The 229,479-nt window shown below is 52.1% G+C and carries 226 protein-coding genes, 3 tRNA genes, 1 other RNA gene, 1 pseudogene and 1 riboswitch (1 of these 232 only partly in view); of the genes and pseudogenes, 137 read left to right on the top strand and 94 right to left on the bottom strand.

All coding sequences use genetic code 11. From position 1 onward, the window contains the following. From OGV77_RS11945 to OGV77_RS11955, 3 genes are all read left to right on the top strand, one after another. Window positions 1–8,076, top strand: an 8,076-nt coding sequence (locus OGV77_RS11945; RefSeq protein WP_286502672.1) for an Ig-like domain-containing protein, incomplete at its 5' end; no start/stop codon positions are given. 178 nt (window positions 8,077–8,254) lie between these two features. After that, entirely contained in the window at window positions 8,255–10,447 is a 2,193-nt protein-coding gene (locus tag OGV77_RS11950) for a type I secretion system permease/ATPase (protein ID WP_075145610.1), read from the top strand. Beyond that, window positions 10,444–11,619, top strand: a complete 1,176-nt coding sequence (locus OGV77_RS11955) for an HlyD family type I secretion periplasmic adaptor subunit (protein WP_032950253.1) — start codon at window positions 10,444–10,446, stop codon at window positions 11,617–11,619. Before OGV77_RS11950 ends, OGV77_RS11955 begins: the two co-directional genes overlap by 4 nt. 74 nt (window positions 11,620–11,693) lie before the next feature. On the opposite strand, the gene OGV77_RS11960 is transcribed toward OGV77_RS11955, so the two are convergent. Further along, the gene (locus tag OGV77_RS11960; RefSeq protein ID WP_032950251.1) at window positions 11,694–12,545 is read right to left on the bottom strand and encodes a hypothetical protein; all 852 of its coding nucleotides are present in this window, start codon (window positions 12,543–12,545) and stop codon (window positions 11,694–11,696) included. 473 nt (window positions 12,546–13,018) lie between these two features. Here OGV77_RS11960 and OGV77_RS11965 point away from each other — a divergent pair, with 473 nt between their 5' ends. Continuing rightward, entirely contained in the window at window positions 13,019–13,687 is a 669-nt protein-coding gene (locus OGV77_RS11965) for a hypothetical protein (RefSeq protein ID WP_141110911.1), read from the top strand. Between the two features lie 475 nt (window positions 13,688–14,162). On the opposite strand, the pseudogene OGV77_RS11970 reads toward OGV77_RS11965, so the two are convergent. The 5 genes and pseudogenes from OGV77_RS11970 to OGV77_RS11985 form a co-directional block, all read right to left on the bottom strand. Next, window positions 14,163–14,309 (bottom strand): annotated as a pseudogene (locus OGV77_RS11970). A 26-nt stretch (window positions 14,310–14,335) separates the two neighbouring features. Beyond that, on the bottom strand, window positions 14,336–15,529 hold the full coding sequence (locus OGV77_RS11975) for a hypothetical protein (RefSeq protein ID WP_023298670.1): 1,194 nt from the start codon (window positions 15,527–15,529) through the stop codon (window positions 14,336–14,338). A 19-nt stretch (window positions 15,530–15,548) separates the two neighbouring features. Continuing rightward, window positions 15,549–16,571, bottom strand: a complete 1,023-nt coding sequence (locus OGV77_RS11980) for a phage integrase (RefSeq protein WP_286502674.1) — start codon at window positions 16,569–16,571, stop codon at window positions 15,549–15,551. A gap of 2 nt (window positions 16,572–16,573) precedes the next feature. Further along, complete coding sequence (locus OGV77_RS24850) at window positions 16,574–16,744, bottom strand: YdcA family protein (RefSeq protein WP_458646137.1); 171 nt, start codon at window positions 16,742–16,744, stop codon at window positions 16,574–16,576. A gap of 53 nt (window positions 16,745–16,797) precedes the next feature. Next, window positions 16,798–17,412 carry a phage repressor protein CI gene (locus OGV77_RS11985; RefSeq protein WP_023298668.1) on the bottom strand — a complete coding sequence of 205 codons (615 nt, stop codon included), beginning with the start codon at window positions 17,410–17,412 and terminating at the stop codon, window positions 16,798–16,800. 101 nt (window positions 17,413–17,513) lie between these two features. Here OGV77_RS11985 and OGV77_RS11990 point away from each other — a divergent pair, with 101 nt between their 5' ends. From OGV77_RS11990 to OGV77_RS12045, 12 genes are all read left to right on the top strand, one after another. Next, window positions 17,514–17,750 carry a hypothetical protein gene (locus tag OGV77_RS11990; RefSeq protein WP_023298667.1) on the top strand — a complete coding sequence of 79 codons (237 nt, stop codon included), beginning with the start codon at window positions 17,514–17,516 and terminating at the stop codon, window positions 17,748–17,750. Between the two features lie 34 nt (window positions 17,751–17,784). Further along, window positions 17,785–18,294: a phage regulatory CII family protein gene (locus tag OGV77_RS11995; RefSeq protein ID WP_050870793.1), complete on the top strand. Its 510-nt coding sequence runs from the start codon at window positions 17,785–17,787 to the stop codon at window positions 18,292–18,294. A 7-nt stretch (window positions 18,295–18,301) separates the two neighbouring features. Next, complete coding sequence (locus OGV77_RS12000; RefSeq protein ID WP_023298665.1) at window positions 18,302–18,526, top strand: phage filamentation protein Fil family protein; 225 nt, start codon at window positions 18,302–18,304, stop codon at window positions 18,524–18,526. After that, window positions 18,516–18,716 carry a hypothetical protein gene (locus tag OGV77_RS12005; RefSeq protein WP_014884921.1) on the top strand — a complete coding sequence of 67 codons (201 nt, stop codon included), beginning with the start codon at window positions 18,516–18,518 and terminating at the stop codon, window positions 18,714–18,716. The genes OGV77_RS12000 and OGV77_RS12005 overlap by 11 nt, the downstream gene beginning before the upstream one ends. A gap of 69 nt (window positions 18,717–18,785) precedes the next feature. Continuing rightward, a complete protein-coding gene (locus OGV77_RS12010) occupies window positions 18,786–19,019 on the top strand; it encodes a DUF2732 family protein (RefSeq protein ID WP_023298664.1) in 234 nt (77 codons plus the stop codon). Next, window positions 19,019–19,246, top strand: coding sequence for a TraR/DksA family transcriptional regulator (locus OGV77_RS12015; protein WP_199957028.1), 228 nt, complete (start codon window positions 19,019–19,021; stop codon window positions 19,244–19,246). The genes OGV77_RS12010 and OGV77_RS12015 overlap by 1 nt, the downstream gene beginning before the upstream one ends. After that, window positions 19,243–20,040, top strand: coding sequence for a DNA adenine methylase (locus OGV77_RS12020; RefSeq protein ID WP_199957029.1), 798 nt, complete (start codon window positions 19,243–19,245; stop codon window positions 20,038–20,040). Before OGV77_RS12015 ends, OGV77_RS12020 begins: the two co-directional genes overlap by 4 nt. Further along, window positions 20,033–22,336: a replication endonuclease gene (locus tag OGV77_RS12025; protein ID WP_286502678.1), complete on the top strand. Its 2,304-nt coding sequence runs from the start codon at window positions 20,033–20,035 to the stop codon at window positions 22,334–22,336. The genes OGV77_RS12020 and OGV77_RS12025 overlap by 8 nt, the downstream gene beginning before the upstream one ends. Window positions 22,337–22,487: 151 nt before the next feature. After that, window positions 22,488–23,183, top strand: coding sequence for a DNA adenine methylase (locus OGV77_RS12030; protein ID WP_286502680.1), 696 nt, complete (start codon window positions 22,488–22,490; stop codon window positions 23,181–23,183). A gap of 159 nt (window positions 23,184–23,342) precedes the next feature. Continuing rightward, window positions 23,343–23,531, top strand: a complete 189-nt coding sequence (locus OGV77_RS12035) for a hypothetical protein (RefSeq protein WP_014884914.1) — start codon at window positions 23,343–23,345, stop codon at window positions 23,529–23,531. Between the two features lie 10 nt (window positions 23,532–23,541). Then, a complete protein-coding gene (locus OGV77_RS12040; RefSeq protein ID WP_286502682.1) occupies window positions 23,542–23,775 on the top strand; it encodes a DinI-like family protein in 234 nt (77 codons plus the stop codon). Window positions 23,776–23,898: 123 nt separating this feature from the next. After that, complete coding sequence (locus OGV77_RS12045; RefSeq protein WP_047367107.1) at window positions 23,899–24,921, top strand: DNA cytosine methyltransferase; 1,023 nt, start codon at window positions 23,899–23,901, stop codon at window positions 24,919–24,921. Window positions 24,922–24,949: 28 nt separating this feature from the next. On the opposite strand, the gene OGV77_RS12050 is transcribed toward OGV77_RS12045, so the two are convergent. The 5 genes from OGV77_RS12050 to OGV77_RS12070 all read right to left on the bottom strand — a co-directional run bounded on the left by OGV77_RS12050 (window position 24,950) and on the right by OGV77_RS12070 (window position 30,686). Beyond that, window positions 24,950–25,630: an MAE_28990/MAE_18760 family HEPN-like nuclease gene (locus tag OGV77_RS12050; RefSeq protein WP_286502684.1), complete on the bottom strand. Its 681-nt coding sequence runs from the start codon at window positions 25,628–25,630 to the stop codon at window positions 24,950–24,952. Between the two features lies 1 nt (window position 25,631). Then, window positions 25,632–26,774: a DUF262 domain-containing protein gene (locus OGV77_RS12055; RefSeq protein ID WP_047367109.1), complete on the bottom strand. Its 1,143-nt coding sequence runs from the start codon at window positions 26,772–26,774 to the stop codon at window positions 25,632–25,634. Between the two features lie 371 nt (window positions 26,775–27,145). Beyond that, entirely contained in the window at window positions 27,146–28,201 is a 1,056-nt protein-coding gene (locus tag OGV77_RS12060) for a phage portal protein (protein WP_286502685.1), read from the bottom strand. Continuing rightward, on the bottom strand, window positions 28,198–28,899 hold the full coding sequence (locus OGV77_RS12065) for a terminase large subunit domain-containing protein (RefSeq protein WP_286502686.1): 702 nt from the start codon (window positions 28,897–28,899) through the stop codon (window positions 28,198–28,200). Before OGV77_RS12065 ends, OGV77_RS12060 begins: the two co-directional genes overlap by 4 nt. Before the next feature lie 23 nt (window positions 28,900–28,922). Further along, a complete protein-coding gene (locus OGV77_RS12070) occupies window positions 28,923–30,686 on the bottom strand; it encodes a terminase ATPase subunit family protein (protein WP_286502687.1) in 1,764 nt (587 codons plus the stop codon). A gap of 142 nt (window positions 30,687–30,828) precedes the next feature. Here OGV77_RS12070 and OGV77_RS12075 point away from each other — a divergent pair, with 142 nt between their 5' ends. From OGV77_RS12075 to OGV77_RS12200, 26 genes are all read left to right on the top strand, one after another. Then, the gene (locus OGV77_RS12075) at window positions 30,829–31,662 is read left to right on the top strand and encodes a GPO family capsid scaffolding protein (RefSeq protein ID WP_286502689.1); all 834 of its coding nucleotides are present in this window, start codon (window positions 30,829–30,831) and stop codon (window positions 31,660–31,662) included. 16 nt (window positions 31,663–31,678) lie between these two features. Further along, window positions 31,679–32,755 (top strand): phage major capsid protein, P2 family, encoded by a 1,077-nt coding sequence (locus OGV77_RS12080; RefSeq protein WP_286502690.1) that lies wholly within the window; start codon window positions 31,679–31,681, stop codon window positions 32,753–32,755. Between the two features lie 3 nt (window positions 32,756–32,758). Further along, window positions 32,759–33,409, top strand: a complete 651-nt coding sequence (gpM, locus tag OGV77_RS12085; RefSeq protein ID WP_286502692.1) for a phage terminase small subunit — start codon at window positions 32,759–32,761, stop codon at window positions 33,407–33,409. A gap of 93 nt (window positions 33,410–33,502) precedes the next feature. Next, the gene (locus OGV77_RS12090; protein ID WP_057068446.1) at window positions 33,503–33,967 is read left to right on the top strand and encodes a head completion/stabilization protein; all 465 of its coding nucleotides are present in this window, start codon (window positions 33,503–33,505) and stop codon (window positions 33,965–33,967) included. Beyond that, window positions 33,967–34,170 carry a tail protein X gene (locus OGV77_RS12095; protein WP_023138925.1) on the top strand — a complete coding sequence of 68 codons (204 nt, stop codon included), beginning with the start codon at window positions 33,967–33,969 and terminating at the stop codon, window positions 34,168–34,170. Before OGV77_RS12090 ends, OGV77_RS12095 begins: the two co-directional genes overlap by 1 nt. Before the next feature lie 3 nt (window positions 34,171–34,173). After that, window positions 34,174–34,389, top strand: a complete 216-nt coding sequence (locus tag OGV77_RS12100) for an HP1 family phage holin (protein ID WP_000171565.1) — start codon at window positions 34,174–34,176, stop codon at window positions 34,387–34,389. Beyond that, the gene (locus tag OGV77_RS12105; RefSeq protein ID WP_001069919.1) at window positions 34,370–34,879 is read left to right on the top strand and encodes a lysozyme; all 510 of its coding nucleotides are present in this window, start codon (window positions 34,370–34,372) and stop codon (window positions 34,877–34,879) included. Before OGV77_RS12100 ends, OGV77_RS12105 begins: the two co-directional genes overlap by 20 nt. Window positions 34,880–34,883: 4 nt before the next feature. Then, complete coding sequence (locus OGV77_RS12110; protein ID WP_010835207.1) at window positions 34,884–35,261, top strand: DNZ54_00345 family protein; 378 nt, start codon at window positions 34,884–34,886, stop codon at window positions 35,259–35,261. After that, entirely contained in the window at window positions 35,258–35,686 is a 429-nt protein-coding gene (gene lysB, locus OGV77_RS12115; protein ID WP_286502744.1) for an Rz-like lysis system protein LysB, read from the top strand. Before OGV77_RS12110 ends, lysB begins: the two co-directional genes overlap by 4 nt. Then, window positions 35,574–35,819 carry an Rz1-like lysis system protein LysC gene (gene lysC / locus OGV77_RS12120; protein WP_072600794.1) on the top strand — a complete coding sequence of 82 codons (246 nt, stop codon included), beginning with the start codon at window positions 35,574–35,576 and terminating at the stop codon, window positions 35,817–35,819. Before lysB ends, lysC begins: the two co-directional genes overlap by 113 nt. After that, complete coding sequence (locus OGV77_RS12125; protein WP_013098790.1) at window positions 35,782–36,213, top strand: phage tail protein; 432 nt, start codon at window positions 35,782–35,784, stop codon at window positions 36,211–36,213. The genes lysC and OGV77_RS12125 overlap by 38 nt, the downstream gene beginning before the upstream one ends. Continuing rightward, window positions 36,206–36,652 carry a phage virion morphogenesis protein gene (locus tag OGV77_RS12130; RefSeq protein WP_286502695.1) on the top strand — a complete coding sequence of 149 codons (447 nt, stop codon included), beginning with the start codon at window positions 36,206–36,208 and terminating at the stop codon, window positions 36,650–36,652. Before OGV77_RS12125 ends, OGV77_RS12130 begins: the two co-directional genes overlap by 8 nt. A 68-nt stretch (window positions 36,653–36,720) precedes the next feature. Next, window positions 36,721–37,299, top strand: coding sequence for a phage baseplate assembly protein V (locus OGV77_RS12135; protein ID WP_087051176.1), 579 nt, complete (start codon window positions 36,721–36,723; stop codon window positions 37,297–37,299). Next, window positions 37,296–37,655, top strand: a complete 360-nt coding sequence (locus OGV77_RS12140) for a GPW/gp25 family protein (RefSeq protein ID WP_087051177.1) — start codon at window positions 37,296–37,298, stop codon at window positions 37,653–37,655. Before OGV77_RS12135 ends, OGV77_RS12140 begins: the two co-directional genes overlap by 4 nt. Further along, entirely contained in the window at window positions 37,642–38,550 is a 909-nt protein-coding gene (locus OGV77_RS12145; protein WP_286502696.1) for a baseplate assembly protein, read from the top strand. The genes OGV77_RS12140 and OGV77_RS12145 overlap by 14 nt, the downstream gene beginning before the upstream one ends. After that, on the top strand, window positions 38,543–39,148 hold the full coding sequence (locus OGV77_RS12150; protein WP_023226481.1) for a phage tail protein I: 606 nt from the start codon (window positions 38,543–38,545) through the stop codon (window positions 39,146–39,148). Before OGV77_RS12145 ends, OGV77_RS12150 begins: the two co-directional genes overlap by 8 nt. Beyond that, on the top strand, window positions 39,145–40,479 hold the full coding sequence (locus OGV77_RS12155) for a phage tail protein (RefSeq protein WP_286502697.1): 1,335 nt from the start codon (window positions 39,145–39,147) through the stop codon (window positions 40,477–40,479). The genes OGV77_RS12150 and OGV77_RS12155 overlap by 4 nt, the downstream gene beginning before the upstream one ends. Window positions 40,480–40,481: 2 nt before the next feature. Beyond that, entirely contained in the window at window positions 40,482–40,898 is a 417-nt protein-coding gene (locus OGV77_RS12160; RefSeq protein ID WP_087052951.1) for a tail fiber assembly protein, read from the top strand. Window positions 40,899–41,031: 133 nt separating this feature from the next. Next, complete coding sequence (locus OGV77_RS12165; RefSeq protein WP_286502698.1) at window positions 41,032–42,204, top strand: phage tail sheath protein; 1,173 nt, start codon at window positions 41,032–41,034, stop codon at window positions 42,202–42,204. Window positions 42,205–42,213: 9 nt separating this feature from the next. After that, window positions 42,214–42,729 (top strand): phage major tail tube protein, encoded by a 516-nt coding sequence (locus tag OGV77_RS12170; protein ID WP_001207650.1) that lies wholly within the window; start codon window positions 42,214–42,216, stop codon window positions 42,727–42,729. Window positions 42,730–42,783: 54 nt separating this feature from the next. After that, on the top strand, window positions 42,784–43,086 hold the full coding sequence (locus OGV77_RS12175; protein WP_001280965.1) for a phage tail assembly protein: 303 nt from the start codon (window positions 42,784–42,786) through the stop codon (window positions 43,084–43,086). A 14-nt stretch (window positions 43,087–43,100) separates the two neighbouring features. After that, entirely contained in the window at window positions 43,101–43,220 is a 120-nt protein-coding gene (locus tag OGV77_RS12180; RefSeq protein WP_000763315.1) for a GpE family phage tail protein, read from the top strand. After that, a complete protein-coding gene (locus OGV77_RS12185; protein WP_286502699.1) occupies window positions 43,213–45,990 on the top strand; it encodes a phage tail tape measure protein in 2,778 nt (925 codons plus the stop codon). Before OGV77_RS12180 ends, OGV77_RS12185 begins: the two co-directional genes overlap by 8 nt. After that, window positions 45,987–46,472, top strand: a complete 486-nt coding sequence (locus OGV77_RS12190) for a phage tail protein (protein WP_286502700.1) — start codon at window positions 45,987–45,989, stop codon at window positions 46,470–46,472. Before OGV77_RS12185 ends, OGV77_RS12190 begins: the two co-directional genes overlap by 4 nt. Next, window positions 46,469–47,569: a phage late control D family protein gene (locus OGV77_RS12195; protein ID WP_286502702.1), complete on the top strand. Its 1,101-nt coding sequence runs from the start codon at window positions 46,469–46,471 to the stop codon at window positions 47,567–47,569. Before OGV77_RS12190 ends, OGV77_RS12195 begins: the two co-directional genes overlap by 4 nt. A gap of 68 nt (window positions 47,570–47,637) precedes the next feature. Beyond that, window positions 47,638–47,856, top strand: a complete 219-nt coding sequence (locus tag OGV77_RS12200; RefSeq protein ID WP_226302822.1) for an ogr/Delta-like zinc finger family protein — start codon at window positions 47,638–47,640, stop codon at window positions 47,854–47,856. 15 nt (window positions 47,857–47,871) lie between these two features. On the opposite strand, the gene OGV77_RS12205 is transcribed toward OGV77_RS12200, so the two are convergent. Further along, the gene (locus OGV77_RS12205; protein WP_226302823.1) at window positions 47,872–48,246 is read right to left on the bottom strand and encodes a hypothetical protein; all 375 of its coding nucleotides are present in this window, start codon (window positions 48,244–48,246) and stop codon (window positions 47,872–47,874) included. 127 nt (window positions 48,247–48,373) lie between these two features. Beyond that, window positions 48,374–48,449, bottom strand: a tRNA-Ile gene (locus OGV77_RS12210). A 125-nt stretch (window positions 48,450–48,574) separates the two neighbouring features. On the opposite strand from OGV77_RS12210, the gene mug reads away from it, so the two are divergent. Beyond that, a complete protein-coding gene (gene mug, locus OGV77_RS12215; RefSeq protein ID WP_047408510.1) occupies window positions 48,575–49,081 on the top strand; it encodes a G/U mismatch-specific DNA glycosylase in 507 nt (168 codons plus the stop codon). 45 nt (window positions 49,082–49,126) lie between these two features. Here the strand turns inward: mug and rpoD are convergent, their stop codons facing one another. From rpoD to rpsU, 3 genes are all read right to left on the bottom strand, one after another. Next, complete coding sequence (rpoD, locus tag OGV77_RS12220; RefSeq protein WP_043017666.1) at window positions 49,127–50,971, bottom strand: RNA polymerase sigma factor RpoD; 1,845 nt, start codon at window positions 50,969–50,971, stop codon at window positions 49,127–49,129. 359 nt (window positions 50,972–51,330) lie between these two features. Then, a complete protein-coding gene (gene dnaG, locus OGV77_RS12225; protein WP_003828467.1) occupies window positions 51,331–53,076 on the bottom strand; it encodes a DNA primase in 1,746 nt (581 codons plus the stop codon). Between the two features lie 237 nt (window positions 53,077–53,313). After that, window positions 53,314–53,529 (bottom strand): 30S ribosomal protein S21, encoded by a 216-nt coding sequence (rpsU, locus tag OGV77_RS12230; RefSeq protein ID WP_001144069.1) that lies wholly within the window; start codon window positions 53,527–53,529, stop codon window positions 53,314–53,316. Between the two features lie 236 nt (window positions 53,530–53,765). Here rpsU and tsaD point away from each other — a divergent pair, with 236 nt between their 5' ends. Continuing rightward, window positions 53,766–54,779 carry a tRNA (adenosine(37)-N6)-threonylcarbamoyltransferase complex transferase subunit TsaD gene (tsaD, locus tag OGV77_RS12235; protein ID WP_003024694.1) on the top strand — a complete coding sequence of 338 codons (1,014 nt, stop codon included), beginning with the start codon at window positions 53,766–53,768 and terminating at the stop codon, window positions 54,777–54,779. A 48-nt stretch (window positions 54,780–54,827) separates the two neighbouring features. Here the strand turns inward: tsaD and ureG are convergent, their stop codons facing one another. The 10 genes from ureG to ttdA all read right to left on the bottom strand — a co-directional run bounded on the left by ureG (window position 54,828) and on the right by ttdA (window position 62,903). Next, window positions 54,828–55,445 (bottom strand): urease accessory protein UreG, encoded by a 618-nt coding sequence (gene ureG, locus OGV77_RS12240; protein WP_047408513.1) that lies wholly within the window; start codon window positions 55,443–55,445, stop codon window positions 54,828–54,830. Between the two features lie 9 nt (window positions 55,446–55,454). Next, window positions 55,455–56,126 (bottom strand): urease accessory protein UreF, encoded by a 672-nt coding sequence (locus OGV77_RS12245; RefSeq protein ID WP_087051184.1) that lies wholly within the window; start codon window positions 56,124–56,126, stop codon window positions 55,455–55,457. Then, a complete protein-coding gene (ureE, locus tag OGV77_RS12250) occupies window positions 56,126–56,584 on the bottom strand; it encodes an urease accessory protein UreE (protein ID WP_047408519.1) in 459 nt (152 codons plus the stop codon). Before ureE ends, OGV77_RS12245 begins: the two co-directional genes overlap by 1 nt. A gap of 9 nt (window positions 56,585–56,593) precedes the next feature. Then, entirely contained in the window at window positions 56,594–58,297 is a 1,704-nt protein-coding gene (gene ureC, locus OGV77_RS12255) for an urease subunit alpha (RefSeq protein ID WP_043017662.1), read from the bottom strand. Continuing rightward, window positions 58,290–58,610, bottom strand: a complete 321-nt coding sequence (locus tag OGV77_RS12260; protein WP_043017661.1) for an urease subunit beta — start codon at window positions 58,608–58,610, stop codon at window positions 58,290–58,292. Before OGV77_RS12260 ends, ureC begins: the two co-directional genes overlap by 8 nt. A 9-nt stretch (window positions 58,611–58,619) precedes the next feature. Beyond that, window positions 58,620–58,922: an urease subunit gamma gene (locus OGV77_RS12265; RefSeq protein ID WP_003024678.1), complete on the bottom strand. Its 303-nt coding sequence runs from the start codon at window positions 58,920–58,922 to the stop codon at window positions 58,620–58,622. A gap of 10 nt (window positions 58,923–58,932) precedes the next feature. Then, window positions 58,933–59,757 carry an urease accessory protein UreD gene (locus OGV77_RS12270; protein ID WP_196781245.1) on the bottom strand — a complete coding sequence of 275 codons (825 nt, stop codon included), beginning with the start codon at window positions 59,755–59,757 and terminating at the stop codon, window positions 58,933–58,935. Between the two features lie 123 nt (window positions 59,758–59,880). After that, complete coding sequence (locus OGV77_RS12275) at window positions 59,881–61,344, bottom strand: anion permease (RefSeq protein ID WP_075145613.1); 1,464 nt, start codon at window positions 61,342–61,344, stop codon at window positions 59,881–59,883. 48 nt (window positions 61,345–61,392) lie between these two features. Continuing rightward, entirely contained in the window at window positions 61,393–61,998 is a 606-nt protein-coding gene (gene ttdB / locus OGV77_RS12280) for a L(+)-tartrate dehydratase subunit beta (RefSeq protein WP_087051186.1), read from the bottom strand. After that, a complete protein-coding gene (ttdA, locus tag OGV77_RS12285) occupies window positions 61,995–62,903 on the bottom strand; it encodes a L(+)-tartrate dehydratase subunit alpha (RefSeq protein ID WP_016154538.1) in 909 nt (302 codons plus the stop codon). The genes ttdB and ttdA overlap by 4 nt, the downstream gene beginning before the upstream one ends. Before the next feature lie 213 nt (window positions 62,904–63,116). On the opposite strand from ttdA, the gene ttdR reads away from it, so the two are divergent. Continuing rightward, window positions 63,117–64,058, top strand: coding sequence for an L-tartrate utilization transcriptional activator TtdR (gene ttdR, locus OGV77_RS12290; protein ID WP_047408535.1), 942 nt, complete (start codon window positions 63,117–63,119; stop codon window positions 64,056–64,058). A gap of 31 nt (window positions 64,059–64,089) precedes the next feature. Here the strand turns inward: ttdR and plsY are convergent, their stop codons facing one another. Beyond that, window positions 64,090–64,707 (bottom strand): glycerol-3-phosphate 1-O-acyltransferase PlsY, encoded by a 618-nt coding sequence (plsY, locus tag OGV77_RS12295; RefSeq protein WP_003828443.1) that lies wholly within the window; start codon window positions 64,705–64,707, stop codon window positions 64,090–64,092. Between the two features lie 106 nt (window positions 64,708–64,813). On the opposite strand from plsY, the gene folB reads away from it, so the two are divergent. After that, entirely contained in the window at window positions 64,814–65,182 is a 369-nt protein-coding gene (gene folB / locus OGV77_RS12300; RefSeq protein ID WP_003024659.1) for a bifunctional dihydroneopterin aldolase/7,8-dihydroneopterin epimerase, read from the top strand. Between the two features lie 86 nt (window positions 65,183–65,268). Beyond that, the gene (gene bacA / locus OGV77_RS12305; protein WP_003024655.1) at window positions 65,269–66,087 is read left to right on the top strand and encodes an undecaprenyl-diphosphate phosphatase; all 819 of its coding nucleotides are present in this window, start codon (window positions 65,269–65,271) and stop codon (window positions 66,085–66,087) included. A 61-nt stretch (window positions 66,088–66,148) separates the two neighbouring features. On the opposite strand, the gene OGV77_RS12310 is transcribed toward bacA, so the two are convergent. Both OGV77_RS12310 and OGV77_RS12315 read right to left on the bottom strand, forming a co-directional pair. After that, the gene (locus OGV77_RS12310; protein WP_080626079.1) at window positions 66,149–67,390 is read right to left on the bottom strand and encodes a multifunctional CCA addition/repair protein; all 1,242 of its coding nucleotides are present in this window, start codon (window positions 67,388–67,390) and stop codon (window positions 66,149–66,151) included. Between the two features lie 61 nt (window positions 67,391–67,451). Then, window positions 67,452–68,072 (bottom strand): TIGR04211 family SH3 domain-containing protein, encoded by a 621-nt coding sequence (locus OGV77_RS12315; protein ID WP_043017656.1) that lies wholly within the window; start codon window positions 68,070–68,072, stop codon window positions 67,452–67,454. Window positions 68,073–68,313: 241 nt separating this feature from the next. On the opposite strand from OGV77_RS12315, the gene OGV77_RS12320 reads away from it, so the two are divergent. The 3 genes from OGV77_RS12320 to hldE all read left to right on the top strand — a co-directional run bounded on the left by OGV77_RS12320 (window position 68,314) and on the right by hldE (window position 74,040). Further along, window positions 68,314–69,615, top strand: coding sequence for a CYTH domain-containing protein (locus OGV77_RS12320; protein WP_043017655.1), 1,302 nt, complete (start codon window positions 68,314–68,316; stop codon window positions 69,613–69,615). A gap of 91 nt (window positions 69,616–69,706) precedes the next feature. Then, window positions 69,707–72,547: a bifunctional [glutamate--ammonia ligase]-adenylyl-L-tyrosine phosphorylase/[glutamate--ammonia-ligase] adenylyltransferase gene (glnE, locus tag OGV77_RS12325; RefSeq protein WP_286502710.1), complete on the top strand. Its 2,841-nt coding sequence runs from the start codon at window positions 69,707–69,709 to the stop codon at window positions 72,545–72,547. Between the two features lie 59 nt (window positions 72,548–72,606). Then, window positions 72,607–74,040 carry a bifunctional D-glycero-beta-D-manno-heptose-7-phosphate kinase/D-glycero-beta-D-manno-heptose 1-phosphate adenylyltransferase HldE gene (hldE, locus tag OGV77_RS12330; RefSeq protein WP_043017653.1) on the top strand — a complete coding sequence of 478 codons (1,434 nt, stop codon included), beginning with the start codon at window positions 72,607–72,609 and terminating at the stop codon, window positions 74,038–74,040. A gap of 65 nt (window positions 74,041–74,105) precedes the next feature. On the opposite strand, the gene OGV77_RS12335 is transcribed toward hldE, so the two are convergent. Both OGV77_RS12335 and OGV77_RS12340 read right to left on the bottom strand, forming a co-directional pair. Further along, window positions 74,106–75,773 carry a flotillin family protein gene (locus OGV77_RS12335; protein WP_043017652.1) on the bottom strand — a complete coding sequence of 556 codons (1,668 nt, stop codon included), beginning with the start codon at window positions 75,771–75,773 and terminating at the stop codon, window positions 74,106–74,108. A 23-nt stretch (window positions 75,774–75,796) separates the two neighbouring features. Continuing rightward, window positions 75,797–76,426 carry an OB-fold-containig protein gene (locus tag OGV77_RS12340; protein ID WP_087051188.1) on the bottom strand — a complete coding sequence of 210 codons (630 nt, stop codon included), beginning with the start codon at window positions 76,424–76,426 and terminating at the stop codon, window positions 75,797–75,799. A 260-nt stretch (window positions 76,427–76,686) separates the two neighbouring features. On the opposite strand from OGV77_RS12340, the gene glgS reads away from it, so the two are divergent. Then, a complete protein-coding gene (glgS, locus tag OGV77_RS12345; protein WP_019077704.1) occupies window positions 76,687–76,893 on the top strand; it encodes a cell surface composition regulator GlgS in 207 nt (68 codons plus the stop codon). Between the two features lie 32 nt (window positions 76,894–76,925). Here glgS and ubiK read toward each other — a convergent pair whose 3' ends face one another. Next, complete coding sequence (gene ubiK / locus OGV77_RS12350) at window positions 76,926–77,222, bottom strand: ubiquinone biosynthesis accessory factor UbiK (protein WP_032940759.1); 297 nt, start codon at window positions 77,220–77,222, stop codon at window positions 76,926–76,928. A 132-nt stretch (window positions 77,223–77,354) separates the two neighbouring features. Further along, window positions 77,355–77,504, top strand: a riboswitch (FMN riboswitch). A gap of 106 nt (window positions 77,505–77,610) precedes the next feature. Between ubiK and ribB the strand changes: the two genes are divergently transcribed. Then, entirely contained in the window at window positions 77,611–78,264 is a 654-nt protein-coding gene (ribB, locus tag OGV77_RS12355; RefSeq protein ID WP_003828424.1) for a 3,4-dihydroxy-2-butanone-4-phosphate synthase, read from the top strand. 59 nt (window positions 78,265–78,323) lie between these two features. Here the strand turns inward: ribB and OGV77_RS12360 are convergent, their stop codons facing one another. The 4 genes from OGV77_RS12360 to OGV77_RS12375 form a co-directional block, all read right to left on the bottom strand. Continuing rightward, complete coding sequence (locus OGV77_RS12360; RefSeq protein ID WP_043017650.1) at window positions 78,324–79,397, bottom strand: fimbrial protein; 1,074 nt, start codon at window positions 79,395–79,397, stop codon at window positions 78,324–78,326. Next, the gene (locus OGV77_RS12365) at window positions 79,394–80,125 is read right to left on the bottom strand and encodes a fimbrial biogenesis chaperone (RefSeq protein ID WP_043017649.1); all 732 of its coding nucleotides are present in this window, start codon (window positions 80,123–80,125) and stop codon (window positions 79,394–79,396) included. The genes OGV77_RS12360 and OGV77_RS12365 overlap by 4 nt, the downstream gene beginning before the upstream one ends. Window positions 80,126–80,138: 13 nt before the next feature. Continuing rightward, window positions 80,139–82,586 (bottom strand): fimbria/pilus outer membrane usher protein, encoded by a 2,448-nt coding sequence (locus OGV77_RS12370; RefSeq protein WP_087051189.1) that lies wholly within the window; start codon window positions 82,584–82,586, stop codon window positions 80,139–80,141. 67 nt (window positions 82,587–82,653) lie between these two features. Beyond that, window positions 82,654–83,217 (bottom strand): fimbrial protein, encoded by a 564-nt coding sequence (locus OGV77_RS12375; protein WP_080626083.1) that lies wholly within the window; start codon window positions 83,215–83,217, stop codon window positions 82,654–82,656. An 882-nt stretch (window positions 83,218–84,099) separates the two neighbouring features. Here OGV77_RS12375 and OGV77_RS12380 point away from each other — a divergent pair. Beyond that, entirely contained in the window at window positions 84,100–84,276 is a 177-nt protein-coding gene (locus OGV77_RS12380) for a hypothetical protein (RefSeq protein ID WP_072033368.1), read from the top strand. A 65-nt stretch (window positions 84,277–84,341) separates the two neighbouring features. On the opposite strand, the gene zupT is transcribed toward OGV77_RS12380, so the two are convergent. Then, a complete protein-coding gene (gene zupT / locus OGV77_RS12385) occupies window positions 84,342–85,115 on the bottom strand; it encodes a zinc transporter ZupT (protein ID WP_043017646.1) in 774 nt (257 codons plus the stop codon). Window positions 85,116–85,262: 147 nt separating this feature from the next. Between zupT and ygiD the strand changes: the two genes are divergently transcribed. Next, window positions 85,263–86,051, top strand: a complete 789-nt coding sequence (gene ygiD, locus OGV77_RS12390; protein ID WP_043017645.1) for a 4,5-DOPA-extradiol-dioxygenase — start codon at window positions 85,263–85,265, stop codon at window positions 86,049–86,051. Between the two features lie 85 nt (window positions 86,052–86,136). Here ygiD and OGV77_RS12395 read toward each other — a convergent pair whose 3' ends face one another. The 3 genes from OGV77_RS12395 to tolC all read right to left on the bottom strand — a co-directional run bounded on the left by OGV77_RS12395 (window position 86,137) and on the right by tolC (window position 89,609). Then, window positions 86,137–87,297, bottom strand: coding sequence for a glutathionylspermidine synthase family protein (locus OGV77_RS12395; RefSeq protein ID WP_043017644.1), 1,161 nt, complete (start codon window positions 87,295–87,297; stop codon window positions 86,137–86,139). Between the two features lie 5 nt (window positions 87,298–87,302). Then, on the bottom strand, window positions 87,303–87,980 hold the full coding sequence (locus tag OGV77_RS12400; RefSeq protein ID WP_286502712.1) for a DUF1190 family protein: 678 nt from the start codon (window positions 87,978–87,980) through the stop codon (window positions 87,303–87,305). 147 nt (window positions 87,981–88,127) lie between these two features. Beyond that, window positions 88,128–89,609, bottom strand: coding sequence for an outer membrane channel protein TolC (gene tolC / locus OGV77_RS12405; protein WP_043017643.1), 1,482 nt, complete (start codon window positions 89,607–89,609; stop codon window positions 88,128–88,130). Between the two features lie 205 nt (window positions 89,610–89,814). Between tolC and nudF the strand changes: the two genes are divergently transcribed. The 5 genes from nudF to parE are packed head-to-tail and all read left to right on the top strand — an operon-like array spanning window position 89,815 to window position 94,220. After that, entirely contained in the window at window positions 89,815–90,447 is a 633-nt protein-coding gene (nudF, locus tag OGV77_RS12410) for an ADP-ribose diphosphatase (protein ID WP_047408566.1), read from the top strand. Then, window positions 90,444–90,866, top strand: coding sequence for a DUF1249 family protein (locus OGV77_RS12415; RefSeq protein ID WP_003024582.1), 423 nt, complete (start codon window positions 90,444–90,446; stop codon window positions 90,864–90,866). The genes nudF and OGV77_RS12415 overlap by 4 nt, the downstream gene beginning before the upstream one ends. Before the next feature lie 24 nt (window positions 90,867–90,890). Then, on the top strand, window positions 90,891–91,718 hold the full coding sequence (gene cpdA / locus OGV77_RS12420; protein WP_043017641.1) for a 3',5'-cyclic-AMP phosphodiesterase: 828 nt from the start codon (window positions 90,891–90,893) through the stop codon (window positions 91,716–91,718). After that, entirely contained in the window at window positions 91,718–92,299 is a 582-nt protein-coding gene (gene yqiA, locus OGV77_RS12425) for an esterase YqiA (protein ID WP_003024575.1), read from the top strand. Before cpdA ends, yqiA begins: the two co-directional genes overlap by 1 nt. Window positions 92,300–92,327: 28 nt before the next feature. Beyond that, on the top strand, window positions 92,328–94,220 hold the full coding sequence (gene parE, locus OGV77_RS12430; RefSeq protein WP_003024571.1) for a DNA topoisomerase IV subunit B: 1,893 nt from the start codon (window positions 92,328–92,330) through the stop codon (window positions 94,218–94,220). A 45-nt stretch (window positions 94,221–94,265) separates the two neighbouring features. Here parE and OGV77_RS12435 read toward each other — a convergent pair whose 3' ends face one another. Beyond that, window positions 94,266–95,117, bottom strand: a complete 852-nt coding sequence (locus tag OGV77_RS12435; protein WP_043017639.1) for a helix-turn-helix transcriptional regulator — start codon at window positions 95,115–95,117, stop codon at window positions 94,266–94,268. A gap of 165 nt (window positions 95,118–95,282) precedes the next feature. On the opposite strand from OGV77_RS12435, the gene OGV77_RS12440 reads away from it, so the two are divergent. Genes OGV77_RS12440 through OGV77_RS12450 form a run of 3 tightly spaced genes read left to right on the top strand, consistent with a single transcriptional unit; the run spans window position 95,283 to window position 99,596 of the window. Next, window positions 95,283–97,103, top strand: a complete 1,821-nt coding sequence (locus tag OGV77_RS12440) for a DUF2264 domain-containing protein (protein ID WP_087051190.1) — start codon at window positions 95,283–95,285, stop codon at window positions 97,101–97,103. Window positions 97,104–97,113: 10 nt separating this feature from the next. Beyond that, complete coding sequence (locus tag OGV77_RS12445; RefSeq protein ID WP_087051191.1) at window positions 97,114–98,382, top strand: oligosaccharide MFS transporter; 1,269 nt, start codon at window positions 97,114–97,116, stop codon at window positions 98,380–98,382. A gap of 23 nt (window positions 98,383–98,405) precedes the next feature. Further along, on the top strand, window positions 98,406–99,596 hold the full coding sequence (locus tag OGV77_RS12450; RefSeq protein WP_087051192.1) for a glycoside hydrolase family 88 protein: 1,191 nt from the start codon (window positions 98,406–98,408) through the stop codon (window positions 99,594–99,596). A gap of 93 nt (window positions 99,597–99,689) precedes the next feature. On the opposite strand, the gene OGV77_RS12455 is transcribed toward OGV77_RS12450, so the two are convergent. From OGV77_RS12455 to qseB, 4 genes are all read right to left on the bottom strand, one after another. Beyond that, complete coding sequence (locus tag OGV77_RS12455; RefSeq protein WP_042289259.1) at window positions 99,690–100,004, bottom strand: putative quinol monooxygenase; 315 nt, start codon at window positions 100,002–100,004, stop codon at window positions 99,690–99,692. Between the two features lie 30 nt (window positions 100,005–100,034). Continuing rightward, on the bottom strand, window positions 100,035–100,616 hold the full coding sequence (locus OGV77_RS12460; RefSeq protein ID WP_043017635.1) for an NAD(P)H-dependent oxidoreductase: 582 nt from the start codon (window positions 100,614–100,616) through the stop codon (window positions 100,035–100,037). 109 nt (window positions 100,617–100,725) lie between these two features. After that, entirely contained in the window at window positions 100,726–102,075 is a 1,350-nt protein-coding gene (qseC, locus tag OGV77_RS12465) for a quorum sensing histidine kinase QseC (protein ID WP_087051193.1), read from the bottom strand. Next, window positions 102,072–102,731, bottom strand: a complete 660-nt coding sequence (gene qseB / locus OGV77_RS12470; protein ID WP_080626089.1) for a quorum sensing response regulator transcription factor QseB — start codon at window positions 102,729–102,731, stop codon at window positions 102,072–102,074. Before qseB ends, qseC begins: the two co-directional genes overlap by 4 nt. 151 nt (window positions 102,732–102,882) lie before the next feature. Here qseB and OGV77_RS12475 point away from each other — a divergent pair, with 151 nt between their 5' ends. The 5 genes from OGV77_RS12475 (at window position 102,883) to OGV77_RS12495 (ending at window position 110,433) form a co-directional block, all read left to right on the top strand. After that, complete coding sequence (locus OGV77_RS12475; protein ID WP_005123105.1) at window positions 102,883–103,278, top strand: YgiW/YdeI family stress tolerance OB fold protein; 396 nt, start codon at window positions 102,883–102,885, stop codon at window positions 103,276–103,278. Between the two features lie 118 nt (window positions 103,279–103,396). Next, window positions 103,397–105,655 (top strand): DNA topoisomerase IV subunit A, encoded by a 2,259-nt coding sequence (parC, locus tag OGV77_RS12480; protein ID WP_043017632.1) that lies wholly within the window; start codon window positions 103,397–103,399, stop codon window positions 105,653–105,655. Between the two features lie 195 nt (window positions 105,656–105,850). Further along, the gene (gene plsC, locus OGV77_RS12485; RefSeq protein ID WP_043017631.1) at window positions 105,851–106,588 is read left to right on the top strand and encodes a 1-acylglycerol-3-phosphate O-acyltransferase; all 738 of its coding nucleotides are present in this window, start codon (window positions 105,851–105,853) and stop codon (window positions 106,586–106,588) included. 71 nt (window positions 106,589–106,659) lie between these two features. Further along, window positions 106,660–108,072: a cell division protein FtsP gene (ftsP, locus tag OGV77_RS12490; protein ID WP_087051194.1), complete on the top strand. Its 1,413-nt coding sequence runs from the start codon at window positions 106,660–106,662 to the stop codon at window positions 108,070–108,072. A 189-nt stretch (window positions 108,073–108,261) separates the two neighbouring features. Further along, window positions 108,262–110,433: a YgiQ family radical SAM protein gene (locus OGV77_RS12495; RefSeq protein WP_003024532.1), complete on the top strand. Its 2,172-nt coding sequence runs from the start codon at window positions 108,262–108,264 to the stop codon at window positions 110,431–110,433. 103 nt (window positions 110,434–110,536) lie between these two features. Here OGV77_RS12495 and OGV77_RS12500 read toward each other — a convergent pair whose 3' ends face one another. After that, complete coding sequence (locus tag OGV77_RS12500) at window positions 110,537–110,992, bottom strand: HIT family protein (RefSeq protein WP_008785817.1); 456 nt, start codon at window positions 110,990–110,992, stop codon at window positions 110,537–110,539. Between the two features lie 88 nt (window positions 110,993–111,080). Between OGV77_RS12500 and OGV77_RS12505 the strand changes: the two genes are divergently transcribed. After that, window positions 111,081–111,509 carry a carboxypeptidase-like regulatory domain-containing protein gene (locus OGV77_RS12505; RefSeq protein ID WP_087051195.1) on the top strand — a complete coding sequence of 143 codons (429 nt, stop codon included), beginning with the start codon at window positions 111,081–111,083 and terminating at the stop codon, window positions 111,507–111,509. Window positions 111,510–111,543: 34 nt separating this feature from the next. Here the strand turns inward: OGV77_RS12505 and dkgA are convergent, their stop codons facing one another. Continuing rightward, window positions 111,544–112,371, bottom strand: coding sequence for a 2,5-didehydrogluconate reductase DkgA (gene dkgA, locus OGV77_RS12510; protein WP_080626092.1), 828 nt, complete (start codon window positions 112,369–112,371; stop codon window positions 111,544–111,546). Between the two features lie 102 nt (window positions 112,372–112,473). After that, complete coding sequence (yqhD, locus tag OGV77_RS12515) at window positions 112,474–113,637, bottom strand: alcohol dehydrogenase (protein WP_087051196.1); 1,164 nt, start codon at window positions 113,635–113,637, stop codon at window positions 112,474–112,476. A gap of 193 nt (window positions 113,638–113,830) precedes the next feature. On the opposite strand from yqhD, the gene OGV77_RS12520 reads away from it, so the two are divergent. Beyond that, complete coding sequence (locus OGV77_RS12520) at window positions 113,831–114,730, top strand: AraC family transcriptional regulator (protein WP_140389834.1); 900 nt, start codon at window positions 113,831–113,833, stop codon at window positions 114,728–114,730. An 89-nt stretch (window positions 114,731–114,819) separates the two neighbouring features. Here the strand turns inward: OGV77_RS12520 and yghB are convergent, their stop codons facing one another. After that, a complete protein-coding gene (gene yghB / locus OGV77_RS12525; RefSeq protein WP_043017623.1) occupies window positions 114,820–115,479 on the bottom strand; it encodes a DedA family general envelope maintenance protein YghB in 660 nt (219 codons plus the stop codon). Window positions 115,480–115,610: 131 nt separating this feature from the next. Further along, window positions 115,611–116,798: a cystathionine beta-lyase gene (metC, locus tag OGV77_RS12530; protein ID WP_043018001.1), complete on the bottom strand. Its 1,188-nt coding sequence runs from the start codon at window positions 116,796–116,798 to the stop codon at window positions 115,611–115,613. Window positions 116,799–117,048: 250 nt separating this feature from the next. Here metC and exbB point away from each other — a divergent pair, with 250 nt between their 5' ends. Next, entirely contained in the window at window positions 117,049–117,783 is a 735-nt protein-coding gene (gene exbB, locus OGV77_RS12535; protein ID WP_043017622.1) for a tol-pal system-associated acyl-CoA thioesterase, read from the top strand. A 6-nt stretch (window positions 117,784–117,789) separates the two neighbouring features. Beyond that, entirely contained in the window at window positions 117,790–118,215 is a 426-nt protein-coding gene (exbD, locus tag OGV77_RS12540) for a TonB system transport protein ExbD (RefSeq protein ID WP_016154501.1), read from the top strand. Between the two features lie 70 nt (window positions 118,216–118,285). Here exbD and OGV77_RS12545 read toward each other — a convergent pair whose 3' ends face one another. Together OGV77_RS12545 and OGV77_RS12550 are read right to left on the bottom strand one after the other, a co-directional pair. Continuing rightward, window positions 118,286–118,693, bottom strand: coding sequence for a hypothetical protein (locus tag OGV77_RS12545; protein WP_043017621.1), 408 nt, complete (start codon window positions 118,691–118,693; stop codon window positions 118,286–118,288). A 1-nt stretch (window position 118,694) separates the two neighbouring features. Then, window positions 118,695–119,099 (bottom strand): hypothetical protein, encoded by a 405-nt coding sequence (locus OGV77_RS12550; RefSeq protein WP_043017620.1) that lies wholly within the window; start codon window positions 119,097–119,099, stop codon window positions 118,695–118,697. A 104-nt stretch (window positions 119,100–119,203) separates the two neighbouring features. Between OGV77_RS12550 and OGV77_RS12555 the strand changes: the two genes are divergently transcribed. Further along, window positions 119,204–119,707 (top strand): ESA_00282 family adhesion-associated protein, encoded by a 504-nt coding sequence (locus OGV77_RS12555; protein WP_087051197.1) that lies wholly within the window; start codon window positions 119,204–119,206, stop codon window positions 119,705–119,707. 68 nt (window positions 119,708–119,775) lie between these two features. Here the strand turns inward: OGV77_RS12555 and OGV77_RS12560 are convergent, their stop codons facing one another. Continuing rightward, window positions 119,776–120,816 carry an aldo/keto reductase gene (locus tag OGV77_RS12560; protein WP_032945003.1) on the bottom strand — a complete coding sequence of 347 codons (1,041 nt, stop codon included), beginning with the start codon at window positions 120,814–120,816 and terminating at the stop codon, window positions 119,776–119,778. Window positions 120,817–120,971: 155 nt separating this feature from the next. On the opposite strand from OGV77_RS12560, the gene yghX reads away from it, so the two are divergent. The 11 genes from yghX to hybG all read left to right on the top strand — a co-directional run bounded on the left by yghX (window position 120,972) and on the right by hybG (window position 130,838). Continuing rightward, entirely contained in the window at window positions 120,972–121,859 is an 888-nt protein-coding gene (gene yghX, locus OGV77_RS12565; RefSeq protein WP_087051198.1) for a YghX family hydrolase, read from the top strand. Between the two features lie 215 nt (window positions 121,860–122,074). Next, window positions 122,075–123,715, top strand: a complete 1,641-nt coding sequence (locus tag OGV77_RS12570) for a methyl-accepting chemotaxis protein (protein WP_043017616.1) — start codon at window positions 122,075–122,077, stop codon at window positions 123,713–123,715. A gap of 84 nt (window positions 123,716–123,799) precedes the next feature. Then, window positions 123,800–124,087 carry a DUF2623 family protein gene (locus tag OGV77_RS12575; protein ID WP_003024490.1) on the top strand — a complete coding sequence of 96 codons (288 nt, stop codon included), beginning with the start codon at window positions 123,800–123,802 and terminating at the stop codon, window positions 124,085–124,087. Window positions 124,088–124,275: 188 nt separating this feature from the next. After that, window positions 124,276–125,394, top strand: a complete 1,119-nt coding sequence (gene hybO / locus OGV77_RS12580) for a hydrogenase 2 small subunit (RefSeq protein WP_043017615.1) — start codon at window positions 124,276–124,278, stop codon at window positions 125,392–125,394. Between the two features lie 2 nt (window positions 125,395–125,396). Beyond that, window positions 125,397–126,383, top strand: a complete 987-nt coding sequence (gene hybA, locus OGV77_RS12585; RefSeq protein WP_003828357.1) for a hydrogenase 2 operon protein HybA — start codon at window positions 125,397–125,399, stop codon at window positions 126,381–126,383. After that, window positions 126,373–127,551, top strand: a complete 1,179-nt coding sequence (gene hybB / locus OGV77_RS12590) for a Ni/Fe-hydrogenase cytochrome b subunit (protein WP_003828354.1) — start codon at window positions 126,373–126,375, stop codon at window positions 127,549–127,551. Before hybA ends, hybB begins: the two co-directional genes overlap by 11 nt. Then, window positions 127,548–129,251, top strand: coding sequence for a hydrogenase 2 large subunit (gene hybC, locus OGV77_RS12595; protein WP_003828353.1), 1,704 nt, complete (start codon window positions 127,548–127,550; stop codon window positions 129,249–129,251). Before hybB ends, hybC begins: the two co-directional genes overlap by 4 nt. Next, complete coding sequence (locus tag OGV77_RS12600; protein WP_043017614.1) at window positions 129,251–129,745, top strand: HyaD/HybD family hydrogenase maturation endopeptidase; 495 nt, start codon at window positions 129,251–129,253, stop codon at window positions 129,743–129,745. Before hybC ends, OGV77_RS12600 begins: the two co-directional genes overlap by 1 nt. Then, complete coding sequence (gene hybE / locus OGV77_RS12605) at window positions 129,738–130,226, top strand: hydrogenase-2 assembly chaperone (RefSeq protein ID WP_043017613.1); 489 nt, start codon at window positions 129,738–129,740, stop codon at window positions 130,224–130,226. The genes OGV77_RS12600 and hybE overlap by 8 nt, the downstream gene beginning before the upstream one ends. After that, entirely contained in the window at window positions 130,219–130,560 is a 342-nt protein-coding gene (gene hypA, locus OGV77_RS12610; protein ID WP_016157467.1) for a hydrogenase maturation nickel metallochaperone HypA, read from the top strand. The genes hybE and hypA overlap by 8 nt, the downstream gene beginning before the upstream one ends. A 29-nt stretch (window positions 130,561–130,589) precedes the next feature. Beyond that, complete coding sequence (gene hybG / locus OGV77_RS12615; protein ID WP_003024459.1) at window positions 130,590–130,838, top strand: hydrogenase maturation factor HybG; 249 nt, start codon at window positions 130,590–130,592, stop codon at window positions 130,836–130,838. Window positions 130,839–130,926: 88 nt separating this feature from the next. On the opposite strand, the gene yghU is transcribed toward hybG, so the two are convergent. After that, window positions 130,927–131,793: a glutathione-dependent disulfide-bond oxidoreductase gene (gene yghU / locus OGV77_RS12620; RefSeq protein ID WP_038633828.1), complete on the bottom strand. Its 867-nt coding sequence runs from the start codon at window positions 131,791–131,793 to the stop codon at window positions 130,927–130,929. A 218-nt stretch (window positions 131,794–132,011) separates the two neighbouring features. Here yghU and OGV77_RS12625 point away from each other — a divergent pair, with 218 nt between their 5' ends. Together OGV77_RS12625 and gss are read left to right on the top strand one after the other, a co-directional pair. Continuing rightward, entirely contained in the window at window positions 132,012–134,300 is a 2,289-nt protein-coding gene (locus OGV77_RS12625; RefSeq protein ID WP_087051199.1) for an FdhF/YdeP family oxidoreductase, read from the top strand. Between the two features lie 153 nt (window positions 134,301–134,453). Then, a complete protein-coding gene (gene gss / locus OGV77_RS12630; RefSeq protein ID WP_087051200.1) occupies window positions 134,454–136,313 on the top strand; it encodes a bifunctional glutathionylspermidine amidase/synthase in 1,860 nt (619 codons plus the stop codon). A gap of 133 nt (window positions 136,314–136,446) precedes the next feature. Here the strand turns inward: gss and OGV77_RS12635 are convergent, their stop codons facing one another. The 4 genes from OGV77_RS12635 to OGV77_RS12650 form a co-directional block, all read right to left on the bottom strand. Next, the gene (locus tag OGV77_RS12635; RefSeq protein ID WP_087051201.1) at window positions 136,447–137,043 is read right to left on the bottom strand and encodes a dienelactone hydrolase family protein; all 597 of its coding nucleotides are present in this window, start codon (window positions 137,041–137,043) and stop codon (window positions 136,447–136,449) included. A 45-nt stretch (window positions 137,044–137,088) separates the two neighbouring features. Continuing rightward, on the bottom strand, window positions 137,089–138,165 hold the full coding sequence (locus OGV77_RS12640) for a methyl-accepting chemotaxis protein (protein ID WP_087051202.1): 1,077 nt from the start codon (window positions 138,163–138,165) through the stop codon (window positions 137,089–137,091). 636 nt (window positions 138,166–138,801) lie between these two features. Beyond that, window positions 138,802–138,877: transfer RNA gene (locus OGV77_RS12645), tRNA-Phe, on the bottom strand. Between the two features lie 105 nt (window positions 138,878–138,982). Then, entirely contained in the window at window positions 138,983–139,690 is a 708-nt protein-coding gene (locus OGV77_RS12650; RefSeq protein ID WP_087051203.1) for a DUF554 domain-containing protein, read from the bottom strand. Between the two features lie 468 nt (window positions 139,691–140,158). On the opposite strand from OGV77_RS12650, the gene OGV77_RS12655 reads away from it, so the two are divergent. Next, on the top strand, window positions 140,159–142,294 hold the full coding sequence (locus OGV77_RS12655; protein ID WP_087051270.1) for an ornithine decarboxylase: 2,136 nt from the start codon (window positions 140,159–140,161) through the stop codon (window positions 142,292–142,294). Between the two features lie 52 nt (window positions 142,295–142,346). Here OGV77_RS12655 and OGV77_RS12660 read toward each other — a convergent pair whose 3' ends face one another. The 4 genes from OGV77_RS12660 to mutY form a co-directional block, all read right to left on the bottom strand. After that, window positions 142,347–143,603: a nucleoside permease gene (locus OGV77_RS12660; protein WP_043017551.1), complete on the bottom strand. Its 1,257-nt coding sequence runs from the start codon at window positions 143,601–143,603 to the stop codon at window positions 142,347–142,349. 210 nt (window positions 143,604–143,813) lie between these two features. Continuing rightward, window positions 143,814–144,899, bottom strand: coding sequence for a membrane-bound lytic murein transglycosylase MltC (gene mltC / locus OGV77_RS12665; protein WP_087051204.1), 1,086 nt, complete (start codon window positions 144,897–144,899; stop codon window positions 143,814–143,816). An 86-nt stretch (window positions 144,900–144,985) separates the two neighbouring features. Continuing rightward, a complete protein-coding gene (locus OGV77_RS12670) occupies window positions 144,986–145,255 on the bottom strand; it encodes an oxidative damage protection protein (RefSeq protein ID WP_003027126.1) in 270 nt (89 codons plus the stop codon). A 27-nt stretch (window positions 145,256–145,282) separates the two neighbouring features. Beyond that, window positions 145,283–146,335: an A/G-specific adenine glycosylase gene (gene mutY / locus OGV77_RS12675; protein ID WP_087051271.1), complete on the bottom strand. Its 1,053-nt coding sequence runs from the start codon at window positions 146,333–146,335 to the stop codon at window positions 145,283–145,285. Between the two features lie 160 nt (window positions 146,336–146,495). On the opposite strand from mutY, the gene trmB reads away from it, so the two are divergent. The 4 genes from trmB to ansB all read left to right on the top strand — a co-directional run bounded on the left by trmB (window position 146,496) and on the right by ansB (window position 149,545). Further along, window positions 146,496–147,215 (top strand): tRNA (guanosine(46)-N7)-methyltransferase TrmB, encoded by a 720-nt coding sequence (gene trmB / locus OGV77_RS12680; RefSeq protein WP_043017550.1) that lies wholly within the window; start codon window positions 146,496–146,498, stop codon window positions 147,213–147,215. After that, complete coding sequence (locus OGV77_RS12685; RefSeq protein WP_043017549.1) at window positions 147,215–147,541, top strand: YggL family protein; 327 nt, start codon at window positions 147,215–147,217, stop codon at window positions 147,539–147,541. The genes trmB and OGV77_RS12685 overlap by 1 nt, the downstream gene beginning before the upstream one ends. Before the next feature lie 49 nt (window positions 147,542–147,590). Further along, entirely contained in the window at window positions 147,591–148,310 is a 720-nt protein-coding gene (locus OGV77_RS12690; protein ID WP_043017548.1) for a YggN family protein, read from the top strand. A 188-nt stretch (window positions 148,311–148,498) separates the two neighbouring features. Beyond that, window positions 148,499–149,545: an L-asparaginase 2 gene (gene ansB / locus OGV77_RS12695; protein WP_043017547.1), complete on the top strand. Its 1,047-nt coding sequence runs from the start codon at window positions 148,499–148,501 to the stop codon at window positions 149,543–149,545. Between the two features lie 116 nt (window positions 149,546–149,661). Here ansB and hemW read toward each other — a convergent pair whose 3' ends face one another. Genes hemW through OGV77_RS12720 form a run of 5 tightly spaced genes read right to left on the bottom strand, consistent with a single transcriptional unit; the run spans window position 149,662 to window position 152,968 of the window. Continuing rightward, window positions 149,662–150,798 (bottom strand): radical SAM family heme chaperone HemW, encoded by a 1,137-nt coding sequence (gene hemW / locus OGV77_RS12700; RefSeq protein ID WP_087051205.1) that lies wholly within the window; start codon window positions 150,796–150,798, stop codon window positions 149,662–149,664. After that, window positions 150,791–151,384, bottom strand: a complete 594-nt coding sequence (locus OGV77_RS12705) for an XTP/dITP diphosphatase (RefSeq protein WP_047408837.1) — start codon at window positions 151,382–151,384, stop codon at window positions 150,791–150,793. Before OGV77_RS12705 ends, hemW begins: the two co-directional genes overlap by 8 nt. A 7-nt stretch (window positions 151,385–151,391) precedes the next feature. Next, window positions 151,392–151,682, bottom strand: coding sequence for a DUF167 family protein YggU (yggU, locus tag OGV77_RS12710; RefSeq protein ID WP_005123286.1), 291 nt, complete (start codon window positions 151,680–151,682; stop codon window positions 151,392–151,394). After that, the gene (locus OGV77_RS12715) at window positions 151,679–152,245 is read right to left on the bottom strand and encodes a YggT family protein (protein WP_087051206.1); all 567 of its coding nucleotides are present in this window, start codon (window positions 152,243–152,245) and stop codon (window positions 151,679–151,681) included. The genes yggU and OGV77_RS12715 overlap by 4 nt, the downstream gene beginning before the upstream one ends. An 18-nt stretch (window positions 152,246–152,263) precedes the next feature. Further along, complete coding sequence (locus tag OGV77_RS12720; protein WP_075145648.1) at window positions 152,264–152,968, bottom strand: YggS family pyridoxal phosphate-dependent enzyme; 705 nt, start codon at window positions 152,966–152,968, stop codon at window positions 152,264–152,266. Window positions 152,969–152,985: 17 nt separating this feature from the next. On the opposite strand from OGV77_RS12720, the gene OGV77_RS12725 reads away from it, so the two are divergent. Further along, on the top strand, window positions 152,986–153,966 hold the full coding sequence (locus OGV77_RS12725) for a type IV pilus twitching motility protein PilT (RefSeq protein WP_172862391.1): 981 nt from the start codon (window positions 152,986–152,988) through the stop codon (window positions 153,964–153,966). Here the strand turns inward: OGV77_RS12725 and ruvX are convergent. The 8 genes from ruvX to metK all read right to left on the bottom strand — a co-directional run bounded on the left by ruvX (window position 153,963) and on the right by metK (window position 161,219). Further along, window positions 153,963–154,379 (bottom strand): Holliday junction resolvase RuvX, encoded by a 417-nt coding sequence (ruvX, locus tag OGV77_RS12730; protein WP_008785771.1) that lies wholly within the window; start codon window positions 154,377–154,379, stop codon window positions 153,963–153,965. The genes OGV77_RS12725 and ruvX overlap by 4 nt on opposite strands. Then, complete coding sequence (locus OGV77_RS12735) at window positions 154,379–154,942, bottom strand: YqgE/AlgH family protein (RefSeq protein WP_003027086.1); 564 nt, start codon at window positions 154,940–154,942, stop codon at window positions 154,379–154,381. Before OGV77_RS12735 ends, ruvX begins: the two co-directional genes overlap by 1 nt. Window positions 154,943–155,118: 176 nt before the next feature. Continuing rightward, the gene (gene gshB / locus OGV77_RS12740; protein ID WP_043017542.1) at window positions 155,119–156,066 is read right to left on the bottom strand and encodes a glutathione synthase; all 948 of its coding nucleotides are present in this window, start codon (window positions 156,064–156,066) and stop codon (window positions 155,119–155,121) included. Between the two features lie 19 nt (window positions 156,067–156,085). After that, the gene (gene rsmE, locus OGV77_RS12745; protein ID WP_016154393.1) at window positions 156,086–156,817 is read right to left on the bottom strand and encodes a 16S rRNA (uracil(1498)-N(3))-methyltransferase; all 732 of its coding nucleotides are present in this window, start codon (window positions 156,815–156,817) and stop codon (window positions 156,086–156,088) included. Between the two features lie 74 nt (window positions 156,818–156,891). After that, a complete protein-coding gene (endA, locus tag OGV77_RS12750) occupies window positions 156,892–157,599 on the bottom strand; it encodes a deoxyribonuclease I (protein ID WP_043017541.1) in 708 nt (235 codons plus the stop codon). A 94-nt stretch (window positions 157,600–157,693) separates the two neighbouring features. Next, window positions 157,694–158,191, bottom strand: coding sequence for a SprT family zinc-dependent metalloprotease (locus OGV77_RS12755; RefSeq protein WP_043017540.1), 498 nt, complete (start codon window positions 158,189–158,191; stop codon window positions 157,694–157,696). Between the two features lie 78 nt (window positions 158,192–158,269). Beyond that, complete coding sequence (gene galP, locus OGV77_RS12760; protein ID WP_003027074.1) at window positions 158,270–159,664, bottom strand: galactose/proton symporter; 1,395 nt, start codon at window positions 159,662–159,664, stop codon at window positions 158,270–158,272. 400 nt (window positions 159,665–160,064) lie between these two features. Then, a complete protein-coding gene (metK, locus tag OGV77_RS12765; RefSeq protein ID WP_003027071.1) occupies window positions 160,065–161,219 on the bottom strand; it encodes a methionine adenosyltransferase in 1,155 nt (384 codons plus the stop codon). 612 nt (window positions 161,220–161,831) lie between these two features. On the opposite strand from metK, the gene yqgG reads away from it, so the two are divergent. From yqgG to speB, 4 genes are all read left to right on the top strand, one after another. After that, window positions 161,832–162,026, top strand: coding sequence for a small protein YqgG (gene yqgG, locus OGV77_RS24855; RefSeq protein ID WP_072033362.1), 195 nt, complete (start codon window positions 161,832–161,834; stop codon window positions 162,024–162,026). Between the two features lie 91 nt (window positions 162,027–162,117). Then, a complete protein-coding gene (gene yqgB / locus OGV77_RS12775; protein WP_049041971.1) occupies window positions 162,118–162,249 on the top strand; it encodes an acid stress response protein YqgB in 132 nt (43 codons plus the stop codon). Window positions 162,250–162,257: 8 nt separating this feature from the next. Then, window positions 162,258–164,234 carry a biosynthetic arginine decarboxylase gene (gene speA / locus OGV77_RS12780; protein ID WP_072033361.1) on the top strand — a complete coding sequence of 659 codons (1,977 nt, stop codon included), beginning with the start codon at window positions 162,258–162,260 and terminating at the stop codon, window positions 164,232–164,234. A 142-nt stretch (window positions 164,235–164,376) separates the two neighbouring features. Next, window positions 164,377–165,297 carry an agmatinase gene (speB, locus tag OGV77_RS12785; RefSeq protein WP_005123314.1) on the top strand — a complete coding sequence of 307 codons (921 nt, stop codon included), beginning with the start codon at window positions 164,377–164,379 and terminating at the stop codon, window positions 165,295–165,297. A 186-nt stretch (window positions 165,298–165,483) separates the two neighbouring features. On the opposite strand, the gene loiP is transcribed toward speB, so the two are convergent. After that, the gene (gene loiP / locus OGV77_RS12790; protein WP_043017538.1) at window positions 165,484–166,242 is read right to left on the bottom strand and encodes a metalloprotease LoiP; all 759 of its coding nucleotides are present in this window, start codon (window positions 166,240–166,242) and stop codon (window positions 165,484–165,486) included. Window positions 166,243–166,521: 279 nt separating this feature from the next. On the opposite strand from loiP, the gene tkt reads away from it, so the two are divergent. The 7 genes from tkt to OGV77_RS12825 all read left to right on the top strand — a co-directional run bounded on the left by tkt (window position 166,522) and on the right by OGV77_RS12825 (window position 174,182). After that, window positions 166,522–168,513, top strand: coding sequence for a transketolase (gene tkt, locus OGV77_RS12795; protein ID WP_043017537.1), 1,992 nt, complete (start codon window positions 166,522–166,524; stop codon window positions 168,511–168,513). A gap of 315 nt (window positions 168,514–168,828) precedes the next feature. Further along, window positions 168,829–169,272 carry a PTS mannitol transporter subunit IIA gene (gene cmtB, locus OGV77_RS12800; protein WP_043017536.1) on the top strand — a complete coding sequence of 148 codons (444 nt, stop codon included), beginning with the start codon at window positions 168,829–168,831 and terminating at the stop codon, window positions 169,270–169,272. A gap of 27 nt (window positions 169,273–169,299) precedes the next feature. After that, window positions 169,300–170,679 carry a PTS mannitol transporter subunit IIBC gene (locus OGV77_RS12805; RefSeq protein WP_047408864.1) on the top strand — a complete coding sequence of 460 codons (1,380 nt, stop codon included), beginning with the start codon at window positions 169,300–169,302 and terminating at the stop codon, window positions 170,677–170,679. Window positions 170,680–170,704: 25 nt separating this feature from the next. Then, a complete protein-coding gene (locus OGV77_RS12810) occupies window positions 170,705–171,982 on the top strand; it encodes a zinc-binding dehydrogenase (protein ID WP_075145650.1) in 1,278 nt (425 codons plus the stop codon). After that, the gene (gene glpX / locus OGV77_RS12815; protein WP_087051209.1) at window positions 171,979–172,950 is read left to right on the top strand and encodes a class II fructose-bisphosphatase; all 972 of its coding nucleotides are present in this window, start codon (window positions 171,979–171,981) and stop codon (window positions 172,948–172,950) included. Before OGV77_RS12810 ends, glpX begins: the two co-directional genes overlap by 4 nt. Before the next feature lie 15 nt (window positions 172,951–172,965). Then, window positions 172,966–173,475, top strand: a complete 510-nt coding sequence (locus OGV77_RS12820) for an MltR family transcriptional regulator (RefSeq protein ID WP_016154381.1) — start codon at window positions 172,966–172,968, stop codon at window positions 173,473–173,475. Beyond that, window positions 173,472–174,182 (top strand): nucleoside/nucleotide kinase family protein, encoded by a 711-nt coding sequence (locus OGV77_RS12825; RefSeq protein WP_087051210.1) that lies wholly within the window; start codon window positions 173,472–173,474, stop codon window positions 174,180–174,182. The genes OGV77_RS12820 and OGV77_RS12825 overlap by 4 nt, the downstream gene beginning before the upstream one ends. On the opposite strand, the gene OGV77_RS12830 is transcribed toward OGV77_RS12825, so the two are convergent. The 5 genes from OGV77_RS12830 to OGV77_RS12850 are packed head-to-tail and all read right to left on the bottom strand — an operon-like array spanning window position 174,139 to window position 177,217. Beyond that, complete coding sequence (locus OGV77_RS12830; protein ID WP_075145652.1) at window positions 174,139–174,822, bottom strand: ABC transporter ATP-binding protein; 684 nt, start codon at window positions 174,820–174,822, stop codon at window positions 174,139–174,141. The two genes, OGV77_RS12825 and OGV77_RS12830, sit on opposite strands and share 44 nt — an antisense overlap. Then, window positions 174,816–175,493 (bottom strand): ABC transporter ATP-binding protein, encoded by a 678-nt coding sequence (locus tag OGV77_RS12835; protein ID WP_080626127.1) that lies wholly within the window; start codon window positions 175,491–175,493, stop codon window positions 174,816–174,818. The genes OGV77_RS12830 and OGV77_RS12835 overlap by 7 nt, the downstream gene beginning before the upstream one ends. Beyond that, window positions 175,481–176,188, bottom strand: a complete 708-nt coding sequence (locus OGV77_RS12840; RefSeq protein ID WP_087051211.1) for an energy-coupling factor transporter transmembrane component T — start codon at window positions 176,186–176,188, stop codon at window positions 175,481–175,483. The genes OGV77_RS12835 and OGV77_RS12840 overlap by 13 nt, the downstream gene beginning before the upstream one ends. Continuing rightward, window positions 176,189–176,767, bottom strand: coding sequence for an ECF transporter S component (locus OGV77_RS12845; RefSeq protein WP_003027040.1), 579 nt, complete (start codon window positions 176,765–176,767; stop codon window positions 176,189–176,191). Window positions 176,768–176,791: 24 nt separating this feature from the next. Then, complete coding sequence (locus OGV77_RS12850) at window positions 176,792–177,217, bottom strand: PPC domain-containing DNA-binding protein (RefSeq protein WP_043017528.1); 426 nt, start codon at window positions 177,215–177,217, stop codon at window positions 176,792–176,794. A gap of 374 nt (window positions 177,218–177,591) precedes the next feature. Between OGV77_RS12850 and epd the strand changes: the two genes are divergently transcribed. From epd to srsR, 7 genes are all read left to right on the top strand, one after another. After that, window positions 177,592–178,620 (top strand): erythrose-4-phosphate dehydrogenase, encoded by a 1,029-nt coding sequence (epd, locus tag OGV77_RS12855; RefSeq protein ID WP_008785759.1) that lies wholly within the window; start codon window positions 177,592–177,594, stop codon window positions 178,618–178,620. Between the two features lie 39 nt (window positions 178,621–178,659). Then, window positions 178,660–179,823 carry a phosphoglycerate kinase gene (gene pgk, locus OGV77_RS12860; RefSeq protein WP_043017527.1) on the top strand — a complete coding sequence of 388 codons (1,164 nt, stop codon included), beginning with the start codon at window positions 178,660–178,662 and terminating at the stop codon, window positions 179,821–179,823. Window positions 179,824–179,911: 88 nt separating this feature from the next. Further along, window positions 179,912–180,991, top strand: coding sequence for a class II fructose-bisphosphate aldolase (gene fbaA, locus OGV77_RS12865; protein ID WP_003027029.1), 1,080 nt, complete (start codon window positions 179,912–179,914; stop codon window positions 180,989–180,991). A 191-nt stretch (window positions 180,992–181,182) separates the two neighbouring features. Then, window positions 181,183–182,043, top strand: a complete 861-nt coding sequence (locus OGV77_RS12870) for a small-conductance mechanosensitive channel MscS (protein ID WP_043017526.1) — start codon at window positions 181,183–181,185, stop codon at window positions 182,041–182,043. A gap of 190 nt (window positions 182,044–182,233) precedes the next feature. After that, window positions 182,234–182,869 (top strand): arginine exporter ArgO, encoded by a 636-nt coding sequence (gene argO / locus OGV77_RS12875; RefSeq protein ID WP_043017991.1) that lies wholly within the window; start codon window positions 182,234–182,236, stop codon window positions 182,867–182,869. A 93-nt stretch (window positions 182,870–182,962) separates the two neighbouring features. Continuing rightward, on the top strand, window positions 182,963–183,709 hold the full coding sequence (locus OGV77_RS12880) for an oxidative stress defense protein (RefSeq protein WP_043017525.1): 747 nt from the start codon (window positions 182,963–182,965) through the stop codon (window positions 183,707–183,709). 123 nt (window positions 183,710–183,832) lie between these two features. Then, window positions 183,833–184,729, top strand: coding sequence for a LysR family transcriptional regulator SrsR (srsR, locus tag OGV77_RS12885; RefSeq protein ID WP_043017524.1), 897 nt, complete (start codon window positions 183,833–183,835; stop codon window positions 184,727–184,729). Here the strand turns inward: srsR and scpC are convergent. The 5 genes from scpC to argP all read right to left on the bottom strand — a co-directional run bounded on the left by scpC (window position 184,726) and on the right by argP (window position 191,273). Beyond that, window positions 184,726–186,192 (bottom strand): succinyl-CoA:acetate CoA-transferase ScpC, encoded by a 1,467-nt coding sequence (gene scpC, locus OGV77_RS12890; RefSeq protein ID WP_043017523.1) that lies wholly within the window; start codon window positions 186,190–186,192, stop codon window positions 184,726–184,728. The genes srsR and scpC overlap by 4 nt on opposite strands. A 24-nt stretch (window positions 186,193–186,216) precedes the next feature. Continuing rightward, window positions 186,217–187,002 (bottom strand): methylmalonyl-CoA decarboxylase, encoded by a 786-nt coding sequence (gene scpB, locus OGV77_RS12895; RefSeq protein WP_008785757.1) that lies wholly within the window; start codon window positions 187,000–187,002, stop codon window positions 186,217–186,219. 10 nt (window positions 187,003–187,012) lie between these two features. After that, window positions 187,013–188,008: a methylmalonyl Co-A mutase-associated GTPase MeaB gene (gene meaB, locus OGV77_RS12900; RefSeq protein WP_087051212.1), complete on the bottom strand. Its 996-nt coding sequence runs from the start codon at window positions 188,006–188,008 to the stop codon at window positions 187,013–187,015. Then, window positions 188,001–190,145 carry a methylmalonyl-CoA mutase gene (gene scpA, locus OGV77_RS12905; protein ID WP_043017521.1) on the bottom strand — a complete coding sequence of 715 codons (2,145 nt, stop codon included), beginning with the start codon at window positions 190,143–190,145 and terminating at the stop codon, window positions 188,001–188,003. The genes meaB and scpA overlap by 8 nt, the downstream gene beginning before the upstream one ends. Window positions 190,146–190,379: 234 nt before the next feature. Then, on the bottom strand, window positions 190,380–191,273 hold the full coding sequence (gene argP / locus OGV77_RS12910; protein ID WP_043017520.1) for a DNA-binding transcriptional regulator ArgP: 894 nt from the start codon (window positions 191,271–191,273) through the stop codon (window positions 190,380–190,382). A 159-nt stretch (window positions 191,274–191,432) separates the two neighbouring features. Between argP and rpiA the strand changes: the two genes are divergently transcribed. After that, window positions 191,433–192,092 (top strand): ribose-5-phosphate isomerase RpiA, encoded by a 660-nt coding sequence (gene rpiA / locus OGV77_RS12915; RefSeq protein ID WP_047408891.1) that lies wholly within the window; start codon window positions 191,433–191,435, stop codon window positions 192,090–192,092. A 271-nt stretch (window positions 192,093–192,363) separates the two neighbouring features. Then, complete coding sequence (serA, locus tag OGV77_RS12920) at window positions 192,364–193,596, top strand: phosphoglycerate dehydrogenase (protein WP_043017518.1); 1,233 nt, start codon at window positions 192,364–192,366, stop codon at window positions 193,594–193,596. Between the two features lie 381 nt (window positions 193,597–193,977). Here the strand turns inward: serA and OGV77_RS12925 are convergent, their stop codons facing one another. From OGV77_RS12925 to zapA, 3 genes are all read right to left on the bottom strand, one after another. Next, window positions 193,978–194,574 (bottom strand): 5-formyltetrahydrofolate cyclo-ligase, encoded by a 597-nt coding sequence (locus tag OGV77_RS12925; RefSeq protein WP_080626130.1) that lies wholly within the window; start codon window positions 194,572–194,574, stop codon window positions 193,978–193,980. A gap of 19 nt (window positions 194,575–194,593) precedes the next feature. After that, a non-coding RNA gene (gene ssrS, locus OGV77_RS12930) (6S RNA) lies at window positions 194,594–194,777 on the bottom strand. Between the two features lie 41 nt (window positions 194,778–194,818). Next, window positions 194,819–195,148, bottom strand: coding sequence for a cell division protein ZapA (gene zapA, locus OGV77_RS12935; protein WP_003026980.1), 330 nt, complete (start codon window positions 195,146–195,148; stop codon window positions 194,819–194,821). A 167-nt stretch (window positions 195,149–195,315) separates the two neighbouring features. Between zapA and OGV77_RS12940 the strand changes: the two genes are divergently transcribed. The 8 genes from OGV77_RS12940 (at window position 195,316) to OGV77_RS12975 (ending at window position 205,531) form a co-directional block, all read left to right on the top strand. Next, on the top strand, window positions 195,316–195,894 hold the full coding sequence (locus OGV77_RS12940) for a YecA/YgfB family protein (protein WP_087051213.1): 579 nt from the start codon (window positions 195,316–195,318) through the stop codon (window positions 195,892–195,894). A gap of 24 nt (window positions 195,895–195,918) precedes the next feature. Then, on the top strand, window positions 195,919–197,244 hold the full coding sequence (gene pepP, locus OGV77_RS12945) for a Xaa-Pro aminopeptidase (RefSeq protein ID WP_087051214.1): 1,326 nt from the start codon (window positions 195,919–195,921) through the stop codon (window positions 197,242–197,244). Next, window positions 197,241–198,419 (top strand): 2-octaprenyl-6-methoxyphenyl hydroxylase, encoded by a 1,179-nt coding sequence (gene ubiH / locus OGV77_RS12950; RefSeq protein ID WP_087051215.1) that lies wholly within the window; start codon window positions 197,241–197,243, stop codon window positions 198,417–198,419. The genes pepP and ubiH overlap by 4 nt, the downstream gene beginning before the upstream one ends. A gap of 81 nt (window positions 198,420–198,500) precedes the next feature. After that, on the top strand, window positions 198,501–199,703 hold the full coding sequence (gene ubiI / locus OGV77_RS12955; RefSeq protein ID WP_087051216.1) for an FAD-dependent 2-octaprenylphenol hydroxylase: 1,203 nt from the start codon (window positions 198,501–198,503) through the stop codon (window positions 199,701–199,703). A 452-nt stretch (window positions 199,704–200,155) separates the two neighbouring features. Then, a complete protein-coding gene (gene gcvT / locus OGV77_RS12960) occupies window positions 200,156–201,250 on the top strand; it encodes a glycine cleavage system aminomethyltransferase GcvT (RefSeq protein WP_087051217.1) in 1,095 nt (364 codons plus the stop codon). A 25-nt stretch (window positions 201,251–201,275) separates the two neighbouring features. After that, a complete protein-coding gene (gene gcvH, locus OGV77_RS12965) occupies window positions 201,276–201,665 on the top strand; it encodes a glycine cleavage system protein GcvH (protein WP_003026965.1) in 390 nt (129 codons plus the stop codon). A 170-nt stretch (window positions 201,666–201,835) separates the two neighbouring features. Continuing rightward, complete coding sequence (gene gcvP, locus OGV77_RS12970) at window positions 201,836–204,709, top strand: aminomethyl-transferring glycine dehydrogenase (protein WP_075145661.1); 2,874 nt, start codon at window positions 201,836–201,838, stop codon at window positions 204,707–204,709. Between the two features lie 78 nt (window positions 204,710–204,787). Beyond that, the gene (locus OGV77_RS12975; RefSeq protein ID WP_043017511.1) at window positions 204,788–205,531 is read left to right on the top strand and encodes an SDR family oxidoreductase; all 744 of its coding nucleotides are present in this window, start codon (window positions 204,788–204,790) and stop codon (window positions 205,529–205,531) included. Between the two features lie 94 nt (window positions 205,532–205,625). Here the strand turns inward: OGV77_RS12975 and bglA are convergent, their stop codons facing one another. Both bglA and OGV77_RS12985 read right to left on the bottom strand, forming a co-directional pair. Beyond that, window positions 205,626–207,059: a 6-phospho-beta-glucosidase BglA gene (gene bglA / locus OGV77_RS12980; RefSeq protein WP_087051218.1), complete on the bottom strand. Its 1,434-nt coding sequence runs from the start codon at window positions 207,057–207,059 to the stop codon at window positions 205,626–205,628. Window positions 207,060–207,178: 119 nt separating this feature from the next. Beyond that, complete coding sequence (locus tag OGV77_RS12985; RefSeq protein WP_008785744.1) at window positions 207,179–207,907, bottom strand: MurR/RpiR family transcriptional regulator; 729 nt, start codon at window positions 207,905–207,907, stop codon at window positions 207,179–207,181. A gap of 52 nt (window positions 207,908–207,959) precedes the next feature. Here OGV77_RS12985 and yqfB point away from each other — a divergent pair, with 52 nt between their 5' ends. Both yqfB and trhA read left to right on the top strand, forming a co-directional pair. Then, window positions 207,960–208,271: a N(4)-acetylcytidine aminohydrolase gene (gene yqfB / locus OGV77_RS12990; protein ID WP_047408909.1), complete on the top strand. Its 312-nt coding sequence runs from the start codon at window positions 207,960–207,962 to the stop codon at window positions 208,269–208,271. A 163-nt stretch (window positions 208,272–208,434) separates the two neighbouring features. Then, window positions 208,435–209,094 carry a PAQR family membrane homeostasis protein TrhA gene (gene trhA / locus OGV77_RS12995; protein WP_087051219.1) on the top strand — a complete coding sequence of 220 codons (660 nt, stop codon included), beginning with the start codon at window positions 208,435–208,437 and terminating at the stop codon, window positions 209,092–209,094. A gap of 91 nt (window positions 209,095–209,185) precedes the next feature. On the opposite strand, the gene ygfZ is transcribed toward trhA, so the two are convergent. Then, complete coding sequence (ygfZ, locus tag OGV77_RS13000; RefSeq protein ID WP_043017507.1) at window positions 209,186–210,166, bottom strand: tRNA-modifying protein YgfZ; 981 nt, start codon at window positions 210,164–210,166, stop codon at window positions 209,186–209,188. Window positions 210,167–210,422: 256 nt separating this feature from the next. On the opposite strand from ygfZ, the gene sdhE reads away from it, so the two are divergent. Then, window positions 210,423–210,689, top strand: a complete 267-nt coding sequence (sdhE, locus tag OGV77_RS13005) for an FAD assembly factor SdhE (protein WP_016154349.1) — start codon at window positions 210,423–210,425, stop codon at window positions 210,687–210,689. Next, entirely contained in the window at window positions 210,670–211,077 is a 408-nt protein-coding gene (locus OGV77_RS13010) for a protein YgfX (protein WP_043017506.1), read from the top strand. The genes sdhE and OGV77_RS13010 overlap by 20 nt, the downstream gene beginning before the upstream one ends. Before the next feature lie 99 nt (window positions 211,078–211,176). On the opposite strand, the gene fldB is transcribed toward OGV77_RS13010, so the two are convergent. Beyond that, the gene (fldB, locus tag OGV77_RS13015; RefSeq protein WP_043017505.1) at window positions 211,177–211,698 is read right to left on the bottom strand and encodes a flavodoxin FldB; all 522 of its coding nucleotides are present in this window, start codon (window positions 211,696–211,698) and stop codon (window positions 211,177–211,179) included. A gap of 113 nt (window positions 211,699–211,811) precedes the next feature. On the opposite strand from fldB, the gene xerD reads away from it, so the two are divergent. The 5 genes from xerD (at window position 211,812) to lysS (ending at window position 217,901) form a co-directional block, all read left to right on the top strand. Then, window positions 211,812–212,708 carry a site-specific tyrosine recombinase XerD gene (xerD, locus tag OGV77_RS13020; RefSeq protein WP_003825519.1) on the top strand — a complete coding sequence of 299 codons (897 nt, stop codon included), beginning with the start codon at window positions 211,812–211,814 and terminating at the stop codon, window positions 212,706–212,708. 23 nt (window positions 212,709–212,731) lie between these two features. Further along, window positions 212,732–213,445: a bifunctional protein-disulfide isomerase/oxidoreductase DsbC gene (gene dsbC, locus OGV77_RS13025; protein WP_043017504.1), complete on the top strand. Its 714-nt coding sequence runs from the start codon at window positions 212,732–212,734 to the stop codon at window positions 213,443–213,445. Window positions 213,446–213,450: 5 nt separating this feature from the next. After that, window positions 213,451–215,184, top strand: coding sequence for a single-stranded-DNA-specific exonuclease RecJ (gene recJ / locus OGV77_RS13030; protein ID WP_047408916.1), 1,734 nt, complete (start codon window positions 213,451–213,453; stop codon window positions 215,182–215,184). A 91-nt stretch (window positions 215,185–215,275) separates the two neighbouring features. Then, window positions 215,276–216,374 (top strand): peptide chain release factor 2 gene (prfB, locus tag OGV77_RS13035; RefSeq protein ID WP_096878465.1). Its coding sequence is split into 2 segments (ribosomal slippage): window positions 215,276–215,350 and window positions 215,352–216,374, totalling 1,098 coding nucleotides; the frame shifts between segments, so codons are not numbered across the junction. Between the two features lie 9 nt (window positions 216,375–216,383). After that, a complete protein-coding gene (gene lysS, locus OGV77_RS13040; protein ID WP_005123357.1) occupies window positions 216,384–217,901 on the top strand; it encodes a lysine--tRNA ligase in 1,518 nt (505 codons plus the stop codon). A gap of 85 nt (window positions 217,902–217,986) precedes the next feature. On the opposite strand, the gene idi is transcribed toward lysS, so the two are convergent. Continuing rightward, on the bottom strand, window positions 217,987–218,535 hold the full coding sequence (gene idi, locus OGV77_RS13045; RefSeq protein ID WP_087051220.1) for an isopentenyl-diphosphate Delta-isomerase: 549 nt from the start codon (window positions 218,533–218,535) through the stop codon (window positions 217,987–217,989). A 166-nt stretch (window positions 218,536–218,701) separates the two neighbouring features. Between idi and actS the strand changes: the two genes are divergently transcribed. From actS to vexB, 9 genes are all read left to right on the top strand, one after another. Continuing rightward, window positions 218,702–219,460 carry an amidase activator ActS gene (actS, locus tag OGV77_RS13050; RefSeq protein ID WP_087051272.1) on the top strand — a complete coding sequence of 253 codons (759 nt, stop codon included), beginning with the start codon at window positions 218,702–218,704 and terminating at the stop codon, window positions 219,458–219,460. Window positions 219,461–219,539: 79 nt separating this feature from the next. Beyond that, a tRNA-Gly gene (locus OGV77_RS13055) sits at window positions 219,540–219,613 on the top strand. 877 nt (window positions 219,614–220,490) lie between these two features. Continuing rightward, on the top strand, window positions 220,491–221,015 hold the full coding sequence (locus OGV77_RS13060; RefSeq protein ID WP_043017475.1) for a Vi polysaccharide biosynthesis protein TviA: 525 nt from the start codon (window positions 220,491–220,493) through the stop codon (window positions 221,013–221,015). Between the two features lie 255 nt (window positions 221,016–221,270). After that, window positions 221,271–222,548 carry a Vi polysaccharide biosynthesis UDP-N-acetylglucosamine C-6 dehydrogenase TviB gene (gene tviB, locus OGV77_RS13065; RefSeq protein ID WP_043017474.1) on the top strand — a complete coding sequence of 426 codons (1,278 nt, stop codon included), beginning with the start codon at window positions 221,271–221,273 and terminating at the stop codon, window positions 222,546–222,548. A 2-nt stretch (window positions 222,549–222,550) separates the two neighbouring features. Then, on the top strand, window positions 222,551–223,591 hold the full coding sequence (tviC, locus tag OGV77_RS13070) for a Vi polysaccharide biosynthesis UDP-N-acetylglucosaminuronic acid C-4 epimerase TviC (protein ID WP_087051221.1): 1,041 nt from the start codon (window positions 222,551–222,553) through the stop codon (window positions 223,589–223,591). A 29-nt stretch (window positions 223,592–223,620) separates the two neighbouring features. Next, on the top strand, window positions 223,621–226,116 hold the full coding sequence (tviD, locus tag OGV77_RS13075; RefSeq protein WP_087051222.1) for a Vi polysaccharide biosynthesis protein TviD: 2,496 nt from the start codon (window positions 223,621–223,623) through the stop codon (window positions 226,114–226,116). Then, on the top strand, window positions 226,116–227,852 hold the full coding sequence (tviE, locus tag OGV77_RS13080; protein WP_075145664.1) for a Vi polysaccharide biosynthesis glycosyltransferase TviE: 1,737 nt from the start codon (window positions 226,116–226,118) through the stop codon (window positions 227,850–227,852). Before tviD ends, tviE begins: the two co-directional genes overlap by 1 nt. 45 nt (window positions 227,853–227,897) lie before the next feature. Next, on the top strand, window positions 227,898–228,965 hold the full coding sequence (gene vexA / locus OGV77_RS13085) for a Vi polysaccharide ABC transporter protein VexA (protein ID WP_087051223.1): 1,068 nt from the start codon (window positions 227,898–227,900) through the stop codon (window positions 228,963–228,965). Window positions 228,966–228,974: 9 nt separating this feature from the next. After that, window positions 228,975–229,479 carry the 5' portion of a Vi polysaccharide ABC transporter inner membrane protein VexB gene (gene vexB, locus OGV77_RS13090; RefSeq protein ID WP_087051224.1) on the top strand. 290 nt of this gene lie beyond the right edge of the window, so only the first 505 of its 795 coding nucleotides appear in the window; it begins with the start codon at window positions 228,975–228,977; its stop codon lies beyond the right edge, outside the window.

Genomic DNA, 229,479 nt, shown 5'->3' on the forward strand with positions numbered 1-229,479 from the left:
CCATCGGCTGACCTGGCGGGCATAAAAGACGGCGATGCCAGCGTGCAGGTGAGCGTGACCAACGTCAACGGCAACAGCGCGTCTGCGGGCCGCGAGTACAGCGTGGATGCGACCGCACCGTCCGTGACCATAAGTACCCTTGCGGCTGACGATATCCTGAACGCCACGGAAGCGCAGTCAGACCTCGCCATCTCCGGCACCAGTACCGCCGAGGCGGGCCAGACGGTGACCGTGAGCCTGAACGGTAAAAACTACACCACCACCGTAGGCGCTAACGGCAACTGGACGCTGAACGTTCCGGCGGCGGACCTGGCGGGATTAACCGACGGCAGCGTGACCGTCACCGCGAGCGTCAGTGACAAGGCGGGGAACCCGGCGTCGGTTGACCACAACCTGACGGTGGACGTGACCGTGCCTGCGGTGACGATCAACACCATCGCGGGCGATGACGTCATTAACGTGGCTGAACACAATCAGGCACAGATTATCAGCGGCTCCGCCACCGGCGCGGCAGCGGGGGATAAAGTCACCGTCACCATTGGCGGCCAGACTTACACCACCGTGCTGGACGCGGCGGGCAACTGGAGCGTGGGCGTTCCGGCGAGCGTGATTGCCGGCCTCAGCGATGGCAGCGTGACCGTCACTGCGTCAGTGACCGACGCGGCGGGCAATACCGGCAGCGGTACGCACAATGTAACCGTTGATACCGGGCTGCCGTCAGTTGGCTTCGACACCCTCAGCGGCGATAACGTGCTGAATGCGGTGGAGAAAGGCCAGGATCTGAGCGTGAGCGGTACCAGCGCCAACCTGGCGGAAGGCACTCTGATCACAGTGACGCTGAACGGTAAACAATACACGGCGACAACCGCTGCAAATGGAAGCTGGAGCCTGACGGTACCGGCGGCGGATCTGACTGCTCTGGGTGAAGCAAATTACACTCTGAGCGCGACGGCGACTAGCGCGGTGGGTAACAGCGTCAGCAACACCGCAAACCTGCTGGTGGATACCGCGCTGCCAACCGTCACCATCAATACCATTGCGGGTGACAACGTTATCAATGCCTCCGAAGTGGCTGCAGGCCAGACTATTAGCGGTAAAGTCGCCAACGCAGAGGCGGGCAGTAGCGTAACGGTTTCTATCGGTGGGAATGATTACATCGCAACGGTTCAGAGCGATCTGAGCTGGTCCGTTAACGTGCCGTCTGACGTGCTGACGGCGCTGGGGAATGGCGAACTGACCGTTACAGCAACCGTCACTAACAGCCACGGCAATACCGGTTCTGGCGAGCGTGATGTGACTATCGACGCTAATCTACCGGGTCTGCGTGTGGACACCGTGGCGGGCGATGATGTGATCAACAGCATCGAGCACGGTCAAAACCTGATCATCACCGGTTCCAGCGACGGTCTTGCTGTTGGTACCACGCTTACCGTAACGATCAATGGCAAAACCTATGCAGCATCCGTGCTGGCAGACGGCACCTGGAGCGCGGCAATCCCGGCGGCAGATGTCAGCGCCCTGACTGCGGGGACGGTAACCGTCACCGTAGAAGGCCAGAGCACGGCGGGCAACCCGGTGACTATCAGCCATGACGTCACTGTCGACCTGGCGACGGTAGCCATCAGCATCGATGCCATTGCCACCGACGACGTGATCAACGCGGCTGAAAAAGGTGCGGAACTGGTGCTTTCGGGCAGCACGTCCAACGTGGAAGAAAACCAGACCGTAACCATCACCTTTGGCGGCAAGTCTTACACCGCGAAAGTTGATGCCGACGGCAACTGGACGGCAACCGTGCCGCCCGCCGATCTCACCGGACTGAAAGATGGCGACGCCAGCGTGCAGGTGAGTGTCACCAACGTGAACGGCAACATCGCCTCTGCGGGTCGTGAGTACAGCGTGGATGCGACTGCGCCAACCGTGACTATCGATACGGTTGCGGGCGATAACGTGATCAACAGCAGTGAAGCGGGGACGGGTGTCACAATTTCCGGCTCGACAACGGCCGAAGTTGGTCAGACGGTGACCGTGACGCTTGGCGGAAATAGTTATACCGCGCAGGTTCTGCAGGGTGGTATCTGGAGCGTTAACGTGCCAGCGGGTGACCTGACGGCTATGGCGGACAACGGCTACACCGTACAGGTGAGCGTGAGCGATGCGGCAGGTAACACCGGCAGTGCGAATAAAGCGATTACGCTCGACACTACGCCGCCAACCGTCAGCTTTAATATCGTGGCGGGCGATGACGTGATTAACAGTCTGGAGCATACCCAGGCGCAGATTGTCAGCGGGACAGCAACCGGCGCGAACGTCGGCGATAAGCTGGTCATCACCATTGGCTCAAACCAGTACACCACCACCGTTGATGCCAGCGGTAACTGGAGCGTGGGCGTACCGGCCAGCGTGATTTCTGCCCTGACTGACGGCACCGTAACCATCAGCGCAACTATCACCGACAGCGCGGGTAACAGCAGCACCCAGACGCACAATGTAGTGGTGAATACCGCCTCCGTGGCGCTGACCGTCAACACCCTCAGCGGTGATGACGTGATCAACGCGGCGGAAGCGGGCAATGCGCTGGTGATTAATGGCTCCAGCGCGCAGTTTGCCAGCGGCACGCAGGTGACCGTTACCCTGAACGGCAAGAACTACACGGCCACCATTCAAAACGACGGTTCCTGGAGCACAACGGTACCGGCTGCAGACGTGGGCGCACTGGCCGATGGCGCGAGCTATCAAGTCTCTGTTTCGGCGCGGGACAGCGCAGGCAACAGTGCTTCGGCAACGCATGGCATCAGCGTGGATACCACGGCGCCAGTCGTCAGCATTGCCACGATTTCCAGTGATGATGTTCTGAATGCGGCTGAGGTGCAGCAGCCGCTGACCGTACACGGCTCTTCCAGCGCGGAAGCGGGCCAGACGGTGACCGTGACGCTGGGTGGCAAAACCTATACCGCGACGGTCGCAAACGACGGCACATGGACGCTCAATGTTCCGGCAGCCGACCTTGCCAACCTGAGTGAAGGCGCGTTGACCGTCAGCGCGTCGGTGAACGACAAAGCCGGTAACAACGGCCAGACCACGCATACCCTGACGGTTGATACCGTGGCACCAACCGTCACCATCAGCACTGTGGCAGATGATGATATCGTCAACAACGCCGAGCAGTTGGCGGGCCAGACCATCAGTGGTACCACTACGGCGGAACAGGGCCAGACGGTGACGGTCTCCTTCAACGGGCATAGCTATCAGGCGACCGTGGCGGCGAACGGTGCGTGGTCGGTCTTCGTACCGGGCCGTGATTTCCTCGGCCTGACCGATGGGGATTACACCCTCACCGCGACGGTGAGCGATAAGGCGGGCAACCCGGGCAGCGCCACGCACGACGTGACGCTGAGCGGTGACGTGCCGACGATTGCTATTAACACCTTTGCTGAAGATGACATCGTTAGCGCGGCGGAGCACGGTACGCCTCTGGTCGTCAGCGGTACCACCGACGCACCTGCGGGTCAGACAGTGACCATTACGCTCAACGGCAAAACCTACACCGCAACTGTGCAGAATGACGGCACCTGGAGCTACACCGTTGGCAGCGCGGACGTGACAGCGCTGGCAGACGGCGGGTCATATGTGATTCATGCCGTGGTGAGCAATACCATTGGTAACAGCGCCAGCGCCGACCACACCGTGACAGTTGATTTGACCGCACCATCAATGGGGATCGGCATTGATTCGCTGCAAAACGACACCGGCCTGAGTGCGAGTGATTTCATCACTAACGACAGTAAGGTCATCGTTAACGGCTCACTGACCGCACAACTTGGTAATAACGAGAAAGCGCAGATCAGTCTTGATGGCGGTACGACCTGGATTGATCTGACCGTTACTGGTTTGCAATGGCGTTACACCGACGGCCGCACCCTGACAGACGGTACGTACCAGTACCAGGTTCGTGTGATCGACAATGCGGGTAACGTTGGCGCAACGGATAGCCAGGACGTGGTGGTTGACCTGACTGCGCCAGCGGCCACGACCATTACTGTGGATTCCGTTATTCAGGATACCGGACTGTCTGGCAACGACTTTATTACCAGCGACAACCAGATCAGCCTGAAAGGGACGCTCGGCGCGGCGCTGGGCAATGGCGACCACGCGCAGATAAGCCTGAATGGCGGTCTCACATGGACTGACGTCAGCGTCAGTGGTCTGAGCTGGACGTATGTCGATGGCCGTACGCTGGCCGATGGTGATTACAACTATCAACTGCGAGTTATTGATAACGCAGGTAATGTCAGCGCGACCACAAGCCAGGTGGTCACCATTGATACCGTCGTACCTGACGCCAGCAAAACGATCTCTATTGATAGCATCAGCGACGATACCGGCCTGAGCGGCAGCGACTTTATCACTAACGATACCTCGCTGACGCTGCACGGTTCGCTGGGGGCGACTCTGGCCGCTGATGAATACGTTCAGATCAGTATTGATGGCGGTGTGACCTGGCAGAACGTAATTGTGACTGGCAACAGTTGGTACTACGTTGATGGGCGCACGCTGAAAAACGCCACCTACGATTATTATGTGAGGGTAGTGGATGTTGCCGGAAACATCGGTGCTTCCGCGCATCAACAGGTGACCGTTGATACGGTCGCTCCTGACGCGGCTATCACAGTAACAGTGGATAACATTACTGTTGATACTGGCTTCGATAATAATGATTTCCTGACCAGCTCAACGTCATACACTCTGCACGGTACGCTGGGTGCGGAACCTGGCAAAAATGAGTATGTCCAGGTGAGCTTTGATGGTGGGTCTACATGGGCCTACGCCACGGTGAATGGAACAAGCTGGAGCTATACCGATACCCGCACGCTCAGCGATGGCGATCACCGCTATCAGGTTCGCGTGGTGGATCAGGCCGGTAACGTAGGGGCGACGACCTCTCAGGTAGTTACTGTCGATACCGTGGCACCGCAGAATGGCATCACTATTGACAGCATTAGCGAAGATACCGGGCAATCCAGCAGCGACTTCATCACCATGGACACCACGCTGACCATTAACGGTTCTCTGGGCAGCGCGCTGGCAAGCGATGAGCGCGTGCAGATAAGCCTCGACGGCGGCAATACCTGGGTTGACACAACCGTAACTAACCAGCGCTGGAGCTACACTGATACCCGCGATCTGGCTGACGGTGATTACACTTACCAGGTGCGGATCGTCGACCAGGCAGGCAACGTCGGCTCGACCTCTTCGCAGGTGGTGACGGTCGATACCACGCCGCCAGCCACGGTCGGTACAGTCGTCAGCTATACCGACGGAGAAGGCGAACGCCAGGGCAGTTTTGGCGCATCGGTGGCAACAGATGACAGTTCCCCAGTCATTAACGGGACACTTAACCGTGCGCCGGACAATGGCGAGATTGTGCAGTTGTATCGTGATGGTGTGCTGCTGGGATTGGTGACGATGAGCGGTGCCGCCAGTTGGTATTTCCAGGACAGTGGTCTGAATGACGGTAATCACACCTATACGCTGCGTGTCACCGATCTGGCGGGTAACCACACCGATTCAGATAATTTCGTGTTGAAAGTGGACACTCGCATCCCTACTACCACTGTGAGCATCACCGCCCAAACGACAACAGACACTACCCCCATTCTGAGTGGTTTGGTATCGGCGGAACTGACTAACGGCGAGTATCTCGTTATCAACGTGAACGGTAAAACTTACACCTCTGAATCAGGCGGTGCGGTAGTGGTCGATCCGGATAATAACACCTGGTATTTGCAGATCCCCGACAGCGATGCGCTGAGCGTGAAGAATTATGATGTCACCGCACAGGTGAAAAGTAGCGCAGGCAACGGAAATACTGCTGATTTGACCACCGGCAGCCTGGTCGTGGGTAATGAAGCCTCATTGACACCAGCCTGGTCATTTACCGCCGCGAATTATTCCTATTCTTCCAGTTATATGCTGGATTCGGATGGGCTGTGGACGATTATCGCTAATCAGCAGTTCGCCTCGGCGAACTCCAGTAGCCGTAACTCTTACACCGTTTCAGGTAATTTCTCTATGACGGGGAGTTACACCACGGGTACTTACGCAGATATCAACCGCGACGGGCTGGCAGACGTGCTGGCTGAAGGGACAAGTTACTCGTACATGGTGCAGCTAACTAACAATGGTGATGGTACATACACCTCCAGTACGCTGACCAATATGGGCGCTGCGGTGTGGTATGGCGCGGTGGTCGCCATTGATATTCAGGGAGATGGTTACACCGATTTCGTTATTGGCGATGCGGGGGGGCCTGACTCCAGCACCTTCATGCTCAATAACAAAGGTGTGCTGACCGGTAGTTCTAAGTCCGTGGCATACACCAACTTTGTATCAGGCTCGACGGTAGGTAACTACGTCAGCCTGATTGAAGCGTCCGGTGTGGATTTGAATAACGACGGAAAAGTGGATATTGCCCAGCATACGACCAATGGGGTGAACAACTATGCGCTGTCAACCATGTTTAACCAGGGCAATGGTTCTTTCACATGGGGGCAAAATTTTACCAATACCATGTACAGCGGCTATGGTTCTGGCGCGGCTTCCAGTGCGGTAAGTATGACCTGGGCCGACTTTAATGGCGATGGTTACATGGACCTGTATATGAGCATGTCCCGTACCTCCAGCGGAAGCAGCCAGGGCGGCGTGTTAATGCTGAACGATGGTAGCGGTAACCTTCTTGCCGGTACTGCGGTTGGAACAGCGACCACGGATAAGTTTGTGGGTAACGTCAGCGTGGCGGTGGACTGGAACCTCGACGGTAACATGGACATCATCAAACTGGCGAACAGTGGGCAGTCCTATCTTTACACCAACGATGGACTGGCGGGGACAGCAAGTTTTACAGCTTCAAAGTTCAGTACCGCTACGTCAACCCAGGTATCCGGAGCGGCTCTGCTGGATTACGACTGGGATGGTGCACAAGACCTGCTGATTTTCCGTCAAAACGGTACGGTTTTACTGGAGCGTAATACCAATACGGTTGCGCCAGGAACCGCATTGCATTTGAAGATCGTCGACAGCGAAGGCATTAACGCCTTCTTTGGCAACACTGTCCAACTGTACAACTCGGCAGGTCAGTTGGTCGCCAGCGAAATCATCAATGCTCAGTCCGGGATCGGCATAAATGATTCTTCGTCACTCATCAGTTTTTACGGTTTAGACCCCAGTGAAACTTACCGTGCGGTGCTGGTTCGTGCCATTAACGGTGTTTCAAGTAATGCAACCTGGGATGGACTGACGGCAGGAGACGGTAAAGAGAGTTATTCCCTGACGGCTGATGCTGCCACAGGCGGACACCACGGAACCCTGACAGGTACTGGATACAACGATACCTTTATAGCTGAGGCGGGTACTTATACCTACAACGGTTCTGGTGGCTGGACGACAACCTCTGAACACGACACGTGGAGCAGTACAGGCGGCATGGATGTCGTGGATTATCGCCATGCTACTTCCGGTGTAACCGTCGATCTTGGTCGGTCTACGGCCCAGAGTACCGGGTTCGATACCGCGACGCTGGTTAACATTGAAGGGATTAATGGTTCCAACTACAACGACGTTATTACCGGCAACAGCGGCGATAACCAGTTCGAAGGGCGTGGCGGTAATGACACTTTCAATATCGGCAGCGGCGGTCACGATACGTTGCTTTATAAGCTGATCAACGCTTCGGATGCCACGGGGGGCAATGGCAGTGATGTGGTCAACGGCTTTACCGTCGGTACCTGGGAGGGGACGGCGGATACTGACCGTATTGACCTGCGCGATCTGCTTTCCGATAGCGGCTATACCGGCACGGGATCGGCGAGCTATGTGAATGGCGTGGCGACGTTGGACAGTGGGGCGAGCAATCTCACTGACTATATCCGGGTGGTACAAAATGGGAGCAACACTGAGATTCAGATCGACAGAGATGGTACGGGTAGCCAGTTCGACCCGACCACCGTCGTGACGCTTAATGGTGTGCAAACCGATTTGGCCACGTTGTTGGCAAATCATCAATTGTTATTAGCGTAATCAAATGAGCTGCGAGGGGAGAAACTCTCGCAGCTATTCATTTCTTTACATAAAAATTGATAACAAACAGAAAAATAAAGATTTTTTTCATTTTTATTAGGATTCTGTTCGTATTGATATATCAATTAAATGACATAATTTCGATGCGTGACAATGTTGTTGGATAGGAAGTAGCACTATGAAGACTCATCCGCTTTATGAGCCATGGTTACAAGCCATGCTTATTATTGCGAAACATTACCGGCTTGATTTTTCGTTAGAACATGTCCGGGTGGTGATTAATCACGAAAGCCAGTCACCGCGTCAACTGGTCCTCGAAGATATGGCTCGCCATTTGGGATTAGGATTGAGGAAAGTTTCGGTGAATGCCGAATTACTCGATCCCTGGCGTTTGCCGTTGATTGCTGAGTTTACTGGCGGTCAAATTGCAGTTATCAACCGGATGGATAAAGAGGGGAATGTTAGTCTTCAATTCAGCGGTGATAGCGGTCTCGAAACAGTATTAACGCGAGAGGAGCTTGCGACGCGCCTGCTAGGGGGGTTCGTGCTTCGCCCTCTTGAGTCAACGCCGGACGCACGCGTTGATGACTATATCAAACCTTATGAGAAAAACTGGTTCTGGCAGCTGGCGCTGAAAGACTGGCGCCGTTATGGCGATATCATGCTGGTGGCGATGATCGCGAATGTACTGGCGCTTTCAGGCATGGTGTTTTCTATGCAGGTGTACGATCGCGTAGTACCGTCACAGTCGGAAGCAACTCTATGGGTCCTCTTTGGTGGGGTCATGGTGGCTATTACCTTTGAGTTCATCATGCGTATGCTACGCGTCCATCTTTCAGATGTAATTGGTAAACGCGCAGACCTGCGGATCTCTGAACGCGTATTTGCTCATGCTCTGAGAATTAAAAATGGTGCGCGGTCAAAATCCACGGGCTCTTTCATCGCTCAAATCCGCGAGCTGGAATCAGTGCGAGAGTTGATTACCTCCACGACTATTGCGGCAATTTCCGATCTCCCCTTTTTCCTGTTGTTCGTTTTTATCCTCTGGATGATCGGCGGGCCGCTTGTGCTGGTGGTATTGCTGGCCGTTCCGCTGCTGCTAATTCCTGGACTGCTGGTACAACGTCCATTAGGACGGCTCTCCAGCGAAGGGATGCGCGAGTCGGCGATTCGTAACGCCACATTGGTAGAGGCGGTACAGGGCCTTGAAGATATCAAACTGATGCGTGCTGAGCAGCGTTTTCAAAATCAGTGGAATAACACCAATGATGTCGCCGCTAATGTGGCGATGAAACAGCGTTGGCTAACGGGGTTACTCCTGACCTGGACCCAGGAGGTTCAATCCATCGTTTATGCTGTGGTGCTGCTGATAGGTTGTTATCTGGTGATTAGTGGAGATATGACTACCGGCGCGTTAGTGGGTACCTCTATCCTTGCATCGCGCACAATTGCTCCACTTTCGCAAATTTCCGGCGTGCTTTCACGCTGGCAGTCAGCGAAAGTTGCACGCAAAGGGCTTGATGATCTGATGCAACGGCCAATTGACGATCCGCAATCCGGCAAGAAAGTCCATAAAGCCCATCTGCGTGGAAATTACGTCATGGAAGATGTGAGTTTCTATTACGATGAGGAAGAAAAACTTGATGTATTAAATATATCACGTCTCCAAATTCAAGCCGGGGAACGTATTGCCCTGCTGGGACGTAACGGCTCAGGAAAAAGTACGCTTCTGCAACTTCTTGCGGGTATGCAGGAACCCCAGCAAGGTTCCATCTTACTTGACGATATCTCACTCAATCATCTTGATCCTGCTGATTTACGCCGGGACATGCAGCTACTCAGCCAGCAGGCTCGTCTGTTCTTTGGCTCAGTGCGCGACAATATTATAATGGGCAATCCCTTAGCGACTGATGAGGAGATCCATCAGGCGCTGGCGATAACAGGAGCATTGGATTTCGTTCGTAAACAGAAAATGGGTCTGAATTACATTGTAAATGAAGGCGGGGCTGGTCTGTCTGGCGGTCAGCGACAGGCGCTATTGCTCACTCGCGCACTCTTAACATCACCTAATATTTTGCTGCTTGATGAACCGACGGCCTGGCTAGACGAGGTGAGTGAGAAACAGTTTATCGGCAGTCTGAAAGGCTGGTTGGGAAAAACGCGCACACTCATTGTCGCTACACACCGCTTACCTATCCTTGAACTGGTTGACCGCATCATTGTGCTGGATAACGGCCGAATTGTTATGGATGGACCACGAGATAGCATTCTTCGTGAACATGGTATGGCTCCACAAAAAGCGGGCCAACGTACGGTAACAATGAAAAAAGCCACTTCTCAAAAAACGGTAGTTAATGAGGAGGGCGTATGAGCGATTTCAGTCGTTTTAATAGTCGTCTTCAGGAACCCCATCTTCCTCGCTCGAGTCTGGTGGTATGGAGCGTGGTGTCTATGCTTGTTGTTTTCATCGCATGGGCGGGGTGGTTTCAACTTGATGAAGTTACAACCGGAAGCGGTAAAGTAGTGCCTTCTTCACATGAGCAGGTTATCCAGTCGCTGGAAGGTGGAATCATCCATAAATTGCTTGTTCAGGAAGGCGACATCGTTGAACGCGGGCAGCAGGTTGCGCAACTGGATCGCACAAAAACAGAATCCAGTGTTCTGGAAAGTGAATCCCGGTTAAATGCGGCGCTGGCAACTGCTTCACGTTTGACTGCCGAAGTGAATGGTACAGAACTTACTTTTCCGGCTGAACTGGATGATGATGTCGACCTGGTCAGACAAGAGACAGCACTTTTTACTTCACGCCGCGAAAGTCTGGAAAAGGGGGTTGCTGGATTGCGTCAGGGGATGGCGTTGATTCAAAGAGAGTTGGCTCTCACCCAGCCTTTGGTAAAGCAGGGCGCTGCCAGTAATGTGGAAGTTCTTCGTCTGCAACGGCAAAAGAACGAATTAGATAATAAAGTGACAGAAATGCAGAATCAATACGTTGTGCGCGCACGCGAAGAATTAGCTAAAGCGAATGCCGAAATTGAAGCGCAACGTTCTGTAATGAAAGGCCGTGAGGATTCATTAACCCGACTGACTTTCAATGCACCGGTGAGAAGTATTGTTAAAGATATCGATGTGACGACAGTCGGTGGTGTTATTCCGCCGAATGGAAAACTGATGACTCTGGTTCCACTGGATGACCAAATGGTTATTGAAGCAAAAATCTCTCCCAGAGATGTTGCATTCATTCACCCAGGACAGAAAGCGTTAGTTAAAATTACCGCTTATGATTATTCTATTTATGGTGGTCTGCAGGGTGAAGTGACGATGATTTCACCGGATACAATCCAGGATGATGTAAAACGTGATGTCTATTTTTATCGTGTCTATATCAGAACAAACACTAATCATCTTGAAAATAAGCAGGGTAAAGAGTTTCCTATATTTCCTGGCATGATTGCAACTGTAGATATAAAAACAGGTAGTAAATCGATTCTTGATTATTTGTTAAAGCCATTGAACAAAGCAAAAGAGGCGTTACGCGAAAGATAAAAAAAAGCGATCGACGCAAATCGATCGCTTGTAACTTACCACAAGCTAGCACGAAAGAATGGGGGGTGATTTAACTATTTTTCAGGATGTATATTCAGATAGTGCATGACATAAGCAAAATACAGACCTGCATAGTTTTCGACAAGCTGAATAAATGAAGGATAAATCTCAATCAATCCGTCTGCTCTTTCTCTCAGGTAACCAGTGTCCTGGGCAACCTTTATAATCCTGCTGACATGAATCCGTGACACAAAGAATTCTTTGGCCAGTACATTTGATGAATAATTAATGACTGCACCACGACTGGTCAGTTTTTCTATAGCTTGCAAGTAAAGATAAAGCATAATCATTCGCCCACCATCTTTTTCAATAAATATCCCGACTTCAGGCAGGATTTTTTTGAAGGTTACTCCGCGAAAAAGATATTGGGATGCGCGTTTGAAAAAATCATACCGTGGCGCTTCATCATCCAGTGAATCTACTGAAATATTATATTCAGGGTAGAGCAGATTCAACGGCGAAAACGCGCCAGACATATATCTTTTAAGTTCATCGATTCCTTTTTGCGTTGGCGTGATCAGGATTTTCCTTCTGTCTTCCTGGCTACGCCATGTTTTAATTCTGTTCGTTGTTTTTAATAGCGTAATGATTGCAATAACGCTATTAGGACTGGCGATTTGATATCTGGAGCAGAGCTCTTTAATCTCTGATATACATGATGCCTGGTTACCAAAAACAAAACAACACATTGAGAGTGCGATGTTGAATCTTGATTCCTGAAGCATTACTTTGTAGAACAAAGGTTGTTTCTTATAAATTTTATCATTGATTTGATAGTGTTCTCTTATGGCTTCTTTAAATTTAGGGTTAGCTTTTATAAGGTTTCTTCGATGAAGCAATGCCTCTGGGGAAATTTTTGTTTCCATATGGTAGCCCCTATGTTTAATTATTTAAATAACGTTGGTATATTGGTCCTTTCAGATGGTTAGTCGCCACTTATTATACATTGAGAATAATAATAATACTTTTAATATCTAATCATATTCTGATCATAAGGTGATATTTTATACGGGAAACACGAAGTCTGGTATGCTAACTTTCCAAAAATGGGCTGTAGATTATTGGGTTTATTTTGCAGCGAAATAAGATCAGAAATGTACATGGCAAATAATGATAAATGATGTGATCTTTATTATCTTTTATACTAAGGGTTAAAGGTAATGGATTTTTTTGATGTTTTTTGTTGATAATTGTGTGGTCCTCTTGTTTTATATTTGTTATGCTTGAATTAAGTTTTAAAGCATTGCTTTGTTACATTTATTAGAAAAAGGTAACATTTTTATTATTGGGTAGATTCCTGGTCAATTTTTCATTATAACTATTATTATAGGGAATGAATATGATTTGTAATTCATCTTTTCCTTCAATTAAAAAATATAATCACTATTATATCATCTCTTGTTGTAGTTATGCTTGTGAAGGCGCCACAGCACTTTTCATGCATGAGAGTGAGGCACCTAAGAGAATATCCTGTGACCAGGAGTATCTCTCCGGTGATGAATTGCTATTGTTTCCAGAGAGTGGTGAAGTATGCATTTTTGTGTATCTGAATGGTAATATTGATACTATTCTTAGTGCGCTGAAAAAAACAGCGAGTATTATTTGCAACACAAAGTGTAGTTCATCAGTATATATTATTTCTGATTTTCCTCCTGCATGGGTTAGCTTTATTTTAAGCCCGCTGATTAATAATGAAACCCTTTTGTCAAAAGTTTTTTGCACGGATGCTAATTTATCCTGTGAACAGCTCCTGAGTCAGGACTTTATCAGAGTTGAGTCAATTCTCAGTGAAGGGATTAAATATAAAAACAGAAAAATCAAGAGGTTATCTTTAAGGGAGTTGGCTGTCGCCATCCGTTACTACCGAGGAGAGACAGTGAAAAATTTTTCTCAAACTTTGGGACTCCCGGCAAAGTCTGTATACGTCTATAGAAGAAATGGTGTGGCTAAGCTTACAGCGCTTAAGCAATGGCTAAATAATGAACGTGCTAAACAAAGTTTCAAATAATATGAATGCCTGGTGTCACACCATGGTCCTGTTTGTTTTGTCTACAAATTCAGATTCTATCAATTTTTTTATCTGAGATGATAGAGCGCTGGGCTTGTAATCACGATTATATATGCACCAAAAATAATATCAGATAGATATTATTTTTGTGAATCCCCTACGTCCATTACCGGAGCGTAATGATTTTTCACGCTGAGATCCCGTAGGAATAAATCTGACGGCCTGCAGATCATAGAACAATCGCTGGCGTTGCTTCCGTTCACCCGACGACAGATTATTCTTCAAAGTATTCATGTATGAGCCGGCAGAAGCCGGGGCCATCAACGTACCGATCGATAAACTGCATGACATCATCGCCCTGCACTTTACGCGAACGCTGGCAGCGAGATGAACAGGACTCGGAGGCAATAACTTTCCTGACCCAAATGGCACCCAAAGAAAAAGGACCTGCGATTTCTCGCAAGTCCTTGAAGTTTGGTGGCCCCTGCTGGACTTGAACCAGCGACCAAGCGATTATGAGTCCCAACCTAAACTCATATAAAACAATAAATTACTATTTTTTCAATGAGTTGCACCTTCGAATAGTGGAGGATTTTAAAGTATAGTGACTAGGTGTGCTGCCATTTTGCTGCCACTTCTTGATAACCCTCAATCAAGCAACTGAGAGAGCTGTGTTTTGAACATTCTTTGGGACTTAAAGTTGTTGTCCTCATCAAATAAGACATGACAATCATGAGTAGACTTCAATGGAAATAAGTCTTCAGGTATTTCTTTTAAATTGAATGGTGCAAGGTATCTGTGGTGAAAATCAGAGTAAGAATAGTATCTTTTGAAGGTAAGTTGTTCTGCTGACGGTCCCTGAGCGATGTTTGCGGAGCCGCTAATGGACTCGACATAATCTTCCGATACCCCACAGTATATCTTAGCGTGCGAATTTGTGTTTTTGATAGCCGAGGTTATAGCTTTCGGAGTAAAGTCAAACTTTTCAAGGGTTTTATAATCCAGATATTCAGTTGTAACTGCTTTTTTAAAGCTGTTTAAGGTTTGTGTCTTGGTTACAATACTTAATTTTGGTGAGTGGCTTTGTGATAGTATTTCCTTCCATAAATTTAATGTCTTATCAGCAGGAGATTTATAATAGCCAACATACGGGAATATTAAATAAGTTTTATCAAAGAAAAGTTCCCATCTGACTATTATTTTCTTTAAGATTTCAAGTGAGTCACTTTTTGTTAGAGTGCCATCAATCTTGTCATTTAGATCTTGGGTATTAGTTATGTTTGCGAGTAAGAAATCGTCTGATGTGAAGCTACAATGATTGTAGTCTTTATAAAATAAGGCTTTATGCTCTTTTCCGCAAGAGCACTTGAAATTGATTGCTACGAGTGCTTTTTCAGGTAGGAATCCGTAACCTTTGATGTCAATTATTGTATAATTATGTATTTCACTAGCAAAATCATAGAATTTTATATCCATTTCTTGGTGGGCCATTAACTCTAGATTATCATCACAAGTTTCACAATTGTACAATGATATTGTATTTGAATTATAACTCGGAGCGTCTTTAAATATGTCTCCGTTATATTCAAACATTGTATCTATTTCTGTGAGATAAGATGGGGCCTCGCAACTGTAATCTAGAGCGTAATCTTTTTTAGCACCACTAATAATATATGATTCTTCTGGGTTGAGGCACGAAATGCTTAATTCTTCACCGCAGGCATCGCATGTACAGACCATTTCTCCGTCATCATTATCAACAGGAAAAATTGTTACGTGATACTCTATAACTTCTTCACAATGAGGACAGCAGCCTTTGTATTTTCTTTTGTTAAAATACACTTATGTTTTCCTTTTATGCTCAATTATCATTAATAATTGCTAATGGATTAAGGCGTATAGCTTCAGATAAGTGGTCCGGAGCCAAATGAGCATAGCGCATAGTTACCTTAATATCCGTATGCCCAAGAATACGCTGTAGTACCAAAATGTTGCCTCCGCGCATCATAAAATGACTTGCAAATGTATGTCGTAATACATGTGACAACTGTCCGTCAGGTAGTTCTATCCCTGCTCGCTTAACAGCTCCGCGAAAAGCAGAATAGCACCCAGTAAAGATTGGTTTTGAAGTTCTTACTTTTGGAAGTATTTCGTAAAGTTCATCACTTATTGGAACGGCGCGATTTTTTTTGCCTTTGGTTTTGATGTAAGTGATCAGTCCCGTGCTGATTTGCTTGCCTGTTAGTGATTCTGCTTCGCCCCATCGAGCGCCGGTTGCAAGGCATATTTTTACGATAGTTACTAAATCTTCCGCTTTGCTTTTTTCGCACTCAGCAAGTAGTTGCTTAATTTCATCAACTGTCAGCCAGGCAAGCTCAGTTTCATCAATTTTAAATTCCCTTACGTTTTCGAGCGGATTGGAGGAGTTCCAGTCATCCAGCCTTTTTAGTTCGTTGAACATGGCTCGGAAATACGCCAGCTCAAGATTGACTGTGCGGGGAGTCACTGCTTTTACCCGATCAGAACGTGTGATTTTTCCGCTCAAACGTTGTTCACGGTAGGTTGCAAAAAGCTTGGCGTTAAATTCAGTTGCAAGAGGGTTGCCCATGGCAATGCAGGCAAATTCCATTGCACTCTTACGCTTGAGACCATCAGAGAGTGTGACTCCATGTGCATTGAACCAAGTTTCAACAAGGTCAGTCACTCGTCTCTTGTCTGCTTTTTCTCCTAACCAGGGCTTGTCCTGCGCTTGATCCTTAATGTGGCGCTCAAAAGCTATGGCTTCCCCCTTGGTGGCGAATTGGCGACGGATGCGCCGCCCATCCCTACCGTTAGGGAAGACCTGAGCCTGCCACTTACCATTAGCTAACTTTGAAACAGCCATAATCAGTTTTTAGAGCAAATTCGTTTTGATTTACTGATAGTGCCGTCATTGCATACAAACTTGCCATCAGATGTACAGTGTGAGACGCCACCTTTTTTCCCTGAGCATGGATAATTGCGTGCATATGAGGGCTGTGTTGCCAAAAACACTAAACCTAACGTTACGATTGCCATTAATTTTTTCATGCTAGTAGCCTCAACTCATTTCCATATAAAGTCGTATTCGATCATTCTATAAATGCTGTTTTACTGATCACTCTACCGTTAACTTCAATATCCGATGGGGTGCATTCAAAGGATGCTGGGCCATTCTCTACACGTAAGCGCCCGCCTGGAAGGCGATAAACTTGCCTGATGCTCAGAAAACCATCTAATTTAATCAACCAGATTCCATCATTGATTTCTCCCTTGAACTCATCCACAAGATAGAAAGCCTTTTCAAACTTCACCAAGAAAGGAGCTGTTGAATCTGCGGGGATAAGGCAGGCGTCATAACGGACCTGTTCAGATGATGAGTAAATCCCGTTTGAGATTTCTTTTAATTGCAAAAGCAATCCACTGTCATTGATTGTTTTTGTGGCGGGACTGCCTTGCCCTGTAGTAAGCCAAAGCATAGATGCGCCAGTATCTAGGTGACATGCAATAAGCCAGTCGTGCGGAAAAGTATCGCGCATCCAACGGTTTGCCATTGTACTTTGAGATACTCCTAGATGATCGCACAAAGCCTGTCTTGTACTGAATCCATAAGCCTGAAGGATGCGAGTAATTGCTTCTTTACCTCCACTTTGAGATGTGAAGTTGTAAGGCGAGATCGCTTTAGGGGTTTCTTTTGTGTTTGACATATTTAAAATGCGATCCTATCATCGGTTTTGTGGTGTTCGGAATGATTGCGAATAGTTCCGAATAGTGAAGTTTTAAAACACAAACTGAGGAATAGTGCATCATGAATCGTAATTTTTCAATGCGCCCCAGCATCAACCTTGTGGTATCTGAGCCATTCATCACACTGGATGAGTTCTGCCGACGCACTGGTTACAAGCCTAGCTATGCCCGCCAGATGATCCGCGAAAACCGCCTACCCATCAGGAAAAAAGCCGGAGTTAACAGCCTTATCGAAATCAACATGTTCGCGTTGACGATGGAAGCGGCCCAAGGCTGCGAAGTCACAATGCAAGCCTGATAGTTCCATTTTGGGATAGAAAAGGATTTACATCATGTTTGATTATCGTGTTTCCAAACATCCACACTTTGATGAAGCCTGCCGTGCTTTCGCATTGCGTCACAATATGGTGAAGCTGGCAGAGCGCGCAGGAATGAAGGTCCAGACCCTGCGCAACAAGCTTAACCCTGAGCAGCCCCATCAGCTCACACCGCTGGAAATTTGGCTGCTGACGGATATCACTGAGGACTCCACGCTGGTTGATGGTTTCCTGGCTCAGATTCATTGCCTGCCGTGCGTACCTACGAACGAAGTGGCAAAAGAAAAACTCCCGCATTACGTCATGAGCGCGACAGCTGAAATCGGTCGTGTGGCTGCAGGTGCTGTGTCCGGCGAAGTAGGGACTACAGCTGGCCGCCGTGATGTGATTAGCAGCATCAACTCTGTCACCCGCCTTATGGCGCTGGCTGCGATCTCCATGCAGGCGCGCCTGCAGGCTAACCCAGCCATGGCTAGCACAATTGATACGGTTACAGGTATCAGTGCGACTTTCGGGTTTATGTGAGGTGGTCATGCTGAAAAACGAACCCTCTTTTGCCTCGCTCCTGGTAAAGCAAAGCCCGGCAATGCACTACGGCCACGGCTGGATTGCAGGAGATAACGGCAAGCGCTGGCATCCGTGCCGCGATCAGTCCAAATTATTAAACGGGCTGAAAACAAAAACGGCAAAGCCGTCAGCTTTTTTAATTATTCGCATTGCTCGTTTAATTATTAAAGGAGTGAAACATGTCTCGTAATGAGCTGAGAATTATTCTAGGCGTGATCATCCCGAATATGGCGGAAGGTTTTGAAATTAAAACCCGTGATGGTGCTGTTTTGCGTGTCGACCCTGAATGGGAATGCTGCAAAGAATTTAAAGAAGGTTTGCAGGCTGAAATTATTAACCAAATTAAAAGTAAGCCTGTCCCTGTTTCTGGTTATATCTAAGTAATTAACCCGTTTTTTATGGCGTAAACCCGCCGGGCATTTTTTTGCCCGAGTTCTGAGGAAATGAATATGAAAAATACTAAAACCCACTCAACGAAAACAGGCCCAGACGATGCTGGTCTGTTCGCTTTGTTAAATGAAACGCGCCTGGATGAGCGCCGTTGCCGTGCTGATGCAATGGCGGCTCGTCTGGATAGTCTGGCCGTGCGTATCGTTTCACGTCAGTTGAGCCATATCGAGGCGGCTGAACTGCTTCGCGTTGAAGCGGTACGAATCCAGAACGAAGCGCAGGAGTTGTATTAATGGCTGATTCAATGGACCTCGCCCAGCAGCGCGAACAGGAAGATCGTGAGCGCCATATTAACAATGCCCGCGCCAGAGTGCCGGGCGTTTCCCGTGTTCTCTGTGTGGAGTGTGATGCTCCCATCCCGCAAGCTCGCCGCCGCGCTATTCCGGGCGTGCATTGCTGTGTGACCTGTCAGGAAATCGCAGAACTTAAAGGCAAGCACTACAACGGAGGTGTTGTATGAGCACTATCCTGAAATGGGCGGGAAACAAAACCGCCATTATGTCCGAACTGAAAAAACACCTTCCCGCTGGCCCGCGATTGGTTGAACCTTTCGCGGGTTCCTGCGCTGTGATGATGGCAACAGACTATCCTCATTATCTTGTCGCGGATATTAACCCTGATTTAATAAATCTATATCGGGACATAGCAACAGACGCATCTGCTTTTATTGAGCGTGCCAAACATCTGTTTAAAATCTTCAATAGTGAAGATGGTTATTATGATAGCCGTGATTCATTCAATTACGATAAAGAACCTGAATGGCGCGCACCGCTTTTTTTATTCTTAAATCGTCACTGTTACCGTGGGCTATGCCGTTATAACAAAAAGGGTGGGTTTAACGTCCCCTATGGTAATTATAAAAATCCTTATTTCCCGGAAAGCGAAATCCTCGCTTTTGCAGAGAAAGCCATTCGTGCAACGTTCATTTGTGCCAGCTATAACGAAACGTTGGATTTATTGGTGCCCGGCGATGTTGTTTATTGCGATCCGCCTTATGACGAAACATTTAATGACTATCACACGGAGGGGTTCACCGAATGTGACCAGTATCGTCTGGCCTCAATTCTTGAGCGTCGGTCATCAGAAGGTTATCAGGTGGTGGTTTCGAACAGCAGCACGTTGCTGACTCGTTCTCTTTATCGTGATTTTAAGCACCACAAAATCACAGCTCCGCGCAACATGAGAGTTAAGGGAGGTGCAGGAAAGTCTGCGGCAGAAATTATCGCTGTATCGAAACCGTCCAGAAATGACTGATACAGTTTTCCCCTACGCATGGAATGCCCCGCGTCCTGCAATCGGCGGTTTTAAGCAAGCCGATGCGGCGCCAGGGATCATGTATCTGACGCCGGATGGCAATCGCAAGCGTTTGTCGATTGCCGAACTGGCAGAAGCGGATGAAGCACCAGATCGGGGCCGGGCGGTTCGTCGTCGCCTGGCTTCGCTGCCTCATTTTGTCCGCCGTATGTATGCTCAAAAGCTTGAACAGGTAGATCGTAAAGGCAAACAAGCGGCTGATGCCTGGCTTATCAATACCTTTGAGCGATTCGTTCTGAGTCGTATAGATCAGGTCAATGAGCAGTATCTGCCGCAGGGGGGGATGCCTGCGGCTTTGTTGCCTTTGCGTGAACAATTCTGGCGCCTGCTTTGGGCTGGAAAAAAAGAGCTGAAACGGCTGGCGCATAATCTTGCTGACCTGTTGGGTAGCGAGTTTAACCGCGAGTTTGATTTCCAGATGGCCCGCACGTCCGATCCTCATTTCGCCACCCTGTCAGGTTATGGCCGCATGGGGTTTCTTGCCAATCATCTCAAAACACCGGTTCCGTGCTGGACGGCCTACTGCAAAGAAGAGCTGGAGGCAGAAGACGCACTGAAAGCAGTGGCCCGCCTGCAGTCACCGCAGTGGTGGCTTAATCGTCTGCGCCGTATGCATGCTCGCTGGCGTGAGCATCTGATGGTTGCGGCCGGGTATGTACACAAAAAATCCGCACCGTACTGCAGTGATCCATGCTTGCAGGAATGGACGGCGCAAAAGAAAGCCAACCGCGAATTTCTGAAAGCGATGGAGCTGGAAGATGAGGACACCGGCGAACGTGTATCGCTGATTGATAAAGTGGCCGGCAGCGTTGCTAACCCAGCTAACCGTCGTCGTGAGCTAATGGCGCGCATGCGTGGTTTCGAAGATTTAGCGAATGAGGCCGGGCTGGCCGGGGCGTTCTTCACGCTTACCGCTCCATCCAAATATCACTCAATGCAGTACGACGGGCGCCGGAACAACAAATACAGCGGCGCGTCACCGCGTGAAACGCAGAAATATCTTTGCAAAGTATGGGCGCGCACGCGTGCGGCCTGGCTGCGCAATGGTATTCGCGTGTTTGGCTTTCGCGTTGTTGAGCCTCACCACGACGAAACCCCGCACTGGCACCTCCTGCTTTTCATGCGCCCGGAGCATATCGAACCGGCAACAGCAATCTTTCGTAAGCACGCCATGCGTGAGGATGGGAATGAGCCTGGCGCCGCTGAAAACCGCTTCGAAATGAAACCCATCGAGAAAGAGAAGGGCAGCGCAACGGGCTATATCGCCAAATACATTTCAAAAAATATTGATGGCTATCAGCTTGATGACGATCTGGATGATGAAACCGGCAAGCCTTTGAAAGAGATGGCGCGCCGCGTAAGTGCCTGGGCGTCTCGCTGGGCGATCCGTCAGTTCCAGCAGATAGGCGGCGCACCGGTAACAGTGTGGCGTGAATTACGCCGCCTCGGTGATCGTGAGCTGGTCCTGCACCCCGAAATTGAACCAGTGCGTCAGGCCGCCGACAGCAGCGCGTGGGATTTGTACGTGAGTGCTCAGGGTGGCCCGCTGGTTCCCCGCGATCTCCTGCGCGTGCGCCTCAGCTATGAAGTCACCGAAAACGGCAACCTCTACGGGGATGACGTCTCCAAAATTTCCGGCGTTTACTCTCCGAGCCGTGGGCCGGAATCGCTGATTCATACGCGCACTACCAAATACAAAATTGTGCCGAAACGTCAGGCCGACGGCGTTTCCGGTTTTGACCTTGATTTTTCAGGCGGCCCCGCCGCCCCTCGGAGTTCTGTCAATAACTGTACGCGGGAGCCGCGGGAGGTTGAAAAACGCGCCGATCCTGACGGCACGGTCATTAATGACTGTGCCAGCTGGGCGGATATTGGCTCTTTATCCCGGAAAGAAAAACGGGTGATAGCGCAGCGGCTGAGCGACGCGGCAAGGGTAACTAACAAGCGCGTCAAAGTGAGGCCAAAAGCCAGCCCTATGACGGAGCAGGAAAAGCAAATTAGTGAGCTGCTGTCTCTGCGTGGTGTGGATGCCAGTGCCGGAATGGTCCGTTCGTTGATTTCTGGCGCGGTGGTTGCCTTTGGCGATCAGGTGTTAACGGTTGAAGAAGGGCGCCTTACTGTCCGAAACCGTACTGCGGCAGGTGTTCAACGTCTGCCGTCCCAGATTGTGGAGATTAAACAGCAGGCGGATGACCTTTTGAACCGAATGAAGCGTGCATTTTCAGCGCGTGAATAGCCCGTGATCAACATGGTCAGGTCTGACGGTGTGGTACCGCGTTCCGGCATTCACCGTCAGAAATGACAGTGCTGGCCATTCATCGAGTAACGTCATTTTCGACTGTGCTGCAGGTGAATTAAAACGAAATCAGGAGTTGAGGAAAACAGAAATGACCTATCTGGGAAGCAAGGCCGCAAGCGGTGTTTTTCAAAAGATTATTGCGGAAATGCCGCCGCATGATACCTACATTGAGACGCACTTGGGCGGTGGCGCTGTCATGTTGCGTAAGCCACCGGCCCGCCGCAATTGGGGCATTGATATTGATCCCCTGACGGTTGAGGCGTTCTGCCAGGGCAATGCTGATTTCCTTGATACCGTGGGCGATAGCCTTTTTATCGATGTTGCCGATGCGGTGCAGTTTTTAAGGGGCTTCGATTTTTCCTCTGCCGGTCGTGTGCTGGTTTACGCAGACCCTCCCTATCTGCATGAAACGCGCACCAGTGCCGCGCGTTATCGCAATGAATATACCGTTGCCGATCATGAGCGGCTGCTGGCCTGCCTTAAAAGCCTGCCAAAAAATGTCAGTGTAATTTTGTCCGGCTATCCGTCAACGCTTTATGACGAACTGTTAACGGGCTGGCGCCAGAAAGAATTTCAGGCAATGACGCGCGGCGGTGTGCGCACAGAGAAAATCTGGATGAATTACCCGGAGGGGAAAGCCTACTCGCACACTTTCGCGGGTAAGGATTACAACGACAGGGAGCGCATCAAACGTAAGGCGAAGCGCTGGCGCGAAAAGTTCGCAGCTCTGCCCCATGCTGAGCGACTGGCAATAATGACGGCGCTGAGTGAAGTTAATGATTAACCTCAGCAAACAGACTCATCTGATTGATTGATAAAAAATATTTTACAACCCCTAAATCCTTCTATACTGTATATATAAACAGTGGATATACACACAGTTGTCAGTGTCTCTTCCTGGGGATGCTGGCTGGTTTATCCCGTAGTGAGGATAGGAGGGAAAATGCAGGACTATCTTTTGGAGTCGTTGAAACTCCAGCGTATTGATTTCTTTATCAAGCTTGTAGCGGCTAGTGAGTGTAGCGAAGAAGAGAAACGCCTTGCGATCCAGTGGGTGTCGGAACTGACGGACGAGCTTATGGCGAAAATTCGTAACCATGATTATGGCCAGGCAATGGACGTTATCAATTAAAGGGGGCTTTATGCGCATTGAAATAATGATCGATAAAGAGCAGAAGATAAGCCAGGCAACACAGGAAGCCCTTGAATCCGAGCTTTACCGAAATTTGCGCCCTCTTTATCCAAACACGGCAATCCGCATACGTAAGGGAAGCGCTAACGGCCTGGAGCTGAGCGGCTTAAAACTGGACGAAGATAAAAAGCGGGTATTGGAGATTTTGCAGCAGGTCTGGGAGAGTGACAGTTGGCTGCATTGATAAATTTTTTAGACCAGTTCGCTTAGAGCAGCCCGCTTGCTTTTCGTATCAATTTTGGTCTAAAGACTCGAGATTCTATGCAAAGAGCTGTATACTGACTGCAGTTGAGATGTGGAGCGTATGATGACTGTTAAGGTGATAGACCTTTTTTGTGGGGCGGGCGGGTTGACTCATGGCCTGCAACTTGCCGGGCTTGATGTAGTTGCTGGTATTGACCTTGAGGGGGAATGTCGATTTCCCTATGAAAAAAACAATAACTCAGTCTTTATTGAGCAAGACATAGCGAAGGTCACAAAAGAGCAGCTTCTTGAACTTTATGGTGATTCATCCGTTAAAGTTCTCGCTGGGTGTGCTCCCTGCCAGCCTTTTTCCAAATATACTCAAGGTAAGGACAAAGCAGAAGATAAAAAATGGCCGCTATTATATGAGTTTGAGCGCCTGATTCGCGAGGTTTCTCCTGAAATTGTAACTATGGAGAACGTTCCTGATGTAACGAAACATAAAGTTTATGATGATTTTTATAACTCATTAATAGACTTGGGCTACCAAGTGTGGGCTTCAAAGGTTGACTGTGTAGAATATGGCATTCCACAGAATCGTGCTCGACATGTGCTGTTGGCATCTAAACTTGGAAAAATTGAGTTAGTAAAATCTGAAAATATTCCTCGTAAAACTGTCGCAGATGTTATTCGTGATTTACCGCCATTAGAATCCGGTGAGGCTGATCCACATGATTTTTTACATCGTGCAAGCAAGTTAAGCCCTATTAATAAGAAGCGTATCATTCATTCAGTTCCCGGTGGAACTTGGAAAGATTGGCCTGAGGAATTGGTGGCTGCCTGTCATCTTAAATCCAGTGGTAAGGGCTATGGGAGTGTATACGGCCGTATGTCTTGGGATAAACCAAGCCCAACGATTACAACTCTTTGTTATGGTTTTGGTAATGGTCGGTTTGGTCATCCAGAACAAAATCGTGCGATCTCTTTAAGAGAAGCGGCATTATTGCAAACATTTCCAATGAATTATTCATTTGTTGAAGATAACTCAAAATTCAACATGAGAAATATTGGTAAAATGATTGGTAACGCTGTTCCTGTCGAGTTGGGGCGAGTTATTGGTCAAGCTATTAAAAATCATTTGAATTAAAACTAAAGCCTGCGATGCAGGCTTTTTATTAGGATGCTAAGTAACCATCGGAATGAATATAATCTTCAATATTGGTTGCTATAGCGTCAAGATATGCAATTACTTCCAATGAAACATTTTCTAAATCTTGATACGATACGTTTTTGCCTATTTCGGAAAATGAAACGTTACCATGCGCAAGATCGTTACGATGCTGTTTAATTGTGCTTAGTTTTTCTCCATGCTTAGTATGAATGTAATCAGATGATGTTGAAAAACCGTAAATTGTGGCTTTTTCCTTAATTTCATCACGATCTATATTGCCTGAGAATAATTTTTTCTTATTAAAAGTACCATAAGAAATTCCACAGGATATACCTTTCGTAAGACCATTTATGAAATTTTCCACGCCTACAGAATCGCTTTTTAAACGTTTAACTATTTCAGTGCGCAGGTTTTTTTTGAGATTGTCAAATTGAACGTTTTTATCATGCAAGGAATCATGAATAAAACAAATCGCTTCCCTCATAGTGGATTCAATTAAATTATATAAAAGAATGTATACCGCGCCCTTTAAAGTTTTACGAGATTCAGAAGTAATATTGAATTTGTTTTCAGGGTCTTCTATTGAAACCAATTCAGAACCTGCATGCTCAATGAACCTCAAAAGATCTAAATAGGCCAGTATTTCTCCTGACCTAATATCAAAGTCCTCGCGAAAACTTTCCATGTTAAACCTCTAACAATTTATCACGCACATACTCAATTCGCTCTTTTACTTTGACTCGGCTATTCGCACCGTCAGAGGTTGTTAATATTTTGAATTCGTCAGAACTTAACCAGTCAAGATTCTGAGGCACGAGTGTAGAATCTTCTCTTAATGCTAATGCGACACCTACTGCTAAGGACTCATATCTGACCCTAGGGGTGGACTTCGCAGTAACTGTTTTTTTGAAACCTGCGGGGAAGTACTCATTTACGAAGTTTAACATCCTGGTGAATTCTTCTTTCATAGAATCCTGTTTGTGAGAGTCTACCTCTCCATTTTCCCGCATGTAATCATTGAGAAAATCACGGACTGAGTGATCAAAGTTCTCATAGTTCTCTAAATATGCAAAAAAGCGTAGTGCGAATTCTAAACGTTCATCACGTTTTTCTTTTGCTTCAGATAATGGAGCTAAATCTTTAAATAGAGGAATGGCAGAGCAAGGCTTAATAACCTGCGTATAAAGTGAAGTTGAACCAAGTTCTGAGCCTTTTCTGACTTCCATATCCTTAAGAATGTCACTACCTGAGTTAATTCTTTCAAAAAGGTCTCGGCGTGTCTCCTCGTTGCATTTTGAGCTTAATTCAATCACCCTTACAGGTATGCGCATAAAGCGACGCTGTCTAGATAGTGGCAAGTCTTGGAAAGTAAAACCATTTAGAGAATCTAAAGATTTCAAATCTTGTAAGGTTAACTCATTATGAATGAAAGCATGGATGGTTCTGACACGTTGCGAACCATCTACAATCTCGATCCTACCATCCAGTTCAGGGTCTTCTGAAAGAACATCAGCGGTGAAAATGTACGGAATAGGAAATCCGAGAATTAAGGATTCAATTAAACGTGATTGTCTTTTTTCGCTCCAAACGAAGTCCCTTTGGTAGTCAGGAACAAAAAGTTCGTTAGTATCATCTTCCAAACCGCTATGATACTTATTTACCAGTAACTCGACGGTAAACTCCTTCGTCTCGAAATCTACGTCTTTTTGCTCAGTGCGTATTTGTTCTTCTGCATTCTGTTTAGAAACTTCTAACTGAGCGAGTAAATCAGCTCTTCTCTTCGCGTCAGCTTCTTTTTCTAGCAGAGCTTTTAGTTCAACGAGTTCCATTTGCAGTCCTTTAACAAGTGTGGGTATTGGGTTTAGGGTAGCATAATGGATCAAGTGTCAAAACATCATTAGCCGCATGAAATCGCGCAAAATCGCATGATCGTTTGATGCTCTCGTTTGCTTAGGACCGCCAGCTATGGCGTGCTTTTGCTTATGTCCGGCAGGTGCATGAAAACCACTACGCAAAGCGGGCAGGCGTGGCGGGGCTACGAGCGCGCGCAACGGGGTGAAATAGCAAAAATCCGGCGCAGCCTCCGGCCCGCTGGCGGCTTCAATCGGGTAGGGTGAGTGAGCGGCAGCAAAAAAGAAGCGCCCCGCAGAATGCTGCTGGGGCGCTGTGAGAGGTGGTCTTGTTGTCGCGGTGCGGTGCGTCAGTCGTAGCGATTGTCTTCTGTCAGCCCTAGCGTGTACGGCTCAAAGCGGATCACTTCTTCGCCCAGCCAGTCATTAAGCTCCCGCAGTCGCTTCTGCAGCGGCATCAGCTCATTGCGCACAAAGACGCGGCTGGCCTTTTCCACATCACCAAAGCCGCCGGTATTGTTGGGAATGATGCCCATCATCTGCGGCGGTACACGGTGCGCCGCCATCATGTCGTCCCGGCTGACGTTCTTAATGTTCAGAAATTCATCCTTCGCCGCCACCTCTGACAACGGGATGATCTGAATCCCGTCTTTTTTGCCGTTGGGCGAGTACATGAACAGGTTGCGGAAGTTGCCCGGGCCCTTGGCGCTTTTCATGGCCTGGCGGATGTTGTTCACGTCCTCCTGGTTCTGCGCGGCGTCGGTCATGTACATGATAAAGCCCGCATGGCTGCCGTTAATGTAATACTTCCGGCGAAACAGCGTGGCGGACTCGTTGAGCAGGGTTGAAGGTATGGCCGAAAGGTAGCCGGGCAGCCCGTAGATTTCCTGGTTAATATCAGGCTCAAGAAGATGGAAAATGCTTCCCGGCGTGAATTCGTAGGGCTGCGTAGTGAATCCGTACTGCACAAACCAGTAAGTGTCCAGGTCAACGCCGCGGCGTGTGTACTTCGCCAGTGCTGGCTCCAGTGAGAGAATGCCGCCGAGCCGGTTGGTGCGTTTTTCCAGATAGGCGTTACCGAACACCAGATAATCCTGGACGAAACGGGTAAAAGCCTGCTGGCTGAGCAGGCGGTGCGGGATGTAGGTACTGCTGAGAATGTCACGCTTTACGCCCATCGGTGAGCTGTGATGCACGGCGGCGCGGTAGGTGCGCGCCAGCCCGTCAAAACTCACCGGCGGCTCATACCAGCGGTCCATCTGCACGCACTCCATATAATCCAGCAATTCGCGTCGGTCTAACACCGGCACCGGGTCGCCAAAGCTGAACGCCTCCGCTGCAGCGCCGCCTGATTTGGAGTTGTGATCTACCGCTGCGCGGTTGTTCTTGTGTTTACGTTTGCTCATGCCGCCTGCTCCTTGTCAGCCTGGGGCCATTCGCACATAAACAGCATTTTCCAGTCCTCCGCTGATAACTCTTTTTTCATGTCATTCAGCCATTCATCATCAAAGAGCGCGGCTCCGGTTGCGAGCGTTGCCCCGGATGCTGCAGCGTCATCAGCGGTAAAGGTCATGCAGGTAGTGCTGTTGCGGGCAATCAGCTTCTTGTATTCCTGCCATGCTTCTGGGTTGGGGCTTGGGGTGGTGTAGTAGGTAGCGTGATAGCGCGCGTGCATGGACAGGCTTTTGGCGAGCGCAATCATATTTCTTGGGGAGTCAGCCCATGCATACTCTGACACGTAGACGTTTCCGTGGAGCGCAGCGGCGAGACTTTTCGGCCCGATAAAATAAATGAACGCACCGTTTGGTAGTTCCAGATGCGCTTTACCTGATTTTATTTTCCCAAGATGCGTCCAGGCTGCTGCCTCACTTAAAAAAGCTGATATATAGGTTTTGACAGTCAGGGCTGATGCCGGGGTGCAGCCCAGAAAAATCTGGTTGCGTCCGGTATGCAGTGCATCGTTCAGGGCTTCGTAGGCGAAAAAGAAATCCGCGCCAGCCTGACGCATTTTTGTAAGCACGCGGTTTCTGCTGCGTGCGCCACTGTTCCATTCATGCTGGTAAGCAAAGAAAGGGCGATCTACAGGCAGGCTGGCGGTGGTCATGAGGTTAGTTGGGGTTGAGTGCATCAGAAAATCTCCACAATGTTGCTGGTATTGGCGGCTTCGCCCTGCAGTGGTTCGTTAAACAGTGCGTGCATCGTTGCCCAGGCCAAATCTGCGTGGCTGGCTTCTTCGCTGCGGCTGGCTTCGTAGGTAGGGCGGTTGCCGCTGGCGGTGGTGGCCCGGCGGATTGCCATAAAGGACTGCGCGATGTCGGTGTGCCCGGCGTCGAACTCCAGGCGGCGGTGGCTGATAATGTCGTATGCCTTGAGGACCAGGGCGTTTTTGACGTTCGGGTTATAGACGAACTCGCGGACGGCGGGGAAAAAGGCTTTGACGTTCTCATAGACGCCGTGGCCCACGCCGGTCGAGTCGATGCCGATATAGGTCACGTTGTATTGCTGCGTGAGAGCTTTGATAGCGTCGGCCTGTGCGCGGAAGTCCATTCCGCGCCACTGGTGGCGCTCCAGAATACGGAACTTGCCGCCCGAAACTGATGGTGGGGCAATGACGACGCACCCGGCGCTGTCACCGTTCTGCGTACCTTTCGCCGGGTCATAACCGATCCAGACTTCACGCCAGCCAAACGGACGCAGCGCCAGCGCCTGAAAATCAGACCAGACTTCCCAGCTGTCCACCATGCAGGCCTGCAGCTCGCTGAGCGGGAAAACTGACGCCAAATCGTCAATAAATTCACACATCAGCAGGTTCTGGTATTCGTCCGGGCTGTATTCCATGCGCAACTGGTCGAGGTCGAACAGGTTACAGCCACCGCGCACGGCATCCTCAACGGTGACGATCTGGCGGTATTGTCCATCCGGGCAAAGCACGCCGCGCGCCAGATTGGCGTGGGTCAGGTCAATATCTACCTTGTCAGCTTTTGCTCGGCCCCGATTGAACAGGGTGCCCGACCAGAACGGATAGGCGCTGTGGGTCAGGCTGGACGGCGTGGAAAAATAGGTTTGCCGCCATTTTTTGTGAATTGCCATCCCTGATGCCACTTTGCGAAGCTCCTGGAATTTCGGTATCCAGAAATATTCATCAAGGTAAAGGTTGCCATGGTAGCTCTGCGCGGTGCGGGCGTTTGTGCCGAGGAAATACAGTGTGGCGCCGTTGCTGAGCGTCATCGGGTCGCCTTTCAGCTCCACATCAACCTCTTTGGCAAAGTCGATGATGTATTGCTTAAAGACGTGCGCCTGCGCCTTGCTGGCTGAAAGGAAGATTTGGTTGCGCCCGGAGGTGATGGCGTCGATCAGTGCCTCGCGGGCAAAGAAATACGTTGCGCCAATCTGACGGGATTTAAGCAGGTTGCGGATGCGGTGCTTAACGCCTGCCTGCCACCAGTGGCGCTGATATTCGAACATGCCGTCACGGAAGATTTCTTCCAGCTTCTCGATCTGCTCGTCGGTGAACACATTCTTTTCAGGCTGGCGGCGCGGGCCTTTGTTGCGGTTGGCAACTTTTGGATTTAAATCGGCCTCGTTCCCGCCATCGTTGAATTTACCGATCCGGGCGTGACGTTCTGACTGGCGCGCCAGCAGGTCAATTTCCTTAAAGTCTTTACCTTCTTTGTGCTCCTTCATGATGAGCTGGCAATAGCGTGCTGCGGTGGTGAGCTGCATCTGATCCAGTGGGCCATACTCGCCCCACTTATCGCGCTTTTTCCAGCTGTGAACGGTTGCGACTTTCTCGCCCAGCATTTCAGCAATGCGGGCTACGCGGTATCCCTGAAAATACAGCAGCATTGCCTGCCTGCGGGGATCGAGGTCTGCGGGGGTCATGGTTTCCATGGCTCAAACATACGGCCTTGATTGCTGCCTTTCCCTGACTGCGTTTTGTGTGGTTTATCGCACAAGGCGCACGCGTTGTTTCACCCCCTCCATCACAGCAAACATAAGGCTCTAGTAAGTTTTTTCTAACGGAGCACAGCTCATGACAGTGAAAGCAAAGCGTTTCCGTATCGGGGTGGAGGGCGCCACCACTGACGGACGCGAAATCCAGCGTGACTGGCTGATTCAGATGGCTGCCAGCTATAACCCGACGGTGTATACCGCGCTGATCAACCTTGAACACATTAAGTCTTACATGCCGGACAGTACTTTTAACCGTTACGGCAAGGTAGCGGCGCTGGTTGCAGAGGAAATCAGTGATGGCCCGCTGGCGGGCAAGATGGCGCTTTATGCCGATGTGGAGCCAACGGATTCACTGGTGGAACTGGTAAAAAAAGGCCAGAAGCTGTTCACCTCCATGGAGGTCAGCCCGAAATTTGCGGATACCGGTAAAGCCTATCTGGTGGGGCTGGCAGCAACTGACGATCCGGCAAGTCTGGGCACGGAAATGCTGGCTTTCAGCGCCAGCTCTGCGCATAACCCGCTGGCGAACCGCAAGCAGAACCCTGAAAACCTGTTTACCGCCGCTGCAGAAACGGTGATCGAACTGGAAGAAACCCAGGACGAAAAACCGAGCCTTTTTTCCCGCGTTGCTGCGATGTTCAGCAAAAAAGAACAAAGCGACGATGCACGATTCTCTGATGTGTATAAAGCCGTGGAGCTGCTGGCAACTGAGCAGCAGAGCCTGGGCGACAGCACGCAAAAATCCTTATCTGAGCAGGGCACGCGCCTTTCTGAACTGGAAACAGCGCTGCAGGCGCAAACCACGGCATTTGCCGAGCTGCAGCAGAAGCTGAGCCAGGAAGATAGCCGCAAAGATTTTCGCCAGCGCACGCCGGGTGGCTCTGCGCCTGCTGGCTCTCTGACCAATTGCTGATGGAGCATAAAACCCGATGAAACAGAAAACTAAATTTGCATTCAATGCCTACCTGCAGCAGCTGGCCCGCCTGAACGGTGTGGAGGTGGAGGAGCTTTCCAGCAAGTTCACCGTTGAACCGTCCGTACAGCAGACGCTGGAGGATGAGATCCAGCAGTCCGCTGCATTCCTAACGTTGATTAACGTCTCGCCGGTTGATGAGCAGTCCGGGCAACTTCTGGGGCTGGGCGTAGGCAGCACCGTTGCCGGAACCACCGACACCACCAAACAGGACCGCGAGCCTACCGATCCGATGGTGATGGAGGACGTGGAATATAAATGCGAGCAGACCAACTATGACACGGTGCTGACCTACGCGAAGCTGGACCTGTGGGCTAAATTCCAGGACTTCCAGGTGCGCGTGCGTAACGCCATCATCAAGCGTCAGGCGCTGGACCGCATCATGATTGGCTTTAACGGCGTGAACCGCGCCAAAACCTCTGACCGTTCCGCTAACCCTCTGCTGCAGGATGTGAACAAAGGCTGGCTGCAGAAAATCCGCGAAGATGCGCCGGATCACGTTATGGGTAGCACCACCAAAGACGGCGTAACCACTAAAGGCGCGGTGAAAGTGGGAAAAGGCGCATCGGGGCTGGATGTAAAAGGCTACGAAAATCTGGACGCCGTGGTGATGGATGCCGTCAATGAGCTGATCGATGTGGTGTACCAGGACGATGATGAACTGGTGGTGATCTGTGGTCGTGAGCTGCTGTCCGATAAGTATTTCCCTCTCGTCAACAAAGACCAGGAAAACAGTGAAAAGCTGGCTGCCGATCTCATTATCAGCCAGAAACGCATGGGTGGCCTGCAGGCGGTCCGCGCGCCGTTCTTCCCGGCAAATGCCCTGCTGATCACACGTCTGGATAACCTGTCCATTTACTGGCAGGCAGATACCCGCCGCCGTTCTGTCATCGATAACCCTAAACGCGATCGCATTGAAAACTTTGAATCGGTCAATGAGGCGTTTGTGGTGGAGGACTACCGCTGCGCGGCCCTGGTTGAAAACATCGAGTACGGTGATTTCAGTACTCCAGCACCAGATGCCGGGGAGTAATGCATGAGCCTGAGTCCCGCACGGCAGCACCGCCTGCGCGTTCAGGCTGAACAGGCCGCCCGGCAGGGCGGCAGTGTTCGCCACGCGTCAGGTTATGACCTGATGCTGCTGCAGCTGGCGGAGGACCGCCGCCGCCTTAAAGGCATTCAGTCCACGGTAACAAAGGCGCAAATCAAGGTGGAACTGCTGCCGAAATATTCCGCCTGGGCGGAGGGCGTGCTGGCTGCCGGAGGTGCGCAGCAGGATGACGTGCTGATGTACGTGATGCTGTGGCGTATCGACGCCGGTGATTATGCCGGTGCGCTCGAAATCGGGCGCCATGCGCTGCGCTATGGCTGGGTGATGCCTCTGGGCAACCGTAACGTGCAGACCGTGCTGGCAGAAGAAATGGCGGACGCGGCGCAAAGCGCTCTGCTTGCCGCTGCCGGTTTTGATGCCGATCTGCTTCTGCAGACGCTGGACCTGACCACCGATCTGGATATGCCGGACCAGTCGCGGGCGCGCCTGCATAAAGCCATCGGCGCTGTACTGAGCGAAAGCAACCCGGCGTCTGCCCTGAATCACCTTAACCATGCGCTGCAGCTTGATCCCCGCTGCGGTGTGAAAAAAGAAAAGCAGCAGCTGGAGCGCAGACTGCGCAATGACAGCCGCTAACGAACGTGCCCCGCGCACGGGCGGCACGGGATGGCGAAAGGCACTGCCACATCAAAATTCCGTCCACCGCCCACTTATTCAGGAGAAAGCCGCATGAAGTTTGTTGCGCCAGAACAGGCACCGGAACAGGCGGAGGTCATCAAAAATACGCCGTTCTGGCCTGATGTGGATCTGTCGGAATTTCGCAGTGTGATGCGCACTGACGGCACGGTGACGCAGCCGCGTTTAAAGCAGGTCGTGCTGACGGCAATTTCTGAGGTTAACGCTGAGCTGTTCGACTTCCGCAACCGTCAGCAGATGCTGGGCTGGCGGACACTTGCTGAGGTTCCCGCAGAAATGCTGGACGGCAAAAGCGAGCGTATCCGGCACTACCACAACGCCGTTTTTTGCTGGGCGCGCGCCGTGCTCAATGAGCGTTATCAGGACTATGACGCCACGGCGTCAGGCGTGAAGCGAGGGGAGGAGCTGTCGGAGGCCAGCGGCGATCTGTGGCGTGATGCCCGATGGGCTATCAGCCGGGTGCAGGATGCACCGCACTGTACGGTGGAGCTTATCTGATGAAAGTGCGTGCGCATCAGTATGACACGGTGGACGCGCTTTGCTGGCGTCATTACGGGCGCACGCAGGGTGTCACTGAGCAGGTTCTGCAGGCAAATCCGGGGCTGGCTGAGTACGGCCCATTATTACCGCACGGGCTGCAGGTGGAGCTGCCGGACATTACGGCGTCAACCACGGCGCAGACCGTCCAGCTATGGGACTGAATTATGACGCTTGAACGAATCAGCGCCTTTATCACTTACTGCATCGCCGTGCTGCTGGCATGGCTGGGCGATCTGTCGCTCAAGGATGCGTCAACGGTTGGCGGCGTACTGATTGGTGTGCTGATGCTGGCTATCAACTGGTACTACAAACACCAGTCTTTCAAATTGTTACGTGGCGGCAAAATTTCGCGGGGGGAATATGAATCCTTCAATCGTTAAGCGCTGCCTTGTCGGGGCGGTGCTGGCTATCGCCGCCACGCTGCCCGGTTTCCAGTCGCTTCATACCTCCGTCGAGGGGCTGAAACTGATTGCCGATTACGAGGGATGCCGCCTGCAGCCTTATCAGTGCAGCGCGGGCGTATGGACCGACGGGATCGGCAATACATCTGGTGTGGTGCCGGGCAAAACCATCACGGAACGGCAGGCGGCGCAGGGACTTATCACCAATGTGCTGCGCGTAGAGAGGGCGCTGGATAAATGTGTGGTGCAGCCGATGCCGCAAAAGGTCTATGACGCGGTGGTGTCGTTTGCTTTCAACGTGGGCACCGGCAACGCCTGCAGCTCCACGCTGGTTAAGTTGCTGAACCAGCGGCGCTGGGCGGATGCCTGCCATCAACTGCCGCGCTGGGTATATGTCAAAGGTGTGTTTAATCAGGGGCTGGACAACCGCCGCGCGCGGGAAATGGCCTGGTGCTTAAAAGGAGCATAACGGAATGAAAAAGAAAGTCATGAGCGTTTTTTTCCAGCTGGCATGGGCTGCGTTGTTGGTTATCAGCCTGCTGTATCCGCGCAGCGGTGCGCCGGTTCTGGTTGGTGCGTCTGTCTGGGTGTCATGCTTCCTAGCCTGGCTGCTTGCTGCGCTGTGCGCTGTCGGGTGGTTCGCCGGAGATCGGGCGCGCGATGAGGTCAGGGCGGCATTGCTGAAATTCAGGGCGCACCCCGTAAAACCCGTGCGTACATGGGTAATCAGGCTGCTTATTGTTCTGTGCCTGGCATTTTCTGGATGGGTGATCACCCTGGTGTTTTACCTGCTGACGCTGGTTTTGTATCAGATTGCCCGCGCGCAGCTTCATGAGCCGATGGCGGCCTGATGCGTGCGCTGGCGGTAGTGCTGGCGCTGGTACTTGCGGCGCTGGGCTGGCAGTCATGGCGGCTTAACAATGCCAGCCACACCATCGAAACGCAGGGCGCGGCGCTGAAAAGCAAAACGCAGGAGCTGACGAAGAAAAACAGCCAGCTGATCGGCCTGTCCATTCTGACCGAAACCAACAGCCGGGAGCAGGCGCGGCTTTATGCGGCAGCGGAACAGACCACCGCACTTCTGCGCAGCCGCCAGCACCGGATCGAGGAACTGAAACGTGAAAATGAGGATTTGCGCCGCTGGGATGATACTCCTTTGCCTGCTGACATTATCCGGTTGCGGGAGCGTCCGGCCCTCGCCGGAGGTGCAGCTTACCGTGAGTGGCTGTCCCAGAGTGACGCAGTGCCGTCTGGAAAGGTCAGCGCCGCGCAGTAACGGCGATCTGAACGCGGTGCTGGATGAAACCGAGGCCGCCTGGGCGGTCTGTGCTGACAAAGTGGACACGATTATTGCGTGTCAGGAGCGAGACAGTGAACAAACCGCAGTCCTTACGCAGCGCCCTGAATAAAGCGGTTGCTTATGTCCGCGACAACCCGGACAAGCTGCACCTTTTCGTTGATAACGGCTCACTGGTAGCAACCGGTGCCAGCTCCATGTCATGGGAATACCGCTACACCCTGAACGTGGTGATCGAGGATTTCAGCGGCGACCAGAATCTGCTGATGGCTCCTGTGCTGCTGTGGCTAAGTGACAACCAGCCGGATGCTATCAATAACCCGGAGCTGCGCGAAAAACTGTTCACCTTTGAAGTGGATATTCTGCGCAACGATGTGTGCGATATCAGCCTGAACCTGCAACTGACGGAGCGCGTGCTGGTTAGCACTGACGGTAGCGTGTCAAGCGTTGAAGCGGTGCCGGAGCCGGACGAACCCGAAGAAATGTGGACGGTGAAACGTGGATGAACTGCAGAGGGTGGATGACTGGCTGACGGCGCTACTGGCGAATCTGGAGCCTGCCGCGCGCAGCCGTATGATGCGGCAACTGGCGCAACAGCTGCGCCGGACACAGCAGCAGAACATCAGGCTGCAGCGTAATCCTGACGGCAGCGGTTATGAGCCGCGCCGGGTGACAGCCCGCAGCAAGAAGGGGCGCATCAAACGCCAGATGTTTGCAAAGCTTCGTACCACAAAATACCTGAAAACAACCGCCAGTGCGGACTCCGCCAGCGTGCAGTTTGATGGCAAGGTGCAGCGCATTGCCCGTATTCACCATTACGGCCTGCGGGATCGCGTCAGCCGAAAAGGCCCGGAGGTCCGCTACGCAGAGCGCCGCCTTTTGGGCGTGAATGATGAGGTGGAAACCATCACCCGTGACACTCTGCTGCGCTGGATGGCGGGGTGATCTTTGTGCCACCGCTGGCACAAGCGCCCGCGCTGCCTCCCTTTTCCCTCTGATGGCAACCTTTCGTTATGAATGCACAACTGACCGAAATAATGCGCCTTATCACCAACCTGATCCGCACCGGCACCGTGACCGAAGTGGACCGGGAAAACTGGCTGTGCCGGGTGAGAGTGGGCGAGCTTGAAACCAACTGGATTAACTGGCTGACGCTGCGTGCCGGTGGTGCCCGTACATGGTGGTGCCCGTCGCCGGATGAGCAGGTGGTGGTGCTGAGCATGGGCGGCAATCTGGAAACTGCTTTTGCGTTGCCTGCCATCTACTCCAATCAGTTTGCACCGCCGTCGGACTCCGTGGACGGTTGCGTGACGGAGTACCCGGACGGGGGCTGGTTTGAGTATGAACCCGCCACCGGGCGGTGGCATGTCCGGGGTATCAAATCCATGGTGATCGAGGCGGCGGACAATATCACCCTCAAAACCGGTGAGTTTGTGGTGGAGGCTGATACCACGCGCATTAACAGCGAGGTGGTGATCAATGGCGGCGTCACCCAGGGCGGCGGCGCAATGAGTTCTAACGGGATCGTAGTTGATGACCATGAGCATACTGGCGTTCTGAAAGGCGGCGACAACACGGGGGGGCCGGTATGACGCTGTATATCGGCATGAGCCAGGGCAACGGCAAGGTCATTACTGATACGGACCATCTGCGCCAGTCAGTGCGGGATATTCTGCTGACGCCGCAGGGCAGTCGGATCGCCCGCCGAGAATATGGTTCCCTGCTGTCTGCCCTGATTGACCAGCCGCAGAACCCGGCGCTACGCCTGCAGGTCATGTCTGCGGTCTATGTGGCGCTGAGTCGCTGGGAGCCTCGGCTTACGCTGGATTCCATCACCATCAGCAGCAATTTTGACGGCTCTATGGTGGTTGAGCTTACCGGGCAGCGCAATAACGGCGCGCCGGTTTCCCTTTCCGTATCAACAGGAGCAGAGAATGGCAGTGATTGACTTTTCCCAGCTGCCCGCGCCGCAGATAGTGGACGTACCGGATTTTGAGACGCTGCTGGCTGAGCGCAAGGCCGCCTTTGTGGCCCTTTACCCGGCATATGAACAGAAGGCTGTTATGCGAACATTAGCGCTGGAATCTGAACCCGTCACCAAGCTGCTGCAGGAAAGCACCTACCGAGAAATCCTTTTGCGCCAGCGTATTAACGAGGCAGCGCAGGCGGTCATGGTGGCATATGCCATCGGCGGCGATCTCGATCAGCTGGCAGCCAACTACAACGTGAAACGCCTGACGGTAACGCCTGCCGACAACGACGCGGTGCCGCCAGTCGCGGCAGTAATGGAAAGCGATGATGCGCTGCGCCTGCGTGTTCCGGCTGCGTTTGAGGGGTTGTCCGTTGCGGGGCCTACGGCGGCCTATGAGTTTCACGCCAAAAGCGCGGACGGGCGTGTGGCAGACGCCAGCGCAACCAGCCCGGCACCGGCGGAGGTGGTGCTTACCGTTCTGAGCCGTGAGGGTGATGGTACGGCAGAGGCTGATCTGCTGGCGGTGGTGGAGCAGGCGCTTAACAGCGAGAATGTGCGTCCGGTGGCAGACCGCCTGACGGTGCGCAGCGCCGAAATAATCCCGTACAGCGTGGATGCAACGATTTTTCTTTATCCGGGGCCGGAAGCTGAGCCGGTGATGGCGGCGGCAAAAGCCAGCCTGCAGAAGTACATCGCCAGTCAGACGCGGCTGGGCCGTGATATCCGTCGCAGCGCAATTTATGCCGCGCTGCATGTTGAGGGCGTCCAGCGTGTGGAGCTGGCCTCCCCGTTGGCAGATGTTGTGCTGGATAAAACACAGGCGGCGTCCTGTACGGAATGGAGCGTGACCAACGGGGGAACGGATGAATAGCCTGCTGCCGCCCGGTTCATCGCCGCTTGAGCGCCGACTGGCGCAGACCTGCAGCGGGATTTCCGATCTGCAGGTGCCACTGCGCGATTTATGGAACCCGGCAACGTGTCCGGTCAGCTTTCTGCCGTATCTGGCGTGGGCGTTTTCCGTAGACCGCTGGGACGAAAGCTGGACGGAGAGCGTCAAGCGCCGTGTGGTGCAGGATGCTTTCTATATCCATCAGCACAAGGGGACAACCAGCGCCGTGCGGCGCGTGGTGGAGCCGTTCGGCTTTCTGATCCGCATCATTGAGTGGTGGCAGACCGGCGAGCAGCCGGGCACGTTTCGCCTGGATATTGGCGTGCAGGACCAGGGCATCACGGAAGAAACGTATCTGGAACTGGAGCGACTGATCGGTGACGCCAAGCCGTGCAGCCGCCATCTGATCGGTATGTCCATCAACCTGCAGACCAGCGGCCCTTATTTTGTGGGCGCAGCCACCTACACAGGCGAAGAAATCACGATCTACCCGTATATCAACGAAACCATTATTTCCGGCGGCACCGCTTATGAGGGCGGGGCGGTCCATGTTATTGACACAATGAGAGTGAATCCATGAGCGCAAAATTTTATACTCTGCTGACGGATATCGGCGCGGCGAAACTGGCAAGCGCCGCCGCGCTCGGTGTTCCGTTGAAAATAACCCAGATGGCTGTGGGTGACGGTGGCGGCGTGCTGCCGACTCCAAGCGCGCAGCAGACAGCGCTGGTTGCTGAAAAACGCCGCGCTTCCCTCAATATGCTGTACATCGATCCGCAGAACAGCAGTCAGATTATTGCTGAGCAGGTTATCCCCGAAACTGAGGGCGGTTGGTGGATTCGTGAGGTTGGTTTGTTCGATGAAACCGGCGCACTGATTGCCGTGGGCAACTGCCCGGAGAGCTACAAGCCGCAGCTGGCGGAGGGGAGCGGACGCACGCAGACAGTGCGAATGGTGCTAATTACCAGCAGTACCGATAACATTACCCTGAAAATTGACCCGTCAGTGGTTCTGGCAACCCGCAAATATGTGGATGACAAGGTGCTGGAGCTTAAGGTGTATGTGGATGATCTGATGGCTAAACACCTTGCCGCAGCGGACCCTCATACTCAGTATGCCACTAAGGAAAGTCCTACGCTGACGGGGACGCCGAAAGCACCAACTGCACCGGCAGGAACCAATACCACGCAGATTGCCAGCACAGCGTTTGTGCAGGCTGTGGTCACGGCGCTAAATAACGCACTGGCGCTGAAAGCTCCACTGGCAAGTCCTTCCCTGACCGGAACGCCAACGGCTCCTACTGCAGCGCAGACCGTGAGCAATACGCAGATTGCAACTACTGCATTTGTGAAATCAGCTATTGCGGCACTGGTTGCATCATCCCCGGCGGCGCTGGACACGCTGAATGAGCTGGCGGAAGCGTTGGGTAATGATCCGAACTTCGCCACCACCATGACAAATGCGCTGGCAGGCAAACAGCCACTGGATGCCACGCTGACAAGCCTCAGTGGCAAAAGTATTTCAGGCCTTCTCCAATACCTTCAATTGGGAGAAGCGGCAAAAAGGGAGGTGGGAATGTGGCCGAACCAGATCCCCGATATGGGATTTTTTCAGGCGATAATTGCTACAGGAAACACATTGCTTAAATTCCCTTTCATTGACCAATACGGCAACGCCAAAACAATTATGGTGCAGTGTGTCACCATTCAAACAAGAGGTGGTGTAGATGGGGGTTATCAGCTTCCCTATGCTTTTCCTAATGCCGGTCTTTTTGCAACAGGAAACCGTGCAACATCTGGCTACAATGCTGCTATGAACGTGCGAATCGCCAGTAATACTACCGTTAGCATACAAAACTGGGCTCCTTCTGGAGCTTTAGAAGATTGCTGTTTGATTGTCGTAGGTTGGTGAAAATGAATAAATTTTATAATGGCTCCTTTTATCTCTTCTCCATGAAAGAATCGTATGAAAAAGCGGGGACATGGCCTGTGAACGGGGCTGATGTTGATGATGAAACAATGGCAATTTATACGGGAGTTGCACCGCAGGGTAAAATCCTCGGTTCAGATAAAGAGGGTAAACCGGTCTGGGTGAATATCCCGCCACTATCCGCAGAACAACAGATTGTTCAGGCTGAACAGAAAAGAACAACATTGCGTTCAATTGCTGATAAAGAAATAGCCTGGCGGCAGGATGCCGTTGATTCAGGAATTGCGACGGAAGGAGAAACCGTTGCTTTGTCCGAATGGAAGAAATACCGGGTACTTTTGATGCGTGTTGATTGCAGTAAAGCCCCGGATATTAGCTGGCCTGAACCACCCAAAGATTAATCCCATCCCCGCACCTGCGGGGATTTTTTTGTCCCTTCCATTGTGCCATTCCCCACACACAGCACGGCGCGTGCGCCGCGCGCATATCAACCAGAACATAGGCATACCCCCTGTAAACCGGAGAGACTGCCTTATGGCTCAGGATTACCACCACGGGGCGCGCGTTGTTGAAATCAACGAGGGCACCCGAACTATCACCACGGTGAGCACCGCCATCGTGGGCATGGTCTGCACCGGCGATGATGCTGATGCGTCCATGTTTCCCCTTAATAAGCCGGTCCTGCTGACCGATGTGCTGACCGCCAGCGGTAAAGCGGGCGAATCTGGCACGCTGGCCCGTTCGCTGGATGCCATTGCCGACCAGGCTAAACCCGTGACCGTCGTTGTGCGTGTGGCGCAGGGCGAAACCGAAGCGGAAACCACCTCCAACATTATCGGCGGCGTGACTGCTGACGGTAAAAAAACGGGCATGAAAGCGCTGCTTTCAGCGCAGTCGCAGCTGGGCGTCAAGCCTCGTATTCTCGGCGTGCCGGGGCATGACACGCAGGCGGTTGCCACTGAGCTACTGAGCGTGGCGCAGAGTCTGCGCGGGTTTGCCTACCTGTCCGCCTATGGCTGTAAAACGGTGGCGGAAGCCATTGCCTACCGCGCTAATTTCAGCCAGCGCGAGGGGATGCTGATCTGGCCTGACTTCATCAACTTTGACACCGTGCTGAATGCAGATGCGACGGCTTACGCCTCCGCCCGTGCGCTCGGCCTGCGCGCCAAAATTGACGAACAGACCGGCTGGCATAAAACCCTGTCCAACGTGGGCGTGAACGGCGTCACCGGCATTTCCGCTGATGTGTTCTGGGATCTGCAGGACCCGGCAACCGATGCAGGACTGCTCAACCAGAATGACGTTACCACGCTTATCCGTAAAGACGGCTTCCGCTTCTGGGGTTCCCGCTGCCTCAGTGACGATCCGCTGTTTGCCTTTGAGAACTACACCCGCACGGCGCAGGTGCTGGCTGACACCATCGCAGAAGCGCACATGTGGGCGGTGGATGGCGTGCTTAACCCGTCGCTGGCCCGTGACATTATCGAAGGTATCCGCGCCAAGCTGCGCAGCCTGAAAACGCAGGGCTACATCATCGGCGCAGACTGCTGGCTGGATGAGTCGGTGAACGACAAAGACTCCCTGAAAGCCGGGAAACTCACTATCGACTACGACTACACGCCGGTGCCGCCGCTTGAAAACCTGATGCTGCGCCAGCGCATCACCGATCAGTACCTGCTGGATTTCTCCAGCCAGGTCAGCGCGTAAGGGGACACCATGGCTTTACCACGCAAGTTAAAACACCTGAACCTGTTCAACGACGGGAACAACTGGCAGGGGATCGTTGAGTCTCTGACCCTGCCGAAATTCACCCGCAAGTTTGAGAAGTATCGCGGCGGCGGTATGCCGGGCGCGGTGGATGTGGACATGGGGCTGGATGACGGCGCACTGGACACGGAATTTTCAATCGGCGGCACCGAACTGCTGTTATTTAAGCAGATGGGCAAGGCCACGGTTGACGGAATCCAGCTGCGTTTCACCGGCTCCATTCAGCGTGACGATACCGGCGAAGTGCAGGCCGTTGAGCTGGTTGTGCGCGGGCGTCATAAAGAAGTGGATTCCGGCGAGTGGAAAACCGGCGAGAGCAGCAGCACCAAGGTCAGTAGCACCAACAGCTACGCGAAGCTGACCATTAACGGCGAAGTGCTCTATGAGGTCGATCTGGTCAACATGGTTGAAATCGTTGACGGCGTGGACCTGATGGAAGAACACCGTAACGCCCTCGGCCTCTGATTAACCTTAACGGCGCGGGCAGCCGCGCCAGTAGTTTATTAACAGGAAACGAACATGAGCGACAAACTGACTGAAAAGACCGTAAAACTGGATACCCCCATCATGCGCGGTAAAACTGAAATTACCGAAATTGTGCTGCGTAAGCCGCAGTCCGGCGCACTGCGTGGCACCCGTCTGCAGGCCATTATGGATATGGACGTGGGCGCGATGATGACTGTGATCCCGCGAATCTCCTCCCCGACGCTGACCGCGCAGGAAATGGCAGAGCTGGACCCCGCCGATCTGACAGCAATGGCTGTAGAGGTGGTTACTTTTTTGTTGCCGAAGTCGGTGCTTGCCGATTTGCCGACAACCTGACGGTTGATGATCTGGTGGCAGATATTGCCACCATCTTTCACTGGTCGCCGTCCATCACTGACGTTATGCCGCTGACTGATGTGCTGGAGTGGCGGCATAAGGCAATTCAGAGAAGCGGGGCCAGCGATGAGTGATAATAACCTGCGACTGCAGGTAGTTCTGGGGGCGGTGGATAAGTTAACCCGCCCATTTAAAAATGCACAGGCTGGCTCTAAGGAGCTGGCATCAGCTATTCGACAAACCCGCGATCAGATTAAAAAGCTGAGTGATGCTGGAGGTCAGCTTAAATCTTTCGATAAGCTAACTCAAAGTGTTAGCCGTACTGGTGCCGAACTGGATCAGGCGAGGCTACGCGCTCAAATGATGACGCGCGAAATGTCTTCTTTGGAATCCCCGACAAAAAAACAAACGCAGGCGCTTGAAGCTCAGTGGCGTGCTGTTTCACGTCTTGAACAAAAACAGCAACAGGAAACTCGCCAGATGGCGGCAGCCAGGGCTGAGCTTTATCGGCTGGGGTTATCTGCTGGGGGCGGAGCGCGTGAGACGGCACGGATTGCACGAGAAACTGAGCGGTATAACCGACAGTTGGCTGAGCAGGAGCGCAGGCTGCGTGAAGTTGGCGAGCGTCAGCGAAAGCTCAACGCCATCAAAGCCAAGGCTGAAAAGACCCGCGAGTTAAGGAACTCTCTGGCAGGTAATGGTGCAGGGGCGATGGCGGCTGGGGTAACTACTGGCATGACGTTGCTGGCTCCAGTAAAAGCCTATTCAGAATCAGAAAATGCAGCGAATCAGCTCGCCGGTTCAATGATGGGGCCGGGCGGAAAGGTAGCGCCTGAATTTGAAAAAATTAACCGGCTTGCAGTTGCTTTGGGCGATAAGCTGCCGGGAACAACAGCCGACTTTCAGAACATGATGACTATGCTACGCCGTCAGGGTATGTCGGCGCAGGTCATCCTGGGCGGCTTGGGAGAGTCAGCAGCTTATCTTGGCGTGCAGTTACAGATGGCTCCCACTGCAGCAGCTGAGTTTGCGGCTAAGTTACAAGATGCTACTCAGACCTCCGAAAAAGACATGATGAATCTGATGGACGTGATCCAGAAAGGATTCTACGCAGGGGTAGATTCAGGAAATATGCTGCAGGGGTTCTCAAAAATCAGCAGCGCGATGGATATTATTCATAAAAAGGGATTGGACGCGGCTAAGACATTTGCTCCTCTATTAGTTATGGCTGATCAGGCTGGTATGGCTGGAGAGTCAGCTGGTAATGCCTACCGAAAAGTATTTCAGTCCGTCATGAATACGGAAAAAGTGAAGGATGCTAATGATGAACTAAAAGGCACTGGCGTTAAGTTCGATTTTACGGATGGCAAGGGGGAGTTTGGCGGGCTGGAGAAAATGTACACGCAGTTAGCTCAACTCCAAAAGCTTAATACTGAGAAAAGGTTAGCTACTCTAAAAGGTATTTTTGGGGATGATGCGGAAACGCTGCAGGTGCTAAATATTATGATTACCAAAGGCATCTCAGGCTATCGTGAAACGGCTTCAAAGTTACAAAATCAGGCTTCTCTACGCGAGCGTGTTGATGCCTCCTTGAATACTCTTGGTAATAAATGGGAAGCCGCTACAGGTTCCTTTACCAATGCTATGGCTAGTATCGGTGAAACAGTTGCCCCAGCATTAAAGAAGCTGGCTGACTGGTTGGGTGAACTGGCTTCGCGTCTGGATGGTTTTGTTAAACGACACCCACAATTGACCTCTGCGCTGTTTAAGTTGGCAGCTGGTTTTGCCATTGTTGCCACCGCCGCTGGGGTTGTTTCACTGGCGCTGGCGTCCGTGCTAGGGCCGATGGCAGTAGTGCGAATGAGCGCAGGGGTGATGGGGCTAAAATTTTCATCTGCATTTGGGCTTATTGGGAAAGTAATAAGTTCTGTTGGCAAGTCAATTATATGGCTGGGCCGATTGATGTTTGCAAACCCTATACTGGCTGTCATTGGGCTGATCGCCGCTGGTGCTATTTATATCTGGCAGAATTGGGACACGCTTGGGCCAAAGTTCAAGGCCATGTGGGATGCCGTATGTAATGCCACAGGTACGGCATGGGATTGGATTAAAGAGAAGGCCAGCGCCGCATGGGAGGGGATTAAATCACTGTTCTTTAATTATACCTTGCCGGGATTAATAGCTAAAAATTGGGATGCAATAAAATCTGGCGTTTCTGAGGCGTGGGCTAATATCAGGCAATCTATTAGTGATAAATGGAATTCGATCCTGGCTGATGTTGCCGCGCTTCCTGCGAAGTTTCAGGACATGGGCAGCGCCATTATTGACAGTATTCTTAATGGAATTAATGCCAAATGGGAGGCACTAAAAAGCAAGCTTTCCTCAGTCACCGATTATCTGCCTGACTGGATGACCGGAAATAATAAAACACAAGGCAAAGCACAGGTGCAGGTGGTTGGTGGAGCAGCGGCTGCTGCGGTTCCGTTTGCAGGCATGTATGACAGCGGTGGCACGATCCCGCGTGGTCAGTTTGGCATCGTTGGGGAGAACGGCCCCGAAATAGTGAACGGCCCCGCAAGTGTGACCAGCAGACGGCGCACTGCTGCGCTGGCTTCCGTCGTTGCAGGCGTCATGGGCGTAGCGGCAGCGCCTGCAGAGGCTGCTCCACTACATCCTTACAGTCTGCCTACTGTGGCATATAAACAAAGCCAGCCAGCGAAATCTGGCAGCGCGCCGCCTGTGATGCACTTTGAAACTCACGCGCCGATCACTATCTATGCTCAGCCAGGGCAAAGTGCGCAGGATATTGCCCGTGAAGTTGCCCGACAGCTTGACGAACGCGAGCGCAAGACCAGGGCTAAAGCACGCAGCAATTTCAGTGATCAAGGGGGATATGAATCGTGATGATGGTACTGGGGTTATATGTCTTCATGCTGCGCACAGTGCCATATCAGGAGCTGCAGTATCAGCGAAGCTGGCGACACGCCGTCAACAGTCGGGTGAACCGGCGACCATCAACGCAGTTTCTTGGCCCGGATAATGACTCGCTGACGTTATCTGGCGTACTGCTGCCGGAAGTCACCGGGGGCAGGCTGTCATTGCTCGCGCTGGAGCAAATGGCAGAGCTGGGAAAAGCATGGCCCCTGATTGAGGGAAGCGGGACCATTTACGGCATGTTTGTGATCGAGAGCCTGAGTCAGACAAAAACGGAATTTTTTGAAAGCGGAATGCCTCGCCGTATTGAGTTTACGCTGACCCTGAAAAGGGTTGATGAGTCGCTGTCCGATATGTTCGGTAGTCTCAGCGATCAGCTCAGTAACCTGAAGGACTCTGCAACGTCTGCGATAGGTAATATTAAAAATACGGTTGGAGGGTTGCTGCAGTGAATTTTAGCTCTGGTTTTTTTAACCTGAACAGCAAAAGCCCGGCTTTCAGTATCACCATTGAAGGTAAGGACGTGACTACCGCGCTGGATGCACGCCTGATAAGTCTGACGCTGACCGATAACCGGGGTTTTGAGGCTGACCAGCTTGATCTGGAGCTGGACGACACCGACGGGCAGATCGTTTTGCCACGACGTGGTGCCGTTATTCAGCTGGCGCTGGGGTGGAAGGGCCAGCCGCTTTTCCCAAAAGGGGCATTTACGGTGGATGAGATTGAGCACAGCGGTGCTCCTGATCGTCTGACTATCCGTGCCCGTAGCGCTGATTTCCGTGAAACCCTCAATACCCGGCGCGAAAAGTCATGGCACCAGACAACCGTTGGCGATGTGGTAAAGGAAATTGCAGCACGGCATAACCTCAAAATGGCGCTGGGTAAAGACCTGACGGACAAGGCGCTGGATCACATGGACCAGACCAATGAAAGCGATGCCAGTTTCCTGATGAAGCTGGCGCGCCAGTATGGGGCGATTGCTTCCGTTAAGGATGGAAACCTGTTGTTTATCCGGCAGGGGCAGGGAAGAACGGCGAGCGGCAAGCCGTTGCCGGTTATCACCATTGAGCGTAAAGCCGGTGACGGTCATCGTTTTACCCTGGCTGATCGTGGTGCTTATACCGGCGTAATTGCCAGTTGGCTGCATACCCGCGACCCCAAAAAAAAAGAAACAACCAAAGTTAAGCTCCGTCGGAAGAAAACCTCTGCGCCAAAAGAGCCGGAAGCAAAACAGGGTGATTATCTGGTGGGAACGGATGAAAACGTGCTGGTTCTTAATCGTACTTACGCAAACCGCAGCAATGCTGAGCGTGCGGCAAAAATGCAATGGGAGCGCCTGCAGCGTGGTGTTGCGTCATTCTCCCTGCAGCTCGCTGAGGGCCGGGCAGACCTCTACACCGAAATGCCAGTAAAAGTGAGCGGCTTTAAGCAGCCTATCGACGATGCCGAATGGACCATTACAACTTTGACGCATACGGTCAGCAAGGATAATGGTTTCACTACCAACCTTGAGCTTGAAGTAAAGATAGATGACTTAGAGATGAAATAATTTTGTTCACAAAATGGATGCCTGATGTATCATTGTGTGATTAATTAAATCGGCGGGGAGACAGGGATATGATGAATTGTCCGAAATGTGGACATGCGGCACATACCCGTAGCAGTTTTAGAGTTTCTGATAACACAAAAGAACGATACTGCCAGTGCCAGAATATCAACTGTGGCGCAACTTTTGTTACTCATGAAACTGTTGTGAGATACATCGCTACCCCCAACCTAATTGACCACGCCCCGCCCCACCCATCAATGGGAGGGCAGGGCCATATGGGCTTTTAAAGCCACTGATAAGGTTTACATTTTTTCGATTAAACTGGTTCTGTATTCTTCAGCTTGCTTGAAATCCATGGAGCCAGTTTTTTTACACTCAATCCCACCGCCATTTATTTTGTAGCCCTGATCTGATGTGACGTTCCATAGAGTGATTTTTTTGATTGTCTCTGGATTCCACTTGTTCATAAAGTAGTCGTCACATATCGCACTGAACATGGATTTAGCAGCGTCTATCATTAGTGCTTGCTTGTTATATCTGATGGTCAGCTCACCACCTTCCAATACCTGAGTCCTGGTATCATAACCAGCTATCAGATTTTCTATGGAGTTGGGTATTTTGTCCGCGAATGCGCTCTGAGATGTGATTAGTAACAGAGCTACTAAAGGTTTTTTCATGCGAGATCGTCCTTTAAAAGTAAGAGTACGTGAAAAACCTGCTGCCATTTTGCTGCCACTGGCTCTAAAGATAAGAAAAAGCCACCTAAAAAAGGTGGCTTAACTTGATGATTTTAAAGCTAAAATTTGGTGGCCCCTGCTGGACTTGAACCAGCGACCAAGCGATTATGAGTCGCCTGCTCTAACCACTGAGCTAAGGGGCCGTGGCGGTGGATTATAAAGTAACTCTGCGTTGCAATCCAGACATAAGCGTACGGATGCTGTTTTTATAAACAATGTATTTTCAGTCCGTTATACTTGTTCCCTTGATGTATTGTTCGGAGTAATTATGGTTAAGGACATACTGGCGCCGGGGCTACGGGTGGTGTTTTGCGGCATTAACCCAGGGCTGTCTTCCGCAGGTACAGGATTCCCCTTTGCACACCCCGCTAATCGCTTCTGGAAGGTCATCCATCAGGCGGGATTTACCGATCGTCAGCTAAAACCTGAAGAGGCACAGCACCTGCTGGACTTCCGCTGCGGCGTGACTAAATTTGTCGACAGACCAACGGTGCAAGCCAATGAGGTGAAGCTGCAGGAGATGCGTAGCGGCGGTCGTCTGCTCATTGAGAAAATTGAGGAGTATCAGCCTGCGGCGCTCGCTATCCTTGGCAAGCAGGCATTTGAGCAGGGTCTTAGCCAGCGTGGGGCGCAGTGGGGGAAACAGACGTTGACCATTGGCGCGACGCAAATATGGGTATTGCCGAATCCCAGCGGGTTAAGCCGGATCACGCTGGATAAACTGGTGGAGGCGTATCGGGAAGTGAATGACGCCTTGCTCAGGCGAGGACTATAAAGAAAAACGCCACCTTGCGGTGGCGTTTATGCTTATGCGGCGAGATTAATCGTCGAGGAAGCTACGCAGTACTTCAGAGCGGCTCGGGTGACGCAGTTTACGCAGCGCCTTCGCTTCGATCTGACGGATACGTTCACGGGTAACGTCGAACTGTTTACCCACTTCTTCCAGCGTGTGGTCGGTATTCATATCGATACCGAAACGCATACGCAGAACTTTCGCTTCACGGGCGGTCAGGCCAGCCAGCACGTCGTGAGTTGCGGCACGCAGGCTCTCGGTGGTCGCAGAGTCCAGCGGCAGCTCGAGGGTGGTATCCTCGATGAAATCACCCAGATGCGAATCTTCATCGTCGCCGATCGGCGTTTCCATGGAGATAGGCTCTTTAGCGATCTTCAGCACTTTACGGATCTTGTCTTCCGGCATTAGCATGCGTTCAGCCAGTTCTTCCGGCGTCGGCTCGCGGCCCATCTCTTGCAGCATCTGACGGGAGATACGGTTGAGCTTGTTGATGGTCTCAATCATATGTACCGGGATACGGATGGTACGCGCCTGATCCGCGATCGAACGGGTGATCGCCTGACGGATCCACCATGTTGCATAGGTGGAGAACTTGTAACCACGACGGTATTCAAACTTATCAACCGCTTTCATCAGACCGATGTTACCTTCCTGAATCAGATCCAGGAACTGCAGACCACGGTTGGTGTACTTTTTGGCGATAGAGATAACCAGACGTAAGTTCGCTTCAACCATCTCTTTTTTCGCACGACGGGCTTTCGCCTCACCGATGGACATGCGACGGTTGATATCTTTAACCTGCTCGATGGTCAGGCCGGTTTCTTCTTCAATCTGCTGCAGTTTCTGCAGGCCGCGGTGAACGTCATCTGCCACGTCGTGCAGTTTTTCAGACCACGGTTTGTTCATCGCGATGGCCGCGTTGAACCACGTTTCGCTGGTTTCGTTGCCAGTGAACAGAGTGATGAAGTTTTTCTTCGGCATTTTGCACTGCTCAACGCAGAGCTTCATGATCAGACGTTCCTGAGTACGCACGCGGTCCATCATGACGCGCATGCTGTTTACCAGGTAGTCGAACTGCTTCGGCACCAGGCGGAACTGTTTGAACACTTCAGACAGCTTCTGAATTTCTTCCTGCGCGGCAGCATGACTGCGGCCTTTCGCTTTGATGGTGTCGCGAGTGATTTCGTACTGAGTACGCAGTTCACCAAATTTTTCACGCGCTAATTCAGGATCGATGCTGTTGTCGTCATCGCTGCTGTCGTCGTCTTCTTCTTCATCTTCGTCTTCATCGTCATCCAACTCTTCCTGAGAGAGTTCAGAACCGACGTGCGTCGCCGTTGGCGCCATGTCTTCTTCCGCGTTCGGATCGACAAAGCCGGTGATCAGATCGGAAAGACGCGCTTCTTCAGCTTCTACGCGATCGTATTGCTCAAGCAGGTAGGTGATGGCTTCCGGGTATTCGGCAACGGAGCATTGAACCTGGTTAATCCCGTCTTCGATGCGTTTAGCGATGTCGATTTCGCCTTCACGGGTTAACAGTTCAACGGTACCCATTTCACGCATGTACATGCGAACCGGGTCAGTTGTACGACCGATTTCGGACTCAACGCTGGACAGAACCTGGGCAGCCGCTTCTTCCGCGTCTTCATCGGTGCTGTTGGAGGTTTCAGCAAGCAGCAGATCATCGGCATCAGGTGCTTCTTCCATCACCTGAATACCCATGTCATTGATCATTTGGATGATGTCTTCGATTTGATCTGAATCGACGATATCTTCCGGCAGATGGTCATTGACCTCGGCATAGGTCAGATAGCCTTGCTCCTTACCACGTTGGACAAGAAGCTTCAGCTGTGACTGCGGGTTTTGCTCCATAAGACGGTATCCACACTTAATTCGTTTGATTGGTGTTGGGCGGTAAAACCGCCAACGGCAAAACGAGGGCATACTTATATTTTGCCGCTGCCTCTCCGTGCGGCTGTCGGGGGCTTCCCGATCGATATTCGGCAGTTAAGCCGTTAAATACTTCATCTTTCACGTTGTTTCTGCGTTAGCTGCGTTCGTTACTCGGCTCATCCTGAGCCTCGCCCCTTACGGGGCCGCCGCAAGCAGCGTTCAAATCCGCTCCCGGCGGATTTGTCATCCTGGTCATGTACTTATGTACACTCCCAGGCGTTCGTTCACTTGCTGCCTTGATACAACGCGAATGATTTTGTCTTTGTTTTGTCTTTCGCTTATTTCTTGGCCAGTTCCTGGTTCAGCGTCCAGAGTTCCCGGCGTTCTTCGCTGCTTAAACCGTGTGTGCGCTCACGAGCTATCAACTCTTCCTGGCGCAGTTCAAGCATCGAATCAAACATATGGTTGAGTGAGTCGGTGAAGGTTTTTTCTGCGATATCTTTATCTGCTATATCGTCCCACATCGACAGTTTTTCAAGGGTCGCAGCATCATTTGTGCCACGATAGTGTTCTAAAAGTTGCCCGGTGGTCAGACCTGGCTGAGCCAGACAAGTGTTGACCAGTTCTCTGAATAAGCCAAGACCAGGCAGCTTATTGCTATCCAGTGCGCCTAACGGTGGAACCAGCGGGGCGAGGCCCGGATTCTGCACCAGCAACCCTATAAGTATACGCATGGTCGTACGTTTTAGCTGTGGAACAGGACGGGAAGCTCCATTTTCTGCCAGTTTTGGCATTAAACGTTCAAGCTGGCTGTCATCCAGAATGCCGAGCTTGTTTCCCAACTCCTGTCGCAAATAAATGCGCAACGTTTCGCCTGGTACCTGAGTAATCAGCGGTAATGCCAGCGTGCTGAGCTGTGCGCGTCCGTCCGGGGTACTCAAATCTACCTGCGGCAACAGGCTGTTAAATAAAAACGCGGAGAGCGGCAGCGCCTGCTCCATCCGGGCTTCAAAGGCCTCTTTCCCTTCTTTACGCACCAGCGTATCGGGGTCTTCGCCGTCAGGTAAAAACATAAAGCGTAGCTGGCGTCCGTCTGTCATATAGGGCAGTGCGGTTTCCAGCGCGCGCCATGCTGCATCGCGTCCGGCACGGTCGCCGTCGTAACAGCAAATTACGTTGTTCGTCGCGCGGAACAACAGCTGGATGTGATCTGCGGTGGTTGACGTCCCAAGGGATGCCACGGCGTAGTTAATGCCGTATTGCGCCAGCGCCACCACATCCATATAGCCTTCTACCACTAACAGGCGCTGCGGATCGGCGTTATCCTGCTGGGCTTCATAAAGGCCATATAGCTGGCGACCTTTATGGAAAATATCGGTTTCCGGGGAGTTGAGATACTTCGGCAGGGCATCGCCCAGCACGCGTCCACCAAAACCAATGACCCGACCGCGTTTGTCGCGGATGGGGAACATCACCCGTTCGCGGAAGCGATCGTAACTGCGTCCTTGATCGTTGGTGACCAACATCCCCGCATCGACCAGCGATTTGCGATTCTCAGCATTGCCGCCAAACCGTTTCAGGACGTTGTCCCAGCCGGGGGGCGCAAAACCAATAGCAAAACGGGTGATAACGTCGCTACTTAATCCTCGCTTTTCCAGGTACTGGCGCGCGGGGGTAGCGGCGGGTTGCATCAAAGACTGTTGATAAAAAGTGTTCAGGCCGTCCATCAATTGATAAAGGCTTTGCCGTTGATGGCGCTCTATCTGACTGGGGCCACTGCCTGCTTCATAGGGCACTTCAAGGTTGTGCATTGCGGCCAATTCTTCGACGGTTTCCACAAACTCGAGCTTGTCGTAGTTCATGAGAAAGTCGACGGCGTTGCCATGCGCGCCACACCCAAAGCAGTGATAAAACTGTTTTTCACCGTTTACGGTGAAAGAGGGGGTTTTTTCGTTATGGAACGGACAGCACGCGTGATAATTTTTGCCCTGCTTTTTCAGCTTTACCCGTGCGTCGATGAGATCGACGATGTCGGTTCTTGCCAGCAGGTCATTAATAAAAACGCGAGGAATTCGTCCAGCCATAAGCCCCTGTTTTTTGATGACTCATATACACAAAATCATTCAGGATGCATCAAGGCGGCAATGGAGCGAATCCTCAGGAGCGTACATAAGTACGTGACTGGGGTGAACGACTGCAGCCAACGCAGAGGCAGCTTGAATGATGACGTGTATAAACGAAAATAAGCCGCGCATTCCTTCCGGAAGCACGGCCTTACAACTACAACTCAGTCTGAATTGAGAGCTTTAGCTCTCAATGGATTAGTACAGACGAGTACGGCGTGCGTTTTCGCGAGCCAGTTTCTTCGCGTGACGTTTCACAGCAGAAGCTTTAGCGCGCTTACGTTCGGTAGTCGGTTTTTCATAGAACTCACGACGACGAACTTCCGCCAGAACACCTGCTTTTTCGCATGAACGCTTGAAGCGACGCAGTGCTACGTCGAACGGCTCGTTTTCACGTACTTTAATTACCGGCATGTAACTCTCACCTTTAATAAATTCGGTTTGCCGCTGGCATCAACGCCAGCTTATTTCAAAATGGTGCGGAATTTTACTGCAATTGCTGCTGCTTTGTAAAGCACCGACGCGATTTTGAAAGGGACTTTTATAAGGACAAGGAGTATACACGAGCGAAACTCCTGGGGCGAACAAAGTTTTACATCAACCCGCATTGGTCCTACACTGCGCGGTAATAAAGCGAGGTAAAACAAGTCATGCGTGTACTGGGTATTGAAACGTCCTGCGATGAAACCGGCATCGCCATTTACGACGATGAAAAAGGTCTTTTAGCCAACCAATTGTATAGTCAGGTGAAATTACACGCTGACTACGGCGGCGTAGTGCCAGAACTGGCCTCGCGCGATCACGTACGTAAAACCGTACCGCTGATCCAGGCCGCGCTGAAAGAAGCGGGGCTGACGGCAAAAGAGATTGATGCGGTAGCGTATACCGCAGGTCCTGGTTTGGTTGGCGCGCTGCTGGTTGGCGCAACCGTAGGACGTTCGCTGGCGTTCGCCTGGGGCGTACCGGCAATTCCTGTGCACCATATGGAAGGGCATCTGCTGGCGCCGATGCTGGAAGATAATCCTCCTGCTTTCCCGTTTGTCGCGCTGCTGGTTTCCGGCGGTCACACGCAGTTGATCAGCGTCACCGGTATCGGTCAGTATGAATTACTCGGCGAATCGATTGATGATGCCGCAGGCGAAGCGTTCGACAAAACAGCCAAGCTGTTGGGGCTGGATTATCCTGGCGGCCCAATGCTGTCAAAGCTGGCTTCGCAAGGCGTTGAAAAACGTTTTGTTTTCCCGCGTCCAATGACCGACCGTCCGGGGCTGGATTTCAGCTTCTCCGGTCTGAAAACCTTCGCTGCGAATACCATTCGTAATAACGAAAATGACGATCAGACGCGCGCAGATATCGCCCGTGCGTTTGAAGATGCGGTGGTTGATACGTTGATGATCAAGTGCAAACGCGCGCTGGATCAAACCGGTTTTAAACGTCTGGTGATGGCGGGGGGCGTGAGCGCGAACCGTACGCTGCGCGCAAAACTGGCAGAGATGATGCAAAAACGTCGTGGCGAAGTATTTTATGCGCGTCCGGAATTTTGTACCGATAACGGGGCGATGATCGCCTACGCGGGCATGGTGCGTTTTAAAGCGGGCGCAACGGCGGATCTTGGCGTGACCGTGCGTCCACGCTGGCCGCTGGCGGAATTACCGGCAGCATAAGCTCACAATATCGTAGGCCCGGTAAGCGTAGCGCCACCGGGCAATACGCTACATCCGCAGCATTCCTTTCTCTTCCAGAAACGCGATAATTTTTTCCAGGCCATCTCCGGACTTTAAATTACTAAACGTCCATGGACGCTCGCCGCGCATGCGCAAGGTATCGCGCTCCATCACCTCCAGCGAGGCGCCCACATAAGGGGCCAAATCGGTTTTATTGATCACCAGAAAATCGGATTTGGTGATCCCCGGCCCGCCTTTACGCGGGATCTTCTCGCCTTCAGCAACGTCGATCACATAGATCGTCAGATCCGCGAGTTCCGGGCTGAAGGTGGCGCTCAGATTATCGCCGCCGCTTTCCACAAAAATCAGATCCAGATTGCCGAATTTCTCACTCAGCGCTTCTACGGCAGCCAGATTCATCGAGGCATCTTCACGGATGGCGGTATGCGGACAGCCGCCGGTTTCCACGCCGACGATCCTGTCCGGTTCCAGTGCGCCTGCCTCGGTGAGAATGCGCTGATCTTCTTTGGTGTAGATATCGTTGGTCACCACCGCCAACTGATAGCTCTTGCGCATGGCTTTGCATAACGCTTCCAGCAGCGCCGTTTTGCCCGAGCCAACCGGGCCGCCAACGCCCACACGCAGGGGATGCTTGTTATTACTCATTTTTTCTCCTCAGGAGCGGAATAATCGGGAATATTGGGTTTCATGCCGGGCAGACGCGATAGCGGCCAGCGGCGTTGCGGAGCCGAGGCTGGCGTCAGGACACGCCAGCGCCTGCGCCAGACCCTGCGCATAGCGATCGCAGAGCGCAATAATCAAACGCTGGGCCGCCTGTTGTCCATAGGGAACCAGCTTGACGCCGGCCATGACAGCGCTCTCAATCCAGCTGTAGCCGAGGCTTAACGCCAACTGCGTCAGGGGGATTTTCCAGCGCACGCCCAGCCAGGCCATGCCGCAGAGTTGGCTGTCGATAAAGAGCGCGCGCCACTCCCGCGAGCAGTCCGCTTCCCAGTCGGTGACCAGCCGTGTAAACGCCGCGCCCCGACTGCGTTCTTCATCTCGTAATTCGCGGGTTTCGCGACAGGCCAACAGGTAAGCGCTCCAGCGGCGTGCGGCGGCGAGATCGTCCTGCTCGCAGGCGCGATACAGTCTTGCCAGCAGCGGCAGGTCGACGGTAAAAAAGTTCTGCTCCATCTGCTGGACTTGCCAGGCAGAGAAGTCATCGACGCTTTTCACCCAGCCGATTTCCACTGCCCATTCCAGGCCCTGGGACCAGGTAAACGACCCCACCGGGAGAGCGCTGCTGGCGAGCTGCATCAGACGTAGCTGTTGGGTGTTATGCATCAGTGCGCATGGCCATGATGATGCCCATGTGATTCGCTGGCATAAGCGCCTGCTTCAGGTTCAAACGGCAACTGGGCGAACGTCACCTCAAGATTGAACTGGCGCAGCATGTCGTCCAGCACATGATCGTGATGGTAGCGTAGTTGGTCGGGGAGAATTTGCAGTGGAACGTGACGATTGCCGAGGTGATAACAGGCTTTGGCGAGCAGAAAAGGATCGGCGCAGCTCACCACGGAAACCGACTCCGGCGCGGCGATCACTTCGATCACTTCGCTGCCATCTTCGGTACTTAGCAGATCGCCGCCGCGCAGCAGCAAACCACGCGGTAGCATTAGCCCGGCTTCGCGACCGTCGTTCAGCGCCACTCTGGCGCGACTTTTAACCCGAACATCAATGGGTAGCGTGACGCTTGCGGTGGCGCGGTGGGCGTGGTCAAGGCGTTGGGTCAGGTAGATCATCGTCACTCCTCAAAACAGAAAATAGCGTTGCGCCATCGGCAAAACGTCCGCCGGTTCGCTGGTGATAAGTTCGCCATCAATACGCACCTCGTAGGTCTGAGCATCGACGGTGATATTGGGTTGCAGGCCGTTGTGGATCATGTCGGCCTTTTTCACCGTCCGGCAGCCTTTGACGACGGCGATAGTGCTTCGCAAACCGAGCTGCTGCGGGATGTTTTGCGCGTCAGCGGCTTGCGAAATAAAGGTCAGCCGGGTGTGATGCCGTGCTGCGCCAAGTGCGCCGAACATCATGCGGTAATGCACCGGCTGCGGGGTGGGGATCGAGGCGTTGATGTCGCCCATCGGCGCGCAGGCGATCATCCCGCCCTTGACGATCGTCGCCGGTTTTACGCCAAAAAAGGCGGGCGACCACAGCACCAGATCGGCCAGTTTGCCAGGCTCAACGGAGCCGACTTCATGGGCGATACCATGGGTTAACGCCGGGTTGATGGTGTATTTAGCAACGTAGCGTTTAACGCGCTGGTTGTCGTTGTCGCCGGTTTCTTCTGCCAACGGACCACGCTGAACTTTCATGCGATGTGCCACCTGCCAGGTGCGCAGGATCACTTCACCCACGCGCCCCATCGCCTGTGAATCGGACGAAGTCAGGGAAAACGCGCCAATGTCATGCAGAACATCTTCGGCAGCGATCGTTTCCCGGCGAATGCGTGATTCGGCAAAGGCTACGTCTTCGGCAATATCTGGGTCGAGGTGGTGGCAAACCATCAGCATGTCGAGATGCTCGTCGATGGTGTTGACGGTATAGGGCAGCGTCGGGTTAGTGGAGGAGGGCAGAATATTCGGATGTGCGCAGGCGGTGATGATATCCGGCGCATGGCCGCCGCCCGCGCCTTCGGTGTGGAAGGTATGAATGGTGCGATCGCCAATCGCCGCCAGCGTATCTTCAACGAAACCGGACTCATTGAGCGTGTCGCTGTGCAGCGCTACCTGGATGTCCATTTCGTCGGCCACGGTTAGCGCGCAGTCGATAGCGGCAGGCGTGGCGCCCCAGTCTTCATGGATTTTCAGGCCAATTGCCCCCGCGCTGATTTGCTCGCGCAGGGCGTCAGGATTTGAGCCGTTACCTTTGCCCAGCAAACCGATGTTAACCGGCAATGCGTCTGCCGCCTGCAGCATACGCGCGATGTACCACGGGCCCGGCGTGCAGGTGGTGGCGTGAGTTCCTGCCGCCGGACCGGTGCCGCCGCCGATCATCGTCGTCACGCCGGAAACCAGCGCCTCCTGGGCCTGCTGTGGGCAGATCCAGTGAATATGCGTATCTACGCCGCCCGCAGTGACGATCTTGCCTTCCCCGGCGATGACTTCAGTTCCCACGCCTATCGGGATCGTGACGTTGGGCTGAATATCGGGATTACCCGCTTTGCCGATGGCGAAGATCCTGCCGGCTTTGATACCGATATCCGCTTTCACGATCCCCCAGTGATCGACGATTAGTGCGTTGGTAATCACCAGATCCACACACGCTTGCGCGCGCATTTGGCCCTGGCCCATGCCGTCGCGGATCACTTTTCCGCCGCCAAATTTGACCTCTTCGCCGTAAGTGGTGAAGTCTTTTTCCACCTCGATCCACAGGTCGGTATCCGCCAGGCGCACTTTATCGCCGGTGGTTGGGCCAAACATGTCGGCATACGCTTGCCGGGAAATTTCACTCATTATCTGCCTCCAGCGCGCCCATCACTTCGCTGCGAAAGCCCACGATCCTTTGTGCGCCGGCTACATGCACCAGTTCGACTTCGCGTTTTTGCCCCGGCTCAAAACGCACCGCTGTGCCCGCCGCAATGTTCAGACGAAAGCCGCGTGCGGCCAGCCTGTCAAAATGTAGCGCCGGGTTCACCTCGTAAAAGTGATAGTGCGATCCCACCTGGATGGGTCTGTCGCCATGATTTTCCACCACGATCGTGCAGGTCTCCCGTCCCTGATTGAGCGCGATAGTGCCTTTTGCGATCTGATATTCACCTGGGATCATTGCCGCTCCTTAGACGATCGGATTGTGGACGGTGACCAGCTTCGAACCGTCCGGAAAGGTGGCTTCAACCTGAATATCCGGGATCATTTCCGGCACGCCTTCCATCACCTGATCGCGGCGCAGGACGTGACGCCCGTCCTCCATCAACGCGGCCACGGTTTGCCCGTCGCGTGCCCCTTCCATGATGAAAGCGCTAATCAGCGCCACCGATTCCGGGTAGTTCAGCTTAAGCCCGCGGGCCAGGCGACGTTCCGCCACCAGCGCGGCGGTAAACAGCAATAGCTTGTCTTTTTCTCTGGGGGTCAGTTCCATAAGGATTCTCTTAGGTTTGCCAGATTCGCGGTAGTACGGGGGCTTTGTGCGTCAGCAGCGGGCGCAGAAATTGCCAGATGTCACGCATAACGCGCTGAACAACCAGGTTGTCGTCGGCAAGAAAGCGAATTGTCAGCAGCGAGTCGTTAAGCGTTGCCCCGGCGTAATCGCCAAGTGACGTAAGCCGCTCGCGGGTGCCCTCCAGCATGAGTTCGCTGGCCGGATAACACAGTAACGTGCCGACCCAGGGAAAGTGCGCGACGCCGCTCAGATTCCCCTCTCGCAATTGCAAGCGTTCTATCAGCAGCGGCTGCCCATCCCGCCACACTTCCAGACGGTTTTGCAGCGTGCCGTGGCTGAAGACTTCCTGCATAACCGGTCGCCCAAGACACAGCAGATCCCAGGCCAGCAGGTGGCTTGCGGATGTCAGATGAAAGACGGTCTGAATAGCGGCGTTGGCACCGGGAAAGAGGATCGTATCCTGCGGCAGCCACTCCAGCGTGGCGTGTGAGGCAAGCGTGAAATGCTGGCGCAACAATGCCTGTGGTCCGCGGCTGCGATAAAATTTTCCCGCGCCTGGCTGGGTGATTAACGCGTGGCTGTTTTCGTCGAGCGTTACGGCGATATGGAGCTCATCCCCGCCGACGATCCCCGCCGGTGGATGAAGCAAATAGAGATGGCAAACGTCCTCTTCCGGGTAAAACGGGCGCTGAACCGTCAATGGACCCTGATGGCGCGCCGAGACGAGCACCGTTTTGTGCCCGGTGCGGGTAAAATGCAGATCCAGTTCGGCCTGCCAGCCCCGTGTGAGTGTCTCGTGCGCAACCGTGTCCAGAGCGTTTCCCTTATCAGCATGAGGGTGTTTGCATACAAAAAAGTATGCCTCAGCGCATCGGGAAATCGATCATATGAGAAGCTTATGGATAAAGGGGCGGCAATACGCCGCCCCACCAGAGTCTTACAGTAAAACGAGGGGCATCCAGACCAGACCGGTAATCACCAGCAGCACGAGGAAAATCAGGCCAAAAATAGCACCGAGTCGCCAGTAATCCGCCGTTGGCAAGTAGCCGCTGCCATAGTAGATAGGGCTGGGACCGGTGGCGTACGGGGTCAGAATGCTTCCGAGGCCAATGGCTGCGCCGACCATCAGGCAGAAGACCGGAAGCGGGATTTCCGGCATTGCCAGCGCGGCGGCAATCATCATCGGCGCCAGGGCGGAGGTATACGCTGTGGCGCTGGCAAAGAAGTAGCGCAGCAGATAGAAAACCACGATCAGCGCCACCATCACCATCATTGGCGAATAGCCGCTCAGCCCGTTTGCCAGCAGCTTGCCAAACCAGGTAATAAAACCGGTGTTATTGAGCCCGGTGGCCAGCGTGATCAGCGAGGCCAGCCAGAAAAAGACGTTCCACGCGGCTTTATTGCTGATAATGTCATCCCAGCTAATGATGCGCAGTACCAGCATCAACGCCACCACGCTGTATCCGACCATCGCAGCGTCAATGTAATCGCCGCCGAAGATCCACAGCACCAGCGCGCCGACCATCAGCACCAGCATCTTTTTCTCGCGAGCGCAGAGCGGTCCCATCGCTTTTAGCTCCGCATCCGCCCAGCGCGGAACCTGATCGCCGGATTTCAGCACTGGTGGATACAACACGTACGCCAGCCAGGGCACAATCAGCACCAGTAAAATGCTCAGCGGCAGCATGCCTAAGAACCAGTCGCCCCAGCTCAGCGCCGTGTGGGAGGCTCCTTTCATCAGGCCGATCAACAGCAGGTTCGGTGCCATCGCCGTTAAGAAAATAGCGCTGGTAACGCAGTCGGCGACAATGCCCATCCACATGATATATGAGCCAATGGAGCGTGAACTGGCGCTATTGGGCTGTGAGTTATACAGCGGCGGCAGGTTGCGGATAATCGGGTAGATTATTCCGGCTCCGCGCGCGGAGTTGGAAGGCGTGACGGGGGCGAGGATAAGCTCAGAGAACATCACCGCATAGCCGAGAAACAGCGTCCGGTGCCCCATCTTTTTCACCAGCATCAGCGCGATACGCCGCCCAAGCCCGGTTTTCTCATAGCCGGTACCAAACATAAAGGCCGCGAAGATCAGCCAGATGACCGAGTTTGAAAAGCCAGATACCGCCCACGACAGCGATTTGGCGGTAAATTTAAAACCGTCCTGCGCGAGTTGCTCCGGGCTGAACAGCAGCCATGGCGAAAGGACGGCGATGATCGAAATACCAATCATCGCCACCACCGCGCCCGGTACAGGTTCCAGAATAAGCCCGACAATCACACCGGTAAAGACGGCAAAATAGAGCCAGGTGTGGCTCTCAAGACCGGTGGGAACGGGCAGAACAGCAATAATGGCGATGACCACCAGCGGAGCCAGGTATCGCCACCAACCAGCTAAAGGTGCCATTGTTGTATCCCTACGAAAGGGGAGAGGCGCAGCGCCTCTCCGGGAGGGTTATTTGATGTAGTGCACGTGCTCGCAGATTTCATCGACGATAGGATCGCGACGTTCAGCGAACAGTTTTTTGTTTTCGGCGATCAGGTTGTTACCGTGGGTATCGATGGAAACGATCAGCGGGCCGAACTCTTTTACCCGACACACCCACAGGGACTCCGGCATGCCGAGTTCCGTCCAGTGAACCTCTTCGATCTCCTCAACCTGGGTTGCCGCCACGACCGCACAGCCTGCCGGGAAGATGACGTGTAGCGCTTTAAACTGCTTGCAGCCTTCTTCTGTCAGCGGTCCCATGCCGCCCTTGCCGACCACCAGCTTGACGCCAGTCTGTTCGATAAAGTCTTTCTCAAACGCTTCCATACGCATGCTGGTGGTTGGGCCGACGGAGACCATCTCCCATTTCTCACCGTTCTTACGTACGATTGGGCCTGCGTGGAAAATGGCTTTGCCGTTCAGGTCATAAGGAATCGGGCGCTTCAGTTCGATCAGGCGACGGTGGGAAACGTCACGGCAGGTCACCAGCGTACCCGTCAGGTAAATAACATCGCCAACGCGAATGTCTGCCAGATCTTCGGCTTTGATCGGGGTTGTGAGGATCTTTTTCATAACGCGCTCCGGGTGTGAGACAGGTTTTCGAAGGAGAGGTCTGCATGAACCAACAGCGTGCCGCGGCGGTGCGCCCAGCAGCCGGTAGAGACGGCAACGCCGATAGTCGACGGATGGCGTGCGGCGGATTCGATATGCACGCCCATTACCGAGCTATTCCCGGTCAACCCTTGTGGACCAATACCCAGACGGTTAAGCCCTTCTTCCAGACGCAGTTCCAGTTCGGCCGCTTTCGGATTCGGATGACGTGATCCGATAGGGCGCAGCACCGCTTTACGAGATAGAACAGCGGCGGTTTCTACGGAGGTGGCAATACCTACGCCCACCAGCACCGGCGGACAGGCGTTGACTGCCAGCGTGGAGATATTTTCGAAGACAAATTTCACCACGCCTTCGTAACCTTCAGAAGGCATTAACACTTTCGAGCGTCCCGGCAGCGTACAGCCGCCGCCTGCCATGTAGACTTCGATTTCCGCGTCATCATTATCAGGAATGATGTCCCAGGTGACCCACGGCACACCGGTACCGGTATTTTTGCCGGTATTCACTTCATCAAAAATCTCGACAGCGTTATGGCGCAACGGCGCTTTTACCGTGGCGTCTTCAACGGCCTGCTTCAGGATGCTTTGCAGTTCGCCGAGGAGTGGAAAACGGGAACCAACCTTCACAAAAAACATAATCTCGCCGGTGTCCTGACAGGCAGGACGGTTCAGGTCGATAGCCTTCTGCATGTTGTCAAACATGGTGTGGTAGATGATTTTACCCATCGGCGAGGTTTCGCCTTCACGCAGCTGCTTTAATTTATCCACGACGTCGTCGGGCATGCGGGTAGAAATCATGGCGGTAAAGTCCGCGACAATGTTCGTCAGCGTAGTTATCGCATTTTGGTTATTTTGATTGCTCATCTTGTTAACTCCAGTTCTTTTATTTGTCTGGAAATAAATTCTCCGTCACAAACTACCATTAAAAGTGTGGTTTTATATTATTTGCCACTGTGAATATCCAATTAACAGTTCGTGAATGATGTCCGGATAAGACAATAAAAATTGCGCAAAGGCAGGGTTTAATACGCATGAGGGAATTACACTGCGGTTAACAACATTACGGATCTACCGATCATGCTGAACACGTATCCCCTGGCGAAAGACCTGCAGGTGCTGGTCGAAATTGTGCGTAGCGGCAGCTTCAGCGCCGCCGCAGCGACGCTTGGCCAAACGCCGGCGTTTGTGACGAAACGCATTCAGATCCTTGAGGCCACGCTGGGAGCGACGCTGCTAAGCCGCTCTGCGCGCGGTGTGGCATTAACGGAGAGTGGTCAACGTTGCTATGAACATGCGCAGGCTATTCTTGCGGGCTATCAGCATCTGGTCGATGACGTCACGCAGCTCAAAACACGCCCGGCAGGGATGATTCGTATCGGCTGTAGCTTTGGTTTTGGGCGCAGTTATATTGCACCGGCAATTACCGAATTGATGCATAGCTATCCTGAATTACAGGTGCATTTTGAACTTTACGATCGGCAAATTGATTTGGCACAGGATAATATTGATTTGGATATTCGTATTAATGACGAAATTCCTGATTATTATATTGCGCATTTGTTAACGAAAAACAGAAGAATATTATGTGCAGCACCGATGTATTTACAAAAATACGGCAAACCGATGACGCTACAGGAATTAAGCCGGCATGATTGTCTGGTTACCAAAGAACGCGATATGACTCACGGGGTGTGGGACCTGGATAACGGCAAGGAGAAAAAGTCGATCAAGGTAGCGGGTCATCTTTCCTCTAACAGCGGTGAGATTGTGCTGCAGTGGGCGCTTCAGGGGAAAGGGATTATGCTGCGTTCCGAATGGGACCTGCAGCCGTTTCTGGCAAGCGGTGAACTGGTGCGTGTGCTGCCGGACTATGCGCAAAGCGCCAATATCTGGGCGGTTTATCAGGAGCCGCTGTATCGCAGCGTGAAGCTGCGCGTGTGCGTGGAGTTTCTGGCGACGTGGTGTCAGAACCGATTAGGCAAACCGGTGGAGGGGTATCACATCCCTCACGCCGGATAAGACGCCGTCGCGTCGCTATCCGACATCGAAATCACTCGGGATCTCTTTCGCGCTTTTTCTTCAGCTTGGTCCAGATCTTTGGTTCCTGACGACGCCACAGACGCTGAATGTTGTCATGGTGACGTAGCAGAATTAAGCACGACAGCATAGACACCGGGAACGTGAACTGGGGATTGAACCACCAGACGTAGAAGGGGGCGATCAGCGCGCTGACGATAGCGCCTAACGACGAATAGCCGCTTAATAAGACGGTCAGCAGCCAGGTTCCGGCCATCACGCCGGTTAAGTCCCAACCAATCGGCGCAATTGCGCCAAAGGCGGTGGCAACGCCTTTCCCACCTTTAAAGCCGAAGAATACTGGCCAGATGTGTCCCAGACAGGCGGCGATCGCGATCAATCCCAGCCAGAAGGGGCTGACGCCTAGCGCATAGGCACCCCAGACGGGTAACATACCTTTCAGGACGTCGAAAATTAGTACCGCGACGGCGGCTCCCTTGCCACCAATGCGCAATACGTTCGTCGCGCCCGGATTCCCAGAGCCGCTGTCGCGCGGGTCCGGCAATCCAGCAAGGCGGCATACCAGAATAGCACTGGAAATTGAGCCACAGAGGTACGCGAAGATAATCATTCCAGGCGCGATTGCACTCATAAGCTGTTCCGTTTTGAAAATGTCGTGTAAAACGCTACTTCTGTGGATAATACGCATATTTCGCCGGAAGTGGTATCCGGGTTAGCCAAAAAGCAGGCAGGTCGTGATGGATATTGTATTTATAGAGCAACTTTCTGTAATCACCACTATTGGTGTTTACGACTGGGAACAAACGATCGAGCAACGATTGGTGTTCGATATCGAAATGGCGTGGGATAACCGCAAATCGGCTAAAAGCGATGATGTGGCTGATTGCCTGAGCTATGCTGATATTGCTCAAACGGTTGTTAATCATGTGGAAGGTGGGCGTTTTGCGTTGGTAGAACGCGTGGCGGAAGAGGTGGCGGATCTGCTGCTTAGCCGCTTTAATTCTCCCTGGGTACGGATCAAACTCAGTAAACCTGGCGCGGTAGCCCGTGCGGCGAACGTCGGGGTTATCATTGAGCGTGGCAATAATCTGAAAGAAAATAATTAATTTAATAATTTCTAAAACAAACGGGTATAAAAGGGTCCTTTCGTCGGCTCTTTTTTGCCGTGGTTTCTCTATCTAGGGGTTTATTAATGAGTGATATGCACTCGCTGCTGGTGGCGGCAATTTTGGGTGTGGTCGAAGGGTTGACGGAATTTTTACCCGTTTCCAGTACCGGCCATATGATTATTGTTGGCCACCTGCTGGGTTTTGAGGGTGACACCGCAAAAACTTTCGAGGTGGTAATCCAGCTAGGTTCTATTCTGGCAGTCGTGGTGATGTTCTGGCGACGTCTGTTTAGTTTGATTGGCATTCACTTCGGCAAAGCCCCGCATGAAGGTACTGGCAAAGGTCGACTGACGCTGGGACATATTCTGTTGGGGATGATCCCAGCCGTAGTGCTGGGGCTGATATTCCACGACACCATCAAATCGCTGTTTAACCCGATCAACGTGATGTATGCGCTGGTGGTAGGGGGCGTGCTGCTGATTGCCGCAGAATGCCTGAAGCCGAAAGAGCCGCGTGCGCCGGGTCTGGATGATATGACCTATCGGCAGGCGTTTATGATCGGCTGTTTCCAGTGTCTGGCCCTGTGGCCGGGCTTTTCTCGCTCCGGGGCGACGATTTCTGGCGGTATGCTGATGGGCGTGAGCCGTTACGCGGCGTCTGAGTTTTCTTTCCTGCTGGCCGTGCCGATGATGATGGGTGCAACGGCGCTGGATCTCTACAAGAGCTGGTCGTTTCTCAGCGCATCAGATATCCCGATGTTTGCCGTCGGTTTCGTGACGGCGTTTATCGTGGCGCTGGTAGCGATCAAAACCTTCCTGCAGCTGATTAAGCGTATCTCGTTCATTCCGTTTGCGATTTATCGCTTTGTTGTAGCGGCTGCCGTTTACGTCGTGTTCTTCTGATGACTTACCGTGGTGCCGGATGGCGGCGTTCCGCCTTATCCGGCCTACGGGTTATATCCGTTTAGGTGGTGGGTTTAGGGCAACGCTGCTCCTTCCAACATGCCACTGCCGCGATGCGACGCCGGGTCAGCTCCTCGCGAATAGCCTGACCTTTGAATCCCGCCTCAACGACGTCTTTCGTTGGCACCGCCTGCGCAACCCGCCAGGCTTCGCGCAACAGTCTGCCTTGCGGGTAATCCGCCGCTTCAAAACCGGTTCGCCCGCGTACGTCGGCCTCGCTGGTCAGGGCGATTTGCTCCACGCGCTGCGGTTTACGCCAGGCATCGATGGAATCAAACAGCTTAACGATGGTTTTTGGCTGCAGGATCGGGAAGGTATGAATGAGGTCGTGGAACTCGGCCACCAGTTTGGCTAAATCACGGATGTCATTCGGCACGCGCAGGCGCAGACACAGTTGCTCGACCAGCTTAACGCCAGCCGGACCGTGGCCGTGGTGGCGCGGCCACAGCGCTTTTGGCGTCAACGCCTTGCCAAGATCGTGGCACAGCGTGGCGAAACGCACGTCGACCTCCGGACTTAACATGGCTGCCATCGACAGCGTCATCAACGTGTGAATACCGGTATCGATTTCCGGGTGCCACTGAGCGGGCGCGGGAACGCCGAACAGAGCATCCACTTCCGGAAACAGAACGCGCAGTGCGCCGCAGTCGCGCAGGACCTGAAAAAATACCTGTGGGTTGCGGGTGGTTAATGCGCCTTCTGTTTCTTTCCACACCCGCTCTGGCGTCAGGTGTTCCAGTTCGCCAGCGTCGTTCATGTCGCGCATCAGCGTCATGGTTTCGTCAGCGATACGAAAGCCGAGGTGCGCATAGCGGGCAGCAAAGCGCGCCACGCGCAGCACGCGCAGCGGATCTTCGCTAAAGGCAGGAGAAACATGGCGCAGCAGACGCCTTTCCAGATCGTCGCGTCCGTTATACGGATCGATAATCTCTCCATCGTCATCGCGGGCGATTGCGTTGATAGTCAGGTCGCGCCGCTGAAGATCGGCCTCCAGGGTTACATCCGGCGCGGCGTAGCAGGTGAACCCGGTATACCCCGAACCGGATTTACGTTCGGTACGCGCCAGCGCATACTCTTCCCGGGTTTGCGGATGCAGAAACACGGGAAAATCGCGGCCTACCTGCTGGTAGCCCGCGTCGAGCATCTCTTGCGGCGTGGCGCCGACAACAACCCAATCTTTATCTTTAATCGGTAGCCCTAATAACGCATCCCGAACAGCACCACCGACCAGATAAATCTTCACGCCACTTTCCTTTTGAAATTATGATCTCTTAATCATATGTCAGTGTGGCGGAGAAGGCGATTCAGTTCATCCAGCGATCTTTGCGTTTACGGCTTGGGATCATGTGCGGCAGAACCAGACCGAGCAGCAGACCAAGACCCAGTACGCCGCCGCCGTACATGAACCACTGCATAATGATGGTGCGCTGTTTGTCATCAAGCTGAAGGTTGGCTGCGCTGACCTTCTTTTGCGCCACAATAAGCTCGTTCTTCAGCTTCTGGTTTTCTTGTTTCAGACCGTCGATCACGCTGTCGCTTTGCGATACTTTTTGCTGCATATCGGCGGTGCGCTGATTCCACGTGGTATCGATATTATTGAGCTTATCGGTCAAGGTCTTAACCTGGTTTTCCAGATCGGGAACGCGGGTACGCAGGCTCGGCGTACTGTTCAGCTCTTTCAGCGGGATCCAGGCGGTACGACCGGTGCTGTCTTTCACCTGGCCGTAGTTAGTGTTGGCATCGGTCTGTAATAGCGTAACTTCCTCGCCGGCGTTAACCGTGCCCACGAGGCGATAATTATCTCCCGGACCGCTGCGGACCCAGGTGTTCAGTTCGTCAGAGACATAGCGCTTTTCTTCGGCATGAGAAACTGCAGTGGCGCTAAGTGCGAGTAAAGTTAATCCAATCAGGCGTAATTTTGGCATCAGGCTGTCGTTATTGTCATAGAAAGTGGAACGATAGTAGTGGCATCAGTGTCTCTACGCAAAGCATTCGACATCAATCGGAATCATCTGTGTCCTTTTAGCCACCACCCGAAACTTTTACGCCCGTCAAATTGCTCGTTGCATGGCAATTTGGCGCAAAATACTATCTACTGACCATAAAGAACGAACTTAGTTCGCAGTCAGTTTTCTCAACTGTGACATAACCCATAAGTACAAGACCATGGCCCAGGAAATCGAATTAAAATTTATCGTCAATAGTGATGCTGTAGATGCGCTACGTGAACGTCTGAATACGCTGGGGGGTGAGCATCATGCGCCCAGTCAGTTGCTGAATATCTACTACGAAACGCCGGATGCGTGGTTGCGTGGTCACGATATGGGGCTGCGTATTCGTGGTGAGAATGGTCATTACGAAATGACCATGAAAATTGCCGGACGGGTGACGGGCGGCCTGCATCAGCGGCCTGAATATAACGTTGCGCTAAACGCGCCAGAGCTGGATCTCGCTCTGTTCCCAACGGAAGTCTGGCCCGATGGCGAGCTGCCTGCTGAACTTGCCTCTCAGGTGCAGCCGCTGTTCAGCACCGATTTTTATCGTGAGAAATGGCTCCTTGATGTTGACGGCAGTCGAATTGAAATGGCTCTCGACCTTGGGGAAGTGAAAGCGGGCGAGTTTGCTGAACCTATCTGTGAGCTTGAACTTGAACTGCTAAGCGGCGATACCCGTGCGGTATTGAAGCTGGCAAACCAGCTGGTTTCGCAAGCCGGCTTACGCCAGGGCAGTCTGAGTAAAGCGGCGCGTGGCTATCATCTGGCTCAGGGGAATGCGCCGCGTGAACTCAGACCTACGCGCATTTTGAAGGTTCCGGCGAAGGCGAGCATTGAGCAAGGGCTGGAAGCGGCGCTGGAGCTGGCATTATCACAGTGGCAGTACCATGAAGAGCTGTGGGTGCGCGGCGTCAAAGGAGCGAAAGCCGAGGTGCTGGCGGCAATGGGCCTGGTGCGTCACATACTGATGCTGTTTGGCGGTAATGTGCCGCGAAAAGCGAGCGCTCACTTACGTGATTTGCTGACCCAGTCGGAAGCGGTCATGGCGTCGGATGTTTCTGCCGTTTCGGCGGTTTACAGCACGCAAACAGCAATGGCTAAACTTGCCCTGACCGAATGGCTGGTGACCAAAGGATGGCAGTCGTTCCTGGATGAGAAGGCGCAGGGCAAAATTGCCGACTCCTTTAAGCGTTTCTCAGATACTCATCTTTCGCGCCATGCCGCTGAACTGAAAACCGCTTTTGCTCAGCCGCTTGGCGATCAGTACGCCGACCAGCTTCCACGCCTGACGCGCAATATTGATAGCATGCTGATGCTGGCGGGGTACTACGACGAAAATGTTGCCTCGGAATGGATCGCCAACTGGCAGGGTCTGCGTCACGCCATTGCGGCCAACCAATATATTGAAATTGAACACTTCCGCAACGAGGCAATCGCGCTGGAACCGTTCTGGCTGCATAGCGGTAAACGATAATCAGGGTTGAGACCGGGATGCCTGATGGCGCTGCGCTTATCAGGCCTATAAGGCCATACCTTGGGCCTCAATACGCAAAGGATGTCCATAAATGAAGCAGCTCTCTTCACCGTTACAGCAGTACTGGCCGACCGTTGTGGGGCGGCTGCCAGCAGCAATATCTGAGTCCTCGCTTAGCGTGCAGGCGAAGTCAGTGCTTACATTCAGTGATTTTGTCCGCGACAGCATTATTGCCCATCCCGAATGGCTGGTAGATCTGGAAAGCGCGCCACCTCAGGCGGATGAATGGCAACACTATGCCGACTGGTTACAGCAAGCATTGGCCGACGTCAGCGATGAAAACACGCTGATGCGCGAGCTACGCCTGTTTCGCCGTCACATCATGGTGCGTATCGCCTGGGCGCAGACGCTGTCGCTGGTGGCGGAAGAGAGTATTTTGCAGCAGTTAAGCCATCTGGCTGAAACGCTGATCGTCGCCGCGCGCGACTGGTTATACGCCGCCTGCTGTCGCGAGTGGGGAACGCCCTGTAATCCTGAAGGTGTTGCGCAGCCGCTGCTGATTTTAGGCATGGGGAAACTGGGCGGCGGCGAGCTGAATTTTTCCTCTGATATTGACCTGATTTTTGCCTGGCCGGAGCACGGCAGTACGCAGGGTGGGCGTCGCGAACTGGATAACGCGCAGTTCTTTACCCGTATGGGCCAGCGGCTCATCAAAGTGCTGGATCAGCCCACAATGGATGGGTTTGTTTATCGAGTGGATATGCGCTTACGTCCGTTTGGCGACAGCGGCCCGCTGGTGCTGAGCTTCTCCGCGCTGGAGGATTATTACCAGGAACAAGGGCGCGACTGGGAACGCTATGCGATGGTCAAAGCCCGCATTATGGGCGATTCCGATGGCACTTACGTCAGCGAGCTTCGCGCTATGCTGCGACCTTTTGTCTTCCGCCGCTATATTGATTTTAGCGTGATCCAGTCTCTGCGTAACATGAAAGGGATGATTGCCCGAGAAGTGCGCCGCCGTGGCCTGAAAGACAACATCAAGCTGGGGGCGGGCGGCATTCGTGAAATCGAATTTATCGTACAGGTATTCCAACTGATTCGCGGTGGGCGCGAGCCGTCGCTGCAATCCCGCTCGCTGTTACCGACGCTTAGCGCCATCAATGCGCTGCACCTGCTGTCTGATACCGATGCGGAACAACTGCGAGCAGCCTATCTCTATTTACGCCGCCTCGAAAACCTGCTGCAAAGCATCAATGATGAACAGACCCAAACGCTTCCTGGCGATGAACTGAATCGCGCGCGGCTGGCGTGGGGGATGAACGTCGATGACTGGCAGCAGTTAACCGATGTGCTGGCAAATCATATGAACAACGTGCGCCGGGTATTTAACGAGCTGATTGGCGATGACGAAGCTGAAACCCAGGAAGAGTCGCTCTCAGAACAATGGCGCGAACTGTGGCAGGACGCCTTGCAGGAAGATGACACCACGCCGGTGCTGACGCATCTGGCTGATGACGATCGCCGGCGCGTGCTGTCTCTGATTGCTGATTTCCGCAAAGAGCTGGATAAACGCACCATTGGCCCACGCGGACGGCAGGTGTTGGATCATTTAATGCCGCATCTGCTGAGCGATGTCTGTTCGCGTGACGACGCCTCGGTACCGCTGTCGCGCATTACACCGCTGCTGGTGGGTATTGTGACCCGCACGACCTATCTGGAGCTGCTGAGCGAATTCCCTGGAGCGCTGAAGCACCTGATTTCGCTCTGTGCCGCCTCGCCGATGATCGCCAGCCAGCTGGCGCGGTATCCGCTGTTGCTCGATGAACTGCTGGATCCGAACACCCTGTATCAACCCACCGCGACGGACGCCTACCGTGATGAGTTACGCCAGTATTTGCTGCGCGTGCCGGAAGATGACGAAGAGCAGCAACTGGAAGCGCTGCGGCAGTTTAAGCAAACGCAGTTGTTGCGTATTGCCGCGGCTGATATCGCCGGAACGCTGCCGGTGATGAAGGTAAGCGATCACCTAACCTGGCTGGCGGAAACTATTATTGATGCGGTAGTCCAGCAAGCGTGGATGCAGATGGTTGCTCGCTACGGGCAACCCACTCATCTTAGCGAACGCGAGGGGCGCGGTTTTGCCGTCGTCGGTTATGGCAAGCTGGGCGGCTGGGAGCTGGGATACAGCTCGGATCTCGATTTGATCTTCCTGCATGACTGTCCGATGGACGTGATGACGGACGGTGAGCGTGAGATTGACGGGCGACAGTTCTATCTGCGTTTGTCGCAGCGCATTATGCACCTTTTCAGCACCCGTACCTCGTCCGGTATTTTGTACGAAGTGGATGCGCGCCTGCGTCCGTCTGGCGCGGCGGGAATGCTGGTGACATCAACCGACGCCTTCGCCGATTACCAGCGCAACGAAGCCTGGACATGGGAACATCAGGCGCTGGTACGTGCGCGCGTGGTATACGGCGACCCGCGGTTGACCTCTCAGTTCGATGCGATTCGTCGCGATATCATGACCCTCGTTCGCGATGGCAAAACCTTGCAGACCGACGTGCGCGAAATGCGTGAGAAAATGCGTGCCCATTTGGGCAATAAGCATCGCGATCGTTTTGATATTAAAGCGGATGAAGGCGGTATCACCGACATTGAGTTTATTACGCAATATCTGGTGTTGCGCTATGCGCATGAAAAACCGAAGCTGACGCGCTGGTCGGATAACGTGCGCATTCTGGAGTTACTGGCGCAAAACGACATTATGGATGAGCAGGAAGCGCTGGCGCTTACTCGTGCTTATACGACGCTGCGCGATGAACTTCACCATCTTGCGTTGCAGGAACTTCCGGGCCATGTGGCGCCGGAGCACTTCGACGCTGAACGTACGCTGGTGCGTGACAGCTGGCAGAAGTGGCTGGTTGCCGAGTGAAGTGTGCTATTATCGCGCGCAAATTTTAAGACCCTCAGAGAATCTCTCAGGAGACAGGAATGAAAGTAACGCTGCCAGAGTTTGAACGTGCAGGAGTCATGGTTGTCGGTGATGTGATGCTGGATCGCTACTGGTACGGTCCTACCAGCCGTATTTCACCTGAAGCGCCGGTGCCGGTGGTGAAGGTTGATACCATCGAAGAACGTCCCGGTGGCGCAGCAAACGTGGCGATGAACATAGCCTCTCTGGGAGCGAATTCGCGTCTGGTGGGCCTGACCGGCATTGACGACGCGGCGCGTGCGCTGAGCAAAACGCTGGCGGATGTGAACGTAAAATGTGACTTCGTTTCCGTGCCCACTCATCCGACGATCACCAAACTGCGCGTACTTTCCCGTAACCAGCAGCTGATTCGCCTGGATTTCGAAGAAGGCTTTGAAGGTGTGGATCCGCAGCCGCTGCACGAGCGTATTAACCAGGCGCTGGGGTCTATCGGCGCACTGGTACTCTCCGACTATGCCAAAGGCGCGCTGGCAAGCGTGCAGCAGATGATTGCGCTGGCGCGGAAGGCTGGGGTGCCGGTGCTTATCGATCCTAAAGGGACCGATTTTGAACGCTACCGTGGCGCAACGCTGCTGACGCCGAACCTGTCTGAGTTTGAAGCGGTAGCGGGCAAGTGCAAAAGCGAAGATGAACTGGTTGAGCGCGGCATGAAAGTGATTGCGGATTTTGACCTTTCCGCACTGCTGATCACGCGCTCCGAACAGGGGATGACGCTGCTGCAACCGGGCAAATCGCCGCTGCATATGCCGACGCAGGCGCAGGAAGTGTATGACGTGACCGGTGCGGGCGATACGGTTATTGGCGTGCTGGCGGCGACGCTGGCGGCGGGTAACACCCTGGAAGAAGCGTGCTATTTTGCTAACGCCGCAGCAGGCGTAGTCGTCGGTAAGCTGGGGACCTCCACCGTTTCTCCTATTGAACTGGAAAACGCCGTGCGCGGTCGGGCCGATACTGGCTTTGGCGTGATGAGCGAATCTGAGCTGAAACAGGCCGTTGCCAGCGCCCGCAAGCGCGGTGAGAAAGTGGTGATGACCAACGGCGTGTTCGACATCCTGCATGCGGGCCACGTTTCCTATCTGGCGAATGCGCGCAAGCTGGGCGATCGCCTGATCGTAGCGGTAAACAGCGATGCTTCGACCAAACGTCTGAAAGGCGAATCTCGCCCGGTCAATCCGCTGGAACAGCGTATGATCGTGCTGGGCGCGCTGGAGTCCGTCGACTGGGTGGTTTCTTTTGAAGAAGATACGCCGCAGCGTCTGATTGCCGGCATCCTGCCGGATCTGCTGGTCAAAGGCGGCGACTATAAGCCGGAAGATATTGCGGGCAGCGAAGAGGTGTGGGCGAACGGCGGTGAAGTGCTGGTGCTGAACTTCGAAGATGGCTGCTCAACGACCAATATCATCAAGAAGATCCAGAAAGACAGCGATAAGTAACACCTGGAAAGTTTGCCGGATGGCGGATAAAACGCGTCAGCGTTGCCATCCGGCAATTCTATATCTTATTCTTCAGTCGTTTTCTCAACAGGCTGTGGGCTGTTTTTCAGCGGATCGGCCAGCGCCGACAGCGAACCGCCGGACAAACCAATTTCATTTAACAGCGAGTCAATCAGCGGCGCTTGTGTACGATAGGCAAGAGCTGCGGATAATGCTTGCTCCGCCAGATTCCCACCGTTTACGTTACCTGCGGTCACTTCACCGACTGCACCGCCGCGATTGAGACCATCAACCTGAATAATCTTGATCCCATCGATAGACTTCATTGGCTCAACGGATTTCTCAATGACTGCTGGCAGGGACTGCAACAGGGCCAGCTTAAATTTCAGACTGGTCTGTTCGTCGGAAAGCACGTTGATGGCATCGTTCAGCGCGCGTTGTGCTTCTGCTTCCGCCAGACCTTTTTTCCGCGTGGCTTCAGCCAGTTCAACAATCGCGGCGGCCTGCAATTCTGCCGCTTCTTTCTCCGCTTTCGCACGTACGGTTAGCTCAACGGCCTGTGTTTCCGCATCCTGCGCGGCGGCAATCAACGCCACCTGTTTGGCACGATCCGCTTCTGCAGTCTGACGGGTGGTTTCTACGTTTTGCTGGGCGCGAACCGCTTCGGCCAGCGCATCGTTAGCGCGTGCTTCAGCCTGAGACTGCTGTTCGGACTTGGCGGCAATAGCGATGGACTTGGTCTGGTTGGCGATCTCCGTTGCCTGCTGCTGTTCGATCTCTTTGATGCGAACTTCACGCTCGGCCTCGACTTTTCTTGAACGCACCGCCTGTTCGCGCTCGATTTCTGTTTCCTGAATCTGGCGTTCAGCTAGGATACGCGTCTGTTCAGCTTCACGATGACGTTCGGCTTCAAAGGCGGCAATTTTGGCATTTTGCTCGGCCGTGCGGGTTTTCACCTGCTGTTCCTGCTCGAGCGTCATGAAGGCTTCCTGCTGTTCGATCTCCAGCTTGCGCGACAGCGCATCACGGTTTTTCTCTCGAACGGCAACTTCTACGTCCTGCTCGACTTCGTTACGTTCGCGACGACGACGTTCCGTTTCCTGGGTCAGCTTGGTCAGACCCTCGGCATCAAAGGCGTTATTGGGGTTGAAATGGATTTTTTCGGTCTGGTTAAAGTTGGTGAGTGAAACGCTCTCCAGTTCCAGGCCGTTTTTGGACAGGTCTTCCGCGACGGTATTTTGTACGCCCTGAACGAAGTTTTCACGCGTATCCTGCAGTTCATGCATGGTCATCTGCGACGCAGTGGCACGCAGGGCATCGACAAACTTATCTTCTATTAGCACACGTAAATCCTCTGGCGACAGCGTTCGCTGTCCCAGCGTCTGTGCGGCGGTAGCAATCCCTTCCACAGACGGTTTTACACGCACGAAAAAGGCGACGACGACATCCACGCGCATACGGTCTTTGGTGATGAGACTGTCGACAGTTGAACGGCTCACCTCAAGTTTGAGGGTGTTCATGTTGATAGGAATAATTTCGTGGAAGATAGGCATGACAATTGCGCCGCCGCTCATCACCACTTTTTGCCCGCCAAGGCCGGTACGCACAAACGCCTGTTCAGCAGACGCGCGGCGATACAGGCGGGCAAAAATAATCCCGATAATTACTAAGACGATCACCGCGACAATGGCGGTAAACATCCATGAAGGTAACATGCCTAAAACATCATCCATCTATAAGGTCCCTCTGTATAAAATTATAAAACAGTCGGCCAGGGGTTTAGCTCGGCCAGGTAACGCGTTGCAGAGAGTCGGCAAATAATCAGCACCTTGTCTCCTTTTTTGAATTCTTTGCCCGCTTCAGGCTCCAGCAGCACATAGTGGGTCTGCCCAAACTTGTCGGTAAATTTGCCTTCGCATGGGGTTCCGGCACTCGCAGAATGGCCGGTAATAATTGCCATGCTGCCGATAAACTCATCTTCAGCGAGGGCGGTGGTTTCATCCCGTGGCAACCAGGGGGCGATAATTTTCCCGCTGTAATGCACGGCGAAGACCGCAAAAATAAAGCTCACCGGCGCGAGCAGCAGATTGCTGAGCGGTGCTTGCCACAGCGTGACCCAGCCATGCTGAAGGAGGATACCGAAGAGTCCAAAGAAGCCTGCGAGTAAGCACAGTACGATCAGCGCCGGGATCCGCCCGATATTGAGATAGTGAAGCGCCTGGCCGATATTGCCGGAGGTCAGGGCATCGTAATGTTCGAGGTGAGCATCAAGCGCACCTGAAAGAAAATGGCCAAAAATCAGAGAGATGATTTCCAGTAGGCCAATCAGCAGTACAAATGAAATAGCAAACAGGTAGGGGTTGTTGTAATCCGTGAATAATACCAAGTTGTTTCCTCCTGTTACTGCGTTCCCTGTCAGTATCAAAAGTAATGGTTTTACCCCTTACTTTTACATGTCGTTACAATAACATGCGTCACCCTGACCTTAAATCCGAAAAGGGGGTCATCCCCCTCTTAGATTTCGTAGGAAACTGTGAAGCAGGCGGTTTTTTTGCGCACAATATGTACAGAATAACTTCGTATCCAGGGAAATACTGAAATTAGAAAAAGCATATGGCCTTAGCAGATATTCAATAACTGGAGGGTATGCTCATGAACAGCAATATGTATTCAATGAACAATTTCGATTTCCTGGCCCGTAGTTTTGCCAGGATGCAGGCTGAGGGCCATCCCGTTGATATCCAGGCGATAACTGGGAACATGGATGAAGAACATCGTAGCTGGTTTTGCAAACGCTATGCGCTGTACTGCCAGCAGGCTACAGAGGCCAGGAAGCTAGAACTGGAACACTAACAGAAAAACGGGCCTTGCGGCCCGTTGTCGTTTTACTCTTGCGGATCGACTGGCGGGATCGCGGGGGCTGGCTTAACTTCTGCTGTTTTTTCACGCGACTCCAGCTCAGTCAGACGTTGCTCAAGCAGCGCCAGTTTTTCACGGGTACGCAGCAAAACCTGAGTCTGTACATCAAACTCTTCACGGCTTACCAGATCCAGACGGGTTAGCTGTGACTGCAGCGTTTGACGAATTTTCTTCTCGACGTCTTCGCCAAACTCGCGGATCCCTTTCGGCATCGACTCGTGAACCTGACGAGCAATCTGCTCAATTTTTTTCGGGTCAATCATTGTGGTTTCCCTGAACTGGTACGTGTTGCTGCCTATTGTAGTGCGAACTGGCACAGGCATAAACCAGAATTGTGTGAAGCTAAGACGAGCAAAGGCGTTGATGAAGGTAATCAATAGCGTTATAGTTAACCCGCTTATTCTCAGGGCGGGGCGAAATTCCCCACCGGCGGTAAATCAACGAATGTTGAAAGCCCGCGAGCGCTTTTTGTTACGGCAAAAAGGTCAGCAGATCCGGTGTAATTCCGGGGCCGACGGTTAGAGTCCGGATGGGAGAGAGTAACGATCCAGTCGGGCATGGACCCGCTCACGTTATTTTTTTGCCGCTTAGACGGTACTCCTAAGACTGCCCTGATTCTGGTAACCATAATTTTAGTGAGGTTTTTTTACCATGAATCAGACGCTACTTTCCTCTTTTGGTACGCCTTTCGAACGTGTTGAACATGCGCTGTCTGCGCTGCGTGAAGGACGCGGTGTAATGGTGCTTGACGACGAAGATCGTGAAAACGAAGGCGATATGATTTTCCCGGCAGAAACCATGACCGTTGAACAGATGGCGCTGACCATCCGCCACGGCAGCGGTATTGTATGCCTGTGCATCACTGAAGACCGACGCAAACAGCTCGATCTGCCAATGATGGTGGAAAATAACACCAGCGCCTACGGTACCGGTTTTACCGTGACCATTGAAGCAGCAGAGGGCGTGACCACCGGTGTTTCCGCTGCGGACCGTGTGACTACGGTGCGTGCGGCAATTAAGGATGGCGCCAAACCTTCCGATCTTAACCGTCCGGGGCACGTTTTCCCGCTGCGTGCTCAGGCAGGCGGTGTGTTGACCCGCGGTGGTCATACTGAAGCAACCATCGACCTGATGACGCTGGCAGGGTTTAAACCGGCAGGCGTGCTGTGCGAACTGACCAACGACGATGGCACCATGGCGCGTGCGCCAGAATGCATCGAATTTGCCGGCAAGCATAATATGGCGGTGGTTACTATCGAAGATCTGGTGGCCTACCGTCAGGCGCATGAGCGCAAAGCCAGCTAATCGCAAGACGAACGGGTAAAACGCAAAAAGCCGATGCAATGTCATCGGCTTTTTTGCGCTTAGTTGTAGTTAATTTTAAATAATACCACCGTTTCGAAAGGGCCGGTCTTTACGGTATCGCCAGTCACCTGACTTAATTCAGCCTGATAACTTTTCTCTCTGGTCAGTAATTCTGTATCGAATTCGGCATACTCAGAGTAGGCGTTATAGGTTGAGAGCGTATTATCTTCCGTATTGCGTATTTTTAATTGTAAACCATTGCCGATTCTTAAGGATGTGTCATTTTCTGCCAATTCTTCTGTGGTATAGAATGATGATGAAACCTTAAACGTATCGGTACATCCACTGTCAGAATTCAGATTCTTGGTTGTTTTAATCGAGAACGCTTTTGTCAGCGTTTTGGCGTTAATCTCCATATTATTGAAGGTACCAAAATCAATAGTCTGATTTTCCGGGAAAATATTGAATTTAACGCTACAGTCCAGCACGCGAATTTGATCTAAGCCGGTGACGTGATATTTCAGGTTCGAGGCATCCGGGCTGACGTTAATCCCACCAACACCATCAAACTGCACCAGAATATAATCACCGATGCTACTGGCGTAGTCGTGGGGGGGCATCGAAATCACTTTTACGTACAGGCGCATGCGGGCAATGAACGTTCTTGAATAGTGCGTATCTTCTGCATTACCTGAACAGAGATAATGTTCCCAACCGCTGGCTTTGATTTGCGCGGCGGTATAGATCTTAAGCTTCTGATTATCAATGCACTGATGTGTATCAATACTCACTGCGCCTTGCGTGGCGTCATAATCAACGCCTTCATAGGTGACGCCCAGTTGATAATAGGTATCGTTGACTGAGGTGTAGGGGTTGACCCATGCGTAGACGTTTTCGCTGCTATAAGCATTTTCGGAGGTTGCGTTATCGCAGTAGACGGGGATTTTTATATCGTTGCTTTCCCAGATTTTGTCCCCGGGTTTGGCGTTGTTAGGGACTGCAAACGGCTCGATAGCGGTATAACCTTCAACAGGACCACCGGTGGCTCCCAGATAGCAGTGAACCGCCAGCGCTGAACGAAAAGGGAGCGCGATGAATATTAACAGCAGAAATAACCGTAGCGCGCGGATCATTTTCTGGCCTCCGGCACGATAAGATCGCATTGACCATGGCATTTCACGTTCAGCATGCGCAGTCCGCCATAATCATCCATATATCCTAGTGCGAACGCATTTCCGTTATAACCGCCGGCATTTAATGTGACAGAGGAAAAAGGGGCAATCATCTTACTGCTAAAGCCTGACAATTGGCTTTTGCTGTCTTTGCCAAAAAAAGCCAACGTAATGTAGTAGGCGGTAGGATTATTAACCAACAGCGTATTTCCCTGTTGGCTAACTTTGAGCTGAAGTTCAACTTCACTACCCGGCTTTTTCTTCAAAGCCGCTGGACGCCAGAATAATTTCAACTGGGATTGCAGCGCCATCTGCACGATGGCATTGTTGCCTTTATTTTCTGGTGCAGGTGGAATTTCCCGAACATTAAAATAAAACAGTGATTCCCGATCCTGAGGAAGCGAGCGTGCTTTATCTTGCTTAACAATTCTCACCTGCGAAATTGCCCCAGGGTTTAACCGCTGTATTGGGGGGAGGGCGACTAAAAAAGAGTCATCCTTATTACCTTTTTCATCTTCAATCCACGAGTAAGCCAGATAAGGTAACTGCTTGCTCTGGTTTTCAATTTTCAGACTGCTGGCCTTATCGTTGCCGTTGAAGATAATCCGCGTTCTATCAGGCTGAATTGCCGCCTGGCTGGTGAGCGATAAGGCGAGTAATACAATTGGTAATCCTTTGAATAATGCCATTTTTCATCCTTAATTAATGACAAGGTAAAATCAGGTACTGGGTGGAGATATCCAGCGCGTCTGGCAAAGTGATGGTGCAAGTCTGTTTGTCACCCCACATCACCGTAAACTGCTGTCCACTGTCGACGCCGCCAAGCCAGGCATGACCATCTTCGCTGACCATTCCTACTTCTGCGTTGTTTTCAATTTGACGTACGATCGCGCCGAGTGGCGGGAAGTCGCCATTTTCCATTCTGATAGCGACGGTAATATTTTTGCCTGAGCGTGATACCAGTGACTTGTAGCCAATGGCGCCTTCGGTCCAGGTCTGGCGGGTGATCGTTTCATCAACGGTAACGCCGTCAGGCAGATCGTTCATATTGACGGCGATGGTTGAGGGCTGATAACTGGAAATCATCGGCACAACGGCATAGCCAAAATGGTTTGTACGGTTGCTGTCGCCCTGCACAGGAATGTCGGCAACGCCGTCGGCCCCGACCATGACTCTGGGTTCATTGCCAAAGCTGCGGCGATGTAACGCGATGCCGTTGCCCGTCGCGGTCATTGAGCCGTTCCAGCTGGCGCTGGCAGAGGTGTAGTCGCTGGCGGCATAGCTTCCGGAGAACTGCAGTTCTCCGGCAGGGGTGGTATGTTGGTAATTTCCCCTGAACTGCGCGCCGTTGTTCGGCCTGTCAGTCGCGGTTCCTGCTGATACGCCCCAGGTGTTGTGTGGATCGGAGGAGTCATTCCACGAGAGAGTATTGGTAGTGTTGCTGCTATTACGCATGTCGTAATTCAACCGTCGACCATAGTCGAAAGGAACGGAGAGCGAAACGTAAACCTGCTTGTCGTTATCACTCTCCTCGTAGTGCGTTGTACTGAAGGATGTCGACAGCGATAAGCCTTTCCAGTCACCGAGATCGAAATTAAAACCGGCGGTCACCGACGCGGTAGTGGAGCTGTCACCATCCCACCATTGCTGGCGCAGTGCGCTGACGTACAGGTTCATCCGCAGCGGATCGATCGGCTGGTTGAAAGAGATGCTTACGGTCTGCTTTTCGTCCTGAGTATCCGCATTATTGAATTGATGGGCGACAAAGTTGGCATAGCTATGAAATTCGCGCTCGGAGAAACGATATGCCGCGAGTGAAACCTGACTGTTGGTCGCATCAAAGCGTTTACTGTAGTTCAGTCGATAGCTGAGGCCACTTTCTTCATGGCCGTCATCGAAGGTACTGCTGGAATGCGTAACATCCAAGGAAACGGCCCCCAGCCACAGCATGTTCTGCCCAATTCCTAACGCCGCAGAGCGGTAATCGCTGCCTGCCGCGAGGATCCCGCCATACAGCGAGGTATTGGATAACATGCCCCATGAGGCTTCGCCGCTGACGAAGGTATCATCAATTACGTGATGCGAGATGTCCGGGCGGGCACGACCCGCCGCGATTTTATAACGGACCTGTCCTTCACGAGTCAGAAAAGGCGTGGAGGCGGCAGAAACCTGAAACGTGTTGGTGCGGCCATCTTCTTCGGTGATTTTTACGTCCAGCGTTCCCTGTACGGATTGATTAAGATCGGTAATGACAAAGGGGCCTGGGGCCACTTTTGTTTGATAAATCACGCGACCGGAGTGGCTAACGGTGACGGTGGCATTGGTTTGCGCGATCCCGCTGATTTGTGGGGCGTAGCCACGTAATTCCCATGGCAGCATACGGTCGTCGCTCGCCATAGCCGCGCCATTATAAGAAAAGCCATCAAAGATATTGGAGCTTAAATCTGTCTCTCCCAGAGTGAGTTTGGCGCCCAGCGAAGGGAGAGGACGAAAAAGATAGGTGCGTGAAATACTCCGCGTTGTTTCGGTGCTTTCGTCGCTGCGGTTTTGGCTGACCTGATAATCGCTACGTAAGCGCCATGCGCCCATGTTCAGGCCCGCGGTGCCATAGGAGTTTAGGTTTTCTGTACTTCCACCTGCGTTGGGGCGGTAGGTGCTGGCAAACAGGTTGTAGTCGAACAGCAGACCGTTCACGCCGTGATCCCAGGTTGAGGGCGGCATCCAGCTTTCTGATTTCCAGGCCAATAGCGACTGAGGAATACTGATATCCAGACGTTGATTCGCCATATCTAAGGTAAAGGTAATATCAGAGTATTCAGTAAAATCGACGCACTCGTGCTGTACAGGCAGTGAACCTAAAATCTTTTCTTTTAATCCCAACTGCCCGGCGAGTTCAGATGGAATACAGGCGGCGACGCTCTCCCCCTGTTTTTCCCAGCTTATCTGGCGGCCTGAGGAGATTTGATTTTTATTTACGGCAACGGTAACAAAATAGCTTCCGGGAGCTATTGCGGAATCTTCTTTCAGCAAAGAGAGATCCACACTGTTGCGCATGGATTTATCCAGTACGTTCAGGTTGAATTCGACAGCCTGAGCGGAAAATGACAACAGCAACCCACATCCACAGGCCGCAATCTTGCAGGTATTCATGGCAATCCTTACCTATACCCAGTCGATGCAAGTGTTAGATGGTGGCCATCCGGCCACCATTGCGTGCTTACTTATAGGTAAGTCTGTAGGTTGCCGTTGCGGCGACGGCGCCCACGGTGACATCCGTTGCGCCCACTTTTTGCATATAGGCCATAAAGGGCAGAATTTGGGTCGCAGAACCTGCGCTTAAATCAATGGTCTTTGCGGTACCCAGAGTAATATTGGCACTCGTTTTATCGAGCAAACGTACACCAACATTCTGCGCGCCGCTGGCGAAAGTGTTGCTTAGCAGGCTGGTGTCTTCCGTTGTAACGCTGTCGCTGTTGAAGGTGACATCGACTTTGCTCACGGCTACGCCGCTACCGTTGTCTGAGTTTGGCAGGTCACAGTTGATTAAATGCAGGCTGGAATCTACCGCATCAGAATGCCCGTTAGCATTAATGTAGGAGGCAGGTACTTCACCCAGTTCGACCTGCTTATCAATATCTTCAGGCAGAATAGCGCATGGGGCATTGATGATAGTACCGGTGAAGGTGATTTTGCCGCTACCGCCATCAACATCGGCGAAGGCATAGCTGGAGGTTAGTGCGGTGATGGCCAGTGCTAACAGCGCCTTATTTGCTGATTTCATATACATTCCTTTAGTGATGAAAATATCCTTGATATACAAGTTAAGGCACGAGGCCTTTTAAAAAATTATATCATCAGATATTCCCAGAATGTTCGTGCTCGTACTGAATTCAGAATTTGACGCGCTACCAATTAAATAATCATATATAATATAAATATTATATTTGCTTTGGTATTAAGAAACGGAATGTGTGATGGTTTATTATGTTTTCTTGTATTAAGGGCAGAAAGACATTTTTTTAAAAATGTGAGTTGGATGCACTATGTTTCTGAAAATCAGAATATATCAATATGGAAAAATTATCGTTGATGTTGGGGGAATATATCTGTGAAATGTTTTTAACTCGAAGAAGCACTAACAGTTGAATTGTATAGCTATTGTGAGAAAAACAGAAGTCTGATTACAGACCTCTGCCTTGGTTTACTCTGCAGTTTGTTTGGCTTTGACCACTTCCCACTTCCCACTCCCCAGTCAGCGCTCATAACCAATAGCAACAATCTGGTTGCAGGTTATTCGTTCGCAAATACCATTTTTATCATGTTCTTATAATGTCGATGAAATCAAAACTATATTGATGAAACTAATTTGATGATAGGCGCATTAATTTTGACAGAGTGTATTATTTCACGTGCTAATATTCTTATATATTTGGATGGTATGTGTACCCTGGTTTAAGGGTTTATTTATTATTTTGAAGTATAGGTTTATCAATATTGGTCTATTTTTTTGGAACGCCATTGGCTATTGGCATAGCTGCTGGTTTATATGATCGAAATCATATATTTGTTTGAGGAATATGCCACTATAGGAGTATGTCAGAATAAGGTTGTGTAAAATTTTAACGTTAAATGTTTAATGATGTTAAATTTTAAGGGTAAAAGAATGTTTATTGCCTGGTACTGGATTGTATTAATTGCACTCGTTGCGGTTGGTTATTATTGCCATATGAAGCGTTATTGTCGGGCATTCCGGCAAGATCGGGATGCATTACTCGAGGCGCGAAACAAACTCTTTCGTCATTCTGGCGAGGATAACAGCGCGGTTAAGGAACAGGAATAGTCCTTCACGTTCTGCTATGGATGAGCGGATGCTGTAAATTAGCAGGGTGGCATCCGCCCTATGAATTAGCCGATTCCCATGGACTGGAGGATGACGAGACTTAACCCCATCACCGTCATGCCGCAAAGTACCCCATAACTGGGATTATTATTCGGGTCGATCTCTTTTGCCAACGGCATGAGTTCATCGACGGACAGCGCCACCATAATACCTGCAACTGCCGCCATTATTGCCGCCATCACCACCGGTGAGATTAAGCTCCCCAGAATTAACCACGCCAGTACGCCGCCCAGTATTTCCGCCATGCCCGAGATCCCGGCCCAGAATATCGCCGTACGTTTGGAGCCTGTAGCGGCATAGACCGGACCCGCAACGGCTAATCCTTCAGGAATATTGTGTAATGCGACGGCAAGGGCAATACCAAAGCCCAGCTCGAGGTTGCTGCTGGCGGTAACAAACGTTGCGATCCCTTCCGGAAAGTTGTGCAGGCTGATGCCGAGCGTTAATAAAATTGCGGTTCGTTTAATAGAGCCGGGCAGAGGCTGCGTTGTTTTCTGTACCAGATCCTGAGGGTGCGCGTGCGGCAATAGACGGTCCAGGCCAAAGTAGCCCAGTAAGCCAACGATGAACATTCCGTAGCCTAATACCGGTGACATGCCTTCAGCGGCCAGCGCAGCTGGTAGCATCTCCATCAGTGAGATCAGTAACATAATCCCGGCGGCGAAGCCTAAAGAAAAGGCGAGAACGCGGTTGGAGGGCTTTTGCCCTAACACGCCGAGAAATGCGCCGATAAACGTGGCGGCACCTGCCAGTAAAGTCAGAAGTAAAGGTACTGACATCGACAAATAAAACTCCTTATCAATCTGCTTTGCGGATTAGATCGTCAAAATAACTGATGATCTTCATCATGGTTATCTGAGTTCTTCATCAACCGAATAAGCGTATTGTGGTGGTATCAAAATGACTCCCTCAGTAAGGATATCATCATGTCTTCAACTCGTATGCCAGCATTGTTTTTGGGCCATGGTAGCCCGATGAATGTTCTGGAAGATAACGTTTATACCCGTGCCTGGCAGCAACTGGGGGAAACGTTGCCGCGTCCGAAAGCCATTGTGGTGGTCTCGGCGCATTGGTTCACTCGTGGCACGGGCGTAACGGCCATGGAAGCGCCTAAAACGATCCACGATTTTGGCGGTTTTCCGCAAGCATTATATGACACCCATTACCCGGCTCCCGGTTCACCTGAACTGGCACAGCATCTGGTTGACCTGCTGGCACCGGTGCCCGTTACTTTAGATAAAGAGGCGTGGGGCTTTGATCACGGTTCATGGGGCGTGCTGATCAAGATGTACCCGAATGCGGATATTCCGATGGTGCAACTGAGCATTGACAGCACTAAACCCGCGGCCTGGCATTTTGAGATGGGTCGCAAGCTGGCGGCGCTGCGTGATGAGGGCATTATGCTGGTAGCCAGCGGTAACGTGGTACATAACTTGCGTACTGCGCGTTGGCACGGTGAAAACACGCCGTATCCATGGGCAACCTCATTCAATGATTATGTTAAGGCAAACCTGACATGGCAGGGACCGGTTGAACAGCACCCACTGGTGAACTATCTCGATCATGAAGGTGGATCGTTATCAAACCCGACGCCGGATCACTATCTGCCGCTGCTGTATGTACTCGGCGCGTGGGATGGCAAAGAGCCGGTGACTATTCCTGTTGATGGGATTGAGATGGGAAGTTTGAGCATGTTGTCGGTTCAGGTCGGATGAAGTATGCCCGCTGGCGCTACGCTTATCGGGCATTAAGTTCATGCTGAAGGCCGGGTAAGGCGGAGCCGCTACCCGGCACTCTCAATCATTCGACAAAAATATGCGGATAGAAACGCGAGAGATCCTGCGTGATCAACGCGCGGTCTTCGCGAATGCCGATACCCGCTGGTTGATCGTTGATCAGCCAGCTGCCGATCAGCATATAGCTGTCGCCAAACTTCGGTAGCTGATGGAACTGCTGGACGATCATACCTTCTTCACCGTACGGTCCTTCCACTGCTTCGATCGTTTTACCGTTTTCGATAATGGAAACGTTAGCGCCTTCACGCGAGAAGATCGGCTTGACGACGAATTTTTCCATCTGCGGATAGTCATCTTCGGCGAAATACGCAGGCAGCAGGTTCGGATGATCAGGGAACATTTCCCACAACAGAGGTAACAGCGCTTTGTTGGAGATGATGCTCTTCCAGGCTGGTTCCAGCCAGCGAACACCGGCATCTTCCAGCTTGGTGGAGAACATTTCACGCAGCATGAATTCCCACGGATACAGCTTGAACAGGTTAGCAATGACCTGATCCTGCATATCCGTGAACTGGCCTTTTTCACCAAGACCGATATCTTCGACATAGAGGAATTCAGTGGCGATTTCAGCTTCGGCAGCGCAATCCTGCAGATACTGGATCGTACCGCGATCTTCCACCGTATCGCGACAGCAGGTCAGATGTAGCAGTTGAAAACCATACTGCTCACGCAGCTCGGTGAAACGCTCGATCAGTTTTTCCTGCAAGCTATTGAACTGATCGCTGCCTTCCGGCAGATTGCCTGCATTGAGCTGATCTTCCAGCCAGATCCACTGGAAAAACGCGGCTTCGTACAGTGAGGTTGGCGTATCGGCGTTGTTTTCTAAAAGCTTAGGCTCACCCGTCCCGTCCCACGCCAGATCGAGGCGCGAGTAGAGCGACGGTTGCTGTGTCTGCCAGGACTGGCGGACAAAGCCCCAGGTATGCTTCGGAATGCGAAACTTCGTCATCAGCTCATCGCTGGCGATGACCCGTTCCACCACTTTGAGGCACATTTGATGCAGCTCTGCGGTGACCTCTTCCAGCTTTTCGACCTGAGCAAGCGTGAGCTTGTAGTACGCGTCTTCACACCAGTACGGCTCGCCGTACATCGTGTGAAAGTTGAAACCGTATTCGGTGGCTTTATCGCGCCAGTCCGGGCGCTCAACAATACTGACTCTTTCCATGACGGTCAGCCGCCCATTGAACGTGTGGTGGTACCGCTTGCGCTACGCTGCATGGTGCTCTGTTTAGCCACAGATTCGCCAAATCCACCGCGGGTTACGGTAGAGGTGGTGGCCGGTTTCGGCGCCAAGGCGGTTTTCGGTACGGTCATGGTGCGACCCGGCGTTGCTGCGCCGTAGTTTTTGCCGCCTGCATCCGTATATTTGCCGTATGCCGGGCTGGCCGGATTTTTCGAGCTGAACAGCGGCTGCTGAGCGCCCATACCGCCACCCATCATGCGGCCCATCATATAACCGGCCATCAGCGGCATCCAAAAGCTGCCGCTGCTTTGATTCTGCGCCTGAGCCTGACCTTCACCGGTCGGCGCCATACCTGCCTGTGCAGGTGCCTGCTGGCACTGGCCTTCGCCAAATTCAGCGATACAGTCTTCGCGAGTGGCGTATTTTGGCGCGGTGCGTTCAGCTTCTTTCAGCGCATTGTTAAACGCGGTGGTACATTCGGCGCTTTTACCCGGATTAGCTGCAGAGCAGTCGTCCGCGTTCTGATAAAGCGAAACCGTTTCGTCACTCTTTTCACAGCCCGCGAGCATAAACACAGCGGTAACTGCCAAAGCGACAGGAGTCAGGTGGCGTGCGCTCCAGCTTTTGCGGAACGAGGCGTGATGTATAGATTTTGTCCGTTTCATTTATGTCTTCCAGGACCCAGTGGTAACTCTGCTCAGAATAGAGGATGACTGGTCGAAATTGAAGCGGGAAGAGGCGAGAATGCGGAAGAAGAGGCGGATCTTTACGTTGTCTTACGTTCAGACGGGGCCGAAGCCCCGTCATCAGCATCAGTTACGGAACGGGTTGTTGCCGTTGCTGCTGGTTGAACGTGCGGCCGTTGGCTGAGCCGCAGGCATATTGCCCGTGCTGTTAAAGTCATTCACCGCGGCATCTTGCTGCGGATTTTGCGGTGCCACGCTATCCGGAGAAGTTGGGATCGGTTTACCCAGCGTATTGTTCAGCGCCACCAGATCCTGCTCGTTCAGCGTACCGAGCGCAGATTTAACGTTAAGCTGATTAATAAGATAGGTATAACGCGCATTCGCCAGTTGCTGCTTGGCGTTGTACAGCGTGGTGGTGGCATCCAACACATCCACGATGGTACGGGTACCTACGGAATAGCCGGCTTCCATCGCATCTAAAGAGCTTTGGGCAGAGACAACCGCTTGTTTGTACGCGTTAATGCTACTGATGGAAGCATTAATGTTGTTGAACGAAGAACGTACGGTTTGCACCACGCTGCGGTGCGCGCTTTCCAGTTGTTCGCTCGCGCCAACAAAGTTGTACTGCGCTTGTTTCACCTGCGAGTTAACCATTCCGCCCTGGTATAGCGGCAGCGAGAAGCTCAGACCGATTTTGTTCTGGCCCATGTTGCTGTCGTCATACTGGGAACCAGTTGCACCACGGGTTTTAGACCCACTGTAAGAGGTATCAGAAACGCCGGTAGAGGCAGTCAAATCCAGGGTCGGTAAGTGACCATCCTGCGCCTGACGAATCTGCTCACGCGCCAGATCCTGGCTCAAACGCGCCTGCAATAACGTCAGGTTGCGGTTTTCTGCTTCTTTCAGCAGTGCGTTTACCGCCTGCGGTTTGTTGGTTTTAAAGCCGTCAACGTTCAGAGATGCCAGTTCCGGATAATAGTTACCGGTTACCTGACGCAACTCTTCCACAGCGTTATCCAGATTGTTACGCGCGGTAACTTCGTTCGCCAGCACGGTATCGTATTGTGAACGGGCGTTTTGCACGTCAGTGATGGCGACCAGGCCAACGTTAAAACGCTGTGTGGTCTGATCTAACTGACGATAGACCGCATCTTTTTGCGCCTGAGTGTAAGACAGCACGTCAATCGCGTTCAATACTTTAAAATAAGCGGTAGCGGTATTCAGGATCAGCGTTTGCTGATCGGTCTGATACGTTACGTCCTGGATGCCGGCTGATTTTTCTTGCAGCGTCAGGGTGCGCCATTTAGACATGTCGAACAGCGTCTGAGTCAATTGTAATGACGCGCTGGTTGCGTTGGAGTTGACGCCATTTGCATCACGGTAGCCATTGCTGTAGGTGTAATCGGCACCTAAACCCAGTTGCGGCAGTAATGGGCTACGCGCTTCGTTAATTTTTTCGAATGCAGCATCGCGATCGGCGGCGGATTTACGCAATTCCGGGTTGCTCAGGCGTGCTTGCTGATAAACCTGCATCAGGTTTTCTGCCTGGCTCAAAGTACTGAACCCCGACAGGCTCAGGCCGATAAGGATGGGGAGCAATTTCTTCATTTGCATTCCTTGTTGTGAAGCAGTATTTAGCGCTGATCAAATTGTAAAAATATTTGCTGATTCTAGCAGAATCCGCCACTTCAAAAAGTTGGCGTTACGTGCCATACGGCGTTAATTTGCATCAATTTAACACAAGGGCGTTCAAACATCAGTCAAACGACCTTGAAATTCACATTTTAATCACTATTGGTTTCAGGACAGCACAATGCGTAAACCAGACAACTTGCCAATGACTTTCACTAAAAATGATGTAGAAATTATTGCACGAGAAACGCTGTACCGCGGTTTTTTTTCATTGGATCTTTATCGGTTCCGCCATCGCCTGTTTAACGGCGGTATGAGCGGTGAAGTAAAGCGCGAAATTTTTGAGCGCGGACACGCGGCAGTCTTGCTACCCTTTGACCCTGAGCGGGACGAAGTTGTGCTGGTTGAGCAGATCCGCATCGCGGCGTTTGACACCAGCGAAAGCCCGTGGCTCCTGGAAATGGTAGCCGGGATGATCGAAGAGGGTGAAACCGTTGAGGATGTTGCCCGACGTGAAGCGATGGAAGAGGCCGGGCTGGAAGTTAAACGTACGAAGCCCGTTCTGAGCTATCTGGCAAGCCCGGGCGGCACCAGCGAGCGCCTGTCTATTTTAGTTGGCGAAGTGGACGCCACGACCGCGAGCGGGATCCACGGTCTGGCTGATGAAAACGAAGATATTCGTGTTCATGTGGTGAGTCGGGAGCAGGCTTACCAATGGGTAGAAGAGGGGACAATCGACAACGCGGCTTCTGTCATCGCCTTGCAATGGTTACAGCTGCACTATCAAGAGTTAAAAACTGAGTGGAAAAAATGAAGCGTTACACACCTGACTTCCCTGAAATGATGCGCCTGTGCGAAACCAACTATTCGCAATTGCGCCGCCTGTTGCCGCGTAATGACGCAGCCGGTGAAACAGTGAGCTATCAGGTAGCAAACGCACAATATCGGTTAACGATCGTTGAATCGACCCGATACACTACGCTTGTCGCGATCGAACAAACGGCACCGGCGGTCACATACTGGAGCCTGCCGTCATTGACCGTGCGCCTGTATCATGACGCAAGGGTGGCTGAAGTGTGTTCGAGTCAGCAGATCTTTCGCTTCAAAGCGCGGTATGATTATCCAAATAAAAAGTTGCATCAACGCGACGAAAAGCATCAAATTAATCAGTTTCTGGCCGACTGGTTACGGTACTGTTTAGCACATGGAGCGATGGCGATTCCGGTTTATTAGCGTCGTGAAACCTAAGGACACCATTTGGAAAGCCTGTTAACCCTTCCTTTGGCTGGTGAGGCCAGAGTCAGGATCTTACAAATTACAGACACTCACCTGTTTGCCGAAAAGCATGAAACGCTGCTGGGTGTGAACACCTGGGATAGCTATCAATCCGTACTGGATGCAATACATGCAGAGTCGCCTGAGTACGATCTGATCGTCGCGACGGGGGATTTGGCGCAGGATCAATCCGCTGCGGCCTATCAGCATTTTGCTGAGGGCATCGCAAGTTTTCGTGCGCCCTGCGTTTGGCTACCGGGCAATCACGATTTTCAGCCAGCAATGTACAGCGCGCTTCAGGATGCAGGGATTTCCCCCGCTAAACGCGTCTTCATTGGCGAGCAGTGGCAAATCTTGTTGCTCGACAGTCAGGTGTTCGGCGTTCCACACGGTGAGTTAAGCGAATTTCAGCTCGAATGGCTGGAACGTAAACTTGCCGATGCGCCTGAGCGCAATACCTTACTGCTTCTGCATCATCATCCTCTGCCTGCGGGCTGTAGCTGGCTCGATCAGCATAGCCTGCGTAATGCCGCAGAGCTGGATAACGTGCTGGTGAATTATCCTCGCGCTAAATATCTGTTGTGCGGGCATATTCATCAGGAGCTGGATCTGAACTGGAACGGACGCCGCCTGCTGGCGACGCCGTCGACCTGCGTGCAGTTCAAGCCGCACTGTTCCAACTTCACGTTAGATACCATTAGCCCCGGCTGGCGGACGCTGGAGCTTTTTGCTGACGGGACGTTGCAGACTCAGGTACGTCGTCTGCAGGGTAATCGCTTCCACCCTGATACCGCTTCAGAAGGCTACTGATGTCTACGCTTCTCTATCTTCACGGATTTAACAGTTCTCCTCGCTCGGCGAAGGCGTGCTTGCTGAAAAACTGGCTGGCGGAGCACCATCCGCACGTTGAGATGATCGTACCGCAACTGCCGCCGTATCCGGCCCAGGCCGCAGAGATGCTGGAATCGATCATTCTTGAACATGGCGGAGAGTCGCTGGGCATTGTCGGTTCCTCGTTGGGAGGCTATTACGCCACCTGGCTGTCGCAATGTTTTATGCTGCCAGCGGTGGTAGTGAACCCTGCTGTCCGACCTTATGAACTGCTGGTCGACTATCTCGGTCAAAACGAGAACCCCTACACGGGGCAGCAATATGTGCTAGAGTCACGCCATATTTACGATCTTAAAGTCATGCAGATTGACCCGCTGGAAGCGCCGGATTTGATCTGGCTGCTTCAACAAACGGGCGATGAAGTGTTGGACTACCGCCAGGCGGTGGCGTATTACGCTTCCTGCCGCCAGACAGTTATTGAGGGCGGAAACCACGCATTCACGGGCTTCGAAGATTATTTCAACCCGATTGTCGATTTCCTTGGACTGCACAGTTTCTGACGATCAATTCGAATTGCTTATTTAAACCATGACGCAAACTTATAACGCTGATGCCATTGAGGTACTCACTGGGCTTGAGCCGGTACGCCGTCGCCCGGGGATGTACACCGATACCACCCGTCCGAACCATCTTGGACAGGAAGTGATTGATAACAGTGTGGATGAAGCACTGGCGGGCCACGCGAAACGCGTGGACGTGATCTTACATGCCGACCAGTCTCTGGAAGTTATTGATGATGGCCGTGGCATGCCGGTAGACATTCACCCTGAAGAAGGCGTTCCGGCGGTAGAGCTGATCCTCTGTCGTCTGCACGCGGGCGGTAAATTCTCCAACAAGAACTATCAGTTCTCTGGTGGTTTGCATGGGGTGGGGATCTCTGTGGTTAACGCCCTGTCGAAGCGTGTGGAAGTGAACGTGCGCCGTGACGGGCAGGTGTACAACATCGCGTTTGAGAACGGCGATAAGGTGCAGGATTTACAGGTTGTCGGTACCTGCGGTAAACGCAATACCGGAACCAGCGTGCACTTCTGGCCGGATGAAAGCTTCTTTGACAGCCCGCGCTTTTCCGTTTCGCGCTTAACGCACGTACTGAAAGCTAAAGCGGTGCTGTGCCCGGGCGTTGAGATCACCTTCAAGGATGAGGTCAATAACAGCGAACAGCGCTGGTGCTACCAGGATGGTCTGAATGACTATCTGAGCGAAGCGGTGAATGGCCTGCCGACGCTTCCTGAAAAACCGTTTATCGGTAATTTTAGCGGTGAGACGGAAACTGTGGACTGGGCGCTGCTCTGGCTGCCTGAAGGCGGCGAGCTGCTGACCGAAAGCTATGTGAACCTGATCCCAACTATGCAGGGCGGTACGCACGTTAACGGTCTGCGTCAGGGTCTGCTGGATGCGATGCGCGAGTTCTGTGAATACCGCAATATCCTGCCGCGCGGCGTGAAGCTGTCGGCGGAAGATATCTGGGATCGCTGTGCTTACGTGCTGTCGGTAAAAATGCAGGATCCGCAGTTTGCCGGACAAACCAAAGAGCGCCTCTCTTCGCGTCAGTGTGCGGCATTCGTCTCTGGCGTCGTGAAAGATGCTTTCAGCCTGTGGCTGAACCAGAATGTGCAGTCGGCTGAACTGCTGGCTGAGATGGCGATTTCCAGCGCCCAGCGTCGTTTGCGTGCGGCGAAAAAAGTGGTGCGTAAAAAGCTGACCAGCGGTCCGGCGCTGCCGGGGAAACTGGCGGACTGTACCGCTCAGGATCTCAATCGCACCGAACTGTTCCTCGTCGAAGGTGACTCGGCGGGTGGATCGGCAAAACAGGCGCGCGATCGTGAATATCAGGCGATCATGCCGCTGAAAGGTAAGATCCTCAATACCTGGGAAGTTTCTTCCGATGAAGTGCTGGCCTCGCAGGAAGTTCACGATATTTCGGTGGCGATCGGCATCGATCCGGACAGCGACGATCTGAGCCAATTGCGCTACGGCAAGATCTGTATCCTGGCGGATGCGGACTCCGATGGTCTGCACATCGCCACGCTGCTTTGCGCATTGTTTGTGAAACACTTCCGCACGCTGGTGAAACACGGTCACGTCTACGTGGCGCTGCCGCCGTTATACCGTATCGACCTTGGTAAAGAGGTGTATTACGCACTGACGGAAGAAGAGAAAGCGGGCGTGCTGGAGCAGTTAAAGCGCAAGAAAGGCAAGCCGAACGTGCAGCGCTTTAAAGGTCTGGGCGAAATGAACCCGATGCAGTTGCGTGAAACCACGCTGGATCCGAACACCCGTCGCCTGGTGCAGCTCATCATTGATGATGAAGACGATCAGCGTACCAACGCAATGATGGATATGCTGTTGGCCAAGAAGCGTTCTGAAGATCGCCGTAACTGGTTGCAGGAGAAAGGCGACCTGGCGGATCTCGAAGGATAATTGACCGTGAATGCCGGATGGCGGCGTAAACCGCCTTATCCGGCGTTACTGTTTATGCCGCTTGCGATACTGCAGCGGCGTCTCGCCAATGCCTTTGCCGAAGGCGCTGATAAAGTACGTCACCTCTGAAAATCCCACCTTTTGCGCAATCTCCCGCACGCTGATTTCACTGTGTAGCAGCGCTTCACAGGCTTTTCGCAGACGTAGAGTATTGAGATAGTCGAGAATGCTCTCGCCCGTTTCCATCTGGAAGCGGCGGGAAACATAGCTTTTTGATTTGCCCAGCTCCTGCGCCAGCGCCGCCAGACTAAATTTGTGGGTGTAATGCTCATCCAGCCAGAACATTACCTGACTGGCAATTCCACTGCTAATTTCTGGCATATTGCCGTTATCTTCGGGTAACAGGCTGAATAAATTAACTAACAGACAGGCAACCTGCTCAGTGTTCAGCGGCTTCTGTGCAGCCATTTTTTCATAACGGCTGAAAAGAAAATCAACATGGGTGTGGATATCCGCCGCGTCGACAACCCATGCTTCGCTGCCGCGCACGCTCAGATTTTGCAGATGCTGCTGAGTGTGCGGAAAGTCGCGTAGCACCTTCAGCACCGCATGTTGATCGAGATGAATAATGGTACGCCGATAACCATCCCGCGCCTGCTCGTCGACCCATATCTTGTGTAGGGTAAACGGCGGAAAAAAGAACATCCGTCCTGGTCGCATGGTGAACTGCTTATGGTCAACCGTGACCACGCCAAAGCCTTCTTCCACATACAGCACTTCCAGACACTGATGCCAGTGGTGGTAACGCACCGTATTGGCGAATAAACGGCTGAACGATGCAATCGCATCGTTGAGGGCGATCAATTCCAGATGTTCTTGCTGTGAGGATAAGGTCATAGTGCAATAAATTTAAACTTTTGCCGCCGAATAGTAATTTATAAACCCTATTTTTAAATTTCCTCAATCGCTGTTTTACTTTAATGCTGGTGGTGTGATTGACGTAACATTTCTGCTGCTCTGCGATTCACTATTCTTTAGCCACTTAATTCAGAGGGGCAGAGTATGTGGTCAACAACTGAAGAAAAATCAAATCCATTGTCATCACGTGAAGACGTAACGTGCGCTGTTAACGCCATTTTGCGTGCGCTGGATCAGCAGTTTCCGGCGGGACAGGCTCAGTTTTCACTTGGCAATACCTGTGCTCACTACAGCGTGGATATTGCCTGTATGGAAGGACTTTCCCGGGCGCTGTGGGGACTGTTTCCGCTGATGGCGGGCGGGGCTGATGCGCCGTATGCCGAAAAATACATTCAGGCGATAAAACTTGGCACCGATCCGCAAAGTCCTCACTACTGGGGGGATACCGGCCCGTACGATCAGCGCCTGGTCGAGATGGCTGCATATGGTCTGGGTCTGGCATTGTTACAGACGCAACTGACGGACTGCTTCTCCTTGCGCGAACGTGAAAATCTGCATTGCTGGCTGAACCAGATAACCGACGCGCAAATGCCGGACAGCAACTGGAACTACTTTGCGATTATCGTTCAGCTTGGCTTCAAGCGGGCGGGTCTGCCTTATGATCAGGCTGCTATCGATCGCCGTTTTGAACTGATGGAAGCCTACTATCTCGGTGACGGCTGGTATTCCGATGGTCCCGGGCGTCCGAAAGATTACTACATCTCTATGGCCTTCCATTTTTATGGCCTGTTATATGCCACCCTAAGCCCCGATGATGCCGATCGCGCCGCCACTCTGCGTGAGCGCTCGCGTCTGTTTGCCGAAGATTTCATTTATCTGTCCGCAGCAGACGGCGCATCGGTGCCGTTTGGCCGCAGCCTGACCTACCGCTTTGCCATGGTTGCGTTCTGGAGCGCAGTAGCGTTTGCTGAACTGGATGTCTTTTCGCCAGGCGTTATTAAAGGCGTGATCCTGCGCCATCTGCGTTGGTGGCAGAAGCAGCCGATTTTCGATCGTGATGGCATTCTGACACTGGGGTTTGCCTATCCGAACCTGGCGATGTGCGAAGATTACAACTCGCCGGGATCGCCCTACTGGGCATTGAAGGTCTTTTTGATCCTCGCTCTGCCCGAGAAGCATCCCTTCTGGCAGGCTGAAGAGCAGGCCTTACCCGTACTTGACGAAAAACGGGTGATTACGCATGCCGCGCAGATCATGCAGCACAGTGAGCATTCTGAACATGTCACGATGCTGACCTCAGGCCAGCTTGAACTGAACAACTACGTCAATACCGAAGCCAAATACACCAAATTCGCCTACTCCAGCCGTTTCGGTTTCACCATTGAGCGTGGTCGTTACGGCATCAAACATGCGGCCTGTGATTCTATGCTGCTGTTGGCAGACGGCGATGGCTACTATCGTGGCCGTCGTCAGTGCGATGACGTTCGGGTTGATGAGAATTTTATCTGGTCCCGCTGGTCTCCCTGGCATGACGTTACCCTTGATACATGGCTGGTCCCGTTTGGTGAGTGGCATCTTCGTTTGCATCGTATTCACAGCGCGCGAAGCCTGCAAACGGTGGAAGGGGGATTTGCGGTAATGAAAGCCGAGCCTCAGCTACGCGATCGCGGCTGTCTCATTGCGGCACGTAATGGAACCAGCGTTATCGTTGATCTTTCACCGTCCATAGTTCGTCAGCCAGACAACGTGGTCACGCCGCCAAACAGCAGCATCATGTTCCCTGAATGCGCCTCGATCCCTGTGCTTACCGCCGAAATCCCACAGGGCGAAAGCTGGCTTTGCTGCGCCGTGAGCGCCAGTGGACAGCAAAGACAGTACGCCGCCGTTCCGCTGCTTTCTATCAACAATAGCCAGGTTGTTATTCAGCAGCCTGAAAGTGCACGCCAGTTGTCGTTCTTTTTATAGCGAGGATGGTATGAAAAATAGTTCAATGGGAAATCGGACTGAATATTATAAAATAAGTAGTTTTATATTCCTCTATTTCTTTACGTGGTCTGCAAGTATTGGTCTGCTGGCTATCTGGTTAGGGCAAAAAGCGCAATTGAGTGGTACGGTGATCGGCACCGTATTTGCCGTGAATGGTATTTTTTCGGTTATTCTGAAACCTATTTATGGCTATATTCTCGATAAAATAGGGATGAGTAAATATCTGCTCTATTTTGTCGTGGTGATGTCTGCATTAATGGCACCCTTTTTTATTTATATCTATCAGCCATTATTACTGTCCCATACAATGCTGGGCATTATCGTTGGCGCGATTTACTTAAGCTTTGCGTGGTATGCCGGGGTGGCTGCCTGTGAATCGTATTCCGATCGCTACAGCCGCCTGAACGGCATGGAGTTTGGGCAAATCCGCATGTGGGGGTCACTTGGCTGGGCAGTGGCGTCATCGTTCTCTGGCCTGCTATTTAACCTCTCTCCGGCCTATAACTTTATGCTCGGCAGCGTGGCGTCGGTGGTGATGCTGGTCGTTCTGCTGAGTCTGAAAGTCAATGTCAATGCGGCCAACGCCTCGCAGGTGTTAACCAAAGAGAAAATCGCCCCGGCGGATGTGTACGCCCTGCTGCGAAATCGCAAATTCTGGGCATTCTGCCTGTATGTTGCAGGCGTAGCGTGGATGATGTTCATCGCTGAGCAGCAGTTCTCCCGCTACTTCGTCACTTTCTTCTCGGATGTGCATGAAGGGAACGCCGTGTTTGGCTATCTTGGGACCGTGCAGTCGGGAATGGAATTTGTCATGTACATGGTCATCCCGTTATTCGTCAATTATGTTGGCGCGAAGCGTGGCCTGCTGATTGTTGGGCTGCTGGTGGGCGCACGGTTGGTTATCTCCGGTCTGTGCGACTCTCATCTGCTCATTTCTGTGCTGAAACCGCTATACGGTCTGGAGATCTGTTTATTACTGGTTTCCGTCTTTAAATATATTGCCGAGCATTTTGATAAACGGGTAAATGCGACCATGTATTTACTGGGTTATCAGGCCATGCTGTATGTCGGTAACGTAGTAGTTTCATCACCTGCTGGATTAATGTATGACCGGATCGGTTTTGAGAAGACATATATCATTATGGGCATTGTGGCGCTGATCTTTACATTGATATCAGCATTTACTTTATCTGCCTGTCAGAGCAAACGAGGCAAAAATATCGCTCTCGATATTGCTGAAAATAATCCTGCAAAATAATTTACGTAAGAAGGAACCGAAATATGTTAAATCATATCGTTGAGGAATCGTTGCGCGTATTTCCTGGCAGCCCGGTTAATCCCGGTAGCTTTCAGGATCAAATGAGTAGCGCTCGAGAACATGTCCTCGAATTGATTAGCCGTCATTTAACGGAATTCGGTGAACAATTTCCTGCCGAAACCTGTGTGCAAGGTTATTACCCGCTGACAGAGAATGTGGAATGGACGACCAGCTTCTGGACCGGGCAGTTATGGCTGGCGTGGGAAATGAGTGGTGAGAGCAAATTTCGTGAGATGGCGGAGAAACATGTGCGTTCGTTTGGCTTGCGTATTGCCGGACGCCACGATACCAACACCCACGACCTGGGATTCCTCTACACGCTTTCCTGCGTGGCGGCCTGGCGATTGACGGGCAATCGTGATGCGCGAGGGTTTTCCCTGATGGCGGCAGAAGCGCTGTTGGAGCGTTTTCATGAAAAGGCGCAGATCATCCAGGCATGGGGCGATCTTCGCGATCCCGAGCAGGCCGGGCGGATGATCATCGACTGCAATATGAATTTGCCGCTGTTGTACTGGGCAAGCGAGCAAACTGGCGATCCGCGTTTTGCGAATGCCGCCAAAGCGCACGTTGCGCAGGCAGCAAAATACCTGATCCGCCAGGATGCCTCGACCTTCCACACCTACTATATGGACGTGCAAACCGGTGAGCCGCGTTACGGTAATACTCAGCAGGGCTATGCCGACGATTCTTGCTGGTCGCGTGGGCAGGCGTGGGGAATTTATGGTTTTCTGCTGAGCTATATCTACACCGGTGATACCCAGATGGTGCAGCTGTCGAAAAAGTTGGCCAACTACTTTCTTAATCGTTTGCCGGAAGATGCCGTTTGCCATTGGGATCTGGCATTAGTCGGGACCGATGCGCTGCGCGATTCATCTTCGGCAGCGATTGCCGTCTGCGGTCTGCTGGAGCTGATTAAACACCTGCCGGTGACCGATCCGGATCGCGAGCGCTATCAGCAGTGGGCGATGGGGATCATGTCTTCGCTGACCAGGCACTATCTGATGGGCAAAGATGAGCTGGGGAACGGGCTACTGAAACACTCGGTGTATCACCTGTCGAGCAACAAAGGGGTCGATGAGTGCGCAAGCTGGGGGGATTATTTCTACGTTGAAGCGTTAATGCGCTTCACTCAGAGCTGGAAGCTTTACTGGTAAAGAATGCCCGGTGGCGCTGCGCTTACCGGGCCTGGAGATTGCTGTGTAAGCCGGATACGTCTGTTTGTGGCGTTATCCGGCAAATCGACAATCTTAAATGCCAGATTCCAGAATACGAATATTCATCTCCAGCACATCACCTTTCACTGCTTCGCTATAGGCTTTCATGTGCGGTGTCTGCAAATGCGCTTCAAGATGCGCAATGCTTTCCCACTGTTCAATCATTACGATTGAGTCTGGGGCCGTGGTCTGAAAACTGACGCCAGCAGCATGATCGACCATCGGCGCGTAGCCGTGGCAGCCTTCTTCTTTCAGTACGGTCGGAACGATTTTAGCGAACTGATCCAGTACCGCCTGGCGGTGATGTTGACCTGGACGTGTACGGATTTCTGCAATAACGGTAAGCATGGTTAACTCCTTCTAATTCCAGGTTACCAGTTAACCAAAAATTTCGTTCAGATGCTTGCGATATTCTGCGATATAACGCGGGACGTCCGGCATTTTAATCACGTCATTGGTGATAAAGGTCGGCAGCGCTTCCATTCCCAGGAACTGGTTTGCTTTATGGAACGGGAGATAAACGCCATCAACGCCAACGCCATGGAAGAACTGATCTTTTTCTGTGAAGGCTTCCATCGGTGCGTTCCAGGTCAGAGACAACATGTATTTTTTGCCCTGAATCAGCCCGCCGGAACCGTATTTTTTAGAGGCATCTGAACGTGTACGGCCATCGCTGGCATACAGCGTACCGTGACCTGCGGTAAACACGTCATCGATGTATTTTTTCACGGTCCACGGTGCGCCCATCCACCAGCCAGGCATTTGCCAGATAACCGCATCGGCCCACACGAAGTTCTGCACTTCTGTTTGAACGTCATAATCGCTGTCTGCGCGTACGACTTTAACATCATGCCCGAGGTCGCGCAGGATACCGTCCGCGACCTCGGTCAGGGTGTCATTCAGTTGACCATTAGAATGGCCGAATTTTTTCGCACCATTGATAATCAGAATGTTGCTCATTTTGTGTCCTCAAGGAAATACGTTTGAGGACGATTTTACTCCCACCAGCGGTGCGGTGAAATTAGCAAAATGTGCAAAGTCTTTTGCTGTTTGAGCAATAATAACCCAGTTACCAACTGACCTTAGCTTCAAAGCCACCTTGCGGAGCGTTACCAAATGAGGCTGACATTCCATGCAAAGTCGCGATACGGCGGACAATCGACAGGCCGAGACCGCTGCCGGTCACGCTTTGTCCCGGAGGGCGATAAAAGCGTTCACCGATGTGGGTAAGGACCTCAGGCGCGATGCCAGGACCATTATCTTTGACGCTGAAATTGCGGGCGTTGAGCGTCACTTCCACAATGCTACCCTGCGGACTGTAGCGGATCGCATTATCCAGCAGATTTCGTACCATCAGGCTGAGTAACAGCGGCTGTCCCGTACGCGTAATGTCGTGCGCGTTAATCTGCAAACGCACATCGATGTGCGCCTGCTGGGCCGGGTGGTAGATATCCATCACCGCGGATTGCAGTAGCTCCTCCAGCGAGATTTCCGCTACATCCTGAAGATTGTCGAGGGAGTCGAGGCGCGAAAGCGTCAGGAGCTGATCGACCAGTCGGGTGGCGCGTTCAATGCCGGTTTGCATCTGCATTAAGGCTTTTTGCCTTGCCTGCGGATCATCGTCAGACAATTGCGCCACTTCGGCCTGTACTTTCAGCGCGGTGAGTGGGCTACGTAGTTCATGAGCCGCATCGGAAGTAAAGCGCCGTTCGCGCACCATGGTGGTGTGAATACGGATAAAAAGTTGGTTGAGCGATTCAACCAGCGGGCGAACCTCGCCGGGAATGCCTTTTAAACTGAGGGGATCTTCAGATTCCGGGTCGCGCAAACGTAACGCCTGCGCCAGTTTTTTCAGGGGTTTGAGCTCAAGACTTAACAATACGATCAGGATTAATAGCATCAATGGCAATGCGATAAGCCAGGGTACCAGTTGCGTTGTCACAATCGCCAGGGCCATGTCTTCACGGTATTCCCATTCCTGCCCCACAACGATGCGGTATTTTTTATCCGCCGACGTCAGCCAGACAAAGCGCCATTTATCGTTGTCGCCGGTTAAAAAGCCATCGTCAAAACCTTCCCGGCGATAGCTATAGGGAATGTACTGACCATTGTCGCCATCGTGGAGCACCATTTTCCCTTCTGGCGTATAGACAGCAAAGGTCAGCACATCGTCATCAATATGGCCATGTTTGAATTTTTTCGGCGTATGCGCAATGCGCTCTGAGGCTTTTAGCTCGTCAAGATCCAGCGTGCTGAGCCGTTTGGCGAACAGCATCAGTTGCGTATCAAACAGCTCATCGACGTTATCGGTAGTCTGCTTCCAGGCCACAAAGCTGGAAACGGCCCAGGTCGCTGATGCCAGAATCAAAAAAATAAGCGTTAGCCTGACGCGCAGGCTGAGGCGTTGTGTGAGTTTCATGCGTCACCCAGGGTGTAGCCAATGCCATGCACAGTACGGATAAAGTCGCTGCCGAGCTTACGGCGTAAGTGATGGACGTGTACTTCAACCGCATTGCTGGAGACGTTTTCGTCCCAGGTATACAGTTTTTCTTCAATCAGTTTGCGTGGCAGGACGCGACCTTTGTTGCGCATAAGTAGCTCCAGCAGCGCGAACTCTTTGGGTTTGAGAGACAAAGGCTCATCCGCCGCCGTGGCGACCAGCGCGCCGGGATCGAGCGTCACCTGACCATGGCGTAATATGCTGCTGGCCTGGCCGCTGGCACGGCGCACCAGCGCCTCCAGCCTCGCGGCAACTTCAATCAGCGCAAAGGGTTTGCACAGATAGTCATCCGCGCCCAGACGTAAGCCTTCAACGCGTTCTGCCAGCGCGTCGCGAGCGGTCAGGATCAGCACCGGCTCCTGCTTCCCGTTGGCTCGCCATTCGCGCAAGATGTCCCGTCCGTCAATGCCAGGCAGCGTCAGGTCGAGGATAACTGCATCATAAGGAGCGCTATAAAGCGCTTCTTTCCCCTGACGGCCTTCGCTAAACCAGTCGATGCTGAAACCCATTTTATTCAGACCCGTTTTCAGACCATCGCCAATCAATGTGTCATCTTCGATCAGTAAAATACGCATATGTTCTTCCCTGCCGCCGCTTTCTTTACCATCAGTAAACCTGTGGCTACAGCCTCTGTACAGCAAAAAAAGTATCTTTTTTTGCCTTAAGAACTTGTTAAGGATTAACTTATTTAATAGTCGTAAACCAACATGAAAGGGAGACATGACGATGAAAAAATTAGCTGCAATGGTTGCCGTAATGGCACTGTGTTCCGCACCTGTTCTGGCAGCTCAGCAGGGCGGCTTCTCTGGACCAACCACCACCACGCAAAGCCAAAACGGCGGATTTGTCGGCCCGAACGGTAGCAGCACAACGGTAGAAAGCGCCAAATCGCTGCGTGATGACACCTGGGTTACCCTGCGTGGGAACATCGTTGAACGTATTTCCGACGACCTGTATGTGTTTAAAGATGCGACCGGCACGGTGAATGTGGATATCGACCACAAGCGCTGGAACGGTGTAACCGTCACGCCGCAGGATGTGGTTGAAATCCAGGGCGAGGTGGATAAAGACTGGAACTCCGTTGAAATCGACGTGAAACAGATTACCAAAGTTGCCAAATAATCCCCATCAGGGCCGCATTCGCGGCCCTTTTCTTTGTGACTCAACACGCCAGATAGGGTAGTATCTGCGGCAATATTGCCCTTTCATTGAGGGGTATAAAGTTGAGGAACCACGATTAATGAGCGATATGGCAGAGCGCCTGGCGCTGCATGAATTCACGGAAAACGCTTATCTGAACTACTCCATGTACGTCATCATGGACAGGGCGTTGCCGTTTATTGGCGATGGTTTGAAACCCGTTCAGCGTCGCATCGTGTACGCGATGTCCGAACTGGGGCTGAATGCCAGCGCCAAATTTAAAAAATCCGCCCGTACCGTCGGTGACGTGCTGGGTAAATACCATCCACACGGCGACAGCGCTTGTTATGAAGCGATGGTGCTGATGGCGCAGCCGTTCTCTTACCGTTATCCGCTGGTTGACGGGCAGGGGAACTGGGGGGCGCCAGACGATCCGAAATCCTTCGCGGCGATGCGTTATACCGAATCCCGCCTGTCTAAATATGCGGAAGTCCTGCTGGGTGAACTCGGTCAGGGAACGTCAGACTGGGTGCCAAACTTCGACGGCACCATGCAGGAGCCGAAGATGCTGCCTGCACGTTTGCCCAATATTCTGCTGAATGGTACGACCGGTATTGCCGTGGGTATGGCGACGGACATTCCGCCGCACAACCTGCGTGAAGTGGCAAAAGCAGCGATTACTCTGATTGAGCAGCCGAAAACGACGCTGGATCAGTTGCTGGATATTGTACAGGGGCCGGATTACCCGACCGAAGCAGAGATCATTACCTCGCGTGCGGAGATTCGTAAGATTTACGAAAACGGACGCGGCTCCGTACGTATGCGTGCGGTATGGACGAAAGAAGACGGCGCAGTGGTGATTTCCGCGCTGCCGCATCAGGTTTCCGGGGCAAAAGTGCTGGAGCAGATCGCCGCTCAAATGCGCAATAAAAAGCTGCCGATGGTAGACGACCTGCGCGACGAATCGGATCACGAAAACCCGACCCGTCTGGTGATTGTCCCGCGCTCTAATCGCGTAGATATGGAGCAGGTGATGAACCACCTGTTTGCCACTACCGATCTGGAAAAAAGCTACCGCATCAACCTGAACATGATCGGTCTTGATGGGCGTCCGGCGGTGAAAAACCTGCTGGAGATCCTCACCGAATGGCTGGCGTTCCGCCGTGATACCGTGCGTCGTCGCCTGAACTATCGTCTGGAAAAAGTGCTTAAACGCCTGCACATCCTTGAAGGTTTGCTGGTGGCGTTCCTCAACATTGACGAAGTGATCGAAATCATTCGTCATGAAGATGAACCTAAGCCCGAGCTGATGTCGCGGTTTGGTATTTCTGAAACCCAGGCTGAAGCCATCCTTGAGCTGAAATTGCGCCACCTTGCCAAACTCGAAGAGATGAAAATCCGCGGTGAGCAGGATGAACTGGCGAAAGAGCGCGATCAACTGCAGGGCATTCTGGCTTCCGAGCGTAAAATGAGTAACCTGCTGAAGAAAGAACTGCAGGCTGACGCCGAGGCCTATGGCGACGATCGTCGCTCTCCGCTGACAGAGCGCGAAGAAGCGAAGGCGATGAGCGAGCACGACATGCTGCCGTCAGAGCCGGTGACCATTGTGTTGTCCCAGAGTGGCTGGGTGCGTAGTGCGAAAGGCCACGACATCGATGCGCCAGGATTAAGCTATAAAGCGGGCGACAGCTTTAAGTCGGCAGTGAAGGGTAAGAGCAACCAGCCGGTGGTGTTCGTTGACTCGACCGGGCGCAGCTATGCCATCGACCCGATTACGCTGCCGTCGGCGCGTGGCCAGGGCGAACCATTGACCGGTAAGCTCACTCTGCCGCCGGGTGCGACGGTTGAGCACATGCTGATGGAAGGCGACGATCAGAAACTGCTGATGGCTTCCGATGCGGGCTATGGTTTTGTCTGCACCTTCAATGACCTGGTAGCACGTAACCGTGCTGGTAAGGCATTAATTACGCTGCCAGAAAATGCGCGCGTGATGCAGCCAGTGGTGATTGAAGATGAAACCGATATGCTGCTGGCCATCACCCAGGCTGGTCGCATGTTGATGTTCCCGGTAAGCGATTTGCCACAATTGTCTAAAGGCAAAGGGAACAAGATTATCAATATCCCTTCAGCGGAAGCGGCGAAAGGCGAAGATGGCCTGGCGAAGCTCTACGTGCTGCCGCCACAAAGCACGCTGACCATCCACGTCGGTAAGCGCAAAATTAAACTGCGTCCTGAAGAGTTGCAGAAAGTAACCGGCGAGCGTGGCCGTCGCGGGACGCTAATGCGTGGTCTGCAGCGTATCGACAGCATTGATATTGACTCGCCTAGACGCGCCAGTCACGGCGACAGCGAAGAATAACGCTACCGTCCGGCTCTCCCTGTTTTAGCCCAGGGAGAGCCAACGTTAAAAATTCCCGTGAAACCGTTGTTTATTCGTGCGTTGCGATTAACAATACGCTTTTCCAGAGAGCCGCCCTTAACAAAGCCCTAACCTGATACTGCATGATGAATCAGGTGACGTAAAATGCCAGGCTCTTAGGCCTTAGAGGTTGTTATGCTATATATTTTTCGTTTAATCATTACTGTTATTTACTGCATTCTGGTCTGTATTTTCGGTTGTATATACTGTCTGTTCAGCCCACGAAATCCAAAACACGTCGCAACGTTCGGTCATATGTTTGGCCGCCTGGCTCCCCTTTATGGCCTGAAGGTCGAGTGCCGCATGCCGGCAGACGCGCAGAACTATGGTAATGCTATCTATATTTGTAACCATCAGAACAACTATGACATGGTTACCGCGGCGAATATCGTTCAGCCGCCGACGGTGACGGTAGGTAAAAAAAGCCTGCTGTGGATCCCGTTCTTCGGGCAGTTGTACTGGTTAACCGGCAACCTGCTGATTGACAGAAACAACCGCGCAAAAGCGCACAGCACCATTGCAGCCGTGGTGAACCATTTCAAAAAACGTCGCATTTCTATCTGGATGTTCCCGGAAGGAACGCGCAGCCGTGGTCGCGGTTTGCTGCCGTTTAAAACCGGTGCGTTTCATGCGGCGATTGCGGCGGGTGTCCCGGTCATTCCAGTGTGCGTTTCAACAACCTCGAACAAGATAAAACTCAACCGACTCAATAATGGTCTGGCGATTGTAGAGATGCTGCCGCCGGTGGATATTAGCCACTTTGGGAAAGATCAGGTTCGTGAACTGGCAGCGCATTGCCGTACGCTGATGGAACAAAAAATCGCAGAACTCGATAAAGAAGTTGCTGAGCGGGAAGCCGCCGGTAAGGTTTAATCCGCGCAATTCGGGTTTTTTACAGGAAAAGATTTCCTGCGTGTTAATCGCCAGTTTTTCATGGAGTTTATATGTCATTCAGTCGGCGTCAGTTCATTCAGACATCGGGGATCGCACTGTGTGCAGGTGCTGTTCCGCTGAAGGCTAATGCTGCCGGTCAGCAACAACCGTTACCCGTGCCTCCGCTGCTGGAGTCCCGTCGGGGACAGCCGCTATTTATGACGCTGCAACGCGCGCACTGGTCCTTTACGCAAGGCACTCGCGCGCCTGTCTGGGGGGTTAACGGCCGCTACCTGGGACCGACGATCCGCGTCTGGAAAGGGGATGACGTCAAGCTTATCTACAGCAACCGTTTGACTGAAAATGTCTCAATGACCGTCGCCGGACTACAGGTGCCCGGCCCGCTGATGGGCGGCCCGGCGCGTATGATGTCTCCTAATGCGGACTGGGCGCCAGTGCTGCCGATTCGCCAGAATGCCGCCACGTTGTGGTATCACGCCAATACGCCAAATCGTACCGCCCAGCAGGTTTACAACGGTCTTGCCGGGATGTGGCTGGTTGAAGATGAAGTGAGTAAGTCACTGTCTATTCCAAACCACTATGGCGTGGATGATTTTCCGATCATTATCCAGGATAAGCGCCTGGACAACTTTGGCACGCCGGAATACAGCGAGCCCGGTAGCGGTGGTTTTGTTGGCGATACGTTACTGGTCAACGGGGCGCAAAGCCCATATGTCGAAGTCTCCCGCGGCTGGGTGCGTTTGCGCTTGCTGAACGCGTCAAACTCGCGTCGTTACCAGCTGCAAATGAGCGATGGCCGTCCGCTGCATGTGATTTCCAGCGATCAGGGTTTTTTACCTGCGCCGGTTTCGGTGAAGCAGCTCTCGCTGGCACCGGGCGAGCGCCGTGAGATTCTGGTGGATATGACAAACGGAAATGAGGTCTCTATCACCTGCGGTGAGGCGGCCAGCATTGTCGACAGGATCCGCGGATTCTTTGAGCCTTCCAGTATTCTCATCTCCACGCTGGTACTGACGTTGCGCCCGACAGGTCTTCTGCCACTGGTGACTGATAGCCTGCCAATGCGCCTGCTGCCAACTGAAATCCTCAGCGGTTCGCCGATTCGCAGCCGTGATATCAGTCTGGATGACGATCCCGGCATTAACGGTCAACTGTGGGACGTCAACCGTATGGATATTACCGCCCAGCAGGGCTCCTGGGAGCGCTGGACGGTAAGGGCGGATATGCCTCAGTCTTTCCATATTGAAGGCGTCTCGTTCCTGATCCGTAATGTGAATGGCGCGATGCCGTTCCCGGAAGACAGAGGCTGGAAAGATACCGTCTGGGTCGACGGTCAGGTTGAATTACTGGTTTACTACGGACAACCGTCATGGGCGCATTTCCCGTTCTACTTTAACAGCCAGACGCTGGAAATGGCGGACCGTGGCTCGATCGGTCAGATATTGGTGAACCCGGCGCCGTAACGTGTATTCCCGTGCCGGATGACGGTTTTGTCTTATCCGGCACGGACAGAGTAAAAAGCAGCAGTGCGGGCCAGCGAAGCGCCTTTAGAGATGAAATTTAACATCTTCACAATACTCCTTCATTTCCCCTGTTGATCCAGCGTATAATCCCCGGCCTTTGATTATTTTTTTACCATTTTTGGAAGCACTATGAGCGCAATATCCCTGATCCAGCCGGACAGAGACCTTTTCTCCTGGCCGCAGTACTGGGCTGCCTGTTTTGGCCCGGCACCGTTTTTGCCGATGTCACGTGACGAAATGGACCAACTTGGCTGGGATAGCTGCGACATCATTCTGGTTACCGGCGATGCATACGTCGACCATCCCAGCTTTGGCATGGCAATTTGCGGCCGTATGCTGGAAGCGCAGGGCTTTCGCGTTGGGATTATCGCCCAGCCGGAGTGGAACAACAAAGACGATTTTATGCGTTTGGGTAAACCGAACCTGTTCTTTGGTGTGACCGCAGGCAACATGGATTCGATGATCAACCGTTATACCGCCGATCGCCGACTGCGCCATGACGATGCTTACACGCCAGACAACGTGGCAGGCAAACGCCCGGACCGCGCCACGCTGGTTTATACCCAGCGCTGTAAGGAAGCATGGAAAGATGTGCCGGTTATTCTCGGCGGCATTGAGGCCAGCCTGCGCCGTACCGCGCACTATGACTACTGGTCTGATACCGTTCGTCGCTCCGTTCTGGTGGATTCCAAAGCCGACATGCTGATGTTCGGCAACGGCGAACGTCCGCTGGTGGAAGTGGCACATCGTCTGGCGATGGGTGAAACTATCGATCAGATCCGCGACGTGCGTAACACCGCGATTATGGTTAAAGAAGCGCTGCCGGGCTGGAGTGGGGTGGACTCCACGCGTCTCGACACGCCGGGCAAGATTGACCCGATTCCACATCCGTACGGCGAAGATTTGCCGTGTGCCGACAACAAACCTGTCGCCCCGAAAAAACAGGAAGCGAAAGCGGTAACCGTACAGCCGCCACGACCGAAACCGTGGGAAAAAACCTACGTGCTGCTGCCGTCCTTCGAAAAAGTGAAGGGCGACAAAGTGCTGTATGCGCATGCGTCGCGTATCCTGCACCACGAAACCAACCCAGGCTGCGCGCGCGCGCTGATGCAAAAGCATGGCGATCGCTACATCTGGATCAACCCGCCAGCCATTCCGCTCTCTACCGAAGAGATGGACAGCGTCTTTGCGCTGCCTTACAAGCGCGTGCCGCATCCGGCGTATGGCGACAGCCGTATTCCGGCCTATGAGATGATCCGCTTCTCGATCAACATTATGCGTGGCTGCTTTGGCGGCTGTTCGTTCTGTTCGATCACCGAGCACGAAGGCCGCATCATCCAGAGCCGCTCTGAAGACTCGATCATCAATGAAATCGAAGCCATTCGCGACACCGTTCCGGGCTTTACCGGCGTGATTTCCGATCTCGGTGGCCCAACGGCGAACATGTATATGCTGCGCTGTAAGTCACCGCGTGCGGAGCAGACCTGCCGTCGTCTGTCATGCGTCTATCCGGATATTTGTCCGCATATGGATACCAACCACGAACCGACGATTAACCTTTATCGCCGTGCGCGTGATTTGAAAGGTATTAAAAAGATCCTCATCGCTTCCGGTGTACGCTATGACATCGCGGTTGAAGATCCGCGTTATATCAAAGAGCTGGCGACCCATCACGTTGGCGGCTATCTGAAGATTGCGCCAGAGCATACTGAAGAAGGCCCGCTGTCGAAGATGATGAAGCCGGGGATGGGCAGCTACGATCGCTTTAAGGAATTGTTCGATACCTACTCTAAACAGGCGGGTAAAGAACAGTACCTGATCCCGTACTTTATTTCCGCGCACCCGGGTACGCGTGACGAGGATATGGTGAATCTGGCGCTGTGGCTGAAACAACGTCGTTTCCGCCTCGATCAGGTGCAGAACTTCTACCCATCGCCGCTGGCGAACTCCACAACCATGTATTACACCGGGAAAAACCCGCTGGGTAAAATTGGTTATAAGAGTGAAGACGTGGTGGTGCCGAAAGGTGATAAGCAGCGTCGTCTGCATAAAGCCCTGCTGCGTTACCACGATCCAGCCAACTGGCCGTTAATCCGCCAGGCGCTGGAAGATATGGGTAAAAAGCATCTGATCGGTGGTCGTCGCGAATGTCTGGTTCCGGCGCCTACGCTGGAAGAGATGCGCGAAGCACGTCGTCAGAACCGTCATACTCGTCCGGCGTTGACTAAACATACGCCAGTGGCGCATCAGCGCCAGACGCCTGCCGCGAACAAAAAACGTGGGAAAGTGGCGGGGCGCTAATCCGTCCTGCCTGGTAGTGAAATACTTATCAGGCCTACGAATAGCACGATTTTGTAGGCCGGGTAAGTGGCTTGCGCCGCCATCCAGTAGAGAGACTCAGTACTTACGCCTCACGAATTCTGGCCGCTAATGCGGCCAGTTTTGCATCATCCGCCCGTTCATGATCGTGTGACGACAGATACCCTTCATACTGCTCGAAAAATTTGTTCTGCCGCGCTTCAATCGGTTTCCAGTGGGTTAAATCGCCAGTACCGTGCATGGGGCTTAATTTACTGTGCACATGGTCTACGCCGAAACCTTCGAAAAACATCCCCGTACGGCTGACGTCCGGGAAAGCCTTATCCAGTTTCTTAGCCACTTTTTGGGTTGCCAGCATCAGGTCAGCCAACGCCTGCGGCGGCATATCGAAGGCATAGCTGGGGTAATGCTTTTTCGGGATCACCACGGTAAAACCGTCGGTGTTCGGGAAAATCGACAGAAAAGCCAGGTGATGCTCGTCTTCCCAGACCTTATGGCAGGGCGCTTTGCCTTCAACAATTTGACAGAAAATACAGGTCATTGCGGTGACTCTTCCAGGGGATGATGGACTCAGAGTATCATTCGCTCCTGGAAAACGTAAATGGACTTAATTCAAAGTGAGAGCAAGGATGGCTAAGTGGATAAGGTCAGCAGTGCTGCTGACGGTGATACTACAAAGCGGTTGTGTGGCACATCATCAGACGCAGCCCGCGGTGGATGGGCGACTGACAAATAGCGCTGGACAACCCGTTCAGGGTGCGGAAATTACCTTAAACAGTAACGCATCTCCAGTCAGTACCGTGTCCGATCGAGATGGTTTTTTTTCCTTTCCCGATAAGTACGAATGGACATTCTTTCTGCCAATTGGCCCCATGGACTGGATTTATCGCTCCGCGCTGCATATTTCCGCTGAAGGGGATTCGTACGAGGTTGAACTGGGCGGTCGTTTGGGCGGGGTGCATGCGGCAGATGGCGAGGCTTATCGCGTGACATGTTCCTTGCCGGATGCGTCGCATTCGATACCAAAAGCGGGGATTTGCCAGCCTGGTAGTGAGTAAGCCCGGACATCTGGCGCCGGGCTTAAAGGGGGAGTTAACCGCCGAACTGGTCCGGGTCTGGTCCCAGACGTTTGCCCTGATCGAGTTTCGCGATTTCGCCTAATTCATCTTTATCCAGGCGGAAGTCCCAGACGTTAAAGTTTTCTGCGATACGCGCAGGGGTGACCGATTTCGGAATCACCACCAGCCCGCTATCCAGGTGCCAGCGGATGACAATCTGCGCCGGTGTTTTGCCATATTTCTCAGCGAGGTCACGGATGATCTTTTGATCAAAGACGTCCTGCCCGCCCTGCGCCAGCGGGCTCCAGGATTCGGTCTGGATTTTATGTGTGGCGTTCCAGGCATGAAGCTGGCGCTGTTGCATCAGCGGATGAAGTTCTATCTGGTTAATCACCGGAGGTACGCCGGTTTCATCCATCAGCCGCTGGAGATGGTTGATCTGAAAGTTGCACACGCCGATGCTTTTAATCAGACCTTCTTTTTGCAGGTCGATCATGTTTTCCCACGCTTCAACGTAGTGATCGATCGCCGGAACCGGCCAGTGCATCAGGTACAGATCGAGGTAATCAACCTGGAGTTTTTCCATGCTTTCGAGCAAGGCTTCCCGGGGACGTTTTTGGTCATCATTCCACAGCTTGGTGGTGATGAATAACTCGTCCCGTGGTATGCCAGCATCGCGTATTGCTTTGCCGACACCTTCTTCGTTTTTGTACGCCGCAGCGGTATCAATTGAGCGATACCCCACTTCCAGCGCTTTATGAATGGCGGTAATGACTTCTTCGTTGCTTGCCTTCCAGACCCCCAGGCCCAGTTGCGGCATGACGTTACCATCCTGTAGTTTGATCATGGTTGGAGTGGTCATAATTCCCCCCTGAATAACTGTCACCGGAACATACTCCGGTGACATGGTGTGACTTAAGCCTGGTATAAATACCCAAAAACGAAAGGCGGAGGTCAAAAAACCTTAGCGAGCCGCTTCGTAAATCCGACGGCTGACCTCAAGCGTAATGTCCTGATGTTCGCCCAGTTTCGTACCGCCATGCGCTTGCAGTTTTTCCAGCAGCGCCGGGATAGAGCTACCGTCCAGGCCGTAGTCAGACAGGCGAGTCGGGACACCCATTTGCTCGAAGAACTGACGGGTGGCGGCAATGGCGGCGTCGATACGCTGATCGTCAGAACCCTCGGTGATATTCCAGATACGTTCTGCGTATTGCAGCAGTTTGGCGCGTTTGGTGTCGCGTTTTTCATTCCACAGCGCTGGCAGAACGATGGCCAATGTTTGAGCATGATCCAGACCGTGCATTGCGGTCAGTTCATGGCCCAGCATATGGGTTGCCCAGTCCTGCGGTACGCCTGCGCCAATCAGGCCGTTCAGCGCCTGGGTCGCCGCCCACATGACGTTCGCACGCACGTTGTAGTTTTCCGGCTCCTGCAATGCTTTCGGGCCTTCTTCTATTAGTGTCAGCAGAATGCCTTCGGCAAAGCGATCCTGAATTTTCCCGTCTACCGGATAAGTCACATACTGCTCAACGGTATGCACAAAGGCATCCACGACGCCGTTCGCAACCTGACGCGGCGGCAGGGTATAGGTGTAAACCGGATCCAGCACGGCAAATACCGGCTGCACAAACGGGGTCATAAAGGCCAGCTTATCGCCGGTGGTTTTACGCGAAATTACCGCACCGGAGTTAGATTCAGAGCCGGTTGCAGGAAGGGTTAATACTGAGCCCATCGGGATAGCGCTTGTTACGTCGTTACCGTGGGTTTCCAGAATGCGCCATGGATCGATACCGTCAGCGTACTGTGCCGCTGCCGCGATAAATTTGGTGCCATCCAGCACAGAACCCCCGCCTACAGCCAGCAGGAACGTCACTTTTTCATCACGCACGATTTTTACTGCGTTCATCAGCGTTTCATAAGACGGGTTCGGCTCAATACCGCCAAACTCCAGCACATCCAGGCCTTTCAGCGCATCCTGAACCTGTGCCAGAACGCCGGTTTTTTTCACGCTGCCGCCGCCGTAGGTAATCAGTACGCGAGCATCCTGAGGGATTTGATCGCGCAGCTCAGCGATAGCGCCTTTACCAAACAAAATACGGGTTGGGGTATGGAGATTAAAGTTGTTCATTGCTCGTTCCCTTATGTGGGTAAAAAAAGAGGGCAGGAGGTGTCTGCCGGATGATGAACATTGTGGTCGCCCGCCGCGTTGCTCTCAATGCTCATTTCTGCCGATGTCTTGCCCATTTCTACAGACTGCTGGAGAAAACGGATAAATCTGCGCATTATGTCAGGGTCGAAAACCGATGATGAAATGGTGCTCCATGAACCGTGATGAGATCTGCCTTCTGCTGACAGATAAAATTAAACAGCTGAAAAACAATGAAAATAAACTCAGTGAATTGCTGCCAGATGTCCGCCTGCTGCACGGCACGGAGCCAGCGGCCCGTACGCCGGTCATGTATCAGCCAGGCATCATATTTCTCTTTTCGGGACATAAAATTGGTTACATCAATGAGCGTGTATTTCGTTATGACGCCAACGAATACCTGCTGCTAACCGTTCCTTTACCCTTTGAATGTGAAACGCATGCGACACCGGAGGTTCCCCTGGCCGGTATTTACCTGAATGTCGATATTCTGCAGCTGCAGGAGCTGTTGATGGACATCGGGGAAGATGAGCTGTTCCAGCCCGCCATGGCGGCCAGCGGGATCAACTCCGCGACGCTCTCTGACGAAATTCTTTGCGCCGCTGAGCGCCTGCTGGATGTGATGGAGCGACCGCTGGATGCGCGTATTCTGGGGAAACAGATTATTCGTGAGATCCTCTACCATGTGCTGACCGGGCCGCGTGGCGGCGCGTTACTGGCGCTGGTCAGCCGTCAGACGCATTTCAGTTTGATAAGCCGGGTGCTGAAGCGGATTGAAACCAAATACACCGAAAACCTCAATGTAGAACAGCTGGCGGCAGAAGCGAACATGAGCGTGTCGGCGTTTCATCATAATTTTAAAGCGGTGACCAGCACGTCGCCGCTGCAATATCTGAAGAGCTACCGTTTGCATAAAGCGCGGATGATGATGATCCACGATGGAATGAAGGCCAGTGCGGCTGCCATGCGCGTCGGCTATGAGAGCGCATCGCAATTTAGCCGGGAGTTTAAACGTTTCTTTGGTGTAACGCCGGGGGAAGATGCGGCCAGAATTCGAATGATGCAGGGGAGTTGATTTCATGTTGGCCTGACAGTTACTCCGCAGGCCTTAAAGCTGTGCGCCATCAGGCGAAATGCCGGAGATTATCCGGCCTCGGATGCGGCTCAGGCGCTACAATATTTTTTTTTAATTACCACGAACAGCGTTCCCAACAGACCTGCGGTTAACAGGGCAACCGGCAGGATCATTAAAAAGGTCATCACCTGATCTTCATGACGTTTGACGAACGGGATCATGCTCAGTGCATAGCCAAAGCTGGTGACGACGGTCACCCACAGCAGACCGCTCAGCCAGTTAAAAAACTGGAACCGACGGTTTGGAAGGCCAGAAATTCCCGCCATTGTTGGCAGCAAGGTGCGAACAAACGCCAGGAAGCGTCCTGCCAGCAGCGCCATCAGTCCGTGTTGGTCAAACATGCAGGTGGCGCGCTGATGGTATTTTTCAGGCAATTGCGCCAGCCAGCCTTTTACCGTCCGCGTGTTGCCCAGCCAGCGTCCCTGAATGTAGCTTAGCCAGCAGCCCAGACTGGCGGCGGCAGTCAGAATAGCTATGGTAGGTAAAAAACTCATCACGTCCTGAGCGATCAGCGCCCCTGCCAGCAATAACAGGCTGTCTCCGGGTAAAAAGGAGGCGGGTAGCAGACCATTTTCTAAAAACAGTGTGGCGAACATGACGAAGTAAACCACGCTCACAACGTGCGGATCCGCCAGCGCGGCAAAATCGTGTTGCCAGAGCGCGGAGACAATATCTTGAATGACTACCATGGACTTTCCTGTGGAACAGCGTTTATGTGTGGATTGTACTCCTGAATTGTCCGGGATGCCTTGATCCCGGACGCAACAATTGCAGACTTTTCCACCAGAAGTGTCTGCATATATGTCCATCTGTGGCAATTTTACTCGATTCGGGCGAATCCTGCGGCCAAATCGGCAATCAGATCGTCAACATTCTCTAAACCAATATGCAAACGGATGAGCGTTCCGCTGAAGTCCACCTCACCTTGCGGACGGATAGCGGCAATGTGTTCTGGCTGGTTAGCGAGGATCAGCGACTCAAAACCACCCCAGGAGTAGGCCATGCTGAACAGGCTGAAGTGATCCAAATATGCGGCAAGCTCCTCATGATTGAGTTTCTTATTCAATACAAAGGAGAACAGGCCGCTGCTGCCGGAGAAATCACGCTTCCAGAATTCGTGACCTTTACTGCCGGGCAGCGCCGGGTGATTCACGCGGGCGACCTGCGGATGGCTGGCCAGCCACTCGGCGACCTTTACGCTGCTTTCATGGTGCTGACGCAGGCGAACGCTCAGCGTACGCAGTCCACGGCTGGTCATATAGGCGGTATCGGCGTCCAGCATTTGCCCCATCAGATAGGCATTTTCGCGCAGTTGATCCCAGCAGCGGGCATTAGATACCGCCGTGCCGACCATGCCGTCGGAATGACCAATCAGATATTTGGTACCTGCCTGAATAGAAATATCGATACCAAAATCCAGCGCTTTGAACAGCACCCCGGCAGCCCAGGTGTTATCAATCATGATGATAGCATCCGGCGCGACGCGTCTGACGGCGGCAACAATAGCTGGAACATCATGCACTTCCATAGTGACCGAGCCGGGAGATTCCAGAAATACGACTTTCGTGTTCGGCTGAATGTGCTTCACTATACCGGCGCCAACCAGCGGATCGAACCAGCCGGTGGACACGCCGAGCTTGCCGAGAATTTTGGTGCAGAAATCCTGGCTGGGTTCATAGGCGGTGTTGGTCATTAGCACATGATCCCCTTGCTCCACAAAGGCGAGGATGGTGTTGGCAACGGCCGCTGCGCCGCAGGGGAACAAGGCGCAACCTGCACCGCCTTCCAGTTCGCACATCGCTTCCTGCAGGGAGAAATGCGTCAGGGTTCCGCGACGGCCATAGAAAAGCCCACCGTTAGCCCGGTTATGCGTAGCCTGCTTTTTGGCCTCGACGGTGTCAAACACCAGCGAAGAAGCGCGCTGGATCACGCTATTTACCGAGCCCAGCGTGTACTTTTTACTGCGTCCTGCGTGGACGAGTTTGGTTTCAAGTTGTTTATCTGCCATGTTGTCTGACCTGTTTTTATACGTCTGGATGTCTAAACTACCATGAATCAAAGGTGACGCATCCTGCGGAACGGTCATACAGTAGAAAATAATCTCAAAATGCTTCTGGTGACTTTTTTACTGCGTAAGCGCAAGGAAAAGAAACCAAAGGTGCGGCAATATGTAAATAGTAATGAGAACGACTATCAATTCGACGTCTTTTTGATATCATTACGCTCAGATTTTGTGATTTGCGTCCTGGAGATACAGAGTGGGTAATAATTTGATGCAGACGGATCTTTCCGTCTGGGGTATGTATCAGCACGCCGATATCGTGGTTAAGTGCGTGATGATTGGGCTGATTTTGGCGTCAGTGGTCACCTGGGCTATCTTCTTTAGTAAGAGCCTTGAGTTCTTTACTCAGAAACGCCGCCTTAAGCGTGAGCAGCAACTGCTGGCGGAAGCCCGCTCTTTAGATAGGGCAAGTGAGATTGCCGCAGGATTCGATGGCAAAAGCCTGGGCGCACAGTTGGTTTATGAAGCGCAGAACGAACTGGAACTGTCAGAAGGCAGCGACGACAACGAAGGTATCAAAGAGCGTACCGGCTTCCGTCTGGAGCGTCGTGTGGCGGCGGTAGGCCGTCATATGGGTCGCGGTAACGGATACCTGGCCACTATCGGGGCTATCTCTCCATTCGTGGGTCTGTTTGGTACCGTATGGGGTATCATGAATAGCTTCATCGGGATCGCACAAACCCAAACGACCAACCTGGCCGTTGTTGCGCCGGGTATCGCAGAAGCGCTATTAGCGACCGCGATCGGTCTGGTCGCGGCAATTCCTGCGGTCGTTATCTACAACATTTTCGCACGTCAGATTGGCAGCTATAAAGCGATGCTGGGCGATGTCGCGGCACAGGTGCTGTTGCTGCAAAGTCGCGATCTGGACCTGAATGCTAGCGCTTCTGCGCATCCAGTACGTGCTGCGCAGAAATTACGTGTAGGATGATGTTCCATGGCAATGAGCTTTAATGAAAACCTGGACGATAACGGTGAAATGCATGAAATCAACGTGACGCCGTTTATCGACGTTATGTTGGTTTTATTGATCATCTTTATGGTAGCCGCGCCGTTGGCAACGGTGGATGTGAAAGTGAATCTCCCTGCTTCCACCAGTACCCCGCAGCCGCGTCCGGAAAAACCGGTTTATCTGTCGGTAAAAGCCGATAAGAGTATGTTTATCGGCAATAATCAGGTGACGGACGACACCATGATTAGCGAATTAAATACGCTGACCGATGGGAAGAAAGACACTACGATTTTCTTCCGTGCGGATAAAACCGTCGATTATGAAACCATGATGAAAGTGATGGATACGCTGCATCAGGCGGGTTTCCTGAAAATTGGTCTGGTCGGTGAAGAGACCGTAAAAGCGAAGTAATCCTCGTTGCCGGGTAATGGTTGTCGCCTTACCCGGCCTGCAGCTCCTGTTCCAGCTCCTCCGCACGCCCTTATCTGTTCTCATCCAGTGCGACAGTCGTTATCCTGGTGGGTTCGTAGTTCCCCTCAGACAGTTTACGCGTCAGGCGTAAGGTGGCCGTTTCTCGCTTGAGTATATGCTGGTAAGTACTCTCCAGTCGGGCCATGATTTTGTCCCGCAGTTCTGGTTGCTGCTCCATAATGGCTTCAATCGCGGCGCCGTAGATCTCTTCCTTAGCCTGTAGTGCATAAATTTCACGGCGATTTTGCCATTTCATACGCACCAGTGCGGCAGGTATAGAAACTATTTCCTGGGCCACGCTTTCCAGCGTCGCGTTTTTATTGGCAATCAGCACGGCTAAATTTTGCTTTAAGACAAACTCATCGCTTTTATGGTCATCTAAAGCCAAATAAACATTATTATCCTCAACATCTTTCATTTTATTTCTCTTCCAGAGAATAAAAAATAGGATCGCTGGTTTCGCGGGTAATTAAATTAAGCCAAATTTTATTGCCCTGCTCATTAACGGTGGCTGTTTTTGTGGACAAAATTTTACTTAATTCTTGAGCGTTGATGTCACCTTCCGCTTGTAGTGAATTGAGCAGGCGAGTGAATGACTCAATTTTTGCGGCACGAAACAGGCGCTCTTTTAAATGGCGGTCGCACTCTTCAAATAACATATTGCGTGCCTGGCCGGTAGCGGCAGAGCTAATCAAAATATCGGGTTCGTAATCACTTAATGTTCTCTTCCCCTGAGTCAAATTTTCACTATTATCTGCGGGACTGGTATTGGATGAGGAGCTGGATAAGTGAAAACGCGAGGGAACAAGATGCTCGGGAAGCATGTTGAAATATCCTTTGATGCCAATGAGATGTTGTTTTAATTAAACCAGGCCGCGTTGACAATAGCATGGCGTAATTTTAAAATCAAAAAAAATGGAGCCAGTATATGAACAGTATATTTTATTCTGTTATTACCCTGCTATTGCTTACCTGCGGGGTACTTTTGTTGATGCGCAGTGCAAATAAAAACCGAGAAACAGAAAATGGGTACTCTGAAAATCAGCCGGAAATGCTGAGTAAAGAAGAGGGGGAGGATCATTTTTCGCTACTGATGAATTCGATTACCCCGGTATGGTATTGGCGCGTTAATCACGAATATATCGATTTTATCCATTCGACGATCAAACGGATGACAATGGTAGAGTTGAATGAGACGCCAGGTCTATTTGATGCACAGCGGCGTTGTAGCGATCTCAACTCTGCGGTGTATAAATATTACGACAATATTAAAAAGCGCTGTCTGAGCGGTGAGAAAGTCCCGCATGCCGATCTGGACGTGCTCAACTTACGCCAGTGTTTCAGGGAGTTCAGCCTGGAGGCTTATCCTGCGCTTGTCGCGCTGGTGTGGCCGGAATTTCAACGTCCAGAGATTAAAGCGGAAGAGGTGTGAGGGACTTGCTGGCCCGTATTACGTGCCGGGGAGGCTAACGCCGCTACCCGGCACGAAGTGGCATACGGCTACTTGTCAGATGAGGCCTGCCACAGGTTCAGCTTACCGTCCGCAACGTGCTTATCGATCTGCGCCAATTCTTCGGCACTGAACGTCAGGTTAGCCAACGCCTGAACGTTCTCCTCCAGTTGCTCCGGTCGGCTGGCGCCAATTAATACCGAAGTCACCCGGTTATCTTTTAGCAGCCAGCTTAAGGCCATTTGCGCCATCGACTGTCCGCGCTGTTGCGCCATCTCATTGAGCAAACGCAGGCTGGTAAGGTTTTCTTCCGTCAGCATGTTTTCCGTCAGCCCTCGAACTTTTTTCCCTTCACGCTGCATGCGGGAACCTTCCGGAATGCCGTTGAGGTATTTCCCCGTCAGCAGCCCCTGGGCCAGCGGCGTAAATGCGATACAGCCCATACCGTTGGATTCCAGCGTATCCAGCAGACCACTACTGTCTACCCAACGGTTAAGCAAGTTGTAGGAAGGCTGGTGGATTAGCAGCGGAATTTTCCATTCCCGCATCAGCTCGGCCATTTTCTGCGTACGTTCCGGGGAATAGGATGAGATGCCGACATACAGCGCTTTGCCGCTTTGCACCGCATGGGCCAGAGCCGAGGCGGTCTCTTCCATTGGCGTATTTTCGTCAACGCGGTGCGAATAAAAGATATCGACATAGTCGAGGCCCATGCGTTTCAGGCTTTGGTCGAGGCTGGCGAGCAGGTATTTCCGCGAACCGCCAGAACCGTATGGGCCTGGCCACATGTCATAGCCTGCCTTGGTAGAAATGATCAGTTCATCACGATAGTGTGCAAAATCCTCGCGCAGTAAGCGGCCAAAATTTTCTTCTGCGCTGCCCGGAGGCGGCCCATAGTTATTGGCTAAATCAAAATGCGTGATGCCTAAATCAAATGCTTTACGCAGCAGGGCGCGCTGGGAATCCAGCGCCTGAACGTGCCCAAAACTGTGCCACAAACCTAGCGACAGCGCGGGTAAGCGTAAACCGCTGCGCCCACAGTAGCGATAGAGCATCTGCTCGTAACGTTCAGGATTGGCAAACCAGGCCATGAGATCTCCTTAGTGCAGGTGAATTTCGAAACAACGTTTCTATTCTAGCGGGTTCACGGCGAATATCCCGTTCACCAGGTCACACTGGGATGAAAAACTGGGCAAAAACAGACCACTGTGCTTTGCTTAAAAAAACATCAGCCAGGAGTCCTGCCATGTCGCGTCTAACTGCCAAAGACTTTCCGCAAGAACTGCTCGACTACTATGACTATTACGCTCATGGAAAAATAACGAAACGCGAATTTCTCAGTCTTGCGGCGAAATATGCAGTCGGAGGTATGACGGCGCTGGCGTTATTCAACATGTTGAAACCCAATTATGCTCTCGCAACGCAGGTGGAGTTCACCGATCCTGATATCCTGGCGGAATATATTACCTATCCATCACCCGAAGGGCATGGCGATGTGCGGGGATACCTGGTTAAACCCGCTAATGCGACGGGGAAAGTTCCGGCGGTTGTGGTGGTGCATGAGAATCGCGGGCTGAATCCGTATATTGAGGATGTGGCGCGACGGGTGGCGAAAGCGGGGTATATTGCACTCGCGCCTGATGGATTAAGTTCGGTGGGGGGATATCCTGGCAATGATGATAAAGGCCGGGAGTTACAGCAGCAGGTTGACCCGGTAAAGCTGATGAACGATTTTTTTGCCGCCATTGAATATATGCAGCGTTTTGCCGGCGCGACGGGAAAAGTGGGGATCACTGGTTTTTGCTATGGCGGTGGTGTGTCGAACGCCGCAGCCGTCGCTTTCCCTGAACTGGCCTGCGCGGTGCCTTTCTATGGTCGACAGGTTCCTGCGGCTGATGTCCCCAAAATAAACGCGCCTTTATTACTACACTATGCGCAACTAGATACCCGAATTAATGAGGGATGGCCTGCTTATGAAGCGGCACTGAAGGCTAATAAGAAAGTCTATGAGGCATATATCTATCCCGGCGTTAATCATGGTTTTCATAATGATTCGACACCGCGTTATGATAAAGCAGCTGCTGATTTAGCCTGGGAGCGTACTCTTGCATGGTTTAACAAATATTTACGATAGAAAACAAAGGATTATTTAATGCTTCAGGTTAATCATCTGAATAATAATGCTAGCTAATTTCATTAGCATTCATGTTGATATAGTGTAAATAGATATTGAATGTACTTAAGAAAGTAAAAAAATAAAGAACGCATTATATCTTCTCTGTTGCCTGCCGATAACAAGGATAAGTATCGCCTGATGGCGAATTCCTCATCAACGGCAAGGAAATTATTATGCGTTTGCTGAAAAACTTCACTATTCGTATTGTCATGTTGGCAATACTGGGACTTTTTTGCCTGCTCTGGTCGGGCGTGGGTTTATTCAGTCTTCATTCTTTATCAAAAATATCTGAAGGCAATGATATTGACCGTCATCTCGTCCATCAGATGACGGTGCTCAGCCAGGGGAACGATCAGTACTTTCGTTTCGTCACGCGCTTGAGTCGCGCCATGGATGTCAAAATGAGCGGCGGAACGCCTGATTTTGCGCCAGCGCAGCAGTCCCTGGAGAACATGAGCAAAAAACTCCAGGAGATGAAAACGTTGTCTCCAGGACCAATGGATCCGGAAGTGGCCGCGGCGGTACTGACGAAGTGGCAGGCGCTGCTGGACAACGGCGTGATCCCGCAAATGCAACTGGCGCAGCAGGGCACGCTTACGGCCTTTGCGGAACATGCCAGCACCGTTACGCCAGCGCTGAGCCGGGAGTTTGGCGCCAGTGCAGAACGCTTTAACACCACGGCAGGCGAGCGGCTTGATACCACGCGCGTCATGGTTGATGGTAAAACGTCTATCATCCGGACGCTAATCATTACCGCCGTGATCCTCGGTATTGCTCTCCTGTTTTTCACTGACCGTTACCTCGTCGCCATGATGGTGAAGCCGTTGGGGCGTATCCGCCAGCAGTTCCAGCAGATTGCACAGGGCGACCTCAGCCATCCAATTGAAGATTTTGGTCGTAACTGCGTGGGCCAACTGGTGCCGTTACTGTGCGCGATGCAGGACAGCCTGCGCGAAGCCGTCAGTACCATCCGTTCAGGTAGTGACAACATCTGGCGAGGTGCTACGGAAATTTCCACCGGCAACAACGATCTCTCCTCGCGAACTGAAGAACAGGCCGCTGCGCTGGAAGAGACCGCTGCCAGCATGGAGCAACTGACCGCCACGGTAAAACTGAACGCTGAAAACGCGCGTGAAGCCAGCCAGCTTGCCGACACGGCGACAGAAACGGCAGGTAAAGGGAGCACCCTGGTTTCAGAAGTGGTTGAGACGATGGATGGCATTGCCGCCAGCTCTAAACAGATCGCGGAAATTACCTCTGTTATTAATAGCATCGCTTTCCAGACCAACATTCTGGCGCTGAACGCGGCAGTTGAAGCCGCCAGAGCAGGCGAACAGGGACGTGGTTTTGCCGTCGTTGCCGGTGAAGTGCGTAACCTTGCCAGCCGCAGCGCCGGGGCGGCGAAAGAGATTGAGACGCTGATTGGCGAGTCGTCGCGTCGCGTCGATCAGGGCGCTCGTCTGGTTAAAGAGACGGGATTAACCATGGAGGCGATTCTGCGCGGCGCCACCGAAGTGACCGTCATCATGAAACAAATTGCCTCTGCCTCGGAAGAGCAGAACAAAGGCATCTCGCAGGTGAGCGTAGCGATCACCCAAATGGACAGCGTAACGCAACAGAACGCGGCGCTGGTAGAGCAGGTTTCCGCCGCGGCTGTGGCGCTGGAACGACAAACGGAAGAACTGCAACGCTCGGTGCAACAGTTCCGCCTCTCAGCGAATGATGTGCAGTACGCCGCCGCTAATACCGCTTCCCCTTCAGCAGACAGCAAAACGTCTGCGGCAGCTAAAACGGATGAATGGGTGTCCTTTTAAGCTGACATAAAAAGTTCGTGATACCTCTGGTCTTTGCTTAAAAAATCGCTATATAATTTATTATATAGCGATTGGAGGTTATGCATGGACAACCATTTTGGAAAAGGCCTGATGGCCGGATTAAACGCGTCAAGCGCGGATAGCGCGCGCTCGGTAGCCAATTTTTGTGCTGATTATAAACGCGGCTTTGTACTGGGATTTTCTCATCGAATGTTTGAAAAAACGGGCGATCGACAGCTCAGCGCCTGGGAGGCGGGGATCCTCACGCGCCGCTATGGGCTGGATAAAGAGATGGTTATGGATTTCTTTAAAGAGAACCAGTCCAGTACAACAATTCGTTTTTTCATGGCTGGCTATCGTCTCGAAGCTTGATCCGAAAGGGGTATTATCTTGCTTTAATTAATTACACTATTGACCTACGCCTTCGTTTTGTTGCTCCGCCGAAGTATTATAATGCACATAACCATATAAAAAGTGTGGTAATGGCGCGCCGATCGCAATATGCAACATGCGAATGGTGCAAAATAAAAGCCAGGTCTTCGCAACGGAATAACTATAAAATGACTGGAGATAACTCTCTCATCAATTCGAACGGCATTAATCGCCGTGATTTCATGAAGCTTTGTGCAGCACTGGCCGCTACCATGGGGCTCAGTAGCAAAGCCGCCGCAGAAATGGCCGAATCAGTTTCTCGTCCTCAGCGCCCACCGGTTATCTGGATTGGGGCTCAGGAGTGTACGGGTTGTACTGAATCGCTACTTCGCGCGACACACCCTACAGTGGAAAACCTCGTTCTGGAGACCATCTCTCTGGAATACCATGAGGTGCTCTCCGCCGCCTTCGGCCATCAGGTTGAAGAGAATAAACATAACGCTCTGGAGAAGTACAAAGGGCAATATGTTTTGGTTGTAGATGGTTCTATCCCACTGAAAGACAATGGTATTTACTGCATGGTTGCCGGTGAGCCGATCGTGGATCACATTCGTCGGGCCGCAGAAGGCGCAGCCGCTATCATTGCTATCGGCTCTTGCGCCGCATGGGGTGGTGTTGCTGCTGCTGGCGTTAACCCAACGGGTGCCGTCGGCTTGCAGGAAGTTCTGCCAGGCAAAACCATCATCAACATCCCCGGCTGTCCGCCGAACCCGCACAACTTCCTCGCCACGGTCGCGCATATCATCACCTACGGTAAGCCGCCGAAACTGGATACCAAAAACCGTCCGACATTCGCCTATGGCCGTTTGATTCACGAACACTGCGAGCGTCGCCCGCACTTTGACGCAGGCCGTTTTGCGAAAGAGTTTGGCGATGAAGGTCACCGTGAAGGTTGGTGCCTCTACCATCTCGGCTGTAAAGGACCAGAAACCTACGGCAACTGCTCAACGCTGCAATTCTGCGATGTTGGAGGCGTATGGCCGGTGGCTATCGGTCACCCTTGCTATGGCTGTAACGAAGAAGGTATCGGTTTCCATAAAGGTATTCACCAGCTTGCTCATGTGGAAAACCAAACGCCGCGTTCCGAAAAACCTGACGTCAATATGAAAGAAGGCGGCAATGTTTCTGCCGGAGCGATTGGGCTGCTTGGTGGCGTAGTAGGACTGGTTGCCGGCGTCAGCGTGATGGCGGTTCGTGAACTGGGTCGTCAGCAGAAGAAAGATAACGCTGACTCACGGGGAGAATAACCGTGAACAGACGTAACTTTATTAAAGCAGCCTCCAGCGGGGCATTGCTGTTGGGCGCTGCGCCGTCCATCAGCCATGCGGCTGCAGAAAACCGTCCGCCGATCCCTGGTTCTTTAGGGATGCTCTATGACTCAACGCTGTGTGTAGGCTGCCAGGCTTGTGTCACCAAGTGTCAGGATATCAACTTCCCGGCGCGTAATCCGGAAGGCGAGCAAACCTGGTCAAACAACGACAAACTGTCGCCGTATACCAATAACATCATTCAGGTGTGGCGTAGCGGAACAGGCGTTAACAAAGACCAGGAAGAAAATGGCTACGCATACATTAAGAAACAGTGCATGCACTGTGTCGATCCGAACTGCGTCTCCGTTTGCCCAGTCTCTGCGCTGAAGAAAGATCCAAAAACCGGCATCGTCCACTATGACAAAGATGTCTGCACAGGCTGTCGTTACTGCATGGTCGCCTGCCCATACAACGTGCCTAAGTACGACTACAACAACCCGTTTGGTGCGCTTCACAAGTGTGAACTGTGTAACCAGAAAGGGGTTGAGCGTCTGGACAAAGGCGGTTTACCGGGTTGTGTTGAAGTATGCCCTGCCGGTGCGGTGATTTTTGGTACGCGTGAAGAGCTGATGGCTGAGGCGAAAAAACGTCTCGCGCTGAAGCCGGGCAGCGAATACCACTATCCGCGTCAGACGGTGAAAGCAGGTGATACCTATCTGCATACGGTACCGAAGTATTACCCCCATTTGTACGGCGAGAAAGAGGGTGGTGGTACTCAGGTAATGGTTCTGACAGGTGTTCCTTACGAGGATTTGGATCTGCCTAAACTGGATGATCTTTCAACCGGTGCGCGTTCCGAACATGTTCAACATTCCCTGTACAAGGGCATGATATTACCCCTGGCTGCGCTGGCGGGCTTAACCGTGCTGGTTCGTCGTAATACGAAAAACGACCATCACGATGGAGGAGACGATCATGAGTCATGATCCTAAACCGCTGGGCGGAAAAATAATCAGCAAACCGGTCATTATTTTTGGGCCGCTTATCGTCCTGTGTATGCTCCTGATCGTGAAACGTCTGGTCTTCGGATTGGGCTCAGTCTCCGATCTGAACGGCGGTTTCCCATGGGGTGTATGGATCGCGTTTGACCTGTTGATTGGTACCGGCTTCGCGTGCGGCGGTTGGGCGCTGGCGTGGGCGGTGTATGTTTTCAACAGAGGACAATACCATCCGCTGGTACGTCCGGCGCTGCTGGCGAGCTTGTTTGGCTACTCGCTGGGTGGTCTGTCGATCACCATTGACGTTGGTCGTTACTGGAACCTGCCGTATTTCTACATTCCGGGCCACTTCAACGTGAACTCGGTACTGTTCGAAACGGCGGTCTGTATGACCATCTATATCGGCATCATGGCGCTGGAATTTGCTCCGGCTCTGTTTGAACGTCTGGGATGGAAAGTTTCTCTCAAGCGTTTGAATAAAGTGATGTTCTTTATTATTGCCCTCGGCGCGCTGCTGCCAACCATGCACCAGTCTTCAATGGGTTCATTGATGATTTCTGCGGGTTATAAGGTGCATCCGCTCTGGCAAGCTTATGAAATGTTGCCGCTTTTCTCCGTATTAACCGCTTTTATTATGGGCTTCTCGATCGTCATCTTTGAAGGCTCGTTGGTACAAGCCGGTCTGAAAGGTAACGGTCCGGACGAGAAAAGTTTGTTCATCAAGCTGACGAATACCATCAGCGTGCTGCTGGCGATTTTCGTGGTACTGCGCTTTGGCGAACTGATCTATCGCGACAAGCTGTCCTATGCGTTCTCAGGCGATCTTTACTCCCTGATGTTCTGGCTTGAAGTCGTGCTGATGGTCTTCCCGCTGGTGGTGCTGCGCGTCACTAAGTTGCGTAATGACTCGCGCATGCTGTATCTGTCTGCGCTGAGCGCATTGCTGGGTTGTGCAACATGGCGTCTGTCCTATTCGCTGGTGGCGTTCAATCCTGGTGGTGGCTACCACTACTTCCCGACCTGGGAAGAACTGTTGATTTCTATTGGTTTTGTGGCTATTGAGATTTGTGCATACATCGTACTCATTCGTCTACTGCCGATACTTCCTCCTTTAAAACAAAACGATCAAAATCGTCATGAGGCGAGCAAAGCATGAGCCAGAGAATTACTATTGATCCGGTAACCCGTATTGAGGGTCATTTACGCATCGACTGCGAAATCGAAAATGGCGTGGTATCTAAAGCATGGGCTTCCGGTACCATGTGGCGCGGCATGGAAGAGATCGTGAAAAACCGCGATCCGCGCGATGCCTGGATGATTGTGCAGCGTATCTGTGGCGTTTGTACGACCACTCACGCTATCTCTTCCGTTCGTGCAGCAGAAAGCGCGCTGAATATTGATGTTCCGGTAAACGCACAGTATATCCGTAACATCATTCTCGCTGCGCACACCACGCATGACCACATTGTTCACTTCTATCAGCTGTCTGCGCTGGACTGGGTGGATATCACCTCTGCTCTGAAAGCTGACCCTGCGAAAGCGTCTGCCATGCTGAACGGCGTGTCCTCCTGGCACCTGAACAGCGCAGAAGAGTTCACCAAGGTTCAGAACAAGATCAAAGATCTTGTCGCCAGCGGTCAGTTAGGCATTTTTGCCAACGGTTGCTGGGGTCATCCGGCAATGCAGCTGCCGCCGGAAGTAAACCTGATTGCGGTCGCTCACTACCTGCAGGCGCTGGAATGCCAGCGAGATGCCAACCGCGTTGTGGCGCTGTTGGGCGGTAAAACGCCGCACATCCAGAACCTGGCGGTAGGGGGGGTTGCTAACCCAATTAACCTCGACGGCCTCGGCGTGCTGAACCTTGAGCGTCTGATGTACATCAAGTCCTTCATCGATAAGCTGAGCGACTTCGTTGAGCAGGTTTACAAGGTAGATACCGCGGTTATTGCGGCGTTCTATCCTGAGTGGCTGGAACGTGGTCAGGGGGCGGTTAACTATCTGAGCGCGCCGGAATTCCCGACTGACGGTAAAAACGGCAGCTTCCTGTTCCCTGGCGGTTATATCACCGATGCCGATCTGTCGACCTATCGTCCGATCACCTCTCATTCCGATGAATACCTGATCAAAGGGATTCAGGAAAGCGCGAAACACGCGTGGTACAAAGACGAAGCGCCGCAGGCTCCGTGGGAAGGCACAACGGTTCCTGATTACACCGGTTGGTCAGATGACGGCAAATATTCCTGGGTTAAAGCGCCGACCTTCTACGGTAAAACGGTTGAAGTGGGTCCGCTGGCCAACATGCTGTGTAAACTGGCGGCTAAACGCGAGTCTACCCATGCCAAGCTGAATGAAATCATCGCGATTTACACCAAGCTGACCGGTAAAACTATCGAAGTGTCACAGCTGCACTCTACGCTGGGCCGTATTATTGGCCGTACCGTTCACTGCTGTGAACTGCAGAACGTTCTGCAGGATCAGTACAACGCGCTGATTGTGAACATCGGTAAAGGCGACCACACCACCTTCGTGAAACCGGATATTCCGGCAACGGGCGAATTCAAAGGTGTTGGTTTCCTCGAAGCACCGCGCGGTATGCTGTCTCACTGGATGGTGATTAAAGACGGCATTATCAGCAACTACCAGGCGGTTGTTCCGTCAACCTGGAACTCTGGCCCACGTAACTTTAATGATGAAGTGGGACCGTATGAGCGCTCGCTGGTAGGTACGCCGATTGCCGATCCAAACAAACCGCTGGAAGTGGTTCGTACCATTCACTCCTTCGACCCTTGTATGTCATGTGCGGTGCATGTGGTGGACGTTGACGGGAACGAAGTGGTCTCAGTTAAGGTTCTGTAATGCGGATATTAGTCTTAGGGGTCGGCAATATTTTGCTGACCGACGAAGCCATCGGGGTGCGTATCGTTGAGGCATTAGAGCAGCGGTACATCCTGCCAGACTTTGTTGATGTTCTGGACGGTGGTACGGCTGGGATGGAGCTTCTCGGCGATATGGCGAACAGAGATCATCTGATCATTGCTGACGCCATTGTGTCGAAGAAAAGCACGCCAGGAACGATGATGGTCCTGCGGGATGAAGAGATCCCGGCGCTGTTTACCAACAAAATCTCACCGCACCAGCTTGGCCTGGCCGACGTATTGTCGGCCCTGCGTTTTACCGGCGAGTTTCCGAAAAAGCTGACGTTAGTCGGCGTTATTCCGGAATCGCTGGAACCGCATATCGGGCTAACGCCAACGGTTGAAGCGATGATCGAACCTGCGCTTGAGCAGGTTCTTGCCGCGCTTCGCGAATCAGGCGTTGAAGCGATCCCTCGGGAGGCGGCTCATGTCTGAGGAGTTTGTCGGTTTTCAGACGGCCCCGAAGATGCAGATTCAGGCAGCGTTTGAAGAGGTTGCCCGGCGTTCAATGCACGATCTCTCTTTCCTGCATCCGAATATGCCGGTATATGTCTCTGATTTTACGCTGTTTGAAGGACAGTGGACGGGGTGTGTTATCACGCCCTGGATGCTGAGCGCACTGATTTTCCCCGGACCGGACCAGATCTGGCCGGTGCGTAAAGTCAGCGAAAAAGTCGGGTTGCGTCTGCCGTATGGCGAGATGACCTTTACCGTGGGTGAACTGGACGGCGTATCGCAATATTTCTCCTGCTCACTGATGTCGCCGCTTTCGCACAGTATGTCGGCGCAAGAAGGCGTCCGTCTGACTGACGATTGCGCGCGCATGCTGTTATCGCTGCCGGTGAGCGATCCGAATGCGCCGCAGCTAAATCGCCGCGCGCTGCTGCTGGGTCGTCGGAACTGCGAAAATGCATGAGCTGTCCCTTTGTCAGAGCGCGGTTGAGATTGTTCAACAGCAGGCAGAGCAGCACGGTGTCAAACGTGTAACCGGCGTTTGGCTGGAAATCGGGGCGCTCTCCTGCGTTGAAGAGAGCGCCGTTCGGTTTAGTTTCGACATCGTCTGTCAGGGAACGCTGGCCCAGGGGTGTGAACTGCATATTGATTACAAACCAGCCCAGGCGTGGTGCTGGGATTGCAGTCAGGTTGTGGAAATCACCCAGCATGACGCGCAGTGTCCACAATGTCAGGGCGATCGTCTGCGGGTTGATGCTGGCGATTCACTGAAAGTGAAAAGTATTGAAGTCGAATAACCCATAGTTGCTATGGGGCGGAGTCAGATATGTGTATTGGAGTCCCTGGTCAGGTTCTGGCCGTTGGTGAAGATATTCACCAGCTTGCGCAGGTTGAAGTGTGCGGCATCAAACGTGATGTCAATATTGCCCTGATTTGTGAAGGTGATACGGCTGAGCTTGTCGGGCAATGGGTGCTGGTGCACGTAGGGTTCGCCATGAGCATCATTGATGAAGATGAAGCTAAAGCCACGTTAGACGCACTTCGCCGCATGGAGTACGACGTCACCAGCGCGTGATTTTATGCCGGATGGCGCAGCGTTTATCAGGCCCGCGCCTTATATGTAGGCCGGATAAGGCGTTAGCGCCGCCATCCGGCATCTTACGTTAACCCTGGCGCTTATCTTCGGTATTGGTATCGAAGTCGCTGGCGTCATGGCGTTCATGAAGTTGCTCGTTCAGCGGTCCATTAGTGCGGTTTACAATACGACCACGCTTAACCGCCGGGCGCGCTGCAATCTCTTTTGCCCAGCGCTGCACGTGCTTGTAACTTCCTGCGTCGAGGAACTCTGCCGCGTCGTACACGTTGCCCAGCACCACATTGCCAAACCACGGCCAGACCGCCATATCGGCAATGGTGTATTCATCTCCGGCCACAAACTGATGCTGCGCTAACTGCTTATCCAGCACGTCGAGTAAGCGCTTGGCTTCCATCGTGAAGCGGTTGATCGCGTACTCGATTTTTACCGGCGCATAGTTATAGAAGTGGCCAAAACCACCGCCGAGGAACGGCGCCGCGCCTTGTAGCCAGAACAGCCAGTTCAGCGTTTCGGTACGTTTTGCCAAATCTTGCGGCAGGAAATAACCATATTTTTCAGCCAGATAGAGCAGAATTGCGCCAGATTCGAATACGCGAACCGGTGGGTTTTGCGAGTGGTCGCGCAGCGCCGGGATCTTCGAGTTCGGATTCACTTCAACAAAGCCGCTGGAAAACTGATCGCCATCGCCGATGCGGATAATCCAGGCATCGTATTCTGCGCCTTTCACGCCCTGCGCCAGCAGCTCCTCCAGCATAATCGTCACTTTCTGCCCGTTTGGCGTACCCAGCGAATAGAGCTGCAGCGGATGCTTGCCAACCGGCAGCGTTTTTTCGTGGGTGGCACCGGAAACAGGACGGTTGATATTGGCGAAAGCGCCGCCGTTCGATTTTTCCCACGTCCAGACTTTCGCGGGCTGATAGGTATTGTCTGACATATTGACCTGCCTTCTGAGTGGTTGTGTTGATGCAGTGTAGCAGTTAGGTAGAACTCAATTTAACAGATTGGGACTTTATGTCGCTTTGTGCTGAAAGGGGAAGATAAATCTAACCCGTTCATTGTACCCGGTCCGTACTCCATGAAGAGGAAATCAATGTTGGACGGAAATTGCTACCGTATTCACCATCAAAAATTGGCGGTGAATAAGCAGTAATAATGAAAAATGGTGTTCCAGGAGTAAGCGGTTATCAGGGCCCGGCGGGTGGGTGGGGCGCGGTAAAAGCCGTCACTGCTTCGGTGTTTTCGCAAAAGGCTGTCGCCCGTGACATTATCGCGATGTTCAAAATGAACCAGGTGAAAGGGTTCGATTGTCCGGGCTGTGCGTGGCCGGATCCAGGGCACCGTGCGCCAATGGAGTTGTGCGAAAATGGCGTTAAGGCGGTCTCCTGGGAGACAACCAGCAAGAAAGCGTCACCGGAATTTTTCAGCCGTCATCCGGTTTCTACACTCTGGCACTACAGCGATTATGAACTGGAAAATATCGGTCGTTTGACGCATCCAATGAAATACGATGCCTCAACAGACACCTGGCAGGCGGTGGATTGGGATATCGCCTTCCAGGAGATCGGCGAGCGTCTGCGCGGCTATGATTCAGCACAACAGGTTGAGTTTTACACCTCCGGCAGAACATCAAATGAAGCGGCGTTCTTGTATCAGCTGTTTGCCCGCGAATATGGCAGCAGCAACTTCCCTGATTGCTCAAACATGTGCCACGGACCGACCAGCGCAGGGCTAACTCCTGCCATTGGCCTTGGGAAAGGGACCGTTGAACTGGAGGATTTTGACCACTGCGATTTGGTGATTTGTATCGGGCATAACCCCGGCACTAACCATCCACGCATGCTGACCACCTTACGCGACGTTGCCAGGCGTGGCGCTAAAATTATCTCCATCAATCCCCTGGCCGAGCGGGGGCTTGAGCGCTTTAGCTTCCCGCAAAGCCCGAAAGAGATGTTCACCGGTCAGGCAACGGAGCTAAGCAACGACTACTACCAGGTAAAAATGGGCGGTGACGCTTCGCTGCTCAAAGGCATCATGAAAGCGCTGATCGAAATGGACGAAGCGCGGATCTTACTGGATCAGCAGCCGACGCTCGATCATGCGTTTATCGAAGAGCATACCGCGGGATATGCAGCGCTGTATGACGACTTACGTCAGCATAACTGGGCGGAGCTGGAGCAGGACTCGGGTCTGACGCGTAGCCAGATGGAAGATCTGGCGCACAGCTACAGTAAATCCAGTGCCACTATCGTTTGTTATGGACTGGGCATCACCCAGCATAAAAACGGCACTGAGAACGTCCAGCAACTGGTAAACCTGCTGCTGCTGAAAGGCAATATGGGTAAGCCGGGCGCGGGGATCTGCCCGTTGCGCGGTCACTCTAACGTGCAGGGCGATCGTTCCGTGGGGATCAACGAAGCGGCGTCCGAAGAGTTCCTGCAACGCCTTGAGACGCATTTTTCTATCCGCGTTCCGCGCAAACATGGCCGCTCCAGCGTGGAGAGTATTCGCGCCATCGAGCGGGGAGACGCAAAAGCGCTTATCTGCATGGGCGGCAATTTGGCGGTGGCGATGCCGCAACCGCAGCGTACCTTTGCGGCGATGAAAAATCTGGATCTGCAGGTCCATGTGGCGACCAAACTGAACAGGTCGCATCTGCTGCTGGCAAAGCATAACTACCTGCTACCTGCATTAGGCCGAACGGAGCGCGACATGCAGGCAACGGGGATCCAGTCGGTGACCGTCGAAGATTCTATGTCGATGGTTCACGCTTCCTGTGGCGCGCTGAAACCGGCTTCCCGCTGGTTAAAATCGGAGCCCGCGATTGTGGCGGGTATGGCGCGCGCTACGCTGCCGCTTTCGCCGGTAAACTGGGAAGCGTTAACCGGAGATTACACGTTGATCCGTGACGCCATTGAAGCCGTGATTCCCGCATTCCACAACTACAACGCACGTATTGCCGAGCCGGGAGGATTTCGCATGGATACGCCTGCTTCGCACCGTGAATGGCGAACGGAGAATGGCAAAGCCAACTTTATCGTCAGCCATCAACGGGCGGTTGAGCGGGAAAATCAGCCTGCTGATGCGCTGGTACTGGCAACGCTGCGTAGTCACGATCAGTACAACACCACTATTTATGGTATGAACGACCGCTATCGTGGCATTGCCGGTCGTCGGGATGTGGTGTTTTTAAGCGCCGAAGAGGCGGCGAGCCGTGGCCTGGACCAGGGCGATGTGGTCAATATTCAGGCGCTGGACGACAACGGCCAGCCCTGCGCGGATCGCATCATGTACGGCTTAACAGTAGTGATTTACAACATGGCGGCGGGCTCAATAGGCGCTTATCTGCCTGAAGCGAATGTCCTGCTTTCGCTGGAAGCGGTAGACACACAAAGTTTGACTCCGGCGTATAAAAGCGTACCGGTCACCCTGACAAAAGCGTAGTTCCTGCTGTGAATTTTTCGCCTCTGAGCGCCAGTCGCTGCGTTGAGGTGTATGATGATATCGACCTCTGTCCGGTTAGTGTCGCAGAGCAGGTAATCAGAGCGAAAAATTCACGCCAACCTGCTCAGGCTGTATTGTTTTGAGGTAAGGTGCATGAGCAAAGGAACGACCAGTCAGGATGCCCCATTCGGGACATTATTGGGCTACGCCCCAGGCGGTGTAGCAATTTACTCTTCAGATTACAGCTCCCTCGACCCACGGGACTACGACGATGATGCGGCATTTCGCAGCTATATCGATGATGAATACATGGGCCACAAATGGCAGTGCGTAGAGTTCGCACGCCGCTTTCTCTTCCTTAACTATGGCGTGGTCTTCACCGATGTGGGCATGGCCTGGGAGATCTTCTCCTTACGCTTCCTGCGCGAAGTGGTGAATGACAATATCCTGCCGTTACAAGCATTTCCGAATGGTTCGCCCCGCGCTCCGGTAGCAGGCGCTCTGCTTATCTGGCAAAAAGGCGGTGAATTTAAAGATACCGGGCATGTGGCGGTCGTTACCCAGTTGCTGGAAAACAAAATTCGTATTGCCGAACAGAACGTGCTCCATACGCCGCTACCTCCCGGACAACAGTGGACCCGTGAACTGGAAATGGTGGTTGAAAACGGTTGTTACACCCTGCGTGATACCTTTGACGACACCACCATTCTTGGTTGGATGATCCAGACCGATGACACGCGTGACAGTTTGCCGCAGCCGGAGATTGCCAACGACTCGCTGAAAATTGGCGGCGCACGACTGGAAGATAACGGGCAGTTTGACGGTAAATGGCTGGATGAACAGGATCCGCTGCAAAAAGCCTACGTGCTGGCGAACGGTCACGTCATCAATCAGGATCCGCATCAGTACTTCACCATTACCGAGAGTGCCGAGCAGGAACTGATCAAAGCCACCAACGAGCTGCACTTGATGTATTTACATGCGACTGACAAGGTGCTGAAAGACGATAACCTGCTGGCGCTGTTTGATATCCCGAAAATCCTCTGGCCGCGTCTGCGCCTTTCCTGGCAGCGTCGGCGGCATCACATGATCACGGGGCGTATGGATTTCTGTATGGATGAACGCGGACTGAAGGTGTATGAGTACAACGCCGATTCCGCATCGTGCCATACCGAAGCCGGTTTGATCCTCGAAAGATGGGCAGAACGGGGTTACAAAGGGCAGGGACACAACCCGGCTGAAGGGTTGATCAACGAACTGGCGGGTGCCTGGAAGCACAGCCGCGCGCGTCCTTTTGTCCACATCATGCAGGATAAGGATATAGAGGAAAACTATCACGCGCAGTTTATGCAGCAGGCGCTGCGTCAGGCTGGGTTTGACAGCAAAATTCTGCGTGGCCTCGATGAGCTACGTTGGGATGACGCCGGTCAGCTGATTGACGGTGACGGTCGTCTGGTTAACTGTGTCTGGAAAACCTGGGCATGGGAAACCGCGATTGAGCAGGTGCGAGAGGTCAGCGAAACGGAGTACGCTGCGGTGCCAATTCGTACCGGGCATACGAATCAGGAAGTGCGTTTGATCGACGTGCTGCTGCGCCCGGAAGTGTTGGTCTTCGAACCTCTGTGGACGGTGATCCCTGGCAACAAAGCAATTCTGCCTATTTTGTGGCAACTGTTTCCGCATCACCGCTATCTGCTTGATACTGATTTCACTGTTAATGAAGAGCTGGCGCAAACCGGTTATGCGGTGAAACCTATTGCAGGACGTTGTGGCAGTAACATCGATCTGGTGAGCCATCAGGAAGAGCTCCTGGATAAAACCAGCGGTAAGTTTGCCGAGCAAAAGAATATTTATCAGCAACTTTGGTGTCTGCCAAAGGTTGCCGGTAAATATATCCAGGTTTGCACCTTTACCGTAGGCGGTAACTACGGCGGTACCTGCCTGCGCGGCGATGAGTCACTGGTAATAAAAAAAGAGAGTGATATTGAACCGTTGATTGTGGTTAAAGAGTAATTGCGTACCCCTGTGGTGGTGATGCCGCCATCACGGGGGCTTTTGACCTGCGCTGATTTTAACCCATGTCAAAGCGATAGCACTGGAAATACGCCAACTTAGTATCATCAAAAAAGTCAGCGCTTATATTAACTTAGTTGATGATCCTCGCGATAAAATCATGCGAAAGAGTCAGCGCTTTCGCTGATTCAGGCTGATTGTAAGCCTTATTATAAGGGTCGCAAAATCCGTGACGGCTGTTGAATATATGAAACGATACTGATGAATACTGACTGAGTTTATGCTGGAGAAAGTAAGGATCATAGGCTTCTTCATATTTTGCCTGGATAACCAACGTTGGGCAGTTTGGCATAATATCAGTATAATCACGTATACGGCTTCCGTAGAAGCTGACGACACCATCGCACTGAGTATTCTCCGAACAAAGCCATGCTAATGTCCCTCCAACACTGAATCCGACGATTATTATTTTTTTATAATTCTCACGTATTCCTGTCAGTAAATCGAAGACCATTGATGTATCGAATCCGCAGAACTTCATAAAATAATCGTATGCCTGGCTATGTTGATCGTATTTGAAAGGTTCTTCGCGGTTCAAGAAATTTGGGCAATATACATCAAGTCCTGAGTTATGCAGCTCTTTACATGTTTGCTTGATATGATTATTAAATCCATAAATTTCATGTAAAACTATCACAGCATTTTCATTTTTAGATAATAGAGTAAACATCAGCCATCTCCAATAGTACTTAACTATTTTTTAATAATAAATTCGTCAGGGATTATCGTCAGGCGTAAATTTTACAACTTCCCTGAAGATCTCATTGCCAAGAATCTCAAGCTGATTCATTACCTCATCACTGGCCTGTTCCATTCTTTTTAACGCCAGGGACATATGCTCATGGTCGCCCGAAACCGAATACTCGATTGCAAGAACGCCGGAATTATGTAACATCTGATGAGGCGCTTCCAGGTTTTTAAATCCCGCTAAATGAGTGAAACATCTACCAGTATCTCCGTAATACCATTTCCCCAGTCTGCACTGACTGTATGATGTTAACGTATCATCCAATTTATTCTCGGTAAGCTTTTTATATAGATCTATTTTCCAGATAACATGATCCATTTTAATAATGCTTAAAAATAGTAAATTTGATATGTAGTCAATAATTGATTTCATCGCGGCTGATTTTTCAATTACACTCTTAATAGAAAAAACAACTTCGTTTATATGTTGAGTTATTTTTGTGATTATTGCTAGCTGTGCTTCGATGGAGATATCAACCGTGGAACCATTATTCTGGAGGGTTTCTGTTTGCAAGAATATATGGTTAGTGCACGTTTTAACGTTTTCAGCCAGTTGTCTAACTTCTTTTGAGATAACGCTAAATCCTCTTCCTGCCTCACCTACACGGGCAGCTTCAATTGCTGAATTTATTGCAATTAAATTTGTATGATTGGCAATTTTCTGTATATCTTTAATTGCATCATTAATTTCAATCAGTGATAACTTAAGCTGAGTCATTTGTTTTTGAATTTCTGCTGATTCTTTACCTGCCTCATTGATCTCAATAACGAGTGATTCAAGAGAATGCATGGCTTTATTATTTTGTGCATTTAACTCAGTTATTTTATCTTTTTCTGTATTTAGTTGTTCATGAGTCGAAATTAACGATGTTCTTATCAAGTTCAGTGTTGATATGCCAGAAGTGAAATGATGGCAGATTATTTTATTGTAATTATCTGTTTTTTGTTCAGCGATGAGGGCTTCTGCCTCGATGATGTCGGAAGACGTGTCGTAATTATAACTATTATACCTTTTGGTTATCTTAGCGATAATTTTCCTGATCATCTTATCAATCCTTTTTCGATAATAATTTCTGGAGGTGATTATTTTATATATTTATCTCCTATATTATAGATTACGTCAATATGTTTTTGGTTAGTATTGCTTGATATATTATAATCTCTTGATAATTGTTTTATTGAATTATTGTGCAGGGGAGGGGGTATTTTAATGGATTTATTCTAAATGTGAGTGTAATACTATTCAGATAAAGATTATATATCAGTTTGCTATTACAGATGATGAATTTTCAGGGGGGGGAAGATTTCTATCTGTTAGCTTTATATTTTGGCTTAACCTAAATATTCCTGTGTTATCACTCTGCAGCCTGAATGTGTAGTTGGATTACATCATTTATGTATGTATTGCAAAATTCAGAAAGCGGTCAGGTGTATCACTATTTATCGAGTACATAAGCAAAATTGAGAATGTGATAACCGCCGGTTAAAATGCAACATTATTAATGTGTCTTTAATAATAGCGGTGCCAGAGCACGGACTCACGCCGCAGGCGTTGAACAGCGCGCTTGTCGTGCTGGCCCCGTAGGTGAGAGCCGCTGGCGATGAATAATCGAACGGTGCTTGATGGGAGTCCGTTTCTCCAAAAGCAAAAACCCGCCTCTAGGGCGGGTTCTTTAAATAGTGGTGCCCGGACTCGGAATCGAACCAAGGACACGGGGATTTTCAATCCCCTGCTCTACCGACTGAGCTATCCGGGCAACGAGGCGCATTAAACCCGATTCGCTTCGCTTCGTCAACGAAATTTCTTCAAATCAATGCAGACTGCACAATCTATCACCACATTGCTGCAATTGCACGCATTCTCAGGCAAAAAATGCCGTCCACGCGGCGGAGAGCGGCATGGCCAGCAGCAGGGCGGGCAGCATATTCACGACGGCGAACATTTTGATGCCGCAAATACGTAAGCCCGTTGCCAGCAACAGCAGACCACCTACGGCGCTAAAGTCAGCCATCATGGATGGTGTCGTCAGAGGCAAAATCAGTGCTGCACAAGTGGCAAGCGTTAATTGGATTACCAGCATTGGTACGCAAATGGCAGATACCGCAATTCCCAGCGAACAGGCAAAGATGATGGCCGTGAAGAAATCAAGAAACGACTTGGCGATTAAAATATTAGGATCGCCGGTCATCCCTTCGTGTATCGCGCCGAAGATCCCGGTACCACTGGCGCAAAACAGCACGATTATGGCCACATAGCTTTGAATAAAAGACTCGTGCGTTACATTGGCATCCGAGCGGGTGAAAAACTGTTGTGCTTTGGCAACCGCGGTATTGATTCCTTTTTCCAGATGACAGAACTCGCCAATTAAAGCACCGACCAGCGTTGCCAGAACCATCACCGGCAGGTTAGCGCATTTGATAACCAGCAAAATACCAATCCCCAAAGAGCACAGTCCGAATATGGAGGTCATGGAGGCACGAATGCGTTCTGGTAAATGTTGGCTGAGCAGCGCGCCGAGAACGCCACCAAATAAAATGGCGCTGGCATTAATAAAGGGTCCGATTACCACGTTTGCTCCTGCATACCCATTATCGTCTTGATACTAAAGGCAATTGGCTGGGTGAAATTATGTTTCAGATTGCATTATTATGCCGCTAATTTCAGACAAAATGTTTGTTTATCTGTGAGGTTTTCGCACCGGATTTTATCTTGCGCCTGTAAGTGAAAGGTGCCATGATTGCGCGAATTTTCTCCTGTCTGAATGGGGCTGCCTGGGATGAAATTACTCCCCCTACATCGCCTTCAATATCGCCTTTTTGCGCGACGTTTGCCCCTTCCTGCGACTTATCTTTACCCTCCCACCATGCGGTGAGGGCAGCGCACGCTCACTGCAGGATAACAGTAAAATCAGAGGCTATCTGCTTTTACTGATGTCTGGCGGTCGGGGCTGGTAACCAGTTTGACCTGTCATTTCGTGGGCAAAGCAATGTGGCTTTGTCCGGGACTTTTGATTTTCCCGAAACGGGTTATTGCGCTTATGAAATCAATGAAAATTGCCGCCAGTAGTGAACTGGTTTCTCGCCTGTCCAGCCATCGTCAGGTGGTGTCACTGGACAGTACCGATTTTACTGACGTTGCGGCAGTCGTCATTACCGTTGCGGACAGTCGCAGCGGGATCCTGGCTTTGCTGAAACGCACTGGTTTTCATATACCGGTGTTTCTGTTCGCAGAATCTGATGTCGATGTGCCTGCGGGTATTAATGCGGTTATTCGCGGTCAGGCTCAGGACTGGCTGGAACTGGAGTCTGCTGCCTGTCAGTATGAGGAAGAGTTGCTGCCACCGTTCTATGACACGCTCACCCAGTATGTCGAGATGGGGAACAGCACATTTGCCTGCCCGGGACATCAGCACGGTGAGTTTTTTAAGAAGCATCCGGCGGGCCGACATTTCTACGAGTTTTTTGGCGAAAACCTGTTTCGTGCGGATATGTGCAACGCCGATGTTAAGCTTGGCGATCTGTTGATTCATGAAGGATCAGCGAAACATGCGCAGAAATTTGCCGCGAAAGTTTTCCACGCGGATAAAACCTATTTTGTGCTGAATGGGACCTCTGCGGCCAATAAAGTGGTAACCAATGCGCTGCTGACGCGTGGCGATCTGGTGCTGTTTGACCGCAACAACCACAAGTCAAACCACCACGGCGCGCTGATCCAGGCGGGCGCTACGCCAGTCTATTTGGAAGCTGCGCGTAATCCGTTTGGCTTTATTGGCGGCATTGACGAGCACTGCTTTGATGAGGCGTATCTGCGTCAGCAGCTTCGTGAAGTTGCGCCACAAAAGGCCGAACGATCTCGTCCGTTTCGTCTGGCGATCATTCAACTCGGTACCTATGACGGTACGATCTACAACGCCCGGCAGGTGATCGACAAGATCGGTCATCTGTGCGATTACATCCTGTTTGACTCCGCATGGGTCGGTTACGAGCAATTTATTCCGATGATGGCCGATGGGTCACCGCTGCTGCTGGAGCTCAATGCTAACGATCCGGGGATCTTTGTCACTCAGTCGGTACACAAACAGCAGGCAGGATTCTCGCAAACCTCGCAGATCCACAAAAAGGATAACCATATTCGCGGCCAGGCGCGGTTCTGCCCGCATAAGCGTCTGAATAATGCATTTATGCTGCATGCTTCCACCAGTCCGTTTTACCCGCTGTTTGCGGCGTTGGACGTGAACGCCAAAATTCATGAAGGCGAGAGTGGCCGTCGGCTATGGGCGGAGTGTGTGGCGCTGGGCATTGAGGCCCGTAAAGCGATTATTGCCCGCTGTAAGATGATTCAGCCTTTTATTCCTCCGCTAGTCGATGGCAAACCCTGGGAAAGCTACCCGACGCAGGTGATTGCCAGCGAACGCCGCTTCTTTAGCTTTGAACCGGGTGCTAAATGGCATGGTTTTTCCGGCTACGCGCGCGACCAGTATTTTGTCGACCCTTGCAAACTGTTGTTAACCACCTCGGGCATTGATGCGCAAACCGGGCAATATACTGAGTTTGGTATTCCGGCGACGATTCTGGCGCATTACCTGCGTGAAAACGGTATCGTGCCGGAGAAATGCGATCTCAACTCGATTCTGTTCCTGCTGACTCCGGCAGAAAGCACTGAAAAACTGGCGCAACTGGTGGCGATGTTGGCGCAGTTTGAGCAGCATATTGAGGACGATACGCCGCTGGCAGACGTGCTGCCCACCATCTTCAACAAGTATCCGGTACGCTACCGGGATTACACGCTGCGTGAACTGTGTCAGGAGATGCACTCACTGTACGTCAGCTTTGATGTGAAAGATCTGCAAAAAGCGATGTTCCGTCAGGAGAGTTTGCCTGTCGTGGCGATGAACCCACAGGATGCCAACAGCGCTTTTATCCGTGGTGATGTTGAACTGGTGCGTATTAGTAACGCTGCTGGCCGCATTGCGGCGGAAGGTGCGCTGCCTTATCCTCCGGGCGTGCTGTGTGTGGTTCCGGGCGAAGTATGGGGCGGGGCGGTGCAACGGTACTTCCTGGCATTGGAAGAGGGCGTAAACCTGTTGCCAGGCTTCTCGCCGGAACTGCAAGGTGTTTACAGTGAAACGGATGCAGACGGTATTAAGCGTCTGTATGGATATGTTGTGAAGTAAGCGCAAAAAAAGCGGGTTACCTTTTGGCAACCCGCTTTTCTCTGCGTAAACGTTAGTGCGCGATAGTTTGAGTGCCTGCCGGAACGCGTACGTGTTTGTATTTAAACAGCGCAACGAAGGCAAAAGCCAGAACTAGCGAGTAACCTGCGAAGATTAGCCACACGGTCTGCCAGTCGGTAATACCGTTCAAGGTATAGTATTCAACGACTTTACCGCTCACCAGACCGCCCAGAATACAACCGAAGCCGTTGGTCATCATCAGGAACATACCCTGTGCGCTGGCGCGGATCTCAGGGCGAACTTCTTTCTCTACGAATACGGAGCCAGAGATGTTGAAGAAGTCGAAGGCACAGCCGTAAACAATCATCGACAGAACCAGCAGCACGGTACCGAACGGCGTTGGATCGCCGTAGGCAAACAGGCCGAAGCGCAGCATCCACGCCACAATACTGATAAGCATCACGTTCTTAATACCGTAACGGCTTAAGAAGAACGGGATGGTCAGGATAAACAGGGTCTCGGAAATCTGCGAAATCGACATCATCACCGATGCGTGTTCAACGATGAAGCTACCGGAGAACAGCGGGTTATTATCGAAGCTGTGCAGGAACGTATTACCGAACATATTGGTAATTTGCAGCTCTGCGCCCAGCATCATCGAGAAGATGAAGAAAATCGCCATACGTTTGTTTTTAAACAGCGCGAAGGCATCCAGGCCAAGCATTGACGTCCAGCTCTGGTTTTTCTGCTGGTTGGCGACCGGAATATGCGGCAGCGTCAGGGTGAACAGCGCCAGTACCACGGACAGCGTTGCACCGATATACAGCTGCATATGGCTCAGTTCAAAGCCGGAGAAGCTTACTGCCCACATCGCCATAATAAAACCGATGGTGCCCCAGATACGGATTGGCGGGAAGTCTGTAACGATATCCATTCCGGCCGACTGCAGGCGATAGTAAGAGATAGTGTTGATTAACCCCAACGTTGGCATATAGGCCAGCGAGTTAAGCAAGATCACAAAGAACATGGCGCCTGGCGTGGTGACCTCGGCTGCGGCGAACAGCGTTGCAGCGCCGACCAGGTGACAAATGGTGTAAACCCATTTCGCACTGATCCATTTGTCGGCCACGATCCCTAACAGCGTCGGCATAAACACGGCGGCGATCCCCAGCGAGCTATAAACTGCGCCAATGGATGCACCATCGAATTTAAGGGTGACAAACATATAGGAGCCGAGGGTAGTGAGCCAACTACCCCATAAGCAGAACTGCAGAAACGAGAGAACTTTCAGCTGCAGCTTAAGATTCATGTTAATTTCCTCACACCGTAATGCGGATGAATGTTTTAAAAGGCACATTTGCCGTGGCTATATGATGTGATTCTATCAACGAGAGGCACTCTTTTTTTGTTACCTGTGACAAATATTTGCAAACAATTTCTGATTGCAAAGCAAAAGAGTGATGGGGTTAACATTTTACCCTCTTCTGGACCCCGTTTAGCGGGGCAGAAGAGGGATACATTAGTGGCGTCGATATGATTTTTGAGCGGAATTGACCTTGTAAAGATATCGGCGTGATTCAGCAGACGGATGTCGGCTGGTCAGCGTTTGATAAACGTCCCCAGGGGACATGCTGTTAATGATATTTGCGGCCTGAATTTTATCGTTCGAGAACACGCGCAGCACGCTGCCTGCACCGCCGTTATACGCGGTGATCACCGCATAGCGACGCGAGGTCGGATTATCGATGCCGCCCAAATAGACATTGTTGAGCATTGCCAGATAGGCGGTACCGGTATCAATGTTGCTGGCTGGGTCAAACAGGAAGCTACGGCTCGGCGTGCCTGAGCGCCCCTGCGAGCGGAACACATCTTTCCCGGCGCTGTGCTGTACCACCTGCATCAGCCCCAGCGCATCGGCATGGCTGACCGCATACGGGTTAAATGAGGATTCGGTTTGCATGATGGCCAGAATCAGCGACTCGTCGACGCCATACTTACGTGAAGCCTGGCGCACCATGCCAACGTATTTATGCGCGCGCTTATCAAGGTGGTTCGGCACCAGATTGATCGTCACGCTATAGATGATACGCAAGCCATTGCTGCGGCTTTTTAGTCGCGTTTGCAGCAGGTAGTTGGCAAAGTTGGTGGCGCGTCCCTCCCAACGAATGGGCTGGCCGGTATTATCGACCACCTGTCCATACAGGAACGGCTCTTTGGAAATCTTAATGTCATCGACATCGGAATAGAGATCAATAGAGCCCGGATCGTCGCCCATCAGCAACGTCTTGATAATCGCCCGACGCAGGTGTCCGGCGGGATCTGTCCCGGCAATGGTCTCGACGGTTATCGTACCGTCATCAAAGTTGATATGGCTGCGGGTCTGGTACTGATCGGTATACTTTACGTAGTCCTTCGGACCCGCAATCAGCACTTCCTTAAATCCCCACAGGTTCTCAATGTTATGGGCAAATTGCCCCATCAGAATATCAAAACCGTTGGTATCCTTGACCCAGGCTTCGTTATAGGAATCGCCTTTTTTGGTCGTACTGGAACAGGAGATGAGCAACGGCGCAATAACGGCAAGCGCGAGAAATTTTTTCATCATTCCGGGAGTGCGTGTTGTGTTTGTTATTTGCAAGGACCAGATTAAATCGTAGGCCGGATAAGCGCAGCGCCACCCGGCATCGGTTCTTATGACTCTGGCGTATAGCCTTCAATATGCACATCCTTACCTTCAAACAGGAAGTTAATCATCTCCTGTTCCAGTAACTTACGGTGTTCGACGTTCATCATATTGAGTTTTTTCTCGTTAATCAGCATGGTCTGTTTATGCTGCCACTGCGCCCATGCTTCTTTAGAAATCTCGTTATAAATACGTTTTCCCAAATCGCCCGGATACAGCTGAAAATCCTGTCCTTCTGCTTCGCGTTGCAGGAAAGTGCAAAAAATCGTTCTGCTCATAAAAAGTCCTCTCTATCGTCCGGTACATTAAACGTGTGTACCGGCACGTAATTGCTGTAACAAACGCTCCACGGGAGCCGCCAGTCCGACCGACGGCGGTTGCGCTAAGTTATACCAGAGCGCGTTGCCTTCATCCATGCATGAGCTGAATGAAGACACGGGAAGCCACATAGGCACAATATCTAAGTGGAAATGGCTAAAGGTATGGCGAAACGCATTAAGTTGGGTCAGATTATCTGCGTTAATTTGTCGTTGCGCCAGCCAGTTGCGTAGCCCATCTTCATCGTCAAACTGCGGAAAACAGTATAAACCCCCCCATAAGCCGCTGGGGGGACGCTGCGCGAGCAGCACCTCATCATCATGTTGCATCAGTAAAAAATAGCCCGTCCGTTCCGGTAACGTCTGTTTCGGTTTTTTACCCGGATACAGCGCCCAGCTTGCACTGGCGCTCGCCACGCAGCCATTTTCCAACGGACACAGGGAGCATTTAGGTTTTGAGCGCGTACAGACCATGGCGCCTAAATCCATCATCGCCTGATTAAACCGCTCAACCCCGTGGGCAGGCGTAACCTGCTCGCTCAACTCCCACAGTTTCTTTTCAACCTCTTTTTTACCCGGCCACCCGCTTACAGCATAACAGCGAGCCAGCACGCGTTTGACGTTACCGTCGAGAATCGGAAAATGCTGACCCAGAGAGAGAGAAAGGATCGCGCCTGCGGTTGAACGTCCGACGCCTGGCAGGGCGGCCACCTCATCAAAGGTTTGCGGGAATATGCCGCCATGCAGCGTCACAACCTGCTGCGCCGCTTTATGCAGATTTCGCGCACGGGCGTAATAGCCCAGCCCGGTCCATAAATGCAGGACTTCATCCAGCGGCGCATGGGCTAAATCCGTTACCGTTGGGAAGCGCGCCATAAAGCGCTCAAAATAGGGGATGACGGTGGCAACCTGAGTTTGTTGCAGCATCACCTCAGAGAGCCATACTTTGTAAGGCGTCTTGTCAATTTGCCAGGGCAGCGTTTTCCGCCCGTATTTGTCGTACCAGCTCAAAACCTGAGCCGAGAATTGAGACGCTTGCATGATTACCGTTTCATTATTGCCGGGGGCAAGATTGCAGCACAGCGGCAACGGGGTGTAAACCGGAACTTTCCGCTGCTCACTTTCTTCCTTTACTTGCATCCGGCAACTAACTTTGGATAATGCCCGTTTTCAGAACTCAATCACAGCAGACTAAACTTTTATGAAGAACGACGTCATTTCACCGGAATTTGATGAAAACGGCCGCCCGCTGCGCCGGATTCGTAGTTTTGTTCGTCGCCAGGGGCGACTGACGAAAGGGCAGGAACACGCGCTGGAAAACTACTGGCCGGTGATGGGCGTTGAGTTCAGCGAAGAGCCTGTGGATTTCGCAGTATTGTTTGGTCGCGACGCGCCAGTCACGCTGGAAATCGGTTTTGGTATGGGGGCTTCGCTGGTGGCGATGGCGAAAGCGTGCCCGGAACAAAATTTCCTCGGCATTGAGGTTCACTCGCCGGGTGTTGGCGCGTGTCTGGCTTCAGCCCATGAAGAGGGCGTCGAGAATCTGCGCGTCATGTGCCATGATGCCGTTGAAGTCCTGCATAAAATGATTCCTGACAATTCTTTATCTATGGTTCAGCTGTTTTTCCCTGACCCGTGGCATAAAGCACGTCATAATAAACGCCGTATCGTTCAGGTACCGTTTGCTGAGCATATCTTAAGCAAGCTGAAGCTGGGCGGCGTGTTCCACATGGCAACCGACTGGGAAGCCTACGCGGAGCACATGCTGGAAGTAATGTCCTCAATTGACGGGTATAAAAACCAGTCAGAGAGTAACGATTATGTACCGCGCCCACAATCGCGCCCGGTAACCAAATTTGAACAACGTGGTCATCGTCTTGGCCACGGCGTATGGGACTTAATGTTCGAGAGGGTGAAATAATGGCAAAGAACCGTAGCCGTCGTCTGCGTAAAAAGATGCACATCGACGAATTCCAGGAAATAGGATTTTCGGTTGCATGGCGTTTCCCGGAAGGTACATCCGGAGAGCAGGTCGATCAAATCGTTGATGACTTTATCAATGAAGTTATCGAACCGAACAAACTGGCCTTTGACGGCAGCGGCTATCTGGCCTGGGAAGGTCTGATCTGTCTGCAGGAAATCGGCAAATGCACCGAAGAACATCAGGCTATCGTGCGTAAGTGGCTGGAAGAACACAAACTTGAAGAAGTGCGTACCAGCGAACTTTTCGATATTTGGTGGGACTAAGTAGCACAGGGTCGGCAAATGCCGGCCCGATTTGTATTGAGGGAAAGATATGATGCGCAAAACGCTGCTGGCGGCAGTCCTAACGTTCACGGCGATGGCCGCACATGCCGATTATCAGTGCAGCGTCACCCCGCGTGACGATGTGATTTTGAGCCCACAAACTGTGCAGGTGAAGGGGGAGAACGGCGACCTGGTTATTACCCAGTCCGGTGATGTTACCTTTAACGGTAAACAGTACAACCTGAACGCCGCACAGCGTGAGCAGGCCAAAGATTATCAGGCGGCGTTGCGTAGTAGCCTGCCATGGATTGATGAAGGTGCCAGAGCGCGCGTGGAGAAAGGTCGCGTGGCGCTGGACAAAATCATCGCCAAAGAGGTCGGCGAAAGCAGCAACATGCGTGGCCGCTTAACCAAGCTGGATGCGCAGTTGAAAGCGCAGATGAACCGCATCATTGAGCATCGTACTGACGGCCTGACCTTCCATTATAAGGCGATTGATCAGGTTCGCGCGGACGGACAACAGCTGGTGAATCAGGCGATGGGCGGTATTTTACAGGACAGCATCAACGAGATGGGGGCGAAAGCCGTGCTCAAAGGCGGTGGTAATCCGCTGCAGGGCGTACTCGGAAGCCTCGGCGGTTTGCAGACCTCAATTCAGAACGAATGGAAGAATCAGGAACAAGACTTCCAGCAGTTTGGTAAAGATGTTTGCGCCCGCGTCGTGACGCTGGAAAACGATCGTAAAACGCTGGTTAGCGCTCTGAAATAATCTTCACCTCTTTTTAACGGCACAGAAACATTCTGTGCCGTTTTATTTTGTACTTTTCTGTTTTTTTGATATCCATCTCTAAGAATAACAATTTGATGGAGATATAAATCTGGTTAATTGGATGGCGTCACATTATTCATCTGTAAGATAGACATAATGCTGCAAATTCAAGTAACTGGAGAAATAACATGGAGTTTTTCAAGAGAACGGCACTTGCCGCACTGGTTATGGGTTTCAGCGGCGCGGCGCTGGCATTGCCAAACATCACCATTTTAGCTACTGGCGGAACGATTGCCGGCGGCGGTGATTCCGCGACAAAATCTAACTACACGGCAGGCAAGGTCGGCGTAGAAAATCTGGTTGATGCCGTACCTCAGTTGAAAGATATCGCCGTTGTGAAAGGCGAGCAGGTGGTGAACATCGGCTCCCAGGATATGAATGACGAAGTCTGGTTAACACTGGCGAAAAAGATTAATACCGAGTGTGATAAAACCGACGGCTTCGTGGTAACTCATGGTACGGATACCATGGAAGAAACCGCCTATTTCCTCGACCTGACCGTCAAGTGCAACAAGCCGGTGGTGCTGGTCGGCGCAATGCGTCCGTCTACAGGTATGAGCGCTGATGGCCCGTTCAATCTGTATAACGCAGTGGTTACCGCAGCAGACAAAGCCTCTGCCAACCGCGGTGTGCTGGTGGTGATGAACGACACCGTTATGGATGGCCGCGACGTGACCAAAACCAACACTACCGATGTCGCCACCTTCAAATCCGTTAACTATGGCCCGCTGGGCTACATCCATAACGGTAAGATTGACTACCAGCGTACGCCTGCGCGTAAGCACACCACGTCTACGCCGTTCGATGTGTCTAAGCTGACCGAACTGCCGAAAGTTGGGATTGTTTACAACTACGCTAACGCATCCGATCTGCCGGCAAAAGCGCTGGTGGACGCGGGTTACGCCGGGATCGTCAGTGCGGGTGTAGGTAACGGTAACCTGTATAAAACCATTTTCGATACGCTGGCAACTGCCGCGCACAAAGGTACCGTTGTAGTGCGTTCATCCCGTGTACCAACCGGCTCCACCACGCAGGATGCTGAAATTGATGATGCGAAATACGGCTTTGTGGCTTCAGGCTCTCTGAACCCGCAAAAAGCGCGTGTTCTGCTGCAGCTTGCGCTGACCCAAACCAAGGATCCTAAGCAGATTCAGGAAATGTTTAATCAGTATTAATCGATGAAGGTGGCTGCGCTTATCGCCCTAACCCTGTAGGTCTGATAAGCGCAGCGCCATCAGGCAATTTGTCGGATGGCGGCTCAAGGCCTTATACGGCCTACATCGTTACCGTATTACTCCGCCAGAAACAGCTCCAGCAGCGAATTCAAAAACAGCTTACCGTGTTGGGTGATCTGCCAGTACTCATCGCATTCAATCAGGTAGCCCTGGGCGATAGCCTCATCGATCTGCCGGCGAATAACGTCTTCGGTAAGCCCGGTATATTGCGTGAACTCTGCACGCGGCGCGGCTTCCAGTAACCGGAAACGGTTCATAAAGAACTCGAACGGCTTGTCGGCTTCGGCAACATCACGCTGGCTTTCCAGGTAACGCCCTTGCATGTAACCGCGTGGGTGCCGCGTTTTGGTGGTGCGCAGGATGCGTCCGTCCGGGAACGTGATTTTGCCATGCGCGCCGCAGCCAATACCGAGATAGTCGCCAAAACGCCAGTAGTTAAGGTTGTGCTGACACTGATAGCCTGGTTTCGCATAGGCTGAGGTTTCGTACTGCTGATACCCTGCGGCGGTCAGCAACTGGTGGCCTTGCTCAAAAATATCCCACAGCGCGTCATCGTCCGGTAACACCGGCGGTCGGGAACCGAACAGCGTGTTGGGTTCGATGGTCAACTGATACCAGGAAAGATGCGGCGGGTTGAGCGCGATGGCTTGCTGTAAGTCGCCCAAAGCTTCTTCCAGCGTCTGATCCGGTAAACCATGCATCAGGTCGAGGTTAAAGCTGCGTAGCCCCAGACCGCTCGCCAGGTTTGCCGCTCGTTTGGCTTCTTCCGGCCCGTGAATACGTCCCAGACGCTCGAGTTTGGCGGAGCTAAAGCTCTGTACGCCAATCGAGATGCGGTTGACACCAGCGCGTTGATAATCAACAAAGCGATCGGCTTCCACCGTCCCGGGATTCGCCTCCATCGTGATTTCTGCATCTGCGGCCAGATTCAGCCGTGCGCGTACGCCGTCGAGCAGCGTTTGCATTGCCGGGCCAGAAAGCAGGCTCGGCGTACCACCCCCGATAAAAATCGTCTTTACTTCACGTCCCTGGGCGTGAGCCACCTCAGTATCCAGATCGCTCAGCAGATGCTGCACATAGTCGTCATGAGGGACTTCGCCTTTTAGCGCATGCGAGTTGAAGTCGCAGTAAGGGCATTTCTGCACGCACCACGGGATGTGAATATAAAGACTTAGCGGCGGAAGCTTAACCATTACGCAGGGCATCCAGCAGCAGCTTCAGCGCCTGTCCACGGTGAGAAATCGCACTTTTTTCTTCACGGGTCAGCTCGGCGGCGGTTTTCCCTTCAGACGGTACAAAGAAGATGGGGTCGTAGCCAAAGCCACCGTTTCCGGCAGGTTCGCGGGTAATCACGCCCGGCCAGCTTCCGTGACAAACTAAAGGAGTAGGATCGTCTGCATGGCGCATATACACCAGCACGCAATGGAATTGTGCCTGACGCTTGTCATCAGGAACATCCTGCAGGGTGTGAAGCAGTTTTTCCAGGTTCTGCCGATCGGTCGCATCTTCGCCGGAGTAGCGGGCTGAATAGATGCCTGGCGCGCCGCCAAGGGCATTTACCGCCAGACCTGAGTCATCAGCAATGGCCGGTAAGCCGGTAATTTGCGCGGCGTGACGCGCCTTCAGAATGGCGTTCTCAATAAACGTCAGTCCGGTCTCTTCTGCAGAATCAACACCCAGATCCGTTTGGGCAACAACATCAAGACCGAAATCACTCAGAAGAGAGGCGAGTTCACGCACTTTACCGGCATTGCCGGTCGCGAGGACAACTTTTTGCATGGGATACCTAATCAGTTAGCGCCGCAATTTCGGGCGGGATCTGTTGCGGATGAATGATTTTAACCTGTTTGTGACGACCAAGCTCGCCCTTCTCAATGACGACCTGGCTTTTTGCTACGCGGAACTGTTTACCGAGAAACTTCACCAGATGGCTATTGGCTTGTCCATCAACCGGTGGGGCGGTAATGGCGACTTTTAGCTCGTCGCCATGTAAACCCACAATACTGTCACGGCTGGCTTTAGGCTGAATGTAGAGCCGTAAAACCAGACCGTCGTCGCAGGGTGTAACGGCACTCATAGCGCCATCCACAGCCCCGGCAGCAGCATGTTGCCTGTCGCCTGTAACACTTCTGCGATGCCCATATTAATGACATAGAGCAGCAGAACCAGAATCATTGGCGAGAAATCGATCCCGCCCATGCCTGGAAGTATGCGACGGATAGGGCGCAGCAGCGGATCTGCCAGTTGAATCAGCACGTACTCCACGGGGCTGCGGCCCTGGCTGACCCAGCTCATAATCGCCATCACCAACAGTACCCAGAAAATCAGCAATCCGATGGTCTTCAGGACAATCAGCACGGCGGCGATCCAGATGATCGGCTGGAACGTGACCACCTTAAACAGCACGATTGCTTTGATAAAGCTGAGAATCAGCGCCACTAATGCCGATGCGCTGTCGATCGGTCCCATCGGGGGAATAATGCGGCGTAACGGCCCAATAATAGGTTGAGTGATTTTCACTATAAACTGCGAGAACGGGTTGTAAAAATCGCAGCGAGACCATTGCATCCACACGCGCAGCAGCAGCGCCATGGTATACAGCTCAATTACCGTTGAGAGCAGGAAGGTCAACGTATTCATGGTGTTCCTTAGTTTTCCTTATTTTTTAGTGTAATCACGAGCACCAAAAATGGCAGTGCCGATGCGCACCATCGTGCTACCCGCCGCGATTGCGGCATCCATATCATCAGACATCCCCAGTGAGAGTGTGTCGATACTTGGGTAACGTGTTTTCAACCCGGCAAATGCTACCGCCATTTGCTGTGCAACTTCAAACTGCCTTACATAATCTGACTCTGGCGCCGGGATCGCCATCAAACCACGCAGGGTAATGCGCGGCAGTGCCGCGACGTCAGCGGCCAGTGCCTCAAGCTCTGCCAGCGGAATTCCTGACTTACTGTTCTCATCACTGATATTAATCTGAATCAGTACATTGAGCGGTGGCAGTTGTGCCGGGCGCTGTTCGCTCAGTCGGGCAGCGATACGCAGACGGTCGATCGTATGGCACCAGTCAAAATGTTCAGCGACCAGACGGCTTTTGTTGGACTGCAGCGGGCCGATAAAGTGCCACTGCAGATCGTTAACCCCTTTTTCCTGGAAGTAGCGGATTTTATCCACCCCCTCCTGAACATAGTTTTCACCGAAGGCACGCTGCCCTGCGGTAATGGCTTCTTCGATGGCGCTCGCAGGTTTGGTTTTGCTGACTGCAAGCAACATAACTTCTTCTGAAGACCGCCCGCAACGCGTCGCGGCGGCTGAGATTTTGTCCCGGACATGTGCCAGGTTATGCGCGATATCGTTCATTTTCCGAGGATGTTCATATGAATATGGAAGAAATAGTGGCCCTTAGTGTAAAGCATAACGTGTCGGATCTACACCTGTGCAATGCATGGCCTGCGCGTTGGCGCATACGTGGAAAAGTCGAAATCGCGCCATTTACTCCGCCTGACGTGGAGAATCTGCTGATGTGCTGGCTCAGCGAGCAACAACAGGTACAGTGGCGGAAACAGGGGCAGATTGATTTTGCTATTGCGCTGGCAGATTCCCGACGTCTGCGCGCCAGCGCTTTTGTTCATCAACAGGGTACGTCGCTGGCGCTAAGATTGCTCCCGCTTGATTGTCCACGTTTAGACGATCTCCAGACTCCCGAGGCCATACCTGAACTGCTGCACAGTGAACATGGATTGATTCTGGTCACGGGAGCCACCGGCAGCGGTAAATCAACGACCCTGGCAGCGATGGTGGAGTACCTTAATCAGCATATTGCGGGGCATATTCTGACGCTGGAAGACCCGATTGAATATCGCTACTCCAGCCAGCGCTGTCTTATTCAACAACGGGAGGTGGGCGTTCACTGTGCTTCTTTTGCCGCTGGCTTGCGCGGCGCGCTGCGTGAAGATCCCGACGTCATTTTGCTGGGCGAACTGCGCGACGTGGAAACCATTCGTCTGGCATTAACGGCAGCGGAAACCGGGCACCTGGTGCTGGCAACGTTACATACGCGAGGGGCTGCGCAGGCTATCGCACGGCTGGTGGATACCTTTCCCGCGCAGGAGAAGGATCCGGTGCGTAATCAACTGGCAGACAGCCTGCGGGCAGTGCTTTCGCAAAAGCTGGAGGAAGATAAGCTGGGAGGACGCGTGGCGCTATTCGAGCTGCTTGTCAACACGCCCGCCGTGGGCAATTTGATTCGTGAAGGGAAAACGCATCAGCTACCCGGCGTAATTCAAACCGGGCAGCAGACAGGCATGCAGACGTTTGCACAAAGTCTGCAGCAGCGACAGGCGCAGGGGCGGCTTTAGTAGCCCTGCTCGAAATAGCTTTCGAGGATGACCACGGCAGAAGCGGAGTCTACTTTGCCTTTATTCAACGCCCGGTATCCGCCTTGCTCAAACAGGCCAGAGCGGGCTTCGACGGTGCTCAAGCGTTCATCGTGCAGCGTTACGGTAACGCCAAAGCGACCGTGAATGCGGTTAGCGAACTTGCGCGCGCGCGCAGTAAGGGGTTGTTCGGTGCCATCCATGTTGAGCGGCAGACCTACGATAATTTCGTCCGGCTGCCACTCTTTGAGCAGACGTTCAATCAAACTCCAGTCCGGCGTACCGTCCTGCGCTTTGATGGCGGGCAAGGGTCTTGCCGTACCGGTAATGCGTTGGCCAACCGCGACGCCGATACTTTTTGTACCAAAATCAAAAGAGAGTAATGTTCCGCTCATCAGGCATGTCCCGCCACGCCAGGCATGGTCTGAATATCAATCCCGATAAGCTTCGCCGCATCGCGCCAGCGGTCGGCAATCGGCGTTTTGAATAAGATGTTGAGGTCTGCGGGGGCCGTGAGCCAGGCGTTATCCAGTAGCTCTTGCTCCAGTTGACCTTTTTCCCATGATGAATAACCCAGCGCAACCAGCACCTCGGACGGTTGCTCCTGCGTACCCAGAGTTTCTAATACATCGCGGGAGGTGGTGATGATGGTGTTATCTGAGATGCGGATACTGGATGCAAAGCGTGACGGCGGGGTATGCAGAATAAACCCACGGTCTTCCGCCAGCGGTCCGCCGAGCATCACCGGTTTATCCAGACGAATGGCCGGATCGCGTTCTTCTGGCGTTATCTTCAGCTTTTCCAGAATTCCTTCAATCTGTAAGTTTTCCAGAGGCTTATTAACGATAATCCCCATTGCTCCGTTCTCATTATGTTCACAGATGTACACCACGGAACGGCGGAAAATCGGATCCTGGAGAGCAGGCATGGCAATCAGAAAGTGATGCTGTAAATTCATTGTCAGAGGTTCTGTTTCCTGGTTCAAAAAAGCAACAGAGCCCAGTATGTGGGCAAAGCTCGAAGATGTCACCCTCTGAAGATAGCTTTGCCGGATGGCGGCTTCGCCTAATCCGGCCTACGGGGTGTAATTCCAGGCCGAATAAGGCGCGATGGCGTCGCTATCCGGCAACATATTTATTTCTGCAAACGCGCTTCAATGGCATCCATCAGCATACCGGTAATCGAAACCGGGAACTCCGCTTCAATTTCACGAATACAGGTTGGGCTGGTGACGTTAATTTCTGTCAGGCGATCGCCAATGATATCCAGACCGACAAAAATCAAACCTTTCGCTTTCAGCGTTGGCCCAATGCGGCGTGCGATTTCCCAGTCGCTGTCGGTTAATGGACGCGGCTCGCCACGGCCACCGGCGGCCAGGTTGCCACGGGTTTCACCGCCCTGTGGAATACGCGCCAGGCAGTACGGAACGGGTTCGCCATCGACCACCAGCACGCGTTTATCGCCATCTTTAATTGCTGGCAGATAGTTCTGCGCCATGCAGTAGCGGGTACCATGCTCGGTCAGCGTTTCAGCAATCACGCCGAGGTTCGGATCGCCTTCCTTCACGCGGAAAATAGATGCGCCGCCCATGCCGTCCAGCGGTTTGAGAATGATGTCGCTGTGTTTTTGCCAGAAGGCTTTCAGCTGCGCTTTGTTACGCGTGACCAGCGTTTCCGGCGTCAGGTCGGCAAACCATGCGGTGAACAGCTTTTCGTTGCAATCGCGCAGGCTCTGCGGTTTGTTGACGATTAGCGTTCCTTTCTCTTCTGCACGTTCCAGAATATAGGTCGCGTAGATGAACTCGGTATCAAACGGCGGATCCTTACGCATCAGAATGACGTCCAGGTCTGCCAGCGGGAGATCCTGCTCGCTCTTAAACTCATACCACTTGTCGTAGTTCTGCTCTACGCTCAGGGTACGCGTGCGGGCGCGGGCTTCACCGTTTTCCAGATAAAGATCGGCCATCTCCATATAATGAATTTCGTAACCGCGACGTTGCGCTTCCAGCAGCATAGCGAAGCTGGAATCTTTCTTGATGTTGATGCTTGCGATGGGATCCATCACGATGCCGAGCTTAATCATGTTCTTCTCCGTTTATGCCTTAGCCCAGATCGCCAAAACGCACTTGTAACGCGGTAATGGCGGTGAGCGCAGTTGTCTCAGTACGCAGAACGCGAGGTCCTAACAGAATATCAGTAAACTGATAGCGTGCGGTCATGGCAATTTCATCAGCCGACAACCCGCCTTCCGGGCCAATCAGCAAGCGGATGCGTTCCACCGGCAGCGGCAGCGTATTGATGCTGGCGCTGGCGCGCGGATGCAGGTTCAGTTTCAGACCTTCGTCCTGTTCCGCGCACCACGCTTCCAAATCCATTGCCGGGCGAATTTCAGGCACCCGGTTACGACCGCACTGTTCGCAGGCGGCAATAGCGATTTTCTGCCACTGCTGGAGCTTCTTGTTCAGGCGTTCGCTGTCCAGTTTAACGCCGCAGCGCTCAGAAAAAAGTGGCGTAATGAGGCTTACACCCAGTTCGATCGATTTCTGGATAGTAAATTCCATTTTTTCTCCGCGCGACATCACCTGACCCAGGTGGATGTGCAACGGCGATTCACGATCGTCGAGTTCGGCGTTAAGCACCTTCACATCCACGCTTTTTTTACTGGCGTGGGTGATTTCAGCGTCGAATACCTGATTGCTGCCATCAAACAGCTGTAGCGCCTGGCCCGGTCCCATACGCAGCACGCGGCCAATATGGTTGGCTGCATCTTCACACAGTGATATTTGGCTGCCGGAAGTGAGTGGCTCAGGGTGATAAATGCGAGGAATGCGCATAGTTTAACATCCGCGTCTTAGCCCTGGGCTACGAAAGGCCAGGGCATGGTTAAAAATATTGACGCTAGTGTAGGTTAGCTCTTTTGCGCCTGGCAAGCGCGTTGCACATATGGGTTATGGTTGCCCTGTACCTTCGCGATGCGTTCGTCGCGCTCACACTCCCAGTCGGTGACCGGATATTGCTTATTCCAGGCATTAAAAAGCTGAGTTTGCTGGCGAGAGAGCGTCAGGTCGTACTGGTCACGCATGTAAAAATAGGTGCGTGCGATGGCGCCGCGGGCGCGGGCTGGCGGTTCGGCAACTTTCTCTTTGAAATCAACCTTCATAGTGCATTGCCCATACTGACCTTCGCCACCGTTCCACTGGCTGTACATAAAGTTTGCGCGATCGCCATTTACTTCACCGACCGCAGGCTGCAGGTTATGCATATCGCTTTCCATTTTGCGATAGACCGGATCTTTGGCGCAGTTTTTGCGCCCTCCATCCTGCCAGCACTGGCGCTGATGACCAAATTGCCAGGCGGGGACAACGTGCTCCCATTCAATTCGGCTGGCGCGGTTTTCATTTTTTCGTACTTTATAGCCACATGATTCGAGGTCAACGACCCCTTTTTTGCCTTGCCAGTTAATTTTACAGCCACAATAGAAATCGCCCGGCGCATCGGCGTTAACTTTGACGCCCGCCGCTTTTGCCTGAGAAAAGCTGTTGATGCCTTCGGCTAAAACCGGACCTGAAAACGCTGCGGCTAACAGGGCCGCAGCAAAAGAAAGATTACGGTACATCACGAACTCCGTGTCAAAACGAGCCCGCAACGTAGCGAAAGTTTTTCCTGTATGCAATCAGTTAGATCAGAAAGGTTACTGATAATTCTGAAGATTATTCCGCAACCAGCGGTTCGCCACAGTGAACGCAGCGGTAGGTGGCCTCACCACGTACAACACGGTTATGTCGACGAACGGTCAGTTGGTGTTCCTGACACTTACAGCGGTAAGTAAAGGTCTTACGCTGCACCGATTGCAGTTCAAATTGATGCGTACGCCGGGCTGGTACGCCCAGTACGCTCTCCATCATCCATTTCCACTCTTTCCCGTGCGGCGACACGCGGCCAAAGTGCTTCCACACCAGTAAATGCGCCAGTTCGTGGGGCACCACTTCGTTAACGAACGCGTCGACGTTCTCCATCAGCAGGACGGGGTTGAGGCGAATTTCATAGGTTTGTAGCCACGCGGTACCCGCGGCGGTTCCGCGCTGTTGGTAAACCAGCTTTGGCTCCGGGTATTGGCGTTCCAGCTTGAGATTGGCCTGGGCGAGTTTTTCCCGCAGGCTGCGCATAACGGCTTGCTGGATGGCGATAGGGAGACGGGAGGTTTTCATAACGGCAGAGGATAGTGCGACAGGGAAGGGACTGCAAGAGGTAGGCTTCCTCCCGCTGGGGGAGAAAGCCTTTCGTGATTAGTCGTGTGCGCCAATTTCGCGCAGTTTACGACCTTTCATCAGGTTACGTTCAATGTGTTCCAGAGAGACGTTTTTAGTTTCAGGGATCAGCCACAGAGTCAGGAAGATGAACAGTACGTTCAGGCCACCGTAGACCCAGAAGGTGTTGGCGCTGCCCAGCGAGTTCAGCATCGTCAGGAAGGTTGCGCCGACGATCATGTTGGCAATCCAGTTGGTTGCGGTAGAGCAGGTGATGCCGAAATCGCGACCTTTCAGCGGCTGGATTTCAGAGCACAGTACCCAAATCAGCGGACCGGCGCTCATCGCAAAGCCAACGATAAACATCAGCAGCATCAGCACTGCGAAGTATTGTGCGGCAGCCGAGTGAATCCCCACGTGCATCATTGTACCCAGCACGCCCATACCGACGGCCATGACGATAAAGCCGAGGATCAGCGTAGGCTTACGGCCCCAACGGTCAACCAGGCCAATGGCGATAAAGGTTGCCAGCACGTTGGTCAGGCCAACGATAACTGTTCCCCACATCTGCTCGGTGGTGTTGGTATAACCCGCCAGTTCAAAGATTTTTGGCGCGTAATACATAATGACGTTCATCCCGGTGAACTGCTGCATCACCTGTAACAGCACGCCAAGGAACACTGCGCGGCGGAAGTTGCTGTTCTCTTTAAACAGCGCCCATCCGCTCTGCTTCACCTGCAGGCTTTCACGAATTTCATCCAGTTCGCGTTTGGCTTCAGCGCTGGTGTCACGCAGACGCAACAGTACGCGTTCGGCATCGACAAAGCGACGTTTAGCAGCAAACCAACGCGGGCTGTCCGGCAGGAAGATGACGCCAACCAGCAACAGCAAGGCAGGGATGATGATCACACCCAGCATCCAGCGCCATGCGCCGCTGTAGCTAAACGCTGTGTCGGAAAGATACGCACCTAAAATACCGATGGTGATCATCAACTGATACATAGAGATCATGCTGCCGCGAATTTTTTCCGGGGCAATTTCAGACAGGTACAGCGGCGCGGTATAAGACGCAACGCCTACAGCCAGGCCGAGCAGGACGCGGGAAACCAGCAGCACTTCAACGTTTGGCGCTGCGGCGGAGAACAGCGAACCGGCAACAAACAGAATTGCGCCGATCATCAGACTCTTTTTACGACCCAGCTTGAAGGAGAGCCAGCCGCTGCCGACGGCGCCCACTGCCGCACCAAACATCATGGAACTTACCACCCATTCCTGAGTGTGCGGGGTAATTTGAAACTCGTCGGTGATGAAAGGTAAAGCACCGGCAATAACACCGATATCCAGGCCAAAAAGTAATCCAGCCAGGGCTGCCAGGAAGCAGACAAAAAATGTCATAGCTTTGTTGGAACGCCCCGTTTTTTTATTGTCAGGCATGATGCCCTCCGGTTGGGTAGCTAGTTTTGTTGATGTTAAGGGTAGGTGAGTACGGGGTAAAAAAATGCGAATCACATCACATTAGTGTAATCGGTTACACTGGCATTCATACGGATTATTGATTAATTATTTGAAAGTTAACATTATTTATTTAGAGCTGGAAAGGTTGGTTGCCTGATTTTAAGACAATACTGAAATATAATGTAACGGTGATGCAGCTTTAGTAGTAAAGGTGTGTTAAGTCAAGGTGGATAGAAATACTGAGCTATGTAATCGCTTTCATTTGTTGTTTAATGCAATGGAAATCAGGGTTGTTTTAACAATGAGGTAGGAGAGAGAAAAGGACATAAAAAAAGACCAGCGCGAAGCTGGTCTTATAAGCGTTGAGCTGTGGGGGAAATTACTTCAGACCGGCAGCTTCACGCAGCAGAGCGGCTTTGTCGGTTTTTTCCCATGGGAAATGTTCGCGACCAAAGTGACCGTAAGCAGCGGTTTCTTTGTAAATCGGGTGCAGCAGATCCAGCATCTGAATCAGGCCATACGGACGCAGGTCGAAGAACTCACGCACCAGCAGGGTCAGCTGTTCTGAAGGCACTTTTTCAGTACCGAACGTTTCCACCATGATAGAGGTCGGTTCAGCCACGCCGATTGCGTAGGAAACCTGAATCTCGCAGCGGTCAGCCAGGCCTGCGGCAACGATGTTTTTCGCTACATAGCGGGCTGCATAGGCTGCGGAACGGTCAACTTTAGACGGATCCTTACCAGAGAATGCGCCGCCACCGTGACGTGCCATACCGCCGTAGGTATCAACAATGATTTTACGACCCGTCAGGCCGCAATCACCCATTGGGCCGCCGATAACGAAACGACCGGTTGGGTTGATGAAGAATTTGGTCGAAGCGGTCAGCCATTCAGTCGGCAGCACCGGCTTGATGATCTCTTCCATAACGGCTTCTTGCAGCGATTTCTGGTCGATATCTTCAGAGTGTTGAGTAGACAGAACAACTGCATCGATACCGACGATTTTGCCGTCATCATACTGGAAGGTGACCTGGCTTTTTGCATCCGGACGCAGCCAGGATAAGGTGCCGTTTTTACGCACTTCAGCCTGACGCTGCACCAGACGGTGAGCATAGGTTATTGGGGCAGGCATTAGCACGTCGGTTTCGTTGGTTGCATAACCAAACATCAGACCCTGGTCGCCTGCGCCCTGTTCCAGCGGATCGGCACGGTCAACACCCTGGTTGATGTCCGGAGACTGTTTACCAATCGCGCTGAGTACCGCACAAGAGTTGGCGTCAAAACCCATGTCGGAATGCACATAGCCAATTTCGCGAACTGTGTTACGGGTGATCTCTTCGATATCAACCCATGCGCTGGTGGTGATCTCACCGCCAACTAAAACCATGCCGGTTTTGACGTAGGTTTCGCAGGCAACGCGTGCTTTCGGATCCTGCTCCAGGATTGCATCCAGCACAGCATCAGAGATTTGGTCAGCGATTTTGTCAGGATGCCCTTCTGATACGGACTCGGACGTAAAAAGGTGTTTTGCCATATTTAATTTCACCTAAGGAGAATTTGGTTAGCTCAAACTGTCGAGTGGAATAGCCATGTGTAGAAGATTCTACCATGAGTCTGCAGATGACGAACACTGGCAGTCTGAGTGTTAATCGGTATAGATGGATTAACATCTGGACGGCTATTTTAGGACAGTTCTTCGCCTGATTTCCAGCTTTTTTTGATTGAGGTCGCATTGTACTGAAAATGAAACTGGAAATTTTTCCTGACGGTGCTGGCAATGTGCATATTTATCTTTTGCATTTTCGTACTGTTGTCGGTATAAAACGCGGCGCGCGGCTCATATCCGTCATAATTCAAGTTGCATGTGCGTTGGCAATACTCGCCCCGTCCCTGGGGCTCGCCCTATGGGCGCTGTGGACAGCGTTCAAATCCGTTCCTGACGGATTTGTCTCGCTCGCCCCAGTCACTTACTCATGTAAGCTCCCGGGGACTCTCTGCGTTGCCGCCTTCCCACAACTCGAATTATTTAGGATAGACAAAAGCACACGACGTTTTCATCGTGTCGCCACTTCCAGCCGGGTTAAAACTTTAGCTTTGGCTTGTGGGTTCGTTCCGTAAGGAGCAACCGTGGAGGTGATACGAGATAATGAACCGTTGTATTCTGCTGAATCTGTCGCACCGTTCTGGTGTACATATGTCCCCCGCAATCTGCATCTCTGCTTTGCATACCTGTCGATGTTATATACACAAAATCATTCATGCTGGTCGAGGCTGCATGAAGGATGAAGTGTGTACCCATCTCGGCGTATCTCAGGACTCAAGAGCCGGTAACGGTCACTAAGAACTGAACAAGGGCGCTCTTGGTAAACAAGAGTTTTCTCGTGGTTTCGCCGAACCGTCAGCATTAAGTTCGGTTACGTGTTTACATTGATATGAAAAAGAAACCGGTCGCACAGTCGGAGCGTCAGCACTATCTGCTGGAAATTCTGCCTGTATTTGGGTTGTTATCGCGTCTTCGGATTGCGATAGTAGTCAACTGTTTTACACTTGTTAATAAAATTTGAGGTTCGCTATGTCTGACGACATTTCTTTGGGTTCGCCTTCGTCAGCAGGCGAACACGGTGTACTACGCTCCATGCAGGAGGTTGCAATGAGTTCCCAGGAAGCCAGCAAGATGCTGCGTACTTACAATATTGCCTGGTGGGGTAATAACTACTATGACGTCAATGAACTGGGCCACATCAGCGTGTGCCCGGATCCGGACGTACCCGAAGCGCGCGTTGACCTTGCTGAGCTGGTGAAAGCCCGTGAAGCACAGGGCCAGCGTCTGCCTGCATTGTTCTGCTTCCCGCAGATCCTGCAACACCGTCTGCGTTCGATTAACGCCGCCTTTAAACGCGCCCGTGAATCTTACGGCTACAACGGTGACTATTTCCTCGTTTACCCGATCAAGGTCAACCAGCACCGCCGCGTGATTGAATCGCTGATCCACTCCGGCGAACCGCTGGGACTGGAAGCGGGTTCTAAAGCTGAACTGATGGCCGTTCTGGCCCACGCCGGAATGACCCGTAGCGTGATCGTGTGTAACGGCTATAAAGACCGCGAATACATCCGTCTGGCGCTGATTGGCGAGAAAATGGGCCATAAGGTCTATCTGGTCATCGAGAAGATGTCTGAAATCGCTATCGTGCTGGATGAAGCTGAACGCCTGAATGTTGTTCCGCGTCTGGGCGTGCGTGCGCGTCTGGCGTCGCAGGGCTCCGGTAAATGGCAGTCCTCCGGCGGTGAAAAATCGAAATTCGGCCTGGCGGCAAACCAGGTGCTGCAACTGGTAGAAATTCTGCGCGAGCGCGGCCGTCTGGACAGCATTCAGTTGCTGCACTTCCATCTCGGCTCCCAGATGGCGAATATTCGCGATATCGCCACCGGTGTGCGTGAATCTGCCCGTTTCTACGTTGAGCTGCACAAGCTCGGCGTGAACATCCAGTGCTTCGACGTCGGCGGTGGTCTGGGCGTGGATTACGAAGGCACTCGTTCGCAGTCCGACTGTTCCGTAAACTACGGCCTCAACGAATACGCGAACAACATTATCTGGGCCATTGGCGATGCCTGCGAAGAGCACGGCCTGCCGCACCCAACCGTTATCACCGAATCCGGTCGTGCGGTTACCGCGCACCATACCGTGCTGGTGTCTAACATTATCGGCGTTGAGCGTAGCGAACACACCGAAGCAACGCCCCCGGCTGACGATGCGCCGCGTGCCCTGCAAAGCATGTGGGAAACCTGGCAAGAGATGCACGAGCCGGGAACCCGTCGTTCGCTGCGTGAATGGCTGCACGACAGCCAGATGGATCTGCACGATATTCACGTTGGCTACTCTTCAGGCACCTTTAGCCTGCAGGAACGCGCGTGGGCAGAGCAGCTCTATCTGAACATGTGTCACGATGTACAAAAACAACTCGACCCAAGCAACCGTGCGCACCGACCGATTATCGACGAGCTGCAGGAGCGTATGGCGGATAAGATCTACGTCAACTTCTCCCTGTTCCAGTCGATGCCGGATGCGTGGGGGATCGATCAGCTGTTCCCGGTAATGCCGCTGGAAGGACTGAACCAGGCGCCAGAGCGTCGAGCGGTGCTGTTGGATATCACCTGTGACTCTGATGGCGCTATCGACCACTACGTTGATGGTGATGGCATTGCGACCACCATGCCGATGCCGGAATACGACCCGGAGAACCCGCCGATGCTGGGCTTCTTTATGGTAGGGGCGTATCAGGAGATCCTTGGCAACATGCACAATCTGTTCGGTGATACCGAAGCGGTTGACGTGTTCGTCTTCCCTGACGGCAGCGTAGAAGTTGAGCTGTCTGACGAAGGCGATACCGTGGCGGATATGCTGCAGTACGTGCAGTTGGATCCAAACACCCTGCTGACGCAGTTCCGTGACCAGGTGAAAAACACCGATCTGGATACCGAGCTACAGCAACAGTTCCTCGAAGAATTTGAAGCGGGTCTGTACGGATACACCTATCTGGAAGACGAGTAAAGCTGTGCGGGTTCGCTTGAATCCGTACAAATTAACGGCGATAATTCGGCAATACAAGTAGTCACGTAAATCAATCCCTTCCTCGTCGGGCTTAACGACGCGGAGGGGATTTTTTTTCATCGATTTTTAAAGAGGTCAGTACATGAGCACCTTAGGTCATCAATACGACAACTCCCTGGTTTCTAACGCCTTTGGTTTTTTGCGTCTGCCGATGAACTTCATGCCGTACGACAGCGACGCCGACTGGGTGATCACCGGCGTACCGTTTGATATGGCAACGTCTGGCCGCGCGGGCGGTCGTCATGGTCCGGCTGCGATCCGTCAGGTTTCCACTAACCTGGCGTGGGAGCACAACCGCTTCCCGTGGAACTTCGATATGCGCGAGCGTCTGAACGTGGTGGACTGCGGCGATTTGGTTTATGCGTTCGGCGATGCGCGTGAAATGAGTGAAAAACTGCAGGCGCACGCTGAAAAGCTGCTTTCTGCTGGTAAGCGCATGCTCTCCTTTGGCGGCGACCACTTCGTCACGCTGCCGCTGCTGCGCGCACACGCTAAGCACTTTGGTAAAATGGCGCTGGTACACTTTGATGCCCACACCGACACCTACGCTAACGGCTGTGAATTCGACCACGGCACCATGTTCTACACTGCGCCGAACGAGGGTCTGATCGATCCGAATCACTCAGTGCAGATTGGTATCCGTACCGAGTTCGACAAAGATAACGGTTTTACCGTGCTGGACGCATGCCAGGTGAACGATCGCGGCGTAGATGACATCATTGCGCAGGTTAAGCAGATTGTTGGCGATATGCCGGTCTACCTGACCTTTGATATCGACTGCCTGGATCCGGCGTTTGCTCCGGGTACCGGTACGCCGGTCATCGGCGGTCTGACGTCTGACCGCGCGATTAAGCTGGTGCGTGGTCTGAAAGATCTGAACATCGTCGGGATGGACGTCGTTGAAGTGGCTCCGGCCTATGATCAGTCGGAGATCACCGCGCTGGCGGCGGCTACGTTAGCACTGGAAATGCTGTATATTCAGGCGGCGAAGAAAGGCGAATAATAGTCGGACTATTTTACTCGTCATTTTGGGTCCGGGCAGTGCTCGCCATCCTCACGTACTACGTGTACGCTCCGGTGGCTGTGCGCTGGCCGGGCCCAAACTGACTTCGCCAATTACGTCCGATAATGGGATGAAATCTGTAGGCCGGATAAGGCATTCACGCCGCCATCCGGCACTGTTTGAAGATTACTTAATTCCGTCTGCGCTCATGCGATCGCGAATATGTTGCGCACGTTCTGCGGAAGCCGGGTGATCGTCAAACATTGAGCTTTGACGTCCCGCTTCCAGTTTTGCCAGTTTCTCAAAGCTGGTGGCTAAGCCTGCCGGACTGATCCCTCGTTTGCGCAACAAATCATACGAGTAATCATCCGCCTCGGATTCCTGACGCTGGGAGAACTGCGAGTTCACCAGTTTCTCGCCAAGATCGCCCAATTGCGACTGTGACAGGCTGCCGACAATGCCGCCAGCTGACGCCGCCGCTGCACGTACGGCGTTTGTACCCAGCGCAACCTGCATGCCTTTTTTCACGTGGCCCAGCGCAACGTGGCCCATTTCATGGCCGATCACCGCTTCAACTTCGTTGTCGGTCATCATATCCATCAAGCCGCTGTACACGCGGATACAGCCGTTCGCCATGGCAAAAGCATTCACATCTTTCGCCATATAAACTTTGTAGTTCACCGGCTGGCCGTTAATGTTATCGCCAAGCGCGGCGGCGATTTTACCCAATCGCGTTGCGTACTCGCTTCCAGCCGGGGCGATGGTAGCTTTGCTGTCCATATCCTTACAGGCCTGATCGCTCAGCGCTTTTACCTGCGCATCGCTCAGGCTGTAGGCCTGAAAAGCCTCTGCGCCAGAAGAAAGCAGTCCGTTAGAGTCCATGTTCTGGCAGCCGGTCAATGCCGCCGCCATGCTCGTAGCAAGCAGTAAAGCGCGAATTTTCATTTTTTCTCTTCCGCACAAAGTCAGGATTATTCTAAAAAATGCGTCGTTTGCAGGTGAACCGACGCCCGGCCTAAGTATAAAGAAAAGAACAATAAGCGGGCGAGAAGATTGCGCAACTTGCGCGCACGATCCAGAGATTTCTGAAGCGGTAAAAGGATGCTCCATGTACATGACACGCGGCTTGGGTTACATTGTTGGCACTTTTTTCCGGCGTAGCCCAAAACGCGCTGTCGTCAAGTCGTTTAGGGCGTGGCCTTCATTATCCGATCTGGAGTCAAAATGTCCTCACGTAAAGAGCTTGCCAATGCTATTCGTGCGCTGAGCATGGACGCAGTACAGAAAGCCAAATCCGGTCACCCGGGTGCCCCGATGGGTATGGCTGACATTGCCGAAGTCCTGTGGCGTGATTTCCTGAACCACAACCCGACTAACCCGTCCTGGGCTGACCGTGACCGCTTCGTGCTGTCTAACGGTCACGGCTCCATGCTGATTTACAGCCTGCTGCACCTCACCGGCTACGATCTGCCGATGTCCGAGCTGCAGAACTTCCGTCAGCTGCACTCCAAAACTCCGGGTCACCCGGAAGTGGGTTACACCGCGGGTGTTGAAACCACGACCGGTCCTCTGGGTCAGGGCATTGCGAATGCAGTGGGTATGGCTATCGCTGAAAAAACGCTGGCGGCGCAGTTTAACCGTCCAGGTCACGACATCGTTGACCACTTCACCTACGCTTTCATGGGCGACGGCTGCATGATGGAAGGTATCTCTCACGAGGTATGTTCCCTGGCCGGTACGCTGAAGCTGGGCAAACTGGTTGCGTTCTACGATGACAACGGCATCTCTATCGATGGCCACGTTGAAGGCTGGTTCACTGATGACACTGCTAAGCGTTTTGAAGCTTACGGCTGGCACGTGGTTCGCGGCGTTGATGGCCACGATGCTGACGCGATTAAACGCGCAGTTGAAGAAGCACGCGCTGTGACCGACAAACCGTCCCTGCTGATGTGCAAAACCATCATCGGTTTCGGTTCCCCGAACAAAGCCGGTACCCATGACTCTCACGGTGCGCCGCTGGGCGATGCAGAAATCGCACTGACCCGTGAACAGCTGGGCTGGAAATACGCGCCGTTCGAAATCCCGTCTGAAATCTACGCGCAGTGGGATGCGAAAGAAGCAGGTCAGGCAAAAGAAGCGGCATGGAACGAGAAGTTCGCTGCTTATGCGAAAGCCTTCCCGCAGGAAGCGGCTGAATTCACCCGCCGTATGAAAGGTGAAATGCCGGCTGATTTCGACGCCAAAGCGAACGAGTTCATCGCTAAGCTGCAGGCTAACCCATCCAAAATCGCCAGCCGTAAAGCGTCTCAGAACGCGATTGAAGCGTTCGGTCCTCTGCTGCCGGAATTCCTTGGCGGCTCTGCTGACCTGGCACCTTCTAACCTGACTCTGTGGTCGGGTTCTAAAGCGATCAACGAAGATACCGCTGGTAACTACATCCATTACGGTGTGCGTGAATTCGGTATGACCGCTATCGCTAACGGTATCGCGCTGCACGGTGGTTTCCTGCCATACACCTCTACCTTCCTGATGTTCGTAGAATATGCCCGTAACGCGGTGCGTATGGCTGCGCTGATGAAACAGCGTCAGGTGATGGTCTATACCCACGACTCAATCGGTCTGGGCGAAGATGGCCCGACTCACCAGCCGGTAGAGCAGGTTGCTTCTCTGCGCGTGACGCCGAACATGAGCACATGGCGTCCGTGTGACCAGGTTGAATCTGCCGTGGCATGGAAATACGGCGTAGAGCGTCAGGACGGCCCGACCGCGCTGATCCTCTCCCGTCAGAACCTGGCACAGCAGGAACGTACCGAAGAGCAGCTGGCGAACATCGCTCGCGGTGGTTACGTGCTGAAAGATTGCGCCGGTCAGCCGGAACTGATCTTCATCGCTACCGGTTCTGAAGTTGAGCTGGCTGTGGCTGCATGGGACAAACTGACGGCTGAAGGCGTTAAAGCGCGCGTGGTTTCCATGCCGTCTACCGACGCGTTCGACAAGCAGGATGCCGCTTATCGCGAGTCCGTACTGCCGAAAGCGGTTTCCGCTCGCGTTGCAGTGGAAGCTGGTATCGCTGACTACTGGTTCAAATATGTGGGCCTGAACGGCGCTATCGTCGGTATGACCACCTTTGGTGAGTCTGCTCCGGCAGAGCTGCTGTTCGAAGAGTTTGGCTTCACCGTCGACAACGTTGTCGCAAAAGCAAAAGAACTGCTGTAATTTCGATTACAGGTAAAAACGGGTCGCTCAGGCGACCCGTTTTTTAATCAGAGGATGTTTATTTATCCCTGTGCAACCTTTCATTGTAGATCTGAGTCACAAATATGATATTTATCCTTGTTTGGTATTTGCAGGCGATGTCACATAATTAGTATTGATTTTTATTTTTAACTCCTTAACCATCTGTTTTTAAAGGCCTCATCAAAAAACATTCTGCGCTGACTGTATTTTTCTCCTCAATTGATTTCATTTTGCCGTGCGCGTATTTTATTTTTAACGCTAACTCGTACCCTAAAAATAAAATAAGGAAAATGTATGCGGCTGATTGATTACTTTCCAGAATCATCTATCTCAATAAAAAATTCAGCAAAGAACTGGCAGGAGGCAATTGACTTTTCTATGTCATCCTTACTCGCCAATCATTATGTCAATTCAGATTATATTCAGGCCATTAAAGATTCAACGGTTAACAATGGACCTTATTATATTTTAGCCCCTGGCGTTGCCATGCCACACGCTCGCCCAGAGTGTGGTGCATTAAAGACCGGAATGTCATTAACGCTTCTCAAACAGGAAGTAAAATTTGCCGAAGATGATGAAGGTATCAGATTATTAATCGGATTATCGGCAGCAAATGCTGATTCACATATTGGTGCTATTCAGGCTTTAAGTGAATTGTTATGTGAAGAGGAAGCGCTAACCGCTTTGTTATCAGCTAAATCAGAAAAACAACTGGCGGATATTATCGCCCACGCATAATTCACAGTTTCCTTTCAGGACATTATTATGGAAAACAAGTCTGCTCGTGCCAAAGTCCAGGCTTTTGGTGGGTTTTTGACTGCCATGGTCATTCCCAACATCGGCGCGTTTATTGCCTGGGGTTTTATAACCGCATTGTTTATTCCTACCGGTTGGATGCCGAATGAGCATTTCGCCAAAATTGTCGGTCCGATGATTACCTATTTACTGCCCGTCATGATTGGCTCCACAGGGGGACATCTGGTAGGCGGGAAACGTGGCGCAGTAATGGGGGGCATTGGTTCTATTGGCGTTATCGTCGGCGCGGATATCCCGATGTTCCTTGGCGCGATGGTGATGGGACCGCTTGGTGGCTGGGTGATTAAGCATATCGATCGTCTGCTGGAAAAACGCATTCCTGCAGGTTTCGAGATGGTTATCAATAACTTCTCTCTTGGTATTGCGGGAATGCTGTTATGCCTGCTGGGGTTCGAAGTCATTGGCCCGGCGGTCCTCATTGCTAATAATTTTGTGAAGGAATGTATTGAAGCGTTGGTTCATGCGGGTTATCTGCCGTTGCTATCCGTAATCAATGAACCGGCGAAAATCCTTTTTCTGAATAATGCTATCGATCAGGGCGTATATTATCCGCTGGGAATGCAACAAGCTTCAGAAACGGGAAAATCGATTTTCTTCATGGTGGCATCTAACCCAGGTCCAGGGTTAGGTCTGTTACTTGGCTTTGCAATCTTTGGCAAAGGGATGAGTAAAAAGTCTGCGCCAGGCGCCATGATTATCCACTTTCTCGGCGGTATTCATGAACTGTATTTCCCGTATGTGCTGATGAAGCCTCTGACCCTGATTGCGATGATTGCCGGGGGAATGACCGGGACGTGGGTATTCCACCTGCTGGACGGTGGGTTAGTTGCGGGTCCGAGCCCTGGATCAATATTCGCCTATCTGGCATTAACGCCCAAAGGTTCTTTCCTCGCGACCATAGCAGGAGTCACTGCGGGTACAATAGTGACTTTTGTTATTACCTCTGTAATCCTGAAAATGGAAAAGAGCGTCGAAACGGAAAGTGAGGATGACTTTGCTGAGTCAGCCAGAGCCGTCAAAGCGATGAAGCAGGAAGGTAAATTCTCTTATAAAAATATTAAACGCGTTGCTTTTGTCTGTGATGCGGGAATGGGTTCCAGCGCGATGGGGGCAACCACGTTTCGTAAACGTCTGGAGAAAGCGGGATTAAATATTAACGTGACACATTATGCCATCGAAAATGTTCCACAAGATGCCGATATTATTGTCACCCATGCCAGTCTTGAAGGTCGTGTTAAACGTGTAAGCGAAAAGCCATTAGTGCTGATTAAGAACTATATTGGTGACCCACTGTTAGACGATTTATTTAAACGCATTACGGCGAACTAGCCTTATTCTATTTTATGGAGTGAATATGAAAACGAAAGTTGCTGCCATTTATGGCAAGCAGGATATTCGTATCCGCGAGTTTGAGCTGCCTGCAATTACAGATAATGAATTGTTAGTAAGCGTAATATCCGATAGCGTTTGTTTATCTACCTGGAAAGCGGCGGCATTAGGGAGCGATCATAAACGCGTACCGGATGACCTGGAAAACCATCCGGTTATTACCGGGCATGAATGTGCAGGTATCATCGTTGAGGTTGGAAAAAACCTGACGGATAAATATAAGAAAGGCCAGCGTTTTGTTTTGCAACCCGCGATGGGATTGCCAAGCGGTTATTCAGCGGGATACAGCTACGAATATTTTGGCGGTAATGCGACATATATGATTATCCCGGAGGTGGCGATTAATCTGGGTTGTGTTTTACCGTACCACGGTTCTTATTTTGCCGCAGCATCCCTGGCGGAGCCGATGTGCTGCATTATTGGCGCTTATAACGCGAATTTTCACACCACGCCTTACGTTTATGAGCACCGTATGGGGATTAAGCCGGGGGGAAGCATTGCGCTTCTGGCCTGCGCCGGGCCGATGGGGATTGGCGCTATAGATTATGCCATTAACGGCAACATTCAGCCGTCACGTGTGGTGGTGGTCGACATTGACGAAGCGCGGCTGGCGCAGGCTAAAAAACTGTTGCCGGTTGAGTTAGCGGCAGAAAAGGGGATTGAGCTTATCTATGTGAATACTACAGGCATGGATTCTCCGACCGCGATGCTGCGTGCTCTTACCAATGACGCAGGTTTTGATGATGTCTTTGTGTATGCGGCAGTGCCAGCCGTCATTGAAATGGCTGATGATTTACTTGCGGAAGATGGCTGCCTGAATTTCTTTGCCGGCCCTACGGACAGTAACTTCAAAGTGCCGTTTAACTTTTATAACGTGCACTACAACAGTACTCACGTTGTCGGAACGTCCGGCGGTTCCACGGATGATATGAAAGAGGCTATTGCGCTCAGTGCAACTGGCCAACTGCAACCGTCGTTTATGGTGACGCACATTGGCGGCCTTGATGCGGTTCCGCACACCGTATTGAACTTACCTGCGATCCCCGGCGGTAAAAAGCTGATATACAACGGCGTTACCATGCCACTGACCGCCATTGCTGATTTTGCGGAGAAAGGGAAAACGGACCCATTATTCAAAGAACTGGCGCTGCTGGTGGAGGAGACGCACGGTATCTGGAATGAAAAGGCAGAAAAATACCTTTTAGCACACTTTGGCGTTGATATCGGGGAGGCGGCGATATGATGTCGCTGGCATGGCCGCTATTTCGTATCACGGAACAGGCTGCGCTGGCAGCCTGGCCGCAAACCGGGTGCGGCGATAAAAACAAGATTGATGGTCTGGCGGTGACGGCAATGCGTGAAGCATTGAACAGTATTGCCATCCGTGGACGAATCGTCATTGGCGAAGGGGAGATTGATCAAGCCCCGATGCTGTGGATTGGCGAGGAAGTGGGAACCGATACCGGACCTGAGGTAGATATCGCCGTCGATCCTATTGAAGGAACCCGAATGGTGGCGATGGGTCAAAGCAATGCGCTGGCCGTCATGGCGTTTGCACCTCGAGGTTCACTGTTACACGCTCCTGATATGTACATGAAAAAACTGGTTGTTAATCGGTTTGCAAAAGGGGCGATTAATCTGGCGCTGCCGTTGGCAGACAATCTGCGTAATGTGGCTGAGGCGTTGGGCAAACCGCTGGATCGACTGCGGATGGTGACGCTGGATAAACCGCGTCTTCAATCAGCGATTGCCGAGGCGACGCGGCTTGGCGTCAAAGTCTTTGCTCTGCCCGATGGCGATGTGGCCGCCAGCGTATTGGCCTGTATGCAGGAGAATCCTTATGATCTGATGTATACCATTGGCGGAGCGCCTGAAGGGGTTATTTCGGCCTGCGCGGTTAAAGCGCTGGGGGGAGATATGCAGGCTGAGCTGATTGATTTTTGCGAAGCGAAAGGAGATAGCGCAGATCATCGCCTGATTGCAACACAGGAACGTCAGCGCTGTGCGGAGATGGGCGTTGAAATCAACCGTATCTATGCGCTTGACGAACTGGTAGGGGGAAATAAGATCCTTTTCAGCGCGACGGGGGTAACAGGCGGCGATCTTGTTAAAGGGATCCAACAGGTTGCAAATGGTGTGCGCACACAAACTTTACTGATCGGTGGCGCGGATCGAACGTGTAATATAATAGACTCTCTGCATTCATGGTGATTTATCGGATAACTAATGACGACGCTGACAGAAGACGATGTGCTTGAGCAACTGGATGCTCAAAATAATTTACTCTCGTTTATGACGACGGCACATAACATTTTGCTCCAGGGCATTAAGCGTTTTTTACCGTCGCTGTTCGTTAATAACGATGAAGAAATCGTGGAATATGCAGTGAAGCCGTTACTCGCCCAGAGTGGACCGCTTGACGATATCGACGTTGCGTTACGACTGATTTATGCGCTGGGAAAAATGGATAAATGGCTTTATGCCGACATCACCCATTTCTCTCAGTTTTATCAGTACCTGAACGAGCAGGATAATATCCCCGGTTTTGCCGATGATATTACCTGGGATTTTGTCAGCAACGTGAACAGTATCACCCGCAATGCGACCCTTTATGGTGCGCTGGAGTCGATGAAATTTGCCGACTTTGCTGCGTGGTCTGAAGTGCGCTTTAGCGCCATGGTCAAGACGGCAATGACGCTGGCAGTAACGGCGATTTTAAAGGAATTAACGCCGTGAAAATCGAACTAACGGTGAATGGGCTACAAGTTGAAGCGCATTACCATGATGATGAGATAGAGAACGTTCATAAACCGTTATTGCATCAGTTGGCAAAAATACACGCCACTAACCCGCAGCGACGAACGATTGTTTTTCTTAGCGCGCCGCCGGGTACGGGGAAATCGACGCTGACCACCTTCTGGGAATATCTCTCCCATCAGGATCCTGATCTGCCGGAGATCCAGACGCTGCCGATGGATGGCTTCCATCACTATAATACCTGGCTGGATGTCCATAACCTGCGGGCATACAAAGGTGCGCCGGAAACCTTTGATGTGGATAAGCTTGCGCAGAATCTACGCCAGATAAAGGAAGGGGAAGGATCCTGGCCGCAATATGATCGGCAAAAGCACGATCCGGTAGAAGCGGCCATCACCGTGACGGCACCGATCGTGATTGTGGAAGGAAACTGGTTATTGCGCGATGACGAAAGGTGGCGAGCGTTAGCTGAGTTTTGTGATTGCTCGTTGTTTATTCGCGCCCCCGCCAATGCGCTGCGCATGCGACTGGTAGGTCGTAAACTGGCTGGTGGACTCTCACAAGCTGACGCTGAGGCGTTTTATGAGCGTACCGACGGACCGAATGTTCGTCGGGTACTGGATGGGAGTCGGTCAGCAAACTTTATGCTGGAGATGACGGTCGATGGTGCATATCGGGCTGTATGATATTTTTATTGTGTAGACGTACCACGCGCGAGAAATGACGCTGCGTAAACGCCGCGTCATGACTGATCGCTACAATGCTTGTACCACGCGCACGACATACCGCCAGCCAGTTTTCGAAGACGCCAAGCCAGTGCGCATCAAAATCCCGGCTGGGTTCATCCAGCAGTAGAATCGCGGGCGCGAGTGCTTCCAGACTGGCGACGGCAACCATTCGTCGTTGAGCAGTATGCAGATCCAGTGGGTGTGCGTCGGCAACGTCCTCTAGCTGACATAACTGCAGTGCTGCCGACGTACGTTGCGCAATCTCAGCTACCGGGAGCTTCTGTAGCCGTAATCCGAAAGCCACTTCCTCTGCTACCTTGCTGTGAAAGATTTGATTTTCCGCCTCCTGAAACAGCACGCCGATCGCCCTGGCGCGCTCCCGGTTTTTCAGTTGCGCAATCGGACGGTTTTGTACCGTTACTGAGCCAGAAGACGGAAATAGCAGCCCGGCCATAATACGCAGCAGCGTAGATTTACCGGCGCCATTATCGCCTGTAAGCGCCAGCCATTCCCCTTCATGGAGTTCAAGTGAAATATTGCACAGGCAGTCATCGGCGGCGTTCGGCCAGCGATAGCTGACCTGGTTTAACGTTAGCATAGCGGTGACAATGCTCCATCGCGCAGTTGCCACGCCTGCTGGCAATGGCTGAGAAAAGGGGAATGATTGCGTTCGAAAAGCACCACCAAAGCATGCTGTTCCTGCGCCCATTGTTGCAGTCGCTTGAGTAGCATCACAGTCGCCTGCGCTGTCAGGCGGCTGAATGCTTCGTCCAGAATCAATATTTTCGGCTGCATGGCGAGCGCGCTGGCAATCACCACCCGCTGGGTTTCTCCGCCGGAAAGCGTGCCAGGATGACGACGGCGCAGAGGCTGACATTCCGTCAGCGTCAGGGCTTCATCAATGCGCTTCATAATTTCGGCCTCGGTAAGGCAGAGATTTTCCGGACCAAACGCCACTTCTTCCTCTACGCTGAATGTACAACCTGAAAGCTGCAGGTAAGGTGACTGCTGTACAAGCTGGACAGTACTCGACTGCTCGACCAGTGACAGTTTCCCGATGGGGGTACCCAGCAGCGTTCCTGTGCCCTCAATTTCTCCGGGCAGGAAATCGGGGTACCAGCCTGCCATCAGCTGTGCCAGCGTACTTTTCCCACTGCCGTTATCGCCAAAAATAGCTACCATTCCGGGCTCGGCATAGTGGAAATTGTAGCAAGCGGGGGGCCGCGCGGCATGCGTCGGAAGATAGCGAAACTGTTCTAACGTAACCAAATCCAGACTCCTGTCTCAACCATCATCAGAACTATCATGGCGTAGCGAGCCAGACGCTGCAGGGGGCTGTCTGGCGGCGCCCACAGCGTGGTGCGTGAGCGATGCAGGCGAAATCCTCGCATATCGAGCGCCGCGCCGCGGACGGCTAAATCATTGAGTGCGTTATGGGTAAGCGGAACAATCAATGCTGGCATGGCGCATAAACGTTGGTACCAGGACTCATCCAGCGGTACGCCGCGTGCGCGCTGGGCCTCATGAATAATCGCCAACTGGCGTTTGAACTGTTCAACGACCAGCAACGGCCCGGCAAACAGGTAGGCCACACCTGGCGGCAGCCGAGAAGCAAACAGGGCGCGTATAAAACGCGAAACCGGTACGTACTGCATCCATATCTGCGATGTTGACACAATAGCTAGGATCCGCAGCCAGAGCGTAATGGCATCGGCCCAACGTTCTGGCGTGCGTGGTTGTCCGCTGAGCCATTCGGTAAGCCATCCGCCGTGCACCAGCCATAGCCCCAGTCCTAAGGGGATCATCAGCCAGAGTACGTATTTCGCCCGCGACCGCGTAGCCTTCATACACAACAAACTGGCAAACGTCGCGGCGCTGTACAGACTAAGCGGCGCTCCGGTTGGCAGCAGGAGCGTGGAGCAGGCGGCGAGTGCCCACAGAGTTAACGACGTAAACGGGTGCATTTAGCGCACGGCAGACATCGTAGGGAAATGGCGCGTTGTGCGCAGCGGGAGCTGGCGGAGTAGTACCCAGACGATGATTGCCGTGAGGATTTTATCGACCAGATTCGCACCGATGACGGTGATGGCGACGGACTCCACCAGGTTCTGACCGACCGAGTGCATCCACGCGACAAAAAGATCGGCACCGCTGCCGGTAACGCCGCCAAACAGGGTCGTGCGAATAGGCACGGCAACGAGGGTAACAGCAAGCGTAATAATCACACCGCTGACAACGACTTTGGGTAAGGTGCGAAACCATCCCGCCCGCGCCAGCCAACCGGCGACCAGTCCAATCACCATGGCGACGGGCGCAAAGGCGGCGGCGATCGGATCGGTCAGTAACCCCCATAACAGGTTAGTGAGTAATCCGGTGAGCATCCCCACCACTGGACCTAGCAGCACTGCGCTAATCAAGGTACCAATCGAGTCGAGAAAAATAGGTAGTTTCAGCATGCTGATAAGCTGCCCACCGACCATATTGATGGCGATAGCAATGACAATCAGTACCAGAGACTGGCTGGAAAATTGGCGACGCGCCATAGAAAACCTCTTTCAAGTAAAACGTTAGCGGGATGAAATAACCAGTTCGTCATAACCGGAAACGGCGCAGGGCTGACGGCTGAATGCCAGAGACGTCAGCTCGCCAATCACCAGTTCCAGCGTGGTGCGCACGGTACAGCCCGGCATCATGTGGCCGCCCAGCATCGCGCCGCGCGGGTCGGCAACCGCCAGATGGAGATGCTCGCCGGTAAGTTCCAGCGTGCCGTTCAGAGAGATAATTTCCCACGAATCGGTGAGTAACGTGGTTTCTTCGCGTCCAGCGAAGCGCAGGGCTATGTTGCTCAGACTGCCGGTGCAACCCGCTATCCAACCAGCCTGTAGCTGATGTTGTTGTACAAAAGCGTGTAGCGCTGAAAAGACTTCCTGACCGGGTAATAACCGCAGCGCATGAAAGCGAGCTTCAGATGATGGGGGATAGAATATAGCCATAGTTGAGGGACTCCGAGACTCGGACGTAGCGCTGATAATATAGACGCGGGCTAGGGAGCTTCCTGATATAAATCAGGATTTGTGACATGGCAACGAAATAATCTTGCTACGGTTATTCGTAATTCTGGAATATGGAATAAATTTAGCGCTGAAGGGCGTTAAAATGTGACGTAAGTCAGATAACTGTGTTCTGTTGCTGGACAATCATTCCTTTTATTCCGCGTTTCGCTTATTCTAGCTGAAGCGTTTCAGTCGATTAAATGTTCGACAATTAACCAATTAGTCGCAGTTTGCGACAGGTAAGGTTTCCCTGAGCGATTTGCTGCATTACTCTGTCAGCCACATCGTTTCTGAGAAATCCTTGCAGGAGACCTATGACCGTACGCGTAGCGATTAATGGTTTCGGTCGCATCGGACGCAACGTGGTTCGTGCTTTGTATGAATCCGGGCGTCGGGCGGAAATCACCGTGGTGGCAATCAACGAACTGGCCGATGCTGCAGGCATGGCGCATTTGTTGAAATATGACACCAGCCATGGACGTTTTGCCTGGGATGTTCGTCAGGAACGTGACCAGCTCATTGTTGGCGATGACGCGATTCGCATTCTGCATGAGCGAACACTCGATGCACTTCCATGGCGCGAACTGGGTGTCGACATCGTGCTGGATTGTACGGGGGTCTTCGGCAACCGCGAACACGGCGAGGCGCATATTGCCGCTGGTGCAAAAAAAGTGCTCTTTTCACATCCTGGCAGTCACGACATCGACGCAACCGTTGTGTATGGCGTTAATCAGGATCAGCTGCGCGCTGAGCACCGAATTGTATCCAACGCCTCCTGCACCACGAATTGTATAATTCCCGTCATTAAATTGCTGGATGATGCTTACGGCATTGAGTCTGGTACCGTCACCACGATCCACTCCGCGATGCACGATCAGCAGGTTATTGATGCTTATCATCCCGACCTGCGTCGCACGCGAGCGGCCAGTCAGTCGATTATTCCGGTGGATACCAAACTGGCGGCGGGCATCACGCGAATTTTCCCGCAGTTTAACGATCGTTTTGAAGCGATAGCGGTGCGTGTACCGACCATAAATGTGACGGCGATCGACTTAAGCGTGACGGTGAAAAAACCAGTAAAAGCCAGTGAAGTCAACCAGTTGCTGCAAAAAGCAGCACAAGGTGCATTTCATGGTATAGTTGACTATACGGAATTACCGTTGGTCTCTGTAGATTTTAACCACGACCCGCACAGCGCCATCGTTGATGGTACGCAAACGCGCGTGAGTGGCGCTCACCTGATCAAAACGCTGGTCTGGTGTGATAATGAATGGGGCTTTGCTAACCGTATGCTCGACACAACGTTAGCGATGGCTGCTATTGGTTTCAGGCTCGACGCTTGAGCGTCGACAAAACTTTATGAATCAACGAGAGGATTCACCATGTCTGTAATTAAGATGACCGATCTGGATCTGGCTGGTAAACGCGTTTTTATCCGTGCGGACCTGAACGTACCAGTTAAAGAAGGGAAAGTAACCAGCGATGCGCGTATCCGTGCTTCCCTGCCAACCATCGAACTGGCCCTGAAACAGGGTGCTAAAGTGATGGTAACTTCCCACCTGGGTCGTCCTACCGAAGGCGAGTACAACGAAGAATTCTCTCTGCTGCCGGTTGTTAACTATCTGAAAGACAAGCTGTCTGCTCCAGTTCGCCTGGTAAAAGATTACCTGGACGGCGTTGAAGTCGCTGCCGGTGAACTGGTTGTTCTGGAAAACGTTCGCTTCAACAAAGGCGAGAAGAAAGACGACGAAGCGCTGTCCAAAAAATATGCTGCGCTGTGCGACGTATTCGTCATGGATGCTTTCGGTACGGCTCACCGTGCGCAGGCTTCTACCCACGGTATCGGCAAATTTGCTGACGTAGCGTGCGCTGGCCCGCTGCTGGCTGAAGAGCTGGATGCGCTGGGTAAAGCGCTGAAAGAACCTGCTCGTCCGATGGTGGCTATCGTTGGTGGTTCTAAAGTTTCTACCAAACTGACCGTTCTGGATTCTCTGTCAAAAATCGCTGACCAACTGATCGTTGGCGGTGGTATCGCGAACACCTTCGTTGCCGCTCAAGGCCACAACGTGGGTAAATCCCTGTATGAAGCTGACCTGGTTGACGAAGCTAAGCGCCTGCTGACCACTTGCGACATCCCGGTCCCGACCGACGTTCGCGTAGCGACTGAATTCTCTGAAACTGCACCGGCTACTCTGAAATCCGTTAGCGATGTGAAAGAAGACGAGCAGATCCTGGACATCGGCGACGCTTCTGCACAGCAACTGGCTGACATCCTGAAGAATGCGAAAACCATTCTGTGGAACGGCCCGGTTGGCGTGTTCGAATTCCCGAACTTCCGCAAGGGTACTGAAATCGTGGCTAACGCCATCGCAGACAGCGAAGCGTTCTCTATCGCAGGCGGCGGCGACACCCTGGCAGCTATCGACCTGTTCGGTATTGCTGACAAAATCTCCTACATCTCCACTGGCGGCGGCGCATTCCTCGAATTCGTGGAAGGCAAAGTACTGCCAGCAGTAGCGATGCTCGAAGAGCGCGCTAAAAAGTAAGCATTTAATGGGCAGGGTAACCTGCCCAATTATTAGCGCGCTTTAGAGCGCGCGCCCTTTCCAAGGCCGAAGATACAGGACTCGCAACATGTCTAAAATTTTTGATTTCGTAAAACCAGGCGTAATCACTGGTGATGACGTACAGAAAGTTTTCCAGGTAGCTAAAGAAAACAACTTTGCTCTGCCAGCTGTTAACTGCGTTGGTACCGACTCCATCAACGCCGTACTGGAAACCGCTGCAAAAGTTAAAGCGCCGGTAATCGTACAGTTCTCCAACGGTGGTGCTTCTTTCATCGCGGGTAAAGGCGTGAAGTCCGACGTTCCTCAGGGCGCTGCAATCCTGGGTGCTATCTCTGGCGCGCATCACGTTCACCAGATGGCTGAACACTACGGTGTTCCGGTTATCCTGCACACTGACCACTGCGCGAAGAAACTGCTGCCGTGGATCGACGGTCTGCTGGACGCGGGTGAAAAACACTTCGCAGCAACCGGTAAACCACTGTTCTCTTCTCACATGATCGACCTGTCTGAAGAGTCTCTGGAAGAGAACATCGAAATCTGCTCCAAATACCTGGCGCGCATGTCCAAAATGGGCATGACCCTGGAAATCGAACTGGGTTGCACCGGTGGCGAAGAAGACGGCGTGGACAACAGCCACATGGACGCTTCTGCACTATACACCCAGCCGGAAGACGTTGATTACGCCTACACCGAGCTGAGCAAAATCAGCCCGCGTTTCACCATCGCAGCCTCCTTCGGTAACGTACACGGCGTTTACAAGCCGGGTAACGTTGTTCTGACCCCGACCATCCTGCGCGACTCTCAGGACTATGTTTCTAAGAAACATAACCTGCCGCACAACAGCCTGAACTTCGTCTTCCACGGCGGTTCCGGTTCTACTGCTCAGGAAATCAAAGACTCCGTAAGCTACGGCGTAGTGAAAATGAACATCGACACCGATACCCAATGGGCGACCTGGGAAGGCGTTCTGAACTACTACAAAGCAAACGAAGCTTACCTGCAGGGTCAGCTGGGCAACCCGAAAGGCGAAGATCAGCCGAACAAGAAATACTACGATCCGCGCGTATGGCTGCGTGCTGGTCAGGCAACCATGATCACCCGTCTGGAACAGGCTTTCAAAGAACTGAACGCGGTTGACGTTCTGTAATTAACGCCGTTCTACGTGACATGAGGCCCGCAAATGCGGGCCTTTTTTATTGCCATTTCAATGTGCTGCTGACAGAGAATTCTGTGATCTGTTTGGCAAAATCCAGGTTTATTGTTTACCCTTGTCAGGTTGCCAGTCCCGTGAGGGCGGCTTTATTTCTCCCGTTTGGGTAAGCAAAAAAGGAATAGTGAATGGAAGATTTGAATGTTGTCGACAGCATAAACGGTGCGGGCACCTGGCTGGTCCGCAATCAGGAGCTGCTGTTGAGCTATGCCGTCAACATCGTGGCGGCCATCGCCATTGTCATTATCGGTATGATCGTGGCGCGCATCGTATCTAACACCGTTAACCGCCTGATGCTGGCGCGTAAAATTGATGCAACCGTTGCCGACTTCCTCTCCGCACTGGTGCGCTACGGTATTATCGCTTTCACGCTGATTGCCGCTCTGGGCCGCGTTGGGGTACAAACTGCCTCCGTGATTGCCGTTCTCGGTGCCGCTGGTTTAGCCGTTGGTCTGGCGCTGCAAGGTTCGTTATCCAACCTCGCCGCTGGCGTGCTGTTGGTGATGTTCCGTCCGTTCCGCGCGGGTGAGTATGTAGACCTCGGCGGCGTAGCGGGAACCGTGCTCAACGTGCAGATTTTCTCCACCACCATGCGTACCGTTGACGGTAAGATTGTGGTGATCCCAAACGGTAAAATTATTGCCGGGAACATCATTAACTTCTCTCGCGAGCCGGTCCGTCGTAACGAATTTATCATCGGCGTAGCTTATGACTCCGATATCGATCAGGTGAAAAAAATCCTCACTGATATCATCCAGTCTGACGAACGAATCATTAAAGATCGTGAAATGACGGTGCGCCTGAATGAGCTGGGCGCTTCCTCGATTAATTTCGTCGTACGCGTCTGGAGCAACAGCAGCGATCTGCAAAGCGTCTATTGGGACGTTCTGGAGCGTATTAAACGCGAGTTTGACGCCAACGGCATCAGCTTCCCGTATCCGCAGATGGATGTGAACTTCAAGCGTGTGAAAGAAAGCGCTGCAGAGTAATCGCGTGCCCGGTGGCGCTATCGCATACCGGGCCTACAAAATCTCCAGGCCGGACAAGGTGCCAGCCGCCATCCGGCATCTTCCCTCCTGGTATTAATTCCTCTTATCCCTGATTAAAATTATCAATTTCCGCTAATGATTTTCCCGCGCTATAGTCTGCTCCTAAGAGAAACAGTTCGGGATGATTAACGTGTTATCGTATTATTTTCAAGGGCTTGCACTAGGTGCGGCCATGATACTTCCGCTTGGTCCACAAAATGCTTTTGTGATGAATCAGGGGATCCGTCGCCAGTATCACATCATGATCGCTTTACTTTGCGCTATCAGCGATTTGGCGTTGATTTGCGCGGGGATTTTCGGCGGTAGCGCCTTGCTTATGCAGTCGCCGTGGCTGATGGCGCTGGTCACCTGGGGCGGCGTCGCCTTTTTACTCTGGTACGGTTTTGGTGCGTTAAAAACGGCGATGAGTAGTAATCTGGAGCTGGCCAGCGCTGAGGTGATGAAGCAGGGCCGCTGGAAAATCATTGCTACTATGCTGGCGGTGACGTGGCTCAATCCCCATGTTTATCTGGATACCTTTGTGGTGCTGGGGAGTCTGGGAGGGCAACTGGACGTTGAGCCTAAGCGCTGGTTTGCGCTGGGAACCGTCAGCGCTTCGTTCCTGTGGTTCTTCGGCCTGGCATTGCTGGCGGCCTGGCTTGCTCCGCGCCTGCGTACTGCTAAAGCACAGCGCATCATCAATACGCTGGTAGGATTAGTGATGTGGTTTATCGCTTTTCAGCTGGCAAAAGAAGGTGTTGCGCACGTTCATGCGTTGTTCAACTAAGTGTTGTCTGATGGACAATGCAGCGAGATCGGCTAAGCTTGCCTGCATGTGCCCTGAGTTTCGGGGTAATTAATGAAACATGGAGGAACGACCGTGAAGTTCAAAATAATGGCCCTGGCGGCATTAGTCGGATTCAGCGCACTATCGGTACAGGCAAATGAGTTGCCAAATGGACCGCACATCGTGACTTCCGGAACGGCAAGCGTGGATGCGACACCAGACATCGCCACTCTGGCGATTGAAGTGAACGTTGCTGCAAAGGATGCGGCTTCAGCGAAGAAGCAGGCCGATGAACGCGTGGCGCAATATCTCTCCTTCCTTGAACAGAACCAGATAGCGAAGAAAGACATTAGCGCTGCAAACCTGCGTACCCAGCCGGACTACGACTACCAGAACGGCAAAAGCATCCTCAAAGGCTATCGTGCGGTGCGTACCGTTGAAGTCACGCTGCGTCAGCTGGACAAACTCAATGCGCTGCTTGATGGCGCACTGAAGGCCGGTCTGAATGAGATTCGTTCGGTATCGCTCGGTGTTGCCCAACCGGATGCTTATAAAGACAAGGCGCGTAAAGCAGCAATTGATGATGCTATTCATCAGGCTGAACAACTGGCCGCGGGTTTTAACAGTAAACTGGGTCCCGTTTATAGCGTGCGCTATCACGTATCCAATTATCAACCGAGCCCGATGGTACGGATGATGAAAGCGGATGCTGCGCCTGCGACATCCGCTCAGGAAACCTACGAACAGCCGGTTATTCAGTTTGACGATCAGGTTGATGTCGTCTTCCAGATTGAGCCGACTGCGGGGCAGCCAACAGCAACGCCAGCCAAAACCCAGTAATCGTTCCAGACCCGGCTTTCCAGCCGGGTTTTTTATGTGACCAACTGTAAAAATGAGACCTCACATCCGGTCTTTTTTTTCGCCGTAATGAGGATAGGCCATAGCGATTTTTAAGGGGACGCTATGGATATTTTTATCTCGAAAAAGATGCGTAATTTCATTCTGCTGGCGCAAACCAATAACATCGCCAGAGCGGCAGAAAAAATACATATGACCGCATCGCCATTCGGTAAAAGCATTGCTGCACTGGAAGATCAAATCGGCTATACGCTGTTTACCCGCAAAGATAACAACATCAGTCTGAATAAAGCGGGACAGGAGCTGTATCAGAAGCTGTTTCCCGTTTATCAGCGCCTCTCTGCCATTGATAACGAAATCCATAACGCCTCTCGCCGTTCGCGGGAAATCGTCATCGGCATCGACAATACCTACCCAACGATTATTTTTGACCAGTTGATAAGCCTTGGTGATAAGTACCATGGTGTGACGGCCCAGGCCGTGGAGTTCAGTGAGAATGGGGTGATTGATAACCTGTTCGATCGCAAACTCGATTTTATCATCTCGCCGCAGCACGTTTCCCCCCGCGTCCAGGAGCTGGAAAATCTGGCGATCAATGAACTCCCTCCGCTGCGTCTGGGTTTTCTCGTTTCCCGGCGCTACGAAGAAAAACAGCCGCAGGATCTGCTGCGCGAGTTGCCCTGGCTGCAAATGCGCTTCCAGAATCGCGCTAACTTTGAGGCGATGCTGGATGCCTACATGCGACCCTGTGGGATTAACCCGACGATTATTTACCGTCCATACAGCTTTATGGCCAAGATTAGCGCGGTGGAGCGCGGGCAGTTTTTGACGGTGATCCCTCATTTCGCCTGGCGGCTGGTGAATCCGTCGACGCTAAAGTATTTCGACGCGCCCGGTAGCCCCATGTATATGCAAGAATTTCTCTATTCACTGAAAAATCATCGCTATACCGCCACCATGCTCGAGCATATTGCTGAGGATCGTGACGGTACGGCAAGTTAACCAAGCATTGAACCTGTTTCGAGCAGGTTGCGATGCAGATCGAAAGCATGGCTGAGATCGTGATGGATATGCCCGCCGGGCGCTTTCTCCAGATAGCGGTGCAGGTAATCCCGGTAAAGAGGGTGCGCACAGTTATCGATAATCGTGTGCGCCCGCTGCATCGGAGATAACCCACGCAGATCGGCAATCCCTTGTTCGGTCACGATCACTTTAACGCTATGTTCGCTGTGATCGACATGGCTGCACATCGGTACGATGGTGGAGATTTTCCCGCCTTTGGCAATCGACGGCGCCATAAAGATAGACAGGTAGGCGTTGCGCTCGAAATCCCCGCTGCCGCCGATGCCGTTCATCAGGTTCACGCCCGCAACGTGCGTGGAATTGGCATGGCCGTAGATATCAAATTCCAGGCCCACGTTGAGCGCGATAACCCCCAGCCGTCGAATGATTTCTGGGTTATTGGAGATCTCCTGCGGGCGCAGCACAATACGGCTGGCGAAGAAGTCCATGTTGTCGTAAATCTTCTGTAGCGAGGGGGCTGAAATGGTCAGGCTGGAGGCGCTGGCGCCGGTTATCTTGCCCGTTTCCAGCAGATGCACCACCGACTCCTGCAACACCTCCGAATACATCATAAAGGGCGGGATATCCGGGTTTTCCCCCAGCCGCGCCATCACCGCGTTGTTGATATTGCCCACGCCGCTTTGTAAGGGTAGAAACTCAGCTGGAATGCGTTTGTGCGCCATTTCTGCCAACAGGAAAGTGACGACGTTATCGGCAATTTGTTGGCTGACCGGATTAGTTTTATCCGCCGTATTTCCTGCATCCGGCAGGTCGGTATCCACTATCGCGACCACTTTCTGCGGGTCTATCTGCACGCACTGACTGCCCACGCGATCCATGGTATGAAATATGGGTACGCTGTTACGCCGCGGCGGTGCGCCGGGTATCACGATGTCGGCAAACTCCGCCACGCGAGGATTATGGTAATGATTCAGTTCAATGATCACTTTTTTCGCCCGCAGAAGCCAGGTGGGCGCATTACCAATACCGCTGGAAAGCCAAATCCGTCCATCTGGCGCAATGGCGGAAGCTTCAATGACGGCAACATCGATCTCGCCAAAAAAGCCGTAATTAACCATCTGCGCAACCTCGCTCAAATGGAGATCGACAAACCTTACCTGGCCCTGATTAATTTTCTCGCGCAGGCCCGATGAGGTTTGATAAGGCGCGCGCCAGGAAACGGCATCCGCCGCGGATAGGACATCATCAGCAGCAGCGCCAATTGATGCTCCGGTCAGCAGGCGGATCTGAAAAGGCTGCCCGAGCTGATGCTGTTCGCATGCGCGTTGGGCAATTGCGCTGGGTAACGCTTTTGGCGAACCTGCGGGGGTAAAGCCGCTGAATGCCACCATATCATCGTGCTGGATAATTTCTGCCGCCTGTTCGGCGCTCATCCGTTTCATGGCCGTCTCCTTTCTCGGACGTGATTAATGGCCGACAAAATTGGGTTTGCGTTTTTCCATAAACGCGTTCATCCCTTCCTGATAATCCTCGCTGTCGTACACCGCGCGGCGCATGCCCTGAATACGCTCGAACTCATCGGAATTCATGGTGTGCGCTTCACCCAGCACGCGCAGTTCTTCTTTGATGACGGCGATTGCCAGCGGCGCTTTTTCCGAGATGTGGTGCGCCATTTGCAGGGTGAAATCTTCCAGTTCCTCGACAGGTACGACATGGTTGAGGATCCCGACCGCCATGGCGCGTTGAGCGGTGATGGGCGAGGCGGTAAAAATCAGTTCTTTAACGATGTGAAAACCAGCGTCGCGGGTCAGATTGTGGATGCCCACAAGGTTATACGGCACGCCGAGGTTGACCGGGGTCATTGAGAAGGTGGATGTGCTGGCTGCGATGATCAGATCGGAACTCATGATCATCTCAAACGCGCCGCCCCAGACGCTGCCTTCGACCATGGAGATCACCGGCTTCGGGTATTTTTGGATCATACGGGTTATCTGACGCAGCGGATCGTCATAGGAGAGCGGATCGCGACGTCCGGTGGGGAGCTCATGAATATCATGCCCGGCAGAGAAAACTTTGGCCCCGCTCGGAGCGCGTAGAATGATGCAGCGAATGTCAGCACGATTGAGGTCGCTCAGCGCCTGCATCAGATCGTCAATAAACACTTTGCTCAGGGCATTGAGCTTGCGCGCGTAGTTGAACTCAATAACCGCGACTTTCTGGATGATGACCACGTTGACGTATTGATAAGACATAATGTTCTCTTTATTGAAAGTAATGATGCTGGATAAATTCGCTGATATGCCGCAGACCGGTGCGCGGCGAAAGATCATTGTTTTTGACAGCCTGCAGCGTCTGCTGGAAATAACGGTCGAAATCAGCCCGGGCAAACAGCAGATGCAGCGCTTCTTCTTCAGCCTGCTGATGTAACCAGTCCACCGCCTGCTGCTGGCGAACTTTTTCCAGTCGACCGCTGGCAGTCAGGCATGTTTTAAAGTCGGTTATCGCCTGCCAGATTTCCTCAATGCCGCGTTTTTCCAGGGCGCTACAGGTCAGAACCCGCGGCTGCCACTCGTCATATTTACGGCGCAAAATGTGCAGGGCGGATTCGTACATATGGCGGGCGATCGCAACGCTGGTATGGTTCTCGCCGTCGTCTTTATTGATGACGACCAGATCCGCCATTTCCATCAGGCCTTTTTTGATACCCTGTAAATCGTCGCCACCGCCAGCGATTTGCAGTGAGATAAAGCAATCCACCATACCTGCGACTTCGGTTTCTGACTGTCCAACGCCGACGGTCTCTACAATCACCACGTCAAAGCCAGCTGCTTCGCACAGCAGCATTAATTCGCGTGCGCGCTGGCTGGCGCCGCCTAAATGACCGCTGGAAGGGACCGGGCGAATAAACGCAGATTCTGCGCGGGCAAGCTCCGTCATGCGGGTCTTATCACCAAGAATGCTGCCGCCGCTGACCGGGCTGCTGGGATCGACGGCGATCACCGCCACCCGTAATCCGTGGCGGATGAGCAGCATACCGAATGCTTCCAGGAACGTACTTTTACCCGCGCCCGGCGTGCCGGTGATCCCTAAGCGCAGGGCGTTACCGGTGAACGGCATAATCGCGTCCAGCAATTGCGTACTTAACGGCTGGTGGCGCGGGTGGTTGCTTTCGACCAGCGTCATTGCCTTGGCGAGCGTCGCTCGTTCACCGAGTCGTAAGCGGCGGACGGTATCCTCAAGCGTGGCGGCGTTAATCATGATGTTGACTGATACGGGTCAACACATCGCGGACGCTGTCGAGCATTGGCGTGCCGGGGCCATAAATGGCTGCTACACCATGCTCGTGCAGGAAGGCGTAATCCTGTGGCGGAATAACGCCTCCTGCTACCACACAGATATCTTCACGCCCCCATTTTTTGAGTGCGGTAACCAACTCCGGGATCAGCGTTTTATGGCCTGCCGCCAGCGACGATGCGCCTATTACATGCACATCGTTTTCTACCGCCAGACGGGCGATCTCTTCTGGTGTGGAGAACATCGGGCTGAGATCGACATCGAAACCGAGATCGGAGTAGGCGCTGGCGATCACCTTCGCGCCGCGATCGTGGCCGTCCTGGCCCATCTTGGCGATCAGAATGCGCGGGCGACGGCCATTTTCCGTGAGGAAGCGTTCGGTTTGCGCAACGATAGCGTCAAACTCATCGGCGGATTTATCAGACTGGTGATAGCTTTGCGCAATCACGCCGGTAACGCACTGGCTGGGAACCAGATATCGGTCAAAGGCGACTTCCAGCGCGTCGGAGATTTCACCGAGCGTGGCGCGAACGCGGGCGGCGTTGACGGCGGCAGCCAGCAGGTTTTCATTATGCTGCGCGGCGTGGGTCAGCGCGGATAGTGCGGTTTTAACGGCATCGTTGTCGCGGGTGGCGCGGATATGCTGCAGCGAAGCAATTTGCTCATTACGCACCTTCACGTTGTCGATCTCCAGTACCGACGTCTCGTCTTCTTTATCCAGCTTGTACTTGTTCACGCCAACAATAACGCGCTTACCCTGGTCGATCAGCGACTGTTCGCGCGCGGAAGCTTCCTCGATCATCCGTTTAGGGAGCCCGGCTTCGATCGCTTTCGCCATGCCACCTGCCTCGTCAATCTGCTTGATGATCGTACGCGCCTGCTTGACGATTTGATCGGTGAGTGACTCGACGTAATACGATCCGGCCAGCGGATCGACGGTGCGGCAGATCTCTGATTCTTCCTGAATGATGATTTGCGTATTACGCGCAATACGGGCGGAGAAATCGGTGGGCAAACCGAGCGCTTCATCAAAGGCGTTGGTATGCAGCGACTGGGTGCCGCCGAGCGTAGCGCCGAGCGCTTCAATGGTGGTACGTACCACGTTGTTGTAAGGATCCTGCTCGGTCAGACTCCAGCCGGAGGTCTGGCAGTGGGTACGCAGAGCGAGAGATTTTGGGTTCGTCGCGCCAAAACTGCTGACCGCTTCGCTCCACAAATATCGCGCCGCGCGCAGCATGGCGACGTTCATAAACAGATCCATGCCGATGCCGAAGAAGAACGACAGGCGTGGGGCGAAGTCATCTATTTTCAGTCCGGCGGAAAGTGCGGCTTTGATGTATTCAATACCGTCTGCCAGCGTAAAGGCCACCTGCTGCACGCAGTTTGCCCCGGCTTCACCCATGTGATAGCCGCTGATGCTGATGGTGTTAAAGCGCGGCATGTTGCCGGAGCACCAGGCGATGATGTCGGCGATAATGCGCATAGACGGTTTTGGTGGATAAATGTAGGTGTTGCGACACAGGTACTCTTTCAGAATATCGTTCTGAATGGTCCCGGTGAGTTGTTCCGGCGTTACGCCTTGTTCTTCTGCAGCGACGATATAAAACGCCAGTACCGGCAGCACCGCGCCGTTCATGGTCATCGATACCGACATCTTATCCAGCGGGATCTGGTCGAACAGTACCTTCATATCTTCGACGGTATCGATCGCCACGCCGGCTTTACCGACGTCTCCCGACACGCGTGGGTTGTCTGAGTCATAGCCACGATGGGTGGCAAGGTCAAAGGCGACAGAAAGCCCTTTTTGCCCAGCGGCGAGGTTGCGGCGGTAAAAGGCGTTGGACTCTTTGGCGGTTGAGAAACCGGCGTACTGACGAATGGTCCACGGTTGCGCGGTATACATGGTGGCGCGTGGGCCGCGCACGTAAGGCGGCAGGCCGGGAAGGGTGCCCGTGACTTCCAGATTATCGAGGTCTGCTTCAGTGTACAGCGGCTTGATGGCAATCCCTTCCGCTGTCTGTCTTTCCAGCGACTCGACGGTTTTTTCCCGTCGGCTGAGTTCTTTATTGGCGAGTGTTTGCCACTCCTGCACGTTTGCCATTTTTTGCTCCGTATTACGCAATAAGTTGAATCTTTGCGAATACGGTGTGCTTTTTCATTTGGCTTGTCGCCAGCAAAAAATAGCCAACAGGACGTCGTTTTTTGCCGCGCGGCGTGTTTTTATTTTGTGATGTATTTCAAAGACGTGGCGGGAATAGCATGAAAAGAGGGTATAAGGCTTGTAGGCCGGATAAGGCGTTACGCCGCCATCCGGCACTCAGGAGGAATAAACGGTTTAATCCTGACGCAGCACGTTGTGGCCATAGGCCAGCAGCGCATCGGTGACGTTGCGCATCATGCGGCTTTCCGGCGCAAAGCGATGCCAGTACAGCATCCGGCGCTGGAACAGGCCCGGTGTTAAGTCGATAAGTTCGCCGCTTGCCAGCTCTTTCTCAATCTGTAAGTGTGGGATCATGCAGCAGGTGGTTCCCTGACGTGCCAGTTGAACGAAGGCTTCAGACGAGTTAACGATATGGCATGGTACGCTGCCTGGCGGCAGGTCGAAATTTTGTTGCAGGAACGCCTGGTGCATATCATCAAGATGGTCAAACGCTACCGCCGGGGCTTTCAGCAGGGCAGAGCGGGTGACGCCGTTAGGGAAATAACGCTCGGCGAAAGGTTTTGATCCAACAAACAGATAGTCCAGTGCGCCAAGTTTATCCACCAGACAGCTTGGCAGTGCCTGATGCTGAATACTCACGGCACCGACCACTTCACCACGACGCAGACGTTCCTGGGTGCGCGTTTCATCCTCAACTTGCAGGTTCAGGCGAATCGGTGAATTTGCCAGTACCGGGGCCAGCGCCGGAAGTAACCAGGTTGCCAGACTGTCGGCGTTCACCGCCAGCGAGAGCAGCAGCGGCGTTGAGCCGGTTTGTTCATCGCCCAGCCACTCGTCTTCCAGCAGTTCAACCTGACGCAAAAGCGCCAGCAGTTTCTGCCCTTGCTCGGTTGGGCGTGGTGGTACGGTACGCACCAGCAACGGTTGTCCGAACATATTCTCAAGCTGTTTTATGCGCTGTGAAACGGCGGATTGCGTGATGCACAGCTTTTGCGCCGCGCGCTCAAATCCTCGTTCACGAATAACCGCATCCAGTGCTTGTAGTGTTCTGTAGTCCGGACGTTTCATTGCTTTGACGCACTCCTGAAATTTTTGCTTGTTCTGCACTATGACACAATTTTTGATTGGGTAAAGACGAAATCCGCCGCTTGCGAGCGGGTGTGGGGACATTTTTCTGCGCAATGTTCTATAATGCGCGTGAATTTTCCCACCACAGGCGAAACGATCATGACGCAGGATGAACTGAAAAAAGCAGTAGGATGGGCGGCACTTAAGTATGTACAGCCCGGTACCATTGTGGGCGTAGGTACAGGTTCAACAGCCGCACACTTTATTGATGCGCTGGGCACAATGAAAGGTCAGATTGAAGGTGCGGTATCCAGTTCGGACGCCTCGACCGAAAAACTCAAAAGCCTTGGCATCCACGTGTTCGACCTTAACGAAGTTGACAGCCTCGACGTATACGTTGACGGCGCGGATGAAATTAACGGCCACATGCAGATGATCAAGGGCGGCGGCGCAGCGTTGACCCGTGAAAAAATCATTGCTTCCGTAGCGAAGAAATTTATCTGTATCGCGGATGCGTCTAAAGAAGTCGATATTCTCGGCAACTTCCCGCTGCCGGTTGAAGTGATCCCAATGGCGCGCAGCGCTGTGGCTCGCCAGTTGGTGAAGCTGGGCGGTCGTCCTGAATACCGTCAGGGCGTCGTGACGGACAACGGCAACGTGATCCTCGATGTATACGGTCTGGAGATCCTCGACGCCATCGCGCTGGAAAATGCCATCAACGGGATTCCGGGTGTGGTAACCGTCGGTCTGTTTGCCAACCGTGGTGCGGATGTCGCGCTGATCGGTACGCCAGATGGCGTGAAAACTATCGTAAAATGATCTGACGGGAGTGTCTTCTCCCGTTAAAAAAATTTTGGCAGGGCAAATTTGGTGACTTGTGTCACGTTTATAATATTGTCCTGCCGATCTCTCCAAAGAAAAAGTTATCGCCAGTATTTTCCTCTGACATTTCTCGTTGAATGACATTTCTTCAGCACGGCGACGCAAACGTTCATATTGCCGCAATATTATTTTTTGATATGTTGAAGAGACGGATGAAAATCCCACACACAACACATCAGTTTGAACAAAAAAAGACAGGGTCGGGGAAATGGCAAAGGTATCACTGGAGAAAGATAAGATTAAATTTCTGCTGGTTGAAGGCGTACACCAAAAAGCGCTCGAAAGCCTTCGTGCAGCAGGTTATACCAACATCGAGTTTCACAAAGGCGCTCTGGACACTGAGCAACTGAAAGAGTCCATCCGTGATGCCCACTTCATTGGCCTGCGATCCCGTACCCATCTGACGGAAGATGTGATTGACGCCGCAGAGAAACTGGTCGCGATTGGCTGCTTCTGCATTGGCACCAACCAGGTTGATCTGTCCGCTGCGGCAAAACGTGGGATCCCCGTGTTTAACGCGCCATTCTCTAACACGCGTTCCGTTGCGGAACTTGTGATTGGCGAACTGCTACTACTGCTACGCGGCGTACCCGAAGCAAACGCCAAAGCACACCGCGGCGTGTGGAATAAACTGGCTACCGGCTCGTTTGAAGCGCGTGGCAAAAAACTGGGGATCATCGGCTACGGCCACATTGGTACTCAGTTGGGCATTCTGGCGGAATCGCTGGGGATGCATGTCTATTTCTATGATATTGAAAATAAACTCCCGCTTGGCAACGCCACCCAGGTTCAGCATCTTTCCGACCTGCTCAATATGAGCGACGTGGTGAGCCTGCACGTACCGGAAAACGCCTCCACCAAAAATCTGATGGGCGCGCATGAGATTGCGCTGATGAAACCAGGCGCGCTGCTGATCAACGCCGCACGCGGTACGGTTGTCGATATTCCTGCGCTGTGTGATGCGCTGGCAACAAAACATCTGGCGGGAGCGGCCATCGACGTCTTCCCAACGGAACCTGCTTCTAACAGCGATCCGTTCACCTCGCCGCTGTGTGATTTCGACAACGTGATCCTGACGCCGCATATCGGTGGGTCCACGCTGGAAGCACAGGAAAACATCGGTCTGGAAGTGGCTGGGAAACTGACCAAGTATTCCGACAACGGCTCTACGCTGTCTGCGGTTAACTTCCCGGAAGTTTCGCTGCCGCTGCACGGTGGTCGTCGTCTGATGCACATTCACGAAAACCGTCCGGGCGTTTTGACCGCGCTGAACCAGATTTTTGCCGAGCAGGGCGTCAACATTGCCGCACAGTATCTGCAGACTTCCGCACAGGTAGGTTACGTGGTTATCGATATTGAAGCGGATGAAGATGTGGCGGAGAAAGCGCTGCTGGCGATGAAGGCCCTTCCGGGAACCATTCGCGCGCGTCTGCTTTACTGATTACCTCTACATGGGCAGGCGGTTGACCTGCCCATCTTTCCTCTGATTTCCCTGCCTCAAAATCTCTTTCTGTAACGCATACATTCTGTTTTCGAGCCTTGCCGCAATTGGTAACTAAAGGCAGCATTGCGTGTTGTACAGCACTAAAAGGAATTTACGATAGAGGCGCAGCATCGCGCTGAAACGGGAAAGCCCCTACCGAAGCAGGGGCTCTAAAAAGGAAAGGGACGATGATGAGATACGTCATCATGCTGCTGATCCTGTTAATCATCGCTACGCCAGCATATTAACAGAGAGTACGCAGGAGGGAGGTTCGCCTCCCTCACCCTTCACCGAGGAATTTAGGTCAAAAAAACGGCGCTGTCAATCGGCAAAAAACGGCTACCACTCCCAAATTTTGGATGGCGTCACCACCGCAGGCAGTGGGATATCCCACTCTTCGACAGGCAATTTTTCCACTCGCTGACAATCGTGCGCGTAGCCCACGGGTTGGATCTTATGCTGTTGCCAGTTTTGCAACGTACGGTCATAAAATCCGCCGCCCATGCCCAGTCGTTGTCCACCCTCGTCAAACGCCACTAACGGCGTAATCAGTACATCCAGCTGTGACAGCGGCAATACGTCGCGGACATCAAGTCGTGGTTCCTGAATCTTTAAGCGATTGGTGACCAGGTCGCTGTGCGGATGATAGTGCAGGAACAGCAGGTTGCCAGGGCTAAAGGGATGAAGAACCGGAAGATAGACGCGCTTACCCGCTCGCCACAGCTGTTCGATCAACGGTTGGGTGTCGAGTTCGCCATCAAACGAGAGGAATACCGCCACGGTATGAGCGAGTACAACAGGGGGATAACTGAGCATTCGGGTCGCGGCTTGCTGACCATATTGTCGCTGCTGTTCGGAGGTAAGCGCACGACGACGCTGACGAATCAGTTGACGGATTTCTTGTCGGGATAAAGGGAGTTCAGAAAGTAATGTCATGGCTGTTGCCAGGTAGAAGGGAATCTCCGAGATGCCGCCGCAGGCTGTAACCCTTGAACCCTTGGTTCAAGGTGAATGTGTCGTCACAGTTTTAAGGCTTCTCGGACGGGCCGAGCATGCTCACCAACCATGGAGCGCCACATTCTTGTGGTATGAAATATCGGCTCAGGGGACTGGCCCGCTTGCAAACATCTCAGAGAAATTTTGTCTTCACGGTCACTCTACCACAGTAAACCGAAAAGTGTTATTCAAAGTTTTGGCCCGTTTTTTCGGTTATGCGACCCTGATCAAGCAACGCCTGTTCGATGGTCTGTTGTAGCATCCGAATACGTTGTTCCATGCTCGCCGCGTACTCACGCGTCTTCGCTTTTTCCTGAGTTAATTCATAGCTGATGTTCAACGCGGCGATGAAAACCAACTGCTCAGTATTTGTGACTCTAGTGCGAACTTTCAGATCTTGCAATCGCTGATTGAGATCGTCCGCAGCCTGATTCAACGCATCCCTTTGTTCAGGCGGGCAATTCACTCGCAGTGAACGGCCAAATATTTGGATATCGACGGGTTGTGCAGACATGCCACCTTCCTGCTGATTGACTGCGCTGCCTTCGTCTCCAGACCTTGGGTCCGCGAAGGGGCGACACTATAGCTACCCTGGTATCAAGATACAAGCCCTTTTCTGGTCCACCAGGGTCCAAAGTGGTAGCATACCATGAATATTCCTCCCTTTGATGACGAATGCTTATGTCTATACAGAACGAAATGCCTGGCTACAACGAAGTTAGCCAGTTTTTGAACCAACAAGGGGCTGGATTAACCCCGGCCGAAATGCACGGCTTAATCAGCGGGATGATTTGCGGCGGCAACAACGACAGCTCATGGCAGCCGCTGCTGCACGACCTGACGAACGAAGGTCTGGCCTTCGGCCACGAGCTGGCTCAGGCACTGCTGAAAATGCACTCTGCTACCAGCGATTCCCTCGAGGACGACGGCTTCCTTTTTCAGCTTTATCTGCCAGAAGGCGATGACGTCAGCGTGTTCGATCGTGCCGATGCGCTGGCGGGGTGGGTAAACCACTTTTTGCTGGGGCTTGGCGTGACGCAGCCGAAGCTCGACAAAGTGACCGGTGAAACCGGGGAAGCGATTGACGACTTGCGCAATATCGCCCAGTTGGGATATGACGAAGACGAAGATCAGGAAGAGCTGGAAATGTCGCTCGAAGAGATAATTGAATACGTGCGCGTTGCCGCTTTGCTGTGTCATGACACGTTTACGCGTCAGCAGCCGACCGCGCCGGAAGTCCGTAAACCGACTCTGCACTAAGAACGAAACGCAAAGGAGAGTGTGATGAGCGAGATATCTCTGCAAGAATTCCAGCGTCGTCGCCAGGCATTACTGGCACAAATGCAGCCTGGCAGCGCCGCGCTGATTTTTGCCGCGCCTGAAGCGACGCGTAGCGCGGACAGTGAATACCCGTACCGCCAAAGCAGTGATTTCTGGTACTTCACCGGTTTTAACGAACCTGAAGCCGTGCTGGTGCTGATTAAAAGTGATGACACTCATAACCACAGCGTTTTGTTCAACCGGGTTCGCGATCTGACGGCGGAGATCTGGTTTGGCCGCCGTCTGGGCCAGGATGCCGCGCCGGAAAAACTCGGCGTTGATCGGGCGCTGGCCTTCAGTGAAATCAACCAACAACTGCACCTGTTGCTCAATGGCCTGGACGCGGTGTATCACGCGCAGGGCGAGTATGCCTGGGCGGATGAGATTGTGTGCACGGCGCTGGATAAACTGCGTAAAGGCTCCAGACAAAATCTGCATGCGCCCGCCGCGATTATCGACTGGCGCCCAATGGTGCATGAAATGCGCCTGTTCAAATCAGCGGAAGAAATTGCGGTCATGCGCCGTGCCGGAGAGATCACCGCGCTGGCGCATACCCGCGCGATGGAAAAATGTCGTCCGGGAATGTTTGAATACCAGCTGGAAGGTGAGATTCACCACGAATTTACCCGCCATGGCGCGCGTTATCCGTCCTATAACACGATTGTCGGCAGCGGTGAAAACGGCTGTATCCTGCATTACACCGAAAATGAAAGTGAAATGCGCGATGGCGATCTGGTGCTGATTGACGCTGGCTGTGAATACAAAGGCTATGCGGGCGACATTACGCGTACCTTCCCGGTAAACGGTAAATTTACCCCGGCACAGCGTGAAATTTACGACATCGTGCTGGAATCCTTAGAAACCAGCCTGCGTCTGTATCGTCCCGGAACGTCCATCCAGGACGTCACCGGCGAGGTGGTGCGCATCATGATTACGGGTCTGGTGAAGCTTGGCATTCTGCACGGCGAGGTCGACCAGTTGATTACCGAAAATGCGCACCGCCCATTCTTTATGCATGGTCTTAGCCACTGGCTGGGGCTGGATGTGCACGACGTCGGCGTTTACGGTCAGGACCGTTCACGCATTCTTGAGCCTGGAATGGTACTCACCGTCGAGCCGGGGCTGTATATCGCGCCGGACGCTGATGTACCGCCTGCTTATCGTGGTATTGGCATTCGTATAGAAGATGACATCCTCATCACCGAAGACGGTAACGAAAACCTGACCGCCAGCGTGGTGAAGAGAGCGGATGACATTGAAGCCTTAATGGCCGCGGCTCGACTGCAATGAGCGTGATTATCGTCGGTGGCGGTATGGTTGGCGCGACGCTGGCGCTGGCTATTTCTCAGCTCAGCCATGGGACTCTGCCGGTTCATCTTATAGAAGCGAGCGAACCTGAAACTGACCGCCATCCGGGGTTTGACGCCCGGGCGATCGCACTGGCGGCAGGGACCTGCCAACAGCTGGCGCGAATTGGCGTATGGCAAGCGATTGCCGATTGCGCAACGGCAATCAAAACGGTTCACGTCAGCGATCGCGGCCATGCCGGATTTGTGACGCTGGATGCGCAGGAATACCGTATTCCAGCGCTGGGCCAGGTGGTAGAACTGCACGATGTCGGGCTGCGTCTGTTTGCGCTGCTGCGCAAAGCGCCGGGCGTCACGCTGCATTGTCCCGAGCGCGTAGCCAGCGTGGCGCGTACGCAGGAACATGTTGAAGTCACGCTGGAAAATGGCGAGGTTATTACCGGTCGCGTGGTGGTCGCCGCTGACGGTACACGTTCCGCGCTGGCTACCGCCTGCGGCGTTGACTGGCAGCAGCAGCCCTATGAACAACTGGCAGTAATTGCCAACGTCACGACTTCTGTTGCGCATGACGGGCGGGCGTTTGAACGCTTCACGCAATATGGTCCGCTGGCAATGTTGCCGATGTCTGATGGCCGCTGTTCGCTGGTGTGGTGCCATCCGCTGGAACGGCGTGATGAGTTAATGGCCTGGTCCGACGAACGGTTTTGCCGTGAACTGCAAACCGCGTTTGGCTGGCGGCTGGGGCGTATTACTCAGGCAGGTAAACGCAACGCCTATCCGCTTTCGTTAACTTCGGCGCAAAAAGCGATTACCCATCGTACCGTGCTGGTTGGGAACGCAGCCCAGACGCTGCATCCTATTGCCGGACAAGGTTTTAACCTTGGTCTGCGTGACGTAATGAGCCTGGCTGAGACGTTGACGCAGGCGCAAAACAACGCGGAAGATATCGGTGATTATGCGGTGCTGGCACGCTATCAGCAGCGTCGCGAACGCGATCGCGAGACGACGATTGGTGTGACCAACAATTTAGTGTATTTGTTTGCCAATCGCTGGGCTCCGCTGGTTGTTGGGCGCAACGTCGGGCTGATGGCGATGGAATTATTCACACCCGCGCGCGATGCGCTGGCGGAGCGGACCCTGGGTTGGGTCGCGCGATAAATATGGCCAGTAGACCGGATGGCGGCGTAAACGCCTTATCCGGCCTACGGTTTTGATTGTTCCGGTTTCCAGGAGTAAACAGTGCAAAGTGTTGATGTAGCAATTGTTGGTGGCGGCATGGTAGGACTGGCGGTTGCCTGCGGCTTGCAGGGCAGCGGGTTGCGCGTTGCTGTATTAGAACAACATGTTCCGCAGCCGTTGACGGCGGATGCACCTCCTCAGCTTCGCGTTTCGGCCATTAATGCCTCCAGCGAAAAACTGCTTACCCGTCTTGGCGTCTGGTCCGACATTGTTGCCCGTCGCGCTTGCTGCTACCACGGCATGGAAGTTTGGGACAAAGACAGCTTTGGCCGTATTGCTTTTGATGACCAAAGCATGGGCTACAGCCATTTGGGTCACATCGTTGAAAACTCAGAGATTCATTATGCGCTGTGGCAAAAGGCGCAGCGTTCAGCGGATATTACGCTGATGGCGCCCGCCGAATTACAGCAGGTGGCCTGGGGGGAGAACGAGGCATTTCTGACTCTCAAAGATGGCGCAATGCTGACGGCGCGTCTGGTCGTCGGTGCCGATGGTGCTAACTCCTGGCTGCGCAATAAAGCTGACATTCCGCTCACCTTCTGGGATTACCGCCATCATGCGCTGGTGGCGACTATCCGTACGCAGGAAGCGCACGGCGCGATTGCCCGTCAGGCGTTTCACGGCGAGGGGATCCTGGCATTCCTGCCGCTCAGCGATCCGCACCTGTGTTCTATCGTCTGGTCGCTCTCTCCGCAGGAAGCAGAACGTATGCAGCAGGCAAGCGTTGATGAGTTTAATCAGGCGCTGAATATCGCTTTTGATAATCGTCTGGGGCTGTGCAGCCTTGAAAGCGAACGTCAGGCGTTTCCGCTGACGGGACGCTATGCCCGTCAGTTCGCCGCCCATCGTCTGGCGCTGGTGGGGGATGCGGCGCATACTATCCACCCGCTGGCGGGTCAGGGGGTTAACCTTGGCTTTATGGATGCGGCGGAGCTGATCGATGAACTTAAGCGGCTACAACGTCAGGGTAAAGATATTGGTCAGTATCTCTATTTACGCCGCTACGAGCGCAGCCGTAAGCACAGCGCAGCAATGATGCTGGCCGGAATGCAGGGCTTTCGTGAGCTGTTTGCCGGCGAGAATCCGGCGAAAAAACTGCTGCGTGATATCGGGCTGAAACTGGCCGATACCCTGCCTGGTGTAAAACCACAGCTCATCCGTCAGGCGATGGGGCTGAACGATCTTCCCGAGTGGCTACGCTAGCGTCCGTAAGGACAATCTAAAGAGTTTGAGACCCGTCACACTTTCCTCTCCCGGCCTGCGCGCCGGGGCACTTCTCTCATTTGAAATAATCTAATTCCACGCCTTTTTTCGCATTAGTTTTTTTAATATTACGTTTTTTTCATAACGCCATTTTTGACATTTTTTCCACATTTAATGTGGATTGGTGCGGTAAATTCGCGTTTATCTTTGATTGTTATTCTGGTTAATCGCTATATCTCTGGAATTTTATTCTGCTGGCGATCTGGCCGTTTTTGGACATAAGCTAATGTGATGGTTAATTTTGACTTATGGTTTAGCGCCTGTTTCGGTGGTAAGTTCAGGACAAAGAGAACGTTTGCGTCGTAGCCCCTGGAGCGGCTGCGGTGCTGGGTTTCGTGGCGAAAATTTCACCGCGAAAGAGTTGGTAGCCCCGCTTATTCAACGAGGAAAAGATGGCTCAACAGACTCCTTTGTACGAACAACACACGCTATGTGGCGCGCGCATGGTAGATTTCCATGGCTGGATGATGCCACTGCATTACGGTTCTCAGCTTGATGAACACCATGCTGTTCGCACCGATGCCGGAATGTTTGATGTGTCGCATATGACCATCGTCGACCTGCGCGGTAGCCGCACCCGGGAGTTCTTGCGTTATCTGCTGGCAAACGACGTCGCGAAGCTAACGAAGACGGGTAAAGCCCTCTACTCCGGGATGCTCAACGCTTCGGGCGGCGTGATAGATGACCTGATTGTCTATTACTTCACTGAAGACTTCTTCCGCCTCGTTGTAAACTCCGCCACCCGCGAAAAAGACCTCTCCTGGATTACCCAACACGCTGAACCTTATGCTATCGACATCACCGTTCGTGACGACCTGTCGCTGATTGCGGTGCAGGGGCCTAATGCGCAGGAAAAAGCAGCTACGTTGTTTACTGACGAGCAGCGCCAGGCGGTAGAAGGCATGAAGCCGTTCTTTGGCGTTCAGGCGGGTGATTTATTTATCGCAACTACCGGTTATACCGGCGAAGCTGGCTATGAAATTGCCATGCCGAATGAAAAGGCGGCAGATTTCTGGCGTGCGCTGGTACAAGCAGGTGTCAAACCTTGCGGTCTCGGCGCGCGCGACACGCTGCGTCTGGAAGCCGGTATGAACCTGTACGGGCAGGAGATGGACGAAGGAATTTCACCGCTGGCGGCCAATATGGGGTGGACCATCGCGTGGGAACCGGCTGACCGTGACTTTATCGGTCGTGAAGCGCTGGAAATGCAGCGTGAAAAAGGTCACGAACAGCTGGTCGGGCTGGTGATGACCGAGAAAGGTGTGCTACGTAATGAACTGCCGGTGCGTTTCACCGATGCTTCGGGCAACCAGCAGGAAGGCATTATCACCAGCGGGACATTCTCACCAACCCTGGGTTACAGCATCGCGTTGGCGCGTGTACCTGCGGGTATCGGTGAGACCGCAATCGTACAGATCCGTAACCGTGAAATGCCGGTAAAAGTGATTAAACCTGTTTTTGTGCGTAACGGCAAAGCCGTCGCGTAATTCATCCTTTTTTGGAGATTGATTGATGAGCAACGTACCTGCAGAACTGAAATACAGCAAAGAACACGAATGGCTGCGCAAAGAAGCTGATGGCTCTTACACCGTGGGTATCACCGAACACGCTCAGGAGCTGTTAGGTGACATGGTTTTCGTTGACCTGCCCGAAGTTGGCGCTACCGTCAGCGCGGGCGATGACTGCGCCGTTGCGGAGTCCGTAAAAGCGGCATCCGATATCTATGCGCCAGTAGGCGGTGAGATTGTTGCTGTAAACGACGCGCTCAGCGACTCCCCGGAACTGGTCAATAGCGAGCCGTATGCGGGTGGCTGGATCTTTAAAATCAAAGCCAGTGATGAAAGCGAAATTGAATCGCTGCTGGATGCCACTGCGTACGAAGCATTGTTAGAAGACGAATAAATACGCTTCATTCTTCACGTTGCAGGTGTGTTGGCTTCCTCGCCCACCCCAGACACTTACTTATGTAAGCATCCTGGGGATGCGCTGCGTCGCCGCCGTCCTGCAACGCGAATTATTTTGCGTATTCAGGTAAGTAGAGACACCTACGATTCTTTCAGGAACCATCGCCCATGACACAGACGTTAAGCCAGCTTGAAAACAGCGGCGCTTTCATTGAACGCCACATCGGACCGGACGCCGCGCAGCAACAAGAGATGCTGAATGCGGTTGGCGCCGAGTCGTTAAACGCGCTGATCGGCCAGATTGTGCCGAAAGACATTCAGCTCGCAACCCCGCCGCAGGTTGGCGAGGCGGCGACCGAATACGCTGCGCTGGCTGAATTAAAAGCCATCGCCGGGCGTAACAAGCGCTTCACGTCCTACATTGGCATGGGCTACACCGCCGTGCAGTTGCCACCGGTTATCCTGCGTAACATGCTGGAAAACCCAGGTTGGTACACCGCATACACGCCGTATCAGCCGGAAGTCTCTCAGGGACGTCTGGAAGCATTGCTGAACTTCCAGCAGGTGACGCTGGATCTGACCGGTCTGGATATGGCCTCCGCCTCTCTGCTGGATGAAGCCACTGCGGCGGCTGAAGCCATGGCGATGGCCAAACGCGTCAGTAAACTGAAAAATGCCAACCGTTTCTTTGTGGCGGCTGATGTTCATCCACAAACGCTGGACGTTGTACGCACCCGTGCAGAAACCTTTGGCTTTGACGTCATAGTTGATGACGCGGCGAAAGCGCTGGATCACCAGGATGTGTTTGGCGTGCTGCTGCAACAGGTTGGCACCACCGGTGAAGTGCACGACTACAGCGCACTGATTGCTGAGCTGAAATCCCGTAAAGTTGTGGTCAGCGTCGCTGCCGACTTTATGGCGTTGGTACTGTTGACTGCACCGGGCAAACAGGGTGCGGATATCGTTTTCGGCTCTGCACAACGCTTCGGCGTACCGATGGGCTACGGCGGCCCGCACGCGGCATTCTTTGCTGCTAAAGACGAATTCAAACGCTCCATGCCAGGACGTATTATCGGCGTCTCCAAAGATGCGGCGGGTAATACCGCACTGCGCATGGCGATGCAGACTCGCGAGCAGCATATCCGCCGCGAGAAAGCGAACTCTAACATTTGTACCTCACAGGTCCTGCTGGCCAACATCGCCAGCCTGTATGCCGTGTATCATGGCCCGGTTGGCCTGAAACGCATTGCAAATCGCATCCATCGTCTGACCGATATTCTGGCAGCCGGTCTGCAACAGAAAGGCTTAAAGCTGCGTCATGCGCACTACTTTGACACGCTGTGTGTTGAAGTGACCGATAAAGCGGCGGTTCTGGCGCGTGCTGAAGCGGCAGAAATCAACCTGCGCAGCGACATCCATAACGCGGTAGGCATTACGCTCGACGAAACCACTACCCGTGAAAACGTGGTGCAGCTGTTCAATGTTCTGCTGGGCGACAGCCACGGCCTGAGCATCGACACGCTGGATAAAGACGTGGCGCTCGATAGCCGTTCAATTCAGGACAGTATGCTGCGTGACGATGCGATCCTCAGCCATCCGGTGTTTAATCGCTATCACAGCGAAACTGAGATGATGCGTTATATGCACTCGCTGGAGCGCAAAGATCTGGCGCTGAACCAGGCGATGATCCCGCTGGGATCTTGCACCATGAAGCTCAACGCCGCTGCCGAGATGATCCCTATTACCTGGCCTGAATTTGCTGAGTTGCATCCGTTCTGCCCGCCAGAGCAGGCGGAAGGTTATCACCAGATGATCGGCCAGCTTTCCGAGTGGCTGGTAAAACTGACCGGTTATGACGCCGTCTGCATGCAGCCGAACTCCGGCGCGCAGGGCGAATACGCTGGCCTGCTGGCGATTCGTCATTATCACGAAAGCCGTAACGAAGGCCATCGCGATATCTGCCTGATCCCGGCGTCCGCCCACGGTACTAACCCGGCTTCCGCACAAATGGCGGGGATGCAGGTCGTGGTTGTCGCCTGTGATAAGAACGGCAATATCGACCTTACCTGCCTGCGTGAAAAAGCAGAACAACATGCTGCGAATCTCTCCTGCATCATGGTGACCTATCCGTCCACCCACGGCGTATATGAAGAAACGATCCGCGAAGTGTGCGACGTTGTGCACCAGTTTGGCGGTCAGGTTTACCTTGATGGCGCGAACATGAATGCTCAGGTTGGGATCACTACGCCGGGCTTTATCGGCGCAGATGTATCGCACCTCAACCTGCATAAAACGTTCTGCATTCCGCACGGCGGCGGCGGTCCAGGTATGGGGCCGATCGGCGTTAAATCGCATCTGGCGCCGTTCGTACCGGGCCACAGCGTAGTTCAGATTGAAGGAATGCTAACCCGTCAGGGCGCAGTATCTGCGGCGCCGTTCGGTAGCGCATCCATTCTGCCAATTAGCTGGATGTACATCCGTATGATGGGCGCAGAAGGTCTGAAACAGGCAAGCCAGGTGGCGATCCTTAACGCTAACTACATTGCCAGCCGTCTGAAAGATGCTTATCCGGTGCTGTATACCGGTCGTGATGGTCGCGTGGCGCATGAATGTATTCTCGACATTCGCCCGCTGAAAGAAGAGACCGGTATCAGTGAACTGGATATTGCCAAGCGTCTGATCGATTACGGTTTCCATGCGCCGACCATGTCGTTCCCGGTTGCGGGTACGCTGATGGTGGAACCGACCGAATCTGAAAGCAAAGTGGAACTGGATCGCTTTATCAACGCAATGCTGGCAATCCGCGCTGAGATCGACCGCGTGAAAGCTGGTGAATGGCCGCTTACAGACAACCCGCTGGTTAACTCCCCGCACACGCAAAACGAGTTGGTCGCGGAGTGGAATCATGGTTACAGCCGCGAAATCGCCGTCTTCCCGGCAGGTGTTGCGAACAAATACTGGCCGACCGTGAAACGCCTTGATGATGTTTACGGCGACCGTAATCTGTTCTGTTCCTGCGTGCCGATGAGCGAATATCAGTAACTTTTCCGCGTAGTAAAGCAGTTTCCAGGCCGGGTAAGGCGAAGCCGCCTCCCGGCTTTTTCATATCTGGAGGTATCCATGGGAATCGCACTTGTTACGGGTGGTAGTCGCGGTATTGGTCGGGCAACCGCGCTGCAGTTAGCGCAAGAGGGTTACACGGTGGCCGTTAATTTTCACCATAATATTCGTGCTGCAACCGAGGTGGTGAATATCATTGCCGCTGCCGGGGGAAAGGCGTTTGCTCTGCGGGCTGATATCAGCGATGAAAGTCAGGTTGGGGCGATGTTTGAGTCCATTGACCGCGAAGGGGAGCCGCTGACTGCGCTGGTGAATAATGCCGGGATTTTGTTTGAACAGAGCACGGTGGAAAGCCTGACTGCCGAAAGAATCAACCGCGTACTGGCAACCAATGTTACCGGCTATTTTTTGTGTTGTCGGGAAGCGGTAAAGCGCATGTCGTTCAAACATGGAGGGCAAGGTGGGGCGATTGTGAATGTCTCTTCGGCAGCGTCAAGGCTTGGCGCCCCTTTCGAATATGTTGATTACGCGGCCTCAAAAGGCGCAGTAGACACGCTTACCACCGGCCTGGCGCTGGAGGTTGCGGCGCAAGGGATCCGCGTGAACTGTGTGCGACCGGGTCTTATCTACACTGAAATGCACGCGTCTGGCGGCGAGCCGGGAAGGGTTGATCGTGTGAAATCCTCGTTACCTATGCAGCGCGGCGGACAGCCGGAGGAGGTCGCGCAGGCGATTACCTGGCTGCTGAGCGAGAAGGCATCATATGTGACGGGGAGTTTTCTGGAACTGGCTGGCGGGAAGTAGAGATTTATTTGCCGGATAGTGCTGTGCTTATCCAGCCTACGGGCGCATAACCTGTAGGCTTGATAAGATGCTTACGTCGCCATCTGGTAAAAAATCACAGATTCTCGCCGTTGCTGGCAATGACCTCTTTGTACCAGTTAAAACTTTTCTTGCGTGAACGCGACATATCGCCGGTGCCGTCGTCGTGTTTGTTCACGTAAATAAAGCCGTAACGTTTGCTGTACTGGCCGGTGGTGAACGAGACGCAGTCGATGCAACCCCACGGCGTGTAGCCCATCAGGTCTACGCCATCATAGGTCACCGCTTTCATCATCTCTTCAACGTGGGCGCGCAGGTAGTCGATGCGGTAGTCATCGTGGATGCTGCCGTCTTCTTCCACTTTGTCGTAAGCGCCAAATCCGTTTTCAACGATAAACAGCGGCTTCTGATAGCGCTCGTACAGTTCGCATAACGCGTAACGCAGGCCGACCGGATCAATCTGCCAGCCCCAGTCGGATGCTTTTACGTGTGGGTTCGGCACGCTGCCCTCAAAACCGGAAATGGCATCGCCGCTGCCGCCTTCCGCTTTTACCGCGTTGGTCATGTAGTAGCTAAATCCGAGATAGTCGCAGGTGCCTTCTCGCAGGATTTGCTCATCGCCAGCGTCCATTCGGATGTTGAATTCGCGGCGCTCCCATTCGTTCAGCACATAGGATGGATAGTAGCCGCGCAGTTGAACGTCGGTGAAAACGTAACGCTCACGCATAGACTCCTGGGCGAACATCACATCTTCAGGCTTACAGGAGTACGGGTACAGTGGCACCATCGCCAGCATGCAGCCGACTTTCATTTCCGGGTTGATGCGACGTGCGGCTTTCACCGCCAGAGCGCTGGCCACGAACTGGTGGTGCAGCACCTGGTACATAGTTTCTTCCGGGTTTTCATGCTCGGTATACACCACGCCGGAGCAGCAATAACCAAACAGTGGCGCGCGCCAGTTTCGCTGGTTGTTGATCTCGTTAAAGGTCATCCAGTACTTGACCTTGTGTTTGTAGCGCTCAAAGACCACTTCAGCAAATCGGGCAAAGAAATCGACGACTTTACGATTGGTCCAGCTACCGTACTGCTGGACCAGATGCAGCGGCATTTCAAAGTGAGAAAGGGTGATGACCGGCTCGATGTTGTACTTAAGCAGTTCATCAAACATGTCGTCGTAGAACTTTAGTCCTTCTTCGTTTGGCTGGGTTTCGTCCCCTTGAGGAAAGATGCGGGTCCAGGCGATTGACGTACGGAAGCATTTGAAGCCCATCTCGGCAAACAGCTTAATGTCTTCTTTGTAATGACCGTAAAAATCAACGGCTTCGTGGTTGGGATAGTACTTACCTGGCACAACTTCCTGAGTGATTTCCCGCGGAATGCCGTGTGCGCCACCGGTCAGTACGTCGCAAATGCTGGGGCCTTTACCACCTTTGTTCCAGCCTCCTTCAACCTGGTGCGCCGCCACCGCGCCGCCCCATAAAAAATCTTTTGGTAAGGTAAGTTTTTTCATCTGCGTCAGTCTCAAATTAATACAATCTGATTTTGAGTCTAACAAAGGAAAGATAAATGTCACGCTATAACAAAATAGCGTTAATGTGATTTGTTACATCAAAAAAACAGATTGTTTTTTTACGCTATTCTTTTCGCCAGCTTGCGGCCAAGTGATTCCAGAATATAAATAACAGGGATTTGCGTGGTTATATCGTATACCCCGGCAATGCGCGTTTGTGGAACGTGCCAGGAGAGGTTAAAGTCAGCGAGTTTCGCCAGACGCGAATGTTCATGGCTGGTGACCGACAGGACCTTACAGTTGTGCAGGCTGAACTGGCTGGCAAAACGCAGGATCTCTTCTGTTTCACCAGAAACGGAAAGCACGATCGCCAGCGCATTTCTGGCCATATCATTCGTTACCGGGAAATAAGGGTCATCAATGTGATTACTGAATTTTCCGACATTTGAGAAAAAACGTGCGCCATATTTGGCTAAAGCTCCGGATGTTCCCGCTCCGACGAATATAATACGTTCGGAGGATAATATAATATCAACAGCCTGATCGAGCAGATTATCGAACTCGTCGTTATTGACGCCTTTAAAGAAGCTGATGATTTCGCTGGCACCGAAATTAGCCTGTTGCGGTTCATTCTGCTCTAAATATAATTTGAAGCGTACGCGAAATTCTGAGTAACCTTCACACTTAAGCTTGCGGCAAAAGCGCAGCACGGTGGTTGTAGAAACGCCCACGGCATCGGCCAGTTCGCGAATGGTCATGTACATGACTTTGTCACGGTTTTTGATGACATAGTTGTAGACCAGCATCTCAAGATTGTTGAGACTGGCGATGGCAGCGTGGGAGAACATACTCACAATGGCAAAACTCACTCATCAGACTTCATCTACAGGGAATAATAACATGCAGCCAAATGACATCACTTTTTTTCAGCGTTTCCAGGATGACATTCTGGCCGGACGCAAAACCATCACCATTCGTGACGAGTCCGAATCACACTTCAAAACCGGTGACATTCTACGGGTTGGACGCTTTGAGGATGAGGGATACTTCTGCACGATTGAAGTTGTTGGCACCTCAACCGTTACGCTGGATATGCTGACGGAAAAACATGCCCAGCAGGAAAATATGACGCTTGAAGAACTTAAACATGTCATTGCTGAGATTTACCCGGATCAAACGCAATTTTATGTGATTGATTTTAAATGCCTTTAATTATAAAGGTACGCCTGTTAGCTGAAATTATAAAATTAACATAATGATTTTTATGGGTTAATTTTTATCTGGGAATTATTTTAGCTAACAGGTGTTCACTGGAACCATTCTCAGTTACGCTAGAGGAGCAATCACGATAGTGCACGTTTCTCGGGAGTAAGTTATGGTTCAGAAGCCATTAATCGCGCAGGGATATTCGCTGGCAGAGGAAATAGCCAACAGCATCAGTCACGGTATCGGGCTGGTGTTTGGGATTGTCGGACTGGTGTTATTGCTGGTCCAGGCAGTGGATACCAACGCCAGCGTTATGGCGATAACCAGCTATAGCCTGTACGGCGGCAGCATGATCCTGCTGTTTCTCGCCTCAACCTTGTATCACGCGATCCCCCATCAGAGAGCGAAAGTCTGGCTGAAAAAATTCGACCATTGTGCGATTTATCTGCTGATTGCCGGGACCTACACACCATTTCTGCTGGTGGGACTGGATTCGCCACTGGCACGTGGGTTGATGATTGTTATCTGGAGCCTGGCGCTGATCGGTATTTTATTCAAACTGACCATTGCGCACCGGTTTAAGGTTCTCTCACTGGTAACCTACCTGACAATGGGCTGGCTATCACTGATTGTGGTGTATCAACTGGCGGTTAAACTGGCTGTGGGGGGCGTGACGTTGCTGGCCGTTGGTGGTGTGGTGTATTCGCTGGGCGTAATTTTCTACGTTTGTAAGCGTATTCCATACAACCATGCTATCTGGCACGGCTTTGTGCTGGGCGGCAGCGTTTGCCACTTTCTGGCGATTTATTTGTATGTTGGACAGGCGTAACCCTTGATTCCGGATGGCGGCTAACGCCTTATCCGGCCTACAAAATGTGCCTGTAGGCCGGATAAGCGTAGCGCCATCCGGCGTTAATCTTTTACTCTTCCAGTGAATACGGCAGCGGCACAATATGCAGCGTTTTCGCGTCGTCACGAACGCGGAACACGCTGTCGGCTTCCATATCGTTATTCATCACAACCTGCACCAGTATCTGACCATCAGCCAGTTGCACCGCGGCGAGTACGGTGCCGGTACGGCGCCAGTTCTCGCCCATTTTCAGCTCCAGGTCTTCACCCGCTTCTGGTACCCGACTGGCCGCACCTGCCAGAGTCCACATGGCGCGTTTGTTGGCTCCGCGGAATTTTGCGCGAGCAACCATTTCCTGACCGGTATAGCAGCCTTTTTTAAAACTGATCCCGCCCAGTGCCTGCAGATTGGTGGCTTGCGGAATAAACTGCGCACTGTTGGCAGTATCAATAACAGGAATACCTGCTTCTATATCCAGCGCCAGCCACTGCTGGCTGTTATTTAACTCCGCTTCACCGCGCAGCTTCTCTACCAGGGTTTCCGCCGTTGCAACATTAACGATCAGCAGGAAACGCTCAGCAGGATGTTCGAACCACAACAGGGTGGAAGAACCGTCAGTAATAACCTGTTTATCGCTGTTTGGTAATTCGCTAAAGAGATTGGCCAGCGCCGCACGCGCCTGGAACCCCGCTACACCCAGCAGTACTCGCTCGTCGTCCGGGACAATCGCCACCTTCGAGAAAACCGCATATTTTTTCAGCTCAGTGAGCTGCGCATCACGCAGGCTACGGCGCTCAAGCCATGCAAAACCGTCACCCTGGCGGAACAGACGCAGGTTGCTCCACATTTTACCTTTGGCGTCACAATGTGCAGCCAACAGGTGCTGATGCTCGGTCATCTGGCTGACATCCGCCGTGACCTGACCCTGAATATACTTCTCACTGTCGACACCGGTGATGGTGGCGAGCGCCCAGTCATCGAGCGTCATTAGCGTCAGAGGCAAACGCGTTGACGCGAAAGGCTGGCGAGGAGGAAAAGATGTAAAAGCCATAATAATGTCCTGATTTGCTTAACGCAGTGATAATGACTAATGGTAAAAGAGCTATGGCCCATTGCAAGCGGTTTAAACAGGCTATTTGTGCCATATATTAAGCTTTGCGAGGAGACATCCAAAAATGCTGAATCCTTTGACTTAATGCGGTTTTATTTAGCGAACACGCTTCCGTTTAATGATATTCCCGTAAATGTGCGGGAAAAACACGTTACAATAGCGGGATACTTCGTTTTCGCGAGACAGGGAGAAGAACATGGATATTAACAACAAAGCGCGTATTCATTGGGCATGCCGTCGCGGTATGCGCGAGTTGGACATCTCGATCATGCCGTTTTTCGAACATGAATACGACAGCTTAAGTGACGAAGAAAAACGTATCTTTATCCGTCTGCTAGAATGTGATGATCCAGACTTGTTTAACTGGTTGATGAATCATGGGAAACCAGCTGATGCTCAGTTGGAGCAGATGGTGCGACTTATCCAGACACGGAATCGGGAACGTGGTCCAGTGGCAATCTGATTTACGCGTTTCATGGCGCGCGCAATGGCTTTCGCTGCTCATTCATGGGCTGGTGGCGGTATTCATTTTATTGATGCCCTGGCCATTGAGCTACACCCCATTATGGCTGGTTCTGCTCTCTCTGGTGGTGTTCGATAGCGTCCGAAGCCAGCGCCGAATTAACGCCTGTCAGGGCGAGATTCGGCTGTTGATGAACGGTCGACTGCGCTGGCAAGGGCAAGAGTGGTCTATTGTTAGCGCACCCTGGATGGTCAAAACGGGCATGATGCTGCGTTTGCGTTCTGATGTCGGAAAGCGTCAGCATTTGTGGCTGGCGGCAGACAGTATGGATGATGCTGAGTGGCGGGATTTGCGACGGTTAATACTGCAACAGGCGAAGCAGGGATAACGTCGATAAATGCCTGGTGGGGCGCAGCTTTAAGGTCTCGGTTCGGTCAATAAAGTAGGCCGGATATGGCGTATACGTCAGGATCCGGCAAAGTGGTTATCAGGACCAGTGTTCGGCCATTTCACCAAGAATTTGCTCGCACCAGGCCTGAATGCGTTCATCGCTGAGATCGTACTGATTTGTTTCGTCCAGCGCCAGGCCAACAAACAGCTGTCCATCGGCAATGATGGGTTTATCGCTGGTGAATTCATAGCCTTCGGTTGGCCAGTAACCAACAAATTTTACGCCCTTGGTGACCAGCTTATCATGCAGCATACCCAGCGCATCCAGGAACCATTCGCCGTAACCCAACTGATCGCCCATACCGTAAAGCGCAACGATTTTGCCCTCCAGGTTGAGGTCGTCCAGTTGCTCCCAGACTGCTTCCCAGTCCTCCTGAATTTCACCGAAATCCCAGGTCGGGATGCCCATAATGAGCACGTCATACTGCTCCATTAAGCTCGGGGAATCATCTTTGAGGTTGTGCAGTGTCACCAGTTCGGGACCCAGGATATCGCGGATTTTTTCTGCTGCCATTTCGGTGTAGCAGGTGCTGGAACCGTAAAAAAGACCCATGTTCATGACGTAAACATCTCAATTCTGCTGTAGCGTTGCGGGTAGTGTAACAGAATCGCCGCATTCTCGGCACAATGAGGCATAATGCATCAAAAATGAGAGTGGATTAAGGGGCGCGAGTGGAACAGGATCTGGCGCGCATCGAGCAGTTTCTTGATGCCCTGTGGCTGGAACGAAATCTGGCGGAAAACACATTAAGTGCGTATCGTCGCGATCTGACCATGCTTGTCGAATGGCTACATCACCGCGGCGCTTCGCTTGCGACTGCGCAGAGTGATGACCTGCAAGCATTGCTGGCTGAACGGATGGATGGGGGATATAAAGCCACCAGCTCCGCACGCTTGCTCAGTGCAACGCGGCGTTTTTTTCAGCATCTGTACCGTGAGAAATATCGCGAAGATGACCCCAGCGCCTCGCTTGCATCACCTAAACTTCCGCAGCGTCTGCCCAAAGATCTCAGTGAGGCACAGGTAGAACGACTGCTGCAGGCACCGCTCATCGAACAACCGCTGGAGCTTCGCGACAAAGCCATGCTGGAAGTGTTGTATGCCACGGGCCTGCGCGTGTCTGAACTGGTGGGGCTGACGATGAGTGACGTCAGCCTGCGTCAGGGCGTGGTCCGGGTGATCGGTAAAGGTAATAAAGAGCGCCTTGTCCCGTTAGGTGAGGAGGCGGTGTACTGGCTGGAAACGTACCTGGAACATGGTCGTCCATGGTTGCTCAACGGTGTATCGATTGATGTGCTGTTTCCCAGCCAGCGGGCGCAACAGATGACCCGTCAAACGTTCTGGCATCGTATTAAACATTATGCTGTGTTGGCTGGAATCGACAGCGAAAAGCTGTCTCCGCACGTCCTGCGGCACGCGTTTGCCACCCATCTGCTCAACCATGGCGCTGACCTGCGCGTGGTGCAGATGCTACTGGGGCATAGCGATCTCTCGACAACGCAGATTTATACTCATGTCGCAACGGAGCGCTTGCGGCAACTACATCAACAGCATCACCCGCGAGCGTGAGTGCTGACAGGAAAGGATAGGTTATGAAAAAACGTTTTATGATGTTCACTCTGCTGGCGACGGCGTTTTCCGGCATGGTACATGCAGACGATGCGGCGATTCGCCAGTCATTAGCGAAGCTGGGCGTTCAGAGTACCGAGATTCAGTCAGCTCCGGTTGCGGGCATGAAAACGGTACTGACCAATAGCGGCGTGCTGTACGTTACTGAAGACGGTAAACATATTATTCAGGGACCGATGTATGACGTGAGTGGCGCGAGCCCGGTAAATGTCACCAATCAGTTGCTAATGAAACATTTGAACGCGCTGGAGAACGAGATGATCGTCTACAAAGCGCCGCAGGAAAAACACGTCATTACCGTTTTTACCGACATCACCTGTGGCTACTGCCACAAGCTGCATGAAGAGATGAAAGATTACAATGCGTTAGGGATCACCGTACGCTATCTGGCCTTCCCTCGTCAGGGACTGGAAAGCCAGGCCGAGCAGGACATGAAGTCTATCTGGTGCGCGAAGGACAAAAACAAAGCCTTTGACGACGCCATGGCTGGCAAAGATGTGAAAGCGGCGACCTGTGATGTGAACATCGCTAACCACTACGCGCTGGGCGTACAGTTTGGCGTCAGCGGTACGCCGGCGATTGTGCTGAGCAATGGCTACGTAGTGCCAGGCTATCAGGGCCCGAAAGAGATGAAAGAATTCCTCGATGCGCATGCAAAACAAACCAGCGGTAAATAATTCGCGTGAAACAACAGATACAACTTCGTCGGCGTGAGGCCGACGAGACCGCCGAGCTACCTGCTGACTTGCCGCCATTGCTGCGCCGTTTATACGCCAGTCGCGGCGTGCGCAGCGCGCAGGAGCTTGAGCGTAGCGTGAAAGGCATGCTGCCGTGGCAGCATTTGAACGGCGTCGAAAAAGCGGTAGAAATCCTCTATAACGCCTTTCGTGCGGGAACCCGCATCATCGTGGTCGGTGATTTTGACGCCGATGGCGCCACCAGTACAGCGCTCAGCATCCTGGCAATGCGCGCGTTGGGCTGCAGCAACGTGGACTACCTGGTGCCTAATCGTTTTGAAGACGGCTATGGCTTAAGCCCGGAAGTGGTGGATCAGGCTCATGCTCGTGGCGCTCAACTGATTGTCACCGTAGATAATGGCATCTCGTCCCATGCGGGGGTTGAACATGCCAGAACGTTGGGGATCCCGGTCGTTGTGACCGATCACCACCTGCCAGGGGACACGCTGCCGGGCGCTGAAGCGATTATCAATCCTAACCTGCACGATTGTGAATTCCCGTCTAAATCGCTGGCAGGCGTTGGCGTGGCCTTCTATCTGATGCTGGCGCTACGCACCTTCCTGCGTGACAAAGGCTGGTTTGATGAACGAGGCATTACGCCGCCGAACCTGGCGGATTTGCTCGATCTGGTCGCGCTTGGCACGGTGGCCGATGTGGTCCCGTTGGATGCCAATAACCGCATTTTGACGTGGCAAGGCTTAAGCCGTATTCGTGCCGGAAAGTGTCGCCCGGGTATTAAAGCGCTGCTGGAGATTTCCAATCGCGATCCACTCAAATTGGCTGCCAGTGATTTAGGTTTTGCCCTCGGGCCCAGACTGAACGCGGCGGGGCGCCTGGACGATATGTCCGTTGGCGTGGCGCTGTTGCTGTGCGACAACATTGGCGAAGCGCGCGTGTTGGCTAATGAGCTGGACGCACTCAACCAGACGCGCAAAGAGATAGAGCAGGGTATGCAGGCCGAAGCGCTGACCCTGTGTGAAAAGCTGGAACGCAGTAGTGATATGCTACCGGGCGGTCTGGCGATGTATCATCCCGAGTGGCATCAGGGGGTGGTGGGGATTCTGGCATCGCGTATTAAAGAGCGCTTCCACCGTCCGGTGATTGCGTTTGCTCCTGCCGGTGACGGTACGCTGAAAGGCTCCGGGCGTTCGATTCAGGGGCTGCACATGCGCGATGCGCTGGAGCGCCTGGACACCCTTTATCCGGGCATGATCCTCAAGTTTGGCGGTCACGCCATGGCGGCGGGATTGTCGCTGGAGGAGGCGCAGTTTGAACGTTTTCAGCAGCGTTTCGGCGAACTGGTAACCGAGTGGCTGGATCCCGCTTTACTGCAGGGCGAAGTAGTGTCAGACGGACCTTTGAGCGCGGCGGAGATGACCATGGACGTCGCGCAAATGCTGCGTGATGCCGGGCCGTGGGGGCAAATGTTCCCTGAACCGCTGTTTGACGGGCATTTCCGTTTGCTCCAGCAGCGTCTGGTCGGTGAGCGTCATCTGAAGGTGATGGTCGAGCCCGTTGGCGGCGGTCCACTGCTGGACGGTATTGCGTTTAATGTCGATACCACCTGCTGGCCGGACAACGGTGTTCGTGAAGTTCAGCTTGCCTACAAACTGGATATTAACGAGTTTCGCGGCAACCGCAGCTTGCAGATTATTATCGACAATATCTGGCCAGTCTGACGAATTTAGTGTGTATAAAATTGAGCCGGGATCCGGTACAATCCCGCTCTTATAACCGCATTTTGACTAGTCCAATAAAAGAAATCAGACAATGTTTGAAATTAATCCGGTAAATAACCGCATTCAGGACCTCACGGAGCGCTCTGACGTTCTTAGGGGGTATCTTTGACTATGATGCCAAGAAAGAGCGTCTGGAAGAAGTAAACGCCGAGCTGGAGCAGCCCGACGTGTGGAACGAACCCGAACGCGCTCAGGCGCTGGGCAAAGAGCGTTCCTCCCTTGAGGCCATCGTTGATACGCTCGATCAGATGAGCCAGGGCCTGGAAGATGTCTCCGGCCTGCTGGAACTGGCTGTAGAAGCCGACGACGAAGAAACCTTTAACGAAGCCGTAGCAGAACTCGATACGCTGGAAGATAAGCTGGCCCAGCTGGAATTCCGTCGTATGTTCTCCGGTGAATATGACAGCGCAGATTGCTATCTCGATATTCAGGCTGGCTCCGGCGGTACGGAAGCGCAAGACTGGGCAAGCATGCTGATGCGTATGTATCTGCGTTGGGCTGAAGCGCGCGGCTTTAAGACCGAAATTATTGAAGAATCTGAAGGTGAAGTGGCGGGTATTAAATCCGTGACCATCAGAATTGCTGGCGAATATGCGTACGGTTGGCTGCGGACTGAAACCGGCGTACACCGTCTGGTTCGTAAGAGTCCGTTCGACTCCGGCGGTCGTCGCCATACGTCGTTCAGTTCTGCGTTTGTTTATCCGGAAGTTGACGATGATATTGATATCGATATCAACCCGGCGGACCTGCGTATTGACGTTTATCGCGCCTCTGGTGCGGGCGGTCAGCACGTTAACCGTACGGAATCTGCGGTGCGTATTACCCACATCCCGACCGGGATCGTGACGCAGTGTCAGAACGACCGTTCCCAGCACAAGAACAAAGACCAGGCCATGAAGCAGATGAAAGCGAAGCTTTATGAACTGGAAATGCAGAAGAAGAATGCCGAGAAACAGGCGATGGAAGACACTAAGTCAGATATCGGCTGGGGTAGCCAGATTCGTTCTTATGTCCTTGATGACTCCCGCATCAAAGATCTGCGTACCGGGGTTGAAACCCGCAACACGCAGGCGGTGCTGGATGGCAGCCTGGATCAATTTATCGAAGCAAGTTTGAAAGCAGGGTTATGAGGAACCAACATGTCTGAACAACACGTACAGGGCGCTGACGCGGTAGCCGACCTTAACAATGAACTGAAGACGCGCCGTGAGAAGCTGGCGAGCCTGCGCGAGCAGGGGATCCCATTCCCGAACGATTTCCGTCGCGATCATACCTCAGACCAACTGCATGCTGACTTTGACGCGAAAGAAAATGAAGAGCTGGAAGCGCTGAACATCGAAGTATCCGTTGCTGGCCGTATGATGACCCGCCGTATTATGGGCAAAGCATCATTCGTTACGCTGCAGGATGTTGGCGGTCGCATTCAGCTGTACGTTGCTCGCGACGATCTGCCGGAAGGCGTCTACAACGAGCAGTTCAAAAAATGGGATCTGGGCGATATCCTCGGCGCGAAAGGTAAGTTGTTCAAGACCAAGACTGGTGAGCTGTCTATTCATTGCACCGAGCTGCGTCTGCTAACCAAAGCGCTGCGCCCGCTGCCGGATAAATTCCACGGTCTGCAGGATCAGGAAGCGCGCTATCGTCAACGCTACCTGGATCTCATCTCTAACGATGAATCCCGCAACACCTTTAAAGTGCGTTCACAGATTATGGCGGGTATCCGTCAGTTCATGGTGGGTCGCGGCTTTATGGAAGTAGAAACCCCGATGATGCAGGTGATCCCAGGCGGTGCGGCAGCGCGTCCGTTTATCACTCATCATAACGCGCTGGATCTGGACATGTATCTGCGTATCGCGCCGGAACTGTACCTCAAGCGTCTGGTGGTTGGCGGCTTCGAACGCGTTTTCGAAATTAACCGTAACTTCCGTAACGAAGGCATCTCTGTTCGCCATAACCCAGAGTTCACCATGATGGAACTCTACATGGCTTATGCGGACTACAAAGATCTGATCGAGTTGACCGAATCACTGTTCCGTACGCTGGCGCAGAACGTTCTGGGAACGACTGAAGTGCCTTACGGTGAAGAAGTCTTCGACTTCGGTAAGCCGTTCGAAAAACTGACCATGCGCGAAGCGATTCAGAAATACCGTCCGGAAACCAATATGGCCGATCTGGATAACTTCGACTCTGCAAAAGCGATTGCTGAATCTATCGGCATCAAGGTTGAGAAGAGCTGGGGTCTGGGCCGTATCGTGACCGAGATCTTTGAAGAAGTTGCGGAAGCGCACCTGATTCAACCAACCTTCATTACCGAGTACCCGGCAGAAGTTTCTCCGCTGGCGCGTCGTAATGATGAAAACCCGGAAATCACCGATCGCTTCGAATTCTTCATCGGTGGACGTGAAATCGGTAACGGTTTCAGCGAGCTGAACGATGCGGAAGATCAGGCGCAGCGTTTCCAGGATCAGGTTAACGCCAAAGATGCGGGTGATGACGAAGCGATGTTCTACGACGAAGACTACGTTACCGCTCTGGAACACGGCTTGCCGCCGACTGCGGGTCTGGGTATTGGTATCGACCGTATGGTTATGCTGTTCACCAACAGCCATACCATCCGCGATGTGATCCTGTTCCCGGCGATGCGCCCGGTTAAGTAAGATGTGAAATGCCGGATGGTGGCTGATGCCTTATCCGGCCTACTATTTATTATGTAGGCCAGGTAAGCGTCGCCCCATCAGGCAGTCAATTCCTGTTGGCAAACTTGCGCAGTAATTCTCGCGCCTTATCGTTTGCAACCTGTAATACCATCCATGGGCTAAAAGCCCATGGCGTCGCGTCAATTCCGCTTAAGACATCCTCAAGATTGCCCCACTGGCAATCCATCACTTCATCTGGGTTTAGCTGTAGCTCACTGACGATCTGTGCGGCATAAACCGGGCATACTTCGTTTTCCACTATTCCACTCGGGTCCGCAGCGCAATAACGAAAATCAGCATACACGGGGCTGAGCGCGTCAATGTCTGCACCCAGTTCGAAGCGAGCCCGGCGGACAATAGCGGCTTCGGTGCTTTCACCCAACTGCGGGTGACCGCAGACAGAGTTGGTCCAGACGCCTGGCCAGGCTTTTTTATGCAGTGAGCGGCGGGTCACCAGCAGTTGTCCCTGGTCGTTAAATATCCAGCATGAGAAAGCGGAATGCAGGGGCGTTGTGGCGGTATGCGCCGCATACTTTTCCAGTGTTCCACAAGGCTGGTCCTGCTCATTCAATAATATGACATGTTCCTGTCGCATAGCATCCACCATCAATCTTAAGCACCCATATTATATGCTTAATTAAGTCAGAATGATTAACAGAGGGTGTGAAATGCCAGCGTCGACGCCTCGTTGCGCGATATGATTTGGCTTCCGGTTTCTGACTGCTATGATAAAGCGTCTGAAAATGTTGCGAGGTATTGTTTTGAGTGCAGGACGCCTGAAGAAAAATGGCCTGAGTATCGCGATGCTGCTGTGTGTCGGTCTGCTGTTAGCAGGGTGTTCCGGGAGCAAGTCGTCTGATACAGGAAGTTATTCCGGCTCCGTGTATACCGTGAAGCGAGGTGATACGCTATACCGTATTTCGCGCGCCACCGGGACCAGCGTGAAAGAGATCGCCCGCCTGAATAATATTTCACCGCCCTATACCATTGAAGTAGGGCAAAAGCTGAAGGTTAGCAGCGGCGCGAAATCCAGTTCTGGCTCTGGCAAAGCAACCAAGAAATCCGCAACCAAAACGACGGCGGTCAGACCATCTTCTTCTGTGCCGCAGTCGTCGTGGCCGCCAGTGGGGCAACGCTGTTGGCTGTGGCCCGCCAGCGGTAAAGTGATCCTGCCTTATTCAACCGCGGACGGCGGCAATAAGGGCATTGATATCTCAGCTGCGCGCGGTACGCCGATTTATGCGGCCGGAGCGGGGAAGGTGGTTTATGTCGGCAATCAGCTGCGGGGTTACGGTAATCTCATTATGATTAAGCACAGTGAGGATTACATCACTGCGTATGCGCATAATGACACCATGTTGGTGAACAACGGTCAAAACGTGAAAGCCGGGCAGAAGATCGCGACGATGGGCAGCTCGGATGCGACTACGGTGCGGCTGCATTTCCAGATCCGCTACCGGGCGACAGCTATCGATCCGCTGCGTTATTTGCCGCCGCAGGGCAGTAAACCAAAATGCTGACGGTGAATTAATCGCCAGTCAGTCGGTTAGTCCCTTGCCAAGAAGAGCGTAAGGTTTATAATCCCTTACGCACTTCAATGCGGGCGTAGTTCAATGGTAGAACGAGAGCTTCCCAAGCTCTATACGAGGGTTCGATTCCCTTCGCCCGCTCCAGTTCTTCTACTCACTGACTCTCCTGATTCAATTATCCTTCTAAATTTCAATGTGTTACTTCGTTTATCGTTAATCGGACTCATGTCATAACTATGTAGGCCAAACCGACTGTGGTAGAAAGCTGGTGGGATTTGATACTCCTTCTGAGAGATACTCCCTGTGAAACTAACAATCCACATGAGCTAATAAAGGAATGTTTCAAGCGTCTGCACATCTACCAAAATTAATAGATTACATGTTTATTAAGGAAACTGATTTAATTCTAATCATCCGACCACGAGATTGTTCAAATACATAAAAAATACGAGTTAGCCTACTACTTCTTACCATTTCTAATACTTGCAAGGTCGAGCGGATCGTAAGCCTTGTATATATTACATCAATACTGTCGAAGAATACGGAAAATATAGTGAGATTGGCTATAGTTATACTGATTAAGATCTCACCCAGTACCAATAAAAATTTAAGCGTAGGGACATGCGTGACAATTCAGGCATATCACCTCTAAGCGTGGTGTGTATGTCGTGAATTTGTAAGATAATGTTTCTGTGGGTTTTGAGACTTTTCTCATTTTGAATAAAAGATGAAAGTTTGTTTTCACAGTCATTGCTAATAATACAACCAATAAGAGCAATAAATTGCCAACATTCATTAGTATTTCAAATCCAAAATGGAATGATTGATAGGTTTTAGTTATGGATGGTGAGGGGTTGATATCACATCCTTGTTGTGTAAAAGTTCATTTCATGTACTTAGCAATATTAATAAAATAAATTACTCGGTTGTTAGGTATTTGCTTAGAGGGTAGGTGTGCTTGAAAGTACGCCTTTACCTTTACCATGGATGAAATAGAGTTGTTTGAGGTTATGGAGGCTTCATGAAGTATCAACATTTCTGGCCACCAAATGATATTTACTTTGGGGTTGGCGTCGCTGGTATTATTGATGAAATGTCACTGATTACAAACGAAAGAAATTATTTATTCGTGAGCCTTAATCGATACAGCTTGCGCAGTACGTTGATCTTTTTTTCACGGAATAAAGATATTAATAAAATCATAATCATCATTTCCAGTTCACGATTGATGCCTTTAGCTCTTTTTTGGCTGGATAATATCAAAAATGTTATTGCTGTTTTCGATACCACAACGCCAGTGCCGGAGATGATAAAAAAAATAAGCCTGTATCGAAATGGTGACAAGATAACGGCAGGGCGGAGGGAATGCAGCTTTAAGATCAGCAAAAAAGATATCATGAAGATGAAGTATTTCTTGACCGAAAGCGGTATGGAGGAGCTACAGGATAGATTTATGAACTCACCGTCTACATTGTATCGTTGGAGAAAAGAGGTCGCCATGAAATTTGGTGTGCGGGACCCTCGGTATCTTCTATTGCCAGATTAAACAACCATGCATTAACTCAGTAATAATTACATTTTAAGATCCGGAATTTAATTACTGTTTTAGTACGGATTCTGCATACGACTTTCGTATGATTATAATTAGAAAATATACAATTCTAGTCTTAATTAGACTGAAAATTATCGCAATCACAATACCAATAGATATGCTGGCTAAGCTCGCCAGGGGCGGTAGCATTCCAGAAACATCTGGGATTAGTTTAAAATTAATAAATACTAAATAAAGGACTTATCAGTAATGATCAGCAAAGATGATGTGAAAATTGCCATTATCGGACTCGGATATGTTGGTTTACCGTTAGCCGCTGAATTTGGGAAAATTCGTCAGGTGGTTGGTTTTGATGTTAATCATAAACGTATACTTGAGCTAAAAGAAGGGATCGATGTCAATCTCGAAACTACAGAAGAAGAGTTGCGTGATGCTCGTCATCTGACATTTACTTCATCAATTGATGAAATCAGAGAATGCAATTTTTACATCATTACTGTCCCGACGCCGATCAACGATTACAAGCAACCAGACCTCACCCCTTTGATCAGGGCAAGTGAAACCGTTGGCAAGGTACTGAAACCGGGGGATATTGTCGTGTATGAGTCTACGGTATATCCAGGATGTACCGAAGAAGAATGCGTGCCGATACTGGAGCGCATATCAGCGATGACATTTAACAAAGACTTCTTCGTTGGCTATAGCCCAGAGCGTATCAATCCCGGCGATAAAAAATACCGACTGACAACTATTAAGAAGATTACCTCTGGTTCAACTGCGGAAACGGCCTGTTTGGTTGATGCAATCTATCGACAGATCATCACGGCAGGAACATACAAAACCGAAAGCATTAAGATCGCGGAAGCGGCAAAAGTGATCGAAAATACCCAGCGTGATCTCAATATCGCGCTGGTAAATGAATTGGCTATTATCTTTAACCGATTAGAGATCGATACTGAAGCCGTGCTGCGAGCCGCGGGAAGTAAATGGAACTTCCTGCCATTCCGTCCGGGACTGGTTGGTGGTCACTGCATTGGTGTCGATCCTTACTATCTGACTCATAAATCTCAGGGCATCGGTTACTATCCAGAAATTATCCTCGCAGGTCGTCGACTCAACGATAATATGGGCAACTATGTTTCGGGACAGTTGATTAAAGCCATGATCAAAAAAGGAATTAATGTTGAGGGTTCTAACGTTCTGATTCTGGGGTTTACTTTTAAAGAAAACTGCCCGGACATCAGAAATACCCGCATTATTGATGTTGTAAAAGAATTGGGTAATTACAGTTGTAATGTTGATATTTATGACCCTTGGGTTGATGCCGAGGAAGTGGAAGAAGAATACGGGATTATACCTGTATCGGAAATCAAAACTGCATCTTATGATGCCATTATTGTCGCAGTCGGACATGAGCAGTTTAAGCTGATGGGGAGTCATGATATTCGTGGGTTTGGAAAAGATAAACATGTGCTTTATGATCTGAAGTATATTCTTCCCCCTGAGCAGTCAGATGTGAGGTTATAATCATGACAGCTTATGATGAATTAAAAATACAACTTGTTCTTGAACCAAAACGTTGGCTTATTACTGGCGTAGCCGGTTTCATCGGCTCAGGGTTATTGGAAGAACTGCTCTTTTTAAATCAAACGGTAATTGGGTTGGATAATTTTTCAACTGGCTATCAGCATAACTTAGAGGACGTGCGCGCCGCTGTCAGTGAAGAACAATGGTCCCGGTTTACCTTTATTCATGGGGATATTCGATCGTTTGCCGATTGCCGGGCTGTTTGTGAGAACGTCGATTACGTTTTACATCAGGCTGCTCTGGGAAGCGTACCACGTTCTTTACAGGATCCTATCACGACAAATAGTGCTAACATTGATGGTTTTTTAAATATGTTGACGGCGGCGAGAGATGCACATGTATCTGGTTTCACCTATGCAGCAAGCAGCAGCACTTATGGCGACCATCCCGATTTACCTAAAATAGAGGAACGGATCGGCCGACCATTAAGCCCGTATGCAGTAACAAAATACGTCAATGAATTATATGCTGATGTGTTTGCACGTAGTTATGATTTTAACGCTATTGGCTTACGTTACTTTAATGTCTTTGGCCGCCGCCAAAATCCTAACGGCGCATACTCTGCAGTCATTCCACGTTGGATACTATCGCTACTTAAAGATGAACCGATTTATATCAATGGCGATGGTACAACGAGCCGTGATTTTTGCTATATAGAGAATGTAATTCAGGCCAATCTATTATCAGCAACGACTAATAACTTAGCCTCAAAAAATAAAGTCTATAATGTGGCTGTCGGAGATAGAACGTCACTTAATGAGCTTTATTATCTTATTCGCGATGGATTAAATTTATGGCGGGATGAGCAAAATAGTGCTGAGCCAATTTATAAGGATTTTCGTGACGGTGACGTTAAGCATAGCCAGGCTGATATAACCAGAATAAAAAAATTGCTTTCGTATGAGCCAGAGTTTGATATCAAAGAAGGACTGAAACAAACTCTAAAATGGTATATTGACAAGCAAACTATCTTGTATTCCTGAGTATAACTGCTCATTTCCTTTTTACGTGGATGAATTTAATGAAATCGTCAGGGATGTTTACGCTTACAGCAATTGGTAGTTGCCGTATTGTGAGTCCAGTAAAACGAGCTCAGCCTTATTTTAATTTTCAGGCTAACTTTAAGAAAATTTACGGGTTTACGCATACGAGCAGTGAGGCATTACAGCAAATTCGTTTTTTTCTAGGCTTGATAGACATTCCAGCTCAGGTCCGACCATTTATTTTTAGACCTGCTGTAAGTTATTTAAACACCGATATTCATAGTCCTTCTGATTTCTATATCGTTGAAATTTCGAGTCAGAAGAAGATTATGGCCTATGGATTCTGCTTACAAATAAATTATTTAACTCGTCATTTCTATGAGTTTTTTAGCCAAACAGAGCGAGCACGCGCCTACTGGTCGCTAGCGTCGCAAGGAAATCAGCACAAACTACTGGCCTATCTCAAAGACGATCCCTGTTTTGCAGGAATGTCGGAAAGCGATCGTGCCTTATTAAGCAGTATCAATGTCGAGCAGATGGATGAGCATGCTATCGAACAGGATATGCAGGAAATCGTTCAGCTTCTCGGTCGCGATCGCGTTATGTTTATGACCCATATTGATGCTGTCACTCGTGCAGGAACTGTCATTCAGTCCCGCAGTCGGTTGATTAAAAATGTCGACACCATCGCCGCAAGGATGGGTATTCCCTGCGTTAATCCAACAAATTTGATGGAAAAATGGGGGCAAAAACGTGCGTTGGAAAAAAATGGCGACGATCTTACTCATTATACCGACATGTTTGGTGATGCTATCGTTGCGACCATTTTTAAGAATGTGATCAACAGTACTAATCATCATCTTGATGAGGGGCGGCAAGAGAAACAAGACCAAATACGTGAACTTACCTTATCGATCACGAAGCACCTTGCGGATGGCGACATTATTGCCGCGTCACAGCAACTTTTTGCCGCATTAAGACATCAACAGAAAGAGCCCGTTCTGATTCAACTTCGATCCGTAATTTTTAGTCGCTTAGGTTATTATGAACAGGCTTATCAGGATATTAGTGATGTTGAGAAAATTATCGGTACGACTGACAGTACCTTACGTTGCCGGCTGAGGTCTCTACATGGATTAGCGCGTTGGCAGGAATCTTTATCGACGGCCGAGATGATGCTTTCTAATGAGATTGAAGATGAAGAAGTACTTACCGTTGCCGCCAGCTCAGCCGATGCTTTACAGCTATTTGACAAGTCATATCAATACTGGAAACGTGTACTGTTATTGAATCCTGTAACCCAAAGCGGATGGGTTAGTTTCCTGAGTAGCACACAATATTTCAATGGTGGCAACGCATTTTCCGACGCTTTCCAGGCCGGCATTCAATCGCAGTGTTTAAATGATGCGTTTATGGAGACAGCGCTATCATTGGCAGTCAAATTCAGGGATGAATTGATTTTCATGCAGACGCTCGAGCAGTTACTCCGCCATGAGTCAGAATTTGCGCTGACGGTGTTGTCGACAATTCATGATACCGGCCTCGTAATCCGAACGGCTTTCTGCATCAAGAATATGAACTATCAACAGGCGCTTAGCACCTCGTATAAAGATAAACTCCACGATGTTTTTGAGGCATGGAACAATACTGCGCTGTCGCTACATTCGGTTGAAGATTTTGTCTCACTGAGTACTTCGCTGGTGTACAGCTACTCTGCATTTATGGTTTATCCCCACGCACGTATTTCTCGCTTTAATAATGAAGTTAAAGCGGCATGGCGCGATAAATTAAGAGAAATGTATGAGCGCGAGGATTATGAAAATATCCTGGCAGGGGCAAAAATTGTGTGGCCGCTTCTGGAGTTCGATCCTGTTAGCACCGTATATTGTGCAAGAACGTTGGTGAATCTTGGTGCCTGGAAAGAAGCGTGCACACTGGCCCACATGACCTTGATTCGTAACTCGAACATTACCAGCCTGCAGTCGATTATGTTACGTAGCATACGTCACATTAACGATATCCCATTTCTCATAGATTTGATTGCTAACGTCATGAGCATTTCTCCATCCTTCCAGAATGCATCAATGAACGACTTGTTCGAGAAAGAATGTCGCAATGTCGCTACCAGAGCCCTTAAATGTGTCCGCCAGAAGAAAAGCGAAGGGCGTCTGGATGAAGCATTGTCTTTATTGATTAGCATGAAACGTATTGATCCTGATGTTTCTCGTCTGATGCGTGAATATAAGCAAATTATCAGATTATTTAATGATTCTCTGAGGGATGGCGGTAGCGCTATCGCTTCTTATGAACATCTTGATTATGCGAAAAAATTACTCGTTTTTGATAGCGAAAATGCCTACGCCTTGAAATATGCCGCATTAAATGCGATGCATTTGCGCGACTACTCGCAGGCTTTGCAGTATTGGCAGCGACTGGAGAAAGTGAACGGGCCAACGGATTCGGTGACAAGGCAGGTAACGACCTGCATAGCCGCATTACAAAAGAATACATCAGGGAAGTCATAATGATAACGCAGGAAGAAAAGTTAGCGGCGCTAGGAAACACGCTTTCAGCATTGAAAAAAGAGAGGAAGCTTGCGCAAGCTATTGCGTTAATTGACAGTGAATTACCGGCCGAGGATTTAACTTCATTAGCGACGCTAAAAAAAGCAGAATTTCTTCATGATTTTAATGAAACGGAGCGTGCGTACGCGCTCTATGAAACGCTGATTGCACAAAACAATGACGAAGCTCGTTATGAGTATGCGCGTCGTTTATATAATGCTGGGCTAGCCAAAGATGCACAGATGATTCTGACAAACGTTAGCAGCGGCGTTCAGAAAAAATATAACAATTATTTAGGCAAAATAAATAAGATCTGCGATTTACTCGAGCGCCTTGAAGGGGAAGCGATCCCTGTGGGGACCAACACCCGTATTATTGCGATGAAGCATGCCATCTTGTCATATCGAAATCGTCAGACGCGGCGGCTTCCTGTCGGGTCTTTCGGTCGCCTTTCACTCTGTACTGGCTCGTTAGGTAGCGGTGGCGCAGAGCGTCAGATTTCCAGGCTGGCTATCGAGATCGCCAGAAAATACCGGCAACAGGGGAAAATTGGCGGCCTAAAAGTAGAAGAACCGGTGGAACTTATTATTCGCTCCCTGTCACCGGAGCTCAGACAAGACTTTTTCCTAAAAGAAGTGCTGGAGGAACAGGTTGAGGTACTGGAAATCGCAAAGATTACCGGAAACTTCTTTGACGATGCGACAATCGAATCTCCGGAACTGCGCTTATTGCTCTCTCATCTCCCACCAGTGTGTAACTATGGCATCAAGCATCTGGTGCCCCACTTATGCGAGCGTAAGCCGGACTATCTCTCCGTCTGGCAGGATGGCGCTTGTCTGATGATTGCGCTTGCAGCGCTGATTGCTGGCGTACCCAGAATTCAACTAGGATTACGCGGGTTGCCGCCTGTGGTGAGAAAACGTCTTTTCAAGCCGGAATATGAGCCTCTCTACCGGGCACTGGCGGTCGTGCCTGGCGTTGATTTTATGAGTAACAACCATTGTGTGACCCGGCATTATGCCGACTGGTTGCAGTTGGATGCGCAGCACTTCCAGGTTGTATATAACGGCGTCTTACCGCCATCCACCGAACCTTCTTCTGAGGTGCCACAAAAAATCTGGCAGCAGTTTACGCAAAAAACGCAGGATGCGGACACGACTATTGGCGGTGTTTTCCGCTTTGTAGGCGATAAGAATCCTCTCGCCTGGATTGATTTTGCAGCACGCTATTTACATCACCATCCCGCCACGCGTTTTGTGCTTGTTGGCGATGGGGATTTGCGCGTTGAAGCTCAGCAACGCGCCGAGCAATTGGGGATTCTGGAGAGGATATTATTTGTCGGCGTCTCGCGTGACGTGGGGTATTGGTTGCAAAAAATGAACCTATTCATTTTGTTCTCTCGTTATGAGGGATTGCCCAATGTGCTTATTGAAGCACAAATGGTCGGGGTACCAGTGATTTCGACTCCTGCAGGCGGATCGGCTGAATGCTTTATTGCGGGTATTTCAGGTTTTATTCTTGATGATGCACAGACGGTCAATCTTGACCAGGCTTGTAGCTATGCAGAACAGTTGGTCAATTTATGGCGTAGCAGAACCGGTATTTGCGAACAGACGCAGTCATTTTTACAAGAGCGTTTTACCGTGGAGCATATGGTGGAAACGTTTGTACAGACCATTGCCTCTCAGCCACGTTAATTTTTGGACGGCATTTTTTCAATTTTTTGATTTATATAATAAGTTATGAAAAAAATTATTATTGTATTAATGACATTTATTCTGCTCTCAGGATGCACTATTCCCAGAGCGGGATTTAAGTCCAGCTTGATTAATCAGGATGATCCTCATTATCGTCTGGTCGAAGTCACGCCAGAATTAAAACTGAGTGATGCCGATAATGCGACGAAAACTATTGTCGATCCGGTCTTTGCCGAAAATAACTGGCACTGGACATCTTTGGCTAAAGGTGATGTGCTGCATATCACTATTTTATCCTCGGGCGGCGCGGGGTATTTGTCCAATAACGCGAGCGGCGACCGGGCGGATTTTGAAAATATTCTTGTGACTGACAGTAATATTGTTCAGGTGCCTTATGCTGGGACAATTCCTGTTACCGGCATGGATGTGACGCAACTGGCTGAAGAGGTCAGAAAGCGGCTTTCGCGCGTTGTCCTGAACCCTCAGGTACTGGTAACGCTCACTGCCCGCACGGGGGCCATGGTGACCGTCGAGGGCAGTGGGAAAACGGGGCGTTACCCTCTTGAACAGAGTATGAATCGTCTAAGTCATTTTTTGGCAACGGCGGCGGCGATGGAAACTACCAGCGCAGATATGATGGAAGTTCACGTGACGCGTCAGCAGCATTATTTTAATGCGCGCCTGTCAGATATTTATCAGTATCCAGCGTTGGATATTGTCTTACAGCCGGATGATCGCATTACTCTGCGCCAGGTGACCGAATATGTGAATGTTCTTGGTGCGGCGGGTGTTCAGGGGAAACATGCTCTGGTTCAGCGTCATTCCAGCGTAGTGGATGCCTTGGCGCTGGCTAAAGGATTAAACGACAATCTTGCCGATCCGCAATCAGTGTTTCTGTACAAGCATAATGAAGCAGAACAAGCGAAGCAGCAAATGCGTAAGTTGAATATCTATCATGTCAATATGGGTCTACCTGATTCAATTTTTTTAGCGCAGGCCATGCGAGTGGAAGATGGTGATATTATCTATATCTCTAACGCCTCTTTGACAGATTTCGCTAAGGTAAAAGCCGCATTCGATAGCTTTTTGATCCGTGGCTCTAATTCTTTATAATGTCGCCATATGAATATTTTGAAAAATAATACTTATTATTTTGTAAAACTCATTTCCATCTGTGAGTTGATTATTTTACTCATGTCGCGCGACATCAAGACGCGATATAATGGTAATGTGCTAAATTATATGATGGTATTGGCCGTGCCATTGGTATGGATAACCATTACCGTTATTTCCTTCCAATATTTGAATCGTGCAGTTCCAATATTTACTGACGATATCAGCTTTGTTATTTCAGGTATATTACCGTATCTGTTATTTCGCTACACCATTACTGCTACCATGCGCACTCGTTCATTCTTTACATCACTGGCGGTTGTCTCTCAGGTTAAAAAACGATATGTGATTTTTGCTCTCGCCGCAGTCGAATTTGTTAATGCGGTTATCATTTATATTATTGTTTCATTGATTAACTTTCTTATCTTCTCCCGTTGGGAAGCCCATAAACCGATCCTTATTTTTGAAGGGATGGTTATCGCCTGGCTGCTGGGGCTATCGTTTGGTTACTTTT

The sequence above is a fragment of the Citrobacter sp. Ce129 genome (assembly GCF_030334545.1).
Classification (GTDB): Bacteria; Pseudomonadota; Gammaproteobacteria; order Enterobacterales; family Enterobacteriaceae; genus Citrobacter; species Citrobacter europaeus.

What these genes read in the sequence shown, in the direction of transcription:
- OGV77_RS12065 (WP_286502686.1), bottom strand. Translation starts at nt 28,899, where the DNA reads ATGACCACCGCCAGCCTGCCTGTAGATCGCCCTTTCTTTGCTTACCAG.
- tviD (WP_087051222.1), top strand. Translation starts at nt 223,621, where the DNA reads ATGAATTTAATGAAATCGTCAGGGATGTTTACGCTTACAGCAATTGGT.
- gpM (WP_286502692.1), top strand. Translation starts at nt 32,759, where the DNA reads ATGAGCCTGAGTCCCGCACGGCAGCACCGCCTGCGCGTTCAGGCTGAA.
- OGV77_RS11960 (WP_032950251.1), bottom strand. Translation starts at nt 12,545, where the DNA reads ATGGAAACAAAAATTTCCCCAGAGGCATTGCTTCATCGAAGAAACCTT.
- ttdR (WP_047408535.1), top strand. Translation starts at nt 63,117, where the DNA reads ATGCTGAACACGTATCCCCTGGCGAAAGACCTGCAGGTGCTGGTCGAA.
- ansB (WP_043017547.1), top strand. Translation starts at nt 148,499, where the DNA reads ATGGAGTTTTTCAAGAGAACGGCACTTGCCGCACTGGTTATGGGTTTC.
- mug (WP_047408510.1), top strand. Translation starts at nt 48,575, where the DNA reads ATGGTTAAGGACATACTGGCGCCGGGGCTACGGGTGGTGTTTTGCGGC.
- OGV77_RS12315 (WP_043017656.1), bottom strand. Translation starts at nt 68,072, where the DNA reads ATGCCAAAATTACGCCTGATTGGATTAACTTTACTCGCACTTAGCGCC.
- OGV77_RS12685 (WP_043017549.1), top strand. Translation starts at nt 147,215, where the DNA reads ATGGCAAAGAACCGTAGCCGTCGTCTGCGTAAAAAGATGCACATCGAC.
- OGV77_RS12575 (WP_003024490.1), top strand. Translation starts at nt 123,800, where the DNA reads ATGGACAACCATTTTGGAAAAGGCCTGATGGCCGGATTAAACGCGTCA.
- yghB (WP_043017623.1), bottom strand. Translation starts at nt 115,479, where the DNA reads ATGGTAGTCATTCAAGATATTGTCTCCGCGCTCTGGCAACACGATTTT.
- yghU (WP_038633828.1), bottom strand. Translation starts at nt 131,793, where the DNA reads ATGTCAGACAATACCTATCAGCCCGCGAAAGTCTGGACGTGGGAAAAA.
- OGV77_RS12245 (WP_087051184.1), bottom strand. Translation starts at nt 56,126, where the DNA reads ATGCATAACACCCAACAGCTACGTCTGATGCAGCTCGCCAGCAGCGCT.
- OGV77_RS12200 (WP_226302822.1), top strand. Translation starts at nt 47,638, where the DNA reads ATGATGAATTGTCCGAAATGTGGACATGCGGCACATACCCGTAGCAGT.
- cmtB (WP_043017536.1), top strand. Translation starts at nt 168,829, where the DNA reads ATGCGGCTGATTGATTACTTTCCAGAATCATCTATCTCAATAAAAAAT.
- idi (WP_087051220.1), bottom strand. Translation starts at nt 218,535, where the DNA reads ATGCGACAGGAACATGTCATATTATTGAATGAGCAGGACCAGCCTTGT.
- OGV77_RS12010 (WP_023298664.1), top strand. Translation starts at nt 18,786, where the DNA reads ATGAAAAATACTAAAACCCACTCAACGAAAACAGGCCCAGACGATGCT.
- hybB (WP_003828354.1), top strand. Translation starts at nt 126,373, where the DNA reads ATGAGTCATGATCCTAAACCGCTGGGCGGAAAAATAATCAGCAAACCG.
- OGV77_RS12640 (WP_087051202.1), bottom strand. Translation starts at nt 138,165, where the DNA reads ATGATCAGGAAAATTATCGCTAAGATAACCAAAAGGTATAATAGTTAT.
- glpX (WP_087051209.1), top strand. Translation starts at nt 171,979, where the DNA reads ATGATGTCGCTGGCATGGCCGCTATTTCGTATCACGGAACAGGCTGCG.
- OGV77_RS12365 (WP_043017649.1), bottom strand. Translation starts at nt 80,125, where the DNA reads ATGGCATTATTCAAAGGATTACCAATTGTATTACTCGCCTTATCGCTC.
- yqhD (WP_087051196.1), bottom strand. Translation starts at nt 113,637, where the DNA reads ATGAACAACTTTAATCTCCATACCCCAACCCGTATTTTGTTTGGTAAA.
- OGV77_RS12380 (WP_072033368.1), top strand. Translation starts at nt 84,100, where the DNA reads ATGTTTATTGCCTGGTACTGGATTGTATTAATTGCACTCGTTGCGGTT.
- mltC (WP_087051204.1), bottom strand. Translation starts at nt 144,899, where the DNA reads ATGATGAAAAAATTTCTCGCGCTTGCCGTTATTGCGCCGTTGCTCATC.
- OGV77_RS12175 (WP_001280965.1), top strand. Translation starts at nt 42,784, where the DNA reads ATGAGCGACAAACTGACTGAAAAGACCGTAAAACTGGATACCCCCATC.
- OGV77_RS11995 (WP_050870793.1), top strand. Translation starts at nt 17,785, where the DNA reads ATGTTTGATTATCGTGTTTCCAAACATCCACACTTTGATGAAGCCTGC.
- OGV77_RS12260 (WP_043017661.1), bottom strand. Translation starts at nt 58,610, where the DNA reads ATGATCCCAGGTGAATATCAGATCGCAAAAGGCACTATCGCGCTCAAT.
- OGV77_RS12975 (WP_043017511.1), top strand. Translation starts at nt 204,788, where the DNA reads ATGGGAATCGCACTTGTTACGGGTGGTAGTCGCGGTATTGGTCGGGCA.
- sdhE (WP_016154349.1), top strand. Translation starts at nt 210,423, where the DNA reads ATGGATATTAACAACAAAGCGCGTATTCATTGGGCATGCCGTCGCGGT.
- OGV77_RS12500 (WP_008785817.1), bottom strand. Translation starts at nt 110,992, where the DNA reads ATGACCTGTATTTTCTGTCAAATTGTTGAAGGCAAAGCGCCCTGCCAT.
- OGV77_RS12050 (WP_286502684.1), bottom strand. Translation starts at nt 25,630, where the DNA reads ATGGAAAGTTTTCGCGAGGACTTTGATATTAGGTCAGGAGAAATACTG.
- scpA (WP_043017521.1), bottom strand. Translation starts at nt 190,145, where the DNA reads ATGGCAAACGTGCAGGAGTGGCAAACACTCGCCAATAAAGAACTCAGC.
- OGV77_RS12005 (WP_014884921.1), top strand. Translation starts at nt 18,516, where the DNA reads ATGTCTCGTAATGAGCTGAGAATTATTCTAGGCGTGATCATCCCGAAT.
- bglA (WP_087051218.1), bottom strand. Translation starts at nt 207,059, where the DNA reads ATGAAAAAACTTACCTTACCAAAAGATTTTTTATGGGGCGGCGCGGTG.
- OGV77_RS12165 (WP_286502698.1), top strand. Translation starts at nt 41,032, where the DNA reads ATGGCTCAGGATTACCACCACGGGGCGCGCGTTGTTGAAATCAACGAG.
- OGV77_RS12045 (WP_047367107.1), top strand. Translation starts at nt 23,899, where the DNA reads ATGACTGTTAAGGTGATAGACCTTTTTTGTGGGGCGGGCGGGTTGACT.
- OGV77_RS12170 (WP_001207650.1), top strand. Translation starts at nt 42,214, where the DNA reads ATGGCTTTACCACGCAAGTTAAAACACCTGAACCTGTTCAACGACGGG.
- OGV77_RS12690 (WP_043017548.1), top strand. Translation starts at nt 147,591, where the DNA reads ATGATGCGCAAAACGCTGCTGGCGGCAGTCCTAACGTTCACGGCGATG.
- OGV77_RS12925 (WP_080626130.1), bottom strand. Translation starts at nt 194,574, where the DNA reads ATGACATTACTTTCTGAACTCCCTTTATCCCGACAAGAAATCCGTCAA.
- OGV77_RS12830 (WP_075145652.1), bottom strand. Translation starts at nt 174,822, where the DNA reads ATGCTAACGTTAAACCAGGTCAGCTATCGCTGGCCGAACGCCGCCGAT.
- parE (WP_003024571.1), top strand. Translation starts at nt 92,328, where the DNA reads ATGACGCAAACTTATAACGCTGATGCCATTGAGGTACTCACTGGGCTT.
- qseC (WP_087051193.1), bottom strand. Translation starts at nt 102,075, where the DNA reads ATGAAACTCACACAACGCCTCAGCCTGCGCGTCAGGCTAACGCTTATT.
- trhA (WP_087051219.1), top strand. Translation starts at nt 208,435, where the DNA reads ATGGTTCAGAAGCCATTAATCGCGCAGGGATATTCGCTGGCAGAGGAA.
- OGV77_RS12655 (WP_087051270.1), top strand. Translation starts at nt 140,159, where the DNA reads ATGAAATCAATGAAAATTGCCGCCAGTAGTGAACTGGTTTCTCGCCTG.
- gshB (WP_043017542.1), bottom strand. Translation starts at nt 156,066, where the DNA reads ATGATTAAGCTCGGCATCGTGATGGATCCCATCGCAAGCATCAACATC.
- OGV77_RS12545 (WP_043017621.1), bottom strand. Translation starts at nt 118,693, where the DNA reads ATGAAAGATGTTGAGGATAATAATGTTTATTTGGCTTTAGATGACCAT.
- yggU (WP_005123286.1), bottom strand. Translation starts at nt 151,682, where the DNA reads ATGAGTGCCGTTACACCCTGCGACGACGGTCTGGTTTTACGGCTCTAC.
- OGV77_RS11990 (WP_023298667.1), top strand. Translation starts at nt 17,514, where the DNA reads ATGAATCGTAATTTTTCAATGCGCCCCAGCATCAACCTTGTGGTATCT.
- OGV77_RS12145 (WP_286502696.1), top strand. Translation starts at nt 37,642, where the DNA reads ATGGCAGTGATTGACTTTTCCCAGCTGCCCGCGCCGCAGATAGTGGAC.
- meaB (WP_087051212.1), bottom strand. Translation starts at nt 188,008, where the DNA reads ATGATTAACGCCGCCACGCTTGAGGATACCGTCCGCCGCTTACGACTC.
- vexA (WP_087051223.1), top strand. Translation starts at nt 227,898, where the DNA reads ATGAAAAAAATTATTATTGTATTAATGACATTTATTCTGCTCTCAGGA.
- galP (WP_003027074.1), bottom strand. Translation starts at nt 159,664, where the DNA reads ATGCCTGACAATAAAAAAACGGGGCGTTCCAACAAAGCTATGACATTT.
- OGV77_RS12105 (WP_001069919.1), top strand. Translation starts at nt 34,370, where the DNA reads ATGAATCCTTCAATCGTTAAGCGCTGCCTTGTCGGGGCGGTGCTGGCT.
- mutY (WP_087051271.1), bottom strand. Translation starts at nt 146,335, where the DNA reads ATGCAAGCGTCTCAATTCTCGGCTCAGGTTTTGAGCTGGTACGACAAA.
- gcvP (WP_075145661.1), top strand. Translation starts at nt 201,836, where the DNA reads ATGACACAGACGTTAAGCCAGCTTGAAAACAGCGGCGCTTTCATTGAA.
- ubiK (WP_032940759.1), bottom strand. Translation starts at nt 77,222, where the DNA reads ATGATTGACCCGAAAAAAATTGAGCAGATTGCTCGTCAGGTTCACGAG.
- OGV77_RS12040 (WP_286502682.1), top strand. Translation starts at nt 23,542, where the DNA reads ATGCGCATTGAAATAATGATCGATAAAGAGCAGAAGATAAGCCAGGCA.
- tviC (WP_087051221.1), top strand. Translation starts at nt 222,551, where the DNA reads ATGACAGCTTATGATGAATTAAAAATACAACTTGTTCTTGAACCAAAA.
- ttdA (WP_016154538.1), bottom strand. Translation starts at nt 62,903, where the DNA reads ATGAGCAATCAAAATAACCAAAATGCGATAACTACGCTGACGAACATT.
- argP (WP_043017520.1), bottom strand. Translation starts at nt 191,273, where the DNA reads ATGAAACGTCCGGACTACAGAACACTACAAGCACTGGATGCGGTTATT.
- OGV77_RS12475 (WP_005123105.1), top strand. Translation starts at nt 102,883, where the DNA reads ATGAAAAAATTAGCTGCAATGGTTGCCGTAATGGCACTGTGTTCCGCA.
- tviB (WP_043017474.1), top strand. Translation starts at nt 221,271, where the DNA reads ATGATCAGCAAAGATGATGTGAAAATTGCCATTATCGGACTCGGATAT.
- rpoD (WP_043017666.1), bottom strand. Translation starts at nt 50,971, where the DNA reads ATGGAGCAAAACCCGCAGTCACAGCTGAAGCTTCTTGTCCAACGTGGT.
- OGV77_RS12110 (WP_010835207.1), top strand. Translation starts at nt 34,884, where the DNA reads ATGAAAAAGAAAGTCATGAGCGTTTTTTTCCAGCTGGCATGGGCTGCG.
- OGV77_RS12940 (WP_087051213.1), top strand. Translation starts at nt 195,316, where the DNA reads ATGTCTATACAGAACGAAATGCCTGGCTACAACGAAGTTAGCCAGTTT.
- yqiA (WP_003024575.1), top strand. Translation starts at nt 91,718, where the DNA reads ATGTCTACGCTTCTCTATCTTCACGGATTTAACAGTTCTCCTCGCTCG.
- OGV77_RS24850 (WP_458646137.1), bottom strand. Translation starts at nt 16,744, where the DNA reads ATGGCAATCGTAACGTTAGGTTTAGTGTTTTTGGCAACACAGCCCTCA.
- OGV77_RS12095 (WP_023138925.1), top strand. Translation starts at nt 33,967, where the DNA reads ATGAAAGTGCGTGCGCATCAGTATGACACGGTGGACGCGCTTTGCTGG.
- scpC (WP_043017523.1), bottom strand. Translation starts at nt 186,192, where the DNA reads ATGAAACGGATGAGCGCCGAACAGGCGGCAGAAATTATCCAGCACGAT.
- rsmE (WP_016154393.1), bottom strand. Translation starts at nt 156,817, where the DNA reads ATGCGCATTCCTCGCATTTATCACCCTGAGCCACTCACTTCCGGCAGC.
- srsR (WP_043017524.1), top strand. Translation starts at nt 183,833, where the DNA reads ATGGATATTTTTATCTCGAAAAAGATGCGTAATTTCATTCTGCTGGCG.
- OGV77_RS12455 (WP_042289259.1), bottom strand. Translation starts at nt 100,004, where the DNA reads ATGCTTACCGTTATTGCAGAAATCCGTACACGTCCAGGTCAACATCAC.
- OGV77_RS12505 (WP_087051195.1), top strand. Translation starts at nt 111,081, where the DNA reads ATGGCTAAGTGGATAAGGTCAGCAGTGCTGCTGACGGTGATACTACAA.
- metC (WP_043018001.1), bottom strand. Translation starts at nt 116,798, where the DNA reads ATGGCAGATAAACAACTTGAAACCAAACTCGTCCACGCAGGACGCAGT.
- OGV77_RS12000 (WP_023298665.1), top strand. Translation starts at nt 18,302, where the DNA reads ATGCTGAAAAACGAACCCTCTTTTGCCTCGCTCCTGGTAAAGCAAAGC.
- OGV77_RS12100 (WP_000171565.1), top strand. Translation starts at nt 34,174, where the DNA reads ATGACGCTTGAACGAATCAGCGCCTTTATCACTTACTGCATCGCCGTG.
- OGV77_RS12025 (WP_286502678.1), top strand. Translation starts at nt 20,033, where the DNA reads ATGACTGATACAGTTTTCCCCTACGCATGGAATGCCCCGCGTCCTGCA.
- ygfZ (WP_043017507.1), bottom strand. Translation starts at nt 210,166, where the DNA reads ATGGCTTTTACATCTTTTCCTCCTCGCCAGCCTTTCGCGTCAACGCGT.
- OGV77_RS12870 (WP_043017526.1), top strand. Translation starts at nt 181,183, where the DNA reads ATGGAAGATTTGAATGTTGTCGACAGCATAAACGGTGCGGGCACCTGG.
- hemW (WP_087051205.1), bottom strand. Translation starts at nt 150,798, where the DNA reads ATGGTTAAGCTTCCGCCGCTAAGTCTTTATATTCACATCCCGTGGTGC.
- fbaA (WP_003027029.1), top strand. Translation starts at nt 179,912, where the DNA reads ATGTCTAAAATTTTTGATTTCGTAAAACCAGGCGTAATCACTGGTGAT.
- trmB (WP_043017550.1), top strand. Translation starts at nt 146,496, where the DNA reads ATGAAGAACGACGTCATTTCACCGGAATTTGATGAAAACGGCCGCCCG.
- OGV77_RS12570 (WP_043017616.1), top strand. Translation starts at nt 122,075, where the DNA reads ATGCGTTTGCTGAAAAACTTCACTATTCGTATTGTCATGTTGGCAATA.
- OGV77_RS12400 (WP_286502712.1), bottom strand. Translation starts at nt 87,980, where the DNA reads ATGAAACGGACAAAATCTATACATCACGCCTCGTTCCGCAAAAGCTGG.
- plsY (WP_003828443.1), bottom strand. Translation starts at nt 64,707, where the DNA reads ATGAGTGCAATCGCGCCTGGAATGATTATCTTCGCGTACCTCTGTGGC.
- OGV77_RS12435 (WP_043017639.1), bottom strand. Translation starts at nt 95,117, where the DNA reads ATGACCTTATCCTCACAGCAAGAACATCTGGAATTGATCGCCCTCAAC.
- OGV77_RS12360 (WP_043017650.1), bottom strand. Translation starts at nt 79,397, where the DNA reads ATGATCCGCGCGCTACGGTTATTTCTGCTGTTAATATTCATCGCGCTC.
- pgk (WP_043017527.1), top strand. Translation starts at nt 178,660, where the DNA reads ATGTCTGTAATTAAGATGACCGATCTGGATCTGGCTGGTAAACGCGTT.
- yqgG (WP_072033362.1), top strand. Translation starts at nt 161,832, where the DNA reads ATGAACCGTTGTATTCTGCTGAATCTGTCGCACCGTTCTGGTGTACAT.
- OGV77_RS12060 (WP_286502685.1), bottom strand. Translation starts at nt 28,201, where the DNA reads ATGAGCAAACGTAAACACAAGAACAACCGCGCAGCGGTAGATCACAAC.
- pepP (WP_087051214.1), top strand. Translation starts at nt 195,919, where the DNA reads ATGAGCGAGATATCTCTGCAAGAATTCCAGCGTCGTCGCCAGGCATTA.
- fldB (WP_043017505.1), bottom strand. Translation starts at nt 211,698, where the DNA reads ATGAACATGGGTCTTTTTTACGGTTCCAGCACCTGCTACACCGAAATG.
- ygiD (WP_043017645.1), top strand. Translation starts at nt 85,263, where the DNA reads ATGTCTTCAACTCGTATGCCAGCATTGTTTTTGGGCCATGGTAGCCCG.
- OGV77_RS12560 (WP_032945003.1), bottom strand. Translation starts at nt 120,816, where the DNA reads ATGGCCTGGTTTGCCAATCCTGAACGTTACGAGCAGATGCTCTATCGC.
- OGV77_RS12445 (WP_087051191.1), top strand. Translation starts at nt 97,114, where the DNA reads ATGAAAAATAGTTCAATGGGAAATCGGACTGAATATTATAAAATAAGT.
- zapA (WP_003026980.1), bottom strand. Translation starts at nt 195,148, where the DNA reads ATGTCTGCACAACCCGTCGATATCCAAATATTTGGCCGTTCACTGCGA.
- OGV77_RS12555 (WP_087051197.1), top strand. Translation starts at nt 119,204, where the DNA reads ATGAACAGTATATTTTATTCTGTTATTACCCTGCTATTGCTTACCTGC.
- OGV77_RS12460 (WP_043017635.1), bottom strand. Translation starts at nt 100,616, where the DNA reads ATGAGCAACATTCTGATTATCAATGGTGCGAAAAAATTCGGCCATTCT.
- endA (WP_043017541.1), bottom strand. Translation starts at nt 157,599, where the DNA reads ATGTACCGTAATCTTTCTTTTGCTGCGGCCCTGTTAGCCGCAGCGTTT.
- OGV77_RS12150 (WP_023226481.1), top strand. Translation starts at nt 38,543, where the DNA reads ATGAATAGCCTGCTGCCGCCCGGTTCATCGCCGCTTGAGCGCCGACTG.
- gcvH (WP_003026965.1), top strand. Translation starts at nt 201,276, where the DNA reads ATGAGCAACGTACCTGCAGAACTGAAATACAGCAAAGAACACGAATGG.
- dsbC (WP_043017504.1), top strand. Translation starts at nt 212,732, where the DNA reads ATGAAAAAACGTTTTATGATGTTCACTCTGCTGGCGACGGCGTTTTCC.
- glgS (WP_019077704.1), top strand. Translation starts at nt 76,687, where the DNA reads ATGCTCATGAACAGCAATATGTATTCAATGAACAATTTCGATTTCCTG.
- yqgB (WP_049041971.1), top strand. Translation starts at nt 162,118, where the DNA reads ATGAAAAAGAAACCGGTCGCACAGTCGGAGCGTCAGCACTATCTGCTG.
- OGV77_RS12810 (WP_075145650.1), top strand. Translation starts at nt 170,705, where the DNA reads ATGAAAACGAAAGTTGCTGCCATTTATGGCAAGCAGGATATTCGTATC.
- tviE (WP_075145664.1), top strand. Translation starts at nt 226,116, where the DNA reads ATGATAACGCAGGAAGAAAAGTTAGCGGCGCTAGGAAACACGCTTTCA.
- OGV77_RS12850 (WP_043017528.1), bottom strand. Translation starts at nt 177,217, where the DNA reads ATGGCTATATTCTATCCCCCATCATCTGAAGCTCGCTTTCATGCGCTG.
- tkt (WP_043017537.1), top strand. Translation starts at nt 166,522, where the DNA reads ATGTCCTCACGTAAAGAGCTTGCCAATGCTATTCGTGCGCTGAGCATG.
- OGV77_RS11955 (WP_032950253.1), top strand. Translation starts at nt 10,444, where the DNA reads ATGAGCGATTTCAGTCGTTTTAATAGTCGTCTTCAGGAACCCCATCTT.
- hypA (WP_016157467.1), top strand. Translation starts at nt 130,219, where the DNA reads ATGCATGAGCTGTCCCTTTGTCAGAGCGCGGTTGAGATTGTTCAACAG.
- OGV77_RS12320 (WP_043017655.1), top strand. Translation starts at nt 68,314, where the DNA reads ATGGCCCAGGAAATCGAATTAAAATTTATCGTCAATAGTGATGCTGTA.
- metK (WP_003027071.1), bottom strand. Translation starts at nt 161,219, where the DNA reads ATGGCAAAACACCTTTTTACGTCCGAGTCCGTATCAGAAGGGCATCCT.
- OGV77_RS12035 (WP_014884914.1), top strand. Translation starts at nt 23,343, where the DNA reads ATGCAGGACTATCTTTTGGAGTCGTTGAAACTCCAGCGTATTGATTTC.
- OGV77_RS12600 (WP_043017614.1), top strand. Translation starts at nt 129,251, where the DNA reads ATGCGGATATTAGTCTTAGGGGTCGGCAATATTTTGCTGACCGACGAA.
- ubiH (WP_087051215.1), top strand. Translation starts at nt 197,241, where the DNA reads ATGAGCGTGATTATCGTCGGTGGCGGTATGGTTGGCGCGACGCTGGCG.
- OGV77_RS12055 (WP_047367109.1), bottom strand. Translation starts at nt 26,774, where the DNA reads ATGGAACTCGTTGAACTAAAAGCTCTGCTAGAAAAAGAAGCTGACGCG.
- OGV77_RS11965 (WP_141110911.1), top strand. Translation starts at nt 13,019, where the DNA reads ATGATTTGTAATTCATCTTTTCCTTCAATTAAAAAATATAATCACTAT.
- OGV77_RS12495 (WP_003024532.1), top strand. Translation starts at nt 108,262, where the DNA reads ATGAGCGCAATATCCCTGATCCAGCCGGACAGAGACCTTTTCTCCTGG.
- OGV77_RS12395 (WP_043017644.1), bottom strand. Translation starts at nt 87,297, where the DNA reads ATGGAAAGAGTCAGTATTGTTGAGCGCCCGGACTGGCGCGATAAAGCC.
- OGV77_RS12820 (WP_016154381.1), top strand. Translation starts at nt 172,966, where the DNA reads ATGACGACGCTGACAGAAGACGATGTGCTTGAGCAACTGGATGCTCAA.
- OGV77_RS12725 (WP_172862391.1), top strand. Translation starts at nt 152,986, where the DNA reads ATGAATATGGAAGAAATAGTGGCCCTTAGTGTAAAGCATAACGTGTCG.
- OGV77_RS12440 (WP_087051190.1), top strand. Translation starts at nt 95,283, where the DNA reads ATGTGGTCAACAACTGAAGAAAAATCAAATCCATTGTCATCACGTGAA.
- OGV77_RS12805 (WP_047408864.1), top strand. Translation starts at nt 169,300, where the DNA reads ATGGAAAACAAGTCTGCTCGTGCCAAAGTCCAGGCTTTTGGTGGGTTT.
- OGV77_RS12715 (WP_087051206.1), bottom strand. Translation starts at nt 152,245, where the DNA reads ATGAATACGTTGACCTTCCTGCTCTCAACGGTAATTGAGCTGTATACC.
- folB (WP_003024659.1), top strand. Translation starts at nt 64,814, where the DNA reads ATGGATATTGTATTTATAGAGCAACTTTCTGTAATCACCACTATTGGT.
- OGV77_RS12140 (WP_087051177.1), top strand. Translation starts at nt 37,296, where the DNA reads ATGACGCTGTATATCGGCATGAGCCAGGGCAACGGCAAGGTCATTACT.
- tsaD (WP_003024694.1), top strand. Translation starts at nt 53,766, where the DNA reads ATGCGTGTACTGGGTATTGAAACGTCCTGCGATGAAACCGGCATCGCC.
- OGV77_RS11950 (WP_075145610.1), top strand. Translation starts at nt 8,255, where the DNA reads ATGAAGACTCATCCGCTTTATGAGCCATGGTTACAAGCCATGCTTATT.
- OGV77_RS12985 (WP_008785744.1), bottom strand. Translation starts at nt 207,907, where the DNA reads ATGTTCTCCCACGCTGCCATCGCCAGTCTCAACAATCTTGAGATGCTG.
- OGV77_RS12030 (WP_286502680.1), top strand. Translation starts at nt 22,488, where the DNA reads ATGACCTATCTGGGAAGCAAGGCCGCAAGCGGTGTTTTTCAAAAGATT.
- OGV77_RS12080 (WP_286502690.1), top strand. Translation starts at nt 31,679, where the DNA reads ATGAAACAGAAAACTAAATTTGCATTCAATGCCTACCTGCAGCAGCTG.
- hybE (WP_043017613.1), top strand. Translation starts at nt 129,738, where the DNA reads ATGTCTGAGGAGTTTGTCGGTTTTCAGACGGCCCCGAAGATGCAGATT.
- loiP (WP_043017538.1), bottom strand. Translation starts at nt 166,242, where the DNA reads ATGAAAATTCGCGCTTTACTGCTTGCTACGAGCATGGCGGCGGCATTG.
- lysS (WP_005123357.1), top strand. Translation starts at nt 216,384, where the DNA reads ATGTCTGAACAACACGTACAGGGCGCTGACGCGGTAGCCGACCTTAAC.
- OGV77_RS12020 (WP_199957029.1), top strand. Translation starts at nt 19,243, where the DNA reads ATGAGCACTATCCTGAAATGGGCGGGAAACAAAACCGCCATTATGTCC.
- OGV77_RS12625 (WP_087051199.1), top strand. Translation starts at nt 132,012, where the DNA reads ATGAAAAATGGTGTTCCAGGAGTAAGCGGTTATCAGGGCCCGGCGGGT.
- OGV77_RS12155 (WP_286502697.1), top strand. Translation starts at nt 39,145, where the DNA reads ATGAGCGCAAAATTTTATACTCTGCTGACGGATATCGGCGCGGCGAAA.
- OGV77_RS11985 (WP_023298668.1), bottom strand. Translation starts at nt 17,412, where the DNA reads ATGTCAAACACAAAAGAAACCCCTAAAGCGATCTCGCCTTACAACTTC.
- OGV77_RS12135 (WP_087051176.1), top strand. Translation starts at nt 36,721, where the DNA reads ATGAATGCACAACTGACCGAAATAATGCGCCTTATCACCAACCTGATC.
- yghX (WP_087051198.1), top strand. Translation starts at nt 120,972, where the DNA reads ATGTCGCGTCTAACTGCCAAAGACTTTCCGCAAGAACTGCTCGACTAC.
- OGV77_RS12185 (WP_286502699.1), top strand. Translation starts at nt 43,213, where the DNA reads ATGAGTGATAATAACCTGCGACTGCAGGTAGTTCTGGGGGCGGTGGAT.
- glnE (WP_286502710.1), top strand. Translation starts at nt 69,707, where the DNA reads ATGAAGCAGCTCTCTTCACCGTTACAGCAGTACTGGCCGACCGTTGTG.
- rpiA (WP_047408891.1), top strand. Translation starts at nt 191,433, where the DNA reads ATGACGCAGGATGAACTGAAAAAAGCAGTAGGATGGGCGGCACTTAAG.
- OGV77_RS12415 (WP_003024582.1), top strand. Translation starts at nt 90,444, where the DNA reads ATGAAGCGTTACACACCTGACTTCCCTGAAATGATGCGCCTGTGCGAA.
- OGV77_RS12075 (WP_286502689.1), top strand. Translation starts at nt 30,829, where the DNA reads ATGACAGTGAAAGCAAAGCGTTTCCGTATCGGGGTGGAGGGCGCCACC.
- OGV77_RS12275 (WP_075145613.1), bottom strand. Translation starts at nt 61,344, where the DNA reads ATGGCACCTTTAGCTGGTTGGTGGCGATACCTGGCTCCGCTGGTGGTC.
- ftsP (WP_087051194.1), top strand. Translation starts at nt 106,660, where the DNA reads ATGTCATTCAGTCGGCGTCAGTTCATTCAGACATCGGGGATCGCACTG.
- OGV77_RS12720 (WP_075145648.1), bottom strand. Translation starts at nt 152,968, where the DNA reads ATGAACGATATCGCGCATAACCTGGCACATGTCCGGGACAAAATCTCA.
- OGV77_RS12205 (WP_226302823.1), bottom strand. Translation starts at nt 48,246, where the DNA reads ATGAAAAAACCTTTAGTAGCTCTGTTACTAATCACATCTCAGAGCGCA.
- zupT (WP_043017646.1), bottom strand. Translation starts at nt 85,115, where the DNA reads ATGTCAGTACCTTTACTTCTGACTTTACTGGCAGGTGCCGCCACGTTT.
- OGV77_RS12160 (WP_087052951.1), top strand. Translation starts at nt 40,482, where the DNA reads ATGAATAAATTTTATAATGGCTCCTTTTATCTCTTCTCCATGAAAGAA.
- OGV77_RS12015 (WP_199957028.1), top strand. Translation starts at nt 19,019, where the DNA reads ATGGCTGATTCAATGGACCTCGCCCAGCAGCGCGAACAGGAAGATCGT.
- epd (WP_008785759.1), top strand. Translation starts at nt 177,592, where the DNA reads ATGACCGTACGCGTAGCGATTAATGGTTTCGGTCGCATCGGACGCAAC.
- OGV77_RS12755 (WP_043017540.1), bottom strand. Translation starts at nt 158,191, where the DNA reads ATGAAAACCTCCCGTCTCCCTATCGCCATCCAGCAAGCCGTTATGCGC.
- ribB (WP_003828424.1), top strand. Translation starts at nt 77,611, where the DNA reads ATGAATCAGACGCTACTTTCCTCTTTTGGTACGCCTTTCGAACGTGTT.
- speB (WP_005123314.1), top strand. Translation starts at nt 164,377, where the DNA reads ATGAGCACCTTAGGTCATCAATACGACAACTCCCTGGTTTCTAACGCC.
- OGV77_RS12450 (WP_087051192.1), top strand. Translation starts at nt 98,406, where the DNA reads ATGTTAAATCATATCGTTGAGGAATCGTTGCGCGTATTTCCTGGCAGC.
- OGV77_RS12520 (WP_140389834.1), top strand. Translation starts at nt 113,831, where the DNA reads ATGAACCGTGATGAGATCTGCCTTCTGCTGACAGATAAAATTAAACAG.
- rpsU (WP_001144069.1), bottom strand. Translation starts at nt 53,529, where the DNA reads ATGCCGGTAATTAAAGTACGTGAAAACGAGCCGTTCGACGTAGCACTG.
- OGV77_RS12375 (WP_080626083.1), bottom strand. Translation starts at nt 83,217, where the DNA reads ATGAAATCAGCAAATAAGGCGCTGTTAGCACTGGCCATCACCGCACTA.
- dkgA (WP_080626092.1), bottom strand. Translation starts at nt 112,371, where the DNA reads ATGACCACTCCAACCATGATCAAACTACAGGATGGTAACGTCATGCCG.
- OGV77_RS12550 (WP_043017620.1), bottom strand. Translation starts at nt 119,099, where the DNA reads ATGCTTCCCGAGCATCTTGTTCCCTCGCGTTTTCACTTATCCAGCTCC.
- serA (WP_043017518.1), top strand. Translation starts at nt 192,364, where the DNA reads ATGGCAAAGGTATCACTGGAGAAAGATAAGATTAAATTTCTGCTGGTT.
- OGV77_RS11980 (WP_286502674.1), bottom strand. Translation starts at nt 16,571, where the DNA reads ATGGCTGTTTCAAAGTTAGCTAATGGTAAGTGGCAGGCTCAGGTCTTC.
- tolC (WP_043017643.1), bottom strand. Translation starts at nt 89,609, where the DNA reads ATGAAGAAATTGCTCCCCATCCTTATCGGCCTGAGCCTGTCGGGGTTC.
- bacA (WP_003024655.1), top strand. Translation starts at nt 65,269, where the DNA reads ATGAGTGATATGCACTCGCTGCTGGTGGCGGCAATTTTGGGTGTGGTC.
- ureC (WP_043017662.1), bottom strand. Translation starts at nt 58,297, where the DNA reads ATGAGTGAAATTTCCCGGCAAGCGTATGCCGACATGTTTGGCCCAACC.
- hybC (WP_003828353.1), top strand. Translation starts at nt 127,548, where the DNA reads ATGAGCCAGAGAATTACTATTGATCCGGTAACCCGTATTGAGGGTCAT.
- OGV77_RS12335 (WP_043017652.1), bottom strand. Translation starts at nt 75,773, where the DNA reads ATGGATGATGTTTTAGGCATGTTACCTTCATGGATGTTTACCGCCATT.
- hybG (WP_003024459.1), top strand. Translation starts at nt 130,590, where the DNA reads ATGTGTATTGGAGTCCCTGGTCAGGTTCTGGCCGTTGGTGAAGATATT.
- OGV77_RS12705 (WP_047408837.1), bottom strand. Translation starts at nt 151,384, where the DNA reads ATGCAAAAAGTTGTCCTCGCGACCGGCAATGCCGGTAAAGTGCGTGAA.
- OGV77_RS12660 (WP_043017551.1), bottom strand. Translation starts at nt 143,603, where the DNA reads ATGAATCTTAAGCTGCAGCTGAAAGTTCTCTCGTTTCTGCAGTTCTGC.
- ruvX (WP_008785771.1), bottom strand. Translation starts at nt 154,379, where the DNA reads ATGAGCGGAACATTACTCTCTTTTGATTTTGGTACAAAAAGTATCGGC.
- ureG (WP_047408513.1), bottom strand. Translation starts at nt 55,445, where the DNA reads ATGAGTAATAACAAGCATCCCCTGCGTGTGGGCGTTGGCGGCCCGGTT.
- OGV77_RS12735 (WP_003027086.1), bottom strand. Translation starts at nt 154,942, where the DNA reads ATGAATTTACAGCATCACTTTCTGATTGCCATGCCTGCTCTCCAGGAT.
- parC (WP_043017632.1), top strand. Translation starts at nt 103,397, where the DNA reads ATGAGCGATATGGCAGAGCGCCTGGCGCTGCATGAATTCACGGAAAAC.
- OGV77_RS12635 (WP_087051201.1), bottom strand. Translation starts at nt 137,043, where the DNA reads ATGTTTACTCTATTATCTAAAAATGAAAATGCTGTGATAGTTTTACAT.
- hldE (WP_043017653.1), top strand. Translation starts at nt 72,607, where the DNA reads ATGAAAGTAACGCTGCCAGAGTTTGAACGTGCAGGAGTCATGGTTGTC.
- OGV77_RS12670 (WP_003027126.1), bottom strand. Translation starts at nt 145,255, where the DNA reads ATGAGCAGAACGATTTTTTGCACTTTCCTGCAACGCGAAGCAGAAGGA.
- OGV77_RS12265 (WP_003024678.1), bottom strand. Translation starts at nt 58,922, where the DNA reads ATGGAACTGACCCCCAGAGAAAAAGACAAGCTATTGCTGTTTACCGCC.
- exbD (WP_016154501.1), top strand. Translation starts at nt 117,790, where the DNA reads ATGGCAATGAGCTTTAATGAAAACCTGGACGATAACGGTGAAATGCAT.
- dnaG (WP_003828467.1), bottom strand. Translation starts at nt 53,076, where the DNA reads ATGGCTGGACGAATTCCTCGCGTTTTTATTAATGACCTGCTGGCAAGA.
- nudF (WP_047408566.1), top strand. Translation starts at nt 89,815, where the DNA reads ATGCGTAAACCAGACAACTTGCCAATGACTTTCACTAAAAATGATGTA.
- OGV77_RS13060 (WP_043017475.1), top strand. Translation starts at nt 220,491, where the DNA reads ATGAAGTATCAACATTTCTGGCCACCAAATGATATTTACTTTGGGGTT.
- yqfB (WP_047408909.1), top strand. Translation starts at nt 207,960, where the DNA reads ATGCAGCCAAATGACATCACTTTTTTTCAGCGTTTCCAGGATGACATT.
- OGV77_RS12845 (WP_003027040.1), bottom strand. Translation starts at nt 176,767, where the DNA reads ATGGCGCGTCGCCAATTTTCCAGCCAGTCTCTGGTACTGATTGTCATT.
- plsC (WP_043017631.1), top strand. Translation starts at nt 105,851, where the DNA reads ATGCTATATATTTTTCGTTTAATCATTACTGTTATTTACTGCATTCTG.
- OGV77_RS12370 (WP_087051189.1), bottom strand. Translation starts at nt 82,586, where the DNA reads ATGAATACCTGCAAGATTGCGGCCTGTGGATGTGGGTTGCTGTTGTCA.
- gss (WP_087051200.1), top strand. Translation starts at nt 134,454, where the DNA reads ATGAGCAAAGGAACGACCAGTCAGGATGCCCCATTCGGGACATTATTG.
- gcvT (WP_087051217.1), top strand. Translation starts at nt 200,156, where the DNA reads ATGGCTCAACAGACTCCTTTGTACGAACAACACACGCTATGTGGCGCG.
- ttdB (WP_087051186.1), bottom strand. Translation starts at nt 61,998, where the DNA reads ATGAAAAAGATCCTCACAACCCCGATCAAAGCCGAAGATCTGGCAGAC.
- OGV77_RS12840 (WP_087051211.1), bottom strand. Translation starts at nt 176,188, where the DNA reads ATGCACCCGTTTACGTCGTTAACTCTGTGGGCACTCGCCGCCTGCTCC.
- scpB (WP_008785757.1), bottom strand. Translation starts at nt 187,002, where the DNA reads ATGTCTTATCAATACGTCAACGTGGTCATCATCCAGAAAGTCGCGGTT.
- OGV77_RS12070 (WP_286502687.1), bottom strand. Translation starts at nt 30,686, where the DNA reads ATGGAAACCATGACCCCCGCAGACCTCGATCCCCGCAGGCAGGCAATG.
- qseB (WP_080626089.1), bottom strand. Translation starts at nt 102,731, where the DNA reads ATGCGTATTTTACTGATCGAAGATGACACATTGATTGGCGATGGTCTG.
- OGV77_RS12090 (WP_057068446.1), top strand. Translation starts at nt 33,503, where the DNA reads ATGAAGTTTGTTGCGCCAGAACAGGCACCGGAACAGGCGGAGGTCATC.
- hybO (WP_043017615.1), top strand. Translation starts at nt 124,276, where the DNA reads ATGACTGGAGATAACTCTCTCATCAATTCGAACGGCATTAATCGCCGT.
- ureE (WP_047408519.1), bottom strand. Translation starts at nt 56,584, where the DNA reads ATGATCTACCTGACCCAACGCCTTGACCACGCCCACCGCGCCACCGCA.
- speA (WP_072033361.1), top strand. Translation starts at nt 162,258, where the DNA reads ATGTCTGACGACATTTCTTTGGGTTCGCCTTCGTCAGCAGGCGAACAC.